The following is a 174220-nucleotide window of genomic DNA, read 5'->3' as shown; positions in this document are numbered from 1 at the left end:
GAAATTCCACCACCCTCTACCATACTCTAGTCAGTCAGTTTTGAATGCAGTTCCCAGGTTGAGCCCGGGGATTTCACATCCAACTTAACAAACCACCTACGCGCGCTTTACGCCCAGTAATTCCGATTAACGCTTGCACCCTCTGTATTACCGCGGCTGCTGGCACAGAGTTAGCCGGTGCTTATTCTGTCGGTAACGTCAAAACAATCACGTATTAGGTAACTGCCCTTCCTCCCAACTTAAAGTGCTTTACAATCCGAAGACCTTCTTCACACACGCGGCATGGCTGGATCAGGCTTTCGCCCATTGTCCAATATTCCCCACTGCTGCCTCCCGTAGGAGTCTGGACCGTGTCTCAGTTCCAGTGTGACTGATCATCCTCTCAGACCAGTTACGGATCGTCGCCTTGGTGAGCCATTACCTCACCAACTAGCTAATCCGACCTAGGCTCATCTGATAGCGCAAGGCCCGAAGGTCCCCTGCTTTCTCCCGTAGGACGTATGCGGTATTAGCGTCCGTTTCCGAACGTTATCCCCCACTACCAGGCAGATTCCTAGGCATTACTCACCCGTCCGCCGCTCTCAAGAGAAGCAAGCTTCTCTCTACCGCTCGACTTGCATGTGTTAGGCCTGCCGCCAGCGTTCAATCTGAGCCATGATCAAACTCTTCAGTTCAAACATCTTTGGGTTTTTAAGAAACCCTAAACTTGGCTCAGCAATCGTTGGTTACATCTTTGATTTCTCGCGGAGTAACTTGTGATGCTGATAATCTTGTTGACTATCAGTCTGACTCCACAAGCACCCACACGAATTGCTTGATTCAGTTGTTAAAGAGCGGTTGGTTAAGATCTTTCGTCTCAACCGAGGCGCGCATTCTACAGCAGCCTCATTTGCTGTCAAGTGATTATTTTCAGAAGCTTTCGAAGAATTCTTCAACAACTTCAACCACTTGCGCTTCCGATCTCTCGTCAGCGGGAGGCGAATTCTACAGCGTTACACGCTGCTGTCAACACCTCTTTTTCTCCGCTTTCGACCGAGAAGATCGAAACGTTAATAGAGCCAAACAACACCGCTCTACCAACTCCTTCTGGGCTTCGATGAACTGAAGCAACTCGCTGTCGAATCCTGCATAACTACTTGTTTACCAAGGAGTTTTCCGTTCCGACTGCGCCGGAAGTGGGGCGAATTATAGGCTTCCAGAATCTGCCGTCAACCCTTAATTCATCTTTTCTATCAAAGAGCCAAAAACCACCGGCTCCGCTCTATATAAGCAGTCAAAGAGGGATAATTGAGCAATATATTGCTCAACGCGAAACACTTAAGCATCATAGTGGCTTCTGTTTCCTTATATGACTTCGGACGAACACCCCCAAATGACCACCACCCCTCGCAGCCTGGCCTCGGCATTGTTCCCTGTCGGCCTGCTGTTGATCGCCATGGCTTCCATCCAGTCCGGCGCCTCGCTGGCCAAGAGCATGTTCCCTGTCGTCGGCGCACAAGGCACGACCGCCCTGCGCCTGATTTTCGCCAGTGTGATCATGCTGCTTCTATTGCGCCCGTGGCGCGCCAAGCTGACCGCCAAATCCCTGCGCACCGTGATCGTCTACGGGATGGCATTGGGCGGCATGAACTTCCTCTTCTATATGTCCTTGCGCAGCGTTCCCCTGGGCATTGCAGTGGCCCTGGAGTTCACCGGCCCGCTCGCCGTAGCGATCTACGCTTCGCGGCGAGCGGTAGACTTTTTGTGGATTGCGCTCGCCGTCGTCGGCCTTCTTCTATTGATCCCCATGGGAGAAGCCAGCGCAGGTATCGACTTGTTGGGCGCAGGCTACGCACTGGGGGCAGGTGTCTGCTGGGCGCTCTACATCCTGTACGGGCAGAAGGCGGGGAACGATAACGGGGTGCAAACGGCAGCGCTCGGCGTGATGATTGCCGCATTGTTTGTCGCGCCTATCGGCATCGTCCACGCAGGCGCCGCCTTGTTGAGCCCCGCCTTGATTCCAGTGGCGATCGGCGTCGCGATTCTGTCCACCGCCCTGCCCTACACGCTGGAGATGGTCGCCCTCACTCGTCTGCCTGCCCGCACCTTCGGCACCCTCATGAGTATCGAGCCGGCTTTCGGCGCGCTTTCCGGGCTGCTGTTTCTGCAAGAGCATCTGTCGCTGGCGCAATGGTTGGCCATTACCTGCATCATCCTGGCGTCGGTTGGGGCGACGGTGACGATGCGCAAGGAGTCAGCGCCGCTGGTTCCAGCAGATTGAAACATCTTTGAATGTAGCTCTGGTATTTGCCGCTCATTTAGGCCATGTTTAAGCCGTAAACGAATGTCATTCATGGAGAATTTCGACAAGGACAGCGCGAACGCTACACTCGAGAGCGAGTAGAGCCAGCTTCAAGCATAAAGAAGCGGCTATAAGGATAGGAATGAAGCGAATTTTGATACTTTTGATGGTCCTGGCCATTGCTGGCTGTGCCGCTACCACCAGGACCGAAGTAAAACGGGGCAAAAAAGGGCTGCATATCAACTGTTCCGGGCTGTCTTCCTCGTGGGACCAGTGCTACACCAGCGCAACCAATTCGTGCGGCGCCAAGGGCTACCGGGTTATCGCCAAGTCCGGTGACAATTCCGAGGAACCAGGGGACTACCCCTTCGGCCTCAACCCTGCCGGCTACACCAGCCGCAGCATGATCGTCATCTGCAAATAATTGCCCGAGCAGTCCACTCGCGACTGCTCATATTAAATTCCTGATACAAACCCGCCCCTTCACGGCGCGGCGACTAGACTCCTGCTCGAGATTCGAGCCAACGGAGTTCCCATGACGCACAACAACAGAATCGTATTGGTAGTGGGCGCCGGTGATGCAACCGGCGGCGCCATCGCCAAACGCTTTGCCCGCGAAGGCTATGTGGCTTGTGTCACCCGCCGCAGCGCCGACAAATTGCAGCCCCTGGTCGACAGCATCCGCTCAGCCGGCGGCGAAGCCCATGGCTTTGCCTGCGATGCGCGTAAAGAAGACGACGTGATCGCGCTGATCGAACAGATTGAAACCGAGCTGGGTCCGATTGAAGCGTTTGTGTTCAACATCGGCGCCAACGTGCCCTGCAGCATCCTGGAAGAAACTGCACGCAAGTATTTCAAGATATGGGAGATGGCGTGCTTCTCCGGCTTCCTCAATGCGCGTGAAGTGGCCAAGCGCATGGTCACGCGCAATCGCGGCACGATCCTGTTCACCGGCGCGACCGCGGGCCTGCGTGGCGCCGCCGGGTTTGCCGCCTTCGCCGGCGCCAAGCACGGTATTCGCGCCCTGGCACAAAGCATGGCGCGGGAACTGGGCCCGATGAATATCCACGTGGCCCATGTAGTGGTCGACGGCGCCATCGATACCGACTTCATTCGCGACAATTTCCCGCAAAAATACGCCCTCAAAGATCAGGACGGCATCCTCAACCCCGAGCACATCGCTGAGAACTATTGGTACCTGCACAGCCAGCCGCGCGATGCGTGGACTTTCGAGCTGGACCTGCGCCCCTGGAATGAACCCTGGTAAGCGCGTCCCGCCCAAAAAAACAATAAGCAGCGAGCATCGACCATGCGTAAAACCCTGGAATTCTTCTTTGACCTCGGCAGCCCCGCCACCTACCTGGCGTACACCCAACTTCCCGCACTGTGCGCGGCAACCGGCGCACAGCTGGTGTACCGGCCCATGCTGCTGGGTGGCGTGTTCAAGGCCACCGGCAACGCCTCGCCGATCACCATCCCGGCCAAAGGTCGCTACATGTTTGACGACCTGGCGCGCTACGCCCGGCGCTACAAAGTCGCGCTGACTTTCAGCCCGCACTTCCCGATCAACACCCTGGTGCTGATGCGTGCGATCACCGGCGTCCAACTGCATCAGCCGGAACGCTTCACAGCCTTGCTGGATTGCCTGTTTCGCGCGCTCTGGGCAGAGGGCCGCCACTTGGGCGACCCCGCCGTGGTAGCCGCCGTGCTCACCGAACATCAGTTTGACCCAGAGCAAATCCTGGCCTTGGCCAACGACGAAAACGTAAAAGCCGCCCTCAAGAGCAATACCGAACAGGCGGTTCAACGCGGCGTGTTCGGTGCCCCCAGCCTATTTGTAGGCAACCAGCTGTTTTTTGGTCAGGACCGTCTGGAATTTGTGCGCGAAGCCTTGAGCTAGATCTCGATCGCCAAGCGCCCTTGCGCGCCGCTTATGAGTAAATCGTAAGCGGCGTTTGCTGTTTGCAGGTCGAATCGCCGCCCATCCATGATGGGCTTAAGCTTACCGGCATCAATCAACCACGCCGCCTCGGCAAGAATCTGCCCATGGTGCTCACACCCCTTGCCGGTGAGCAGTGGCAACAACGTGAATACGCCAGAGTAAGTCGCCCCACGAAACGATAACGTCGCCAGGCTGTGTTGCCCCCAACCCAGGCAACTCACTACATGGCCCTGATACACCTTGGCGGCGCGGAACGATGCATCCAGGGTTTGCCCGCCGACGGTGTCATACACAATGTCGAACCCCTCACCCGCCGTGTACTGGGCCACGTACTCTTCGACCGTCTGCTGTTGATAGTCGATAAAGGTCGCCCCGAGGCTTTCGATGATCGCTCGATGCCTGGCCGACCCGGTCGCATACACCTCGGCGCCATAGGCAACTGCCAACTGCACCGCGACATGCCCTACACCGCCCGCGCCACCCTGGATCAACACTTTATGGCCTAAACCTACATGGGCGCGGTCCACCAGCCCCTCCCATGCAGTGATCAGCACCAATGGCAACACGGCGGCCTCATGCATGTTCAAGGTCTCGGGCTTTTTCGCCAGCAAACGCGCATCGACCACCGCGTACTCGGCCAGCGAACCCTGCACACCGCCGATCCCGGTGGCCAACGCATACACCTCATCGCCCACTCGCCACTCACCGGCGTCAGGGCCTACCGCGTCGACAGTACCTGCCAGGTCCATACCGAGCACCGCCGGCAGAGGTTGCCTGGCATGGGCCGCCTGGCCGGCGCGAATTTTCCCATCCAGCGGGTTCAGGCCGCTGGCCCGAACCCTCACCCGCACTTGCCCGACACCGGGCACCGGCTTGGGCATCAGCGTCAGTCGAAACGGCGCGTCTATGGCATCCACAATCAGAGCCTGCATATCGGTCATGTTGGCGATCTCGCGTCAGTGAAGAGTGAGGCCATCATCCACGTGTAGATTCATGCCGATAAGACGCCAAAACGCTATAGTGATCATGCCTATCCGGCATAAATCGGACAGCCTCATGGACAAACTCAATGCAATGGCGATTTTCGTTCGCGTGATCGAACGCGGCAGTTTTTCCGCCGTCGCCCGGGAAATGCACACCACCCAACCCACCATCAGCAAGGTACTACGCGCTCTGGAAACCGAGTTAGGTGGCAAGCTGATTTCCCGCAGCACGCGCCAGCTTTCACTGACCGATGAAGGCCAGCGGTACTACAGCCATTGCCGCGAAATCCTCGCCGCCGTGGATGCCGCCGAACACAGCTTCCAGACCGGCCGAGAAACCATCGCCGGCCCACTGCGCATCGGCTCATCCGTAAGTTTCGGACGCCAGCAGATCGCCGCGCGGCTGAGCGGTTTCCTGCAGCGCTACCCCGACGTCCAGGTAGACCTGCAACTCAACGACCAACTGCAGGATATGCTCAGCGAAGGCCTGGACGTGACCCTACGTATCGGCGAGCTGCGCGACAGCAGCTTGATTGCCCGCCGCATCGGCACCACCCACCGTGTCACCGTGGCCAGCCCCGATTATTTGGCCCGGCACCCTGCACCGAAAACCCCGCAGGACCTGGCCCAGCACAATTGCCTGCTGTTCAACCTGCTCAGCAGCCAGAACCAGTGGGCCTACGACAAGAACGGGGTGCGGCAGACGGTGCGCATCACCGGCAACGCCCAGAGCAACAACTCGGAAGCGGTGCGGGAGATGGTGTTGAGCGGGCTCGGCATTGCGCTGTCGCCCGTGTGGCTGTTCTACCACGACTTGCAAGCCGGCCGCGTGGTCGCGCTGTTGCAGGATTACACCCCACAGTCACTGCCGATCCATGCGGTGTCGGCCGCCAACCGTCGCCAGTCGGCGCGGGTCAAGGCATTCGTCGACTACATCGCCGACGCCCTGGCCCAGGCGCCTGAACTGCAACCGATCAAATAGCCGCGGTGCGCACCTGCAACCACTCAAGCCCTGCGCCACTGAGCAACGGGCTCAGGCGTTCACGCACCTGCGCGTGGTACGCGTTGAACCACTCGCGCTCATCCGCCGTCAGCAGCGACGGCTCCAGGCAACGGGTGTCGATCGGGCACAAGGTGAGCGTTTCGAACTTGAGGAACTCACCAAACTCGGTCTCTCCTGCCTCACGGTTCAACACCAGGTTCTCGATGCGCACACCCCAACGCCCCGGGCGATAGGTGCCCGGTTCAATCGAGGTGATCATGCCCGGCTGCATGGCGGTTTGCGGCGCAGCGACAGCCTGGTAGGCGATCACTTGCGGGCCTTCGTGCACATTCAGGAAATAACCTACACCGTGCCCGGTACCGTGGCCGTAATCCACGCCTTCGGCCCAGATCGGCGCGCGCGCAATCGAATCCAGCAACGGCGACAGAATGCCCTTGGGGAACTGCGCGCGCGACAAGGCAATCACGCCCTTGAGCACTCGCGTGCAATCACGTTTCTGTTCCTCACTCGGGGTGCCGATAGGCACCATCCGCGTGATATCCGTGGTGCCGCCCAGGTACTGGCCACCCGAATCGATCAGCAGCAAGCCATCGCCTTCGATCACCGCGTGTTCTTCTTCGGTGGCGTGGTAATGCGGCATCGCCCCATTGGCGTTGTAGGCCGCAATGGTGTTGAAACTCAGCGACACATAACCCGGGCGGCGGGTACGCGCAGCGGTCAGGTGTTCATCAATCGTCAGCTCGGTGATGCGCTCACGCCCCAGCGCCGTGTCCAGCCAGGCGAAGAATTCGCACAACGCCGCGCCGTCCTGCTCCATGGCCTGGCGGATATGTTCCGCGTCGGCCAGGCTTTTGCGCGACTTGGCCAAGGTCGTCGGGTTGAGCCCTTCGATCAGCTTGACCCCGGCGTCGAGGTTTTCCAGCAAGCCCGCCGTTACGCGAGCCGGGTCGACCTGCAGGCTGGCACCGGCCGGCACCGCGCGCAATGCATCGGCCACTTCACTGTAGTCGCGCAGGGTCACGCCGTCCTGCGCCAGCACGGCGCGCAACTCGGCATCGACTTTGCTCAGCGCCACAAACAGGGTGGCCTGCTGTTGATTGATCAGCGCAAAGGACACAAACACCGGGTTGAACGACACGTCGCCGCCGCGCAGGTTGAACAGCCAGGCGATGTCATCCAGGGTGGCGATAAAGTGCCAGTCGGCGCCCTTGTCTTTCAGGCTGGCGCGCAGCGCGGCGAGCTTCTCGCCCCGGCTGACCGTGGCTTGCGGCGGCAGGTGTTGATAGATCGGTTGGTTCGGCAGCGCCGGGCGGTCTTGCCAGACCTCATTGAGCAGGTCGATATCGGTACGCAGGCGCGCGCCGCGTTCGGCAAGCTTGCCGCCCAGGGTACGCGCCGAGGCCACGGCCATCACCGCGCCATCGACGGCCACCACGCCACCTTCGGGTGTCTGTTCGGCCAACCACTCCAGTGGGCCGGGTTGGCCGGGCTGCAGCTTGACCAACTCGATGCCGCTGCCCTTGAGTTCCTTGGTCGCCTGTTCCCAGTAGCGGCTGTCCGCCCATACACCGGCGAAATCCGCCGTGACAATCAACGTCCCCACCGAGCCGTGGAACCCCGACAACCACTGGCGCCCCTGCCAGTAACCGGGCAAATACTCGGACAAGTGCGGGTCGGCCGACGGCACCAGCAGGGCGTGAATGCCCTCGCGGCTCATCAGTTCACGGGTGTGCGCCAGGCGCTGGGGAACCGTTCCATGGGTCAAAGGCTGCGTACTCATTGTGTCTCCTGCTAACCACGAATAATTATTATGGGTTCGACCAGAACGCTGGTGCGCTGGCGAGTGCGGCCTTGATCAACTGCACGGCCTGGTCGATGTCCTGCTCGGTGGTAAACCGGCCCAGGCTCAAGCGAATCGTACGGCCGGCGCTGCGCGCGTCATGGCCCAACGCAAGCAGCACATGGGAAGGCGCGTTACTGGCCGAATTGCACGCCGACGTCGCGGAAAACGCGATACCCGCACTCAGCGCGGCAGCGTTGAACTCGCCCTCGCTAAAGGTGAGGCTGAGGGTATGCGCAATGCGTTGGCTCGGGCTGCCATTGAGGCGCACGCCGGCAACCGTTTGCAACTGGTCGAGCAAACGCTGGCGCAACGCGACAATCTTGGCCTGCTCTGCGCTGAACGACTCGGCTGCCAACGCGAACGCCGTGCCCATGCCCGCGATCTGGTGGGTGGCCAGGGTGCCGGAGCGCAAGCCGCCTTCGTGGCCACCGCCATGGATCTGCGCCAGCACCTTCTGCTGCGCCCGTGGCCCGACATACAGCGCGCCAATGCCCTTGGGGCCATACAGCTTGTGCGCGGAAAACGACATCAAATCCACCGGCCATTGTGCCAGGTCGATTACCACCTTGCCCGCGCCCTGCGCCGCATCCACATGCAACAACGCGCCGTGTTCACGTACACGGGCGCCGATGGCGGGGATGTCATTCAGGGTGCCCAACTCGTTGTTTACCAGCATCAGCGACACCAGGAAGGTGTCCTCGCGCAAGGCTTCGCTCACCGCGTCCGCACTGATCAGGCCATCCGCATCCGGCACCAGGTAGGTCACCGCCACGCCGGCTTCCTGCAATTGCCGTGCGGTATCCAGCGTGGCCTTGTGTTCGATCTGGCTGGTGATGATATGCCCACCCGCCACGCCACGCGCCTGCGCGACGCCCTTGATGGCCAGGTTGTTGGATTCGGTGGCGCCGGACGTCCAGACAATTTGCTCAGGGTTGGCACCGACCAGGTCGGCTACCTGGCGACGCGCCTGCTCGACCGTGTGCCGGGCCGCTTGGCCGAACGCATGGGAGCTGGACGCCGGGTTGCCGAAGTTAGCATTGAAACCCAGGCACTCGACCATCGCCTGGATAACTCGCTCGTCCACCGGGGTGGTGGCGGCGTAGTCGAAATACAGCGGACGTTTATTCATGACAATTAAGACTCGCAGAGCAGGTTCCCGAGAGCAGCGTCTCAGGGGCATTAGCCGGAACAGAGGTCGTCAGGTTTACCGGGTCGAATGCCATTAAAGAAGAACTACTTTATGTAAATGTGCGTAGGAACGCTCCTGAAATTCAGCTTAACAGGCTGAAGTCGCCCCATGGAAAACAAAAAGCCCGAGGTTCCTTAAGGAAATCCTCGGGCTGTTTGCCGCTGGGCGCAGGCTCAACTGGGACGGCCATGCAGGGTCACGCTGCGTTCAGCATTCATTTCGCCCTGGCGATCAAAGCCAAAGGGCTTCTGTGGCTGGCCAGTCAGTGCGGCGCGCTGCTGTTGGTATTCATCGAACGACAAGCCACGACGGCTCAGGGCTTCCAGCGCCAACTGCTTGGTTTCTTCGGCGGTATAGGGGCGTAATTCTGGCGAAGGATGGTTCGCACAACCAGCTAAGACAGCGGTGACAAGCAATACGGAAACAGCGAGGAATCGGTTCATGGTGAAAGCCCTGGGAAGGTGGTGTCGAGTCAATGAACACAGGCTACTCCCGCCGGATCGCAGCGAAAAATCACCCTCCCTGATAGTTGCTATCAACCGCCAAGGCACCTTCGATAGCCGCACCCGCATATTTCCTAATGATCTATAAATATGGAAATACGTTCATTTACGGAATAAATGTAACTGTCTATAAATGACTTCTCGGCTGACCGGCACTGTTCGCCCTGCAACTGTTGCCCCGGCAACAGCCATTCAACAAAACACCAGTCAGACAACATCGGGTTTTTTCAGCAGTGCGCCGCAGCCCTTGCCAATCAAGGCTTGTAGCCGTTGGTACAGCTCTTGCTCAACACGCTGCACCACACCTGCTATGCACCACTGTTGAAAAAGGAACTGTTCATGACCCGTCCCCTGAATGTCGTTGCCCTCTCCGGCGGAACCTGGCGCCCGTCCCGTACCCTCGTATTGACCCAAGCCGTGCTGGCCGAACTGGCCACCCTGCTGCCGATCCAGACCACCCTGATCGAACTCGGCGACATTGCCCGGCCATTGGGCGGTGCGCTGTCGCGCGACGAATTACCGGCCGAAGTCGAAACGCAACTGTTGGCCATCGAACAGGCTGACCTGCTGATTGTCGCCGCGCCGGTTTATCGCGGCTCCTACCCGGGCCTGCTCAAGCACCTGTTCGACCTGGTAGGCCTGAATGCCCTGATCAACACCCCGGTGCTACTCGCAGCCACTGGCGGCAGTGAGCGCCACGCGCTGGTACTCGATCACCAACTGCGCCCGCTGTTCAGCTTCTTCCAGGCACTGACCCTGCCGATCGGTGTGTACGCCACCGAGGCCGACTTCACCGACTACCAAATAACCAGTGAGCCCTTGAAGGGCCGTATACGCCTTGCGGCAGAACGCGCGGCCCCTTTGTTTGCCGCGCACTCCCCCTCTCTGCTGAAAATCGCTTAAGGATTGGTCATGGATGTTTTCTGGTTTCTGCCAACACATGGCGACGGTCATTACCTGGGCACCACCCAAGGTGCACGGCCGGTCACCCTCAATTATCTGAAACAAGTCGCGCAGGCGGCTGACAGCCTGGGTTACTACGGCGTGTTGATTCCTACCGGGCGCTCGTGCGAAGACTCCTGGGTAATCGCCTCAGCACTGGTGCCGCTGACCGAACGCCTGCGCTACCTGGTGGCGATCCGCCCGGGGATTATTTCGCCGACGGTTTCCGCGCGGATGGCCGCCACCCTGGATCGCCTGTCCAACGGCCGCTTGCTGATCAACGTGGTGACCGGCGGCGACCCCGACGAAAACCGCGGCGACGGCAGCTTCCTCGACCACAGCGAACGCTACGAAGTCTCCGACGAGTTCCTACAGATCTGGCGCCGCGTATTGCAAGGTGAATCGGTAGATTTTGAAGGCAAGCACCTACGCGTGCAGAACGCCAAGGCGCTTTACCCTCCGGTACAGAAACCTTATCCACCGCTGTACTTCGGCGGTTCCTCCGACGCCGCCCACGACCTCGCCGCCGAGCAGGTGGACGTGTACCTGACCTGGGGCGAGCCACCGGCCGCGGTCGCGGAAAAACTCGCGGATGTACGCGAACGCGCCGCGCGCCACGGGCGTAGCGTGAAATTCGGCATCCGCCTGCATGTGATCGTGCGCGAAACCGAAGAAGACGCCTGGAAAGCCGCCGACAAACTGATCGAACACATCAGCGACGAGACCATCGCCGCCGCACAAAAATCCTTCTCGCGGTTTGACTCCGAAGGCCAGCGCCGCATGGCGGCCTTGCACGATGGCCGCCGCGACAACCTGGAAATCGCCCCCAACCTGTGGGCCGGCGTCGGCCTGGTACGTGGCGGCGCCGGCACCGCGCTGGTGGGCAACCCGCAGCAAGTGGCCGAACGCATCAAGGAATACGCGGACCTCGGCATCGAGAGCTTCATCTTCTCCGGCTACCCGCACCTGGAAGAGGCCTACCGCTTTGCCGAGCTGGTGTTCCCGCTGCTGCCGGAACCCTACGCCAGCCTTGCCGGGCGCGGCATCACCAACCTCACCGGCCCGTTCGGCGAAATGATTGCCAACGATGTACTGCCGACGACAAAGGCCTGAGAGCAGTGAGACCGGCTTTATGTGGGAGCGGGCTTGCTCGCGAAAGCGGTGTGTCAGGCGACAAGCCAATTGACTGAACTGACGCCTTCGCGAGCAAGCCCGCTCCCACCTTCAGCCTTCATTGCCAAATAGACATTGAGGAACACCGCGTGACAGCCAAACCCCACAGCGTCCTGCCCTCCCCCTTGCAGACCGCCAAACTGCTGGCCGCCGAATTCGCCCTCAGCGCCGTCGAACGCGACGAGCGTGGCGGCACCCCAAAAGCCGAACGTGACGCCCTGCGCCAGAGCGGCCTGCTGGCCCTGAGCATTCCCACCCAGTACGGCGGCCTCGGCGCGCGCTGGAGCGACACCCTGGGTATCGTGCGTGAATTCGCCAAGGTCGACAGCTCCATCGCCCATGTCTTCGGCTTTCATCACCTGATGCTCGCCACCGTGCGCCTGTTTTCTCGCCCAGACCAATGGCAGCCCTGGTTCGAACAGACCGCGCGCAAAAACTGGTTCTGGGGCAACGCCCTCAACCCGCTGGACACGCGCACCGTGGTCAAGGACTTCGGCGGCTGGCGCGAATTCTCCGGTAAAAAGAGCTTCTGCTCCGGCGCCAGCGACTCGGAAATGCTGATCGCCTCGGCCGTGGACGAAAGCGCCGGCGGCAAGCTGCTGATCGCCGCGATTCCCAGCGGGCGCAGCGGCATCACCTTGCACAACGATTGGAACAATATCGGCCAGCGCCAGACCGACAGCGGCAGCGCCAGCTTCGAGCGGGTGCGGGTCGAGGAGTCGGAATTGCTGCTCGACCCGGGCCCGCTGAGCACGCCGTTCGCCTGCCTGCGCCCGCTGATCGCGCAGTTGACCTTCACCCACATGTTTCTCGGCATTGCCGAAGGCGCCTTCGAAGAAGCGCGCAACTACACCCTCACCGAAACCCGTGCGTGGCATAAGTCCTCGGCCGAAGATGTACGCCAGGACCCTTACGTGCTGCATCACTACGGCGAGTTCTGGGTTGCCCTGGAAGGCATGCGCCTGCTGGTGGAACGCGCCGCCGAGCTGCTCGACCAGGCCTGGGCCAAAGGCCCCAGCCTCAGCGAACACGAACGCGGCCAACTGGCCATTGCCATCGCCACCGCCAAGGTCGCCGCCACCCGCCAAGGCCTGGACTTGTGCAGCCGCCTGTTTGAAGTCACCGGCGCGCGCTCCACCCATGCTTCGCTGCGCCTGGACCGCCACTGGCGCAATCTGCGCACGCAAACCCTGCACGACCCGGTGGACTACAAACTCCACGAACTGGGGGACTGGGCATTGAACCAGTCCCTGCCGATTCCGACGTTCTATTCATAAAAAGAGGTGCCCATGCAGCTGCTAACCCTACCGCCCTCGCCCGCCCTTGCGACCTCGATCCGCGCCACCGCCCAGGTCTTCGAAGACCCGAAATCCCAGGCGCTGCTCGACCATATCCAGCAAGTGGCGCCCAGCGAAGCCAGCGTGCTGATCATCGGCGAGACCGGTACCGGTAAAGAGCTGGTGGCGCGCCACATCCATAACCTCAGCGCGCGACGTAACCGGCCCTTTGTGGCAGTGAACTGCGGCGCGTTCTCCGAATCCCTGGTGGAAGCCGAGTTGTTCGGCCATGAAAAAGGCGCGTTCACCGGCGCCCTCAGCGCCAAGGCCGGCTGGTTCGAAGAGGCCGACGGCGGCACCTTGTTCCTCGATGAAATCGGCGACTTGCCGATGGCCATTCAAGTGAAGCTGTTGCGCGTCCTACAGGAGCGTGAAGTAGTACGCCTGGGTTCGCGTAAGAGCATTCCGATTGACGTGCGCGTACTCGCCGCGACCAACGTGCAACTGGAAAAAGCCATCAACGCCGGGCATTTCCGCGAAGACCTTTACTACCGCCTCGACGTGGTCAGCCTGGAGCTCAGCCCGTTGCGCGAGCGCCCCGGCGATATCCTGCCGCTGACCCGGCACTTCATCGAAGCCTATAGCCAGCGCCTGGGCTACGGCCCGATTACCATCAGCCGCGAAGCCGAGCAGAAACTCAAAAGCTACAGCTGGCCGGGCAACATCCGTGAGCTGGAAAACGTGATCCACCACACCCTGCTGATCTGCCGCAACGGCGTGATCGAACGCGACGATCTGCGCCTGTCGAACATGCGCATCGAGCGCCAGGACGACAGCCAACACAGCACCGACAACAGCGCCGAAGCCTTGCTTGCCCGCGCGTTCCAAAAGCTCTTCGAAGAACAGGCCGGCGCCCTGCATGAAAAGGTTGAAGACGCGCTGCTACGCGCCGCCTACCGTTTCAGCCATTACAACCAGGTGCACACCGCCAACCTGCTGGGCTTGAGCCGCAACGTCACGCGCACCCGCCTGATCAAGATCGGCGAGCTGGCGGTGAACAAGCGTCGCCCCGGGGAAAACGTGCAGGGTGAGCGGATGCTGCACTTATCCATTTAGGCGGCAGTGCAGCGCGTTGTCATGGCTGCGCTCGAAACTGCGCAGCACTTGGAATGAACCGAAGGTCACGGCCGTGGCCTGGTGGGCGCGGATCAGCGTCCAGAAATCTTCTTCGCCGTGCTCGAAACACTTGAACGCCGCCTCACCGTCCTCGCGGGATTGCCACTGCAGGTAGTTGAGCACTCGGCGCCCATCTTCACTGACCTGCACACTCGCGTTGATAAAGCCGCCATGGCCTTGGGCCAGGCGCTCGCTTTGGGTGGACAAGGCCGCCACCAGGGCAAATTGTTGCTGTGGCTCGATCTGAAACTCGATCAGTTGAGTGAAACTGCGACTCTTCTCTAATACCTGCATGAACACTCCCCTTTCTCTGTAGGCAGAATCTTGCGATCCGAGGCTACGCAGGGTAAAACCTCTAGTTAAGTCAAGGTCAAGCGCTGCTTTGGGGTTTATGCATGCTCACCAAGGAACTCACCGTCGGCCAACTGGCCGCCCGCAGTGGCGTGGCCGTCACGGCCCTGCACTTTTACGAAAGCAAGGGGCTGATCAAAAGCAATCGCAATGCCGGCAACCAGCGGCGCTATCCACGGGATGTGTTGCGCCGGGTGGTGGTGATCAAGATCGCCCAACGCCTGGGGATTCCGCTGGCGACGATTGGCGAGGCGCTGCAGACGCTGCCCGATGGGCGCACGCCCAACGCGCAGGATTGGGAACGGTTGTCGGCGCTGTGGCGTGAGGACCTGGATGAGCGCATCAATAAGCTCTTGCTGCTGCGCGACAAGCTCAATGGGTGCATTGGTTGCGGGTGTCTGTCGCTGGAGGCGTGCCCGTTGCGCAATCAGGATGATCAGCTCGGCGAGCAAGGGCCGGGCGCGCAGTTGTTGGAGCCCACCCCACAATCCTGACCTGCGAATGCGATCAATGTGGGAGGGGGCTTGCCCCCGATGAGGGTTTGCCAGTTAATAAACCTGCAACTGGCCCGCTGCAATCGGGGGCAAGCCCCCTCCCACATTGGATCTTCATTGGCTGGAAGATGGGGCTCCTACACACTTCATGAACAACCCCTCCACGCTTTCCCCCTTGCCCCGAACGCCGTGTGATTCCAGGATGCAGGCAATCATCACAAGGAGTCATTCCATGTTCGCCGGATTCGAAAAAGACCAGCGTCACGTCAACGGCGTGACCATCAGCTACCGCAAAGGCGGTACGGGTCCCGGTCTGCTCCTGTTGCACGGGCACCCGCAAACCCATGTCATCTGGCACAAAGTCGCCGAGCAGTTGGCCGAGCATTTCACCGTGGTGGCGGCCGACCTGCGCGGGTATGGCGACAGCAGCAAGCCGCCGGCCAATGAGCACCACACTAACTACTCAAAACGCGAAATGGCCCGCGACGGCGCCGAACTGATGAAGGCCCTGGGCTTCGAACAGTTCTCGGTACTCGCCCACGACCGCGGCGCCCGCGTGGCTCACCGCCTGGCTCTGGACCACCCGCAGGCCGTGCAGCGCATGGTGTTGCTGGATATCGCGCCGACCCTGTCGATGTATGCGCAAACCGACGAGGCCTTCGCCCGCGCCTATTGGCACTGGTTTTTCCTGATCCGCCCGGCGCCGCTGCCGGAAGCCTTGATCGAGGGCAACCCCGAGCTGTACCTGCGCAGCGTGATGGGCAGCCGCAGTGCCGGGCTCAAGCCGTTTACCGATGAGGCCTTCGCCGAATACCTGCGCTGCCTGAAACTGCCGGGCGCGGCCACCGGGATTTGCGAGGACTACCGTGCTGCCGCCGGGATCGACCTTGAACACGACCAAGCCGACATCGACGCCGGTAATCACCTGAACCTGCCGCTGCTAGTGATGTGGGGCGCCGAAGGCACCGTCGGTCGCTGTTTCGAACCGCTCAAGGAGTGGCAGAAAGTCGCCACCGAGGTACGCGGCAAGGCCCTGCCGGCCGGCCATTACATAGCCGAAGAGGCTCCCGAGCTGCTGCTGGGCGAAGTCCTGACCTTCCTTCGCTGAGCGCGCGCTTAACCTAACCACCCCGTAACCCGAAAGACCCGCCTCGCAGGCTGCAAATGCCTGCGACGGCTTCGCCTTGCCCAAGCTTTTTATCCAAACGCATGCATCGAGATAATAAAAATGACAATCAGAAAACTGCTGGGAACCCTGTATATCCAGGTGCTCATCGCTATCGCGATGGGCGTGTTGATCGGCCACGTCTGGCCGCAGATCGGCGTCGACCTCAAGCCCTTGGGCGACGGGTTTATCAAGCTGATCAAGATGATCATCGGCCCGATCATCTTCTGCACGGTGGTGTCCGGCATCACCAGCATGCACGACGTGAAACAGGTGGGCCGGGTTGGCGGCAAGGCGCTGCTGTATTTTGAAATCGTCTCCACCATCGCCCTGCTGATCGGCATTCTGGCCGCGCACCTGCTGCACCCGGGCGTCGGCTTCAATATCGATGTGAAAACCCTCGACAGCTCGGCCATCGCCGGTTTTGTCGGCCAGGCCGAACATGGCGAAGGCATCACCGGCTTCCTGCTGCACGTGATCCCTACGACATTTTTTGATGCGTTCTCCAAGGGCGAGATCCTGCCCGTGCTGTTTGTCTCCGTGCTGTTTGGTGTCGGCCTGGTGATGGCCGGCGAAAAGGCCCGGCCGCTGGTGGGCGTGATCAACCAGGCCAGCGAGGTGTTTTTCCGCATCGTCGGCATCATCAGCCGCGTGGCCCCCATCGGTGCCTTCGGCGCCATCGCCTTCACCATCGGCAAGTACGGCGTGGGCTCGTTGCTGCCGCTGCTGAAACTGGTGGGCACCTTCTATATCACCGCGTTCTTCTTCATTGCCGTGGTGCTGGGCAGCATCGCGCGTTACGCCGGTTTCAGCATTTTCAAGTTGATGGGCTATATCAAATCGGAGCTACTGATCGTGCTTGGCACCAGTTCGTCGGAGTCGGCGCTGCCGCAACTGATCCAGAAACTCGAAAGCCTCGGCGCCTCCAAGGGCGTGGTGGGCATCGTGGTGCCGACCGGCTATACCTTCAACCTGGACGGCACCAATATCTATATGACCCTGGCGGTGCTGTTCCTGGCCCAGGCGACCAATATCCACCTGCCCCTGGAGCAACCACTGACCCTGCTGGCCGTGGCCATGCTCACCTCCAAAGGCGCCGGTGCCGTGGTGGGCGCGGGTTTTGTGGCGCTGGCCGCCAGCCTGGCGGTGGTGCCGACGGTGCCGGTGGCGGCGATGGTGCTGATCCTCGGCGTCGACCGCTTCATGGCCGAATGCCGCTCGCTGACCAATATCATCGGCAACGCCGTGGCGGCACTGGTGGTGGCCGCGTGGGAAGGTGAGCTGGACCGCGAAAAAATGGCCCCCATCGCCCTCAAGCGTGGCCGCCATGCGCGGGCTGCGGCGCAGGCCAAGATCGCTGCGCAATAAGCGCCCACACCTGGGTGTGCCGGATGCACACCCAACCGGTGCTATTCTGACAGCACCTGCCGCCACGCCTGTTTCTGATGACTAATAAGAAAGATACCGTGCCCCTACCCGAAGACCTGCGCGTATTCCTGACCGTGATCCGCAAGGCCGGCTTCGCGGCCGCCGCCGATGAGCTGGGGTTGTCCCCGGCCTACGTGAGCAAGCGCATCCAGATCCTCGAAACCACCCTGGCCACCCGCCTGCTGCATCGCACCAGCCGGCGTATCGCCCTCACCGAAGACGGTGAGCGGGTGCAGCGCTGGGCCGTGCGCATCCTGGAAGACTTCCAGCAACTGTCCGATGAACTCTCCGACGCCCACGACAGCCCCCGTGGCCGCCTGCACTTGTGCAGCAGTTTCGGCTTTGGCCGCAACCATGTGGCGCCGGCCTTGTCCTTGCTGGCCGAGCAGTACCCGGACCTGGAAATCCGCCTGGACCTGTTCGACCGTGTGGTGGATATCGTCAGCGAAGGGTTCGACCTGGAGATCCGCGTCGGCGACGACATCCCCGGCCAACATATCGGCCGGCGCCTGGTGAGCAATCGCCGAGTGTTATGCGCCGCGCCGGCGTACCTGCAACGCCGGGGTACACCGCAACAACTGAGCGAACTGGAGCAACACGACTGCCTGGTGCTCAAGGAACGTGATAACGCCTTTGGCATCTGGAACCTGGAGCGCAATGGCGCCCAGGAAAACGTGCGCGTGCGCGGGCCCCTCTCGTCGAACAATGGCGAGATTGTGTTGCAGTGGGCACTGGACGGCCGCGGCGTGCTGTTGCGCTCGATGTGGGATGTGAAGCCGCTGCTGGAACAGGGCAAGCTGGTGCAGGTGCTGCACGACTATACCCAGAGCGCCAACGTGTGGGCGGTGTACCCAACGCGGTTGGCGTACTCCGGGAAGCTCAGGGCGTGTGTGGAGTTCTTGCAGGAGCATTTCAAAGGGTTGTCTATCTAACTGTGCAAACCCAATCAAACCTGTGGGAGGTGTCAGTCACCGAGTGCATGGCTGATACACCGCTATCGGGGGCAAGCCCCCTCCCACCTTTTGTTTTGCAGTGGGTCAGTTGAGCCAAGGGTTGGCTTGTAAGTGTTGCAGCTCGAATGCCTGTCGATCTGGCCCTGCAAACCCAATCAAACCTGTGGGAGGGGGCTTGCCCCCGATGAGGGTGTGTCAGTCGCCGAGTGCATGGCTGATACACCGCTATCGGGGGCAAGCCCCCTCCCACATTTTGTTTTGCAGTGGGTCAGTTGAGCCAAGGGTTGGCTCGTAGGTGTTGCAGCTCGAATGCCTGTCGATCTTGCCCTGCAAACCCAATCAAAAATGTGGGAGGGGGCTTGCTCCCGATGAGGGTGTGTCAGTCACCGAGTGCATGGCTGATACACCGCTATCGGGGGCAAGCCCCCTCCCACATTTTGTTTTGCAGTGGGTGAGTTGAGCCAAGGGTTGGCTTGTAGGTGTTGCAGCTCGAATGCCTGTCGATCTGGCCCTGCAAACCCAATCAAACCTGTGGGAGGGGGCTTGCTCCCGATGAGGGTGTGTCAGTCACCGAGTGCATGGCTGATACACCGCTATCGGGGGCAAGCCCCCTCCCACATTTTGTTTTGCAGTGGGTCAGTTGAGCCAAGGGTTGGCTTGTAGGTGTTGCAGCTCAGATGCCTGTCGATCTGGCCCTGCAAACCCAATCAAACCTGTGGGAGGGGGCTTGCCCCCGATGAGGGTGTGTCAGTCGCCGAGTGCATGGCTGATACACCGCTATCAGGGGCAAGCCCCCTCCCACATGTTGTTTTGCAGTGGGTCAGTTGAGCCAGGGGTTGGCTTTGAGGTGCCGGAGCTCGAAGTCTTTGATTTCATCACTGCGCTGCAACGTGCTGCCAATCGCATCCAGGCCCAGCAGCAGCGCGGTCTTGCGTAAGGTGTCGATCTGGAAGGGGATCACTTGGCCATCCGCCAGGCGAATCTGTTGGGCTTCGAGGTCGACACTGATCTGCGCCTGGTCCGCCTGGCTGACGGTCTGGCCAAGGCCTTGCAATACCGCCTCGTCCAAGGTGATCAACAGCACCCCGTTACGCTGGCAATTGTCATAAAAAATCCCCGCAAAGCTGCTGCCGATCAGCGCGCGAATGCCCATTTGCTTCAGGCCCCACACCGCGTGTTCACGGCTGGAGCCACAGCCGAAGTTGGGGCCCACCACCATAAAGCTCGCACCCTGCCAGGCGGGCTGGTTCAACACGAATTCGGGGTTGGGCTGGCCGTTCGGCAAGAAGCGCAGGTCGAAAAACAACCCACGGTCCAGGCCACTGCGGTCAATGCCCTTGAGAAACTGCTTGGGCATGATCACGTCGGTGTCGATATTCGCCGCCAGCATCGGCGCGGCCTTGCCGGTCACCAGGGTGAAGGGTTGCAGGCTCATGGGCGGTCTCCAAAGTGGCGGATATCGGTGAGGCGGCCGGTGATGGCGGCCGCGGCGACCATCGCCGGGCTCATCAGGTGGGTGCGGGCACCGGCGCCCTGGCGGCCTTCGAAATTGCGGTTGGTGCTGGAGGCGCAGCGGTCACCGGGGGCCAGCACGTCGTCGTTCATCGCCAGGCACATCGAGCAGCCCGACTGGCGCCATTCGAAACCGGCATCGATAAAAATCGCCGCCAGCCCTTCGGCTTCGGCCTGGTCACGCACTTCGGTGGAACCCGGCACGATCATCGCCCGTACGTGCTCAGCCACGTGTTTACCGCGTACTACACTGGCGGCGTCGCGCAGGTCTTCGATGCGTGCGTTGGTGCAAGAACCGATAAACGCGTGGCTGATGACGATATCGCTCAGCGGCATACCGGCTTGCAGGCCCATGTAATTGAGGGCGCGACGCATGTCCTGGCGCAGGATCAGGTCGCTGACGTCCTGCGGGTCGGGCACACGCGCGCCGATGGGCGCGGCCTGGTCGGGGCTGGTGCCCCAGGTGACCATGGGTTCCAGGGTGGTAGCGTCGAGCTGAACTTCCTGGTCGAACACCGCGCCTGCATCCGTGTGCAATTGGCGCCAGCTCACCAGGGCCTGCTCCCACAGCTCACCCTCGGGCGCGCGGGGCTTGCCCTTGAGGTAGGCGAAGACTTTTTCGTCGGGCGCCATGAACGCACCACGCGCGCCGGCTTCCACCGCCATATTGCAGATGGTCATGCGCGCTTCGACGCTCAATGCGTCGATGGTGGAACCGCGAAACTCGATGGCAAAGCCCGTGGCGCCGGACGCGCCCATCTTGCCGATCAGCGCCATGATCACGTCCTTGGACGTAAGGCCGGGGGCCAACGTGCCCGCCACCGTCACCCGCATCGTCTTCAGGCGCTTGTAGACCAGGGTCTGGGACGCCAGCAGGTGTTCGATTTCCGAGGTGCCGATACCAAAGCCGAATGCGCCCAGGGCACCGTAAGTGGTGGTGTGGCTGTCACCGGCGGCGATCACCATGCCCGGCAGGATAAAGCCCTGTTCCGGGGCGATCACATGTTCGATGCCTTGGCGTTTGTCGAGGATATCCAGCAACTCGATGCCGAAGTCCCGGCAGTTTTCCGCCAGGTACGACACCTGCCGCGCGCCGCCCGCATCGGGCATCGCCGCAATGCGTTTGGGGGTGGTGGGGTTTACATGGTCGACCACGGCCAGTGCCGTGCCCGGGCGCCATACGCCCCGACCGGCCTCGCGCAGGCCACTGAACGCCTGGGGGCTGGTGTATTCGTTGATCACCTGGCGGTCTATATAAAGCAGGACATGGCCCTGGTCATCCAGGGGGCACACCGTGTGGGAATCGATGTGTTTGTCGTAGAGGGTTCTGGCAGTCATTTTCTTTGGGGCTCACTCAACGGTATGGGCCCATCCTACGCAGCCGCCCTGCCCTATCAATGGCACCTGGGTGATGGCTTGGAACATGTTTCGTGTTCGATCCAGGCGCCACGCACGCGTGACTGTGAACCTGAAACATTTGCTTTCAAGTTCGCCTTAGGGTTTTGCGATTCTCATCCGTCTTAACTTAGATACAGCCTGTCGCGTCAGCAAAAGCTACGACTGGCCTTTTCCGGGCCTCCAACGCCCCCTCCGATCAAGACCCTCATTCACATGTCGAAGAAGTCACGCTCCAAACTCTGGTTTCTCGTACACAGCTGGTTGGCATTGCCCATCTGGTTCTTTGTACTGATCGTTTGCATTACCGGCACGCTGGCGGTGGTCAGCCAGGAAATCGTCTGGCTGGCCAACCCGGATATCCGCGCGAGCAAGCCGTCGGACGAGGCCGAACCGCTGAGCTACGACCAGGTGATCGGCGCCATCAAGCGCGCCGAACCGCAGGTGATCGTACGTACCCTCAGCCGCCCGGATGAGTCGCACTTTGCTCTGAGTGTCGACCTCAGCTACCCAGACGGTCGCACCGTAGAGGTCTACGTCAACCCGTACACCGGGGTGATCCAGGGCATCAGCCCGTCCTTCGACTTCCAGCAATTCACCCGGGCCCTGCATGGCTGGTGGCTGGTGCCGTTCACCAATGGCTTCAGTTGGGGCTGGTACCTGGTGTCGCTGCTCGGCCTGCCGTTGCTGGCCTCACTCGTCACCGGGCTGGTGGTGTACAAGCGTTTCTGGAAGGGCTTTCTCAAGCCGACCCTGCGTATCCGCCACGGCGCGCGGATCTTCTGGGGTGACTTCCACCGCCTGAGCGGTATCTGGTCGATCTGGTTTATCGCGGTGATCTCCATCACCGGCACCTGGTTCCTGATCCAGGCGATCCTGGCGGACAACCAGATTTCGATCTCCAGCGAGCCCGTCGTCCCGGTCATCGCTCGAGAGCACGTACCGACGTCTGCGCCAGGCGTGCCGGCGCCCATGATCCCGGTGGATAAAGCGATTGAAATCGCCACCCAGCGCATCCCGGGCCTGGAAGCCAGTTTCGTCAGCATGCCCCTCAATGCCTACAGTCACCTGCGGATCGGTGGGCGCGGTTGGTACCCGTTGATGTTCCAGACCGCGCAAATCAACCCGTATGACGGTGAAGTGGCCTCGGCTCACCTGCTGTCCGACCGCACCGCATTGGAATTCGTTACTGAATCCATGCGCCCCCTGCATACCGGCGACTTCGGTGGCCTCTGGATCAAGCTGATCTGGGCGTTCTTCGGCCTGGTGCTGAGCATGATGGTATTGAGCGGCCTGCTGATCTGGACCAAGCGCACCGCCCTGGCCACCCTCAACGCCCTCAAGCGCAGCAACAAGGCGCCACGTCAATCCGCGCCCGTTCAAGCGTTGCAGGCTGAAACCTCGGAGGCCAACCCATGAGCAAGGTCACTGCCGCTCCACCACCGTCGCCGCTGCGAGCCTTCTGGCTGAAATGGCGCTTCCATATCAATGTGCTGCTGTTGTTGGTGCCCCTGGGCTTCATGCCCAAGTACTTTGCCGACGCAGCGCTGTTTCGCGGTGACACCGGCATCGGCGAGCGCGTGGCCGGTGAGGTGCAGGTCGGGCCCTGGAGCCTGACGCTCGCCGAGTTCCGCAACGAAGGCCCGCGCCCCGACCCCGCCGGCCCGATGAAATTCTTCAACGCCGCGCTGTGCAACACCTGCGCCGAACAGGTCAAGGCCACCTACCTGCGCATCGGCAAACCGCGCAGCCTGCGCGCTGCCGGGGTGATCTTCTTCGGCACGCCGTACCGCATGGGCGCTGCCCTGCCCGTGCCGGAGCGCACGCCGGCCGACGCTGAACTGTGGGTGACCATGGAAGGCTGGGACGGCACGATGCACCAGGGTTCCATCCCGCTGAGCCAGGCCTCGCCTGCCACCATTGCCTGGCTGAACAAGCAAGGAGTTAAACCATGACTTTCAAGCGACTGACCCGTGCCGCGCTGCTGCTTTGCGCCGGTTTCAGCAGCATCGCCTTTGCCCACAACCCGATGTGCGAGTGCAAGGAAATCCCCGGCGAGCAGATCCAGTGCAAAGGCGGCTTCTCCGATGGCAGCGGCGCGCCCGGCGTGACCCTGGATGTGATCGGCTACGACGAAACCATCCTGATGCCCGGCAAGCTGGGTGAGGACTCGACCTTGACCTTCAAGAAGCCCGCGGCCGAGTTTTATGTACTGTTTGATGCCGGCCCCGGCCACGTGGTGGAAATCGACCAAGCGGATATCCAGCCGCAATGAGTACCACACAGGTTGTACGCCCCGCCGGTGCCGGCCATGAAACCCTCTACGTCCTGCTGTTGTGCCTGATCATCCTCGCGGTGGCCGGTACGGTGGTGGCGCTGCATGGTGAATCCCAGGAGGTGGCCGCCGTACCCAGCCACCAACTGGACGCCCGCCGCGACCTCAGCGCTGCCGAGCAAGGCATCTACGCCGACCTGCGGGTGACCCTGGATGAAATCCACCTGCTGCAGCAAGAGCAGAACGCCCTGCCAACCCCTGCGCAACTGGCCGAAGAAGGCTTTGCGCCCTTCGCCCAGGACGCCAGTTCGGTCAGCCGTGGCGACCATCGCTGGCAGTTGCTCGCGCCCTCGGCCTACCTGGGCTTGAGCCAGGCACCGGCCACCAGCGGTTCACTGCTGATGCGGGTGCAGGGTACCGAGCCGGATATCTGGCTCAACCGCCAAGCCAACCTGGCCGCCCCCTCCGACCTCACTGACCAGGCGCTGATCGCAGCCGGCTGGCAGCAGGTGGTCGCGCAATTCGATGCCGGCGTTACCCGCCAGCACCGTCACTGAACGAGAAGACCGATTGCCCATGTCTATTTCATCTCCCCTGTTGCGCCTGTTGCTGGTCAGTTTACTCAGCCTGATGCTCGCTCCACTGGCGAACGCCGACGCGGCCAAACGCCTGCGCATCGGCATCACCTTGCACCCGTACTACAGCTACGTGGCGAATATCGTCGGCGACAAGGCCGAAGTAGTGCCGTTGATCCCGGCCGGTTTCAACCCCCACGCCTACGAGCCGCGCGCCGAAGATATCAAGCGCATCGGCAGCCTCGACGTGATCGTGCTCAATGGCGTCGGCCATGACGATTTCGCCGACCGCATGATCGCCACCAGCGAGCGCCCGGATATCCCGGTGATCGAAGCCAACGCCAACGTGCCGTTGCTGGCTGCCACCGGCAATGCCGCGCGCGGTGCCGGCAAGGTGGTCAACCCGCACACCTTCCTGTCGATCAGCGCGTCGATTGCCCAGGTCAATAACATCGCCCGCGAGCTGGGCAAGCTTGACCCGGACAATGCCAAGACCTACACCCAGAACGCCCGCGCCTACGGCAAACGCCTGCGCCAGATGCGCGCCGACGCCCTGGCCAAGCTCACCAGCGCACCCAACCCGGACCTGCGCGTGGCCACCGTGCACGCGGCCTACGACTACCTGTTGCGCGAGTTCGGCCTGGAAGTCACGGCCGTGGTCGAACCCGCGCACGGTATCGAGCCGAGCCCCAGCCAACTGAAGAAAACCATCGATGAACTGCGTGCACTGGATGTGAAGGTGATCTTCTCGGAGATGGACTTCCCGTCCACCTACGTCGACACCATCCAGCGTGAGTCCGGGGTCAAGCTGTACCCGCTTTCGCATATTTCCTACGGCGAATACAGCGCTGAAAAGTACGAAGTGGAAATGACCGGCAACCTCAACACCGTGGTCCGGGCCATTCAGGAGTCGGGCGCATGACCGCAGCCGAGCAACTGAAGGTCGCCAGCGTCGGCCCCACCCTCGACTTCGACAAGGTGTCGCTGACCCTCGGCCGCACGATGATCCTTGATAGCGTGAGCTTCCAGGTTCAGCCGGGCAGCATCCATGCCCTGGTCGGCCCCAACGGCGGTGGCAAAAGCTCGCTGATCAAGACCCTGCTGGGGCAAACGCCGCACCAGGGCCAATTGAGCCTGCAATGGCCGAACACCCCCGGCACCATCGGCTATCTGCCCCAGGCGCTGGAGTTCGACCGTGGTTTGCCGATGACCGTCGATGACTTCATGGCCGCCATGTGCCAGCGGCGCCCGGCGTTTCTCGGGCTGTCCAAACACTACGCCGGCGCCATTGGCGAGGCCCTGGAACGGGTCGGCATGCAGGACAAGCGCAAGCGGCGCATGGGCGCGCTGTCTGGCGGCGAACGCCAGCGCGTGCTGCTGGCCCAGGGCCTGATCCCGGCGCCACAGCTGCTGGTGCTGGATGAACCGATGTCGGCCCTCGATGAAGCCGGCATCCAGGTGTTCGAACGCTTGCTCAATGCCTGGCGCCTGGCGGGAATTACCGTGCTGTGGATCGAGCATGACCTGGAAGCCGTGGGCCGCCTGGCCGACCGCGTTACCGGGCTGAACCGCCGCATACTGTTCGACGCCACGCCGAAAGAGGCGCTGACCCCGGACCGCCTGCTGACACTGTTTTCCACCCACCCTAGGAGCGCGGCGCAATGAGTTACGAAGCGTTTCGCTTGATGGTCCAGGGCTGGGCCTCTTCCGGTTACCTGCCGGAAGCCCTGGCCTACGGTTTTGTGGTCAATGCCCTGCTCGCCGGCTTGCTGATCGGCCCGGTGCTGGGTGGCCTGGGTACGCTGGTGGTGGTCAAGCGCTTTGCGTTTTTCTCCGAAGCGGTCGGCCATGCCGCGCTGACCGGCGTGGCCGTGGGCATCCTGCTCGGGGAGCCCTACACGGGGCCTTACGGCAGCCTGTTCGGCTACTGCCTGTTGTTCGGCATCCTGCTCAACTACCTACGCAACCGCACAGGGTTGGCGCCGGACACCTTGATCGGCGTGTTCCTGTCGGTATCCCTGGCGTTGGGCGCAAGCCTGCTGCTGATCCTGGCGGGCAAGATCAACGTGCATATCCTCGAAAACGTGCTGTTCGGCTCGGTGCTGACGGTCAACGGCAACGACCTGCTGGTGCTGGCGATTGTCGGATCGCTGGTGATGGCCCTGGCGCTGCCGCTGTACAACCGCATCATGCTCGCCAGCTTCAACCCGCAACTGGCGGCGGTGCGCGGGGTGGCGGTGAAGACCCTGGATTATCTGTTCGTGATCCTGGTGACGCTGATCACCGTGGCGGCAGTCAAGGTGATCGGCGCGATCCTGGTCGGCGCGTTGCTGGTGATTCCGGCGGCCGCGGCACGCCTGCTGAGCCAGTCACTGAAGGGTTTCTTCTGGATTTCAGTGGTGATCGCCACCGTCAGCACCCTGTGCGGCATCCTGCTGCCGATCATCTTCGACCTGCCTATCCCGTCCGGCGCCGCCATTATTCTGGTCGCCGGTATCGCCTTCGCCTTTGCCGCCATCGCGCGCGGCACGGTGCCCAGCCTCAAAGGGAATCTTGGATAATGCGCCCTGTTTTTCGCCCACTGGCCTTGGCCATCGCTTGTTTGATCAGTACTTCGGCGCTGGCTGCCGTGGATGGCTTCCAACCCCGGGATTTCGTCGCCAGCAATGGTCTCGGTCATGCTGCGTTGAGCCAGGCCAAAACCGTGAAACCGGTCAAAGTGCTGGCCTCGCTGCCGATCACCTACGGCCTGGCAGCCGTGCTGCTCAAAGGCACCGACGTACACCTCGAACGCGCCGCACCGGCCAACCTGCCGGGCTCGCGCCAAGTGTCATATTTCACCGGCCGTGGCGCCCCGGCGCTGAGTACACTGGCCCAGGACGCCGACGCCGCCATCGGCCTACGCTCGTTGTGGGCGGACGACCCGCTGTACCCGGTGGCTCGACGCAGCAATATCCGTATCGTCGAAATCGACGCCGCACGCCCGGTGGACGGCGGCCTGCCGGGTATTGCCGTGCAACCCGGCGTCACCGATGGGTTGAACAGCCAGCCCTGGCAATCGAGCAACAACATGGGGCGCATGGCCGATGTACTCGCCGCCGACCTGAGCCGCCTGGCCCCGGGCGCCAAGCCAAAGATCGACGCCAACCTGGCCGCCCTCAAACAACGCCTGCTCAAGCTCAGCGCCGACAGCGAAGCACAGCTGGCCAAGGCGGATAACCTCAGTGTGGTCAGCTTGAGCGATCACTTCGCTTATCTGGTCAGCAGCTTGAACCTGGAAGTGGTCAGCACCGATGCACGACCAGACGCGGATTGGACGCCTGAAGCGTTACACAAACTCAGTGCCGAGCTGAAGGACAACGACGTGGCGGTGGTGCTGCACCATCGTCAGCCGAGCGAGGCGGTGAAAGCGGCTGTCACTGCAGGCGGCTCGAAACTGCTGGTGCTGAACGTCGACGGTGCAGAGCCGGTGACCGAGCTGGAAAGCAATGTGGATCAGGTGCTCAAAACCCTCGCGCGCTGAAACAGCGCTTGTGTGGAGAGCAGGCTTATGTGATGAGCGAGCTTTTGTGGCGAGCGGGCTTGCCCGCGTTGGGCTGCGCAGCGGCCCCAATCCAACTCACCGCATTTCTTCAAAAAGACCTCGCTGACAGGTTTTGGGGCTGCTTCGCAGCCCAACGCGGGCAAGCCCGCTCGCCACCAAAGCCCTCTTATCACACAAGCCCGCTTGCCACAAAAAGCCGCTCGCCACATTGAGCTCACTAACCCAGGGCTACACCACATCCACGCCCACATGAATCGCATCATGCCGCCAGAACTCCAGGTCGCAGTCGATCAAGCGCTGGTGCTGGTCATAGTTGACCCGGGCGATGCGCAAGCCTGGGCTGCCCACCGACACGCGCAACGCGGCGGCGGCTTCAACCGGCAGTGAGGTCGGGACAATTTCGAACCGTACACGCCCGTAATGCACATCGTATTTGCGCGCATACAACTCCGTCATCGACTGATTTAGATCACACTCAAGAATCCCCGGGAAATACTGCGGGTTCAGGTAGTGCTCCACATACAGCACCAGCCGCCCATCGATCCGCCGGCCCCGGCAAATCTGGATCACACTGGACAACGCCGGCAGTTGCAACCACGCACACACTGCCGCCGACGCCGGCTGCAGCCGCGCCGAGATCACTTCGGTAGACGCCACCCGCCCCTGGTCGGTGACCATCGCGTGAAAGTGGCTACGCTGCATCAGGTTGTAGGCCAGCCGTGGCGGCGAAACAAACCAGCCACGGCGCTCCTCGCGATAAATCTGACCTTGGGCCTCCAGTTGTAACAAGGCTTCCCGCACCGTAATTCGAGTGGTACCAAACAACTCGCTGAGCTTGCGCTCGGCCGGCAGTTTACTGGCAGGCGGCAGCAGGCCATGGTCGATCTGCTCTTGCAGCGCCAGGCCGATGGAGGTTACCGCCTTGATTGCCTCATCACGCATCAACGTTACCTATCTGGACTAGTCCAGCACCGTTCAGGTGCACAAAACGCGCTGTATTCGGGCTTCTACTATTGCGTGCCAGCCTAGGCATTACAGATGACCGACAGATGACAGTCCGTGTCGAGCCCCCGCAGCACACCCTGCAATACATCGGCCAAGTCCAGACACTGCGGGCACTTGAGCATGGTCTACGCTAACTCTGCGACGAGCGACATAAGCGCTTTAAAAACGACATCGACATGAAACTGTCATCCATCCAGCCTAGATTGGCTCAGGTATTGCTGACCTAGACCAACACCACCGCAATCGTTCACAAAAACGCAGCGTTGAACACGCCCAAAGGAGCTTCGGATGAAACAGCTTTTCCTGGCATCACTGTTAGGCTCGACCATTGCCATGTGCACCGCCGCCATGGCTGCTGATACCGATCTAAAAACCCTTGAAGCTGCCGCCAAGTCTGAAGGCGCCGTGAACAGTGTCGGCATGCCCGACGACTGGGCCAACTGGAAAGGCACCTGGGAAGACCTGGCCAAGACCTACGGCCTCAAGCACATCGACACCGACATGAGCTCGGCCCAGGAAATCGCCAAGTTCAAGGCTGAAAAAGACAACGCCAGCGCCGATATCGGCGACGTGGGCGCGGCCTTCGGCCCGATTGCGGTGAAACAGGAAGTCACCCAGCCGTACAAACCGTCCACCTGGGCTTCGGTACCGGATTGGGCAAAAGACAAAGACGGTCACTGGGCCCTGGCCTACACCGGCACCATCGCCTTTATCGTCAACAAGAAGCTGCTGCACGGTTCCGAAATCCCCCACAGCTGGGCGGACCTGCAAACCGGCAAATACAAGGTCTCGGTCGGTGACGTGAGCACGGCGGCACAAGCCTCCAACGCGGTACTGGCAGCGGCCATTGCCAATAAAGGCGACGAGAAAAACATCGCCCCAGGCCTGCAGTTCTTCACCAAGATCGCCCAGCAAGGTCGTCTGTCGCTGTCCAACCCGACCATCGCCACCATGGAAAAAGGCGAAGTCGAAGTGGGCATCGTCTGGGATTTCAACGGCCTGAGCTACAAAGCCAAGATGGCCAACCCGGATGACTACGTGGTGCTGATCCCGTCGGACGGCTCGGTGAAATCCGGCTACACCACCATCATCAACAAATACGCCAAGCACCCGAACGCCGCCAAGCTGACCCGCGAATACATCTTCAGCGATGCTGGCCAGCTCAACCTGGCCAAGGGCAATGCGCGTCCGATCCGTGCTGAAACCGACTTGAAACTGCCGGCTGATATCGCCAAGAACCTGATTCCGGGCGAGCAGTACACCAAGGCCAACCCGCAGCCGATCAAGGACGCCGATGCGTGGGAAGCCACGTCCAAGAAGCTGCCGCAGCTGTGGAACGAGCAGGTCATCGTAGAAATGAAGTAAGCCTGTTTCCCACATTGGAAATCCACTGTGGGAAGAGGCTTTTGTGGGAGGGGGCTTGCGCCCGGTAGCGGTGAGTCAGTCACAGATGCGCTCACTGACACACCGTAATCGGGGGCAAGCCCCCTCCCACACTTGATCCCATTCCAAGTTGATACCGAGTCAAACCTTCTGTTGCGGAGCGCCAGCCCCCATGAAGCACACTGTCATCCTTGTCGTGCTCGACGGCCTGAATTTCGAGGTTGCGAGGCACGCCATGGGGCACTTGCAGGCCTATGTCGGCGCAGGACGCGCAGCCCTCTACACACTGGAATGTGAACTGCCCGCCCTGTCCCGCCCGCTGTATGAGTGCATCCTCACCGGCGTGCCACCGATCCAGAGCGGCATCGTGCACAACAACGTCTCGCGCCTGTCCAACCAGCGCAGCATTTTCCATTACGCCACCGACGCCGGCCTCAGCACCGCAGCGGCGGCTTATCACTGGGTGAGCGAGTTGTATAACCGCACGCCCTTTCTCGCCGCCCGGGATCGTCATACCGACGACAAGGCGCTGGCGATCCAGCACGGGCATTTCTATTGGAATGACCATTACCCGGATTCACACCTGTTTGCCGACGCCGAAAGCCTGCGGCTCAAGCACGCGCCGGACTTCCTGGTGGTGCACCCGATGAATATCGACGACGCCGGCCACAAGCACGGCCTCGATACCCCGCAATACCGCAACAGCGCACGCTCGGCCGACATCATCCTGGCCGACTACCTGCAAGGCTGGCTCGACGCCGGCTACCAGCTATTGGTGACCGCCGACCACGGCATGAACAACGACCGCTCCCACAACGGCCTGCTGCCGGAGGAGCGCGAAGTGCCGCTGTTTGTGCTCGGCGATGCGTTCAGCCTGGATGCCAACGCCGCGCCGAAACAGACCGAGCTGTGCGGCACCATCTGCGAACTGTTGGGTGTACCCCACGACAAACCTGTATGCCGGGAGCTGCTCAAGTGAATGCCATGACGCGCGGCAAATGGCTGGCGCTGCTATGCCTGGTGCCCTTCGCACTGTTCTTTATCGTGTTCGAAATCGCCCCGCTGGTATGGGTGCTGATCAACAGCCTGCAAACCGAAGAATCCGGCTGGGGCCTGGATAATTTCACCCGCATCTTCAGCTCGAAGTTCTACCTGCAGGCGATCCAGTTCAGCCTGGAGATCAGTTTCTACTCCAGCATCTTCGGCATCATCATCGCCACGCTGGGCAGTTACTCGCTGCGCCGGGTGGATTCGCCGCTGCGCAACTTCGTCACCGCCTTCGCCAACATGACCAGTAACTTTGCCGGCGTGCCCCTGGCCTTCGCGTTCATCATTTTGCTGGGGTTCAACGGCAGCATCACCATCATGCTCAAGCAGGCGGGGATCATCCAGGATTTCAACCTGTACTCCAAAACCGGCTTGATCATCCTCTACACCTACTTCCAGATTCCCCTCGGCGTGCTGCTGCTGTACCCGGCCTTTGATGCGCTGCGCGAAGATTGGCGCGAATCCGCGGCGTTGCTCGGCGCAAATGGCTGGCAGTTCTGGCGGCATATCGGCCTGCCGGTGCTCACGCCGGCACTGCTGGGTACTTTTGTAATCCTGCTGGCCAATGCCCTCGGCGCCTACGCCACGGTGTATGCCTTGACCACCGGCAACTTCAACGTGCTGCCGATCCGTATCGCGGGCCTGGTCTCCGGTGACGTGTCACTCGACCCGAACATGGCCAGCGCCCTGGCCGTGGTGCTGGTGGCGCTGATGACCGTAGTCACCGTGGTCCATCAACTGCTGCTCAAGAGGAGCTACCATGTCTCGCGCTGAAGCCGGCCCGGCCTCCCTCTACCACCGCGTGGTGGTGTACCTGCTGTTTGCGATCCTGGTGTTGCCGCTGATCGGTACCTTCGTCTACTCCATTGCCAGCAGTTGGTCAGCAACCATCCTGCCCGCCGGCTTTACCGTGAAATGGTACGTGCAGCTGTGGAGCGACCCACGCTTTCTGATGGCGTTCGGGCAGTCGCTGCTGGTGTGCGTCGGCGCGCTGGTGCTGTCGGTGGTGCTGATTCTGCCGCTGCTGTTTGTGGTGCATTACCACTTCCCCAAGCTGGATGCGCTGATGAACATCCTGATCCTGCTGCCCTTTGCGGTGCCGCCGGTGGTGTCGTCGGTGGGCCTGCTGCAACTCTACGGCTCCGGGCCACTGGCGATGGTAGGCACGCCGTGGATCCTGATCGGTTGCTACTTCACCGTCGCGCTGCCGTTCATGTACCGCGCGATCACCAACAACCTGCAAGCGATCAACCTGCGTGACCTGATGGACGCCTCGCAACTGCTCGGCGCCAGCACCTGGCAGGCGGCCATTTTCGTGGTGCTGCCGAACCTGCGCAAAGGCCTGATGGTGGCGCTGCTGCTGTCGTTCTCGTTCCTGTTCGGCGAGTTCGTGTTCGCCAACATCCTCGTGGGCACCCGCTACGAGACCCTGCAGGTGTACCTCAACAACATGCGCAACAGCAGCGGCCACTTCACCAGTGCCGTGGTCATCTCCTATTTCTTCTTTGTGCTGGTGCTGACCTGGGCCGCCAATATCTTGAACAAGGACAAAAGCCAATGAGCTTCGTCAGCGTCCAACACCTGCAAAAAGGCTACGCCGGCACACCGGTGTTCAGTGATATCAACTGTGAGATCGCCAAGGGCGAGTTCGTCACCCTGCTCGGTCCGTCCGGTTGCGGCAAGTCAACCTTGCTGCGCTGCATCGCCGGGCTGACCTCGGTGGACAGTGGGAAAATTCTTCTGGATGGGCAGGACATCGTCCCGCTGAGCCCACAGAAACGAAATATCGGCATGGTGTTCCAGAGCTATGCACTGTTCCCCAACATGACCGTGGAACAGAACGTCGCCTTCGGCCTGCGCATGCAAAAGGTCAACGCCGATGACAGCCACAAGCGCGTACAGGAAGTGCTGCAACTGGTGGAACTCAAGGACCTGGCCGGGCGCTACCCGCACCAGATGTCCGGCGGCCAGTGCCAGCGCGTGGCCCTCGCCCGCTCCCTGGTGACCCGCCCGCGCCTGTTGCTGCTGGATGAGCCGTTGTCGGCGCTGGATGCGCGGATTCGCAAGCACCTGCGCGAACAGATCCGCCAGATCCAGCGCGAGTTGGGGCTGACCACGATTTTCGTGACCCACGACCAGGAGGAAGCGCTGACCATGTCGGACCGCATCTTCCTGATGAACCAGGGCAAGATCGTACAGAGCGGTGACGCCGAAACCCTCTACACCGCGCCGGTGGATGTGTTCGCCGCCGGGTTTATCGGCAACTACAACCTGCTGGATGCCGACAAGGCCAGCCAACTGCTGCAACGGCCGATCAGCGGGCGCATCGCGATTCGCCCGGAGGCCATCGAGCTGAGCCGCAGCGGCGAACTCGACGCCCTGGTGCGCAGCCACAGCCTGTTGGGCAACGTGATCCGCTACCGCATCGAAGCCCGTGGCGTGGAACTGGTGGTGGACGTACTCAACCGCTCGGCGGACGACCTGCACCCCGACGGCCAGCGCCTGGCACTTTCCATCGACCCGAGTGCGCTGTGTGAAGTAGCCTGACGCAACGATTCAATCAGAGAGCGTAACGGATGGCATTGGTAATTTTTGATCTGGACGACACCTTGATCCACGGCGACTGCGCCACCCTGTGGAGCGAGCAGATGGGCCGCCTGGGCTGGGTCGACCCCGAGTCGTTCATGCGCCGCAACGACGAGCTGATGGCCGCCTACAGCCGAGGCGAGCTGGCCATGGAAGACTTCATGGACTTCAGCCTGGAGCCGATGATCGGCCGCACCCCGGAAGAAATCGACCACCTGGTGGAGCCTTGGGTCGAGGACATCATCGAGCCATTGATCTACAGCGACGCCACCAAGACCATCGCCCGCCACCGCGCGAATGGCGACCGGGTCCTGGTGATTTCCGCTTCGGGCACGCACCTGGTGACGCCGATCGCGGCGCGTATCGGTATTGATGAAGTGCTGGGGATCGATCTGGAGGTCAGCCATGGCGTGTACAGCGGCCGTACCGTGGGTGTACTGACTTATCGCGAGGGCAAGATCACGCGGTTGCTGGAATGGTTGGAGCAGGAAGGTGAAAGCCTGGAAGGGGCGTATTTTTATTCGGATTCGCGCAATGATTTGCCGTTGCTGCTCAAGGTAGATCACCCGCAAGTGGTGAACCCGGACCCGGTGTTGCGCGAGCATGCAGAAAAGGCTGGCTGGCCAATCCACCACTGGATCTGACTCTCCTGGGTTGAAATGCAATCAAATGTGGGAGGGGGCTTGCCCCCGATGGCGGTGTTTCAGTGAAGAATATTTCATCTGACACACCGCCATCGGGGGCAAGCCCCCTCCCACATTGACCGTATTGCAACTCGAAATCAGGCCAGGCTTTCGTCAATCACCAACACCAACTTCCCGGAAATCTGATTAGTCGCCAGCGCTTCAAACGCCGCCTCGGCGTCCTTGATCGGGAAGGTCTTGGCCAACTGCGGGCGCAAGCGGCCCTCAACAAACAACGGCCATACGTGTTGGCTCAAATCACTCAACAGGTCGGCCTTGAACTGATCACTGCGGCTGCGCAGGGTCGAGCCCAGCAACTGAATACGCTTGCCCAGCACCTGGGCCAGGTCCAGTTGTGCCTCGCGGCCACCCATCAGGCCGATCAACACCCAGCGACCGTCCAGGGCCAGCAGCTTGAGGTCCAGCGCCGCATAGTTGCCGCCCACCGGGTCGAGGATCACATCGAACGGCCCGAAATCCCGCAGCCCTTCGATGCCGTCGGTACGTACCACCCCGCCCTGGGCGCCCAAGGCTTCGCAGTAGGCCAGGCGCTCCGCCGAGCCGACGCTGACCCAGCACGGGCTGCCAAACGCCTTGCACAGCTGGACTGCGGCCGAGCCGACGCCACTGGCGCCGGCATGCAGCAAGACTTTCTCACCGGGCTTGAGGCCCGCCAGCTGGAACAGGTTGAGCCATGCGGTGCTGTACACCTCAGGCAATGCCGCCGCTTCGACCAGCGACAACCCGTCCGGCACCGCCAGCACGTGACGGGCATCCACCACCACTTCTTCGGCCATGCCGCCGCCGGCCAGCAGTGCGCAAACGCGGTCACCTACCTGCCAGGACGAGCCCGCACCGACTTCGCTTATCACCCCGGAACACTCCAGGCCCAGCACAGGGCTGGCACCCGGCGGCGGCGGATAGAGCCCCGCCCGCTGCAATAAATCGGCGCGGTTGAGGCCCGCCGCCGCCACTCGAATGCGAACTTGGCCTACATCGCAGGTAGGACTTGGCTCTTCCAGCCACTCCACATGACCTTCAACGCCTTGCAATGCTTTCACAGTGCCTCCATAGTGAGTCTGGACTGAGCCCGAAGCTGTAGCGCCGGGCTTTTTGCATTATGCGACCGGACCATATGGAACCGGCTCCCTCAAAGACGGCCTAATATGCGTTATCAATTGCCCCCGCGTCGAATCAGCATGAAGCATTTATTCCCCAGCACCGCCCTCGCTTTTTTCATTGGTCTCGGCTTCGCGTCGATGTCGACCAATACGTTCGCAGCCAACAGCTGGGATAACCTTCAGCCGGATCGCGATGAGGTGATTGCCAGCCTTAACGTTGTCGAGTTGCTCAAGCGCCATCACTACAGCAAGCCGCCGCTGGACGACGCGCGCTCGGTGATCATCTATGACAGCTACCTCAAGCTGCTGGATCCGTCGCGCAGCTACTTCCTGGCCAGCGATATCGCTGAGTTCGATAAGTGGAAGACTCAGTTCGACGACTTCCTCAAGAGCGGTGACCTGCAGCCCGGCTTCACCATCTACAAGCGCTACCTGGACCGCGTCAAAGCGCGTCTGGACTTCGCCTTGGGTGAGCTGGACAAAGGCGTCGACAAGCTCGACTTCACCCAGAAGGAAACCCTTCTGGTGGACCGCAAGGACGCGCCTTGGCTGACCAGCACCGCCGCGCTCGACGACCTGTGGCGCAAACGCGTCAAGGACGAAGTGCTGCGCCTGAAGATCGCCGGCAAAGAGCCTAAAGCGATCCAGGAACTGTTGACCAAGCGCTACAAGAATCAGCTGGCACGTCTGGACCAGACCCGTGCCGAAGATATCTTCCAGGCTTACATCAACACCTTCGCGATGTCCTACGATCCGCACACCAATTATCTGTCGCCAGATAACGCGGAAAACTTCGATATCAATATGAGTCTGTCGCTGGAAGGCATCGGTGCCGTCCTGCAAAGCGACAATGACCAGGTCAAGATCGTGCGCCTGGTGCCGGCAGGTCCGGCGGACAAGACCAAGCAGGTCGCTCCGGCCGACAAGATCATCGGTGTGGCCCAGGCCGACAAAGAGATGGTCGATGTGGTCGGCTGGCGCCTGGACGAAGTGGTCAAGCTGATCCGTGGGCCGAAAGGCAGCGTGGTGCGCCTGGAAGTGATTCCGCACACCAATGCACCGAACGACCAGACCAGCAAGATCGTGTCCATCACCCGTGAAGCGGTGAAGCTCGAAGACCAGGCCGTGCAGAAGAAAGTCCTCAACCTCAAGCAGGATGGCAAGGACTACAAACTGGGCGTGATTGAGATCCCGGCCTTCTACCTGGACTTCAAGGCGTTCCGTGCCGGCGACCCGGACTACAAGTCCACGACCCGTGACGTGAAGAAAATTCTTACAGAGCTGCAGAAGGAAAAAGTCGACGGCGTGGTCATCGACCTGCGCAACAACGGCGGCGGTTCCCTGCAGGAAGCCACCGAGCTGACCAGCCTGTTTATCGACAAGGGCCCGACCGTGTTGGTACGCAACGCTGACGGCCGTGTCGACGTGCTGGAAGACGAGAACCCAGGCGCGTTCTACAAAGGCCCGATGGCGTTGCTGGTCAACCGTCTCTCGGCGTCCGCTTCGGAGATTTTCGCCGGCGCGATGCAGGACTATCACCGCGCGCTGATCATCGGCGGCCAGACCTTCGGCAAAGGCACCGTGCAGACCATCCAGCCGCTGAACCATGGCGAGCTTAAACTGACGCTGGCCAAGTTCTACCGGGTTTCCGGGCAGAGCACCCAGCACCAGGGCGTGCTGCCGGATATCGATTTCCCGTCGATCATCGACACCAAGGAAATCGGCGAAAGCGCCCTGCCGGAAGCCATGCCGTGGGACACCATCCGCCCTGCGATCAAGCCCGCGTCGGACCCGTTCAAGCCATTCCTGGCGCAGTTGAAGGCTGACCACGACACCCGCTCCGCCAAGGATGCCGAGTTCGTGTTTATCCGCGACAAGCTGGCCCTGGCCAAGAAGCTGATGGAAGAAAAAACCGTCAGCCTCAATGAAGTGGACCGCCGTGCGCAGCACTCCGACATCGAGAACAAGCAACTGGTATTGGAGAACATCCGCCGCAAGGCCAAGGGTGAAGATCCACTCAAGGAGCTGAAGAAAGAAGATGAAGATGCGTTGCCGGCCGAAGCAGAAAAAACCAAGCCGGAAGACGACGCCTACCTGGCCGAGACCGGCCGGATCCTGCTGGACTACCTGAAAATCAGCAAGCAGGTGGCCAAGCAGTAAATGATGGCGATTTAATGTGAGCGCTCCCCGGAGTGTCATCATATAGACATCATTCTGTCGTGAAATGAAGGACCGCAGGCTTACCGCCTGCGGTCCTTTTTTTTCGACTGAGATCGCCATGACCATGACCGAACAGCTGAGTGCATTGGGCTCTATCCTGGCTCAAGGTAGTTTGCACAGTCTGTTCCAACCGATCATCTGCCTGTCCGAACGGCGCATCCTCGGCTACGAAGCCCTCAGCCGTGGGCCGTCCAACAGCCCGCTGCACTCCCCCGTCGCGCTGTTCTCGGTCGCCAGCCACGCCGGGCGCCTGAGTGAACTGGAGATCGCCTGCCGCGAGAGCGCATGCCGACGCTTCAGCGAACAGAAGCTGCCGGGCAAGCTGTTTCTCAATATCTCGCCGGAATCCCTGATGGAGACGGCGCATCAGCCGGGGCGCACCCTGCAACTGCTGCGCGACTTCGGTATCCCGCCGAGCCAGGTGGTGATCGAACTCACCGAGCAGACGCCCACCGACGATTTCGACCTGCTGCAAACCGCTCTGCACCATTACCGCGACATGGGCTTCGCCATCGCCCTCGATGACCTGGGCGCCGGCTATTCCAGCCTGCGGCTATGGTCGGAGCTGCGCCCCGACTACGTGAAGATCGACCGGCACTTTATCGACGGTATTCATCAGGACGCGCTCAAGCGCGAGTTTGTCGGCTCTATCCTGCAAATCGCGCGGGCCTCGCGTGCCCAGGTGATTGCCGAGGGCATCGAGCTGCCGGAGGAGCTGGCGGTACTGACCGAGATGGGCGTCGACCTGGTCCAGGGCTACTTGCTTTGCCGCCCGCAGGAGAACCCACCGCAGGAAGCGCGCCTGATGCTGCCCAAGCCGGACACCGCCAATATCACCCTGAGCGAAGAAGGCAGCGATCTCAGCGCCCTGCTCAATGAGCAACCGGCGGTGGATCAGGACACGGCCACCGCCCAGGTGCTGGAGTCGTTCCGGCGCCAGGCCAACCTCAACTCCCTGGCGGTACTGGATGGGCGCGGCCACCCGGTCGGTATTGTGCACCGGCACTCGCTGTCCGACGCCCTGCTCAAGCCATTCGCCACCGACCTGTTTGCGCGCAAACCCATCAGCCGGCTGATGAGCGATGATTTTCTCGCGGTAGAGCTAAGCCAGTCCCTGCAGCAAGTCAGCCGGTTGCTGACCAGCCGCGCGCGGCAACGCATCGAAGAAGATTTCATCATTACGCTCAATGGCGACTACCTGGGCCTGGGCCGGGTCATCGACGTGCTCAAGCTGATCACCGAGCTGAAAATCCAGCAGGCCCGCTACGCCAACCCACTGACCCTGTTGCCCGGCAACGTGCCGATCCAGCAGTGCCTCACGCGGCTGTTGCAGCAGCAGCGCGAATCGGTGATCTGCTACGTGGATATCGACAGCTTCAAGCCGTTCAATGATATCTACGGCTACGGGCGTGGGGATGAGGTGCTGCTGTGCCTGGCGCAATGCCTGAACGACCGGGTCGACCCCAGCCGCGACTTTGTCGGGCACATTGGTGGCGATGACTTTTTACTGGTGCTGGGCCCGCAGGACTGGCGCAAGCGCCTCAACCAATTGCTGGATGACTTCCACACTCAATGCCGGCGCTTCTACCGTGCCGAGCACCTGGATGCCGGCTGCTTCGTGGCCTTGAACCGCCAGGGCGTGCGCCAGGAGTTTGCCTTGCTGTCGCTGTCTATCGGCGTAGTGCATTTGTATCCACAGGCTTGTGGACAACTCGACGCCAGCCAACTGGCAGAGTTGGCGTCGCAGGCCAAGCACCACGCCAAGGATATGGCCGGTTACAGCATCCATGTGATCGACAGCATGGACGTGCTGTCTCAGGCGCTCTAGGCCTCGGCGGATTCCGGGTACTCGTATTCGAACACCCGCACCACTTCCGAGGCGTGCCAGGACGCGGCGGCCACACCATCGGAGGGCCCGCTGAAACGCCCCAGGCGCTCCACGCATTCAAAAAAACCGGTACGCGGCAAGCGGCTGGCACCCTGGCTGATCACCAGGGAACTGCGCAACGGTTGCTCGGCCTTGGCATCCAGCGCAGCCAGGTGTTCCAGGGCGGCGGCCAGGGTTTGCATGGCCGGCGTGGGGAACTGCAGGCGCTCCAGCAGCGCGCGATAGGTCAGCAGATGGCGCTGGCGGCGCGCCTGGTCCAGCTCGTTGAGTAACCCATCCCAGTGTTGACGGCTGATACGTACGCTCAAGATTCATCCCTCCAACCTGCAACTCCCAATTCCCAGGCCAGGCTGCGGCGGATCGCAGCATCCGGCTGGCGTTCTCCACTTTCGATCAATCCCAGGTATGAGGGGCTGATACCCACGGTGCGTGCCAGGGCCTCGATGGCCAGGCCCTTGGCTTCGCGCAAGCCGCGCAGGTCTGCGAGCGGGCGCAGGTCCTGGGCAGGTGCGGCTTGGGCAGTAGCGGAAGGAGGCGGTGCAGGTTGTTGCTGACCGGCAGCTTTTAGCAGCGCCTGGTACTGATCCCATGGCAAGACCGCGTATTCGGGTTCGCCATTGCGTGAAATTATCTGAATATCCATGACAGCCCCGTAGGATAACAACACTTACTGAGTAAGTTCTTTCCTTAGGAGTGTAATCCTAACAGCCACAAAGGTCGCAGGGGGATAGCCACATCAGGCGTTTTTTTGCGGGTTTTCCTTGGCCAGCAAGGCGGGCGTCGCAGGCAGCCGCTCGACCACGGCGAGTTTTTCCGGGCGCTGTGCGTCACGCCAGGCGCGAAAGGCGCTCAGCTCGCCATCCAGGGTCTTCATGACCCATGCCAATACGGCGATGTCATCGAGCATACCAAACATGGGGATAAAGTCCGGGATCGCATCAATCGGGCTGAGGAAGTACATCAGCCCGGCCACCACCGAGATCAGCGCCTTGGGGCTGATCGCCCGGTACTCACCACGCCAGTAGGCCAGGCACAGGGCTTGTAGCAACTTGAAATCATCCTTGAGCTTGCCCAGGCGGTTGCCCTGGCTCGAGCCTTTGGCCGCGACGGCGAACAGCAGGGTCGGCAAACGCCCACGGCCCAGCAAGCGCGCGGCCATGGGCAGGAAACGGGTGAAATTAAAGGGTGGTTTCATTCGTCACTCCAGTTCCAGGCGACATAAAAAGTTATCCACACAAATTGTGGATAACCTTGTGAACAGAGCTGGTTTTCCCAGCTGAAAGCCACGGATTACAAGGCTTACAGTCAGATCGGGCATTTTTTGCGCACATAAAAAAACCCAAGATTTCATTGACTTGGCGTTGATCAGAGGCTACCCGTACTCGAGTCTTATATCAGACTGTTTAAGGCTACAGATGTTCGGTCGGATCTGCACAAGCTCCAATACGCCGGCAGATTCCCCTTGAACCATGCAACCTGCAGAAACAACAACGCCCCGTCGAGACGGGGCGTTGTGTGTTCAGGCGCCGATTACTTCTTGGCGGCTGGTGCTGCAGGTGCGTCAGGGGCTTCAGCCTTGGCTGGGTCCTTGATGGCCAGCAGTTCCAGGTCGAACACCAGCACCGAGTTGGCCGGGATCGCCGGGCTCGGGCTCTGCGCGCCGTAGGCCAGGTCGGACGGGATGTACAACTCGACCTTCTCGCCTACGTGCATCAGTTGCAGGCCTTCGACCCAACCTGGGATCACGCCGCTGACCGGCAGGTCAATCGGGCTACCGCGATCCACGGAGCTGTCAAAGGTGGTGCCGTTGGTGAGCTTGCCGGTGTAGTGCACTGTCACCACGTCAGTCGGCTTAGGCTGGGCGCCATCGGCTTTCTTGGTGATTTTGTACTGCAGGCCGGAAGCAGTGGTGACGACGCCGTCTTTCTTGGCGTTGTCTTCGAGGAATTTCTTGCCGGCGGCTGCCGACTCTTCGCTCATCTTGGTCATACGTTCTTCAGCACGCTTTTGCAGTGCGGCAAACGCTTCAACCAGTTCGTCGTCTTTGAGCTTCTGCTCTTTTTTGCCGACGGCATCTTCGATGCCTTGGGCTACTGCTTTGGAATCCAGGTCATCCATGCCTTCTTGGGCAAGGCTCTTGCCCATGTTCAGGCCGATGCCGTAGGAAGCTTTCTGCGCCGGGGTTTTCAGCTCTACGCTGGTCTGCGAATCACAACCCGCAAGTACCAGGCTAACCAGGGCCACCGCCGCCGCCAACCGATGCTGTTTCATGCTATTTCCTTGTTCATGCGCCAAAAGGGCATTCGAATAAAGTCGCGAGCTTATCAGGCGGCCACGACCAATGGCTACCGGCATGTGAGCAGGAAACTTCCGATAAGTTCACGTGTTTAAAAGCATTTTCATTCATTATGGCGGCCCGCGATGGATCGCGGACCGCATACCTGCAGACTGCTGGCCACTTGCCGTACCTGCAGCTCAATGGCATAAGAAAGCCACAACTGGACAAGGATAGTTATCTTGCGCATTTTTTCCCGTGTTTTATTGACGATGTTGGTCATTTTCGGTCTGATCCTGGCCGTGGTGCTCTACTACATCGTCAACCCCAAACTCCCCGACTACGTGCCCGTGGAGCAGGTGCACTACCAGGATCAGTGGAGCGCCGTCGACCGCCAGACCTACTACTTCACGCCCCAGGGCACCCAGGTAAAAGGCTTGCATTACGACTGGTTCACCGCCCTGGAACTGCCGTTTTCCAACCAGCGTTTTGCCACGCCAGACTACCTGGCACGCTTTGGTTTCCTGGTGGACCCCAAGCAAGTGCCCAGCGCGCAAAACCCCGGCAACCTGCCCGTGGGTTTCGCCCGGCATAAAAACGCCGGCGACAATGCCGAATACCTGGATATCACCTGCGCCGCCTGCCACACCGGCGAACTGCACTATAAAGGCCAGGCGCTGCGTATCGACGGCGGCTCGGCCCAACACGTGCTGCCTTCCAGCGTGCCCACCCTACGCGGTGGCAGTTTCGGCCAGGCCCTGGTCGCCAGCCTTGCCGCAACCTATTACAACCCGTGGAAATTCGAGCGCTTCGCCCGCCAGGTATTGGGGGATCGCTACGACGCCGAGCACAGCCAGCTGCGCCAGGACTTCAAGCAGTCGCTGAACAAGTTCCTCAAAGTCGCCTGGAACGACACCCATCGCGGCCTCTACCCCACCGAGGAAGGCCCAGGCCGTACCGACGCGTTCGGCCGCATCGCCAATGCCAGTTTCGGCGACGCCATCTCCCCGGAAAACTATCGCATCGCCAATGCACCGGTGGACTACCCGCAGCTATGGGATATCTGGACCTTCGACTGGGTGCAATGGAACGGCTCGGCCCAGCAACCCATGGCGCGCAATATTGGCGAAGCCTTGGGCGTGGGCGCGACCCTGACCTTCTTCGACAGCGCCGGCCAACCGTTGCAGGGTGATGCGCGCTACCCGTCGAGCGTGCGGGTGCGCGACCTCAACCTGATCGAAGAAACCCTGCAACGCCTCAAGCCTCCGACCTGGCCCGAGGCATTGTTCGGCGCCATCGACAAGCCCCTCGCCGCCCAAGGCCGCGCGCTGTTCGCCGAGAACTGCGCCGGCTGCCATGTGCCCAGCGTCACCCAGGAAGGTGGCCGCCCGGTGCAGCACCTGAAGATGCTGCCGGTGGACTACATCGGCACCGACCCCGGCACCGCCAACAACATAGCCGACCAGCGCTATGACCTCAGCGCCCTGCAATGGGACCCGGCAGAGTTGGCCAAGCTCCCTGTCGAGCTGCACCCCACGCCGACCGAGCCCCTGGACCTGAAAAACCTCTCGGTGGCCAAGGGCCTGGCCTACGTCACGGCCTATGTCGAAGACCACGCCTACCGCGCCGCCGGTGTCACCCCGGCGGAACGCCCACGCCTGGATGGCTACGGCCTGCCCATCGGCGTGCGCGAGCTGCGCGCCTACAAGGCCCGCCCGCTGGCCGGCGTGTGGGCCACGCCACCGTTCCTGCATAACGGGTCGGTGCCGACGATCTACCAACTGCTCTCGCCCCAGGACGAACGCAGCACCACCTTCTATAAAGGCACCTTCGCCTACGACCCGCGCCACCTCGGGTTTGAAACCGGCGCGTTCAAGAATGCCTTCCTGTTCGATACCAAAATTACCGGCAACCACAACAGCGGGCATGAATTCCGTGCTGGCCAGCGGGGTAACGGCGTCATCGGTCGTGGCCTGCTGCCTCAGGAACGCTGGGCGTTGCTGGAATACCTGAAAGTGCTGGGCGGCCCACTGGAGCAACAATTGCCATGATTATCCGATCCGAATACAACCAACGCTCCCTGCTCGCCCGGCTCTGGCTGCGCCTCGGCGCGTTTCTCGGCAAGACCCTGCTGTGGCTGGTCGGCCTGGGCCTGCTCGGCTGGCTGGGCGCCACCGGCTGGTATGCTTGGCAGCACAGCGGCCCGGTGTCGCCGAACGAGCAGGTACCGGAGGGCGAAGCGGCGATGACCCAAGGCATCATCCAGACGGCGGTGCGCATCGTCGACCAGCACCGCGAGGGCACGCGCTACCTGCGTGATGCCCACGCCAAGGCCCATGGCTGCGTGAAGGCCGAAGTCAGTGTGCTGGCCGACCTTGACCCCGCCTTGCGCCAAGGCGTGTTCGCCGAACCCGGCAAGACCTGGCAAGCGACAATGCGCCTGTCCAACGGCAACGCCTACCCGCAGTTCGACAGCATCCGCGACGCCCGTGGCATGGCCCTCAAGCTGCTGGATGTACCCGGCAAACAGCTGCTGGCCGACCAGCAAACCCGCACGGAGCAAGACTTCGTGATGTTCAGCCATCCGAATTTCTTTGTCAGCGATGTGGCCGAATACGCGCAGAACATCGGCGCGCAAGCGGATGGCAAGAAAGTCCTGGCGTTCTTCCCCAAGGCCGACCCGCGCAGCTGGCAGGTGCGCCACTTGTTTATCGCCCTGGCAACCCTGGCGCCCGCGCCGGCCAGCCCGACGCAGACCACCTACTTTTCAGTCTCGCCCTACAAGTTCGGTACGGCCAACGCCAAGTTTCGCGTAGCCCCCGACCCGCAAAGCTGCCCGGAATACGTACTGCCCAAGCAGAACCAGGACCTGCCGAATTTCCTGCGCAGCGCCTTGAGCCAACAGCTGTCCACCGACCGTGTGCCCGCGTGTTTCGTGTTGCAGATCCAACGGCAGAACCCGCAGAAATTCATGCCCATCGAAGACACCAGCATCGAATGGAAGGAGAGCGATGCGCCCTACGAGAGCGTGGCCAAAGTGCGCATCCCCGCGCAGGATTTCGACACCCCCGAGCAAAACCTGGCGTGTGACAACCAGTCGTTCAACCCTTGGTTCGGCGTCGCCGAGCATCGCCCTATCGGCGGCATCAACCGCCTGCGCAAAGCGGTGTACGAAGCGGTCAGCGATTACCGCCACAGCCGCAACGCGCCTTAGGGTTACGCGACGGGCGTAGGAAACAGGTGCAGCGCAACGAAGTCCACAAACACGCGGATTTTCGGTGACAGATGGCGGCTGGACGGCCACAGCGCCCAGAATTGCCCCTGGTCGCTGCAGTGCTCGTCCAGCACACTGTGCAGCCGTCCTTCGGCCAGGGCCTGGCGTGCCAGAAAGTCCGGGACAAAGGCAATGCCATGCCCATCGGTCGCAGCCGCGAGCATGGCTTCCATGTTGTTCAAGGTCATTGCGGTGGGCAGGCGCAGCTGGGTAAATGCGGGGTTGGACGACAAGGTCCAGTCCATGATTTTGCCGGTGGTCGCAAAGCGATAACGCAGGCACTCATGCTGCGCCAACTCAGGCACCGCCAAGGGCCTGCCCTTGCGTTCAAAGTACGCTGGCGAGGCGCACAGCAAAAACCGAAAAGGCCCCAACCTGCGTGACATCAGTTTCGAGTCGGCCAGGCCGCCGCTGCGAATCACCACATCAAAACCTTCCTCGATCACGTCCACCAGCAGGTCGCTGAAATCCAGCTCCAACTCAATCTCCGGGTAGGCCTTTCTGAAGGCCAGCATATGCGGCATGAGGAAACGATAACCGATGGTGGGCAGGCTCACCCGCAGCTTGCCACGGGGCGCTTGCACGGCATCGGAGAGCATCGCGCGTGCATCCTGCAGGTCATCGAGAATTTTCCGACAGCGCTCGTAGAACAATTGCCCTTCGGCGGTCAGGCTGACTTTGCGCGTGCTGCGTTGCAACAACCGCACCTTCAGCGAGGCTTCCAGCTTGGCCACATTCTTGCCCACTGCCGAGGCGGAAATCCCCAGCGCGCGCGCCGCTGCGACGAAGCTGAGCGACTCTGCGGTTTTTACGAACGAAATCTCACCACTGAGGCTGTCCACAATGAATTAGATCCTTTGGGTTCATTATTAGTGGAATGTAAGCCCGTTTATCTACGATTGCATCCTCAATAGAGTGACTGGACCACTCTCAAGGACTGATCCCATGCACACGCCCACCCACTCGGCGAACATTATCCTTGCCGCGATTTGCCTGGCTGCCCTGGTGCTGCCAATGAGCTTCACCGGCGGTGCCGTGGCCACCCCCTTTATTGGCCAGGGCTTCGATGCCAGCCCTACGCAACTGGCCTGGATCACCAATGCGTTCATGCTCAGCTTTGGCAGCCTGTTAATGGCCGCGGGCACCCTCGCCGACCGCTACGGGCGCAAGCGATTATTCATCGGCGGCATGGGCTTGTTTGCCGTGGTATCGCTTCTACTTTCAGTGGCACCCGATATCGTTTGGCTGGACCTGCTGCGCGGCCTGCAGGGCATCGCCGCGGCATGCGCATTGGCCGGCGGCACGGCGGCGCTGGCACAAGAGTTCGAAGGCCATGCGCGCACGCGCGCTTTCAGCCTGTTGGGCACCACGTTCGGGGCTGGCCTGGCATTTGGCCCACTGTTGTCGGGGCTGCTGATCGAATGGCTGGGCTGGCGCGGGATCTTTCTGTTCACGGCGCTGCTGGCGATCACCTCGCTGGTGTTCGCCCTGCCGACCCTGCGCGAAAGCCACAACGCTCAAGCCCAGCGCCTGGACACGCTGGGGGTGCTGACGTTTTCCGGCCTGCTGATCGCCTTCACCAGCGCCGTGATCCTGGCCCCGGAGCACGGCTGGAATGCGCCGCTGACGCTTACTTTGCTGGGCGCATCGATGGTGCTCGGCGGGCTGTTTGTCTGGGTGGAAACGCGGGCGAAACAGCCCATGCTGGAGCTGCGGCTGTTTCGCTTCCCGCGCTTTATTGGCGTGCAGATATTGCCCGTCGGCACCTGCTACTGCTACATCGTGTTGATCGTGCTGTTGCCGATCCGACTGATCGGCGTCGACGGCGCCAGCGCGTTCGAGGCGGGGCTGACCATGCTCGCGCTGTCCGCACCAATGCTGGTGGTGCCGTTGATTGCCGCGTCCCTGACCCGCTGGTGGTCGGCGGGCCTGCTCTGCTCGCTTGGCTTTGTGATGGCGGCGAGCGGCCTGTACCTGTTGAGTGCACTGAATGCCGATGCGCACTGGCAAACCCTCGCCGCAATGCTGCTGATCGGTGCGGGTACGGCGATCCCCTGGGGCTTGATGGATGGCCTGGCGATCAGTGTGGTGCCCAAGGAACGCGCCGGAATGGCCGCCGGGATTTTCAACACCACCCGCGTGGCCAGCGAAGGCGTTGCACTGGCCATCACGGTGGCCGTGTTGAGTGCGCTGGTGGCTCACCACCTGCAACTCGCTACGGTAGGCGGTGAGGTTTCAGACATCGCGCGGCACCTGGTCATGGGCGACCTGCAGCATAGCGGCCAGATTCCGCTGGAGGTGCTGCGCTCGGCCTACAACGCCGGGTTCAATACCTTGCTGCAGGTGCTGGCGGTGTTCACGTTGCTGACGGGAGTTATCGTCTATCTATGCCTGGGACAACCGAGCACTGCAGCCGCAGCGCTTGATCCCCGATAGGTTCACTTTACGCTGGGTGCATCGCGCATACCGAATCGCTTCTTCTCGGATTCCAGTCTGCGTACAACTGCTACTCCCATTCCTGGCATCGTGACTGGCAGCTCTAGTACCAGCGCCGCACCTACAGTACCAGCTATTAGTGCGACATAACTCTTGCTTTTCATTTGTTGGCACTACTGCCTCATCAGACTTTTACACCAACTTTATCGGAAACGTCCGACTTTACTTTCAATATCCATATGTTCAGGGTAGCGAGGTGGCAGCTGTCTTAGCAATGGCGACCAAATCATCAATACACCGCAAGACGCAGCGGTAATCGTTGAGCGTAAAGGTGTACCGATGGCAGAAGATTTCCTCCCCACCATCAGACCTTGAACGAATAAAAGCAGCACAGCACGGTGAGTGCAGTGCTGTTTTGAACGCGCGTTAGCATCCGATCATTTGAAGGTTAGGTGCTATCTATCTCGACCAATATATAAGAGAGAATAAACAATGAGGGAAGGACATTTCATTGGCTGGGGTGATAAAACCACATGCGGTGGGGAAGTACTCGAGGGTGATAACAGAGTCATTATGTTTGGCGTCCTTCATGCTCGCGAAGGTGATCGAGTAAGTTGTGGAAAAGACGGCAAAATCTACAACATTATTGGCGGCATTTCGTATATCAACAGCCATGGCAGACTCGTTGCTGGAACACTGGACAGTATCAGCGGTTGCCCCTGTCGGGCTCAGTTGATTCCTTCGATCCATCAGGCCACCTACGAAAGCCAAAGAGCTGCATCAATGACCGCAAGGCAAACAGCTGAACCTGCCCCCTCTGCAGTTAGCAGCCAGTCGATAGCCCCGCAGCAATCCGGCTTCGCGCCCTCAAGCAATTCTGCCCCTGTAGTTTTCAACCGCATTGAGCCTCAAGAACCTGGTTTCTATGTGGTCCCTAAAAGCATGAGTCGAGATGCGCTGGAATCAGCGCTGTTTCCTGTGCGAAACCCTGTCGTGATGAGCAAGTTCAAGGAGCTCAATCCTGATCGAGGCGAAGTAAAGGCCGGCTCAATAGTCGTGCTCAGCGATCCGAGCAACTTCCATTGCACTCGCGAAGAAAGACTGTTGATGCAAGCGGCAGCTCAGACCAATGACGCTCTGGAGCCTCTCACTGCCGATGAAGCAGACTTCATGCAACGCCATCGCGAGGAAATCCAAAGCTTCTTGGCCTTGGGTTCAACTGCCATTGGTGCTGGCGAGACCATGTTTGCCAGGAATCTAGACGACCTCAAAAATATCCTTCTGGAAATTGAGGCGCTGCATCAGAAAGCGTTCCTCAAGGATGGCCATTTACGGTCGCCCGAGTTTTTCAGTGAGCGCAAACGCCTACTCGCCCAACTCGATACCCGCCTAACATCTTTCGTGCGCAAAGGCATCGGCCTGCCTGATCATCCGAACCTGAAGTCTGCACTTGGAATTTCCAGTCGTAGTCTGGTGCATCGGTGGACTCAGGCCGGAGCACCTGGGCAAATACCTGGGTATGTCACCCACATTCAAGGGATATCAAGAGCGGCTAAGGTCATCAAGTATGGCGGTTGGATTGGTACAGCCGTGGGTGGAGGGGCGTCGTACTTGAAGGTACAAAATGTTTGTTCGGCAGGAGACGACAAACCCTGTGAAAAGGTTAAATTCACAGAAACAGCTAGTTTTATCGGTGGGGTAGCGGGTGGTGCAGCGGCGGGCGCGGCCCTTTCAAGCGCTGCGGTCGGCGGTTTATGTGTTGCACTTGGCGTACCCACCATAGGTGCAGGCACTCTGGCATGCAGCGTCGTAGTGGCTGGATCAGCCTCTCTGGCTGCAGGAGCCCTTGGCGGAAAGGTATCCGAAGTCGCTGCCGATAAATTGTATGAGGCAATCAAGTGAGTGTGAGCATTATCGACACCACACTGCTTGCAATCGCGATGACTGATATCGCCGGGCTTATTATCTGGATAGGCGCCTGTCTGTACCTCGCCTATACAAAAATGGATTTAATGCTCAGCCACCTTAAAAACTCAGTAGCAGTCAATAACCTGGCGCCTCTCAGACATGGAGGCCCCTGGGGCAAACTGCTGCTGGTAGGCGGGATTGCAGGGTTCGTCACGTTCCCAGGTTTTTATCTGAAAAGGGGCCAATTGAACCCTGATGACTTAGCGAACTTTCCAGCCGCGCTCAAACGCAAGTTGGTCTGCTTGTATTGGTGCGTGATCGGGCTTCTATTGGTCATGGTGGCCTTTTTCATAGCCATTAAGCTGGGCTGGTACTAGACTCCAAAGCGCCCAAACTCAGCGCGTTTTCCAACATGCACTCTGCCCGCGTCGAGCTTATGCGCCAAGCCGCGATCACGTCGCTGCGGGCGATGTTCTTACGTAACGATAGCCCCCACACCGTAAGCTTTGCGTCGCGTCTATTATATCGCCATTGGTATCGGCGGCGTGTCCTCGTTGCTGGCTATTCAGCAGGTGTGTAACGACGATTCTGCGGCGGCTTGCGAGAAGATTAAATTTACTGAAGGGGGAAAATTCGGATTGTCGACGTTAGGTGGCGCTCTAGGTGGCGTGATGGCTAGCTCTGTCAGTAGTACGGTTTGCCTGGGAATTGGCGTAGCGACAGGAGGCATCGGCGGAGTTGTCTGCGTCGCGGCCGTAGTGGGTGTTGGCGCATGGGTAGGTACAACTGTCGGTGGTGAGGCCGGCGAACGCATGGGTGAGAAAATCTACGAGGCCACTCGTCTGTGACCATTATCGACAGCTGGCCTGCCTGGGTGGCGATCGCTGTGACTGGAGGCTGGGGTTTGCTTGCAGTCGCTGGTATCGCACACAGCCTGTACTTGAGCCGTCGTCACCTCGACGCCATCAAGGAGGCCTTGAAAAACAGCCGGTATATTTATCTCTGGGGAGATAGCCTGGGGAGGCGGGGCTTGATTTGGTCGCTTTTGGAGATAGCAAAAATCGCCGGGATGATAGCGTGGCCCAGGGCTTCCATCCTCCTTGGAAAACTAGACCCGGTCGATCTCAAAAATTTCCCACCTCACCTGAAACGATATTTGGTCGCCAACTTGACGATAATGACCACTGCCTCGACTTGGATGGTAGTTGCAACTATTTTAGCGAACCTCAGGTAACTCCAGCGGGCCTCACCCGAGGCCCGCTGTCAGGATGGCCCGAGCGAAGCCGTCTTCCACCCGATACGCCGATCAATCTTTTCCACATCCCCAAACCCCGCCGCGATCACGTCGCTGCGGTCGACGCTCTTGTAAAAAGTACGTAACGATAGCCCCCACACCGTAAGCTTTGCGTCGCGTCTATTGAGCCGTTTTCGCCGCACCTCTACGGTGAACCCCTACCCCATCATGTAGGAAGTTCACCGTGGAAAGCTCAACCCTCGGCATGCTCGTACTGACCATCATCGCCGTGTTCGGCACCGCCTCGTTTTTCTTTGAACATTTGGCCACGCGCCAGGGGCGCAAGAAAAAAGCCAAATAGGCGATCAGCTCTTGCTGTCGGGCGTCGGCTCGTTGATCACCAGCTCCTCGGGAATTTCATCCACGCGTGGGTCGAGTACGGCAGCCATGGCGCCCATTGGATGTTCGGGCATGGCCACGTGGTGCAGCGGCGCGCCTTCCACAAGGTATTCGCCGGTGACTTGCTTGGGCTGCACACGCCAGATCAGCAACAGCGCGCAGGCCGAAAACAACATGTAGAAGGCGCCATGCCCATAGCTGTTCATCAGCGCGCCGCTGAGCATCGGCCCCAGGCTGGCACCAATGCCGTGGGTCGCAAGCATCATAGCGCTCAAGGGCACGCGCCGGGGCTGTTCGACGTTGTCATTGGCGAGTGCCACCGCCAGCGGGTACAACGTGAACAGCAGCAAACCACTGAGGAAGCCGAACACCAGTAACAATGCGTAGGGCAACTGCACCAGGCCCCACAACGGGATTACCAGCAGCCCAAGGGCCAGGGCGCAGGCGCGAATCAGCCGCGAGCGGTCGATGCGGTCCGACAGCCAGCCGATCGGCCACTGGCCGCACAAGCCGGCAAAAATCGACACCGCGACAAACGTACTCGCCTCGGCCGTGGTCAGGCCGTTGCGCGTGGCGAACACCGGTGCCAGCGCGTAAAACGCGCCGATCATCAGGCCAGTCACAAACACCGTGGTCAGCGCCTGGGGCACGCGCTGCCAGAAGAACCCCACTTCCAGCGGCGCGGCCACCAGCTTGGCCGGGTGCAGGCGCTTGGTCATGGTCACCGGCAGCAGGCAGGCGGCGAAACAGATCGCGACGATGATCAGCGGTTTGAAATCCAGTTCCGGGCGCCAGATCAACACGCCCTGCCCCAGCATCAGGCCCAGGGACACTGCCACCATGTAGCCAGCGAATACCGCGCCGCGCTGGTTGTTTTCGGCCTGCTCGTTCAGCCAGCTTTCGATGACCATGTACTGGTTCATCATCACCAAGCCCATCACAAAGCGCAGCGCCAGCCAGAATTCCAACTGCTCGAACAGCACATGCAGCAACACAATAATGGTGGCGACCCCGGCGCAGGCCACATAGGAACGCACATGCCCAACGCCAGCAATCATGCGATGCCCGAACTTGGCGCCGCAGACCATGCCGCCGTAGTACGCGGCCGTCAGCGCACCGATCCACACCTCGTTGATGCCTTGGCTGCTCAGGCGCAGGCCGATAAAACTGAAGAACAGCCCGTTGCCGGTGAGCATCAGGATGGTGGCGCTGTACAGCGCCGGGAAGGTCAGGAAAGTCAGGTTCATGGTGGCTCAGGCGGGGTTGTTCAAGCGGCTGGCATGGGCCAGCAACCATTGGCGAAAACTGCGCGCCGCCGACGGCGGGTTGCGGTGATGGGGTTGCATCAGGTGCAGGCGGCCACGGCTGTGCATGGTGTGGGGCAAGGCCATTTGCAGGCGGCCGGCGGCCAGCTCGCCTTCCAGCAGGCTCTGCCAACCGAGCGCGACACCGTGGCCCATCAGCGCCGACTGCATCAACAGTTGATAGCTGTTGGTGCGCAACGCATGGCGCGGGGTGTGGTAATGCTCGTCGGCGTCGGCGAACCAATCGGTCCAGGTCAGCCAGTCGTGGTAGTGGTCCTCGACGATCAGCAATGTGTGGCCGTAGAGCAGGTGTTGCAGGTCGCGAATCGGACCGTGGCGTTTGAGGTAATCAGGGCTGCACACCGTGATGACCTGCTCGCTGTCGAACACCGGCGACAACTCCAGGCCGTGGGGCGCCGCCAGTTCATCGAGGTGGTAGAACAGGCCCAGGTCGTATTCGTTGACGTCCAGGTGGCTGGGGCTTTCGCTGCACAGGATGCGGATATCCAGGTCCGGGTGCTCGCGCTGGAATTGCGGCAGCAGGCCGGCGAGCCAGATCGAACTGATGGTCGGCGTGCTGGCCAGGGTCAGTTGGCGATCGGCGCCACGTCGGCGCAGCTCGGCGGACTCACGGTCGAGTTCACGCAACAGGCGTTGGATGGTACGAAAGTAACGCATGCCCGCCGGCGTCAGGCTCAGCCCCTGCGCCAGCCGGTAAAACAGCGGGCGGGCGAGGTCTTCTTCCAGGCGCTTGACCTGCCGACTGACCGCGCTCTGGGTCAGGTTGAGTTCCTGGGCAGCCTGGGTAAAGCTCAAATGGCGGGCAGCCGCTTCGAAGGTCTGCAAGCAGTTGAGGGGCGGAAGATCGACGTTTCGGCGCGACATGAGCAATTCCAATGGCAAAAACGGGCCGGGGGTTAACCGGGCCCGCAGAGATCACGTTGGCAAGCATCCTGCCAGTTGCTCACTCACAGCGCGACCCGGGCCACGCGTTTGCTCCACTGCCGACGGTGTTCCAACTGGCCGTTTTCCCACGCGGTCTGTTCCGCTTCCAGGTAAAACCACTCGGCATCGGCGTGTACGCTCAGGCGGCTTTCCACCTCTACGGCCCAGGCGTCGCGGCCTACGCGGTAGTGCCATTGGATATCAGCATGGATCGACAACGGGTCCCACGGCAACGTGCGGTATTGCTCGATGCAACGCTGGTCCACTGACAGGCCGTGATCGGTAAACCGCATCGCGCCCAGATCGTCTTCGATCTTCACGCACACTTCGCCACTGCCGACGTCTTCGATCAAGGTACGTTTCGGCGCGGCGGCGCGCAGGATCTCCAGGTTGGCCGGGGTCGCCGCTTGCGGCGGCTCGAACGGGCACTCCACCGCTTCGCCGGTAAACACCGGCAGTTGCAGGCTGTGCAGGCTCGGCAGCAAGGTCAGGGTGGTCAGCTCACGGCTCGGCCACAGCAACGGGAAGCTTGCGGTGCTCAGGGCCAGGCGCAACCGGTAGCCGGCCGGCACCCGCGTGCCGATATGGTCGAGGTTCAGTTGCACATCCATCGGTTCGCCGGGGATCACCGGCGTCACGCGGGAAAAGTCCTCGCGCAGCGTGAGATTAAGCACGCCATAACTGATTTGCGTGACCTGACCATCCGGCGCTACCGCGTTCAGGCGCGCCACCAGTTGCCCGCAATCGGTATCGCTGGCCAAGCGCAGTTTGAGGCGCGCATCGCCAAGCAGTGCCAAGGGTTGGCTCAGCGGTTGCGAGTCGAAGCACAGCGAATGGGCGTCATCGCGGCGCTGGTCGGTCGGCCCGTCGGGGCCGAACCAGATAGCGCAGTACTCGCCCTGGTGCAGGCCGGTGGTCAATGGCGAGCAGACACTGCGCGCCGCCCCCAGCGGCTGCGAACCGGGATTGAGACCGCGCTCATCCAGGCTGAAATCCGTCCATTGCACCTGTGGGTCCGGCCACCCTGCGGTCTGCACCCAGACGCCTGGACGCTCGGCGTAACTGCCCTTGGGCGGCAGAATATCCTGTAGGAAAAAAGTGCAAGCCGCGTCATCCATCACCCGGTTATCGATGCCCTTCAACCAGTAATCCCACCAACGCTTGGCTTCCTGCAGGAAGCCGATGGCCGGGTTCGGCACGGCGAAATGCGGGTACTTGTGAATCCACGGGCCGATCATGGCTTTCTTTGGCCCCGGCAAATTTTCCATCAGGCGCGAGACGGTGTTGCGGTAGGCATCGCCCCAACCGCCCACCGCGTAGACCGCCGCCTTGATTTTCGAGTAATCCTCACACACCGAACCGTGGCGCCAGTAGTCATCACGGGTCTGGTGCTGCAGCCAGGTTTCGGCGAGCAGCGGCATGGCCTCCAGCCGTTGCTGCCAAAGGGTTTTCCACTCCTCGCCGACCAGCAGCGGGTCGGGCACCGCGGCGCTGAAATTAAGCATGGTCGCGGCCCAGCCGAAGTTTTCCATCAGCAGGTTGCCGCCCTTGTAATGGATATCGTCGGCAAAGCGGTCATCGGTGGAGCACAGGGTGATGATCGCCTTCAACGCTTCGGGCTGGCGCGCCGCGACTTGCAGGCCGTTGAAGCCCCCCCAGGAGATACCCATCATGCCGACACTGCCGTCGCACCAGGGCTGCTGGCACAGCCAGTCGATCACTTCGAGGGCGTCGTCCTGTTCCTGCAGCAGGTATTCATCGGCCATCAACCCTTGGGATTCGCCATTGCCGCGCATGTCCACGCGCACGCACACATAGCCCTGCCCCGCCATCCACGGGTGGGTCAATGCATCGCGCACGGCGGTGCCGTCGCGCTTGCGGTACGGCAGGTATTCCAGGATCGCCGGGAAGGTCTGCAAACCTGCGACGTCGGGCAGCCAGATGCGCGCGGCCAGTTGGGTGCCGTCCTTGAGAGGGATCAGGCAATGCTCGATTTCACGGACCGTGTAGGCAAACTCGGTAACGATTTCCATCGGTAACTCCAAACGCATTAAGTGCAAGCAAACGATTCCCCCGCGCTCGGCGGGGAGCGCGTGGGGAGACACACAGAGGTTATGGCTTAGCGGGCGAATTCCGGCACAGGGCTGGCGCCCTGCAGGTCGGGTTCGGCGGCCGGCTGCTGGCGCTTTACGTCAAGCAGCGTGGGGTCTTTGAGCCAGAAGATCAGCGAGGTACTGGCCAGCAGCACCAGGATCATCCCGGGCAAACCGCCGAGGTTGGAGAGCATCTTCACCCCGTCGATGCCGACAAAGGCGACCATCACCCACGACACCGTGCCGATGATCACACCCCACACAATCTTCAGTGCCGGGTTGCCATCCAGGTCGGAATCGGCGGTCACGCCTTTGCTGCACAGGTTGGCGATCACATCGGTGCTGGAGTCCGCCGCGGTGACAAAGGAGATGAATGCCACGAACAGCAGGAACGCGATCATCACGCCGCTGGCCGGCAACTGCTGGAACATCTGGTACAGCACATGCTCCACGCCTTGCTCGTTGAGCACGCGGTTGAGGCTGCCATCGCCCAGCGCGTCGAAGTACAGGCTGGTGCCGGAGAAGATGCAGATCCAGATCGCGGTGAACAGCGCCGGGTACAGCATGTTGATATGGATGAACTCGCGCACGGTGTAGCCACGGCCGATCTTGCCGAGGAACAGCGCACTCACCGGCGCCCAGGCAAACCACACCGACCAGTAGAACACTGTCCAGCTCTGCGGCCAGGTGTCGCCACTGGCGGCGCCGGTGAACAGGCTGCGGCTGAAGAAGGTGTCGAGGTAGATGCCCAGGGATTCGACGCCCAGGCTGAACATGTACAGGGTCGGCCCGCACAGCAGCACGAACAGCCCCAGGGCCAGCATGATCCAGGTGTTGAACGACGACAGCATCACAATGCCGCGCTGCAAGCCGCTGGCGGCCGACGCGACGAAGGTGATGACAATCACCGCAATGATAATCGCCAGGCGAAACGGCGTGGTTTCGCCACCGATGTATTGGCTCAGGCCGCCCGCCAGGGTCAGCGCGCCGGTACCCAGGGACGAGGCCATGCCGGCCACCAGGGCGAACATCGCCAGGGTATCGATCAGCCCGGCATAGCGCCGCACCCGCGCCTCGCCGAGCAGTGGCTCAAGCATCGCGCCAATGGAGAAGTTGCTGCGACGGTTATAGAACACCAGCGCAAACACCAACGAGGGCACCAGGTAGATGGCGTAGGGGGTGATGGTCCAGTGCAGGAACATTGTCGACATGGCAAAGCTTTTTGCCGCCGCGCTGCCCGCTTCGAGCGGCAGGCTGGTGGGCGGTGCATAGAGATGGTAGAGCGGTTCGGCGGTGGTCCAGAACAACACCCCCACCGCCAGCGTGGTGCACAGCGCCACCATGAACCAGCGCCATTTGCTCAGCAGTGGCTGGGCCTCTTCACCGCCAATACGCACCTTGCCCAGGGGCGAAAAGTAGACGATGGCGGTCAACACCACCATGGCGAACGAGCCGGCGCTGAACAGCCAGGAGAAGTTGTTGAGGATCACGCTGTTGAGTCTCTTGCTGACCGCAAGGAACGCATTCAGGTCGATGTAGCTGGCGATCACCGCCGCCAGCAGAATCAGGAACGTTGGCCAGAATACCAACGCACGCAATGGATATTTCATATGGTGCCATTCCCCTTGCAGACTATTTTTATCGCCTTGAAAGGCCATTATTTATAGAGAGCGGGCACCGCAGCGTCCTGCTGCCGGTAGCTCGCCTGGAAGTCTTCGCGTGGCTATAGATAACCGTTTAAGCGGCAAGCGGTGCAATCGACCAATGTGCATGGGGGTATTCCCCCACGTCATGACGCACCAGCACAGTTCAGGGCAACTTTGCAGTGCACAACAGCAACGCGCGAGGGAGGGGGCAAATCGCAGGCAAAAAAAAGCCCGCTCAATGAGCGGGCTTTCTTGTGGTGACCTGGCGTTCAGTGTTCCAGGTTACCGAATATGGCGCAGCGGACGGGACTCGAACCCGCGACCCCCGGCGTGACAGGCCGGTATTCTAACCGACTGAACTACCGCTGCGCGTAACACATAAAACGAATGGTGGGTGATGACGGGATCGAACCGCCGACATTCTGCTTGTAAGGCAGACGCTCTCCCAGCTGAGCTAATCACCCTTCGTTTCGGTGTGGGCACATCATACACCAAAAAATCGTAATGTCTTGATTTAAATGCACTTTATTTAAAAAAAGTTTACCGCACGATTTTTTGCCATATTTCGGACAGAAAAAAACCCGCTCAATGAGCGGGCTTTCTGTGGTGACCTGGCGTTCAGTGTTCCAGGTTACCGAATATGGCGCAGCGGACGGGACTCGAACCCGCGACCCCCGGCGTGACAGGCCGGTATTCTAACCGACTGAACTACCGCTGCGCGTAACACTTGAAACGAATGGTGGGTGATGACGGGATCGAACCGCCGACATTCTGCTTGTAAGGCAGACGCTCTCCCAGCTGAGCTAATCACCCTTCGCTTCGGTGTGGCGCGCATTCTACGGAGCGACCCTAGGTCTGGCAAGCACTTTCTTAAATCTTTTTTTTGAAGCCTTCCAATGGCTTAGGCAGGGTTGGCCTCAGGCGTTATCAAGACAATAATGCCCCCCTTTGTATAAAGGAGAGACTCACCCCATGTGGTTCAAGAACCTGCTTATCTATCGCCTGACCCAAGATCTGCCTGTTGATGCCGAGGCGTTGGAAGCGGCCATGGCCACCAAACTGGCGCGCCCTTGTGCAAGCCAGGAGTTGACCACTTACGGTTTCGTCGCGCCTTTCGGTAAAGGTGAAGACGCTCCCCTGGTTCACGTCAGCGGTGACTTCCTGCTGATCGCCGCGCGCAAGGAAGAACGCATCCTGCCGGGTAGCGTGGTGCGTGACGCGCTTAAAGAGAAAGTCGAAGAGATCGAAGCGGAGCAAATGCGCAAGGTCTATAAGAAGGAGCGCGACCAGATCAAGGATGAAATCATCCAGGCCTTCCTGCCCCGCGCCTTTATCCGCCGGTCGTCGACCTTCGCCGCTATCGCGCCTAAGCAGGGCCTGATCCTGGTCAACTCGGCAAGCCCCAAGCGCGCCGAAGACCTGCTGTCGACCCTGCGTGAAGTGATCGGCACCCTGCCGGTTCGCCCACTGACGGTGAAAACCGCGCCGACCGCGATCATGACCGACTGGGTCACCACCCAGAAACCGGCTGATGACTTCTTCGTCCTCGACGAATGCGAACTGCGCGACACCCACGAAGACGGTGGCATTGTGCGCTGCAAGCGCCAGGACCTGACCGGCGAAGAAATCCAGCTGCACCTGACCACCGGCAAAGTCGTGACCCAACTGTCCCTGGCCTGGCAGGACAAGCTGTCCTTCATGCTCGACGACAAGATGACCGTCAAGCGCCTGAAGTTCGAAGACCTGCTGCAAGACCAGGCGGAACAGGACGGTGGCGAAGAGGCCCTGGGCCAACTGGATGCCAGCTTTACCCTGATGATGCTGACCTTTGGTGATTTCCTGCCGGCGCTGATCGAGGCGTTGGGCGGTGAAGAAACCCCACAAGGCATCTAAGCCCTGTGAAGATCAAAATGTGGCAGGGGGCTTGCCCCCGATGGCGGTGGGTCAGTAACCGATGGAGTGACTGATACCCTGCTATCGGGGGCAAGCCCCCTCCCACATTTGATCGTATTGGCAATTCAAACAATCGAACAAAAAAAGGACATCCTCCATGCGCGCACTTGCCGCCCTGAGCCGCTTCGTCGGCAATACCTTCGCCTACTGGGTGTTGATTTTCGCCGTCGTCGCCTTCCTCGAACCCGGCTGGTTCATCGGCCTTAAAAGCGCCATCGTCCCGCTGCTGGGCCTGGTGATGTTCGGCATGGGGCTGACCCTCAAACTCGAAGACTTCGCCGAGGTCGCCCGTCATCCGTGGCGCGTGGCCCTGGGCGTAGTCGCGCATTTTGTGATCATGCCGGGCGTGGCCTGGCTGCTGTGCCAGGCCTTTCACCTGCCAGCGGAAATTGCCGTCGGCGTGATCCTGGTCGGCTGCTGCCCAAGCGGCACTTCGTCCAACGTAATGACCTGGCTGGCCCGCGGCGACCTGGCGCTGTCGGTGGCCATCGCCGCCGTGACCACCCTCCTCGCCCCGCTGCTCACGCCGGCACTGATCTGGCTGCTGGCATCCGCGTGGCTGCCGGTGTCGTTCATGGAGTTGTTCTGGTCGATCCTGCAAGTGGTGCTGCTGCCGATCGTGCTCGGCGTGGTCGCGCAACGCGTGCTCGGCGAGCGGGTGCGGCATGCGGTGGAGGTGTTGCCGCTGGTGTCGGTGGTGAGCATTGTGATCATCGTCGCGGCGGTGGTTGCCGCCAGCCAGGCGAAGATTGCCGAGTCGGGCCTGTTGATCATGGCCGTGGTGATGCTGCACAACAGCTTCGGTTACCTGCTGGGCTATTTCACCGGCCGCGTGTTCAAGCTGCCCTTGGCCCAACGCAAGTCGCTGGCGCTGGAAGTGGGCATGCAGAACTCCGGGCTGGGGGCTGCGCTGGCCAGCGCGCACTTCTCGCCATTGGCGGCGGTGCCGAGCGCGCTGTTCAGCGTCTGGCACAATATTTCCGGGGCGTTGCTGTCGACCTACTTCCGCCGCATGAGCGAAAAGGAAGACCGCCGCGTACTGGAGAATACCCCGCAAACTTGATCGTTTGATCCGTTTTAGGCACTCTAGCCAGCTTCGCGGGGACGACCTCGCGACGCTGTCGAGGCGCATAATCCGGGGACGACCCCGCCTATGGAAGCGAGGTCAATATGTCCTGGATCATTCTGTTTTTTGCCGGGTTGTTTGAAGTCGGCTGGGCCGTCGGCCTGAAGTACACCGACGGTTTCAGCAAGCCTCTACCTACTGCCCTGACCATTGCCGCCATGGCTATCAGCCTTGGCCTGTTGGGGCTGGCCATGAAGGAACTGCCGCTGGGCACCGCCTATGCCATCTGGACCGGCGTGGGTGCCGTGGGCACCGTGATCGCCGGGATTATCCTGTTTGGGGAATCCATGGCGCTGTTTCGGTTGGCCAGTGTGGCGTTGATTATTTGCGGGCTTATTGGGCTCAAGATCAGCGCTTAGGCAACTACCGCTATCGGGGGCAAGCCCCCTCCCACATGTTGATTTGTGAACACCGTCAAAATGTGGGAGGGGGCTTGCCCCTGATGAGGCCGGCACATTCAACACCTAACTACCTGACACCCCCGCGCAACCCGCCCACCACCTCCTGCAACCGCGCCGGCGTAGGCTCACCCACCGGTTCCCCCGCCACCAACACCACCCGCGACCAGATCCGGTGAAAGAAGCCCTTCTTCGGATCGCGACTGAAAAAGCTCCCCCACAACCCCTGCAACGCCATCGGGATCACCGGCACCGGCGTCTCCTCCAGAATCCGCGTCACACCGCCACGGAACTCGTTTATCTCACCGTCAGCCGTCAATTTGCCTTCCGGGAAGATGCACACCAACTCGCCTTCCTTGAGGTAATGGGCGATCCGCGTGAAGGCCTTTTCGTAGATCTGGATATCTTCGTTACGCCCGGCAATCGGAATCGCCCCCGCGGTGCGGAAAATAAAGTTCAGCACCGGCAAGCGGTAGATCTTGTAGTACATCACAAAGCGAATCGGCCGACGCACGGCACCTGCAATCAACAGCGCATCGACAAACGACACGTGGTTGCACACCAGCAAGGCCGCGCCCTCATCGGGGATGGCCTGCAGGTTGCGGTGCTCCACACGGTACATGGAATGGCCGAGCAGCCAGATCATGAAACGCATGGTGAACTCGGGGACGATCTTGAAGATGTAGGTGTTGACCGCGATGTTGAGCAGCGACACCACCAGGAACAATTCGGGGATCGACAGCTTGGCCACGCTCAGCAGCAGGATCGACACAATCGCCGACACCACCATGAACAGCGCGTTGAGGATGTTGTTGGCGGCGATCACCCGTGCGCGCTCGTTCTCGGCAGTGCGCGACTGGATCAGCGCGTACAGCGGCACAATATAGAAGCCGCCAAACACACCCAGGCCAAGAATATCGAACAATACCCACCAGGCCTGGCCGTAACCGAGCACGGCCAGCCAGTCGTTGGCCTGCACGTTCTGCGGGAAACCGCCGGAGTGCCACCACAGCAGCAAGCCGAACACCGTCAGGCCAAAGGAACCGAACGGTACCAGGCCGATTTCCACCTTACGCCCGGAGAGTTTTTCGCAAAGCATCGAGCCGAGGGCGATGCCCACCGAGAACACCGTGAGGATCAGCGTCACCACCGTCTCGTCGCCGTACAGCCATTCCTTGGCATACGCCGGGATTTGCGTGAGATAAATCGCCCCGACAAACCAGAACCATGAGTTGCCGACGATCGAGCGCGACACCGCCGGGGTCTGCCCCAGGCCCAGGCGCAAGGTCGCCCAGGACTCGCTGAAGATGTTCCAGTTCAAGCGCAACTGCGGCGTCGACGCCGCAGCGCGCGGAATGCTGCGGCTGGCCAGGTAGCCCAACACCGCCACACCGACAATCGCCACCGACACTACCGGCGCATAATGGGTGGACGACATCATGATCCCCGCGCCAATGGTGCCGGCCAGGATCGCCAGGAACGTGCCCATTTCCACCAGGCCGTTGCCACCCACCAGCTCATCGTCGCGCAAGGCCTGGGGCATGATCGAGTACTTCACCGGGCCGAACAGCGCCGAGTGCGTGCCCATGGCAAACAGCGCCAGCAGCATCAGTTCCAGGTGGTTGAACATGAAGCCCGTGGCGCCCACGGCCATGATCACGATCTCGCCGATCTTGATCGCGCGGATCAATGCGTCCTTGTTGAATTTCTCGCCGAACTGCCCGGCCAATGCCGAGAACAGGAAGAATGGCAGGATAAACAGCAACGCGCACAGGTTTACCCAGATGGCGCGGTCACCGTCGATGGCGAGCTTGTAGAGAATCGCCAGGATCAGCGATTGCTTGAAGATGTTGTCGTTGAAAGCGCCCAGCAACTGGGTGATGAAAAACGGCAGAAAGCGCCGTGTGCGCAGCAAAGTGAATTGCGAGGGGTGGCTCATCGTCCGTGTTCCTGCGTGGCCTGAAGGCTTATAGATTATCAGGCCACGACTTTACTAAATCCCGCTTATGCACGGTGAAACAAAAAGCTCACCTTTATAAGCACCCTGCACGGTACGCGTGGCCACGATCAGCCACATCAGCGCCAACGCCACCACCAGCACGCTGCCGAACACGCTGAAGAACCCCAAGTGCAGCAGGCTTGCCAGCTTCAGCGTGGCCAAGGCGTATACACCCAGCGGGAAGGTAAAGCCCCACCAGCCCAAGTTGAACGGGATACCGGCGCGCAGGTAACGCAGGGTGATCAGCACCGCGATCAGCATCCACCACAAGCCAAAGCCCCACAGGGTGATGCCTGCCACCAGGCCCAGGCCGTTGGCCATGTCGCCGACACCGGGCAGCCCGTTGGCGGCGAAAATCGCCGGCGCGTCACCGCCGAGCAGCAACATGCCAAGGGCACCGGTGCCGATGGGGCCAAGGGCCAGCCAACTCGATGCGGCCATATTGGCGTGGGGCAGCTTATGCAGGGCCATGCGCAGCATCAGGATGGTCAGGATGCTGAACGCCACCGGCAGGGAAAACGCCCACAACACATAGCTGGTTACCAGCATCACCAGTTGCCCGTGAGCATCGGCCAGGTGTGGCGCCAACAGGCCACCGCTGGCCGCCGCGACTTCGGCGGCGACCACCGGCAGCAGCCAGACGGCGGTCATCTGGTCGATGCTGTGTTCCTGGCGGGTGAACATCATGAACGGGATCAACACACCACAGGCCAGGGCCATCGCCACATCCAGCCACCACAGCGCTTCAGCCAATGGAATCACTGCACTGCCCCAGCGCGGTAGGCCAAACAGCAGCAAACCGTTGAGAATGGTGGCCAAGCCCATGGGAATGGTGCCAAAGAACATCGACACCGTGGAGTGCCCGAAGATGCGCCGCGCCTCATGGAAAAACATCACCCAGCGCGCGGCATACAAGACGCTGAACAGGATGAACAGGCCGATGGTGAACAGCCACAGCCCTTCGGCGATAGCCTGCAAACCCGGCAGGTTGACCGGCAATTGGGCCAGCGCCAGCGCCAGCACACCGGTGCCCATGGTTGCGGCAAACCAGTTGGGGGTGAACTGGCGAATCACTTCCCGGGGACGGGTCAGGTGACTGAAGGGTTTGTAACTGATGGTATTCGAGCAGGTCATGATGGCAATCCTCTTCCTCGCATGAGGTTGAATCCATCATAGAACCCGATCGAATATCTATATAACGGGTAATATCTCTAACTGTTATCTGTTTTACCAATATAGGCCGGGCGGCGTTCTTGCCACATCAGTGCCGCCAGGGCACTCAGCGCCAGCAAAATCAGGACTGCGCCATAGCCGTCCGTGGTCGCGATCAAACCGAAACTGCGGATCAGGTTGCCCGCCAACAACGACGGCAGGCAGAACGCTAGGTAACTCAGCACATAGAACGCCGACATCAAGCCCGCCCGCTCATGGGGCAAAGCCAGTGGCACCACACTGCGCAAGGCCCCGAGAAAACCTGCGCCAAAGCCGCTGCCGGCGATCAGGGTGGCGATGAAAAACAGCGGCAGGCTGGCGCTGTGCACCGCCGTGAGGATCAGCGCCACGCCGATGGCCAGCAACCCGGCGCCGAGGCGCAGCACTTTGTCCGCTGGGCGATTGCGCAGGCTGAAGATCATCAGCGCACCGCTCAAGGTCAGCACCGCCACCAGGCCGCCACCGATCAGGTTGGAGGTCGAGCCGGTGGCGGCGCGCACCAGCGACGGCGCCAGGGAGAGATAGAAACCACCCATCGCCCATACCGCCACATCCACCGGCAGCGACAACCACAGGGCACGCCGTGCCTGGGGCGGCACGTGCAAGGTGGGACGCAGCGAGGCCAGTGCTCCGGGGATACGGCTCACACTTTCCGGCAGGCGCCACACATACACGGCCTGCACGAGCATCAGCGCCAGCAATGCCCAGTAGATCAACTGGGTCGGCAGCGGGGCAAACTCCACCAACAAGCTGCTGCCCATCGCCCCGCACGCCATGCCCAACAGCGGCGCCACACTGTTGACCAGCGGGCCCTGCTGGCGGTCGGTATCGAGCAAGGCGGCGCCCAACACCGCCGTGGCCATGCCGGTGGCAAAGCCTTGTAGGGTGCGCGCCGCAATCAGCCAGGCCACGCTGCCTTCATTGATAAACAGCAACATCGCCAGCATATTCAGGACCAGCGCGGCAAAAATTACCGGCTTGCGCCCCAGGTGGTCCGACAACGAACCCACGGTCAGCAGCGCTGCCAGCAGGCTCAAGGCGTAGACGCCGAAGATCAGCGTGAGCATGCCCGCCGAAAAATGCAGGCCTTCCTGATACAGGTGATACAACGGCGTCGGCGCGCTGGAAGCGGCCAGGAACGTCAGCAAGGTGATCGCCAGGAACACCAGGCTGGAACGATGAGAAGTGGGACTGGACATGGGCACGCTCCGCTAAAGCTAATATTTTGCTTTTGCGGAGTGTGCTACCTGTCAGCGCTTAAAGCAAATTCTTTGTGTTAAGGTCACCACCATGGCGATAAAAGAAGGCCTCCGCCCGGGGGGCCGTAGTGCCCGGGTACAAGAATCGGTTCATTCGGCCGTGCGTGAATTGCTCGAAGCCCATGAGCGCTCCAGCGTCACCGTGCCGATGATTGCCGCGCGCGCAGGCGTCACGCCCTCGACCATCTACCGGCGCTGGGGTGACCTTGGTGTGTTGCTCGCGGATGTGGCCCTGGCACGCATGCGCCCCGACAGTGAGCCGGCCAACACCGGCAGCCTGCGCGGCGATTTGCAGGCCTGGGCCGAGCAATACCTGGATGAGATGAGTTCCGAGCCGGGCCGCAACATGATGCGCGACCTGCAATGCATGGTCACGCCGGGCTACTGCGTGAGCATCCTGAGTGGGCAGCTGCAAGCGATTGTTGATCGCTATCCCGACAGCACACCGCCGAGCGTGGACCACCTGATCAACCTGATCGCGGCGCCGACGGTGTTTCGGATTTTGTTTTCCAACGCACCGCTGACAGTGCAGGAACTGCACGCGCTGATCGAGCTGGCACTGCAAGGCTAAGCCCTGCACAAAAACAAATGTGGGAGGGGCGGTGCGACGATTCGACTTGCCCCCTCCCACATTTTGACTGTGTACTCCACTCAGTTAAGTACGCATCCCGCGCCCACTCACCAGCAACCGCGCGCAACCGATATACAAAACGATGGTGGCCACGATCATGAAGGTGATCGCCACGCTGATCTTGATATCCGACACGCCCAGGATGCCGTAGCGGAAGGCGTTGACCATGTGCAACACCGGGTTGGCCAGCGACACGGTCTGCCAGAACGGCGGCAGCAAGGTGATGGAATAGAACACCCCGCCCAGGTAGGTCAGCGGCGTCAGCACGAAGGTCGGGATGATCGAGATATCGTCGAAGTTGCGTGCAAACACCGCGTTGATAAAGCCCAGCAGCGAGAAGATCGTCGCCGTCAGCACCACCACCAGGATGGTGACCCCCAGGTGATGCACCTGCAGGTGGGTAAAGAACAGCGACAGCAACGTCACGATCACGCCCACCATCAAGCCGCGCAGCACGCCGCCCAAGGTGTAGCCGATCAGGATGGTGTGCGGCGATACCGGCGACACCATCAGTTCTTCGATGGAGCGCTGGAACTTGCTGCCAAAGAAGCTGGACACCACGTTGCCGTAGGAGTTGGTGATCACCGACATCATGATCAGCCCCGGCACGATGTACTCCATGTAGGTGAAACCACCCATGTCACCGATCTGCCGGCCGATCAGGTTACCGAAGATCACGAAGTACAGGACCATGGTGATCGCCGGCGGCAGCAGCGTCTGCGGCCAGATCCGGGTAAAGCGTTTCACTTCGCGATAAACAATAGTTTGCAGCGCGACGAGGTTGGGTTGCAGTTCGGAACTCATACCGCCACCTTCGTCAGATTTTTCTCCACCAGGGACACGAACAACTCCTCAAGGCGATTGGTTTTGTTACGCAGGCTCAGCACCTCAATGTTCTGGGTCGCCAACTGCGTGAACAGCGCGGTGATGCCCATGGCCTTGTCCACCTGGACTTCCAGGGTGTGGCTGTCCACCAGGCGGCAGGGGTAACCGAGCAATTGCGGCGGTGCCGACAGATTGTTCTTCAGGTCGAGCAGGAAGGTTTCCACATGCAACTGGCCCAGCAGGTTACGCATGCTGGTGTTCTCGACGATGGTGCCGTGGTCGATGATGCCGATGTTGCGGCACAGCTGCTCAGCCTCTTCCAGGTAATGGGTGGTGAGGATGATGGTGATGCCCTTCTCGTTCAGCTCGGTGAGGAAGGTCCACATCGAGCGGCGCAGTTCGATGTCCACGCCGGCGGTGGGCTCATCGAGGATCAGAAGGCGCGGTTCATGCACCAGCGCGCGGGCGATCATCAGGCGGCGCTTCATGCCGCCGGACAGCGAGCGCGACGGCACGTCACGCTTGTCCCACAGGCCGAGCTGGGTCAGGTACTGCTCGGCGCGTTCCTTGGCGATTTTCGCCGGGATGCCGTAGTAGCCGGCCTGGGTCACGACGATGTCGAAGGTCTTTTCAAACTGGTTGAAGTTGAACTCCTGGGGCACCACGCCGATGGAGCGCTTGAGCGCCGCCGGGGATTTGTCCAGGTCGTGACCGAAGATATTCACCGTGCCGCTGGTCTTGTTGACCAGGGTGGAAAGGATACCGATGGTGGTGGATTTGCCGGCACCGTTGGGGCCGAGCAAGGCGAAGAAATCACCTTCGGCAACGTCCAGATCGATACCACTCAGGGCCTGGAAACCGTTGCCGTAGGTTTTGGTTAGCTGCCGGATGGACAGAGCGGAACTCATATCGGAATACGCACCAAAGAAGGGAATAGAAACAGTAGATGAGGGCGCAGCCCAGGTAGTTCAACGGCTGCGCAAGGCAAGCATGGTGCTTGCCTGCGCCGCACAAGTACAGTCACCCGTATTAATAGTGGGTATTAAGTCAACGCGGTCATCACGGCTTTGCGGTACGCCGGGCGTTGCTGCAGGCGCTGGTACCAGGCCTCCAGATGGGGCATTGCAGGGCGTTCGATGGGCATTTCAAACCAGGCGTAGGCAAAGCAGCCCAAGGGAATATCCCCCATGCCAAACGCAGTGCCCGACAGGTAAGGCTGCGTCGCGAGGGCCTGGTCGACGGTTTTTAATGCATCGATACAGGCTTGGCGCCCGGCATTGATGCTGTCCCAGTTCTGTTTTTCCGCCGGGGTGCGCAGGATGCCCCAGAACACCGCCTTGAAGGGGTCGGCCAGGGTCGAGGTGGTCCAGTCCATCCACTTCTCCGCGTTGGCCCGGGCTTGCACATCAGTCGGGTAAAATTCCGACGCGTGCTTGGCACACAGGTAACGCACAATGGTGTTGGACTCCCACAACACAAAGTCGCCGTCTTCGATCATCGGTACCCGGCCGTTGGGGTTCAGCGCCCGGTATTGCGGCGTGTCGACCACACCAAAAGCCCCGCCCGCATCAATTGCCTCATAGTCCAGGCCGAGTTCCTCGGCGCACCAGAGTGCCTTCCTGACGTTTGATGAATTTTTACGACCCCAGATTTTCAGCATGACCGCGCCTTATTGTTGATGAACATGGCTTAGAGGAACGCAGCAGCATACGCCGGTTCACCCGCGGCTTAAATCGCTCTGCATATCGCCCAACAGGGTTGGCAGGCCTTCGGCAAACAGATGCGGGTAACACTGCTGAATATGGGCGAAGAAAAACGCCTCAGGCACGTCAGGAAATTGCCCGTGGTCCAGCACATACTCCATCGAGCGCCGGCCCTGGCGATTGAACGCGTGGAATACGCTGTCATTGATCCCATCGAACTCCAGCGGCGGCACATCGAACACTTCGCACAGCTGGCTGTTGAACGCCGGCGTGGCCTTGACCCAGCGCCCGTCCAGCCACAACTCGGTATAGCCATGCATGGCGAACACATCGCTCTTGAGCAAGGCGATGAGGCGTGGCGTCGACAGGTGGTTGCGCACGTCGGCCAGGCCGATGCGCGCGGGGATCCCGCAATGTCGCGCGCAGGCGGCGAGCAGCGTGGCTTTGGGTACGCAGTAACTCTCGCAGGTGGCCAGGGCGTAACTGGCGCTCAGGGTGTCTGGGTCGCGGCTGAAGGTGTAGGGGTTGTAGCGAATTGCCTCACGCACGGCGTAATAAAGACTGACTGCCTGGTCACTTAAATCCGCACGGGTTCCGCGGTGTTTTTCGGCGAACTCCACCACCGCAGGGTGGTCACTATCGATGAAGCGGCTGGGACTCAGGTACGTATCCATGAGCTTTATCTCCGAAGGAAGACTGGAGTCTAACGACAGGTCGGCCATAGAGATAACGACGATTCGGCCAAATCTCGTAACACCCTAATCACCCCGCTTGTTCGGATGCCGACTAAGCTCCTTGGTGGTTTCGCCCCTGGTTTCACGGAGGATTGAATATGCTGTTGTTGTGGATACTGGTTCTGGTAGTCGGCATCGCCTACCTGGCACACCGCCGTACTGCGCCCCTGCCCGCCTTGGGTGTGGTCGCCGTCTACTTGTTGGCGATGGGTGCCTGGAGCCATGCACCGGGTTGGCTGCTGCTGATCTTCTGGGTGTTGATCGCGGTCGTGGCCGCGCCCTTGCTGCTGCCCGACCTGCGCCGTCAATACTTCACCAAGCCGCTGTTCAGCTGGTTCCAGAAAGTCTTGCCGCCGATGTCCGAAACCGAACGCGATGCCATCGACGCCGGCACCGTGTGGTGGGATGGCGAGTTGTTCAGCGGCCGCCCCGACTGGGACAAGTTGCTGGCCTATCCCAAGGTGCAACTGACCGAAGAAGAACAGGCATTCATCGACGGCCCCACCGAAGAACTGTGTGCCATGGTCAGCGACTGGGAAATCGGCCAGGCCATGGACCTGCCGCCCGCCGCGTGGGAGCACATCAAGACCCACGGCTTCTTCGCCCTGATCATTCCCAAGGAATACGGCGGCAAGGGTTTCTCTGCCTATGCCCACTCACAGGTGGCGATGAAGCTCGCCACGCGCAGCGGCGACCTGGCGTCCACCGTGATGGTGCCCAACTCCCTCGGCCCGGCCGAACTGCTGCTGCACTACGGCACCGACGAACAACGCAACCACTACTTGCCACGCCTGGCGCGCGGTGATGACATCCCCTGCTTCGCCCTCACCGGCCCGCTGGCCGGCTCCGACGCCGGCGCCATGCCCGACACCGGGGTGATCTGCAAAGGTGAGTGGGAAGGCAAGGAAACCCTCGGCCTGCGCCTGAACTGGGAAAAACGCTACATCACCCTGGGGCCCGTCGCGACGCTGCTCGGCCTGGCCTTCAAGGCCCATGACCCGGACCATCTGCTGGGCGACGAGGAAGACCTGGGCATCAGCCTGGCACTCATCCCAACCGATACCCCCGGCGTGGACATCGGCCGGCGCCACCTGCCCCTGGGCGCCGCGTTCATGAACGGCCCCAACTCCGGCAAGGACGTATTCATCCCCCTGGAATTCCTCATCGGCGGCCAGGAGATGCTCGGCAAGGGCTGGATGATGTTAATGAACTGCCTGTCGGTGGGCCGCTCGATCTCCCTGCCTGCCGTCGGCACCGGCGCCGCCAAGTTCACCAGCCTGGTCACCGGCCAATACGCTCAGGTGCGCGAGCAGTTCAACGTGCCGCTGTCGGCCTTCGAAGGTATCCAGGAAGCCCTGGCGCGCATCGGCGGCAACGCCTGGCTGATGGACAGCGCACGCATGCTGACCGCCAACGCGGTCGACCTGGGGGAAAAACCCTCGGTGCTGTCAGCGATTCTCAAGTACCACCTGACCGAGCGCGGCCGCGAGTGCATCAGCCACGCCATGGACGTGCACGGCGGCAAGGGCATCATCATGGGCCCGAACAACTACCTGGGCCGCAGTTGGCAGGGTGCGCCGATCTTCATCACCGTGGAAGGCGCGAACATTCTGTCGCGCAACCTGATGATCTTTGGCCAGGGCGCGATCCGTTGCCATCCCTTCGTGCTCAAGGAGATGGCCCTGGCCGGCCGCGAAGACCATGACCAGGCGCTGAAGGAGTTCGACGGCCTGCTGATGCAACACATCGGTTTTGCCGTGAGCAACGCCGCCAGCACCCTGGTGCTGAACCTTGGCGTTGGCCACTTCGAGAAGGCTCCGGGCAACCGTTTGAGCCAGGGCTACTTCCGCGCGTTGAACCGCCAGGCTGCCGCCTTCGCCCTGCTCGCCGACCTGAGCATGATGCTGCTGGGCGGCGAATTGAAACGCCGCGAACGCCTGTCGGCGCGTCTGGGGGATGTGCTGAGCCATATGTACCTGGCGTCGGCGGCCCTCAAGCGTTATCACGACCTGGATTCGCCGGACCACCTGGAACCGCTGTTTACCTGGGCCATGGAAGAAAGCCTCGGCGAGTCGGAGCGTGCACTGGATGAGCTGCTGAGTAACTTCCCGAACAAGGTGCTGGGCTGCCTGCTGCGGGTGATCGTGTTCCCGTTCGGCCGACGCCATACCGGGCCATCCGACGCGCTGGACGCCGAAGTCGCGGCGGTGATCGGCCGTGCCAAGGGCGACCCGACCCTGGAAGAGTTGCTGGCCGGCTGCTACCGCCCGCAATCGGCCGAGGACCCGGTCGGCGCCCTGCAACAGGCCTACGACCTGCTCGGCGCCAGCCACCCATTGCAGAAAAAACTGCACACGGCGCTCAAAAGCGGCCAGGTCAAACCGGCTGCCGGCGAGCATGCCATCGACGCGGCGCTGCACGCCGGAGTGCTGCAACCGGCTGAAGCGCAAACCCTGCGTGACGCCGAAGCGGCGCGGCGCAAAGTGATCGACGTGGATGATTTCAGCAAGGAAGAGCTGACCCAGGCCGAGGGTAAAGTCCGCTAATTCGAGCGGTCATATAAATACGGGCGCGAGAGCTATATACTCTCGCGCCCGTTTTTGCTTTAGAGGACTTATCTCGTGTCCAACGTCGTTGCCGATCATCTCGTCTTGCTCGACCACCTGCGCAGCATCCTGGTAGCCGTCGGCGAAGCCGAACAGGTGCCCGAGGAAAGCCACTCCCTGTTCCTGGAGCGCTTCGACGAATTGCGCGCCCTGCTGCCGATCGACCCGATCGAAAGCCAGTACCTGGGCCAGGACCTGATGAGCCAGGTGATCCTGCGCTACCCGCAGATTGCCCACCTGGTGCCGCGCGATTTGCTCTGGTTCTTTGGCGGTGACTGCCTGCACTTTATGCCCGATGAAGAGCTGGACCTGTACCAGGCCCTGGAAGAACGTCGCTACGAAGCCGAACAGAACGACGAACCGTTCGACTGGAACCAGGAAAAGCAGCTGCTGGCCATGCCGCAGGATCAGAGCAAGCACTGATCTTCAGAACACTACAAAACACAATGTGGGAGGGGGCTTGCCCCCGATAGCGGTGCGACAGTCAGCTCATTTCTAGCTGATACACCGTAATCGGGGGCAAGCCCCCTCCCACAAGTGGTCTGCATTCCTAGCGCCGACGCAACGTCGGCTCCTTCGCCATGCACGCCACCAGATAATCAATAAACACCCGCAACTTCGGCGACAGATAGCGCGTAGGCGAATGCAGCAACCATGCCTCGCCATGGTAAGACGCAATAAAATCCCATTCCGGCAGCACCTGCACCAGGCGCCCCTCCTCCAAGGCGTGCCGCGCCGTGAAGTACGGCAAGCTGCCAATCCCCACGTGCTGCAACACCGCATCCAGGCGCACGCCAGTGTGGTTCGCCGCATACCGCCCGCGCACGCCCACCGTCACCGTCTTGCCTGCCTGACGAAATTTCCAGCGTGAATCCCCCGGGGTTTCGCCCAGGTAAATACAACTGTGCGCCAACAAATCATGGGGATGGCCCGGCGTACCGCGCTCGGCCAGGTACTGCGGCGTTGCACAGAGCAAATGTTCGATGGGCAGCAATTGGCGCCCCACCAAGCCCGGCGGCGGGCTGTCGGTGATACGGATGCTCAGGTCGACGTTGTCATCGATCAGGTCCACATGCCGATCCTCAAGAATCAGCTGCACATCGACCTTGGGGTAACGCCGCAGGAATTCGGGCATATGCGGGTGCACCACAAACCGCCCCACCGCCTTGGGCACGCTGACCCGCACCAGGCCCTCGGCTTCATGGTTGAACTGGCCGCTGACTTCCATCACCGAGCGCGCCGCGTTAACCATCTCCTGGCAACGCTTGAACACCTCTTCACCGCCCTCGCTGAGGCGCAATTTGCGCGTGGTGCGTTGCAGCAGACGCGTGGCCAGTGCATGTTCCAGCCGCGAAATACTGCGGCTGACCGCCGACGGCGAAACACTCAATTGCCGCGCCGCCGCGGAAAAGCTGCCGGCCTCCACCACCTTGACGAAAATCGCCATTTCACCCAGCAACGGCAAGGGAAGATTGATGCTCATAGCGCACAGGTCCATTGATAGTTGAGCGGATTATCACTCATCCACGCACTATTTATACTGCCCACAGAACCCTGATGCGGATGTAGAGAATGACCGAGCGCCTGTTTTTCACCCACGACCACCTGACCGCCGAGCTTGAAGTGCTGAGCTGCACGCCGCACGACGACCATTACGCGGTCATCCTGCAGTCGACGATCTTTCACCCCCAGGGCGGCGGGCAGCCATTCGACACCGGCTGGCTCGGCGACAGCCAGGTACTGCGAGTCACCCAAGAGGCCGATTGCGTGGTGCACTACGTCAACCAGCCGGTCGCGCCAGGGCCGATCACCGCGCGCGTCGATGCACCGCGCCGCGCCCTGCACACCCGCCTGCATTCCGCCGGCCACCTGATCGGCAATGTCGGCGAAACCCTGGGCTGGCTGCCGATCAAGGCGCATCACTGGCCAGGCGAAGGCAAGGTCACGTTTGTCCGTGGCGAAGGCGCGCAAGCCATGGAGGCCGAGGCGATTCAACAACAAATCAACCAATGGATCAGCGCTGACTACCCCCGCCATATGAGCCTGAAAGACGGCACCCGCGAAGTGGGCTTTGGCGAGCTACCAGCCTATGCCTGTGGCGGCACCCATGTGCAAGCGCTGAGCGAATTGGGCCAGGTGACGATCCTGACCCTTTCGGAGAAAAAAGGCGCACTGTCGGTACGCTACACCCTCGACTGAGGGTGCTATTGAGTTTTTAGATAAGCCTCGTCGTGGTCTCCCCTGGCACACCTTTGCAGTGGTAGTGTGTGGAAATATTTCTGACATCTTGATCAGAAATCCCCCTACGTTCTCTTTGCAAAGGAATGCCTTCAGCAATGCACTTTCCACTCAAGCAATTGGCGGCTGCCACCCTGCTCGCGGCCAGCCTTTCGGCCATCACCAGCCCTGCCCTGGCCAACATCAGCGCCGACCAAAGCACGGCGATCATCAAAAGTTTCAGCGAAACGTCCGTCACTGATTTCCGCGGTTTCCTCGGCACACTGGCCAAAGGTGACCTTGGTAAAACCACCGATGTGGGCCCGGCGATCAGCGCCTTCCTCGACAACAAAACCCTGAGCGCCGACCAGCAGAATGAAATCCATCGCCTGCTGGGCATTTACACCCGGGTGAAATACGGCAAGGCCGCCCTCGAAACCCTGCGCGAACTGGTGGAGATCCCGACCTTCAACGTGGATGGCTTGCCGCAGTACAAAAACCCGGAATTCATCAAGATCGCCGGCAAGATCCAGGCCCTGGCGAAAGACTTCAACCTGAACTTCCGCAATGTCGACAACCGCGTGTATGAAATTTCCCTGGAAGGCAGCGGCGATGAAGTCGTCGGCATTCACGCCCACGCCGACGTGGTGCCGGTGACGCCGGAAAACTGGGTGTTGAAGGACGGTACCAAGCTCGATCCGTTCAAGGTCACGCTGATCGGCGACCGCATGTACGGGCGTGGCACCGAGGATGACAAGAATGGCATCGTGGTGGCGATGTACGCCATGAAGGTCATCAAGGAAGAAAAACTGCCGCTGGCGCGCAACTTCAAGTTGCTGGTGGACACCACCGAAGAAACCTCCGGTGATGCGATCCCTTATTACTTCGAACATAACCCGACGCCGCAGTACAACCTGGCGCTGGATGGCGGCTACCCGGTGGTAATTGCCGAGAAAGGCTATGGCACGGTCATGGCCACCTTCCCGCGGCGCAAGGGTGAAGGCAAAGGCGCGGAAATCATCGCGATGACCGGCGGCATGGCCACCAACCAGATTCCGTCGGCCTCGGTTGCCACGTTTGTCAGCGACAAGCCTGCAGAGCTGGCCGCCAGCCTGCAAAAAGCCGGCGCGGAGTATGCCAAGGCGAATGGCGGCGATTTCGAGGTAGCTGCCAAGGTGGTCGGCAAAGAGGTCAAGTTGACAGTGACCGGGGTGTCGGCGCACTCCTCCGAACCGGAATCCGGGATCAACCCGGTGGCGCGCATGCTGGAGCTGATCCACGGCGTCGACGGCAAGATTGCCCTCAAGCACAACCACATCACCGATGCCGCGCGGTATGCCGCCGACAACTGGGGCCTGGATTATCTGGGCGGCAAGCTGGGCGTCGGTTTTGCCGATGACTTCATGGGCCCGCTGACCACCTCGCTGACTTTCGTTGGCCTGGATGACAAAGCCTTCAAGCTGGCAGTGAACCTGCGTGTGCCGAAGGGCAAGTCGCCGGAAAAACTCAAAGCGGAAATTGCCGACAAGCTGAGCGCCTGGGACAAGCAGACCAAGGTCAAGGTGGACTTCACCTACTCGGTCGCCGAGCCGATGTACCGCAACCCGGAAGGTGAATGGGTGAAGGCACTGCTGGCCGTGGCCACCGAAAACCTGGGCATGGAGCACAAGTTCGGCACCTCGGCCGGCGCGACGTCGGTGCATGAACTGCCCAACGGCGTGCAATTCGGCCTGGCGCGCCCGGAAGTGAAATACACCGGGCACACCGACAATGAGTTCAAGACGGTTGATCAGTTCTTGCTGGACCTGCAGATCGTCACGGAAATGATGGGCCGTATCGGGCAATTGCCGAAGCTCTGAGCCAACGCCCGGATAAAGGAGCCCGCCGCAACGGCGGGCTCAACCCGCAACCCCCAGGAATGGCAGCGCCAGGTACAACTTGATCACCACCGCATTGGTGATATCAATGAAAAACGCGCCCACCATCGGCACCACCAGGAAGGCTATCTGCGAGGGGCCGAAGCGTTGAGTCACCGCCTGCATATTGGCGATGGCCGTGGGTGTAGCCCCCAGCCCGAAACCACAGTGCCCCGCCGCCAGCACCGCCGCATCGTAGTGGCTGCCCATCACCCGAAAGGTCACGAAAATCGCAAACAAGGCCATCAATAACGCCTGCGCAACCAGCAGGATGACAATTGGTAAGGCCAGCGCCTTCAGATCCCAGAGCTTGAGCGACATCAGCGCAATCGCCAGGAACAACGACAGGCTGACATTGCCCAGCAGCGACACTTCGCGCTCCAGCACCTGCTGCAAGCCCAGTGCCGACAAGCTATTGCGCAGCACCACCCCCACGAACAGCACACATACAAACGTCGGCAGTTCGAACGCCGTACCTTGAATAAAACCACTCAGGAAAGTGCCGACCTGCAGGCTGATCGCAAGAAGCGCCAGCGTCTCGATAAACGAAAACGCGGTGATCATGCGCACCTGGTCAGGCCGTTCGAAGCCTTTGGGCAGGCACGGTTGCGCCTGCTCAACGCCTGGGGCCTGGACACGCCTGATCAGCAACCGCGCAACGGGGCCGCCAATCAAACCACCCAGCACCAAGCCGAACGTCGCCGATGCGATAGCCAGCTCGGAAGCGGAAGCCACGCCATATTTTTCACTGAACACCGCCCCCCAGGCAGCGCCGGTGCCATGCCCACCCGACAAGGTGACGGAGCCGGCCAACAAGCCCATCAACGGGTCGAGCCCCAATGCCGTGGCCAAGGCGATGCCCATGGCATTTTGCACCACCAACAGGGCTGTCACGACCAGCAGGAAGATCGCCAGTACCCGACCGCCTTTCTTCAGGCTGGCAAAATCCGCATTCAGCCCAATGGTGGCAAAAAATGCCAGCATCAATGGAGCTTGCAGTGAAGTGTCGAAACGAATTTCCACCTCAGCCAGCATGCGCAAGGCCAAAAGCAACGCGGCCACCAATAAACCACCGGCGACCGGCTCCGGAATACTGTACGCGCGTAAAAAGCCGATTCGGGCCACCAGCCAGCGGCCCAGCAGCAACACCAATGAGGCGGCAACCAGGGTTGAATAGAAATCGAGTTGAAGCATCTGGACAGTTCTCTGAAGTGAGCAAGGAGAATGGGCTGGCCAGAGTAGAGAGAGTCGGACGGGTAAGCACTAAGCTGACAATACTTACAGCCTTTTCCTGCAACCTTCACAAAAAGTCCTACAAGCGCGGTGGTTTCGCAGGATAAAAAAGCCGCACAAACAAAAACGCCGATCATTGCTGATCGGCGTTTTCGTTAAATATGGAGCGGGAAACGAGACTCGAACTCGCGACCCCGACCTTGGCAAGGTCGTGCTCTACCAACTGAGCTATTCCCGCAAATGGCGTCCCCTAGGGGACTCGAACCCCTGTTACCGCCGTGAAAGGGCGGTGTCCTAGGCCACTAGACGAAGGGGACACACAACTGAAACACATGGTGTGTGCTTCAGTGTCCAGAGGTTAGATCCGAAGATCATGCCCTGGTTTCACTCAGTGTCGCACGAGGGCAACACCGCTTAAATTTGGAGCGGGAAACGAGACTCGAACTCGCGACCCCGACCTTGGCAAGGTCGTGCTCTACCAACTGAGCTATTCCCGCAAATGGCGTCCCCTAGGGGACTCGAACCCCTGTTACCGCCGTGAAAGGGCGGTGTCCTAGGCCACTAGACGAAGGGGACACACAACTGAAACACATGGTGTGTATTTCAGTGTCCAGAGGTTAAATCCGAAGATCATGCCCTGGTTTCACTCAGTGCCGCCCGAGGGCCACACTGCTTAAACTTGGAGCGGGAAACGAGACTCGAACTCGCGACCCCGACCTTGGCAAGGTCGTGCTCTACCAACTGAGCTATTCCCGCATATTGGCGTCCCCTAGGGGACTCGAACCCCTGTTACCGCCGTGAAAGGGCGGTGTCCTAGGCCACTAGACGAAGGGGACACACGTACAACATTCACTACTCGCCGCGTTTCGCTGTGTGCTTTACGCGTTAAGTGGCGCGCATTCTATGGATGGATTGAAAGGTCGTCAACCCCCAAGGATAAATATATTAAAATCAATGACTTCGACCTGCTTTGCGGGCCTGCGGGCGGATTCTACCTGTCCGGGCTTTGGCGCCTATATTCTGGCGCGCGACAAGACGCTATAGTTCGCCCCAGCAAATGATGGCAATGTGCATCTATGCAGGGATCGCCTACTTATATAGAAGAAACTACCTGAGCAACTGGTCGATCAGTCCTATCCGCCAGATGGCCCAGTCACTACACTCCACTGTAAACCCTATAAAGAGGTCACACCGGTGACACCACTCATGATCACCCTGCTGGTAATAGCCGGGATCGTAATACTGATCGCCATTGGCTACATGAACCACGTGGTGGAAAACAACAAGCTGGAAAAGAAGCGCACCGAGATCGAGCTCAATGATCGCCTGCGCCGTTGCGGTGAAATCACCGAAACCTTCCCCGGCCAATTGATGACCCCGGCGCTCAAACTGTTGCTGACCCGCCTGGAACTCAACGTCAACCAGCGCCTGTTGAACCTCAACAAGACCAGTGCACCGCTTAAAGCCCGCATCACCGAGCTGAACGCGCTGGTGGCCCAGGGCGAGTCGATCCCGGTGAGCAACCCGCCTGCCCCGATCCAGACCGAAGCCAAGGCCAAGGACGTGCGCTTCCTGCTCGAAGCCCTGCACGGCCAGGTCACCCGTGCCGCCCAGGACGGTTTCCTGCCGGCCAACGAGGCCAAGCACTGGATCAAGGAAATCCGCCATATCCTGGTGCTGCTGCACATCGAGTTCTTCAACAACCTCGGCCAGCATGCCCTGCAACAAGGCCAACCGGGCCAGGCGCGCCTAGCCTTCGAACGGGGTGTGCAGTACCTGCGCAAACAGCCGGAGCCGGTGCTCTACAGCGCCCAACTGCAGTTGCTCGAGGGTCAACTGGCCCGCGCCAACTCCACCGTGCTGGCCAACAGCAAGCAGACCGAAACCGAGGCCAACGAACTGACCGAAGGCTTGAAAGCGGTCGATGCCGACGCCGAGTGGAAAAAGAAAGTCATCTACGACTGATCAGCCTCTCTCTTGCCTGGCGAACCCTGTTCGCCAGGTGCCATCACTTTGCACCTATCCCCCGCCCCACGACTAGCGTAAAAAAGTGTCCCTCACTCCGTGAAGTCAGAGGCCTGCTATGCCTGTCGCCGTCATTGATGGACAACCGCTGCACTACGTCGACCAGGGCAGTGGCCCCGTCGTCCTGCTGGGCTCGAGTTACTTGTGGGGCGAGGAAATGTGGGCGCCCCAGATCGAAGCCCTGTCGCAACAATACCGCGTGATCGTGCCTGAGCTGTGGGGCCATGGTGAATCGGGCCCGCTGCCCGCGCGCACCAGCGCCCTCGACGACCTCGCACGCCAGACCCTGGCCCTGCTGGACCACCTGGACATCGCGCAGATCAACCTGGTGGGCTTGTCGGTAGGCGGCATGTGGGGCGCGCGCCTGGCGTTGCTGGCACCCGAGCGAATCAACAGCCTGGTGCTGATGGACACCTACCTGGGCGCCGAGCCCGAGGCGACGCGCCAGTATTATTTCTCGTTGTTCAAGATGATCGAAGACGCTGGCGCCATCCCTGAGCCGTTGCTGGATGTAATCGCACCGATCTTCTTCCGCCCGGGCATCGACCGCGAGTCCGCGCTCTACCTGGGCTTTCGCCAATCGCTGCAGGACTTTTCCCGCGACCGCCTGTTGAGCAGTATCGTGCCCCTGGGCCGGTTGATTTTCAGTCGTGAGGATGTGCTGCAGCAATTGCCGCGCCTGGACGCCGACACCACCCTGGTGATGTGCGGCGAGCAGGACAAACCACGCCCGCCGGCCGAATCCGAGGAAATGGCCGACCTGATCGGTTGCAGCCTGATCCTGATCCCGGAGGCGGGCCATATCAGCGCCCGCGAGAATCCGGATTTCGTCAATGAAGCGCTGTTGACCTTTCTCGCGAACCACGCCTGACGCCTTCCCTGCCCTGTGATCGCCGCCCGGCGATTACAGGCGGAAGTGCCCCACCATGCCTTTAAGCTCGGCCCCTAACCGCGCCAGTTGGATACTCGACGCGGCATTGCCCTGCATGCTCAAGGCCGACTGATCCGCGCTGGCGCGAATACTGGTAACGCTGCGGTTGATCTCTTCGGCCACCGAGCTTTGCTCCTCGGCAGCGGCGGCAATCTGCTGGTTCATCTGCTGGATCAACGACACCGCCACCGCGATGCTGCCCAAGGCACTTTCGGTTTCCAGGGTATCGCTGACTGCCAGTTTCACCAGCTCGCCGCTTTGCTGGATCTGCTGCACCGACGCCTGCGCCGCGTTGCGCAAGGTGCTGACCAAGCGCTCGATTTCTTCGGTAGATTGCTGGGTACGCTTGGCCAGTGCCCGCACTTCATCGGCCACTACGGCGAACCCACGGCCCTGCTCGCCCGCACGCGCCGCCTCGATGGCGGCGTTGAGAGCCAGCAGGTTGGTCTGTTCGGCGACGCTTTTGATCACACTCAATACCGTGCCGATATGCTGGATTTCGGCGCTCAGGCTTTCGATGCTGGCGCTGGCCGTGGTGCTTGAGGTGGCGAGCAGCTCGATGCGCTGCAAACTCTGGCGCACCACCTGCTGGCCGCTTTCAACCTTGTCGTCCGCGGTCTGCGCAGCTTGCGCGGCCTCTTCGGCATTGCGCGCCACGTCATGGACAGTGGCGGTCATCTGGTTCATGGCCGTGGCCACTTGCTCGGTTTCTTCCTTCTGGCTGCTGACCTCGATATTGGTCTGCTCGGTGACGCTGGACAGCGTATACGCCGAACTGGCCAATTGCTCGATACCTGCCTGCAACCCGCTGACCATATGGCTCAAGCCATCGCCCATCTGTTGCATCGCCTGCATCAGCTGGCCGATCTCGTCGCGGCGGCTAATCTCCATGCGCCCACTCAAATCGCCGGCGGCAATCTGCTGGGCCACGGCGATCACACTGCGCAGCGGCGCGACGATCAAGCGGGTAATCACCCACGCCGCAATCAGCCCCACCAACAGGGCCAGGGCCGACGAGCCGATAATCAGTAGTGCGCTTTTCTTCAGTTGCGCCTGCATCGACTGGTCTTCGGCTGCATAGGCTTGGTTGACGCGGCTGACCACCTGCTCGGCGCGGTCATGCAACTGCTTGTAGACCACCTTTTCCTGCGCCAACAGTCCGGTGTACTCGCCGAGCTTCTCGCTGAACGCGGCGATATGCCCCGAGACTTCATTCAGTACGGTCTGGTAGCCGGAATCCTTGACTGAGGTTTTCAGTGTCTCGACTTGCGCCAAGGCCTGGTCCGCCTGCTCGATCTTGCCTTGCTCGGCGTCGTCGGCATCCACCTTGCGGCTCTGGTCCAGGCGCACATGGGCTTCGTTCATGGCTTGCAGCATCAGGCGCGAAACCTGGCTGACCTGCCCTGCCTGCTCGATAAACTCGGCGCCCTCCTTGCCCTGGCTTTCCTTGAGGCCATAAGCACCATCGTCGGCCAGGCCGGCCTGCAACACGTCGAGGTTATTGGCCACGCTGGACACCGACCAACTGGCCATCTCCAAGGCCAGGTCCTTGGTCTGGGTCAGCTCGACAAACTCGTCGAAGGCCTTGCGATAAGCCGCCAGCGCCTGCTCGACATCGGTCATCACCGGTACATTGGCGGCCGATTGGGCCTTGAGGGTCTGCGCCAGCGCGGCCAGGGCATCGACGCTTTCATGCAGGGCGTCGACCGCCTTGGGGTCGGCGTGCAGCGCGTAGTCCTGTTCGATAAGGCGCACCTTGAGCAAGCCGCTGTTGAGCGACGACATGACCTTGAGGCCTTCGACGCGCTGCCCAAAGGTTTGCAGGGACCACACGCCAATTGCCGCCACCAACGCAGTCAGCAGCAGCACCAGGGTGAAGCCCAAGCCCAGTTTTTTCGCCATACCCAGGTTGGCGAAACGTCGTTGCACGCCTGAAATCATTGCACTTGCATCCTCTTGCAATGGCAGATGCCATCAAGCCCGGTTGACCAGAAGCGAGATTGGCAACCCCAAGGCACTGAACACAAGACGTTGGCGCCGGGATAATGGCAAAAAGCTACGCCCCCGTCGTTTTCAGAATGGTAGAGGTCGATCTGGCAGGCCCCATCGCGCGGAACAACGCCAAGGCCCGTTGGTCTGCCGCATAAGCCACGTTGATGCGCAGCCACTCACTGGGCTCGCCGCTCGGCGTGAACAATGCCCCCGGCGACAACAAGACCCCCAGCCGCCGGGCACACACCTGCAGCCGGGAACGATCGCCCACCCCTGGCCGCGCCCACAGGAACATACCGCCCGCCGGTACAGTGAAGACCTCCCATTCTTCGTCCTCCAGCACCTGCAAGGTGTCGAGCATTTGCTTACTCAGCCGCTTGCGCAGGCGCTGCACCCACTTGCGGTAGGTGCCGTTGGCCAGCAGCGTGGCAACCACTGTTTCGGCAAACCGCGAGGTACCAAAGCCGGTCAGGGTCTTGAGGTTGGCCAGTTGCTCAATGACCGCCGCACTCGCGCTGAGGTAGCCGACCCTCAAGGCGCTGCTCAGGCTCTTGGAAAAGCTCGACACGTAGATCACCCGGTCACCATGGGGCAACGCCGCGAGCCGGGTGCAACTGGCGTGCTGCAGATCGCCGTAGACATCTTCCTCGATAATCAGGAAGTCCTTGCTATCCGCCAACTCCACCAAGCGCTCAGCCACTTCGCGGCACACGCTACTGCCTGTCGGGTTGTGGTACAGGCTGTGGATGAACAGGCACTTGGGGCGGTGGCACTGCAACAGGGTTTCCAGTGCCGGGATATCCGGGCCACCCCGGGTGCGTGGCACCTCCAGCAACTGCACGCCGTGAAACGCCAATTGCCGGTAGAGGTTGCCATAGCCCGGGGTTTCCACCACCACGCAGTCGCCGGCCCTGAGCAACGTGCGTATGAGCAGGTCCTGGGCATGGCTGGCGCCTGCGGTCGTGAGGATACGATCAAGGCTGGTGACGATATGCGCCTGGGTCAGGCGCTTGAGCAACAGCTCGCGCAACGCGGGCAACCCCAGTGGGGTGCTGTAGTTGAACAGGCCTGCCGTGTCGGTACGCGCGACTTCACGAATCGCGTAGCTGATGTCATCGCTTTCGCGCCAGGCATCCGGCAACCAGCCACACCCCAGCTTCAGCTCGCCCAAGGGGTTATCGGCAAACACCCCCCATTCCCGCTCAGCGCCCTCATACCAGTAGCCTTCGTGCAAGGCTGGCGGCTGGGCCACTACAAAACCGGCGCCCTGCCTGGGAGCCAGCAAGCCCTGGGCAACCATCCGCTCAAATGCCTCGATTACGCTGGACTGGCTAAGCAGGTTATCGAGCGCAAATTGCCGGATGGACGGCAAGCGCGTCCCCGGGCTCACCCCGTCCTTGCGAATCCACTCGGCCACGGCGCTGACGATTTGCTGCACAACCGGTACAAGGGCTTGTCGATCGATCCCTAAATCCATGAGCCACTCACTTCAACTGTCTGTTATTCAACCCGATGAGTTAAGCACAGAAGCCCGTGGCAGCCAGTTGCGAAAATTTATTAAATTATTGATTTAATTGAATTATTTACCTAGTGATACACATTCAGGCAAGGCACTTCGCCAGCTGTGGAAATGCCCCACACACCCCAAACCCTTTTCGAATGAGGTACCACGCGCAGTCCTAGATCGCCGTTGCTCCACCATCCACTGCCAATGCCTGACCGGTGGTGAACGCGGCGCCATCGCAGCACAGGTACAGCACTGCGCTGGCGATTTCCTCGACCTTGCCAATACGCCCGACCGGGTGCATCGCGGCGGCGAATTCGGCTTTGCGCGGGTCAGCCTCATAGGCACGCCGGAACATATCGGTATCAATCACCGCCGGGCACACCGCGTTGACACGGATTTTCTTCTTCGCGTACTCGATGGCTGCCGATTTGGTCAGGCCGATCACCGCGTGCTTGGAGGCAGCGTAAATGCTCATTTTCGGCGCCGCGCCCAGACCGGCCACCGAGGCGGTATTGACGATAGCCCCACCGCCCTGAGCCAGCAGCAGCGGCAACTGGTGCTTCATGCACAGCCACACGCCCTTGACGTTGACGCCCATGATGGCGTCGAACTCGTCCAGGCTGCCATCCGCCAGCTTGCCCTTCTCGATCTCGATCCCGGCATTGTTGAAGGCATAGTCCAAGCGCCCATAAGCAGCAAGGGTCTGCGCCATCAGTTGCTGCACATCCGCCTCCAGGGTGACGTTGCAGCGCACAAACAGTGCCTCACCGCCAGCCTGCTGGATAAGCGCGGCGGTGCCCTCGCCGCCCGCCACATCCAGGTCGGCAACCACGACTTTCAAGCCTTCGGCGGCGAACGCCAGCGCGGTGGCGCGGCCAATACCGGCGGCGGCGCCGGTTACCAGGGCGACCTGGCCGGAAAACGTCATGCTCATGGGGGGGTCCTATGGGGAAAATAACCGTGGCTCGAGTCTAGCCAACGCCGACGGGAGCGCGTCAGCACTATCAAAAGGCCGGTTAGCGCTGCATGGATCGCAGTGATAACGGCCACCGGCTGACTATCAGCAACACCTATCGAGGAGCATTCGCGCCCCCGGTGAGCCTTGCTCCCAAGTCATTCAGGGTCTATCACTTGAGGTTCATTTCTAAAAGAGTCGCTGCCATGACCGCCCAGACCAACCGCCAATTCCTGCTCGCCAAGCGCCCGGTCGGCGCGGCCACCCGGGACACCTTCACCTACCAGGAGGTGCCGGTGGGCACACCCCAGGACGGGCAAGTGCTGGTGCGCAACGAATACCTGTCCCTTGACCCGGCCATGCGTGGCTGGATGAATGAGGGCAAGTCCTACATCCCGCCGGTAGGTATCGGCGAAGTCATGCGTGCACTGGGTGTGGGAAAGGTTATTGCCTCGAACAACCCAAAATTCGCGGTGGGGGATTACGTGAATGGCGCGCTGGGCGTGCAGGATTATTTCCTCGGTGAGCCGCGCGGCTTCTATAAGGTCGACCCCACGTTGGCGCCGCTACCGCGCTACCTGTCGGCCCTGGGCATGACCGGCATGACCGCCTACTTCGCGCTGCTGGACACGGGTGCCCCCAAAGCCGGCGAAACCGTAGTGATCTCCGGCGCAGCGGGCGCCGTGGGCAGCATTGCCGGGCAGATCGCCAAGATCAAAGGCTGCCGCGTGGTGGGCATTGCCGGCGGCGCCGACAAGTGCAAATTCCTGGTGGATGAGCTGGGCTTCGACGCGGCCATCGACTACAAGAGCGAAGACGTGCCCGCCGCCCTCAAGCGCGAGTGCCCCAAGGGGGTGGACGTGTATTTCGATAACGTCGGCGGTGACATTCTCGACGCCGTGCTCAGCCGCCTGGCGCTGAAAGCCCGCGTGGTGATTTGCGGCGCCATCAGCCAGTACAACAACAAGGAAGCAGTGAAAGGCCCGGCCAACTATCTGTCATTGCTGGTCAACCGCGCGCGCATGGAAGGCTTTGTGGTGATGGACCACGCCGCGAACTTTGCCGCCGCCGGCCAGGAAATGGGCGGCTGGATGGCGCAGGGCAAGCTCAAGAGCAAGGAAGATATCGTCGAGGGGCTGGAGACATTCCCGGAAACGCTGATGAAGCTGTTCAACGGCGAGAATTTTGGGAAGTTGGTGCTTAAGGTCAGCTGATACACCCAGGATCTATCTGTGGGTGATGTCAATGTGGGAGGGGCGGTGCGACGATTCGACTTGCTCCCGATGGCGGTGGTTCAGTCAATAAAGATTTCGACTGTCACACCGCTATCGGGAGCAAGCCCCCTCCCACATTTTTTATTGCGTTCGCCTCAGGAATCAGGCGATCTCGGCTACCACCGCCGCCAGTGCCTTCGCCGGGTCGGCTGCCTGGCTGATCGGGCGACCGATTACCAGGTAGTCGGAACCCGCGTCCAGGGCCTGGCGCGGGGTCAGGATGCGGCGCTGGTCGTCCTGGGCGCTGCCGGCCGGACGAATCCCCGGGGTCACCAGCTGCAGCGACGGGTGGGCGGTCTTCAGGGCCTGGGCTTCCAGTGCCGAGCACACCAGGCCGTCGAGGCCGGCTTTCTGCGCCAGGGCCGCGAGGCGCAATACCTGCTCCTGTGGCTCGATGTCCAGGCCGATGCCGGCCAGGTCTTCGCGCTCCATGCTGGTGAGTACGGTCACGCCGATCAGCAACGGTTTGGGGCCGCTGCGCTGTTCCAGCACTTCGCGGCACGCGGTCATCATGCGCAGGCCGCCGGAGCAGTGCACGTTGACCATCCATACGCCCATTTCGGCGGCGGCCTTCACCGCCATCGCGGTGGTGTTGGGGATGTCGTGGAATTTCAGGTCGAGGAACACCTCGAAGCCTTTGTCACGCAGGGTGCCGACGATTTCTGCGGCACAGCTGGTGAACAATTCCTTGCCGACCTTGACCCGGCAAAGCTTCGGGTCCAACTGGTCAGCCAGCTTCAGTGCGGCGTCACGAGTGGGGTAATCCAGGGCGACGATGATAGGAGTCTGGCAGACGGACATTGGAATGGGCTCTCAGGCAAGTCGAAATCGGCGCGGATTGTAGCGCAAGCGGCGCCGTTGCGGGATCCGATGATCGGTAAATACTGACCAAGCGCCATTTGGCGAGGGTTTCGGGCAATTATTTCAAAACTGATACATTCACGACATGCCCACAACACGCCCCACCGCCAGACTCGCCCGCACGACCCACCGACCAGCACTTCCAGCCATGGGGCTGGGCGCCTATGCTGACCGCAACAACCAGGCAGATGATCGCACTATGCATACCCCTTCCGTCCCTGTGAACGACGAGCAAAAAGCCGCGGTGATCGCCGAAGACAAGCGTTGGAACACCCGCGCGCTGATTGTCGACGACGATGTACCGATCCGCGAACTGCTGATTGACTACCTGGCGCGCTTCAATATTCTCGCCACCGGCGTCACCGACGGCGCCGCGATGCGCCTGGCCATGCAAGCCGAAACCTTTGACGTGGTGGTGCTCGACCTGATGCTGCCGGGCGAAGACGGCCTGTCGCTGTGCCGCTGGTTGCGTGCGGAATCGGACATCCCGATCCTGATGCTCACCGCCCGCTGCGAGCCCACCGACCGCATCATCGGCCTGGAGCTTGGGGCCGACGACTATATGTCCAAGCCGTTCGAACCCCGCGAGCTGGTGGCGCGCATCCAGACCATCCTGCGTCGCGTGCGTGATGACCGCACCGAACAGCGCGCCAATATCCGCTTCGACAACTGGCGGCTCAACAGCGTCTTGCGCCAACTGGTGGCGGATGATGGGCTGGTGGTGCCGCTGTCCAACGCGGAATTTCGCCTGCTGTGGGTGTTTATCGAACGCCCGCGCCGGGTGCTGAGCCGCGAGCAATTGCTCGACGCCGCCCGCGGTCGCTCGATTGAAGCCTTTGATCGCAGCATCGACTTGCTGGTCTCGCGCCTGCGCCAGAAACTCGGGGATGACCCCAAGGCGCCGCAGCTGATCAAGACCGTGCGCGGCGAAGGCTACCTGTTCGACGCCCGGGATATCGGCTGATGCGCGCCCCCTTCAACACGCTGTTTGGTCGGCTGTTCGGCGTGTTGCTGGTGGCGATTGTGCTGGCCCATGGGCTGGCGTTCTTCTGGTTTCACCACTACGGCCCACCGCCACCGCCGCCTGAGGAAACGTTCATCGAGCAGCCGAATGGCACGATGAAACATCTGCCCAAACATAAGCGCCCGTGGTTTGGCGGCCCGGTGGTGCCCCTAACGTTCCAGTTTATCTCGCTGATCATTGCCGCCTGGTATGGCGCCAAGTTGCTGAGCCGGCCGATCCAGCGCCTGAGTGAAGCCGCCGAGCGCTTGAGCCTGGACCTCGACAGCCCGCCCCTCGACGAATCCGGGCCGCTGGAGGCGAAACAGGCGGCGTCGACCTTCAACCTGATGCAACGGCGCATCCGCGAGCAGGTCAGCCAACGCGCACGCATGCTCGGCGCGGTCTCCCATGACCTGCGCACCCCGCTGTCACGCCTCAAGCTGCGCCTGGAGCAGATCGAAGACAGCAAGCTGCAAGGCCAGATGCGCCAGGACCTGAACGACATGATCGGCATGCTCGACGCCACCCTGAGCTACCTGCACGAACAGCGCACCAGCGAAACCCGGCATTGGCTGGATGTGCAGGCGCTGGTGGAGTCCATGAGCGAAAACGCCCAGGACCAAGGCGCCGACGTGCAATATTCCGGCACCAGCGCACCGTTGCAGGTACAGCCGATGGCGTTGCGTTCGTGCCTCAACAACCTGATCGACAACGCCTTGCGCTACGCCGGCTCGGCGCGTATCGAGCTGACGGACAGCCGCGAGGCGCTGGTCATCCGTGTGATCGACCATGGCCCGGGGATTGCCGCCGATAAACGTGAGGCGGTGTTCGAGCCGTTTTTTCGCCTGGAGGGTTCACGCAACCGCAACTCCGGCGGGGTCGGCCTGGGCATGACGATTTCCAAGGAAGCAGCAGAGCGCCTTGGCGGCAGCCTGAGCCTGGAAGACACCCCTGGCGGCGGCCTGACCGCCGTGATGTGGCTGCCCCGCGCCTGAAATGTGGGAGGGGTGTAGCGCCCTCCCACGTTAGCTTCCACCTGGCAGTTATAGCGGTTTGTCTTCGCGACGCTGGGCCTGGGTCGCGCTCCAGTCCATCAACAGGCTGTACGCCACCGCCAGCAAGGTCGGGCCGATAAACAGGCCGATAAAGCCAAAGGCGATCAGCCCGCCGAACACCCCCAGCAGCACGATCACCAGCGGCAGGTTGCCGCCACGGCTGATCAGGTACGGCTTGAGCACGTTGTCCACGCCACTGATGATGAACGTGCCCCACACCCCGAGGAATACCGCATAGGTGTAGTCACCCTTCCAGGCCAGCCAGGCCGTGGCCGGGATCCACACCAGCGGCGGGCCCATGGGGATCAGGCTGAGCAGGAAGGTGACGATGCCCAGCACCAACGCGCCCGGCACGCCAGCGATCCAGAAGCCGATCAGCGCCAGCACGGCCTGGGCGGCGGCGGTGCCGATCACGCCGTTGACCACTCGCTGCACGGTGCCGGCCACCAGCTCGATGTAGTAACCGGCCCGGTCGCCGATCAAACGCTCCAACAGACGGTGCACGAACATCGCCAAACGCGGTCCGTCACGATAGAAAAAGAACACGAACACCAGGCTCAGGGTCAGCTCGAGGATACCGCCGCCGATCTGCGCACTGCGCGCCAGCAACCAATTGCCCACCTGCCCCAGGTACGGCTTGATGCTGACCATCAGCGCCGCGCCCTGTTGATCGATACTGTTCCACATCGCCACCAGCCGCTCGCCGGCAAACGGAATCGAGCCCAGCCAGGTGGGCGCCTCCGGCAAGCCGTCGACCTGGATATCCTTGATCAGCGCCGTGGCATCACGCACATGGTCAGCCAGGTTGAACCCCAGCCACACCAGCGGCACCGCCACCAGCAACATCCAGCCTAAGGTGAGGATGCCGGCGGCCAGGGATTCGCGGCCGCCCAGCGCGCGCGTGAGCAAACGCATCAACGGCCAACTGGCAAAGGCCAGCACCGCGCCCCAGAACAGCGCCGACCAGAACGGCGCCATCACCCAGAAGCTGGCACCGAACAGCACCAACAGCAGGATTTGCACCAGCAGGCGATCGTTATTGAGCATGGGGTATCTCGAGAAGAAGGCTGTAGGAAGAGAGCTTAGGCGAACGGCACGGGTCCGTTCGCCTGGTAACGGTCAGCGTATCAGATGCAGGTGCAGGCCTTTGGTTTCAGCGGTGCCGGTTTCCATGCGCGCGGCGCGTACGCCCTTGTCGATCAAGGCCAGGCGCCAGGCCTCGGCCGTCGGGCCGGTCAAGCTGACGCGCAACGTGGCGTCGAGGTTCAACCCACGGGAAATCAGGGTCAGCCAGGTGTCGTCAGGCTCGCCGCCGAGCGCCGGAAAGTCCAGCTCGCCGGTGCTTTTCAGCTCGCGCAACAGGGTGGCCGAGGTGGGCAGCAGGTTGCCCAGGGGCGCGTTGGCGTCCAGCTGTTCCACATGCAGGTAAGCGCGGCGGTTACCCCGGGTGATGCCGTACAGCGCCACCAGGGAGTTGTCCTGCGGCGCGGCCAGGCGCAACAGCAGGTATTCCTGCTGGCCGTCGGCGCCCACCAGCTTGGCGTTGCCGAACACTTCATTGGCCCACAGGCTGCTTTCGCCGCAGTCGCGGGCCTGGCACCAGAACAGCAGTTGTGCGCCCTGGGCCTGTAACGCTTCGCGCGTCGCGGTGAACGCGGCACTGGAGGTGTGTTCGGCGGGCAGCTCATAAGTGATCGCCGTGGTTTGCCCACGGGCGGTGGCCTGGCCTTCGTAACGCAGTTGGCCGCTGATCTTGCGGATCGCGCCCATGGGGTAGATGCGTTCCTTTTCTTCGGCGGGGCGGTAATCGACGATTTGCGCGTCGACCTGACGGGCCACGGCGGGCAGGTCCTGGCTACCCGGTACGTCGGCGGCAAACACCAATGGGCTGAGCAGGCTCAGCCCGAGGATACGGATACATCCTTTACGCACGCTCATAAGATCAACGCGCCCTGGCCATCGGAGGTCGCAGCGGTGTTGAGTTTGTTCATGGTTGACTCCCTTTCAATCCGCCCAGCCTCGGCAGTTGACCGCCCCAAGTCAAGGCGCGCAGAAGAACCGATTGAAACAGTCTGCAACAAGAGCCGCGCCGGGCTCGTCATTCAGGTGTAAATGATGGCCGCCTGGCAGCGTCGTCACGGTAAAAGGCAGCTGGGAAAGCAATTCGGGATGTTTCGCCAGCATGCTGTCGGCAGCCACCACCAATTGCGTAGGGCAACCCACACGCCGCACGAACGCCATCGCTTGCTCATCGGTCAGACGCATCGGCGAAGCCAGGGTCAGGCGGCTGTCGGTACGCCAGGTGTAACCGCCCGGCACCGGCATCAAACCGCGCTGGGCCAGCAATTCAGCGGCTTCGCGGCTGACCGCGACCACGCCTTTCATCCGCGCCTCAACCGCGCGATCCAGGCTGCTGTACACCGGTTTGCGCTTGCCCTGCAGGTTCAATTGCGCCTGCAGTGCCATGCCCAAGCGCTCGGCCGCGTTCTCGCCGCTGGCGGTGGGAGGGATCACGCCGTCGATTAAACCCAGGTGTGTGACCCGTTCCGGCAGCGCACCGGCCAGTACCAGGGAGATGATCGCGCCGAGGGAATGGCCAAGTAATGCAAAACGTTTCCAATCCAGTTGCTCGGCGACTTGCAGCACATCGTGGGCGTAATCCCACAAGGCATAACCGGCGCCTGTAGGACGATGCGCAGAATGCCCATGCCCGGCCAGATCCAGGGCCACGATGCGCAAGCCTTGTAGCTTCGGCGCCAGCCGCGCGAAGCTGTTGGCGTTGTCGAGCCAGCCATGCAGAGCGATGACCGGCAGACCGTCTTCGGGGCCAAACAGGTGGGCGGCCAACTCGATATGCGGCAGGCTCAGGCGCACTTCTTCGACCGGCGTACTCATGCGCAACTGCGCTCACGGGCTTGCCAGCGGGCGAACAGGGTCTTGATCAAGGTTGCGGTGTCCTGCGGGCGTTCAAGGGGGAACATATGGCCGCCGGGCATGGTGAGCATTTCACCCATGGGCAGCCGCCCGACGCCGCTGGCGTGGTGACGCATCACCACGCGGCTTTGCCGACCGCGCACCACCGCCAGCGGCACCTGTAATTGGCGCACCTGGCCAGGGCTGGTGTGCGGCACGCCACGGTAGATGCTGATTTCGGTGGCCGGGTCGAAACGCAGGCGCAGGCGATCGCCCACCTGCTCCAGGCCATGTTGCAGGTAGGCGTCGAAGCACTCCGGGTCGAACCCGCGAAACAGCGTCTTGCCGGCAAAGTAGCTGCGCGCGCTCGCCAGGTCGGCGAACTCTTCGCGACGCCCGAGGGTGCGGCCGGCCGGGGTCAGACGGTCGATAAAGCCGAAACGCTTGGCCGCACGGATCACCCAGCGGTCGGCGCGGGTCAATACCGGCGAGTCGAGCATCACCACCCCGCGATACAACTGCGGGCAACGCATGGCCGCGTGCAGGTGCAGCACGCCACCCAGAGAGTGACCAACGCCCCAAACCGGTTGTGGTTGCAGCTCCAGGTGGTGAATCAGTTCATCCACCAGGTTCTGCCAGTTATCGTCCACCGGAAACCTGGGGTCGTGGCCGTGCTGCGGCAGATGGGCCACGCTGTATTCCGGGGCCAGGGCGGCAAACAGCTTGCCGTAGGTGGCCGAAGGAAAACCATTGGCGTGAGCAAAAAACACGTGCTGCGACATACCGGACCCATCTACAAAAACAGAGATTGATTGTCACCACGCCGACGCCGCACAGCAATGACTGTAACTGCCAGGAATGATGACACTCACGCCACGCCTATCATGCCGGCGGGTTCTCACCCAGCGGCACCACGGCCATGGTCAAGCGCGAAATGCAGCTGGCCTTGCCGTCATCGCTGGTCAGGCGGATATCCCACACCTGGGTGGTACGCCCGATATGAATCGCCTTGGCCACCGCCGTTACGCGCCCGCTGCGCACACCGCGCAAGTGGTTGGCGTTGACCTCCAGGCCCACGCAATAGAACTTGCTCGGATCGACACAAAGGTAGGCCGCCATGGAGCCGACGCTCTCTGCCAGGACCACCGACGCGCCGCCATGCAGCAAACCGAAGGGCTGATGGGTACGGTGGTCGACCGGCATACTGGCGGTCAGGGAATCGTCGTCGAAGCTTTCGATGCGGATATCCAGCAACTCACCGATGCTGTTTTTCTGGCCAGCATTCAGTTGCTCGATATTCGGTTGGGTGTGCCACAGGCTCATGGAAATTATCCTTGTTGGTTTTATTACGACCCTAATCCTGCCACACAACCGTCTCGGAACGCTCGCTCCAAAGTTGAAACTGTGCACCGTAAGTCGACTCGATCACGTTGCGTTTGATCTTGAGGGTCGGCGTCAGAAAGCCGTTGTCCACCGCCCAGTTGTCTTTGACCACCACCAATTGGCGCAAGCGCTCATGTTTATCCAGTGTCTGGTTGACCTGCTCCAGCCAGCGCTCAAGGCTGCTGCGCAAGGCTTGCCGGTCCTGGCCCGGCGTCACCACGCAAAGGCCAAGCGGCGCCGTCAGGCCCTCCCCCACCACACACACCTGCTCGACGCGTGCATGTTCGGCCAGGCGGTTTTCAATCGGCGCCGGGGCCACGTATTTGCCTTTGCTGGTCTTGAAGATTTCCTTGAGCCGCCCGGTCAGGCGCAGACGGCCGTCGGCGTCCTGCTCGCCCTTGTCGCCGGTCCGCAGGAAGCCGTCGGCGGTGAGGGTCTCCAAGGTTTTGTCGGGGGCCTTGAAATAGCCCAGCATGGTTGCGCCGCTGCGCACCTGCACTTCGCCCGCGGGGTCGATGCGCACTTCGACACCCGGGCATGGCAGGCCGATCCAGCCGATGGTCTGCTGACCGGGCCGGCACACGTGGGAGTACCCGCAGCTTTCGGTCATGCCGTACACCTCAAGCACATCCAGGCCCAGGCGCTGATACCAACGCAGCAGAGCCTCCGGCACCGGCGCCGCGCCTGACAGCGCAATGCGCAACGCATCCAGGCCGAGGCCGGCCAGTACTTTATGGCCCACGCGCTTGCCGATAAAGGGCAGGCGCAGCAGGGTGTCCAGGCGTTTTTCCGGGATCCTGGCATAGACCCCCATCTGGAATTTGCTCCAGATGCGCGGTACGCCAAACAGTGCCGTCGGACGCGCCCTGCGCAGATCGGTTAGAAAGGTGTCGAGGCTTTCCGCAAAAAATACCGTTTGCCCGGTATAGATCGCGGCCATTTCCACAAACATCCGCTCGGCCACGTGGCACAGCGGCAGGTAGGAAAGCAGCCGGTCGCCCTCCCCCAGGCCGAACAATTCAGTGCCACGCGTGGCCGCAAAGCCCAAGGCGCCGAAGCTGTGCATCACGCCTTTAGGCAGGCCGGTGGTGCCGGAGGTGTAGATAATCGTGGCCAGGTCCGACGCGTCGGGCAGCGGGTTGTCTTCGATCGGTGCGCAGGCCTGCAGGTCGGCCCAGCAATAATCGAAGGTGCCGGCGGGGCACAGCGGCAGGCTGATGGTGGGCAAACCGGCTGGCACGCCGGGGGCCATGGCGGGCCAATCGTCGAGCTTGCCGATAAACACCAGCGCGGCCTCGGAGTGGGTCAGCACATGGGCAACGGAATCGGCCGTGAGGTTGGGGTACAGCGGCACCGAAACATGCCCGGCCATCCAGATCGCCAGGTCGGCGATGATCCAGTGGGCGCAGTTTTTCGAGATCAGCGCAATGTGCGAGCCGGGCGCTAACTGCCGGGCGCGCAGCCAGTGCGCGGCGCGACGGGCCTGCTGGCCGACATCGCCCCAGGTGAGTGTCTGCACCTCGCCCGCGCCAACCGGCTGCACCAGGAAGTCTTTGCGCGGGTGCCGCGCTTCACGTTCGTAGAAGACCTGCAACGGCAAACGAAAAGCGACGGGCATGGGACGCGCTCCTTTGTGGTCCGACGATAGCCAACCAAGCACTTGCTTGGTTGACTATATAGCACACACAAAGCGCCGATGTGGCCTACGGGTTTTTCACACTCACCAGGCTCATCAGCCCCGCCAGCGGGAAGTCGCCCTCCAGTTCCGCCAGGCTGGCGGTGTACATCGGTTGCGGCTGGCGCTGATGGCCGTGCTGCAAAAAGCTGATCAGGCTGCCCACCAACGGCTGATGGCTGACCAGCAGCACGGTGTCATCGGTGTCGAGTTTTTCCAGCACCAGCAGCGGGTTACCGTCCGGCGTCAGCCATGGCACCGTGCGGATTTGTGGCTCGAAGCCCAGCGCCTCGCGTACCAACTGCGCGGTCTGTTGCGCACGCACATAGGGGCTGGCGAGGATCGCCGTAATGGGCTGGCCGATCAGGTGCGCGGCGCTGCGCAATACTTCGCCACGGCCGTGCTCGGTGAGGTTGCGTTCGGCGTCGGTACGCGCATGCCCTTCGGCCTCACCGTGGCGCAGGATCCACAGCTTCACAGTTTCGGCTCTTCATCACGTGCCGGGTGCGGCGCCGGTGGCACGCTGTGGGGCGCTTCGCCCTCAGGTGCGCGCGGGGTTGGCCAATCGGCGAACGGCCATGGTTTCTGCTCGGTTTGGAAGCTGCCGAAGCGGCCAATTTGCGCAAGGAACTGGCTGAGGCTGTCGCCAAAGTTCATCAGGCCCAGGTTTGGCGCGCCGTAGACCAACCGGTAAATCAGCTGCACCACCACCAGCGCGCCGAGCAGGAACTGCGCCACCTGCCACACCAGGGCAAACACCAACATCCACAGGATGCGCAGGAGGATGGACTCATACTTGGGGGCTGCTTTGGGATCGTTCATGACGCGTTCCTCAGTTGAAACCACTGGTGGAAATAAAGTCGACATCGGTTTTCGGCTGGGCCCGCATCAGCAGCTCGATCACCTGGTTCAAAGTGCGCCCTTCGAACAGGATCGCGTGCAACCCGGCGACCAGCGGCATGTACACGCCCACTTCCTGGGCCTTGGCCTTGAGCACCTTGAGGGTATTGACGCCTTCGGCCACTTCGCCCAGGCGCGTCACCGCGTCTTCCAGGCTCAGGCCCTGGCCGAGGGCGAAACCCACCTGGTAGTTGCGGCTTTTCGGCGACGAGCACGTCACGATCAAGTCGCCCACGCCCGCCAGGCCAAGGAAGGTCATCGGGTTGGCGCCCTGGTTCACCGCAAAGCGGGTCATTTCCGCCAGCGCGCGGGTGATCAGCATGCTCTTGGTATTTTCGCCCATGCCCAGCGCGACGGCCATGCCGGCAATGATCGCGTAGACGTTTTTCAGCGCGCCGCCGAGCTCCACGCCAAACCGATCGCCACTGGCATAGACCCGGAAGGTGCGGCCATGCAGCACCGCCTGCACGCGCTCGCACAACGCTTCGTCTTCACTGGCGACCACGGTGGCGGTCAGCGCGTGTTCGGCGACTTCCCGCGCCAGGTTCGGCCCGGACAGCACGCCAATCCGCGCCTGCGGGGCGATCTCTGCAAGGATCTCGCTCATCAGCTTGAAGGTCTGCGCCTCGATGCCCTTGGTCAGGCTGACCAGCATTTTGCCCGCCAGGCGTTCGGCGTGGGGCGCCAGCACCGAGCGCAAGGCGCTGGACGGCAGCGCAACGAAGCACAGGTCGCAGTCGGTCAGGGTGGCCAACAGGTCGGTCACCGGCTCGACCGCCGGATGAATCTTGATACCTTTGAGGTAGCGCGGGTTTTCCCGGTGCACCCGAATGGCCTCGGCCTGCTCGGGGTCACGCATCCACTGGCGCACCGGGTGGCCGTTCTCGGCCAGCAGGTTAGCCACGGCGGTACCAAAACTTCCGCCTCCCAGGACCGCAATAGGGCGCTGTTCAGTCATATGCAATCCGTTAATCCATACCAGTGGCGATGGCGGCATTATACGGAGCGACCCGCTTGCGGCCAGCCCCCGTATCAATTCGTCGGTTTGTCGGAAAATGCGACGTTTGTGTAAAGTAATTGCAGGGCCAACGACTGGCAAAAGGCCCTGCCTCAGTTAACATGGGCGGCTATCCGTAATTATCAAGGCCGTGCCGTGTATTTGGGCCCTCCTCCCCGCTCATCTCTGTTGTTGATGCTGTTGTGCTGCGGCGCGGTTTACGCCGACGACCTGTTCCTCGACAGCCAGCCGCTGCCGCAAGTATTGACCGCCACGCGCCTCAAGCAATCGGCCGCCGCCGTGCCCGGCAGCATGACCGTGATCGACCGCGAGCTGATCAAAGCCAGCGGCGCGCGGGACATCAGTGAACTGCTGCGCCTGGTGCCGGGGATGATGGTCGGCTACACCACCGGCAACCAGGCCGCGGTGAACTACCACGGCACCAGCGCCAGCGATGCGCGGCGCATGCAAGTGTTAATCGACGGCCGCTCGGTGTACCGCGCGGGCTTGGCCACCGTGGACTGGAGTGACATCCCGGTGGCCATGGAAGATATCGAACGCATCGAAGTGTTCCGTGGCCCCAACACCGTCAGCTATGGCGCCAACGCGTTGATGGCGGTGGTCAATATCCTCACGCGCTCGCCGGCCAACAGCCAGGGCTCGCGGGTGAAGGTGGTGCGCGGCGAACGCGGCATCAATGACTTCTATGCCAGCCAGGGCGCGGGCTGGGAAACCGGCGACCTGCGCCTGTCCCTGTCCGGGCAGCAGGATGATGGCTTCGACAGCGACGCCGCCGGCGCCGACCGCCGTGACAGTCGCCGCCTCAGCCGCTTCAGCCTGGCGGTAAGCCAGACGCTGAACACGCAGCAGAGCATCGACCTGCAACTGGATGCCAAGGAAGGCACCAACCAACGCCCGTATACCTACACTCCAGTATTTGCCGGGATTACCGAAGGCGGCGATAACTCCGACGTCACGGCCAAGGACTATGCCGGCTCGCTGCGCTGGAACATCGAGTTCAACCCCGAGCACAGCCTGTATGTCCAGGGTTCGGCCCAACAGTGGGACCGCCGGCAAATCTGGAAGGCCTGCGATGCCAAGGTCTCGTTCAGCCCCGAGCTGACCCAGTTGTGGCAGATGAACCCCAATTACGCCGAATTGCTGGCCCGGCATATGGACACCTACAGCCAGGGCACCGCGCCACCGGGCAGCGCCGCTGAGCAAGCCTTGGCCAACACCGTGCTGGACCAATGGCGCAATGGCGCCAACCAGAGCGTGTGCGGTGACATCGACCAGAGCACCCGCGAAAGCCGCTACGACCTGGAGGTCCAGGACACCCTCAGCCTGTCCGACAGCCTGCGCCTGGTCAGTGGCATGAACTACCGCTACGACCGCGCCGACTCCGACACCTACTTCGACGGCACCCTGGACGACACCACCTGGCGCCTGTTCGGCCAGCTGGAATGGCGCGCCAGCGAGCACTGGCTGCTGCAAGGCGGCGCGATGTATGAAGACACGCACTTGAGCGGTAATTCGCTGACGCCACGGGTGGCGGTGAACTACTTGATCAACCCGCGCCACGGCCTGCGCGCGGTGTATTCCGAGGCGATCCGTTCGCCGGACATGTTCGAAAACAATGTCAACTGGAGCTACCGCGTCACCAACCTCAGCTCCCCGACCTTCGGGCAGAGTTCCGGGCAGTACTTCGTGAAGACGCGCGGCCCGGGCAACCTCGACAAAGAACTGATGCGCTCGCGGGAATTGGGCTACAACGGTTTTTTTGCCGATATCGGCCTGAACATGGACGTGAAACTGTTCTATGACGAAATCACCGACATGATCAGTTCACCCCTGCGCAATAACCAATACATTGCCAGCAACGCCAACAGCTCACGGTTTACCGGTGCCGAAACCCAGTTCGACTGGCGCATGAGCAACGCCGACCGCCTACGGCTGACTTACGCGTATGTAGACGCCACTTCCAGCAATCCACTGGACAAAGCGCAAACCGCGCGTAACAGTGGCTCCGCCGGCTGGTTGCGCGAGTGGGGCCAAGGGTGGTCCAGCGCGCTGTTTTACTATGGTGACGACGCACTCAATAGATATCGCTTCGAACGGGTCGACCTGCGGGTGGCCAAGCGCATTGCCCTGGGCAAAGCCAACGTGGAGCTGGCCGGCATGTTGCAACAACGTCTCGACAATCAGCCCACCACTTGGGCCGATAACAATTACGACCACCGCCACGTCCTCTACTTCAGCGCGGAGTTAGAGTTCTGACATGGGCAACTCGTCACGGATGACCTTCTTCTTTATCTACACGCTCTGGCGACGCGGCGTGCTGCTCGCCTGCCTGCTGCTGGCGCCCCCGGCATGGGCCGCCGAGATCCTGCTGACCGCCGCCGAAGACAGCGCCGGGGTGCGCGCATTTACCCAGGCCCTGGCCGAGCAACGCCCTGACGACCGCGTTACGTTTACCCCGCTCAAGGACCTGCCGGCCCCCAACCGCCTGCCCGCCAACACGCGCCTGATCCTGCTCGACCTGCCCGGCCTCGATTGGCGCCTGCAGGATACCCAGGGGCCACCGACCCTGGTATTGCGCATCAGCCGCTTGCAGGCCCATGAACGCCTGGGCAGCAATGCACAGCACGCGCGCATCAGCCTGCTGTGGAGCGACCCACCACTGGAGCGCCAGTTGCGCCTGATCGCCAGCATCCTCCCGCAAGCTCGGCGCATCGGCGTGCTCTACGGCGCCGAGAGTGAATTCCTGCTGCCCGAGCTGCGCCAACACGCACAAGCACTGGAGCTGGAAATCGTGCCGCAGCGCTGGGACAACACCAATGACAGCCGCGCGCTGCAAAGCCTGTTCAGGAACAGCGACGTCTTGCTCGGCCTCGACGACCCGCAGCTGTACAACCCGAAAACCGCCAAGAACCTGCTGCTGAGCAGCTACGCCCAGCAATTGCCGCTGGTGGGCCCGAATGCCGGGTTCGTGCGGGCCGGGAGCCTGGCCAGCACCTACAGCGACCAGGCCGACTGGCTGACCGTGCTCGATCATATGCTTGACCAGCCGCCCGCCAATTGGCCGCGCACGTTGTACCCAAAACACTTCAAAGTCGTGGGCAACCCGCAAGTCGCACGCTCACTGGGGATCGAACAGGTGGACGAAGCCAGCGTCGCCGCCCGATTGGCCGAAGGAGAACAACACCCATGACCTTGCGTCGTCGTTGGGACATCAACACCCGCACCCAGCTCATCACCCTGGGCCCGGCACTGTTGCTGACGTTGCTGTTGATCAGCTTCTTTACCTTCGTGCGTATCCAGGACTTGCGCCAGGAACTGGACCACACCGGCCAGCTGATCGCCAACCAACTGGCGCCCGCTACCGAATACGGCGTGATCTCCGGCAACAACGACGTGCTCGACAGCCTGCTGCGCGCCACGCTGGCCACGCCCCATGTGCGTTTCCTGGAGATTCAGGACAGCAGCGAGAACATTCTGGTGTATGTCGAGCAACCCTCGGAGACACATGACCGCTCGCTGTCGGTGAAAGTCTTCCAGGCGCCGATCCGCTTGCAGCACATCCAGTTGGGCAATGACTTTTTCCAGGACAACCTCAACGAACCCAAGGCGCCCCGGGCTGACTACCTGGGGCGAGTGATCGTCGGCATGTCCAACGACGCGTTCAGCCAGCGCCAGCAGGAAATCCTGTTCAAGGCCGGCATCTTGGCGTTGTTCGCCCTGCTGTTCACGTTCCTGCTCGCGCGGCGCCTGGCCGCCAGCCTGTCGCAGCCGATCAGCGCCATGGGCCATGCGGTAAAAGCCATCCAGCAAGGCGACTACAAGACACCGCTGCCGATTGTGGATGACTCGGAGCTGGGCGACCTTTCGCGGCATATCAACAACCTTGCCGAGGGCCTCAACCAGGCCAGCCGCGAACAGCAGCAGGCCATGGCCCAGTTGATCGAGACCCGCGAGGAAGCCGAACGGGCGAACAGTGCCAAATCGGACTTCCTGGCGATGATGAGCCACGAACTGCGCACGCCGATGAACGGCGTACTGGGCATGCTGCAACTGCTGGAAACCACCGAGATGACCGAGGAACAGACCGAATACGCGGCGCTGGCCTCTGAGTCCACCGAGCATCTGCTCAAGGTCATCAACGACATTCTCGACTTCTCGCGCATCGAACGCGCAGCCCTGGAGCTGGAACATATCCCGTTCAACCTGGCCGACCTGATCAGCAGTTGCGCCCAGGCCTTCCAGCACAGCGCCCAACAACGCGGGCTGACGCTCACGCTGCCGATTCCGCAGGGCCTGGGCGCCTTGCGGGTGCAGGGCGACCCGACGCGTATCCGCCAGATCCTGGTGAACCTGATCGGCAATGCATTGAAGTTCACCGAGCACGGCACCGTCAGCGTCGAACCGCAGTGGCAGACCCTCGACCATGAGCTGGTGTGGTTCACCTGCACCGTGCGCGACAGCGGCATCGGGATTTCCGCCGAACGCCTGGAATTAATGTTTGATGCGTTCCAGCAAGCTGACAGTTCCATTTCAAGACGTTACGGCGGCACCGGCCTGGGCCTGCCCATCGCCCGCACTCTGGCCGAACGCATGGGCGGCACGCTGCGCGCCCAAAGCGAAGAAGGTCGCGGCTCGGTATTTACCCTGGAAATCCCGCTGGCCATCGATCAGCACAGTGTGCCGGACATCGCCAGCAACGCTGAAGGCAAAACCGGCGCGGGTGACGGCCGCCAGGTGCTGCTGGTCGAAGACAACCCGGTCAACCGCACTGTGGTCGAGGCCATGCTGCGCAGCCTGGGCTTTGAAGTGAGCCTGGCGACCGATGGCGCCGAGGCGATCCGCAGCGCTGAAAGCCTGATTTTCACCGCGATCCTGATGGATTGCCGGCTACCGCTGATCGACGGCTATGAAGCCACCCGGCAGATCCGCCAGTTGCCGGGGTGCGCCGACCTGCCGATCATCGCCCTTACCGCCAATGCCTTGCAGGGCGACCGCGAAGCCTGCCTGGCAGCGGGTATGAACGATTACCTGGCCAAGCCGTTCAAACGTACGGATTTGCAGCAAATACTGCAGCGTTGGGTGCAGTAGCGCCGCGCCATCAGCCAACTCCGACTGGCGTGAAAGACGAAAGTGCGGCAGTCTTAGGCACCCGAACGGGCTGATAAACAGGCCCGGTTTAAAATTTCAGTGAACAAGTGTACATTCAGTACCTTAACGCTGTGACTTTCACTACAACGCAATAGTCTATGTGTAGGCTGCCGACATGAGGCATGAACGCTTCATTCGGTTCGGGAAGATTTGCCCTACCCTGCCGCATGGGATTATTGAGGAGCTCGCATGACCAAACAAAACGCCTTTACTCGGGAAGACCTGCTGCGCTGCAGTCGCGGTGAGCTGTTCGGCCCAGGTAACGCGCAACTGCCCGCCCCGAACATGCTGATGGTGGATCGCATCACCCATATCAGCGAAGAGGGTGGCAAGTACGGCAAAGGTGAATTGGTCGCCGAGCTGGATATCACCCCGGACCTGTGGTTCTTCGCCTGCCATTTCGAAGGCGACCCTGTGATGCCGGGCTGCCTGGGCCTCGACGCCATGTGGCAGTTGGTCGGTTTCTTCCTCGGCTGGCAAGGCCTGCCGGGCCGTGGCCGCGCCCTGGGTTCGGGCGAAGTGAAGTTCTTTGGCCAGGTCTTGCCGACCGCCAAGAAAGTCACCTACAACATTCAAATCAAGCGCGTCCTCAAGGGCAAGCTGAACCTCGCCATCGCCGATGGTTCGGTGAGCGTCGACGGTCGCGAGATCTATACTGCCGAAGGCCTTCGGGTTGGCGTATTCACTTCCACTGACAACTTTTAAGGGTTATCCGCATGCGCCGCGTCGTTATCACTGGTCTGGGCATCGTTTCTTGCCTGGGCAATGACAAAGAGACCGTCACCGCTAACCTGCGTGCAAGTCGCCCTGGCATCCGCTTCAACCCGGAATATGCCGAAATGGGTCTGCGTAGCCAGGTTTCCGGCTCCATCGACCTGCCCCTCGAAGAACTGATCGATCGCAAGATCTATCGCTTCGTCGGCCACGCTGCCGCCTACGCCTACCTGGCCATGAAAGACGCCATCGCCGACTCCGGCCTGAGCGACGACCAGGTATCGAACGTACGCACCGGCCTGATCGCCGGCTCGGGCGGCGCATCCACCCTGAACCAGATGGAAGCGCTGGACATCCTGCGCGAAAAAGGCGTGAAGCGCGTTGGCCCGTACCGTGTAACGCGGACCATGGGCAGCACCGTTTCGGCCTGCCTGGCCACGCCGTTCCAGATCAAGGGCGTGAACTACTCGATCTCCTCCGCATGCGCCACCAGTGCTCACTGCATCGGTACTGCCGTTGAGCAGATCCAGCTGGGCAAGCAGGACATCGTATTCGCCGGCGGCGGTGAAGAAGAGCATTGGAGCCAATCGTTCCTGTTCGACGCCATGGGCGCGCTGTCCACCCAATACAACGAAACCCCGGAAAAAGCCTCCCGCGCCTACGACGCCAAGCGTGACGGTTTCGTCATCGCCGGCGGTGGCGGCATGGTGGTGGTCGAGGAGCTGGAACACGCTCTGGCCCGTGGTGCCAAGATCTACGCGGAAATCGTCGGCTACGGCGCTACTTCCGATGGCTACGACATGGTTGCCCCAAGCGGCGAAGGCGCCATCCGTTGCATGCAGATGGCCATGTCCACCGTTGATACCCCAATCGACTACCTGAACACCCACGGCACCTCGACTCCGGTCGGCGACGCCAAGGAAATGGAAGGTGTGCGTGCGGTATTCGGCGACAAGGCTCCGGCCATCAGCTCTACCAAGAGCCTGTCCGGTCACTCCCTGGGCGCCGCTGGCGTTCACGAAGCGATCTACTGCCTGCTGATGATGGAAGGCAACTTCATGGCCGGCTCGGCCAACATCGACGAGATTGATCCGGTTGTGGCTGATATGCCGATCCTGACCAAGACCGTTGAAAACGCCAAGATCGACACCGTGATGAGCAACAGCTTCGGCTTTGGTGGCACTAACGCCACCCTGGTGCTGAAACGCTGGCAGGGCAAGTAAGGCCTGTAGCTTGAGCGCATAAAAAAGCCCCGACTGGTTCGGGGCTTTTTTGTGGGTGACTGAAATCAGGACGGAGTCGCCTGTATCGGGGGCAACTCGGCCCCCAGCCCTACACCGAAAACCGCGCCACCATCGAATTCAAATCCACCGCCAACCGCGACAACTCGTGGCTCGCCGCACTGGTCTGATTCGCCCCGGTCGACGTCTGATGCGCCAGATCACGAATATTCATCAAATTGCGATCCACCTCCCGCGCCACCGCCGCTTGTTGCTCCGACGCACTGGCGATCACCAGGTTGCGCTCATTGATCAAGGTAAACGCCGAGGCAATTTCCTCCAGCGCCAGCCCCGCCGATTTGGCGATATCCAGGGTGGAACGTGCGCGCGTGTTGCTCTGCTGCATCGAGCTGACGGCCTGGTCGGTGCCCTGCTGGATGCCGCTGATCATCTGCTCGATTTCCTGGGTCGACTGCTGCGTGCGATGGGCCAGCGCGCGCACCTCATCGGCCACCACCGCAAAACCGCGCCCGGCATCCCCGGCACGCGCCGCCTCGATGGCGGCGTTCAGCGCCAGCAGATTGGTCTGCTCGGCAATCGAGCGGATCACATCCAGCACTTTGCTGATGCCATAGACCTTCTGCGCCAGATCCCCGACCTCGGTGGCATTGGCGGTCACATCGTCAGCCAGCGCTTCGATCGACACCACCGTCTGCTGCACTTGCTCACGCCCACGCTGGGCAATGCGGTCCGACTCACGGGACGCCTGGGACGTGGCCACTGCATTGCTCGCCACCTCTTCCACCGCCGCCGTCATCTGGTTGACCGCCGTGGCGGCCTGTTCGATTTCCTGGTTTTGCTGATGCAGGCCACGGGTGGCGTCCTCGGTCACGCAGCTGAGTTCCTCGGAGGCCGATGCCAGCTGGTTCGACGACTCAGAGATACGCCGGATGGTGTCGCGCAGGTTTTCCTGCATGCCCTTGAGCGCCTGCTGCAAGCGCGCCGGCTCATCATTGCCAGTGACACTGATCTCGCCGGTCAGGTCGCCACTGGCGACGCCCTGGGCCACTTTCAGTGACTGGGCCAGCGGCAACACAATACTGCGGGTCAGCCATACCGCCAGGCCGATGGTGATCAGCGCAGTCAGCACAATCATGCCGACCACCCAACTGCGCGACTCGCTGAACACCCGTTGCGCGAGGCTCGCGGCCTGGTTGGCACTGGCTTTGTTGAGGCTGACCAGCTCGCGCAGGGTGGTGGCCATTTCATCGGCCAGTTGATTCATCTCGCCATTGACCACCCGAATAGCATCGTCGAGCTGATTGGCCTGGGAAAACCCCATGACCTGCTCCTGACGTTGCAGGTACTGCTGCTCCTGGACCTTGAAGCGATCAAACAGCGTGCGCTCCTCGGGCAGCACGATCAGCGCTTCGTACAGCGTTTGCGCGCGGTGCAGGCCACTTTTCAGGTCGTTGAGCTTCTGTTCATTCTGCGTCAGCGCCTGGGGCTCGCGGTTGAGCAGCAGGCGCAAGGTCAGCGCGCGCACCCGCAGCAGGTCCTGGCTCATCTCCCCCACCGCCATCACGCTGGGCAACCAGTTGTTTTCCACCTGGTCCGACTGCTGGCGCATATTGGCCATCTGCAACAGGGCAAAGCCGCCCAGCGCAAACACCATCAAGGCCAACACACCAAAGCCCAGGCCGGCGCGCGGGGCGATATTCAGACTACGAATACTCATTACACAGGTTCCTTCCAAAAGCGCTGCATCCACCTGCAGCAGGTCTCTTGAAAGTTATCGGCGCGCTAGCCGATTTGCGTAAGACCAAAACGCGATATCAACGCGCGCCCAAATCGCGAGGCGCCTTGGGCAGGATGGCCAGGAAGTTGTCCTGCGCGACCTTGTGGGCAACCTCCTCAGGCAACGCATCGAGGAAGGGCTCAAACCGGCGCATCTCCTTACCCAACTTGTTGAAGCGCCCTACAACATCCGAGCCGAGCATAAAGCGCTCCGGGAAGCGTTCTACCAGCTTGACCCACTCCGGCCGGGGCTTGCCCGCGTCGTCGAGTAAGTACGGCGTGAGCATGCTCCAGGACAGGTCGATGTAAAGATTGGGGTAGGCCTCCAGCATGCGGCTCAAGGTGGGCAGCAAAAAGTCCATCTGCACCTGATGGCGATGGATTTCCTTGCTGGTACCCGCGTGGGCCCAGATAAAGCGGGTGTGCGGATGGTTGCGCAGCGGCTCCTCCACCTCCGCCAGGTACAGCGGGTTGCGCTCGCGCTTGGAGGTGATATTGGAATGCAGCATCACCGGCAGGTCATTTTCGGCCGCCAGGTGATAGATGCGCGTCATGGCTTCATTGTTGGCGCGCGGGGTGTCGCCGGAGGTCAGGGCCGTCAGGTCATCGTGGCGGGTGAACACTTCGCCAATGCCCTGCCACAGCCCTGGGTTGAGGTCGAGCATGCGCTGGATATGGGCCGCGGAGTTCTTGTCGTTGGGGTTGAAGCCGGACAGAAACGGATGAAAGTGCTGGCGCTGTTCGGGTGTCAGTTTATTTACCGCCGCCGCGACGATCACGTCAGTGGCGCTGTACCAATAGGCATCCGCATCGTCGCCGGCGTAGTAGCGCGGGCGCTTGGGCTCGTCTTCGTGCCATTTCTTGGCGACAGGGATGCCGGAAATCATCACATGCTCGATGCGATTCTCTTGCATGGCCTTAAGCAATTTATCCATGCCTGCGGTTTCCTGGAAAAAATCCACGTAGTGCAGGTGCGCGTCGCTGTAGGCATAGTCGCGAGCCTGTGCGGCAAAGCTGGTGGCGGCGAGCAACAGGGCAACGCTCAGAGGGGTCCAGGGCACGGTGCGTCCTCAAAAAGGGCTGAATACCGGTAGACCTTGCGCCCTGCAAACGGGTTCACCGGCAAAAAACACGGAACACCCCAGTGCCAACATGCTCTATAACTGGAAGACCTTCATCCTGCCACCCTGTGAGGTTTGCCATGCCTGTTACCGTGAATACGCTGAACGCTGAAAACTTCCGCCACAGCGTCAACATCAACAATCACGAGCTGTTTACTGACCTGCCCAAAAGCTTGGGCGGTGACGATTCGGCGCCCTCCCCCCACGATTACTTCGATGCTGCGCTGGCGTCGTGCAAAGCGCTGACGGTCAGGTTGTATGCGCAGAAAAAGGACATCCCGCTCACCGGCGTAACGGTGGAAGTCACCCACGACGCCACCGAAGAGCAAAAAGGCAAATACGCGCTCAGCGTCAAGCTGACCCTCAAGGGCGTGCTCACCGATGAACAGCGGGAAGAACTGCACCGTGTGGCCGAAAAATGCCCGGTGCATAAACTGATGACCACGGCCGAGATCAGCATCGAGACAAAACTGTCCGAAGGTGCCTTCAGCCAATAGCGGCAACCTTGCGTCGAGCGGGTTATGCTCATTGCCATCCAACCCGCTCAGACTGGGATGCACCATGACCACCCTCACCGTGATCCGCCCTCGCCCGGAAGATGTCGAAGGCCAGCCGATCCTGCGCCCGTTGCCGTCGCGCGAATGCCGCAGCGTCGGGCCTTTTGTATTTTTCGACCACATGCTGCACACCCGCTACGCGCCGGGCAGCGGCATGAATATCCGCCAGCACCCGCATATTGGCCTATCCACCCTCACCTACCTGTTCGAAGGCGTGCTGCAGCACAAGGACAGCCTGGGCTCGGACCAGGTGGTGCAGGCCGGCGACGTCAGTTGGATGACCGCCGGCAGCGCAATTGCCCACGTTGAGCGCACCCCCGACGCGGTGAAGGCCAGCGGTTTCAGCCTGCATGGCCTGCAAGTGTGGCTGGCATCGCCCAAGGACCACGAAACCGGGCCGGGGCATTACAGCCATCACCCGGCGGCGAGCCTGCCGGTGAGCGACAACCTGGGCGTACAGATCCGGCTGATCGCCGGCAGCGGCTTCTGCCTCAAATCACCCGTGCCAGTGCTGTCGCCCACGCTGTATGCCGAAGTACAGATGCAGGCGGCCACGACCCTGTTGATCCCGGATGAACACGAGGAACGCGCGGTGTATGTGCTGGAGGGGGAGGCACAATTGGACGGTGAAGCGCTGGAGGTGCATAGCTTGGTGGTATTACCGGCGGGTCAGGCGATGACACTGTTTGCCGAGACGGATTGCCATCTGGTGGTGCTGGGTGGCGCGGCGCTGGATGGGCCGCGGCGGATCAATTGGAATTTTGTCGCGAGTGATCCGTTGAAGATCGACGAGGCTCGGCGGCGTTGGGCGGCTGGGGAATGGCCGACCGTGCCGGGTGAAACTGAAAGAATTGAGTTGCCAGTGAGATAGCTATCGGGGGCAAGTCGAATCGTCGCACCGCCCCTCCCACATTTGAACGCATTCCTACAGACTAAATGCGGTCGAATGTGGGAGGGGCGGTGCGACGATTCGACTTGCTCGCGAAGGGGCCGGAACAGGCGGTAGAGTTTTAGCCCTTGAACACTTCATCCAACAAATTATGCATCGACTGGAAAGCCCGCTTGGCGGTCTTCGCGTCGTACATCATCTTGCCCGGTACATTGGCGTGCGGGTCGGTGAAGGAATGCACCGCGCCGCCGTAGCTCAGCAATTGCCAATCCACACCGGCCGCGTTCATTTCGGCTTCAAAGGCCGGCAGCTGTTCTTTTGGCACCAGAGGGTCGGACGCGCCGTGCAGCACCAACACCGAACCCTTGACGTGTTTGGCGCCAGCCGGGTTCTGGGTATCGATAGTGCCGTGGAAAGATACGGCAGCTTTCAGTGGCGCGCCGGTACGCGCAAGCTCCAGCGAGCAAAAACCGCCAAAACAGAAGCCGAAGGTTGCCAGCTTCGAGGTGTCCACCGCGGCTTCGGTCTGGCCTTGCAGTTGCTCAAAGGCTGCCTGCATACGCTTGATCAGCGCCGGGTTGTCATTCTTCAACGGCATCATCGCCGCGCCGGCCTCATCACCGTTCGACGGACGCACGGTTTGCCCGTACAGGTCGGCAATCAGCACCACATAGCCTTTGCTGGCCACGCTCTTGGCGATTTCTTCAGCGCCGGCACTCACACCCATCCAGTTCGGCGCCATCAGCAGGCCCGGCAGCGGGCCCTTGTGGCTGGCATCGAACGCCAGACGGCTCTCATAAGACTGGCCATCAATCTGATAGACCACGGAACGCACAGTGACTTGGCTCATCATTTACTCCAGTTGAGGTGCACGAGAACGAAAAAACCCGCCGAAGCGGGTTTTTCAACATCAGGGTCAAACCGACAGTTCAACCAACAGCTTGTTCAGGCGGCGCACGTAGGCGGCCGGGTCTTTCAGGCTGTCGCCGGCGGCCAGGGCCGCTTGGTCGAAGAGGATGTGCGACAGGTCGCCAAACCGCTCTTCGCTCTGCTCGCCGTCGAGTTTCTCGATCAACGGGTGAGCCGGGTTGAATTCGAAGATCGGCTTGGAGTCCGGAACCTTCTGGCCGCTGGCTTCGAGGATCTGACGCATCTGCATGCCCAGGTCCTGCTCACCGATGGCCAGGATCGCCGGGGAATCAGTCAGACGGTGGGAAACCCGCACTTCGCTGACGGCATCGCCCAAGGCAGTCTTGATCCGCTCAACCAGACCTTCTTTGGCCTTGGCGACTTCTTCGGCTTCTTTCTTCTCTTCTTCGGAGTCCAGGTTACCCAGGTCCAGGTCACCACGGGCGACGTCGACGAAGGTCTTGCCGTCGAACTCGCTGAGGTAGCTCATCAGCCACTCATCGATACGGTCGGTCAGCAGCAGCACTTCGATGCCTTTCTTGCGGAAGACTTCCAGGTGCGGGCTGTTCTTGACCTGGGCGTAGGTTTCGCCGGTCAGGTAGTAGATCTTGTCCTGACCTTCCTTGGCGCGCGCCAGGTACTCGGCCAGGGCAACGCTCTGCTCACCGTCATCACCGTTGGTGGATGCAAAGCGCAGCAGGCCGGCGATTTTTTCCTTGTTGGCAAAATCTTCCGCCGGGCCTTCTTTCATGACCTGGCCGAAGTTTTTCCAGAAGCCCTTGTATTGCTCAGGCTCGTTTTTCGCCAGTTTTTCCAGCATGTCGAGTACGCGCTTGGTCAGCGCCGACTTCATCGAGTCGATGATCGGGTCTTTCTGCAGGATTTCCCGCGACACGTTCAGCGACAGATCATTGGAGTCGACCACGCCTTTGATAAAGCGCAGGTACAGCGGCAGGAAGGATTCCGCCTGGTCCATCACGAACACGCGCTGCACGTAAAGCTTGAGGCCTTTTGGCGCTTCACGCTGATACAGGTCGAACGGAGCACGGGCCGGTACGTAGAGCAGCGAGCTGTATTCCAGCTTGCCTTCGACCTTGTTGTGGCTCCAGCTCAGCGGGTTTTCGTAGTCGTGGGCGATGTGCTTGTAGAACTCCTGGTATTCCTCGTCCTTCACTTCAGTGCGAGGGCGGGTCCACAGGGCGCTGGCGCGGTTGACCACTTCCCATTCTTGGGCAGGCTGCTCTTCGCCTTCAGCGGCCGCCTGTTCTTTCGGCAGTTCGATGGGCAGGGCGATGTGGTCGGAATACTTCTTGATGATGTTGCGCAGGCGCCAGCCATCGGCGAATTCATCTTCGCCGTCTTTGAGGTGCAGCACGATGCGGGTACCACGGTCAGCCTTGTCGATGGTGGCGATTTCAAATTCGCCCTCACCTTTGGAAGACCAGTGCACACCTTCGCTGGCGTCGAGGCCAGCACGACGGCTGAACACTTCAACCTGGTCGGCAACGATGAAGGCCGAATAGAAGCCCACGCCGAACTGGCCGATCAGGTGCGAATCTTTCTTCTGGTCGCCCGACAGATTCTTCATGAAATCGGCGGTGCCGGATTTGGCGATGGTCCCCAGGTGGGTGATCGCATCATCGCGGCTCATGCCGATGCCGTTGTCTTCGAGGGTGACGGTCTTGGCGTCTTTGTCGAAGCTCACACGGATTTTCAGCTCGGCGCCACCTTCCAGCAACTCAGGCTTGGACAGGGCTTCGAAACGTAATTTGTCGACAGCGTCAGAGGCGTTCGAGATCAATTCGCGAAGGAAGATTTCCTTGTTGGAATACAGCGAATGGATCATGAGGTGCAGCAGTTGCTTCACCTCGGTCTGGAAGCCCAGGGTTTCCTTTTGAGTTTCCACACTCATGGTCATCAAACTCCAATTGGATGGCAGTGGCCGCGCCCTTCAGGGTTGGCGGCGGGTTGTCATCAAAGTTGGGGGCTAAGACCAGGATTTCAAGGGCGGGCTGTTTCCTCGATCTTGAAATGCGCGCGGGCGGTGGCGATGGGTTCGGCCGCGGTGCTCTGCCACGCAGTGATCGCCACATTCGCCACCCGTCGACCCTGGCGCCACACCTGGCAGGTGGCGTACGTGTCGCGAAACTGCCCGGCGCGCAGGTAATCGAGGGAGAAGTCGATGATTTTCGGCACACCCGGCGCGCCGGTAAACACCATCAGGTGCAGCGCCGCCGCCAGCTCCATAAAGCCGGCAATCACCCCGCCGTGAAGCGCAGGCAATATGGGGTTACCAATATTGTCCTTGTTGGCCGGCAGGCGAAACAGCAACTCATCCCCCAGCCGCGTGCATTCGATGCCGATCAGTTCGGCGTAGGGGATCAGCTCCAGCAGCGCTGCGTAGTTGCCGCGCGCGTGGGCCTGCTCCAGGCGGGTCTTGAATCGGTGTGTCATGCCTGCGCCCCCTTGATTGCATCTCCCAGCCCTTGCGCGCCCTTGAGGCGCTTACCCATGCGCATGAACGTGCCCACCACATGGGCGATGGGCTGTTGCGGGTCGTCCTGATAAGCAAAGCCACGGGTAAAGATCACGTCGGTGGTCACCCGGTAGCACTGGGCAAAGCCATACACCGGCTTGAGCGGCGCGGCGGCATGCATGTAGTCGATACGCAGGTCGAGGGTCGGGCACACCTCGAACTCCGGCAGCACACACAAGGTGGCCATGCCGCACGCAGTGTCCATCAGCGAGGTCAATGCACCGCCGTGGATCACGCCGGTGGTAGGGTCGCCGACGAGATGCGCGGCGTAGGGCAGGACCAGCGTGATGCCCTCCCCGCTTGCGTCATGCACGCCAATACCCAGCACCTGGCAGTGGCGCAAAGCTGAAACAAAACGTGTCGAACGCTCTAACAGTAGGGTTTCGGTCATTGAATCCAGACTCTTATTAGTGTTGATCTTCGCAGTGGAGGGGGCGGTGGAAAGTTCCCTGAAGGCCGTGTTTTATATATCTATGGAATAAAAGGAACTAATGCTGAAGCGCCATGCTCGAAAGGCCAGTAGATATCTTCAATAAGGAGAAACACCCCATGCGCAAGACTTTAGCTATTTCCATGATGCTGGCCGCTGCCCTCGGTCTCGCTGCCTGCGATAAAAAATCCGAAGACAAAGCCCAAGACGCCGCGGCACATTCCGAGCAAGCTCAGAAAGATATGGCGAAGGCTCAGGATAAAGTGAACGACGCTGCGAAAGAAAACGCCGATGCTGCCAAAGCTCAGGCTGAATCGAACGCAGCCGCCGCTAAAGAAGCAGCACCAGCTACGCCTGCCTCGGGTTCTTGATACCGCGGTTTGAAATAGCTTGGCTGTAAAAAGAAAGCCCGCTTAGATAGCGGGCTTTTCTTTGCCTGGAGTTTTTATTCGACGCATTACGAACTAAGCCGGCTCTTTGACGGCCTCGGGCAATGCGGCATCCGTTTGCGTATACACCATCACCTGCAGTACGTCGGAATGAAACTCCCGGCGATACAGCACGCACACTACCCCGGCACTCATCAACATAAATAACCAAGGGCTGACAAACCACGCCAGCATGGTCATGCCGAAATAATAAGCGCGCAGGCCGAAGTTGAACTGGTTGGCGGCCATGGAGATCACCCGCGCCGCGCGCAGGGCAAACGCATTGCGCTCCTGCTCCGACACATGTCGCTCACCGATCATCGGCGCCGAGCCCACCAGCACCGCGGCGAAGTTGTACTGGCGCATGCACCAGCTGAAGGTGAAGAAGGCGTAGACAAACACCAGCGCCAGGCACAACAACTTGATTTCCGACATGCCCTGGGAGGCCTGCTGCACCATGGGGATATCCGCCAGGAGCGACACCGCCCGCTCGGACGCACCGAGTACGGTGAGAATGCCGGCGAGGATGATCAAGGTGCTGGAGGCAAAGAACGAAGCGTTGCGCTCCAGGTTGCCGATTACGCTGGCATCGGCGATACGGTTGTCGCGCAGGAGCATGCGACGCATCCAATCTTCGCAATACAGGTGCAGCACGCTGGCCAGACACGCGGTATCCCGGGCTTTCCAGATGGCATAACGGGTGTAGCCGCCCCAGCACAGCACAAACCAGAGAGCGGCAAGCAGGTGGACTTGGTTGGTTTCGACGAACGACATGCGGGTCCTATTGAGCGGTGGATGAAGGCGAACACGGTCTAAAAAATGTGGGAGCGGGCTTGCTCGCGAATGCGGTGGTTCAGTTTATATATCTGGCACTGACCCACGGCATTCGCGAGCAAGCCCGCTCCCACACCGACCGTATTCCAACTGTAGAAGGTGCAGCCCCATAAGCATAAAAAATGCCCCGTATCTATTGATACGGGGCATTTCAGTACTGCGCGAAACCGTTGGTTACGCGATCGCTTCGCTGCGTTTGCCGAGCATCCGGTCAACCACCACCGCCACAACCAGCGTCATCACCGACGGTACCAGCCACGCCAGGCCCTGCTCGCTCAACGGCAGATGCGCCAACTGCGACGGCATCCAATCGGCCAGGCCGGCACCCTTGAGCGCATCGATGCAGCCAAAGACGAACGACACCAACATCACCGGGCCGACAATACGGCCCTGTTCCTGCCAGAAGTCTTTGCAGAAGCTCAACGCCACCAGCACGATGCACGGCGGGTAGATCGCGGTCAGTACCGGGATCGAGAAGGCAATCAGCTTGGTCAGGCCCAGGTTGGACACGAACAGCGAGAACAGCGCCAGGATCACTACCAGGGTCTTGTAGGACAGCGGCAGGATTTTGCTGAAGTACTCGGCGCACGCGCAGGTGAGGCCAACCGCGGTCACCAGGCAAGCCAGGGAAATCAGCACCGCGAGGAAGCCGCTGCCCAGGGAGCCGAACGTGTGTTGTACATACGCGTGCAATACCGCAGCGCCGTTGGCGGCACCGGCGGCGACTTCATGGCTGCCCGCCCCCAGGCGGAACAGGCTGACATACACCAGCGCCAGGCCCACGCCGGCAATCAGCCCGGCAATGATCGCGTAGCGGGTGATCAGCTTGGGCGACTCGACGCCACGGGAGCGGATGGCATTGACGATCACGATGCCAAACACCAGCGCACCGAGGGTATCCATGGTCAGGTAACCATTGATAAAGCCCTGGGAGAACGGCGCAGCCACGTATTCCGGGGTAGCGACACCCACCTCACCAGCCGGCAACGCAAACGCGGCAATACCGAGGATGGCCAGCGCGATGATCTTCAGCGGCGCGAGGAAACGCCCCACAGTGTCCAGCAGGCGCCCCGGGTACAGGGACACGAAGAACACCACCAGGAAATACACCGAGCTGTAGAGGAACAGCGCCAGCGGGCTTTCGCCGGTCAGCGGCGCCAGGCCGACTTCGAACGATACAGTTGCGGTACGCGGGGTGGCGAACAGCGGGCCTACCGCCAGATACGCCGCCGCCGCGAGCAGACCACCGGCGATCTTGCCGATCGGGCTGCTCAATGCGTCCATACCGCCGCCGACCTTGGCCAGGGCGATCACGGTGACCACCGGCAAACCGACTGCAGTGATCAGGAAGCCCAGCGCTGCCATCCAGACGTGAGGCCCGGACTGCAAACCAACGATAGGCGGGAAGATGATGTTGCCGGCGCCCACGAACAGGGCAAAGGTCATAAAGCCCAACGCCAGGATATCCTGGCTTTTCAACACTTTCATTTGAGGAAATACCACACTACTGAATCGGAATTTAGAGAGGGATTCCCTATGGATGAGGGAAATACTGCCGGCCCTTATGGAGGCCGACGGGTCTAGCGCGCGGCTTCCTTTTGGGATGCGGACGCATAAAGAGGCGGGTAGATTACAGAATTAGGCTGACAAACGCACTGTTGCGGGGCGTACTGTCCGATAAGCGACATCAGAATGTCGCGTTTTCGTACTTAATCTGGCAATAGATTCAAATGTGGGAGGGGGCTTGCCCCCGATAGCAGTGGGTCAGTTATAGCGTTATCAACTGACACTCCCCCATCGGGGGCAAGCCCCCTCCCACAGAACGCACAAAGGCCACCCGAAGGTGGCCTTTGCTTGGTAAAGCGTCAGCTAAGCGCGAAGCTTACTTGACAGCCCAACCGGTCAGCTCGGACAAAGCCTTGCCGATGTCTGCCAGCGAACGCACGGTTTTAACGCCTGCGTCTTCCAGGGCAGCAAACTTCTCGTCTGCAGTACCCTTGCCACCAGAGATGATTGCGCCAGCATGGCCCATGCGCTTGCCCGCAGGGGCAGTCACACCAGCGATGTAGGAAACAACCGGCTTGGTCACGTGTGCCTTGATGTAGGCAGCCGCTTCTTCTTCAGCCGAACCGCCGATCTCACCGATCATTACGATCGCTTCGGTCTTCGGGTCTTCCTGGAACAGCTTCAGGATGTCGATGAAGTTGGAGCCTGGGATCGGGTCACCGCCGATGCCGACGCAAGTCGACTGACCGAAACCGGCGTCAGTAGTCTGCTTCACAGCTTCGTAGGTCAGGGTGCCGGAACGCGAAACGATACCGACTTTACCTGGCAAGTGAATGTGACCTGGCATGATGCCGATCTTGCATTCGCCTGGGGTGATCACGCCTGGGCAGTTAGGGCCGATCAGGGTAACACCCAGCTCGTCGCACTTAACTTTAGCGTCCAGCATGTCCAGGGTAGGAATGCCTTCGGTGATGCAAACGATCAGCTTGATGCCGCCGAATGCTGCTTCCAGGATCGAGTCCTTGCAGAAAGGAGCTGGAACGTAGATCACGCTGGCGGTGGCGCCAGTGGCAGCTACAGCGTCTTTCACGGTGTTGAACACTGGCAGACCCAGGTGCTCGGTGCCGCCTTTGCCTGGAGTTACGCCGCCAACCATCTTGGTGCCGTATTCGATGGCTTGCTGGGTGTGGAAACTACCTTGCGAACCGGTAATACCCTGGCAGATAACTTTGGTGTCTTTATTGATCAGGACGCTCATTATTTGCCCTCCGCAGCTTTGACAACTTGTTGAGCAGCGTCGGTCAGGCTGGTAGCCGCGATGATGTTCAAACCGCTTTCTGCCAGTACTTTAGCGCCCAGTTCAGCGTTGTTACCTTCGAGGCGAACAACAACCGGGATTTTAACGCCAACTTCTTTCACTGCACCGATGATGCCTTCGGCAATCATGTCGCAACGAACGATGCCGCCGAAGATGTTGACCAGTACTGCAGCGACGTTGGAGTCGGACAGGATGATCTTGAAGGCTTCGGTAACGCGTTCTTTGGTAGCACCACCGCCCACGTCGAGGAAGTTGGCTGGTTTGCCGCCATGCAGGTTGACGATGTCCATGGTACCCATGGCCAGGCCAGCACCGTTGACCATGCAACCGATGTTACCTTCCAGGGCTACGTAGTTCAGTTCGAACTTGGCAGCGTGCGCTTCGCGCGGATCGTCTTGCGACGGATCGTGGAAAGTCTTCAGCTTAGGCTGACGGTACATGGCGTTGGCGTCGATGTTGATCTTGGCGTCGAGGCAGTGCAGATCGCCGTCAGCCTTGATCACCAGCGGGTTCACTTCCAGCAGGGCCAGATCGTGATCCTGGAACAGTTTGGCCAGACCTACGAAGATCTTGGCGAACTGGGCAACTTGCTTGCCTTCCAGGCCCAGCTGGAAAGCCAGCTCGCGACCCTGGAATGGCTGAGCGCCAACCAGTGGATCGATAGTGGCTTTCAGAATTTTTTCTGGGGTTTCTTCGGCGATCTTCTCAATGTCCACGCCACCTTCGGTGGAGGCCATGAACACGATGCGACGGCTCGAACGGTCAACGACAGCGCCCAGGTACAGCTCTTTAGCGATATCAGTGCACGATTCAACCAGGATCTTGGTGACTGGCTGGCCATTGGCATCAGTCTGGTAAGTCACCAGACGCTTGCCCAGCCACTGCTGTGCGAAGGCCTTGGCGTCTTCTTTGCTGCGAACCAGCTTAACGCCGCCCGCTTTACCGCGACCACCAGCGTGGACCTGGGCTTTGACAACCCACTCGGTGCCACCGATTTTGTCGCAAGCTTCTGCTGCTGCTTCCGGGGTGTCTACTGCGTAGCCCTTGGAAACTGGCAGGCCGTATTCAGCGAACAGCTGCTTACCCTGATACTCGTGAAGATTCATGCTTTTTACCGTCTTCGTTAGGTACTGCGCATTCGGCGCTGCGCTCATTATGAGTGCCGCGCCACCTGTGACTGCTGCTTGCGCAACTTGCGGGGCTTAAGGCCCGTAAAGCTGCGCAAGGCTGCGTCCAGCGGATATTCCGCGGTGAGTCTTGCGCGCAAGGCTCACGACGGGCAACTCCGCCGTGGTTTCTTATTATCTCGCTTAGCGCTTCTTGCGGTTGGCGATGTGGATGGCGCCGCCATTCACTGCCAACGCTGCTTCGTGCAACGCTTCGGACAGGGTCGGATGGGAGAAGACCATCATGCCCAGGTCCTCGGCACTGGTGCCGAATTCCATACCGATTGCGCCCTGCTGAACCAGTTCTGCAGCGCTCGGGCCGATCACGTGGACGCCCAATACGCGGTCAGTCTTGGCATCAGCGATCACTTTGACAAAACCACCGGTGTCGTTGGCTGCCATGGCACGGCCAGAAGCAGCAAACGGGAAGGTGCCGACGTTAACTTCAACGCCTTCAGCTTTCAACTGCTGTTCGTTCTTGCCGACCCATGCAATTTCCGGGTGGGTGTAGATAACCGATGGGATCAGGTCGTAGTTCATCTGGGTTTTGTGGCCCTTGATGCGCTCCACAACCATGATGCCTTCTTCGGAAGCCTTGTGCGCCAGCATCATGCCGCGAACCACGTCGCCGATGGCGTAGACGCCAGGCACGGTGGTAGCGCAGTGATCGTCAACGTGGATGAAGCCACGCTCGTCGATGTTCACGCCGCTGTCAGAAGCCAGCAGGTCGGTGGTCACTGGACGGCGACCCACGGCTACGATCAGCTTGTCGAAAGTGATGGTCTGCTCGCCGTCTTTATCGGTGTAGGTCACAACGACTTCTTCGCCGTTGACCTTGGAACCGGTAACGCGTGCGCCCAGCTTGATGTCCAGACCTTGTTTGGTCAGGGTTTTCAGCGCTTCTTTGGACACCGCGGTGTCGGCAGCCAGCAGGAACGTGTCCAGGGCTTCCAGCACAGTCACTTCAGAACCCAGGCGGGACCATACCGAACCCAGCTCCAGGCCGATCACGCCAGCGCCGATCACGCCCAGACGCTTAGGAACCGATTGGAATTCCAGGGCGCCGGTCGAATCAACGATCACGTTCTGGTCAACGGGTGCAGGCGGAATGTCGATTGGACGCGAGCCTGGTGCCAGGATCACGTTTTCGGCTTCGATGACTTCAACCGAGCCGTCTGGCTTGGTGATTTCAACTTTCTTGCCGGCCAGCAGCTTGCCGTGGCCTTGCAGGGAAGTAACGCCGTTGGCCTTGAACAAGGTGGCAACGCCGGAAGTCAGGCCTTTAACGATGTTGGCTTTACGGCCGACCATTGCTGGTACGTCCATGGTCACGCCAGCATGGTTGATGCCGTGGATCGCGAAGCCGTCTTGGGCTTCGTGGAATTTCCAGGAGCTGTCCAGCAGCGCCTTGGAAGGAATGCAACCAACGTTCAGGCAAGTACCGCCCAATGCCAGTTTGCCTTCCTTGTCGGTGTATTTTTCGATGCAAGCAGTCGAGAGGCCCAGTTGTGCGGCCTTGATCGCGGCAACGTAACCGCCAGGACCTGCACCAATCACTACAACGTCAAATTTCTGCGACATGAAAATAGTTCCTCTATTTAGCAGCAAGCTTTCAAGCCGCAAGCCCTGAACCAGACTGCCTTATGGGCAGCCTGTCACAGAGCCTGCAGCTGCTTCTATCAGATATCCAGCAGCAGACGAGCCGGGTCTTCCAGCAGGTTCTTGATGGTCACCAGGAAAGTCACGGCTTCTTTACCATCGATCAGGCGGTGATCGTACGACAGCGCCAAGTACATCATCGGGCGGATCACGACTTGGCCATTGATGGCCATCGGACGCTGGATGATGTTGTGCATGCCCAGGATCGCAGCTTGCGGTGGGTTGACGATCGGCGTCGACATCATCGAACCGAAGGTACCACCGTTAGTGATGGTGAAGGTACCGCCGGTCATCTCGTCGATGGTCAGCTTGCCGTCACGGGCTTTCTTACCGAAGCCGGCGATGCCGCCTTCGATTTCAGCCAGGCTCATCAGCTCGGCGTTACGCAGAACCGGAACCACCAGGCCACGGTCGCTGGACACGGCAACGCCGACGTCTGCATAGCCATGGTAAACGATGTCGCCGCCGTCGATGGAAGCGTTAACTGCCGGGAAGCGTTTCAGCGCTTCGGTGGCCGCTTTCACGAAGAACGACATGAAGCCCAGGCGCACGCCGTTGTGGGACTTCTCGAACAGATCCTTGTACTTCGAACGCAGGGCCATGACTTCGGTCATGTCGACTTCGTTGAAAGTGGTCAGCATCGCCATGTTCGACTGAGCTTCAACCAGACGCTTGGCCACGGTGGCACGTACGCGGGTCATCGGTACGCGCTTCTCGGTGCGGTCGCCAGCGGCGAACACAGGCGCAGCGGCAGCCGGGGCAGCAGCCTTGGCAGGTGCGGCAGCTGGAGCGTTTTTCTTGGCTTCAACAGCAGCAACCACGTCTTCCTTGGTCACACGGCCGTCTTTGCCGGTGCCTTTGATGGAAGCCAGGTTGATGCCGTTTTCTTCCGCCAGCTGACGTGCAGCCGGTGCAGCGATTGGATCTTCAGCACCGGCAGCCGGAGCGGCAGCGGCAGGTGCGGCAGCCGGAGCAGCAGCAGCAGCGGCGGCTGGAGCAGCGGCAGCAGCGCCGCCTGCTTCGATCGAGCCCAGTACCTGGTTCGACAGGACGGTAGCGCCCTCTTCGGCAACGATTGCGCCCAGTACGCCGTCAGCTTCGGCCAACACTTCCAGAACGACTTTGTCGGTCTCGATGTCGACGATCAGGTCGTCACGCTTTACGGCGTCGCCTGGTTTCTTGTGCCAGGTGGCAACGGTGCCATCGGCAACCGATTCCGGGAATGACGGGGCTTTGATTTCGATAGCCATTATCTGTGGGTCCTTAAAATTCGGTTTCAGTCAGCGCGAAGGCGTTAAACAGTGAAAGCATCTTGCAGCAGTTTTTCCTGCTGCTCGGCGTGCATCGACGCATAACCACACGCAGGTGCAGCAGAAGCATCACGACCGGCGTACTCAAGACCCAGGGCCTTGTTATGGTTGCCGATGCTGCGACGCAAATGATGCTGGCTGCTGTACCAAGCGCCCTGGTTCATCGGTTCTTCCTGACACCACACCACATTGGTGAGGTTGGTATAAGGCGCGATGGCCTCCATCAGGTCGTCTTCCGGGAACGGGTAAAGCTGCTCGATACGCACGATAGCGATGTCTTCGCGGCCTTCGGCACGGCGTTTTTCCAGCAAGTCGTAGTAGACCTTGCCGCTGCACAGGACCAGGCGCGTGACTTTGGCGGCGTCCAGCGTGTCGATTTCCGGAATCACGGTCTGGAACGAACCGTCGGCCAGATCTTCCAGGGTCGAGATGGCCAATTTATGACGCAACAGCGATTTCGGGGTCAGCACTACCAGCGGCTTGCGCAGCGGGCGGATCACCTGGCGACGCAGCAAGTGGTAGATCTGGGCCGGGGTAGTCGGCACGCACACCTGGATGTTGTGCTCGGCGCACAGCTGCAGGTAACGCTCCAGACGGGCCGAGGAGTGCTCCGGACCCTGACCTTCATAACCGTGCGGCAGCAACATGGTCAGACCGCACAGACGGCCCCACTTGTGCTCGCCGCTGGTGATGAACTGGTCGATAACCACCTGGGCACCGTTGGCGAAGTCGCCGAACTGGGCTTCCCAGATCACCAGCGCGTTAGGCGTGGTGGTGGAGTAGCCGTATTCGAACGCCAGTACGGCTTCTTCGGACAGGAACGAATCGTACAGGTCGAAACGTGGCTGGCCTTCGTACAGGTTCTGCAACGGGATGTAGGTACCCGCGTCTTTCTGGTTGTGCAGCACAGCATGACGGTGCGAGAACGTACCACGGCCGATGTCCTGGCCGGTCATGCGGATCGGGTGACCTTCGAACGCCAGGGTCGCGTACGCCATGGTTTCGGCGTAACCCCAGTTGATCGGCAGGCCGCCGGCTTGCATCTTCTGACGGTCTTCGTAGATCTTCGCAACCTGACGCTGCACCACGAAGCCTTCTGGAATTTCCAGCAGCTTGGCAGACAGTTCCTGCAGGGTTTTCAGATCGAACGAAGTGTCGTGACGTGCAGTCCAGGCGTGACCCAGGTACGGGCGCCAGTCCACGAACAACTCTTTGTTCGGCTCTTTAACCAGGCTTTTCACTACGTGCAGACCGTTGTCCAGCGCGTTGCGGTATTCATCGATCTTCGCCTGAACACGCGCATCATCCAGCACGCCGGCCTTGGTCAGGCTTTCGGCGTACAGCTCACGGGTAGTGCGCTGCTTGGTGATCTGCTGGTACATCAACGGCTGGGTGCCGCTCGGTTCGTCGGCTTCGTTGTGACCGCGACGGCGGTAGCAAACCAGGTCGATCACCACGTCACGCTTGAACTGCATGCGGTAGTCGATGGCCAACTGGGTCACGAACAACACGGCTTCCGGATCATCACCATTCACATGGAGGATCGGCGCCTGGATCATCTTGGCAACGTCGGTCGCGTACTCGGTAGAGCGCGCATCCAGCGGGTTGCTGATGGTGAAGCCCACTTGGTTGTTGATGACGATGTGAACGGTACCGCCGGTCTTGAAGCCGCGAGTCTGCGACATCTGGAACGTTTCCAGGACCACGCCTTGACCGGCGAACGCCGCGTCACCGTGGATGGAAATCGGCAGAACCTTCTCACCGGTGGTGTCGTTACGACGATCCTGGCGAGCACGTACCGAACCCTCGACCACTGGAGAAACGATTTCCAGGTGGGATGGGTTGAAGGCCATGGCCAGGTGAACTTCACCGCCGGTGGTCATCACGTTGGACGAGAAGCCCTGGTGGTATTTAACGTCACCGGAACCCAGCTCGACCTTCTTCTTGCCTTCGAACTCGTCGAACAGCTCGCGCGGGTTCTTGCCGAAGGTGTTGACCAACACGTTCAGGCGACCACGGTGAGCCATGCCGATCACGATTTCCTTGGTACCGTAGGAACCGGAACGCTGGATCAGCTCGTCGAGCATCGGAATCAGGCTTTCGCCGCCTTCCAGGCCGAAACGCTTGGTGCCCGGGTATTTGGTACCCAGGTATTTTTCCAGGCCTTCAGCTGCGGTCACGCGCTCGAGCAGGTGGCTGCGTACATCCGCGGACAGCACCGGACGGCCGCGCACGCCTTCCAGGCGATGCTGGAACCAGTGGCGTTGCTCGGAATCAGTGATGTGCGTGAACTCAGCGCCAATGGTGCGGCAATATGTCTGCTGCAACGCTTCGTGAATTTCGCGTAGGCTCGCTTCCTCTTTGCCGATGAACAGGTCGCCGGCACGGAAGGTCGTATCAAGATCGGCATTGGTCAAGCCGTAATGATTGATCGACAGGTCAGCAGGTGCAGGACGCTGCCAGAGCCCCAGCGGGTCAAGCTGGGCCGCCTGGTGGCCACGCATCCGGTAGGCCTGGATCAGTCGCAATACTTCAACTTGCTTCTTCTCGTGCTCGCTGCTCACGCTACCGGCGGAAACCGGCTGGGCGCGGCGCTGGTTCTTTGCCAGCAGCACAAACTGATCGCGAATTGTTGCGTGCGATACATCGGTGGCAGCGTTGCCGTCTGAAGACAACGTCTGAAATTTGGTGCGCCATTCTTCTGGCACAGCGTTAGGGTCGTGCAGGTAGAGCTCATAAAGCTCTTCCACATAGGCAGCGTTACCACCTGAAAGATAGCCGCTGTTCCACATGCGCTGCATCACGCTTTCTTGCATGCTTGGTCACCCTCGATTTGGGGACACCACCGGCGAAAACACCGAGTTTGCTTGCAAAAGGCCAAGTGCAGCGACCAAAACAAGCCACTTAGGATCACGCTGATAGTTCGGGTACCAACCCGAATGCCCCTGCTTGTCTCATTTCTTCAAAATAAGAGCCGCGGCTTTGTAAGTCGCTGCTCAAGTTAAAACTACGGCGCCGGTTGAAGCCTGCGCCGCAGCATTTACGGGCACAACGGTCCTGCTTTTACTACAACGTCAGTTACACGCCGCTTTGCAGCAGCATGTTACGGATGTGACCAATGGCCTTAGTCGGGTTCAGGCCTTTGGGACATACGTTGACGCAGTTCATGATCCCGCGGCAGCGGAATACGCTGAACGGGTCATCCAGTGAAGCCAGACGCTCGGACGTCTTGGTGTCACGGCTGTCTGCCAGGAAGCGGTACGCTTGCAGCAGAGCAGCTGGACCCAGGAACTTGTCCGGGTTCCACCAGAAGGACGGGCACGAGGTCGAGCAGCAAGCGCACAGGATGCACTCGTACAGACCGTCGAGCTTTTCACGCTCTTCAGGGGACTGCAGACGCTCGATGGCCGGAGCCGGCGTGTCGTTCTGCAGGAACGGCTTAACTTTCTCGTATTGCTTGTAGAAGATGCTCATATCGACGACCAGGTCACGGATAACCGGCAAACCTGGCAGAGGACGAACGATCAGCTTGTTACCTTTAACCACGGCGGACAGCGGCGTGATGCACGCCAGGCCGTTTTTGCCGTTGATGTTCATGCCGTCGGAGCCACAAACACCCTCACGGCAAGAGCGACGATACGAGAAACCTTCGTCCTGCTCTTTGATCAGTGCCAATACATCCAGCACCATCAAGTCTTTACCACCGGTATCGACCTGGAATTCCTGCATGAACGGCGCAGCGTCCTGATCAGGGTTGTAGCGGTAAACACTGACTTTCAACATGGCAGCCACCCTTAGTAAGTCCGAATCTTCGGTTCAAACGTCGGAACCGTCTTCGGCGAGAAGTTCACGGCACGCTTGGTTACGCGCTTGTCACCCGGGAAGTACAGGGTGTGGCACAACCAGTTTTCGTCGTCGCGATCTTCAAAGTCTTCACGGGCGTGTGCACCACGGGATTCTTTACGAACCTCGGCGGCGATTGCAGTCGCTTCAGCCACTTCCAGCAGGTTTTGCAGTTCCAGAGCTTCGATACGCGCAGTGTTGAACGCCTGCGACTTATCGTTGATCTTGACGTTGGCGATGCGCGTACGCAGGTCGGCCAACTGGGCAATACCTTTCTGCATGTATTCGCCGGTACGGAATACACCGAAGTAGTTCTGCATGCAGCTTTGCAGCTCGCGACGCAGGGTTGCCACGTCTTCGCCATCGGTGCGCTCGTTCAGAGCGTTCAGACGCGCCAGGGCGGCTTCGATGTTGGCGTCGGTGGCGTCATCGTATTCGATGCCGTCAGTCAGCGCTTTTTCCAGGTGCAGGCCGGCAGCACGGCCGAATACCACCAGGTCGAGCAGCGAGTTGCCGCCCAGGCGGTTGGCACCGTGTACCGATACGCAGGCCACTTCGCCTACCGCGAACAGGCCGTGGATGATTTCGTCCACGCCTTCAGCGTTCTGGGTGATCGCCTGGCCATGAATGTTGGTCGGCACGCCGCCCATCATATAGTGGCAAGTCGGCACGACCGGAACCGGAGCAACCACCGGGTCAACGTGAGCAAAGGTCTTGGACAGCTCGCAGATACCAGGCAAGCGGCTGTGCAGCACTTCTTCACCGAGGTGATCGAGCTTCAGCAGTACGTGGTCGCCATTCGGACCACAGCCGTTGCCGGCGATGATTTCTTTAACCATCGAACGGGCAACAACGTCACGACCAGCCAGGTCTTTCGCGTTCGGAGCATAACGCTCCATGAAACGCTCGCCGTGCTTGTTGATCAGGTATCCACCTTCACCACGGCAACCTTCGGTAACCAGTACACCGGCACCGGCGATACCGGTCGGGTGGAACTGCCACATTTCGATGTCTTGCACCGGCACGCCAGCACGCAGAGCCATGCCAACGCCGTCGCCGGTGTTGATCAGGGCGTTGGTGGTGGAGGCGTAGATACGGCCTGCACCGCCCGTCGCCAGCACGGTAGCCTTGGCGCGGATGTAGGTGGTTTCACCGGTTTCGATGCAGATGGCGATCACACCGACGAACTCGCCTTGCGAGTTTTTCACCAGATCGACAGCGTAGTACTCGTTCAGGAACGTAGTACCGGCTTTCAGGTTGCCCTGATAAAGGGTGTGCAGCAGTGCGTGACCGGTACGGTCGGACGCCGCGCAGGTACGGGCAGCCTGGCCGCCTTTACCGTAATCCTTCGACTGGCCGCCGAATGGACGCTGGTAGATACGACCTTGTTCGGTACGGGAGAACGGCAGACCCATGTGGTCCAGCTCGAACACCGCAGCCGGGCCTTCCTGACACATGTATTCGATAGCGTCCTGGTCACCGATGTAGTCGGAACCCTTGACGGTATCGTACATGTGCCAGCGCCAGTCATCGTTCGGGTCGGCGGAGGCGATGGCGCAGGTGATGCCACCTTGGGCCGATACGGTGTGGGAACGCGTCGGGAACACCTTGGTGATCACGGCAGTCTTGTGACCGCCCTGAGCCAGCTGCAGCGCTGCGCGCATGCCAGCACCGCCGCCACCAATAATGATGGCGTCGAATGAAATAGTTGGAATGTTAGCCATGAATCAGATACCCCAAAGAATCTGCACACCCCAGACGAAGTACGCGAACATTGCAACGCCGCAGACTGCCTGGAAGAGGAAACGGACTGCGGTCGCGGACTTGCCCAGCGCCATCGGCGTCAGGTAGTCGGTCGCGATGGTCCACATGCCGACCCAGGCGTGAGCGCCCAGGGCTACAAGGGCCAGCAGACTGAAGATTCGCATCGCATTGTGGGAAAACAGGCCGTGCCATTGCTCATAGCCGATGCCCGGGTTTGCGACGAGGTATCCGATCAGGAAAATGAAATAAGCCGCGAGAACGACCGCAGACACACGCTGTGCCATCCAGTCATAGAGGCCCGAACGCGAAAGGTTCGTAACGCTGGTTACCATATCCAAACTCCTGCCAGAACGATCAGCACCACGGAAATGGCGATGATGATTTTCGAGCCACGGCGGCCGCCTTCCAGCGTCTCACCGATGCCCATGTCCATGATCAAGTGGCGCACACCGGCTACCAGGTGATACAGAAGAGAGGACAGGAGGCCCCATGCTACGAACTTGGCCAGCGGACTGGTCAAGCATGCCTTCACCTCGGCGTAACCTTCCTCGGAACCCAGGGATTTGCTCAATGCATAAAGCATGATGCCCAAGCCCAGGAACAGGATGATGCCGGAAACACGGTGCAGGAACGACGTAACGCCGGTGATGGGGAGTTTGATGGTCCTTAGGTCTAGGTTTACAGGTCGTTGGCTATTCACGGCTTTTTTTCACACTGAAGAGCCCCTAACAATCAGGGCAAAGTTGTTGGGGAGTGCACTGGTCAGGTAAGCACCACCCAGGGAGTGCGACCCCCAATGAAAGCAAGCCCAAAAGCCCTTGGCGGTCGGTGGCCGAGTATAGACAGTTAGGTTACTAATGACAACGCGCGCTCCTCACCCTAATAGCTGATTGCGCTGGCGGGATAAAAGGCGTAAATGGCAGTCAATTTCGAGGAAAAAGTACGGTTAAAGCCTTCTGGCGCAAGACTTTAGGCAAATTGACATCTGGATTTATATCAATATAGTGGTGCGGGCCCTGCGTGGGGGGTCTGTCTGATGATTTGAAGCATAAATAGGAGGCCACATGGCTGACAAAAAAGCGCAGTTGATCATCGAGGGCGCAGCCCCCGTCGAGCTGCCCATTTTAACCGGCACCGTTGGTCCCGATGTTATCGACGTACGGGGCCTGACGGCCACGGGCCGTTTCACATTCGACCCAGGCTTCATGTCGACCGCCTCTTGCGAGTCGAAGATCACCTATATCGATGGTGACAATGGCATTCTGCTGCACCGCGGCTACCCGATCGAGCAACTCGCCGAACAGTCGGACTACCTGGAAACCTGCTACCTGCTGCTAAATGGCGAATTGCCAACAGCCGAGCAAAAGGCCCAGTTCGTCAGCACCGTGAAGAACCACACCATGGTTCACGAGCAGTTGAAGACCTTCTTCAACGGTTTCCGTCGCGACGCCCACCCGATGGCCGTCATGTGCGGTGTGGTCGGCGCCCTGTCGGCCTTCTATCACGACTCCCTCGACATCAATAACCCGCAGCATCGCGAAATCTCCGCGATCCGCCTGGTTGCCAAGATGCCGACCCTGGCCGCAATGGTTTACAAGTACTCCATGGGCCAACCCATGATGTACCCGCGCAACGACCTGACGTACGCGGAAAACTTCCTGCACATGATGTTCAACACCCCGTGCGAGATCAAACCGATCAGCCCGGTGCTGGCCGCTGCGATGGACAAGATTTTCATCCTGCACGCCGACCACGAACAGAACGCGTCGACTTCTACCGTACGCCTGGCAGGCTCTTCGGGTGCCAACCCGTTCGCCTGTATCGCCGCCGGTATCGCCGCACTGTGGGGCCCTGCCCACGGCGGTGCGAACGAAGCCGTATTGACCATGCTGGATGAAATCGGCGATGTCTCGAACATCGACAAGTTCATCGCCAAGGCCAAGGACAAGAACGATCCGTTCAAGTTGATGGGCTTCGGTCACCGGGTCTACAAGAACCGCGACCCACGTGCCACCGTGATGAAGAAAACCTGCGACGAAGTGTTGAAGGAACTGGGCATCAAGAACGATCCGCAACTCGAACTGGCCATGCGCCTGGAAGAGATCGCCCTGACCGACCCGTACTTCATCGAACGCTCGCTGTACCCGAACGTCGACTTCTACTCGGGGATCATCCTCAAGGCGATCGGCATTCCAACCAGCATGTTCACCGTGATCTTCGCCCTGGCGCGGACCGTGGGCTGGATCTCCCACTGGAAAGAAATGCTCTCCAGCCCGTACAAGATTGGCCGCCCGCGCCAGCTGTACACCGGCTACGAGTCGCGTGACATCACCAAGCTGGAAGATCGCAAGTAAGCAATCAGCTTAGTTGTACTGAGAACGGCCTCCCTTAGTGGAGGCCGTTTTTGTTTGTGGGGCCTGGTGTACCGCCATCGGGGGCAAGCCCCCTCCCACATTGAATCGCATTCCAAAGGTTGTACTCGGTTAACTGTGGGAGGGGGCTTGCCCCCGATGGCATTAGCCCAAACACCACAAAACTCCAGGCAAAAAAAATACCCCGGCCTTACGACCGGGGCATTCCTTGTTCAGCAACAACCCTTAGTGGTTAACCGCCCCACTCGCCCCTAGGCCAGTCTGCGAACGCACAAACTGCGGGAAGTACAGCGCACGCTCTTTCTCTGCCGCCGCCGACTTGTCGGTGATGGAGAAGAACCAGATACCGACGAACGCAATGATCATCGAGAACAGCGCCGGGTATTCGTACGGGAAGATGGCTTTCTCATGGTGCAGGATCGACACCCAGATGGTCGGGCCGAGAACCATCAGGCCCACGGCACTGATCAAGCCCAACCAGCCGCCAATCATGGCGCCACGGGTGGTGAGGTTTTTCCAGTACATGGAAAGCAGCAACACCGGGAAGTTACAGCTGGCGGCAATGGAGAACGCCAGGCCAACCATGAACGCGATGTTCTGGCTTTCGAACAGGATACCCAGGCCGATCGCCAATACACCCAAGGCCACGGTGGTGATCTTCGACACGCGAATCTCATCTTTCTCGTTGGCCTTGCCTTTCTTGATCACGCTGGCGTACAGGTCATGGGACACCGCCGAAGCACCCGCCAGGGTCAAGCCGGCAACCACTGCCAGGATGGTGGCGAACGCCACGGCCGAGATGAAGCCCAGGAAGATACTGCCGCCCACCGCGTTGGCCAGGTGCACCGCCGCCATGTTGTTACCACCCAGCAGAGCGCCTGCAGCATCCTTGAACGCCGGGTTGGTGCTGACCAGCAGGATCGCGCCGAAGCCGATGATAAAGGTCAGGATATAGAAGTAGCCGATGAAGCCGGTGGCATACAGCACGCTCTTACGCGCTTCCTTGGCGTCGCTTACGGTGAAGAAGCGCATCAGGATGTGCGGCAGGCCGGCGGTACCGAACATCAGTGCCAGGCCAAGGGAGAATGCCGAGATCGGGTCTTTCACCAGGCCGCCGGGGCTCATGATCGCTTCACCTTTAGGGTGAACCTTGATCGCCTCGGAGAACAGCATGTTGAAGTCGAAGTTGACGTGCTTCATTACCATCAGCGCCATGAACGAAGCACCGGACAGCAACAGCACCGCCTTGATGATCTGTACCCAGGTGGTCGCCAGCATGCCGCCGAACAGCACATACATGCACATCAGGATGCCCACCAGGATCACCGCAACGTGGTAGTCCAGGCCGAACAGCAGTTGGATCAGCTTGCCCGCACCGACCATCTGCGCGATCAGGTAGAACGCTACCACCACCAGCGAGCCACACGCCGACAGGCTGCGGATCTGGGTTTGCCCGAGGCGATAGGACGCCACGTCGGCAAAGGTGTACTTGCCCAGGTTACGCAGGCGCTCGGCGATCAGGAACAGAATGATCGGCCAGCCCACCAGGAAGCCGATCGAGTAGATCAGGCCGTCGTAGCCGGAGGTGAACACCAGCGCGGAAATCCCCAGGAATGACGCCGCCGACATGTAGTCGCCGGCAATTGCCAGGCCGTTCTGGAAACCGGTGATCTTGCCGCCAGCCGCGTAGTAGTCGGCCGCCGATTTATTGCGCTTGGACGCCCAGTAGGTAATGCACAGGGTGGCACCGACGAACGCGACGAACATCACGATGGCGGAGACGTTGAGGGGTTGTTTGTGCACTTCGCCGGTCAATGCGTCCGCCGCCCAAAGGGCAGGAGCAAAGAGCGAAGCGCCGAATAGGGCCAGTAGACGCCGGATCATTGCGCAGCCTCCTTGAGAATCGCATTGTTCAGGTCGTCAAACTCGCCATTGGCCCGGCGCACGTAGATGCCGGTCAGGATAAAGGCCGACACAATCAGCCCGACGCCCAGGGGAATGCCCCAGGTAATCGACGAACCGGGGCTGATCTTGGCCCCCAGCACTTGTGGCCCGTAGGCGATCAACAGGATGAAAGCGGAGTAAAGCCCTAGCATGATTGCCGAGAGAATCCAGGCGAATCGTTCCCTTTTTCTCACCAGCTCCTTGAAACGCGGGCTGTTTTGAATCGAGAGGTAAATGCTGTCGTTCATTGTTTTTATCCTCGCAGCACAGCTTTTTATTATTTTGGAACATATCCACTGTATTCGGCTGCGGGACAGGTTCCAGACGACCTTAGTCTTAGATCGAGTGTAGCGAGGGTTTGTGGGGGCGCAGAAACATTTGCAGGGGGGGGAGAAATCAATGTGGGAGGGGCTTGCCCCCTCCCACAGGGATATATCAGGGGATATTACTTACCAGTCCACTCAGCGACACGCTCAGGGTGCTTGGCGACCCAATCCTTGGCCGCTGCATCAGGCTTGGCGCCCTCTTGGATGGCCAGCATGACTTCGCCGATTTCATCCTTGGAGGCCCACTGGAATTTCTTCAGGAACGCCACGACTTCCGGCGCTTTCTTCTCCAGGCCCTTGCTGCCGATGCTGTTGACGGTTTCCGCAGCACCGTAAATCCCTTTTGGATCGTCGAGGAAACGCAGTTTCCACTTGGCGAACATCCAATGTGGCACCCAACCGGTGACCGCAATGGATTCCTGCTTGTCTTCGGCGCGGGTCAACTCGGCGATCATCGCGGCGCCCGAGCTGGCTTGCAGCTTGTAATCGAGGCCGTACTGCTTGATGGCTTCGTCGGTCTTGAGCATCACGCCTGAACCGGCGTCGATGCCGACGATCTTGTTCTTGAAGGTGGTATCGGTCTTGAGGTCTTCGATGGACTTGGCCTTGACGTACTCCGGCACGATCAGACCGATCTTCGCATCCTTGAAGTTGGGGCCGTAGTCGACCACTTTGTCCTTGTTCTTGGCCCAGTATTCACCGTGGGTCACGGGCAGCCAGGCGGACAGCATGGCGTCGAGCTTGCCGGTGGCCACGCCCTGCCACATGATCCCGGTGGCAACCGCTTGCAGTTTCACGTCATAACCGAGCTTTTGCTTGATCACCTCTGCCGCCACGTGAGTGGTGGCAACGCTGTCGGACCAACCGTCCACATAGCCGATGCTCAGGGTTTTGCTGTCGGCGCTGGCCAGTGTGGAGCTCATCGCAACTACCAGAGTGGCAGCTGCGCCCAAGAGTCGTCGCATCTTCATCGTACTTCCCCGAAAGTGCTGCGCCCGGCGGATGCCGAGCGACGTCAACCTGTTGTTATGTGGTGCACCGCGCCCCCTTCACGCGCATCGATCCGGTGGCGTCGACATCAGTGGAGTGCTGACACTTCGATAATCAACCTGCCTGCGCCATCGACCTGCTCTGTCAGCGACCTCATACAAGCAAGAAACGACATCACATCGCCAGTAGGTCGTTTTGTAGGACTTGGCCGCACGATCCCGCCCGAACTTTGCATGTCAAAATTATGCAGCCCCACTGGGACGGGACAAATCCGGGTAAGATGCGCGCCTTTGCTCCCCCAGATAATCCGACCATGCCCGCGAATGCCCGCTTCCCTGCCCTGCCCTATTTTTTCGCCGTGATTCTTGGCCTGCTGGCCCTCACCGGCTACTGGTACGGCCTCGGCCGACCGGTGGTGCTGCCGGACGTCGCCAGCGCCAGCCACAAGCTGCAATGCGCCTCCTACACCCCGTTCGATAAAGACCAATCGCCCTTCGACCAGCCGTTCACGCTGCGCCCCGAGCGCATGGACGCCGACCTGGCGCTGCTGGCCACGCGTTTTGAATGTATCCGCACATACTCGATGACCGGGCTGGAGGCCTTGCCGGGCATCGCCCGCAAGCATGGCTTAAAGCTGATGGCCGGCGCCTGGGTGAGCAGTGACCCGGTGGCCACCGAAAAAGAAATCGACGAATTGATCGCGGCGGCCAACGCCAACCCCGATGTGGTGACCTCGGTGATCGTCGGCAACGAAGCCCTGCTGCGCAAGGAAGTCACCGCCGCGCAACTGGTAAAACTGATCCACAAGGTCAAGAGCCAGATAGAGCAGCCGGTCACGTACGCCGACGTCTGGGAGTTCTGGCTGCAACATCCGGAAATCGCGCCGGCGGTGGATTTCCTGACCATCCACCTGCTGCCCTATTGGGAGGATGACCCGTCGGGCATCGACCAGGCCCTCAAGCACGTGGGCGATGTGCGCCAGACCTTCGGCCACAAATTCGCCCCCAAAGACGTGCTGATCGGCGAAACCGGCTGGCCCAGCGAAGGCCGCCAGCGCGAAACCGCGGTGCCGAGCCGGGTCAACGAGGCCAAGTTCATGCGCGGCTTCGTGGCCATGGCCGAGGCCAATGGCTGGCACTACAACCTGATCGAAGCCTTTGACCAGCCGTGGAAACGCGCCAGCGAAGGTGCGGTCGGCGGGTACTGGGGCCTGTTCGATGCGGATCGCCAGGACAAGGGCATCCTCGCCGGCCCGGTGACCAACGTGCCGTACTGGCCGCTGTGGCTGGGCGTGGGCGGGCTCATCCTGCTGGGTACGCTGGTGATTGGCGGCCGTGTTCGCAGCACTCGTGGCGCAATTGCGTTGCCATTGCTTGGCGCCGTCGCCGCCGGCTCCATCGGTACCTGGGCGGAGCTGACCCGCGTGACCGCACGCTTCAATGACGAATGGGTATGGGCCGCGCTACTGGTGGTGCTGAACCTGCTGGTGCTGGCTCACGCAGCCCTGGCCCTGAGCGCCCGAGATGGCTGGCGCGAGCGCGCCTTCAATTGGCTGGAGCAACGTGCAGGCTGGCTGGTGGCAATCGCCGGGTTTGCGGGGGCCGTAATGATGCTGGCGTTGGTGTTTGACCCGCGCTATCGCAGTTTTCCGAGTGCAGCGCTGGTGCTGCCGGCGTTGGTTTACCTGGTGCGCCCGGTGACCGGGCCGCGTCGGGAGATTGCGTTGCTGGCTTTCATTATCGGTGCCGGGATTGCGCCGCAGTTGTACCGTGAGGGGTTATTGAACCAGCAGGCTTGGGGCTGGGCGGTAGTAAGTCTGTTGATGGTTGCAGCCTTGTGGCGTTGCTTGCGGGTGCGCAAGGCCTAACACCGCCATCGGGGGCTTGCTCCCGATTGGCCCTATCAGGCAACCCGGGGCTTCCTGACCAACCGCAACCCCGCAATCACCACCGCAAACACCGCAAACGTGGTGTTGTACAACGCCAACGCCGGCAACCCGAACACCATCCCCAGCACTGCCAAGCCCCAGCCCGCGCGGCCGGGTACAAAAAATGCCAGCACCGCCGTCACCAGCGCCGCCCAACCCAACACTTTAAAGTGGATCATCAACCCCAGGTTCGAACGCACCTGGCATTCCCAGCGGCTGGCCTCATCGGCACACAGGCCGACCCAGCGGCCATCCTCCATAAAACCGTAACGCGCGCCATAACTGGCAACCAGCCATAACGGCAGGGCAATAAGCAGCAAAATCAATGGCAAGCGACGGGACATGGGGCACTCCGATAGGCAAAAACGGCGCTCAGCTTAATGCCCCGGCGGCCGTTAGCAAGGTGCATATACACAATTAGTGTTCACCAAAGCGTGGCAAAGTGTATCGTCTGGCTACTATTACCCCGATTCCGACGTTATTTTCCGAATTTTCGTGCCGAAGGCTGGCACTTCGGTGGCAACGCGGTGGTCATAGCCTGCGAACTTCATTCAGCACGTTTCCTCTTAGGGATTAAGTCATGCTCCGTTCCTTGCGCTGTGCTGCCTTGCTGGGCAGCCTTTTTTTGAGTGCGTCAGCACTGGCCGTCGATATCGACCAAGCCACCTATGGCTACCCTTTGACGAACCCGTTCGAAGCGACCATTGCCACCACGCCACCTGACCTGCGGCCTAAACTGCCGACGGATGCTGAAATCAACCAGTCCGACTACACCCTGAACATGCGCCCCGAGCGCGAGTTCAGCCTGCCGGACAACTTCTGGGCGGTGAAGAAACTCACCTACCGCATCGCCAAGCAGGACCGCGCCGCGCCGCTGATCTTCCTGATCGCCGGCACCGGCGCGCGGTTTGACAGCAGCATCAACGAATACCTGAAGAAACTCTATTACCAGGCTGGCTACCACGTGGTGCAGCTGTCTTCGCCGACCAGCTTCGACTTCATCGCCTCTGCCTCGCGCTTCGCCACGCCGGGTATCAGCCAGGAAGACGCCGAAGACATGTACCGCGTAATGCAAGCCGTGCGCGCGCAGAACGCTTCGCTGCCGGTGACCGACTTCTACCTCACCGGCTACAGCCTCGGCGCCCTGGATGCGGCCTTTGTCAGCAAGCTGGATGAGACCCGCCGCAGCTTCAACTTCAAGAAAGTGTTGCTGCTCAACCCGCCGGTCAACCTCTACACCTCGATCACCAACCTCGACAAGCTGGTACAGACCGAGGTCAAGGGCATCAACAACACCACCACCTTCTATGAACTGGTGTTGAACAAGCTGACCCGTTACTTCCAGCAAAAGGGCTATATCGACCTCAACGACGCCCTGCTCTACGACTTCCAGCAGTCCAAGCAGCACCTGACCAACGAACAGATGGCCATGCTGATCGGCACCTCGTTCCGTTTCTCGGCTGCCGACATCGCCTTTACCTCGGACCTGATCAACCGCCGTGGCCTGATCATCCCGCCGAAATACCCGATCACCGAAAGCACCAGCCTCACGCCATTCCTCAAGCGTGCGCTGCAATGCGACTTCGATTGCTACCTCACCGAGCAGGTGATCCCGATGTGGCGTGCGCGCTCCGACGGCGGCAGCCTGCTGCAACTGGTCGATCAGGTCAGCCTTTACGCCCTCCAGGACTACCTGCACACCAACCCCAAGATCGCCGTCATGCACAACGCCGACGACGTGATCCTGGGCCCTGGCGACCTCGGTTTCCTGCGTAAAACCTTCGGCGATCGCTTGACCGTCTACCCGCTGGGCGGCCATTGCGGCAACCTCAATTACCGCGTCAACGCCGACGCCATGCTGGAGTTCTTCCGTGGCTAAATATCTTCTGCTGCTTGCCGCCTTGATGTGCGCAGGCGTGGCCAATGCCGACAACAGCAAGGCCCACGCACCTACCGTGGTGGGTTCCGACGGTTTCAAGGAACCGCTGACCAAGCTCAAGTTCAACCCGGGCCTGGACCAGCGTGAGTTCGAGCGTTCGTCGTTGACCGCACTCAACGTGTACGACCCACTGGAATCGTGGAACCGTCGCGTGTACCACTTCAACTACCGCTTTGACCAATGGGTGTACCTGCCCGTGGTCGACGGCTACACATACGTCACCCCACGTTTCCTGCGCACCGGCGTGAGCAACTTCTTCAACAACCTGGGCGACGTGCCCAACCTGTTGAACAGCCTGCTGCAACTCAAGGGCCACCGTTCCCTGGAAACCACCGGGCGCCTGTTGCTCAACACCACCATCGGCATCGCCGGCCTGTGGGACCCGGCAACCGCCATGGGCCTGCCGCGTCAAAGCGAAGACTTCGGCCAGACCCTGGGCTTCTACGGCGTACCTGGCGGCGCGTACCTGGTGCTGCCGATCTTCGGCCCGTCGAACCTGCGCGACACCACCGGCCTGCTGGTGGACTACACCGCAGAGAACCAGATCAACTTCCTCAACGTGGCTGAGGTCAGCTCCAACCACCCGGAAATCTGGGCCCTGCGCGCCGTCGACAAGCGCTACCAGACCAGCTTCCGCTACGGCCAGATGAACTCGCCGTTCGAGTATGAGAAGGTGCGCTATATCTACACGGAATCGCGCAAGTTGCAGATCGCCGAGTAAACGCCCAGAAAAAAGGCCATTCGATTGAATGGCCTTTTTTTGTGCGCGCAATTTATGCCCTGAGCGCTTTCCAGGTCTTGCCGACCACACTGACCACCGCCAGTACGACCGCACCCGCGATAATCCCCGCCACCGCATTCAGCAGCGACGGCACCAACCACGCGACCCCGCCTGCGCCCTGGCTGACGGTCTCGATCCAGTGATGCACCACCGGCACCCCGTGAGTGAGAATCCCACCGCCCACCAGGAACATCGCCGCCGTACCGATCACCGACAGGCTCTTCATCATGTACGGTGCCGCGCGCAGGATGGCGCCGCCGATACTGCGCGCCGCCTGGCCAGGCTTCTGGGTGAGCCACAGGCCCAGGTCATCCAGCTTGACGATACCGGCCACCAGCCCGTAGACGCCCACGGTCATGACAATGGCGATACCGGACAGCACGATCACCTGCTGCATCAGTGGCGCATCGGCCACGGTGCCGAGGGTGATGGCGATGATTTCGGCCGAGAGGATGAAGTCGGTGCGGATCGCGCCTTTGATCTTGTCCTTTTCGAAGGCCACCAGATCGGTTGCCGGATCGGCCACCGCTTCGACCAGTTGTGTGTGTTCGGCCTGGTCTTCAGCCTTGCTGTGCAGGAATTTATGCGCGAGCTTCTCGAACCCCTCGAAACACAGGTAGGCACCGCCGAGCATCAGCAACGGCGTCACCGCCCACGGCGCGAATGCGCTGATCAGCAAGGCGGTCGGCACCAGGATCAACTTGTTGACGAACGACCCCTTCGCCACCGCCCAAACCACGGGAATTTCGCGTTCGGCACGCACGCCGGAGACTTGCTGGGCATTGAGCGCCAGGTCATCGCCCAACACACCGGCGGTCTTCTTCGCCGCCACTTTTGTCATCAGGGCGACGTCATCGAGTACTGCGGCGATATCGTCGATCAACACCAACAAGCTGCTTCCTGCCATGAATCGGGCATCCGTAAGGGAAAGAAGGGCCGAGCATAGCGCGGCGCAACGCTTTGTGGGCACATTGTTGAGGCGCGCGGATGGCCGGTGCTACCATGCGCAACCGCCTGTCCTGGCAAGGAATCTTCTGGTTTATGAGCACCATTCGCGAGCGCAACAAAGAAAAGATCCTGCGGGCGGCCAGCGAGGAGTTTGCCGACAAGGGCTTCGCCGCGACCAAAACCAGCGACATCGCCGCCAAGGCCGGGCTGCCCAAGCCCAACGTCTACTATTACTTCAAGTCCAAGGACAACCTCTACCGCGAGGTGCTCGAAAGCATCATCGAGCCGATCCTGGCTGCGTCCACGCCGTTCAACCCCGAGGGCGAGCCTGCGGTGGTGCTGAGCAACTACATCCGTTCGAAAATCCGCATCTCCCGCGACCTGCCGTTTGCCTCCAAGGTATTTGCCAGCGAAATCATGCACGGCGCGCCGCACCTCAGCGCCGAGCAAGTCGAGCAACTCAACGCCCAGGCCAAGCACAATATCGAGTGTATCCAGAGCTGGGTGGATCGCGGCCTGATCGCCGCCATAGACCCCAATCACCTGATGTTCAGTATCTGGGCAGCGACCCAGACCTACGCCGATTTTGACTGGCAGATCTCGGCAGTGACCGGCAAGGCCAAGCTCGATGAAGCGGATTATGAGGCGGCGGCGCAGACGATTATTCGGTTGGTGCTCAAGGGCTGTGAGCCGGACTGATATACCGAGTCGCCTGGGCCAATCGGGGGCAAGCCCCCTCCTACATTTGATCGGTGCCAGACACACAATGTATGAACACCGCAAAGCCACTGTGGGAGCGGGCTTGCTCGCGAAAGCGCCCTCCCAGACACATCCTGCCAAAAGCCTGCCAATCAGCGTCAACCACCAAGATCTAGCCTCTCAGAACCCCATCTGCAGAGAGGCCAAGGAATGCCTGATCTCGCCACCTCACACCGCCTGCGCATCGGGCGGTTCAGTGAACCGAACCGCATCTATCTGATCACCACCAATACTCACGAACGTGTGCCGATATTCAGTGACTTTCATCTGGGTCGCTTGGTGGTTTGGCAATTCAGGCTCGCTCAGTATCAAGGTCTGGCCAATTCCCTGGCCTGGGTGATCATGCCCGACCACCTCCACTGGCTGATCGAACTGCAAAAAGGCTCGCTGGGAGATTTGATGTGCCAGGTGAAATCCAAAAGCACTCGAAGCGTGAACGGCGTTACTGGACGTAGAGGAAGACTTTGGCAAACCAGCTTTCATGACCGAGCACTGCGCAAGGAAGATGACTTGGTAAAAATGGCCCGGTATGTGGTGGCCAATCCTCTGCGGGCGGGGCTGGTGGAGCGGATTGGCGACTATCCGCTGTGGGATGCAGTTTGGTTGTAGGCTGGAGACCGAGACGCCCCCTTCGCGAGCAAGCCCGCTCCCACAATTTTGACCGCGTTCGCAATTCAAAATGTGGGAGCGGGCTTGCTCGCGAAGGGGCCGGACCCGTCACCCCAGAATCAAGCCGACACCCCCGCATCCGCCATCAACCCCACCCCCTCGATCGCCGTAATCGCGCACTGCTCGTCAATGTCGGACGTATCCCCACTGATGCCGATCGCCCCCAGCACCGCGCCTTGCTGATCCCGAATCAACACCCCACCCGGTGCCGGCACGACGCTGCCCTGCCCCAGGCTGTTCAACGCCGCGATAAACGCCGGGCGCTGTTGCGCGTCCAGTGCGAGCAAGCGTGAGCCCTTGCCCAGCGCAATTGCGCCCCAGGCCTTGCCGATGGCGATTTGCGGGCGTAGCAGGCTGGCGCCGTCTTCGCGTTGCAGGGTGATCAAGTGGCCGCCGCTGTCGAGCACCGCAATGGTCAACGGCGCGGCTGAAATCGTGCGGCCTGCGGTGAGGGCCTGGCTGGCCAGTTGGGTGGCGAGTTTCAAGGTTAGAGCGCTCATGGTGCCGTCCTTCTTTTGTTATTGGGAATACGTTGTAGGTCTGTTTGATCAGATGCTCGATCAAACAAATAGAACACAATGACATTTGATTTTGTATACAATATTTTCGCACAAACCTTCCATACGTCGAAAAACTGCCTTCCGACGAACGCAAAGGTCAGCGAATAAAATGGATTGACCTGCGCAGCTCGCCGTGAATACACTTTGACCAGACACCACTTGTATACAATTACAAAACGCAAGAGGCACCAAAATCATGAGCAAAATGAGAGCAATCGAAGCCGCCGTCCTGGTGATGCGCCGCGAAGGCGTGGACACCGCCTTCGGTATCCCAGGCGCCGCGATCAACCCGCTGTACTCGGCCTTGCAGAAAGTGGGTGGCATCGATCACGTCCTTGCTCGCCACGTTGAAGGCGCCTCGCACATGGCCGAGGGCTACACCCGCACCAAGGCCGGCAATATCGGCGTGTGCATCGGCACCTCGGGCCCTGCGGGCACCGATATGGTCACCGGGCTGTACAGCGCCTCGGCCGACTCGATCCCAATTCTGTGCATCACTGGCCAGGCTCCGCGTGCACGGATGCACAAGGAAGACTTCCAGGCCGTGGACATCACCAGCATCGTCAAGCCGGTGACCAAGTGGGCGACCACCGTGCTCGAACCCGGCCAGGTGCCCTACGCGTTCCAGAAAGCCTTTTATGAAATGCGCTCCGGTCGCCCCGGCCCGGTGCTGATCGACCTGCCGTTCGACGTGCAGATGGCCGAGATCGAATTCGATATCGACGCCTACCAGCCGCTGCCCCTGGCCAAGCCTCTGGCCACGCGCATCCAGGTGGAAAAAGCCCTGGCCCTGCTGGATGCGGCCGAACGCCCATTGCTGGTCAGCGGTGGCGGCGTGATCAACGCCGATGCCAGCGAGTTGCTGGTGGAATTCGCCGAGCTGACCGGCATACCGGTGATCCCGACCCTGATGGGCTGGGGCACTATCCCCGACGATCACCCGCAGATGGTCGGCATGGTCGGCCTGCAGACGTCCCACCGTTATGGCAATGCGACGCTGCTCAAGTCAGACGTGGTGCTCGGCATCGGCAACCGCTGGGCCAACCGCCACACCGGTTCGGTTGAGGTCTACACCGAAGGGCGCAAGTTCATCCACGTCGACATCGAGCCGACGCAGATTGGCCGCGTATTTACCCCGGACCTGGGCATCGTGTCCGACGCCGGTTCCGCACTGACCCTGTTCATTGAAGTCGCCCGCGAGTGGAAAGCCGCCGGCAAACTCAAGGACCGCAGCGCCTGGCTCAACGACTGCCAGCAGCGCAAGGCCACCCTGCACCGCAAGACCCACTTCGACAACGTACCGGTCAAGCCGCAGCGCGTTTACGAAGAGATGAACCAGGTGTTCGGCAAAGACACTTGCTACGTCAGCACCATCGGCCTGTCACAGATTGCCGGCGCGCAATTCCTGCATGTGTATAAGCCTCGCCACTGGATCAACTGTGGCCAGGCCGGCCCATTGGGTTGGACCATTCCTGCCGCCCTCGGCGTGGTCAAGGCCGACCCAAGCCGCAAGGTGGTCGCACTGTCGGGCGACTATGACTTCCAGTTCATGATCGAAGAGCTGGCGGTGGGCGCGCAGTTCAAGCTGCCGTACATCCACGTGGTGGTGAACAATTCCTACCTGGGGCTGATCCGCCAGGCTCAGCGCGGGTTTGAAATGGACTACTGCGTGCAGCTGTCTTTCGACAACCTCAACGCTCCGGAGCTGAACGGCTATGGCGTGGACCACGTGGCCGTCGCCGAAGGCCTGGGTTGCAAGGCACTGCGGGTGTTCGAGCCGAGCCAAATTGCCCCGGCCTTGCGTCGCGCCGAGGCAATGATCGAAGAGTTCAAGGTCCCAGTGATCGTTGAGATTATTCTGGAGCGCGTGACCAATATTTCCATGGGCACCGAGATCAACGCCGTCAACGAATTCGAAGATCTGGCACTGGTCGGCAACGATGCGCCGACTGCCATTTCCCTGCTCGATTAAGGAGAACCCTATGCCGCGCTTTGCCGCCAACCTGTCCATGCTGTTTACCGAGCAGGACTTTCTCGCCCGCTTCAAAGCCGCCGCCGACGCCGGTTTCGAAGGGGTGGAGTACCTGTTCCCGTATGAATTCAGCTCCGCCGAGATCAAGGCGCAACTCGACGCCCATGGCCTGACCCAGGTGCTGTTCAACCTGCCGGCGGGCGACTGGGCCAAAGGCGAACGCGGCCTGGCATGCCATCCGGACCGGGTCGAAGAGTTCCGTGCCGGGGTCAACCTGGCCATCGCCTACGCCCAGGTATTGGGCAATACGCAGATCAACTGCCTGGCCGGGATTCGTCCGGCCGGTGTGGATGACGAAACCCTGGAAAAAACCTTTGTCGCCAACCTCAAGTACGCCGCCGACAAGCTGCAAGCGGTGGGCATCAAGCTGGTGATGGAAGCGATCAACACCCGCGAAATCCCTGGCTTCTACCTGAACAACACCGCGCAAGCCCTGTCGATTCGCGAGCAGGTGGGCAGCGCCAACCTGTTCCTGCAATACGACATCTACCACATGCAAATCATGGAAGGCGACCTGGCCCGCACCATGGCCGCGCACCTGGATGAGATCAACCACATCCAGCTGGCGGACAACCCAGGGCGCAACGAGCCGGGCACCGGCGAGATCAACTACCGCTTCCTGTTCCAACACCTGGACCGCATCGGCTACACGGGTTGGGTCGGCTGTGAATACAAGCCGTTGACCACCACCGAAGCGGGTCTTAGCTGGCTGAAGGCCCATAACGCGATCTGACTGAACAAACACTGGACCCAATGTGGGAGCGGGCTTGCTCGCGAATGCGGTGTATCAGTCGACATCAATGTTGAATGTCAGGCCCCCTTCGCGAGCAAGCCCGCTCCCACATTGGATCGTCGGTGTTTGGTAGAGCGGGCTCAGTACCCACACCTGATAAAAGAGGATTTTCTTCATGGCTAAAATCGGATTCATCGGCACCGGCATCATGGGCCAACCCATGGCCGCCAACCTGCAGAAAGCCGGACACCAATTGTTCCTGTCCGAACACCACGGCAAGGCCCCGGCCGAGCTGATCGCGGCCGGCGCCATCGGCCTGGCCAACCCGCAGCAAGTCGCCCAGGAAGCCGAGTTCATCATCGTGATGGTGCCCGATACTCCGCAGGTCGATGACGTGCTGTTCCGCGCCGATGGCGTGGCCGCTGGGCTGTCGCCGAACAAGGTGGTGATCGACATGAGTTCGATTTCCCCCACCGCCACCAAGGCCTTTGCCGCCAAGATCAACGAAACCGGCGCGCAGTACCTCGATGCGCCTGTGTCGGGTGGTGAGGTCGGCGCCAAGGCCGGCACGCTGAGCATCATGGTCGGCGGCGAACCGCACACCTTCGAACGCGCCCTGCCGCTGTTCCAGAGCATGGGCAAGAACATCACCCTGGTCGGCGGCAATGGCGATGGCCAGACTGCCAAGGTGGCTAACCAGATCATCGTTGCGCTGAATATCCAGGCCGTGGCCGAAGCGCTGCTGTTCGCCGCCAAGAACGGCGCCGACCCGGCCAAGGTGCGTGAAGCACTGATGGGTGGCTTTGCTTCGTCGAAGATCCTGGAAGTGCACGGCGAACGCATGATCAAGGGCACCTTCGATCCGGGCTTCCGCATCAACCTGCACCAGAAAGATCTGAACCTGGCCCTGGCCGGTGCCAAGGAACTGGGCATCAACCTGCCGAACACCGCCGGCACCCAGCAGGTGTTCAGCACGTGCACGGCGATTGGCGGCGGTAACTGGGACCACTCGGCGCTGATCAAGGGCCTGGAACATATGGCGAATTTTTCGATTCGCGATAAGTAACCCACACCGCTCCCCCTTTGAAATGCGGTCGAATGTGGGAGCGGGCTTGCTCGCGAAAGCGGTAGGTCAGTCAGCATGGATGTTGAATGAAAGACCGTATTCGCGAGCAAGCCCGCTCCCACATTTGATCGCATTCCAAGTCTGAAATTGATGCATCTCTAATAACAAAAAATCCCCGGGAGCCCGCTTATGTCGGTCGATCCGCAACACCTGCTTCGCGAGCTGTTTGCCACAGCCATCGACGCTGCCCACCCCCGGCAAGTCCTCGAACCTTTTCTGCCCGCCGACCGCAGCGGCCGTGTCATCGTGATCGGCGCCGGCAAGGCGGCGGCGGCCATGGCCCTCGTGGTAGAAAACTGCTGGCAGGGTGACGTCACCGGCCTGGTGGTCACCCGCTACGGCCACGGTGCGCCCTGCAAAAAAATCGAAGTGGTCGAGGCGGCCCACCCGGTCCCCGATGCCGCCGGCCTGGCCGTGGCCAAGCGCGTGCTGGAACTGATCAGCAACCTCGGCGAAGACGACCGCGTAATCTTCCTGCTCTCGGGCGGCGGCTCGGCCTTGCTGGCCCTGCCCGCCGAGGGCATTACCCTGGCCGACAAACAAAGCATCAATAAAGCCCTGCTCAAGTCTGGTGCCACCATTGGCGAAATGAACTGCGTGCGCAAGCACCTCTCGGCGATCAAGGGCGGTCGGCTGGCCAAGGCCGCATGGCCGGCCACGGTGTACACCTATGCGATTTCCGACGTGCCGGGCGACCAGGCCACGGTGATCGCCTCCGGCCCGAACGTCGGCGACCCAAGCACTTCGCAGCAAGCCCTGGCGATCCTCAAACGCTACAACATTGACGCCCCGGCGTCGGTACGCAGCTGGTTGCAGAACCCCGCCTCGGAAACCGTCAAGCCCGGTGACCCGGTGCTCGCCCGCAGCCATTTTCAATTGATCGCCCGCCCGCAGCAGTCGCTGGAAGCGGTGGCGGTAAAAGTCCGCCAGGCCGGGTTCAGCCCGCTGATCCTCGGCGACCTCGAAGGCGAAGCGCGGGACGTGGCCAAGGTGCACGCCGGCATCGCGCGGCAAATCGTGCAGCACGGCCAGCCGTTGGCGGCGCCGTGCGTGATTCTGTCTGGCGGTGAAACCACCGTCACCGTACGCGGCAATGGCCGTGGCGGGCGCAATGCGGAATTCCTGCTGAGCCTGACCGACAGCCTCAAGGGCTTGCCCGGCGTCTACGCCCTGGCCGGCGACACCGACGGCATCGACGGCTCGGAAGACAACGCCGGCGCGATCATGACGCCTAGCAGTCATGCCCGCGCCGAAGCCCTCGGCCTGAGTGCCAGCGATGAGTTGGATAACAACAATGGCTACGGTTATTTCGCCGCCCTCGACGGGCTGATCGTCACCGAGCCGACCCGCACCAACGTCAACGACTTCCGCGCCATTCTGATCCTTGAGACCGCCAAACATGACGCCTGACAAAAAGGTCAAAATCCTCGCCACCCTGGGCCCGGCCACCGACGGTATCGATGACATCCGCGAGCTGGTGGAAGCCGGGGTGAATATCTTCCGCCTCAATTTCAGCCACGGCGAGCACGCCGATCACGCCCAGCGCTACCAGTGGATTCGCCAGGTGGAGCGCCAGCTCAATTACCCGCTGGGCATCCTCATGGACCTGCAAGGGCCGAAGCTGCGGGTGGGGCGGTTTGCCGAGGGCAAGGTGCAACTGGTGCGTGGCCAGGCCTTGCGCCTGGACCTGGACCCGACCCCGGGCGACCAATGCCGGGTCAACCTGCCCCATCCAGAAATCATTGCGGCGCTGGAACCGGGCATGGACCTGCTGCTGGATGACGGCAAGCTGCGCCTGCGGGTGATCACCAAGCATGCCGACGCCATCGACACCACCGTGCTCAACGGCGGTGAGCTGTCTGACCGCAAAGGCGTAAATGTCCCACAGGCATTGTTGGAACTCAGCCCACTCACCGCCAAGGACCGGCGTGACCTGAGCTTCGGCCTGGAGCTGGGCGTGGACTGGGTAGCGTTGTCCTTCGTGCAGCGCCCGGAGGATATCCGTGAAGCCCGCGAATTGATCGGCGACAGGGCCTTCCTGATGGCCAAGATCGAAAAACCCTCGGCCGTGCAGCGCCTGCAGGAAATCGCCGAGCTGAGCGACGCGATCATGGTAGCCAGAGGCGACCTGGGCGTTGAAGTGCCCGCCGAGAGCGTGCCGCAAATCCAGAAAGACATCATCAGCACCTGCCGCCAACTGGGTAAACCTGTGGTGGTGGCCACGCAGATGCTCGAATCGATGCGCTTCTCCCCGGCCCCGACCCGCGCCGAAGTCACTGATGTCGCCAACGCCGTGGCCGAAGGTGCGGACGCGGTGATGCTGTCGGCGGAAACCGCCTCGGGCGAGTACCCGCTGGAAGCCGTGCAGATGATGAGCAAGATCATCCGCCAGGTGGAAAACGGCCCGGATTATCAAGCCCAACTGGATGTGAGCCGGCCCAAGGCGGATGCCACGGTGTCGGACGCGATCAGCTGCGCGATCCGCCGTATCAGCAGCATCCTGCCGGTAGCGGTGCTGGTGAACTACAGCGAGTCCGGCAGCTCCAGCCTGCGCGCGGCGCGGGAACGGCCGGTGGCGCCGATTCTCAACCTCACGCCGAACCTGTCCACGGCGCGCCGCTTGAGTGTGGCGTGGGGCGTGCATTCGGTGGTCAACGATCGGCTGCGCCAGGTGGATGAAGTGTGCTCCACCGCGCTGGAGATCGCCCAAGCCCAGGGCATGGCGCAGCGTGGGGATACGCTGGTGATTACGGCTGGGGTGCCGTTTGGGCAGCCGGGGTCGACCAATTCGCTGCGTATCGAGACGTTGATTTAGCGGCTGTAAGGGCTTCATCGGGGGCAAGTCGAATCGTCGCACCGCCCCTCCCACACTTGACCGTGTTCACCTCCGTCCAATGTGGGAGGGGGCTTGCCCCCGATGGGTACAACTCGGTCCCACTGGCTAACCACCATGCACAACCCAACCTGCCCCGACTGGGCCGAAGCCCTGCTCAACGGCTTCAGCCAGATTTTCCTGCAACGCCAGCCACTGTGTGGCCTGCTGTGCCTGCTGGCCATCCTGGTCGGCGCCCCGGCCTTGCTCGGCGGTGCGCTGCTGGGTGGCGTCGCCGGTTTGCTCACGGCTCAACGGCGGGGCTATCCCAAGGCTGAGCGCCAAGCGGGGCTTTATAGCTACAACGGGGTGCTGTTGGGTTTGTTGATCAGCCAGCATTTCACTTGGTCGGCCTTGTTGCCGCCGCTGATTTTGGCATGCGCCGGCTTGAGCACGATCCTGACGCGGCAGTGGCTAAAATACACTCCCCGTCCAAATGACCTGCCCGCCTACACCGCGCCTTTTGTCGGCCTGGGCTGGTTGCTGCTGGGCACTGCGCCGCAGAGCACATTGGCCCTGGGCGAACCCGACAGCCTGGCCATCCTCACTGCGCCTTTTACCGGGCTGGCGCAAGTCATGCTGCTGGACCAGCCACTGGCCGGTGCCTTGATTGCGTTGGGCCTGCTGCTGGCCAACCGGCGCGCCGCGGCCTGGGCGCTGATCGGGGCCATCAGTGGCGTGCTGGTCGCCTTGCTGCTGGATGAACCCACCGCCGCCCTCCTCGGCCTGCACAGCTACAACCCGGCGCTGGCCGCCCTGGCCCTGAGCCAAGTGCGCCGCCAACCCTGGCTACCGTTGCTGGGCATCCTGCTGGCGATCATCCTCACCCCAGGCTTCGCGGCACTGCACCTGCCTGCGCTGACCGCGCCGTTCATCCTCGCCTGCTGGCTGGTGCGCGCCGGCCGCCGAATCCTACAGAAACCGCGCATGGACAGCCCCTTCGAATCCCCCTAGGCTTGCCCGATATTCAATGCAGGCGGGACTTATGGACAGCAACAACGACTGGCGCCAGCGGCTCTACGTCATGGTTTTTCAAAGTGACACGGTTGCCGGGCGGCGCTTTGACGGCATCCTGCTGCTGATCATCCTCGCCAGCCTGGTGATCGTGATGCTCGACAGCATCGACCAGGTGCACCAGAACTACGCTGATGTGCTGGCCTATATCGAGTGGGGCTTTACGCTGATCTTCCTGATCGAGTACGGCCTGCGCCTGTACTGCTCGCCCAAGCCGTTGCGCTATGCCTTCAGCTTTTACGGGCTGGTGGACTTGCTGGCCATCGTCCCGGGCATCCTTGCGCTGTATTACAGCGACGCGCAGTACCTGCTGATCATCCGCATCATCCGCATGCTGCGGATTTTCCGCGTGCTCAAGCTCAGCCCGTACCTCAAGCAGGCCAACTACCTGATGGCCGCGCTGCGCGGCAGCAAGCAGAAGATTGTGGTGTTTCTGGTCAGCGTGTGCACCCTGGTCACCGTGTTCGGCACCTTGATGTACGTGATCGAGGGCCCCGAGCATGGTTTTACCAGCATCCCCAAAGGCATCTACTGGGCGATCGTGACCCTGACCACCGTGGGCTTTGGCGATATCGTGCCGAAAACGCCGCTGGGCCAGGTGATTTCGTCGCTGGTGATGATCACCGGTTACTCGATCATCGCCGTGCCCACCGGGATTTTTACCGCCGAACTGGCCAGTGCCATGCGCGGTGAACAGCTGCAAACCGACTGCCCGGTGTGCAAGAAAAACAGCCATGAGCCCAACGCGGCGTTCTGCTCACGCTGTGGCAATGCGCTTTTTAAGAAAGAGGAATAAGCAAAGTTCGTTTTAATCTTTAAGCGTCTATGCGGGCCCAGCTATAGTCGCTGGCATATTGCCCTCACTTAATCGTCAACCTTCTCGAACAACAAGGAATGAGCAGTGAAAAAACTCGTTAGCGCCTCTCTCCTGGCCGCCGGCCTTGCCTTGGCGGGCGCCGTCCAGGCTGCCCCCGTTTCTCTGCTCAACGTCTCCTACGACGTGATGCGCGATTTCTACAAGGACTACAACGCCGCCTTCCAGAAGCACTGGGAAGCCGAGCACCCAAACGACAAGCTGACCCTGCAGATGTCCTTCGGTGGTTCCAGCAAACAAGCGCGCTCGGTGATCGACGGCCTGCCGGCTGACGTGATCACCATGAACATGGCCACCGACATCAACGCCCTGGTCGACAACGGCAAACTGGTGCCAGACAACTGGGTCACCCGCCTGCCGAACAACAGCGCGCCGTTTACTTCCGCCACCGTGTTCATCGTGCGCAAAGGCAACCCAAAAGCCCTGAAAGACTGGCCAGACCTGCTCAAAGATGGCGTGCAAGTGATTGTGCCCAACCCGAAAACCTCGGGTAACGGCCGCTACACCTACCTGTCGGCCTGGGGCTATGTACTGAAGAACGGCGGCGACGAAAACAAGGCCAAGGCCTTTGTTGGCAAGCTGTTCAAGCAGGCGCCCGTGCTGGACACCGGTGGCCGTGCCGCCACTACCACGTTCATGACCAACCAGATCGGCGACGTGCTGGTGACCTTTGAAAACGAAGCAGAAATGATCGCCCGCGAATTCGGTCGCGACCAGTTCGAAGTGATCTACCCAAGCGTCTCCGCCGAAGCCGAGCCGCCGGTGTCGGTAGTCGACAAAGTGGTCGAGAAAAAAGGCACCCGCGAGGCCGCCGAAGCCTACCTGAAGTACCTGTGGTCGCCGGAAGGCCAGGAAATCGCCGCCAACAACTACCTGCGCCCACGTGATCCAAAAGTGCTGGCCAAGTACACCGACCGCTTCCCGAAAGTCGACTTCCTGTCGGTCGAGAAGACCTTTGGTGACTGGCGCACCGTGCAGAAAACCCACTTCAATGATGGTGGGGTTTTCGATCAGATCTATTCCGGTCAATAACTGAAGAAACGCGGTTAAAAAAATGTGGGAGGGGCGGTGCGACGATTCGACTTGCCCCCGATAGCGGTGGATCAGTTACAGATGAGCTGACTGAACTACTGCTATCGGGAGCAAGTCGAATCGTCGCACCGCCCCTCCCACATTTATATCTGTATGTGTCCCTACATCGGCGGTGTGACGCCGTCTTTGCCTGCAGAGATGGCCTGCGCCGTCACCGTCCCATCCGCCGCCTGCGCCGCAAACAGCACCACCTTCACTCCCGGCTTGAGCAAACTGCGATCGCCCGGCTCCAGGTTGACGATGGGCACATCGTCCGGCACTACGATCTTCTGCTCGCCGCCTTTGTATTTGACGGTCAGGGTTCGCCCGTTGCTGACCACCAGGTCGCCGACGGTGCCGTTGGTCATGCTGCTGCCTTCTTTCAAGTCAAACGCCCGATGCCCATCGCCCGTGCCGGCCATGGCGGGGGGGAATACGTGCACTTCGAGGGCGGTCAAGGTGCCGTCGGCGTTGGGCATGGCCGCAGAGCCGATGTAGCTGCCGGGCTTGATCTCATCGATCTTGGCCAGGGTCACGGCGCGTACCTGGGTGTCTTTGGTCAGGTGCACGGTGACGTCTTCGCCACTGTTGACCTTGACGTGCAGGGCGTCGCCGTCGACGGCGGTGATAGCGCCGCGCACACCGACGCGCGGTGCATCGGCGGCCTGGGCGTTGGCCAGGCCTATGGCCATGGCTGCGGCAAGGGTCGAGGCCATGAGCATCTTGTTCAACGTGATCTTCATCGCAATGGATTTCCTGTTTCGGCAGTTGTGTCTGAATGTATCATTGGCGTTCGCGCAGAAAGTTAACGATTCACTCATCATTACCGGGCATGAGTGTTATCACTGCCAGCGGCCTACCCGGGCTACGGTGTTGTCTTTAGGCTCGCCCCACTTTCCTTCGCATTTATGAGAACACCATGAACGCTGATTCCCACGCTACAACCACCATGACCCGGAGCATGGTGATGCTGTTTGCGTTTTGCTGCGGCGCCATCGTCGCCAACATCTACTACGCGCAGCCGATCATCGAACTGATCGCGCCGGACATCGGCCTTACGCCGGCAATGGCCAGCCTGATCGTGTCCCTCACGCAAATCGGTTACGCCCTGGGCCTGTTCTTCCTGGTGCCCCTGGGCGACCTGCTGGAAAACCGCAAACTGATGATTACCACCACCGTGGTAGCCATCGCCAGCCTACTGGGTGCAGCGTTTACCGAGCAGCCGAATTTGTTCCTGCTTGTGTCATTGCTGATCGGTTTCAGTTCCGTCTCGGTGCAAATTCTGATCCCGCTGGCCGCACACCTGGCCCCCGCCGAATCCCGTGGCCGCGTAGTCGGCAGCATCATGGGCGGCCTGCTGCTGGGTATTCTGCTGGCACGGCCGGTGTCCAGCGTGGTGGCTGACCACTTCGGCTGGCGAGCGATGTTCATGGCAGCTGCCGCGCTGATGGCGTTTATCAGCGTGGTACTGATGTTGACCATTCCCAAGCGCCAACCCGACCACAGTGCCAGCTACGGCCAACTGTTGCGTTCCCTCGGCACCCTGCTGCGCCGGCAACCGGTTCTGCGCCAACGCGCGTTCTATCAAGGCGGCATGTTCGCCACCTTCAGCCTGTTCTGGACGGCTGCGCCCCTGGAGCTGGCGCGCAATCACGGCCTGAGCCAAAGCGAGATCGCGCTGTTTGCGCTGGTGGGTGCCCTCGGCGCCATCGCCGCGCCCATTGCCGGCCGCCTGGCCGATGCCGGTCACACCTACCGCGCTTCGCTGCTGGCCATGCTGTTCGCAGCCCTCAGCTTTCTGCCGGCCTTCGTACACCCGCTGTACAGCGTGATCGGCCTGGCAGTGACCGGCGTGGTCCTGGACTTCTGCGTGCAGATGAACATGGTCCTCGGCCAGCGTGCCATCTACGCCCTCGACGCCAACAGCCGCAGCCGTCTGAACGCGCTGTACATGACCAGCATCTTCATCGGCGGCGCCTTCGGCTCGGCCATTGCCAGCAGCGTGTACGAACACGGCGGCTGGCTGGGCGTGATGCTGGTGGGCAGCGCGTTCCCACTGGTGGCGCTGTTGCGGTTCCTGAGTGCACCCCGTGAAGCCAGGGTAGCGACTGCCTGATCCCCTCAGGAGCGCACCAACTTCTCCAAAGCCGCGTCCGCCAGAAATGACGAGCGGCTTTTGACCTTGTGCTCTCGCACATAACGGTCGATGCGCTGGATGACATAACCGGGCAAGGTCACGTTGACCTTCTCGGTCTTGCCCAGATAAGGCGAGATGTCCAGCTCCAACATGCCCCAGCCCATTCCGGCATAGTCTTCGTGAGCGTGATGAGTGGCCACCGAGGTGGGCATCGGAATCGGCCCACCCTCTGCAGCAATCTCTTGCAGCATGATGTGCGCGACCTCCACGGCAGCGTTGTAGGCCTCTTCAAAACTGTCCCCGGCGGTGACTGCGCCTGGGATGTCGGGGATCTGGATACCGGTAGCGGTGAAATCATCGCCCCATTCGATACAGATTGGGTATTGCATGCATGCTCTCCTTAAAACTGAAACAGCCCGGCGCGTTTCCTGATGCTTCTGACGGCCTTTTTTGGATGCGGCACCGGGATCGTGTACGGGCTATAGCGGTGAGTAAAAATATGATGACTGCCCGTTACCCGATCCAGCACCCAACCCGCCTCTTGCAGCTCCTTGATCAATAGCCTGCTCTGCACTCCAGCCTCGTGGCTTGGCCCGAATAAACGTAACCCTAGAGTTATCTTTACTCAAGCACAGATTGGCCGATCCCGACTGTCGGCTGTTTTACCGAATGTTGAACGGCCAGGGCAGCGTGATCCGTTACGCCGCGGTCAACCCCGATTACACTTAACCCCCAGAACCCTCGGCAATGCTCGACGCCCTCACCCGATAAACCCAAGGACACCCGATGGACCGCCTCACCGCCATGGAAACCTTCGTCCACGTCGTCGAAACCGGCTCGTTCTCGGCCGCCGCCAAACGCTTGGGGATTGGCCAACCTGCCGTGTCCAAGAGCATTGCGCAGTTGGAGGCGCGCCTGGGGGTACGCTTAGTGATGCGCTCCACGCGGGGCCTGACGCCCACCGAGGCGGGCCTGGCGTTTTTCGACAAGGCCAGGCGCGCCATCGATGAAGCCAACGAGGCCGATGACGCCGCCCGTGGCGCCGGCGCGGGGCTGTCGGGCAACCTGCGCATCAGCGCGGCGGTGACCTTCGCGCGCATGCACATCATTCCGCACCTGGGGCCGTTCCTTGCGCAGTACCCCGGTATCAATGTGGACGTGGTACTGGATGACCGCGTGCGCAATCTGGTGGAAGAAGGCATCGATGTCGCCCTGCGCATGGGCAACCTGGATGATTCAAGCCTAACGGCGCGCAAGATCGGCGAATCGCCCTGCGTGATCCTCGGCACCCCGGCGTATTTCGCACGGTTCGGCGAACCCGCCACCCCGGCGGATCTGCTGCAACACCAGGCAATCATCTATACCCGTGGCGAAGGCTCGCACTGGACCTTCACCCAAGGCGACACACACTACTCCCTCGTCGCCCACGGCCGCCTGCGCGTCACCGCCGCCGAGGGCGTGCGCGCCGGCGTGCTGAGTCATTTGGGGCTGACGTTGTCGTCCACCTGGATGTTCGCGCCGGAACTGGCCAGCGGCGAGGTCAAGACCGTGCTGACCGATTGGACACTGCCGCCCCGGGATTTATGGGCCGTGTTTCCCACCGGGAGGATGGCGAGCGCCAAGGCGCGGGCGTTTGTGGAGTATGTGGAACACCTGTTGGCTCAATGAAGACCCAATGTGGGAGCGGGCTTGCTCGCGAAGGCGGTGTGCCAGTCAATGCATAGTTGACTGATAGACCGCATTCGCGAGCAAGCCCGCTCCCACCTTTTGGATTCGCGGCGCTTAGATAACCCGCCCATCCCAGCCCACCGACACATGCCGCGGCAACTCGCGCCGATGCGCCAGCAACCATGCATCCAGCGTATGCCCCACATGGGTCAGCACGCCCAGTTGCGCACCGGTTTGCTCAATGCTGTGTAACGCCAGGGTCAGGTCGTTGTGGTTGCGCGGGGCTTGCGGCTGCGGCGGCATCGAGCAGTCGAGCACCAGCACGTCGGGCGGTTCACGTTGGAGCCAGGCCAGTGTGGCCGGCGGCAGCCCAACGGTGTCGGTGAGGTAGGCGATGCGCCGACCTTCGCCTTCCAGCAGGTAACCCAAGGTCAGCTTGGAATGCTGCAACGGCAATGCGGTGACGCTCAGCTCGCCAAACCGTCGGGTTTCGAACTCAGCGAACGGCTGGCTGAAATCGAGAATGCCAGGATGTTTGTAGAGGTCGGACAGGCCCTCCGGGTCTGCCGGGCCATGCACCGGAATCACCAGCCCCTGGCCCCAGCGCAGGTGCAGCAGGCCTTGCGCATGATCGGCGTGGTAATGGGTCTGGAAAATCCCGTTGAAGCTGCGCGGCGGAAAACGTTCGGTGAGGTCGGGCAGGCCGCTGTCGATCAACCAGCGCTGGTCGCCGCATTCGATCAGCGCGCTGCAGGGGCGGCGGCGCAAGGCTGGGTCAGTGCGCGCCAACCCGCATGCGGCACAGTCGCAGCCATACACCGGGACTTGCCGCGCGTCACCGGTGCCGAGCAGCGTCAGGCGCATGCCGAGTGCCCGTGGTCGAGGCAGCACAGCAGGCGCTCGACGGTGTTTTCCAAGGGGCCGGAATTGTCCAGTACGAACAAGCCCACGCCATTGCCGGCAATCAGTTCGGCGGTGAAACGTGCATTGCGCGCCAGGCGCGCTTCGATATCCGCCAGGGATTCACGCCCCCGGGCGATCAGACGCTGGCGCAACACGGCTTGATCCACCGTCAGCAACAGCACCAGCACATCCGGATAGCGCTCGCGGGTATGCGCCAGGTGCGCACGCGAACCGTTGACCAGCACGTCGTCCCCCGCCGCCAGCCAGTCGTCGATTTCTCCGGGAATGCCGTAGGACAACCCATTCGCCTGCCAGCTGAGGGCAAACGCACCCTCGGCTTGCAGCGCGGCGAACTGCTCCGGGCTCACCCCTTGGGCCGCTTCACCTACGGCTTCCGCCGAGCGGGTGATCACGCGGCGCACAATGCGGCAGCCGCGCTCGGCCAAACGCGGGCGTGCGGCATCCAGCAGGCTGTCCTTGCCCGAACCGGATGGCCCGATGAGATAGATCAACCTGCCCGCCATCAAAACACCCTCTTCGCCTGTCGCCAGACTTGTTGCACTACAGGAAGCCCTTCGCGGCTGCGGGCTTGCACCAGATCCGCACGCAGGCCGATGGCAATTTCACCGCGATCATCGAGACCCGCCGCTTGCGCAGGCGCCAGGCTGATCATCTTGACCGCTCGCGACAGGTCGCCGCCGTCCTGTTGATCTGCCAGCACAAACGCGGCCTGCAACAGGCTGGCCGGGTAGTAGTCACTGGAAAGTATATCCAGCAAGCCCTCGGCAGCCAGGCCGGCGGCGGCCACATTACCCGAGTGTGACCCACCGCGCACCACGTTCGGCGCGCCCATCAATACTTTCATGTTCAGTGCCTGGCAGCCCTTGGCGGCTTCCAGGGTGGTGGGGAATTCGGCGATGGTCATGCCGTAGCGCGCCGATTCCTCCACGTGGGCCAGGGTCGCGTCGTCATGGCTGGCCACCGACAGGCCACGCGCCAGGCAATGCTCGACAATGGCCGCGCGGTAGCGGTCGCTGTACTCCCGGGAGTTGGCCATTTGCAGCACGATAAACGCGTCCATGGTTTCGTCGTTGAGGTGGTACTTGCCCATGTAGTACTCACGGTACTTGGATTCAAGCACGAACTGGCGCTGGCCCGGCGAATGGTCCATCACCGACACCAGCCGCACCAGCGGGTTTTCCACCAGGTCGCGGAACACGCTGAGGGTGTCCGGGTGGCACAGCTCGCAGCGCAGGTGCAGGTGGTGCTCGGCGCGTGTCAGGCCGGCGCCTTCGGCCTGGGCGATGGCATCGAGCATCGCCGGCAGCTTTTTCATGCGGTTGCCCTTGGGGTTCACATCGCCGATGGACACCGCGTCGAACACCGTGGTGATGCCGGCCGCGATGATCTGCGCATCGTGGCTGAGCACTGCCGAGGTCGACGGCCAGTCCACGCCCGGGCGCGGGGTCATGTGTTTTTCCAGGTTGTCGGTGTGCAGTTCCACCAGCCCCGGCAACAGGAAGTCCGCACCCAGGTCCTGGGCCTGGGGCAACTGGCTGCGGCCTTCGGCGAGGTCGACGATCTGGCCGTCGCGCAACACCACCGTGCCCAGGAACATGCGCTCGGCCGTGACGATCTGGGCATTACTGAGGATCTGTTCAGCGGGCATCGGCGTATTCCTCTGGGGCGACGGGTGCGGGGGTCATGTCGAAATGGCGGTCGGCGACCGCTTCACGGGCGACGCGGTCGTGGAAGATGCCTATCAGCGCGGCGCCGGCGGCCTTGGCTTCGTTCATCAGTTCCAGCACCACCTGGCGGTTGTTGTCGTCCAGGGACGCGGTCGGTTCGTCCAGCAGCAGCACCGGCCACTCCACCATAAAGCCGCGGGCGATGTTGACGCGCTGTTGCTCGCCACCGGAGAAAGTACCGGGCGCCAGTTGCCACAGGCGCTTGGGGATATTCAGGCGGGTCAGCAGGTGCTCGGCGCGGGACTGCGCGTTGGCCTTGGACCAGCCACGGGCCAGGGCGGGCTCCATCACCACGTCCAGGCAGGCCACACGCGGGATCACCCGCAGGAACTGGCTGACATAGCCCAGCGTCTGCTGGCGCACCTGCAAGATGTCGCGCGGCTCGGCACCGACCAGCTCCAGCCACTCACCGGCGTGGCGCACGCGGATGCTGCCACCGGCCGGCAGGTAGTTGCCATACAGGGTGCGCAGCAAGGTGCTTTTGCCCGCGCCGGACTCGCCGTGCAACACCAGGCACTCGCCAGCCTGCACACTGAACGCCACAGCGCGCAACACGTTAAGCACTACGCCGTTCTGCTGGTGCAGGGTGAAGGTTTTCGAGAGGTCACGGACCTCGATCAAGGCATTCATCATGGCTGCAATACCGAAGACACCAGCAGTTGAGAGTAAGGGTGCTGTGGATCGTCGAGGATCTGGTCGGTGAGCCCGGTTTCCACCACCCGCGAGCGGCGCATCACCATCAAGCGGTCGGCCAACAGGCGGGCCACGGCCAGGTCATGGGTGACGATCACCACGGCCAAGTCCAGCTCGCGCACCAGGCCGCGCAGCAGGTCGAGCAGGCGCGCCTGCACCGACACGTCGAGGCCGCCGGTGGGTTCGTCCATGAACACCAGGCGCGGGCTTGAGACCAGGTTGCGGGCGATCTGCAGGCGCTGCTGCATGCCGCCGGAGAAGGTGCGCGGCAAGTCATCGATGCGCTGCGGGTCGATCTCCACCTGGCCCAGCCAGTCGAGACCGGCGCCGCGCAGTTGCGCATAGTTGCGCACGCCTTGGGCCATCAGGCGCTCGCCAATGTTGGCGCCGGCCGACACGCCCATGCGCAGGCCGTCGCGGGGGTTCTGTTCGACAAAGCCCCACTCGGTGCGCAACAAGGTGCGGCGCTCGGCCTCACTGGCGCTGTACAAATCCAGCCATTCACCGTCCTTGCTGCGGTAGCCGATGCTTCCCGCCTGGGGTGGTAAACGCCCGCTCAACAACGACAGCAAGGTGGATTTGCCCGAGCCGGACTCGCCGACAATCCCCAGCACTTCGCCGGGGTACAAATCGAAGCTCACGCCCTGGCAGCCCTTCTCCGGGCCGTACAACAGCGACAGGTCACGCACTTGCAATAACGGCTGGCTCACTGGGTGTTCTCCTTGACGCGTTGCGCGCAGTACCAGGTGTCCGAGCAGACAAAACTCTGGGTGCCGGCGTCGTCGAGAATCAGCTCATCGAGGAACGATTCATGGCTGCCGCAAATGGCACAGTTGTGTTCCCACTGCTGGACTTCGAACGGGTGGTCTTCAAAGTCCAGGCTGGTGACCTGGGTGTACGGCGGCACCGCGTACAGGCGCTTTTCGCGGCCGGCGCCGAACAGCATCAGCGCCGGGCTCATGTCGAGTTTGGGGTTGTCGAATTTGGGGATCGGCGACGGGTCCATCACGTACCGCTCATCGACCATCACCGGGTAGGCGTAGCTGGTGGCGATGTGGCCGAAGGTGGCGATGTCTTCATAGAGCTTCACGTGCATCACCCCGTAATCGTTGAGGGCGTGCATGGTGCGCGTCTCGGTTTCCGACGGTTCGATAAAACGCAGCGGCTCGGGGATCGGCACCTGGTAGACCATGATCTGCCCGGCTTGCAGCGGGGTTTCGGGGATGCGGTGGCGGGTCTGGATCACCGTGGCATCGGGCGTGGCTTCGGTGGTGGCGACGCCGGCGGTACGGGCAAAAAAGCGCCGGATAGAGACGGCGTTGGTGGTGTCATCCGCGCCCTGGTCGATCACTTTGAGCACGTCATCGTCGCCGAGGATTGCGGCGGTCAGTTGCATGCCGCCGGTGCCCCAACCGTAAGGCAGTGGCATCTCGCGGCCACCGAACGGCACCTGGTAACCGGGGATCGCCACGGCCTTGAGCAAGGCGCGGCGGATCATGCGTTTGGTCTGCTCGTCGAGGTAGGCGAAGTTGTAGGCCGTGTCATTCATGGCGGGAGCCCTCGGCCGGTTGGCGCAGTTTGCGGATCAGTTCCAGTTCGGACTGGAAGTCCACGTAGTGAGGCAATTTGAGGTGCGAGACAAAACCCGCCGCCTCGACGTTGTCGCAGTGGGCCAGCACAAATTCTTCGCGCTGGGCCGGCGAGACGACTTCTTCGTTGTATTCCTCGGCACGCAGCGAGCGGTCCACCAGGGCCATGCCCATGGCCTTGCGCTCGGCATGCCCGAACGCCAGGCCATAACCCCGGGTGAACTGCGCCGGCTCGGTGGCCGAGCCGACGAACTGGTTGACCATCTCGCACTCGGTGACTTCGATGCTGCCCAGGCAGATGGGGAAACCCAGCTCTTCGGGGTCGATCCACACGTCCACCTCGCCGATACGAATCTCACCGGCAAATGGATGGTTGCGGCCGTAGCCGCGCTGGGTCGAATAGCCCAACGCCAACAGGAAACCTTCATCGCCACGGGCCAGGGCTTGCAGGCGCTCGGCACGGCTGGCGGGGTATTCCAGCGGGTCGCGGGTAATGTCGGCGACGCTGGCGTTGTCGTCGCTCTCGTGCTTGATCAAGCCTTCTTTGGCAAGCAAGCCGAGCACGCGCGGGCAGGCGTCGATGCGCGCCTCCGGGTGGGTCTGCGGGCCTGGGTAGTCGCCCTCGGCGAGCAGCGAGAAATCCAGCAGGCGGTGGGTGTAGTCGAAGGTCGGGCCGAGCAGTTGGCCGCCGGGTACGTCCTTGAAGGTGGCGGACAAACGCCGGCTCAACGACATGCTTGAAGTGTCAATCGGCAGGCTCGGGCTGAAGCGCGGCAGCGTGGTGCGGTAGGCGCGCAACAGGAAGATCGCCTCCACCAGGTCCCCCGCCGCTTGCTTGATCGCGAGGGCGGCGAGCTCTTCATCGAACAGCGAGCCTTCGGTCATCACCCGCGCGACCGCCAACGGCAGTTGCTCGCGGATCTGCGTCACGCTCAGTTCGGGAATTGCCGTATTGCCCCGGCGTTTTTTCGCCAGCAGGCGGTGGGCATTATCGATGGCCTGTTCGCCACCTTTGACGGCTACGTACATCAGGCGTGCTCCTCTGCAATGCGGCTGCTGCGCGGCAGGCCGATCAGGTGATGACCGGCGGCGAACAGCACGTCGAGGCCACGGGGGAAAGCTTCGCGGCGCTGGCGTTCCTGCCAGAAGGCTTGCGGTACCGGCAGTTGCACGCGGCGCTGGTGTTTGATCCCCGGGCCGTACCAGTGCAAACCGCGCCCGGCTTCCAGGTCGGTGAGCTGCACGAGCAAGGTGCAGGACTGGTCCGGGTAACGGTCATTGCCGTGGTCGAAGCCACCGAGGTCGAGCAGGTCCTGTTCACCCAGCAGCGCGAACACGGCGTCTTCGCGCTTAGCCGTGAGCGGGCAGCCGCAGTGGAAGGCCAGGTTGGCGCGGATCAGCGGCGTGTCGAAGCTCGGCGCCAGCCACAGCGGCGTGTCCACATCCAGCAGGGCCAGGCACAGGGCGTAGGTGGCGGGCGCCAGGCCATCGAGGCGCGGCGCCGAGGGCAGGTGCTGGATCAGGCCCGGCTCGGCCAGGGCCTTGAGCGCACTGCGAAAACCGCGCTGGGCGTCCAGCACCGGGTCGACGAAGGCCGGTTGCAACAGGTGAGCGTTCATCAGTTTTCTCCTCGCACCAGGGTGAAGAACTCCACCTTGGTGGCCGCCGTGTCGGCTTGTTTTTGCGCGCGGCGCTGGGCCTGGGCGTCCGCCAGCGCAGTGATCAAGTCGCTGAGCCAGATGCTCGGCTGGCTGCCTTGCAGGTGGGCGTCGGCCAGGGCCGCCAGCTCGGCGTGGAGCTTGTCGCGCCCGGCGAGATAGCTGTAGCCGGTGCGGCCATCGGCCAGGCGCACCACGCAGCGGGTCACGCTCATTTCGCCGACGTTGAAGGCAGCGCCATCGCCGCCCATGCGGCCGCGCACCAGGGTCATGCCGATTTCCGGAGCGCGGATCAGTTGGTATTGCGCGTCCTTCAAAGCGGCTGCGTGAGGTTGCAATTCATTGAGCTGGGCGCGGGCTAATACGCCGATCCAATGTTGTCGCGGGGACAGGCTCATCGTGCTCTCCATTCATGTCACCACTTGGTACTGAAAGCGATCCGAACGGCTGGTGGACTGCGCCAGCTCCACCGGGCGGCCGTCGCGATCGCAGGAAAGGGTAAAGACCGTGAGGGCCGGCAAGTGCCGAGGCATCAGCAGCAGCGCGGCCTCATCACGGTTGGGCAAACGCGCACCGATCAGGCTTTGCGTGCGGCTCAGCGGCAGCTCACGCTCGCGCAGGTACTGGCGCAACGAGCCGCCGGTGTAGTCGGCCAGCAACGGCGCGCGGCTGGCGCAGTAGCGATGGCGGATCAAGCTGACGGGCTGCTGGTCGAGTTTGCGCAGGGTTTGCAGCTCGATCATCGGCGCCATTTCGGCGATGCCCAGGTGCATGGCCTCTTCGCGGCTGGCGTAGCAGTAGCGGCGCTTGAGCAACACCGCCTCGACGCCCACGCCCTGGGCCGACAACGACTGGCTGTAGGACGTCTCGGCGCCCATCGAGTAAATCAGCGGGCGGTCGAGCACCTGGGTGCCCTTGCCCTGGCGGCGCAACAGGCTGCCTTCGAACACCAGCTCGTCGATGGCGCGGCGCAAGGTATGGCGGTTGACGCCAAAACGCTCGGCCATGTGCACCTCGCCGGGCAGGAAGTCGCCCGCCTGGTAGCTGCTCAGTTCACGGCGCAGGATGTCCGCGAGTTCGCGGTACACCGGCTCTTCTTGTCTAGACAACTGCATGCTTAAAAAAAGCGCCGCGCGGGCACCCCTCCGACGTCAGATGAACTGCTTGCGCAGGCGTTGGGACAGCACGTCGATAGCGCTCACCACCACGATGATCACCAGCAGCACCGCGCAGGTTTGTACGAACTGGAAGGCGCGGATGTTTTCCCAGAGGATCACGCCGATCCCGCCGGCACCGACCATCCCCACCACCGTGGCCGAACGCACATTGGCTTCGAAGCGGTACAGCGCGTAGCTCACCCACAGCGGCATCACTTGGGGGATCACGCCGTAGATCACTTCCTGCAAGGCACTCGCACCGGTGGCCCGCACGCCTTCTACCGGGCCGGGGTCGATGGCTTCGACGGCCTCGGCAAACAGCTTGGCGAGTACCCCGGTGGTGCTGATCCACAAGGCCAATACCCCCGCAAAGGGACCGAGGCCGACGGCGACCACGAACAACATCGCGAACACCATTTCATTGATGGAACGGAACGCGTCCATCACCCGACGCAGCGGTTGGTGGACCCACCAGGGCGTGATGTTGTCGGCGCAGAGAATGCCCAGCGGCACCGAACACACGATGGCAAGCACCGTGCCCCAGAGGGCGATTTGTACGGTGACGATCATCTCCTTGAGGTAGGAGCGCCACTCGTGGAAGTCCGGTGGGAAGAAGTCGGCGGCGAAGGTCGCCATGTTTCCGGAATCGCGGTACAACGCCAGTGGGTTCATTTCCGCGCCGTGCCAGGCCCAGGCCAGCAGGACCAGGAACAGACCCCAGCCGAGGTATTGCGGCCAGGTTCTTTTGCCCACGGCTTCAGCATGCAAAGTCGTCATGGATCACTCTCGCTAAAGGTTGGAACTGGATCTCTGTGGGAGCGGGCTTGCTCGCGAATGCGGTGTGTCATTCAATGCATTCGGCGACTGACTCACCGCATTCGCGAGCACGCCCGCTCCCACATTAAGCCCGGTTCCTACAGGGGGTTAGCCGTTGGCTGCGGTTTTCTTGTCGAGCTCGGAGATGCGCTGCTGCAGCTTCGCCAGGTCGGCGTCGATATCCGCCAGCTTCTTGGCCTTGTCGGCGGCTTCGAGCTTGTCGTCCGCGCTGATGGTGGTGCGCTGCTTGAACAGTTCCAGCTGGCGGATCGGCAGCAGTTGGTCGTCACTCGACGCGAGGAACTTGCCCAGCTGCATGTTCTTCAGCACGGCCTTCTCTTCATCGGTGTCGCCGTAGTGGGCGAAGAAATCGCGGATCTTGGTTTTCTCGCTGTCGCTCAGCGCCTTGCTCCACACCATCGGGTCGGCGGGGATCAGCGGCGACTTCCAGATCACCTTGAGCATCGCGGCCTTGTCCGGCTGGGTGACTTCTAGGCGATCCCAGCTTTCGGTGTTGAAGGTGGCCACGTCCAACTGCCCTTTGGCCACGCTCAACGCGTTGACTTCATGGCTGGAGTTGAGGGTGCGTTTGAAGGCGGTGGCGGCATCCACGTTGTTCTTGGCGAACACGTAGTAGCCCGGCACCAGGTAACCCGAGGTGGAGTTCGGGTCGCCGTTACCGAAGGTCAGGTTCTTGGCGTTCTTGAGCATGTCTTCGACGTTGTTGATCGGGCTGTCCTTGCGCACGATCAGCACGCTCCAGTAACCGGCGGCACCGTTGGCGGCGGCAGTTTGGGCGAAGATTTCGCCGTTGGAGCGGTCCACGGCTTCCATCGCTGCCTTGTTGCCCAACCAGGCCACGTCGACCTTGTTGAAGCGCATGCCCTGGATCAGGCCGGCATAGTCGGAGGCGAAGGTGGCGTTGATGGTGAGGCCGGTCTTCTTGTGCATGTCATCCAGAAACGGCTGCCAGATGCTCTTGAGGTTCTGCGAAGACTCGGTGGACATGATGCCGAAATTGATGGCTTTGTCGGCGGCCTGGGCATTGCCCATCGCGACACTGGCCAGCAGCACGGCGGAGAGAAACACTTGGCCGATACGGTTCAACATGGACGGGCTTCCTGTGGGTCGTGAGTAGGGTTTCAAGCGCGCGCCAGGGCCAGCCGAGGGGTGACCTCAGTACGGCGGGTCTGGTCGGCAAACATCAGGCTGGTGTCGACATCGGCACCGTACAAATCATTGAGGAACTGGCTGCTCATCGCGCTGCCCTGACCGTCGAAATGAATGCGCCCGCCCTTGAGCGCCACGGCGCGGGGGCAATAACGCATGGCGTAGTCGACTTGATGCAGGGTCACCACCACGGTCTTGCCGTCGCGGCGGTTGATGTCGGCGAGAATCTCCATGACCTTGCGCGCCGACTCCGGGTCGAGGGACGCAATGGGTTCGTCGGCCAGGATCACTTCGGCGCGCTGGGTCAAGGCCCGGGCAATCGCCACGCGTTGCTGCTGGCCGCCGGACAAGGTGGAAGCGCGCTGTGCCGCGAGGTCGGCGAGGCCGACGCGGGCCAGGGACTCCATGGCGAATTGTTTTTCTTCGGTGTTGAACAACCCCAGGTTGCCGCGCCAGCGCGGCATGCGGCCCAGGCAGCCGAGCAGCACGTTGTCGAGCACACTCAGGCGGTTGACCAGGTTGAACTGCTGGAAGATGTAACCGATGTCTGCACGCAGCCGCCGCACTTTGCCATTCAGGCGACCGCTGGCCTGCACCTCACGGCCCAGCACCGTGACGCTGCCACCGTTGCTCTTGTCGCAACAGGCCAGGCCCGCCAAGTGCCGCAGCAAGGTGGACTTGCCGGAACCGGAAGCGCCAATCAGCGCGACCATCTCACCCGGGGCAATGGTGAGTTCGAGGTCGACCAATGCGGACTTCTTCGCAAAGGTCTTGTTCAAGTGATCGACATGGATAGCGTGAGTCATGGGCTTCTCTGTCTTGTTTGAACAGCCATGGGATGGCTGCGTTTGAGTTCAAACGACAGTAGGCGCGGGAGGTGTCAGACCTATGACTTGCACATGACCACAGGGGGGCGGTTTGATGAAGGTTTTGTGAAAGGTTGAAAGCCTCACACCAGCCCTGTGGCGAGCGGTGCTGTGGGCGGAAGGGCTTTCAGATTGAAATCCTCCAACACCAGCATCTCCCCATTCGAAAGCTGCCAGTGGAAGAAGTCCGAAAAATCCCCTTTGGCTAACGCTCGAATCACCTTGGCGACAAAGCCATGCGCGACCAGCAACACGACACGCTGCGGATAGAGTGCCGCCAACTCCACCAACCCTTGGTGCACGCGGGCGACCACCTCGGCAATCGACTCACCGCCCGTTGGCCCCGCCGCCCACTGCCGCGTGATGTTCTGTGCCCAAAGCGCCGGGTGCAGGGCCTTGGCCTCCGCCTGAGTCAACCCTTCGAACACACCGACGTCACGCTCACGAAAGGCGTCCATGGTCACGGGCTCAAGGTTTAATTCATGGTTAAGAATCTGTGCCGTTTGCTGGGCGCGCAGTCGTGGGGAGACGATCAGCACCTCAATACCACTGGGCAGTTTCTGGCTGATCGACGCGGCTTGTTCCCTGCCCCGCTCGGTCAATTCCGGGTCGAGTGCGCCAAGGTACCGGTGCTCGGCATTGGCCCAGGTTTCGCCGTGGCGTATGACGTAGAGATGCATGAGGTCTGTCTCGCTATTGGCTGTGGTGCAGATGTTTGAGATTGCGCAGTTGTTGGTAGATCAGGCGTTGAATCGGGAGTGTCCCGTGCCTTGATACCGCGGTGATCCCCTGTGGGAGCGGGCTTGCTCGCGAATGCGGTGGGTCATTCACAGCATAGTTGGCTGACACACCACATTCGCGAGCAAGCCCGCTCCCACATTTGGTCTCCTGTGTTTTGAAAAATACATTTCAAAAGCGATGAAAAAGGCGACCCGAAGGTCGCCTTTTGTCATTGCGCGTACTGCTTGCTCAACCCCGGCGGCACGCCCTGCACGTCGGTGTCTTCCCATGGCCCGTTGGGGCTGATGGAGCGGCTCCAGCCGTTGCTCCAGCGGTAGTAGGTGCGCTGGCGGTAGAAGGTGTCGGGCTGGTCGTCCAGCACATACACCTGCATCTTGCCGTCCCAGTGGCTGGCGGCGCCCGGGGGTGGGGCGAAGGTCGGCGATTTGGTCGGCAGCGGTTTCGGCGGCGGAGTCACCGGGCCGGAAGGCTTGGTGCTCGGCTGGGTCGATGGGCCCGACGGTGGGATGGTCGGGCCGGTCGGCGCCGGAGGTGGCCGGTGGACCGCACAGGCACTCAAGCCTAAAACGAGGCTGAGCAGGGTGATACGTGCAAGGGCGGTCATAGGCATTTCCTCGAATTACTTATCCGGACTGTCGATGGTCAGCGGCTGCGTGGCAGTGGTGCTGCTGGCCAAGGGTTGGCTGCGGCCGATCCACTCGCCAGCGGTCGGAAGACCGGCCCGGGATATGCGCGCAACCAGTTGGACTTCGGCGAAGTTCGACAGTTTCAACTGCGGCATCATCGCGTCGGCGTCGCCCAGCTCGACGGTCACCGGCAAGTCGGCGACGGTCACGCGCTTGGCCGCCAACGGCGCCGGCGGACCGCTGACGGCACGGGCGAAGATGAACACGCTGTCGGTGGGCAAGGCCTTGGCCTTGACCTCGGCGGACAGTTCCACGCGGACTTTCATCACGGTTTTCTGGGCGACGGTGCCGCCACTTTCTTTGAGTTTCTCGGCGGCGCGGTCGATGCCACCTTGCAGCGCCGCGCGGGAGTTGTCTTCCGGCGGCAGTTGCGCCAGCAGGCGGTTCCAGTAGTCGATTGCCTCTTGATATCGCTGGCCTTCAAAGGCGGCGATGCCGAGCAGGCCGAGGCTGGTGACTTCCTTCGGGTCGAGCTTCAAGGCTTCGTCGGTGAGGGCCTGGACCTTCGGCGACCACTGTTTGTTGTCGGCAAAGTACTGCGCCTGGGCCCATTGGCCGAGCAGTTCCGGCTGGCGGCCAGCGAGGGCCACGGTGCGTTCGAAGATCCTGGCAGCGTCGGCCGAGCGGTCCTGGGCCATGTAGGCGCGACCGAGGAAGTACAGGCCTTCGGCCGAGTCCGGTTGGGCGGCGGCGGCGCGTTCCAGGCGGTGGGTCATGTCTTCCATGGACACCGGTGGCTGGGAAAATTCGCGGGTCAGTTCAACCTTGTCGCTGGCGCCGTAATGCAAGTACAGGACAACGCCCAGCACCGGCACCAGAAACGCCGCCAGCAATGGCAACGGCTTGCCCAGGCGAGTTTCGCGGGGCTTTTCCACGCCTTCGGTGTCGGCGAGCAATTCGCGCGCGGCCTCGGCGCGGCCGGTGTCGAGTTGCGCGGCGTTGAGCACGCCTTCGTCCTGCTGCACTTGCAGCTCGGCCACGCGCTCTTGATAGAGCGCCACGTTCAGCGCGGTGCGGTCCTCTTCACGCTGGGCGCGGCGGTCGCGCAATACAGGCAGTAACAGGAAACTCAGGGCAATCAGAAGCAGCAAGCCGGCTGCGAGCCAGAAATCAATCATCAGTCTTGGTGTCCAGCAATTGGTCGAGGCGTTTGCGCTCTTCAGGGGACAGCGCGTCGGAACCATCGGTAGGCGCGGCGCGACGGCGGCGCACGATCACCGCCATCACCACCACCCCGGCCAGCAACAGCCCGGCGGGGCCGAACCAGAGCAGCGCGGTCTTGCCAGTGAGGGCCGGTTTGTAGCGCACGAAATCACCGTAGCGGTCGACCATGAAGTCGATGATCTGCTGGTTGTCCTTGCCCTCCCCCAGCATGCGGAAGATTTCTTTGCGCAGGTCGGCGGCGATCGGCGCGTTGGAGTCGGCGATGTCCTGGTTCTGGCACTTGGGGCAGCGCAGTTCCTTGGTCAGCTCGCGGAAGCGCTCGCGATCGGCGTCCTTGGCGAATTCGTAGGTGTCGATGGCGGCGTGGGCCACGCCCGCCAGCCCAAGCGCCAGCACCGCAGCGGCTAACAGACGCTTCATGGCTTGGCCTCATCGACCAGGGCCTGGTACTTGGCGGCCAGTTGCTCGCGCCATACCACCTCGTCGATCACGCCGACGTACTTGTCACGGATCACGCCCTTGGCGTCGATAAAGAAGGTTTCCGGGGCGCCGTACACGCCGAGGTTCAGACCGAGGTTGCCGTCCTCATCGCGGATATCCAGCTGGTACGGGTTATGGAACTCGGCCAGCCACTTCAAGGCCGCCGCATTGTCGTCCTTGTAGTTGATCCCATAGATCACCACGCCCTTCTCGGCCAGTTTGTTCAGCACCGGGTGTTCGACGCGGCAAGAGATGCACCAGGTGCCCCACACGTTGACCAGTGCCGGTTTGCCCAACAGGTCGGCCTGGGTCAGGGTCTTGTCGCCCTGCACGGTCGGCAGCGAAAACGCCGGGAACGGCTTGCCGATCATCGCCGACGGCAACTCGGCCGGGTCCAGGTACAGGCCGCGGTACAGGAACACCGCCATCACCAGAAAGGCCGCCAGCGGCAAGACCATCAACCAACGTTTCATACCGCCGCTCCTTGCAGGCCAAGGGCTTCACGCACCCGGCTTTTCACTTTGACTCGATAACGCCGGTCCAGCGCCGCCAGCAAACCACCAAAACCGGTCAGCAAACCACCGAACCAGATCCAGCGCACAAACGGCTTCACATGCACGCGCACTGCCCAGGCACCCTCGCCCAGCGGTTCACCCAACGCCACATAGAGGTCGCGGGTGAAACCGGCGTCGATGCCGGCTTCAGTCATCATCGAACTCTGCACGGTGTACAGGCGTTTTTCCGGGTGCAGTACGGCGATTTCCTTGCCATTGCGGACTACGCGCACGGTGCCTTTGTCCGAGGTGAAATTCGGCCCTTCGAAGTGCTTGGCGCCTTCGAAGATGAAGTGGTAACCGGCCAGGTCCATGGACTCGCCCGGTGCCAGGCGCAGGTCGCGCTCGGCGCTGTTCTGGCTCGACAGCACCACGCCGAGGGCGCACACGGCGATGCCGATGTGGGCGATCTGCATGCCCCAGTAGCTGCGGGTCAGGGTCGGCAAGCCTTTGCGCAGGCCTTTGTGACGGGTTTTGTCGAAGATGTCGCGCACACCGGCCAGCAATACCCAGGCAGCCAGCAGGAAGGTGGCGAGCACCGCCCAGTTGAAGTCGCCGTAGGCGAACCCGGCGATCACCGCCAAGGCCACGCTACCCAGCAGCACCGGCAGCAGCATGCCGGCCAGCCATTTCACCGGGGTGTCTTTCCAGCGCACCAGCACGCCGACGGCCATCACCACCATCAACAGGCCCATCAACGGAATAAACAACGCGTTGAAGTACGGCGGGCCAACGGACAGCTTGGCGCCGCTCAGCGCATCCAGCACCAATGGGTACAGGGTGCCGAGCAGGATCATCGACGCCGCCACCACCAGTACCAGGTTATTACCCAGCAGCAAGGTTTCCCGCGACCACAGGTTGAAACCGACCTGGCTCTTGACCACCGGCGCGCGCAGGGCGAACAACGTGAGGGAGCCGCCGACCACAAACAGCAGGAAGATCAGGATGAATACGCCGCGCTCCGGGTCGGACGCAAACGCATGCACCGAAGTCAGCACGCCCGAGCGCACGAGGAACGTGCCGAGCAGGCTGAGGGAAAACGCGGCAATCGCCAGCAGAACCGTCCAGCTCTTGAACACGCCACGTTTTTCGGTAACGGCCAACGAGTGAATCAGCGCGGTGCCCACCAACCAAGGCATGAACGAGGCGTTTTCCACCGGGTCCCAGAACCACCAGCCGCCCCAGCCAAGTTCGTAGTAGGCCCACCAGGAGCCCAGCGTGATGCCAATGCCGAGGAAGGCCCAGGCGACGATGGTCCACGGCCGCGACCAGCGTGCCCAGGCCGCATCCAGGCGCCCGCCGAGCAAGGCGGCGATGGCGAAGGCGAAGGCCACCGAGAAACCCACGTACCCCATATAGAGCATCGGCGGGTGCACGATCAGGCCGATGTCTTGCAGCAGGGGGTTGAGGTCGTGCCCGTCTACCGGAATCTGCGGCAGGATGCGGCTGAACGGGTTGGACGTCATGATCAGGAACAGCAGGAAGCCGATGCTGATCATGCCCATCACCGCCAGCACCCGCGCCAGCATCACTTGCGGCAGTTGGCGCGAGAATACCGACACGGCGAAGGTCCAGCCGCCGAGGATCAAGGCCCACAGCAGCAACGAACCTTCGTGGGCGCCCCACACGGCGCTGAACTTGTAGTACCAGGGCAAGGCGCTGTTGGAGTTATTGGCCACATAGGCGACGGAAAAATCGTCGGTCATAAACGCATAGGTCAGGCAGCCGAACGCGAACAGCAGGAACGCAAACTGACCCCAGGCGGCCGGCTGCGCCAGGCTCATCCACAGGCGGTCGCCGCGCCAGGCGCCGAGCAAAGGCACCACGGCCTGCACGATGGCAAAGCACAGGGCGAGGATCATCGCCAACTGGCCCAACTCCGGAATGAAGAGTGCGGACGTCATCGTTTAGCCCTCCTTGGCAGGCGCTGAAGTTGTGTCAGGCGCGGACTGGCCGCTGTCTTTCAAGGCTTTGGTAACCTCGGGCGGCATGTATTTCTCATCGTGCTTGGCCAGCACTTCATCGGCCACCACCACGCCCTCGGCGTTGAGTTTGCCCAGGGCGACGATGCCCTGGCCTTCGCGGAACAGGTCCGGAAGGATGCCGCGGTAGCTGATGGTCACGGACTTGCTGAAGTCGGTGACCACGAAGGTCACGTCCAGGGAGTCGGCAGAGCGTTTCAGCGAGCCCTTTTCCACCATGCCACCGGCGCGAATGCGCGTATCAACAGGCGCTTCGCCATTGGCGATCTGGGTCGGGGTGTAGAACAGGTTGATGTTCTGCTGCAAGGCGCTCAAGGCCAGGGCCACGGCAATGCCGACGCCGGCCAGGATGGCTAGGATGATCAACAAACGCTTTCTACGCAGCGGATTCACTTTTCGGTCTCCCGGCGCAAACGACGCGCCTCTTGTTGCAGGTAACGCTTGCGGGCCAGGATCGGCGCGGCGACGTTGAGGGCCAGCACCGCCAGGCAAATGCCATAGGCCGTCCAGACATACAGGCCGTGATGGCCCATGGCGAGAAAATCACTGAACGAGGCAAAACTCATGCGCGCACTCCCAGGCTGCTCTGCACTTCAGCCTTGACCCAACTGGCGCGGGCTTCACGCTTGAGCACTTCGAGGCGCATGCGCATCAGCAATACGGCGCCGAAGAAACAGTAGAACCCCAGCACCATCAGCAGCAGCGGCGCCCACATTTCCACGGGCATCGCCGGTTTTTCAGTGAGGGTGAAGGTGGCGCCCTGGTGCAGGGTGTTCCACCACTCCACCGAGTATTTGATGATCGGGATGTTGATCACGCCGACAATCGCCAGCACCGCGCAGGCCTTGGCGGCGCTGTCACGATTACTGATCGCGTTGCCCAGGGCAATCAGACCGAAGTACAGGAACAGCAGAATCAACATCGACGTCAGTCGCGCATCCCACACCCACCACGAACCCCAGGTGGGCTTGCCCCAGATCGCACCGGTGACCAGCGCCACGGCGGTCATCCACGCGCCGATGGGCGCGGCGCATTGCAGGGCCACATCCGCCAGTTTCATCTTCCACACTAGGCCGACGATGCCGCACACCGCCAGCATCACGTAGCAGGACTGGGCGAGCATCGCGGCGGGCACGTGGATATAGATGATGCGAAAGCTGTTGCCTTGCTGGTAGTCGGGCGGCGCAAAGGCCAGGCCCCAGACCAGGCCGATGCCGATCAGCAACACGGCTGCGATGCTAAACCACGGCAGCAGCTTGCCACTGATGCCGTAGAACCATTTGGGCGAGCCGAGCTTATGAAACCAGGTCCAGTTCATTGCTGTTTCCATCACGGTGGCCTCTTGTCTTGGCAAGAAGCTCTCAGGGTCTTTACTGGTTAAGGTTATAACGCTTAACCAGACCTCATTATTCGCCGACGCTGATTTTCAGGCCGGCCGCTATAGCAAAGGGTGTCAGGGTTACCGCCAGGGCGGTCAGGCTACCAAGCCACAGGAGGTAACCGCTCGCCGGCATGCCCATGAGCGCGGCCTGCAAGGCGCCGCTGCCCAGGATCAACACCGGGATATACAAAGGCAGAATCAGCAGGGCCAGTAACAGGCCACCGCGCTTCAAACCGACGGTCAACGCTGCGCCCACCGCCCCCAACAGGCTGAGCACCGGCGTACCGAGCAACAAGGAAAGCAACAATACCGGCAGGCATTCGACGGGCAAGCCCAGCATCATCGCCAGCAGCGGCGAGAGCAAGACTAGCGCCAAGCCGGAAAAAGCCCAGTGTGCCAGCACCTTGGCCAGTACCAGAAGTGGCAATGGGTGCGACGAAAGGACCCACTGTTCCAGGGAACCGTCCTCGAAATCACTGCGAAACAGCCCATCCAGCGAGAGCAGCACCGATAACAGTGCCGCTACCCACACCAGTCCCGGGGACAAGGTTTGCAACAGTTTAGTCTCGGGGCCGACCGCCAACGGAAACAGCGCGATCACAATCGCAAAGAATACCAGCGGGTTGGCCAACTCGGCCGGGCGACGGCACAGCAGCCGCGCTTCGCGGGCGACCAGCAGGGCGAACACACTCATGCTGACCACCGCCCCAAATCCAGGTCGCGGTACCCGGCGGGTAACCGCGAGAGTGTGTGGTGGGTGGTCAGCAATACGGTGCCGCCCTGCTCGCAGTGTTGGGCCAGGTGTTCTTCGAGTTGGGCAACGCCGTGTTTGTCGAGGGCGGTGAACGGTTCGTCGAGAATCCACAGCGGCGGGCCGGGCAGGTACAAACGCGCCAGGGCCACACGGCGCTGCTGGCCGGCGGACAGGGTGTGACAGGGCACGTCTTCAAAGCCCTTGAGGCCGACAGCCGCCAAGGCCTGCCAGATGGCATTGCGAGACGCGGGGTGATGCAGGGCGCTGAGCCAGCTGAGGTTTTCTTCGGCGCTGAGCACGTCCTTGATGCCGGCAGCGTGGCCGATCCAGATCAAGTTGCGAGCGAGTTCGGCGCGTTGTTCGTTGAGGGGCTTGCCGTTGAGCCGCACTTCGCCAGCCGTGGGCTGCATCAACCCGGCCAGCAGGCGCAGCAGGCTGGTCTTGCCACTGCCGTTGGGGCCACTGACCTGCACCATGTCGCCGCCCGCCAGGCGCAGTTCGAGGTGTTCGAACAGCAGGCGCAGGTCGCGTTCACAGGAGAGCGCTACGGCTTCAAGAAGAGGGCTGGTCAAGAGATCGCGGGCCTTTACGGTTCAAGTCGGCGGTGCAGCGGCCGTTATAGAGAGATGCACAATAACGGCTTTGGCGACCGATTTTAGAGAGCTGGATCAAATAGTTGTGAGGTTTTTAGCGCTCTCTTTGCAGACGGGCGGCATTATACATGCGATGCCCTACTCTAAAGAGGGCAATTTCCCCAGAGACGACGTGCACGATGACCGGTGAGATCAACCTTCCTACGCTGCCTCCAGCCCCCGCCACCGGGCCTGCCCCGCTGCCTGCGGGCGGTGAGCTGCTGAAACTGCTCGAACCGCAGATCGGCTTGATTGACCCTGGGAAAACCGCGAATGCCGAAGTCATCGCCCTTAAACAAGGCGGCGAAGCCTTTCAATTGCTGCTCAAGCTGACCCTGGACGGCGGCCGCCAGACCCTGGTGCAGGCCAGCAGCGCCCAGCCGTTGCCGTTGGGCAGCAATGTGGCGGTGAGCCAGACACCGGCGGGCAACCTGACCCTCAGCCTGCAACAGGCCTTGAGTGCCAATGTCGCCGCCCTCACCCGCATCGATACCAACCAAATGCCCGTGGGCACGCTGTTGCAAGCCAAGGTGCTGACCACCCAGATGCTGCCGCAAGGCACGGCGCAACCGGCGATCTACCGTTCACTGGTGACCGTGCTCAACAACGCCCTGGCCGGCGCCACGCTGACCGTGGAAAGCCCGCAACCGTTGCGCGTCGGCAGCCTGCTCAGCGCCGTGGTGCAAAACGCGCAGACCCTGAACTTTGTGCCCTTGAGTGGCCTCAAGGATCAATTGGCGGTCACGCAACAGCTCGCCACCCAGCAAAGTCGTCAGGGCTCGCTGGATGCGGTCTTCACCGCGATCCAGAACCTGCCGCGTGGCGACAGTACCTCCGCCGACCTGCGTGCGGCGGCCGAGCGTTTGCTGGCGGCCCTGCCCGACCTGGCCCAGGTGAGCAACCCCAAGGTGCTGGCCCAGGTGATCCAGAACAGCGGCGCGTTTCTGGAAGCCAAACTGCTCGCGGGGCAAAACCCGCAAGTGCCACCGCTGGACATGAAGGGCGCCCTGCTGCGGCTGGTCGCAGACCTGCTGCCAGCCCTGCCCGCCAGCACCAACCTGAGTGCCATCCTGGCGGCCAATACCCTGGCCCAGGTGATGCCGAACTTTGTGCGCAGCCCGTTGAATACCTTGGGTCAGGTCAGCGCTCGCCAAACACCGGTGGGCTTCCCGCTGCCCGAGCGGCTGATGGCCAAACTGGAGGGCGAAGGCGACCTGGAAAACCTGCTGCGCCTGGCCGCCGGCGCCATCTCGCGCTTGCAGAGCCACCAACTGTCGAGCCTGGAACAAACCGGCACCACCGCCGACGGCCGCCTGCAGACCACTTGGCAGCTGGAAATCCCGATGCGCACCCTGCAAGACATCGTGCCACTGCAGGTCAAGTTCCAGCGCGAAGAACCGGCGCCGGACAAGGACCAGCCCGGACGCAAAGACAAAAAAGACCCGAAACAGATGCTCTGGCGCGTCGAAATGGCCCTCGACATGGAGCCACTGGGGCCACTGCAGGTCCAGGCGCAACTGACTCAGGGCAAACTGTCCAGCCAGCTCTGGGCGACCCGCCCGTTTACCGCCAGCCTGATCGAAAGCCATTTGGGCAACCTGCGCGAACGCCTGGTGAACTCCGGCCTCAACGTCGGCGACCTGGATTGCCACCTCGGCACACCGCCGCGCGGGCCAAAAACCGGACTGGAGCAACGCTGGGTGGACGAAACCGCATGAAAAACCCCAGCCCACCCCGCCAGGCGATTGCGCTCAAGTACGACGGCCAGCAAGCGCCGACGTTGACCGCAAAGGGCGACGACGCATTGGCCGAAGCCATCCTGAAACTGGCGCGGGAAAATGAAGTACCGATCTATGAGAATGCCGAGCTGGTCAAGCTGCTGGCGCGCATGGAGCTGGGGGACAGTATCCCGGAGGAGTTGTACCGCACGATTGCCGAGATCATTGCGTTTGCCTGGACCCTCAAAGGCAAATTCCCGGTGGGTTATGACCCGAACGCCGGGCCGGTGGAGCGGGATGTGACTGAGCGTGGGGACGACTACTGAGTTCCTCCAGACCTACAAAGATCCAATTGTGGGAGGGGGCTTGCTCCCGATGGCGGTGTGTCAGTCAGCTCATTCATATCTGACACACCGCCATCGGGGGCAAGTCGAATCGTCGCACCGCCCCTCCCAAATTGGGTTTTGTGATCAGTTCAAGACTTCACTCAGCGGGATGAAATTGACCCGATCGCCCATCTCCAGCGTCGTCCCTTCCAACACCTCCACGAACCCCTCCGCCCACGCCGCGCTGCGCAGTACGCCGGAGCTTTGGTTGCGGTAGATGATCGCCTTGCCCTGCTCGATGCGCCCGCGCAAATACTCGCGGCGGTTGCCCGGCTTGGGCCAGGTGAACCCCACCGGCACTTCAAAACGCAACGGTTCCACCTCATCTACACCCTGGCGACGTAGCAGATAAGGACGGGCCAACAGCGCAAAGGTCACCAGGGTCGAGGCCGGGTTGCCCGGCAGGCCGATCACCGGCACGCCACGAAAATGCCCGAAGGTCAGCGGCTTGCCCGGCTTGATCGCCAGTTTCCACAGGGCCAGTTCGCCCTCTTCA

The 174220-nt window shown here is 61.2% G+C and carries 166 protein-coding genes, 10 tRNA genes, 1 rRNA gene and 1 pseudogene (2 of these 178 cut by a window edge); 75 read left to right on the top strand and 103 right to left on the bottom strand.

What is annotated here, in order from left to right:
• Positions 1–674: ribosomal RNA gene (locus CXQ82_RS09820) — 16S ribosomal RNA — on the bottom strand (it extends 863 nt beyond the left edge of the window).
• A 698-nt stretch (positions 675–1372) separates the two neighbouring features.
• Here CXQ82_RS09820 and rhtA point away from each other — a divergent pair.
• The 4 genes from rhtA (at position 1373) to CXQ82_RS09795 (ending at position 4181) form a co-directional block, all read left to right on the top strand.
• The gene (gene rhtA / locus CXQ82_RS09810) at positions 1373–2260 is read left to right on the top strand and encodes a threonine/homoserine exporter RhtA (protein ID WP_101268316.1); all 888 of its coding nucleotides are present in this window, start codon (positions 1373–1375) and stop codon (positions 2258–2260) included.
• Positions 2261–2423: 163 nt separating this feature from the next.
• Positions 2424–2705: a hypothetical protein gene (locus CXQ82_RS09805; protein WP_101268314.1), complete on the top strand. Its 282-nt coding sequence runs from the start codon at positions 2424–2426 to the stop codon at positions 2703–2705.
• 111 nt (positions 2706–2816) lie between these two features.
• Positions 2817–3548 carry an SDR family oxidoreductase gene (locus CXQ82_RS09800; RefSeq protein ID WP_101268312.1) on the top strand — a complete coding sequence of 244 codons (732 nt, stop codon included), beginning with the start codon at positions 2817–2819 and terminating at the stop codon, positions 3546–3548.
• A gap of 42 nt (positions 3549–3590) precedes the next feature.
• Positions 3591–4181, top strand: a complete 591-nt coding sequence (locus CXQ82_RS09795; protein WP_101268309.1) for a 2-hydroxychromene-2-carboxylate isomerase — start codon at positions 3591–3593, stop codon at positions 4179–4181.
• Here the strand turns inward: CXQ82_RS09795 and CXQ82_RS09790 are convergent.
• Entirely contained in the window at positions 4178–5164 is a 987-nt protein-coding gene (locus CXQ82_RS09790; protein WP_101268307.1) for a zinc-dependent alcohol dehydrogenase family protein, read from the bottom strand. The two genes, CXQ82_RS09795 and CXQ82_RS09790, sit on opposite strands and share 4 nt — an antisense overlap.
• A gap of 115 nt (positions 5165–5279) precedes the next feature.
• Between CXQ82_RS09790 and CXQ82_RS09785 the strand changes: the two genes are divergently transcribed.
• Positions 5280–6188 carry a LysR family transcriptional regulator gene (locus tag CXQ82_RS09785; RefSeq protein ID WP_101268305.1) on the top strand — a complete coding sequence of 303 codons (909 nt, stop codon included), beginning with the start codon at positions 5280–5282 and terminating at the stop codon, positions 6186–6188.
• On the opposite strand, the gene CXQ82_RS09780 is transcribed toward CXQ82_RS09785, so the two are convergent.
• The 3 genes from CXQ82_RS09780 to CXQ82_RS09770 all read right to left on the bottom strand — a co-directional run bounded on the left by CXQ82_RS09780 (position 6181) and on the right by CXQ82_RS09770 (position 9684).
• Positions 6181–7989: an aminopeptidase P family protein gene (locus CXQ82_RS09780; protein ID WP_101268303.1), complete on the bottom strand. Its 1809-nt coding sequence runs from the start codon at positions 7987–7989 to the stop codon at positions 6181–6183. The two genes, CXQ82_RS09785 and CXQ82_RS09780, sit on opposite strands and share 8 nt — an antisense overlap.
• A 28-nt stretch (positions 7990–8017) precedes the next feature.
• Positions 8018–9181: a cysteine desulfurase family protein gene (locus CXQ82_RS09775; protein ID WP_101268301.1), complete on the bottom strand. Its 1164-nt coding sequence runs from the start codon at positions 9179–9181 to the stop codon at positions 8018–8020.
• A gap of 233 nt (positions 9182–9414) precedes the next feature.
• Entirely contained in the window at positions 9415–9684 is a 270-nt protein-coding gene (locus tag CXQ82_RS09770; protein ID WP_101268299.1) for a hypothetical protein, read from the bottom strand.
• A gap of 399 nt (positions 9685–10083) precedes the next feature.
• Here CXQ82_RS09770 and msuE point away from each other — a divergent pair, with 399 nt between their 5' ends.
• From msuE to CXQ82_RS09750, 4 genes are all read left to right on the top strand, one after another.
• Positions 10084–10647 carry an FMN reductase gene (gene msuE / locus CXQ82_RS09765; protein WP_101273754.1) on the top strand — a complete coding sequence of 188 codons (564 nt, stop codon included), beginning with the start codon at positions 10084–10086 and terminating at the stop codon, positions 10645–10647.
• A gap of 9 nt (positions 10648–10656) precedes the next feature.
• Positions 10657–11799, top strand: a complete 1143-nt coding sequence (ssuD, locus tag CXQ82_RS09760; protein WP_101268297.1) for an FMNH2-dependent alkanesulfonate monooxygenase — start codon at positions 10657–10659, stop codon at positions 11797–11799.
• Positions 11800–11948: 149 nt separating this feature from the next.
• On the top strand, positions 11949–13136 hold the full coding sequence (locus CXQ82_RS09755; protein ID WP_101268295.1) for an acyl-CoA dehydrogenase family protein: 1188 nt from the start codon (positions 11949–11951) through the stop codon (positions 13134–13136).
• A 12-nt stretch (positions 13137–13148) separates the two neighbouring features.
• Entirely contained in the window at positions 13149–14252 is a 1104-nt protein-coding gene (locus CXQ82_RS09750; protein WP_101268293.1) for a sigma-54-dependent Fis family transcriptional regulator, read from the top strand.
• On the opposite strand, the gene CXQ82_RS09745 is transcribed toward CXQ82_RS09750, so the two are convergent.
• A complete protein-coding gene (locus tag CXQ82_RS09745) occupies positions 14241–14606 on the bottom strand; it encodes an antibiotic biosynthesis monooxygenase (protein WP_101268291.1) in 366 nt (121 codons plus the stop codon). The two genes, CXQ82_RS09750 and CXQ82_RS09745, sit on opposite strands and share 12 nt — an antisense overlap.
• 101 nt (positions 14607–14707) lie before the next feature.
• Here CXQ82_RS09745 and soxR point away from each other — a divergent pair, with 101 nt between their 5' ends.
• The 4 genes from soxR (at position 14708) to CXQ82_RS09725 (ending at position 18682) form a co-directional block, all read left to right on the top strand.
• Positions 14708–15157 carry a redox-sensitive transcriptional activator SoxR gene (gene soxR / locus CXQ82_RS09740; RefSeq protein WP_101268289.1) on the top strand — a complete coding sequence of 150 codons (450 nt, stop codon included), beginning with the start codon at positions 14708–14710 and terminating at the stop codon, positions 15155–15157.
• A gap of 232 nt (positions 15158–15389) precedes the next feature.
• Complete coding sequence (locus tag CXQ82_RS09735; protein WP_101268287.1) at positions 15390–16265, top strand: alpha/beta fold hydrolase; 876 nt, start codon at positions 15390–15392, stop codon at positions 16263–16265.
• A 120-nt stretch (positions 16266–16385) separates the two neighbouring features.
• Positions 16386–17690 (top strand): dicarboxylate/amino acid:cation symporter, encoded by a 1305-nt coding sequence (locus CXQ82_RS09730; RefSeq protein WP_101268285.1) that lies wholly within the window; start codon positions 16386–16388, stop codon positions 17688–17690.
• A gap of 77 nt (positions 17691–17767) precedes the next feature.
• The gene (locus CXQ82_RS09725; RefSeq protein WP_177409894.1) at positions 17768–18682 is read left to right on the top strand and encodes a LysR substrate-binding domain-containing protein; all 915 of its coding nucleotides are present in this window, start codon (positions 17768–17770) and stop codon (positions 18680–18682) included.
• 841 nt (positions 18683–19523) lie between these two features.
• On the opposite strand, the gene leuD is transcribed toward CXQ82_RS09725, so the two are convergent.
• Positions 19524–20138, bottom strand: a complete 615-nt coding sequence (gene leuD / locus CXQ82_RS09720) for a 3-isopropylmalate dehydratase small subunit (RefSeq protein ID WP_101268281.1) — start codon at positions 20136–20138, stop codon at positions 19524–19526.
• Positions 20135–21553 carry a 3-isopropylmalate dehydratase large subunit gene (gene leuC / locus CXQ82_RS09715; RefSeq protein ID WP_101268279.1) on the bottom strand — a complete coding sequence of 473 codons (1419 nt, stop codon included), beginning with the start codon at positions 21551–21553 and terminating at the stop codon, positions 20135–20137. Before leuC ends, leuD begins: the two co-directional genes overlap by 4 nt.
• Positions 21554–21826: 273 nt before the next feature.
• Here leuC and CXQ82_RS09710 point away from each other — a divergent pair, with 273 nt between their 5' ends.
• Genes CXQ82_RS09710 through CXQ82_RS09675 form a run of 8 tightly spaced genes read left to right on the top strand, consistent with a single transcriptional unit; the run spans position 21827 to position 27983 of the window.
• The gene (locus CXQ82_RS09710; RefSeq protein WP_101268277.1) at positions 21827–23029 is read left to right on the top strand and encodes a PepSY domain-containing protein; all 1203 of its coding nucleotides are present in this window, start codon (positions 21827–21829) and stop codon (positions 23027–23029) included.
• On the top strand, positions 23026–23565 hold the full coding sequence (locus CXQ82_RS09705; protein ID WP_101268275.1) for a thiamine pyrophosphate-binding protein: 540 nt from the start codon (positions 23026–23028) through the stop codon (positions 23563–23565). The genes CXQ82_RS09710 and CXQ82_RS09705 overlap by 4 nt, the downstream gene beginning before the upstream one ends.
• Complete coding sequence (locus CXQ82_RS09700; protein ID WP_101268273.1) at positions 23562–23885, top strand: hypothetical protein; 324 nt, start codon at positions 23562–23564, stop codon at positions 23883–23885. The genes CXQ82_RS09705 and CXQ82_RS09700 overlap by 4 nt, the downstream gene beginning before the upstream one ends.
• The gene (locus CXQ82_RS09695) at positions 23882–24442 is read left to right on the top strand and encodes a DUF6162 family protein (protein WP_101268271.1); all 561 of its coding nucleotides are present in this window, start codon (positions 23882–23884) and stop codon (positions 24440–24442) included. Before CXQ82_RS09700 ends, CXQ82_RS09695 begins: the two co-directional genes overlap by 4 nt.
• Before the next feature lie 19 nt (positions 24443–24461).
• Positions 24462–25382 carry a metal ABC transporter substrate-binding protein gene (locus CXQ82_RS09690; protein ID WP_101268269.1) on the top strand — a complete coding sequence of 307 codons (921 nt, stop codon included), beginning with the start codon at positions 24462–24464 and terminating at the stop codon, positions 25380–25382.
• A complete protein-coding gene (locus CXQ82_RS09685) occupies positions 25379–26125 on the top strand; it encodes a metal ABC transporter ATP-binding protein (protein WP_101268267.1) in 747 nt (248 codons plus the stop codon). The genes CXQ82_RS09690 and CXQ82_RS09685 overlap by 4 nt, the downstream gene beginning before the upstream one ends.
• Entirely contained in the window at positions 26122–27021 is a 900-nt protein-coding gene (locus CXQ82_RS09680; RefSeq protein ID WP_101268265.1) for a metal ABC transporter permease, read from the top strand. The genes CXQ82_RS09685 and CXQ82_RS09680 overlap by 4 nt, the downstream gene beginning before the upstream one ends.
• Complete coding sequence (locus CXQ82_RS09675) at positions 27021–27983, top strand: metal ABC transporter solute-binding protein, Zn/Mn family (RefSeq protein WP_101268263.1); 963 nt, start codon at positions 27021–27023, stop codon at positions 27981–27983. Before CXQ82_RS09680 ends, CXQ82_RS09675 begins: the two co-directional genes overlap by 1 nt.
• Positions 27984–28232: 249 nt before the next feature.
• Here the strand turns inward: CXQ82_RS09675 and CXQ82_RS09670 are convergent, their stop codons facing one another.
• Positions 28233–28946, bottom strand: coding sequence for a UTRA domain-containing protein (locus CXQ82_RS09670; protein WP_101268261.1), 714 nt, complete (start codon positions 28944–28946; stop codon positions 28233–28235).
• A gap of 351 nt (positions 28947–29297) precedes the next feature.
• On the opposite strand from CXQ82_RS09670, the gene CXQ82_RS09665 reads away from it, so the two are divergent.
• The 6 genes from CXQ82_RS09665 (at position 29298) to CXQ82_RS09640 (ending at position 34669) form a co-directional block, all read left to right on the top strand.
• Positions 29298–30374, top strand: a complete 1077-nt coding sequence (locus CXQ82_RS09665; protein WP_101268259.1) for an ABC transporter substrate-binding protein — start codon at positions 29298–29300, stop codon at positions 30372–30374.
• A gap of 190 nt (positions 30375–30564) precedes the next feature.
• On the top strand, positions 30565–31371 hold the full coding sequence (locus CXQ82_RS09660) for an alkaline phosphatase family protein (protein ID WP_101268257.1): 807 nt from the start codon (positions 30565–30567) through the stop codon (positions 31369–31371).
• A gap of 5 nt (positions 31372–31376) precedes the next feature.
• A complete protein-coding gene (locus tag CXQ82_RS09655; RefSeq protein WP_163034664.1) occupies positions 31377–32213 on the top strand; it encodes an ABC transporter permease subunit in 837 nt (278 codons plus the stop codon).
• Entirely contained in the window at positions 32200–33000 is an 801-nt protein-coding gene (locus CXQ82_RS09650) for an ABC transporter permease (RefSeq protein WP_101268253.1), read from the top strand. The genes CXQ82_RS09655 and CXQ82_RS09650 overlap by 14 nt, the downstream gene beginning before the upstream one ends.
• The gene (locus tag CXQ82_RS09645; RefSeq protein ID WP_003172971.1) at positions 32997–33986 is read left to right on the top strand and encodes an ABC transporter ATP-binding protein; all 990 of its coding nucleotides are present in this window, start codon (positions 32997–32999) and stop codon (positions 33984–33986) included. The genes CXQ82_RS09650 and CXQ82_RS09645 overlap by 4 nt, the downstream gene beginning before the upstream one ends.
• A 29-nt stretch (positions 33987–34015) precedes the next feature.
• Complete coding sequence (locus tag CXQ82_RS09640; RefSeq protein WP_101268251.1) at positions 34016–34669, top strand: HAD family phosphatase; 654 nt, start codon at positions 34016–34018, stop codon at positions 34667–34669.
• A 137-nt stretch (positions 34670–34806) separates the two neighbouring features.
• Here the strand turns inward: CXQ82_RS09640 and CXQ82_RS09635 are convergent, their stop codons facing one another.
• Entirely contained in the window at positions 34807–35769 is a 963-nt protein-coding gene (locus CXQ82_RS09635; protein WP_101268249.1) for a zinc-binding dehydrogenase, read from the bottom strand.
• Positions 35770–35907: 138 nt separating this feature from the next.
• Between CXQ82_RS09635 and CXQ82_RS09630 the strand changes: the two genes are divergently transcribed.
• On the top strand, positions 35908–37989 hold the full coding sequence (locus CXQ82_RS09630; RefSeq protein ID WP_241088992.1) for a carboxy terminal-processing peptidase: 2082 nt from the start codon (positions 35908–35910) through the stop codon (positions 37987–37989).
• Between the two features lie 118 nt (positions 37990–38107).
• A complete protein-coding gene (locus tag CXQ82_RS09625) occupies positions 38108–39877 on the top strand; it encodes a bifunctional diguanylate cyclase/phosphodiesterase (RefSeq protein WP_101268245.1) in 1770 nt (589 codons plus the stop codon).
• Here CXQ82_RS09625 and CXQ82_RS09620 read toward each other — a convergent pair.
• The 4 genes from CXQ82_RS09620 to CXQ82_RS09605 form a co-directional block, all read right to left on the bottom strand.
• Complete coding sequence (locus CXQ82_RS09620; RefSeq protein WP_101268243.1) at positions 39874–40245, bottom strand: hypothetical protein; 372 nt, start codon at positions 40243–40245, stop codon at positions 39874–39876. The genes CXQ82_RS09625 and CXQ82_RS09620 overlap by 4 nt on opposite strands.
• A complete protein-coding gene (locus CXQ82_RS09615) occupies positions 40242–40580 on the bottom strand; it encodes a helix-turn-helix transcriptional regulator (protein ID WP_101268241.1) in 339 nt (112 codons plus the stop codon). The genes CXQ82_RS09620 and CXQ82_RS09615 overlap by 4 nt, the downstream gene beginning before the upstream one ends.
• Positions 40581–40673: 93 nt before the next feature.
• On the bottom strand, positions 40674–41132 hold the full coding sequence (locus CXQ82_RS09610) for a YkvA family protein (protein WP_033897693.1): 459 nt from the start codon (positions 41130–41132) through the stop codon (positions 40674–40676).
• Positions 41133–41467: 335 nt separating this feature from the next.
• Positions 41468–42208 (bottom strand): FKBP-type peptidyl-prolyl cis-trans isomerase, encoded by a 741-nt coding sequence (locus CXQ82_RS09605; RefSeq protein WP_101268239.1) that lies wholly within the window; start codon positions 42206–42208, stop codon positions 41468–41470.
• A 246-nt stretch (positions 42209–42454) separates the two neighbouring features.
• Here CXQ82_RS09605 and CXQ82_RS09600 point away from each other — a divergent pair, with 246 nt between their 5' ends.
• Both CXQ82_RS09600 and CXQ82_RS09595 read left to right on the top strand, forming a co-directional pair.
• Positions 42455–44263: a di-heme-cytochrome C peroxidase gene (locus CXQ82_RS09600; protein WP_101268237.1), complete on the top strand. Its 1809-nt coding sequence runs from the start codon at positions 42455–42457 to the stop codon at positions 44261–44263.
• Positions 44260–45426 carry a catalase family protein gene (locus CXQ82_RS09595; protein WP_101268235.1) on the top strand — a complete coding sequence of 389 codons (1167 nt, stop codon included), beginning with the start codon at positions 44260–44262 and terminating at the stop codon, positions 45424–45426. The genes CXQ82_RS09600 and CXQ82_RS09595 overlap by 4 nt, the downstream gene beginning before the upstream one ends.
• 2 nt (positions 45427–45428) lie before the next feature.
• Here the strand turns inward: CXQ82_RS09595 and CXQ82_RS09590 are convergent, their stop codons facing one another.
• Positions 45429–46331, bottom strand: coding sequence for a LysR substrate-binding domain-containing protein (locus CXQ82_RS09590; protein WP_101268233.1), 903 nt, complete (start codon positions 46329–46331; stop codon positions 45429–45431).
• Between the two features lie 100 nt (positions 46332–46431).
• Here CXQ82_RS09590 and CXQ82_RS09585 point away from each other — a divergent pair, with 100 nt between their 5' ends.
• From CXQ82_RS09585 to CXQ82_RS09565, 5 genes are all read left to right on the top strand, one after another.
• Positions 46432–47922, top strand: coding sequence for an MFS transporter (locus CXQ82_RS09585; protein ID WP_101268231.1), 1491 nt, complete (start codon positions 46432–46434; stop codon positions 47920–47922).
• Between the two features lie 492 nt (positions 47923–48414).
• On the top strand, positions 48415–49824 hold the full coding sequence (locus CXQ82_RS09580) for a PAAR domain-containing protein (protein ID WP_101268229.1): 1410 nt from the start codon (positions 48415–48417) through the stop codon (positions 49822–49824).
• Positions 49821–50207: a hypothetical protein gene (locus CXQ82_RS09575; protein ID WP_101268227.1), complete on the top strand. Its 387-nt coding sequence runs from the start codon at positions 49821–49823 to the stop codon at positions 50205–50207. The genes CXQ82_RS09580 and CXQ82_RS09575 overlap by 4 nt, the downstream gene beginning before the upstream one ends.
• A 168-nt stretch (positions 50208–50375) precedes the next feature.
• Complete coding sequence (locus CXQ82_RS09570; protein ID WP_177409893.1) at positions 50376–50678, top strand: hypothetical protein; 303 nt, start codon at positions 50376–50378, stop codon at positions 50676–50678.
• Entirely contained in the window at positions 50675–51064 is a 390-nt protein-coding gene (locus CXQ82_RS09565) for a hypothetical protein (protein ID WP_101268225.1), read from the top strand. Before CXQ82_RS09570 ends, CXQ82_RS09565 begins: the two co-directional genes overlap by 4 nt.
• A gap of 365 nt (positions 51065–51429) precedes the next feature.
• Here the strand turns inward: CXQ82_RS09565 and CXQ82_RS09560 are convergent, their stop codons facing one another.
• The 8 genes from CXQ82_RS09560 to CXQ82_RS09525 form a co-directional block, all read right to left on the bottom strand.
• Complete coding sequence (locus tag CXQ82_RS09560) at positions 51430–52710, bottom strand: MFS transporter (RefSeq protein ID WP_101268223.1); 1281 nt, start codon at positions 52708–52710, stop codon at positions 51430–51432.
• Between the two features lie 6 nt (positions 52711–52716).
• Entirely contained in the window at positions 52717–53652 is a 936-nt protein-coding gene (locus tag CXQ82_RS09555) for a LysR substrate-binding domain-containing protein (protein WP_101268221.1), read from the bottom strand.
• 83 nt (positions 53653–53735) lie between these two features.
• Positions 53736–55745, bottom strand: a complete 2010-nt coding sequence (locus CXQ82_RS09550; RefSeq protein WP_101268219.1) for a CocE/NonD family hydrolase — start codon at positions 55743–55745, stop codon at positions 53736–53738.
• An 86-nt stretch (positions 55746–55831) separates the two neighbouring features.
• On the bottom strand, positions 55832–57415 hold the full coding sequence (locus CXQ82_RS09545; protein WP_101268217.1) for a BCCT family transporter: 1584 nt from the start codon (positions 57413–57415) through the stop codon (positions 55832–55834).
• Positions 57416–57743: 328 nt separating this feature from the next.
• A tRNA-Asp gene (locus tag CXQ82_RS09540) sits at positions 57744–57820 on the bottom strand.
• Between the two features lie 19 nt (positions 57821–57839).
• A tRNA-Val gene (locus CXQ82_RS09535) sits at positions 57840–57915 on the bottom strand.
• Positions 57916–58092: 177 nt separating this feature from the next.
• Positions 58093–58169: transfer RNA gene (locus tag CXQ82_RS09530), tRNA-Asp, on the bottom strand.
• Between the two features lie 19 nt (positions 58170–58188).
• Positions 58189–58264 (bottom strand) — tRNA-Val (locus CXQ82_RS09525).
• A gap of 159 nt (positions 58265–58423) precedes the next feature.
• Here CXQ82_RS09525 and rdgC point away from each other — a divergent pair.
• The 3 genes from rdgC to sugE all read left to right on the top strand — a co-directional run bounded on the left by rdgC (position 58424) and on the right by sugE (position 60889).
• Positions 58424–59344, top strand: a complete 921-nt coding sequence (gene rdgC / locus CXQ82_RS09520; RefSeq protein WP_027607105.1) for a recombination-associated protein RdgC — start codon at positions 58424–58426, stop codon at positions 59342–59344.
• 157 nt (positions 59345–59501) lie between these two features.
• Positions 59502–60467, top strand: coding sequence for a bile acid:sodium symporter family protein (locus CXQ82_RS09515; RefSeq protein ID WP_101268215.1), 966 nt, complete (start codon positions 59502–59504; stop codon positions 60465–60467).
• A 107-nt stretch (positions 60468–60574) separates the two neighbouring features.
• Positions 60575–60889 (top strand): quaternary ammonium compound efflux SMR transporter SugE, encoded by a 315-nt coding sequence (gene sugE, locus CXQ82_RS09510; RefSeq protein ID WP_010166396.1) that lies wholly within the window; start codon positions 60575–60577, stop codon positions 60887–60889.
• Between the two features lie 109 nt (positions 60890–60998).
• Here sugE and CXQ82_RS09505 read toward each other — a convergent pair whose 3' ends face one another.
• The 3 genes from CXQ82_RS09505 to CXQ82_RS09495 all read right to left on the bottom strand — a co-directional run bounded on the left by CXQ82_RS09505 (position 60999) and on the right by CXQ82_RS09495 (position 65338).
• On the bottom strand, positions 60999–62867 hold the full coding sequence (locus CXQ82_RS09505) for an MFS transporter (RefSeq protein WP_101268213.1): 1869 nt from the start codon (positions 62865–62867) through the stop codon (positions 60999–61001).
• Positions 62868–62921: 54 nt separating this feature from the next.
• A complete protein-coding gene (locus CXQ82_RS09500; RefSeq protein ID WP_101268211.1) occupies positions 62922–64061 on the bottom strand; it encodes a TDT family transporter in 1140 nt (379 codons plus the stop codon).
• 77 nt (positions 64062–64138) lie between these two features.
• Positions 64139–65338, bottom strand: a complete 1200-nt coding sequence (locus tag CXQ82_RS09495) for an MFS transporter (RefSeq protein ID WP_101268209.1) — start codon at positions 65336–65338, stop codon at positions 64139–64141.
• Positions 65339–65429: 91 nt separating this feature from the next.
• On the opposite strand from CXQ82_RS09495, the gene CXQ82_RS09490 reads away from it, so the two are divergent.
• Positions 65430–65969, top strand: coding sequence for a TetR/AcrR family transcriptional regulator (locus tag CXQ82_RS09490; protein WP_101268207.1), 540 nt, complete (start codon positions 65430–65432; stop codon positions 65967–65969).
• Between the two features lie 84 nt (positions 65970–66053).
• Here CXQ82_RS09490 and CXQ82_RS09485 read toward each other — a convergent pair whose 3' ends face one another.
• The 4 genes from CXQ82_RS09485 to CXQ82_RS09470 all read right to left on the bottom strand — a co-directional run bounded on the left by CXQ82_RS09485 (position 66054) and on the right by CXQ82_RS09470 (position 69231).
• A complete protein-coding gene (locus CXQ82_RS09485) occupies positions 66054–66833 on the bottom strand; it encodes an ABC transporter permease (protein WP_003190115.1) in 780 nt (259 codons plus the stop codon).
• Positions 66830–67762 carry an ABC transporter ATP-binding protein gene (locus CXQ82_RS09480; RefSeq protein ID WP_101268205.1) on the bottom strand — a complete coding sequence of 311 codons (933 nt, stop codon included), beginning with the start codon at positions 67760–67762 and terminating at the stop codon, positions 66830–66832. Before CXQ82_RS09480 ends, CXQ82_RS09485 begins: the two co-directional genes overlap by 4 nt.
• A gap of 134 nt (positions 67763–67896) precedes the next feature.
• Positions 67897–68514, bottom strand: a complete 618-nt coding sequence (locus CXQ82_RS09475; protein ID WP_101268203.1) for a glutathione S-transferase family protein — start codon at positions 68512–68514, stop codon at positions 67897–67899.
• Positions 68515–68571: 57 nt separating this feature from the next.
• Positions 68572–69231, bottom strand: coding sequence for a transglutaminase family protein (locus tag CXQ82_RS09470; RefSeq protein WP_101268201.1), 660 nt, complete (start codon positions 69229–69231; stop codon positions 68572–68574).
• A 158-nt stretch (positions 69232–69389) separates the two neighbouring features.
• Between CXQ82_RS09470 and CXQ82_RS09465 the strand changes: the two genes are divergently transcribed.
• Together CXQ82_RS09465 and CXQ82_RS09460 are read left to right on the top strand one after the other, a co-directional pair.
• Positions 69390–71837, top strand: a complete 2448-nt coding sequence (locus CXQ82_RS09465) for an acyl-CoA dehydrogenase (protein ID WP_101268199.1) — start codon at positions 69390–69392, stop codon at positions 71835–71837.
• Between the two features lie 75 nt (positions 71838–71912).
• Positions 71913–72320 carry a PA2817 family protein gene (locus tag CXQ82_RS09460; protein ID WP_003190109.1) on the top strand — a complete coding sequence of 136 codons (408 nt, stop codon included), beginning with the start codon at positions 71913–71915 and terminating at the stop codon, positions 72318–72320.
• A gap of 127 nt (positions 72321–72447) precedes the next feature.
• On the opposite strand, the gene CXQ82_RS09455 is transcribed toward CXQ82_RS09460, so the two are convergent.
• The gene (locus CXQ82_RS09455; protein WP_101268197.1) at positions 72448–73380 is read right to left on the bottom strand and encodes a LysR family transcriptional regulator; all 933 of its coding nucleotides are present in this window, start codon (positions 73378–73380) and stop codon (positions 72448–72450) included.
• Positions 73381–73469: 89 nt separating this feature from the next.
• On the opposite strand from CXQ82_RS09455, the gene CXQ82_RS09450 reads away from it, so the two are divergent.
• A complete protein-coding gene (locus tag CXQ82_RS09450; RefSeq protein WP_101268195.1) occupies positions 73470–74096 on the top strand; it encodes a hypothetical protein in 627 nt (208 codons plus the stop codon).
• Positions 74097–74233: 137 nt separating this feature from the next.
• On the top strand, positions 74234–75973 hold the full coding sequence (locus tag CXQ82_RS09445) for a dipeptidase (RefSeq protein ID WP_101268193.1): 1740 nt from the start codon (positions 74234–74236) through the stop codon (positions 75971–75973).
• A gap of 39 nt (positions 75974–76012) precedes the next feature.
• Here CXQ82_RS09445 and gltS read toward each other — a convergent pair whose 3' ends face one another.
• The 7 genes from gltS to CXQ82_RS09410 all read right to left on the bottom strand — a co-directional run bounded on the left by gltS (position 76013) and on the right by CXQ82_RS09410 (position 78099).
• Positions 76013–77224 carry a sodium/glutamate symporter gene (gltS, locus tag CXQ82_RS09440; protein WP_101268191.1) on the bottom strand — a complete coding sequence of 404 codons (1212 nt, stop codon included), beginning with the start codon at positions 77222–77224 and terminating at the stop codon, positions 76013–76015.
• Positions 77225–77425: 201 nt separating this feature from the next.
• Positions 77426–77501: transfer RNA gene (locus CXQ82_RS09435), tRNA-Gly, on the bottom strand.
• Positions 77502–77504: 3 nt separating this feature from the next.
• Positions 77505–77580: transfer RNA gene (locus CXQ82_RS09430), tRNA-Glu, on the bottom strand.
• Positions 77581–77684: 104 nt separating this feature from the next.
• Positions 77685–77760 (bottom strand) — tRNA-Gly (locus CXQ82_RS09425).
• Between the two features lie 3 nt (positions 77761–77763).
• Positions 77764–77839: transfer RNA gene (locus CXQ82_RS09420), tRNA-Glu, on the bottom strand.
• 104 nt (positions 77840–77943) lie between these two features.
• Positions 77944–78019 (bottom strand) — tRNA-Gly (locus CXQ82_RS09415).
• A 4-nt stretch (positions 78020–78023) separates the two neighbouring features.
• Positions 78024–78099: transfer RNA gene (locus CXQ82_RS09410), tRNA-Glu, on the bottom strand.
• A 358-nt stretch (positions 78100–78457) separates the two neighbouring features.
• Between CXQ82_RS09410 and CXQ82_RS09405 the strand changes: the two genes are divergently transcribed.
• The gene (locus tag CXQ82_RS09405) at positions 78458–79228 is read left to right on the top strand and encodes a hypothetical protein (RefSeq protein WP_101268189.1); all 771 of its coding nucleotides are present in this window, start codon (positions 78458–78460) and stop codon (positions 79226–79228) included.
• 118 nt (positions 79229–79346) lie between these two features.
• Positions 79347–80159, top strand: a complete 813-nt coding sequence (locus CXQ82_RS09400; protein ID WP_101268187.1) for an alpha/beta fold hydrolase — start codon at positions 79347–79349, stop codon at positions 80157–80159.
• 33 nt (positions 80160–80192) lie between these two features.
• On the opposite strand, the gene CXQ82_RS31850 is transcribed toward CXQ82_RS09400, so the two are convergent.
• The 4 genes and pseudogenes from CXQ82_RS31850 to CXQ82_RS09385 all read right to left on the bottom strand — a co-directional run bounded on the left by CXQ82_RS31850 (position 80193) and on the right by CXQ82_RS09385 (position 84652).
• Positions 80193–81035 carry a methyl-accepting chemotaxis protein gene (locus tag CXQ82_RS31850; RefSeq protein ID WP_371917353.1) on the bottom strand — a complete coding sequence of 281 codons (843 nt, stop codon included), beginning with the start codon at positions 81033–81035 and terminating at the stop codon, positions 80193–80195.
• Positions 81036–81050: 15 nt separating this feature from the next.
• Positions 81051–81278: pseudogene (locus tag CXQ82_RS31845) on the bottom strand (HAMP domain-containing protein); the annotation flags it as partial.
• A gap of 997 nt (positions 81279–82275) precedes the next feature.
• Positions 82276–83688, bottom strand: coding sequence for a PLP-dependent aminotransferase family protein (locus CXQ82_RS09390; protein ID WP_101268182.1), 1413 nt, complete (start codon positions 83686–83688; stop codon positions 82276–82278).
• Between the two features lie 202 nt (positions 83689–83890).
• A complete protein-coding gene (locus CXQ82_RS09385) occupies positions 83891–84652 on the bottom strand; it encodes an SDR family oxidoreductase (RefSeq protein WP_101268180.1) in 762 nt (253 codons plus the stop codon).
• A gap of 227 nt (positions 84653–84879) precedes the next feature.
• On the opposite strand from CXQ82_RS09385, the gene CXQ82_RS09380 reads away from it, so the two are divergent.
• Positions 84880–85887 (top strand): NADP-dependent oxidoreductase, encoded by a 1008-nt coding sequence (locus CXQ82_RS09380; protein ID WP_065901479.1) that lies wholly within the window; start codon positions 84880–84882, stop codon positions 85885–85887.
• A 162-nt stretch (positions 85888–86049) separates the two neighbouring features.
• Here CXQ82_RS09380 and pyrF read toward each other — a convergent pair whose 3' ends face one another.
• Positions 86050–86748 (bottom strand): orotidine-5'-phosphate decarboxylase, encoded by a 699-nt coding sequence (gene pyrF, locus CXQ82_RS09375; RefSeq protein ID WP_017734306.1) that lies wholly within the window; start codon positions 86746–86748, stop codon positions 86050–86052.
• 259 nt (positions 86749–87007) lie between these two features.
• On the opposite strand from pyrF, the gene CXQ82_RS09370 reads away from it, so the two are divergent.
• Together CXQ82_RS09370 and CXQ82_RS09365 are read left to right on the top strand one after the other, a co-directional pair.
• On the top strand, positions 87008–87772 hold the full coding sequence (locus CXQ82_RS09370) for a response regulator (protein ID WP_101273753.1): 765 nt from the start codon (positions 87008–87010) through the stop codon (positions 87770–87772).
• Positions 87772–88806 carry a HAMP domain-containing sensor histidine kinase gene (locus tag CXQ82_RS09365; RefSeq protein ID WP_101268178.1) on the top strand — a complete coding sequence of 345 codons (1035 nt, stop codon included), beginning with the start codon at positions 87772–87774 and terminating at the stop codon, positions 88804–88806. Before CXQ82_RS09370 ends, CXQ82_RS09365 begins: the two co-directional genes overlap by 1 nt.
• A gap of 48 nt (positions 88807–88854) precedes the next feature.
• Here the strand turns inward: CXQ82_RS09365 and CXQ82_RS09360 are convergent, their stop codons facing one another.
• From CXQ82_RS09360 to CXQ82_RS09320, 9 genes are all read right to left on the bottom strand, one after another.
• On the bottom strand, positions 88855–89913 hold the full coding sequence (locus CXQ82_RS09360) for an AI-2E family transporter (protein WP_101268176.1): 1059 nt from the start codon (positions 89911–89913) through the stop codon (positions 88855–88857).
• A 72-nt stretch (positions 89914–89985) separates the two neighbouring features.
• Entirely contained in the window at positions 89986–90804 is an 819-nt protein-coding gene (locus CXQ82_RS09355) for a DUF4892 domain-containing protein (protein ID WP_101268174.1), read from the bottom strand.
• Between the two features lie 102 nt (positions 90805–90906).
• Positions 90907–91761: an alpha/beta hydrolase gene (locus tag CXQ82_RS09350; RefSeq protein ID WP_101268172.1), complete on the bottom strand. Its 855-nt coding sequence runs from the start codon at positions 91759–91761 to the stop codon at positions 90907–90909.
• Positions 91758–92561: an alpha/beta fold hydrolase gene (locus CXQ82_RS09345; protein ID WP_101268170.1), complete on the bottom strand. Its 804-nt coding sequence runs from the start codon at positions 92559–92561 to the stop codon at positions 91758–91760. The genes CXQ82_RS09350 and CXQ82_RS09345 overlap by 4 nt, the downstream gene beginning before the upstream one ends.
• Before the next feature lie 100 nt (positions 92562–92661).
• The gene (locus tag CXQ82_RS09340; protein ID WP_101268168.1) at positions 92662–93102 is read right to left on the bottom strand and encodes a hotdog fold thioesterase; all 441 of its coding nucleotides are present in this window, start codon (positions 93100–93102) and stop codon (positions 92662–92664) included.
• A gap of 31 nt (positions 93103–93133) precedes the next feature.
• Entirely contained in the window at positions 93134–94780 is a 1647-nt protein-coding gene (locus CXQ82_RS09335) for an AMP-binding protein (protein ID WP_101268166.1), read from the bottom strand.
• A gap of 85 nt (positions 94781–94865) precedes the next feature.
• Positions 94866–95315: a phosphohistidine phosphatase SixA gene (gene sixA / locus CXQ82_RS09330; RefSeq protein WP_101268164.1), complete on the bottom strand. Its 450-nt coding sequence runs from the start codon at positions 95313–95315 to the stop codon at positions 94866–94868.
• Positions 95312–95659: a DUF4389 domain-containing protein gene (locus CXQ82_RS09325; protein ID WP_101268162.1), complete on the bottom strand. Its 348-nt coding sequence runs from the start codon at positions 95657–95659 to the stop codon at positions 95312–95314. Before CXQ82_RS09325 ends, sixA begins: the two co-directional genes overlap by 4 nt.
• A 10-nt stretch (positions 95660–95669) precedes the next feature.
• Positions 95670–96695 carry an NAD(P)H-dependent glycerol-3-phosphate dehydrogenase gene (locus CXQ82_RS09320; RefSeq protein ID WP_101268160.1) on the bottom strand — a complete coding sequence of 342 codons (1026 nt, stop codon included), beginning with the start codon at positions 96693–96695 and terminating at the stop codon, positions 95670–95672.
• 195 nt (positions 96696–96890) lie between these two features.
• Here CXQ82_RS09320 and CXQ82_RS09315 point away from each other — a divergent pair, with 195 nt between their 5' ends.
• From CXQ82_RS09315 to fabB, 5 genes are all read left to right on the top strand, one after another.
• A complete protein-coding gene (locus CXQ82_RS09315; RefSeq protein ID WP_371917340.1) occupies positions 96891–99011 on the top strand; it encodes a TonB-dependent receptor plug domain-containing protein in 2121 nt (706 codons plus the stop codon).
• 1 nt (position 99012) lies between these two features.
• Positions 99013–99945: an ABC transporter substrate-binding protein gene (locus tag CXQ82_RS09310; RefSeq protein WP_101268156.1), complete on the top strand. Its 933-nt coding sequence runs from the start codon at positions 99013–99015 to the stop codon at positions 99943–99945.
• Entirely contained in the window at positions 99942–101843 is a 1902-nt protein-coding gene (locus tag CXQ82_RS09305; RefSeq protein ID WP_101268154.1) for an ATP-binding protein, read from the top strand. The genes CXQ82_RS09310 and CXQ82_RS09305 overlap by 4 nt, the downstream gene beginning before the upstream one ends.
• 249 nt (positions 101844–102092) lie before the next feature.
• Positions 102093–102608, top strand: a complete 516-nt coding sequence (gene fabA / locus CXQ82_RS09300; protein ID WP_010211704.1) for a 3-hydroxyacyl-[acyl-carrier-protein] dehydratase FabA — start codon at positions 102093–102095, stop codon at positions 102606–102608.
• 11 nt (positions 102609–102619) lie between these two features.
• On the top strand, positions 102620–103840 hold the full coding sequence (gene fabB, locus CXQ82_RS09295; RefSeq protein ID WP_010211706.1) for a beta-ketoacyl-ACP synthase I: 1221 nt from the start codon (positions 102620–102622) through the stop codon (positions 103838–103840).
• Between the two features lie 109 nt (positions 103841–103949).
• Here fabB and CXQ82_RS09290 read toward each other — a convergent pair whose 3' ends face one another.
• Positions 103950–105575: a methyl-accepting chemotaxis protein gene (locus CXQ82_RS09290; RefSeq protein WP_101268152.1), complete on the bottom strand. Its 1626-nt coding sequence runs from the start codon at positions 105573–105575 to the stop codon at positions 103950–103952.
• A gap of 97 nt (positions 105576–105672) precedes the next feature.
• The gene (locus CXQ82_RS09285) at positions 105673–106695 is read right to left on the bottom strand and encodes an amidohydrolase family protein (RefSeq protein ID WP_101268150.1); all 1023 of its coding nucleotides are present in this window, start codon (positions 106693–106695) and stop codon (positions 105673–105675) included.
• Positions 106696–106835: 140 nt separating this feature from the next.
• Here CXQ82_RS09285 and CXQ82_RS09280 point away from each other — a divergent pair, with 140 nt between their 5' ends.
• Both CXQ82_RS09280 and CXQ82_RS09275 read left to right on the top strand, forming a co-directional pair.
• Positions 106836–107252: an OsmC family protein gene (locus tag CXQ82_RS09280; protein WP_101268148.1), complete on the top strand. Its 417-nt coding sequence runs from the start codon at positions 106836–106838 to the stop codon at positions 107250–107252.
• Between the two features lie 64 nt (positions 107253–107316).
• Entirely contained in the window at positions 107317–108183 is an 867-nt protein-coding gene (locus CXQ82_RS09275; RefSeq protein WP_101268146.1) for a pirin family protein, read from the top strand.
• A 139-nt stretch (positions 108184–108322) separates the two neighbouring features.
• On the opposite strand, the gene CXQ82_RS09270 is transcribed toward CXQ82_RS09275, so the two are convergent.
• The 4 genes from CXQ82_RS09270 to CXQ82_RS09255 form a co-directional block, all read right to left on the bottom strand.
• Complete coding sequence (locus CXQ82_RS09270) at positions 108323–109051, bottom strand: dienelactone hydrolase family protein (protein WP_101268144.1); 729 nt, start codon at positions 109049–109051, stop codon at positions 108323–108325.
• 66 nt (positions 109052–109117) lie between these two features.
• Positions 109118–111022, bottom strand: a complete 1905-nt coding sequence (gene htpG / locus CXQ82_RS09265; protein ID WP_101273752.1) for a molecular chaperone HtpG — start codon at positions 111020–111022, stop codon at positions 109118–109120.
• 89 nt (positions 111023–111111) lie between these two features.
• Positions 111112–111564: a PaaI family thioesterase gene (locus tag CXQ82_RS09260; protein WP_101268142.1), complete on the bottom strand. Its 453-nt coding sequence runs from the start codon at positions 111562–111564 to the stop codon at positions 111112–111114.
• Complete coding sequence (locus CXQ82_RS09255) at positions 111561–112037, bottom strand: PaaI family thioesterase (RefSeq protein ID WP_101268140.1); 477 nt, start codon at positions 112035–112037, stop codon at positions 111561–111563. The genes CXQ82_RS09260 and CXQ82_RS09255 overlap by 4 nt, the downstream gene beginning before the upstream one ends.
• Positions 112038–112195: 158 nt before the next feature.
• On the opposite strand from CXQ82_RS09255, the gene CXQ82_RS09250 reads away from it, so the two are divergent.
• The gene (locus CXQ82_RS09250; RefSeq protein ID WP_101273751.1) at positions 112196–112447 is read left to right on the top strand and encodes a hypothetical protein; all 252 of its coding nucleotides are present in this window, start codon (positions 112196–112198) and stop codon (positions 112445–112447) included.
• 93 nt (positions 112448–112540) lie between these two features.
• Here the strand turns inward: CXQ82_RS09250 and CXQ82_RS09245 are convergent, their stop codons facing one another.
• From CXQ82_RS09245 to sdhC, 11 genes are all read right to left on the bottom strand, one after another.
• Positions 112541–113278, bottom strand: coding sequence for a DUF599 domain-containing protein (locus CXQ82_RS09245; RefSeq protein WP_101268138.1), 738 nt, complete (start codon positions 113276–113278; stop codon positions 112541–112543).
• Positions 113279–113512: 234 nt separating this feature from the next.
• A complete protein-coding gene (brnQ, locus tag CXQ82_RS09240) occupies positions 113513–114826 on the bottom strand; it encodes a branched-chain amino acid transport system II carrier protein (RefSeq protein ID WP_101268136.1) in 1314 nt (437 codons plus the stop codon).
• 394 nt (positions 114827–115220) lie between these two features.
• Positions 115221–116102, bottom strand: coding sequence for a succinate--CoA ligase subunit alpha (sucD, locus tag CXQ82_RS09235; protein WP_010166265.1), 882 nt, complete (start codon positions 116100–116102; stop codon positions 115221–115223).
• On the bottom strand, positions 116102–117268 hold the full coding sequence (gene sucC, locus CXQ82_RS09230) for an ADP-forming succinate--CoA ligase subunit beta (RefSeq protein WP_003210567.1): 1167 nt from the start codon (positions 117266–117268) through the stop codon (positions 116102–116104). The genes sucD and sucC overlap by 1 nt, the downstream gene beginning before the upstream one ends.
• A 204-nt stretch (positions 117269–117472) precedes the next feature.
• Positions 117473–118909: a dihydrolipoyl dehydrogenase gene (lpdA, locus tag CXQ82_RS09225; RefSeq protein ID WP_101268133.1), complete on the bottom strand. Its 1437-nt coding sequence runs from the start codon at positions 118907–118909 to the stop codon at positions 117473–117475.
• Between the two features lie 98 nt (positions 118910–119007).
• Complete coding sequence (gene odhB, locus CXQ82_RS09220; RefSeq protein WP_101268131.1) at positions 119008–120237, bottom strand: 2-oxoglutarate dehydrogenase complex dihydrolipoyllysine-residue succinyltransferase; 1230 nt, start codon at positions 120235–120237, stop codon at positions 119008–119010.
• A gap of 44 nt (positions 120238–120281) precedes the next feature.
• Positions 120282–123113 carry a 2-oxoglutarate dehydrogenase E1 component gene (locus CXQ82_RS09215; RefSeq protein WP_101268129.1) on the bottom strand — a complete coding sequence of 944 codons (2832 nt, stop codon included), beginning with the start codon at positions 123111–123113 and terminating at the stop codon, positions 120282–120284.
• A 262-nt stretch (positions 123114–123375) separates the two neighbouring features.
• The gene (locus CXQ82_RS09210; RefSeq protein ID WP_003172807.1) at positions 123376–124080 is read right to left on the bottom strand and encodes a succinate dehydrogenase iron-sulfur subunit; all 705 of its coding nucleotides are present in this window, start codon (positions 124078–124080) and stop codon (positions 123376–123378) included.
• Between the two features lie 11 nt (positions 124081–124091).
• Positions 124092–125864 (bottom strand): succinate dehydrogenase flavoprotein subunit, encoded by a 1773-nt coding sequence (gene sdhA, locus CXQ82_RS09205; protein WP_101268126.1) that lies wholly within the window; start codon positions 125862–125864, stop codon positions 124092–124094.
• 3 nt (positions 125865–125867) lie between these two features.
• A complete protein-coding gene (gene sdhD, locus CXQ82_RS09200; RefSeq protein WP_003172805.1) occupies positions 125868–126236 on the bottom strand; it encodes a succinate dehydrogenase, hydrophobic membrane anchor protein in 369 nt (122 codons plus the stop codon).
• Positions 126230–126604 carry a succinate dehydrogenase, cytochrome b556 subunit gene (gene sdhC, locus CXQ82_RS09195; RefSeq protein ID WP_101268124.1) on the bottom strand — a complete coding sequence of 125 codons (375 nt, stop codon included), beginning with the start codon at positions 126602–126604 and terminating at the stop codon, positions 126230–126232. The genes sdhD and sdhC overlap by 7 nt, the downstream gene beginning before the upstream one ends.
• Positions 126605–126968: 364 nt before the next feature.
• On the opposite strand from sdhC, the gene gltA reads away from it, so the two are divergent.
• Positions 126969–128258 (top strand): citrate synthase, encoded by a 1290-nt coding sequence (gltA, locus tag CXQ82_RS09190; RefSeq protein ID WP_003210575.1) that lies wholly within the window; start codon positions 126969–126971, stop codon positions 128256–128258.
• Between the two features lie 243 nt (positions 128259–128501).
• Here gltA and CXQ82_RS09185 read toward each other — a convergent pair whose 3' ends face one another.
• From CXQ82_RS09185 to CXQ82_RS09175, 3 genes are all read right to left on the bottom strand, one after another.
• Positions 128502–130160 (bottom strand): cation acetate symporter, encoded by a 1659-nt coding sequence (locus CXQ82_RS09185; protein WP_101268122.1) that lies wholly within the window; start codon positions 130158–130160, stop codon positions 128502–128504.
• A complete protein-coding gene (locus tag CXQ82_RS09180; protein WP_003190001.1) occupies positions 130157–130468 on the bottom strand; it encodes a DUF485 domain-containing protein in 312 nt (103 codons plus the stop codon). The genes CXQ82_RS09185 and CXQ82_RS09180 overlap by 4 nt, the downstream gene beginning before the upstream one ends.
• A 197-nt stretch (positions 130469–130665) precedes the next feature.
• On the bottom strand, positions 130666–131517 hold the full coding sequence (locus CXQ82_RS09175) for a glycine betaine ABC transporter substrate-binding protein (RefSeq protein WP_101268120.1): 852 nt from the start codon (positions 131515–131517) through the stop codon (positions 130666–130668).
• Between the two features lie 332 nt (positions 131518–131849).
• Here CXQ82_RS09175 and CXQ82_RS09170 point away from each other — a divergent pair, with 332 nt between their 5' ends.
• Positions 131850–133403: a glycosyl hydrolase family 17 protein gene (locus tag CXQ82_RS09170; protein WP_101268117.1), complete on the top strand. Its 1554-nt coding sequence runs from the start codon at positions 131850–131852 to the stop codon at positions 133401–133403.
• 35 nt (positions 133404–133438) lie between these two features.
• On the opposite strand, the gene CXQ82_RS09165 is transcribed toward CXQ82_RS09170, so the two are convergent.
• Complete coding sequence (locus CXQ82_RS09165; protein WP_101268115.1) at positions 133439–133807, bottom strand: hypothetical protein; 369 nt, start codon at positions 133805–133807, stop codon at positions 133439–133441.
• A 236-nt stretch (positions 133808–134043) separates the two neighbouring features.
• Between CXQ82_RS09165 and CXQ82_RS09160 the strand changes: the two genes are divergently transcribed.
• Both CXQ82_RS09160 and CXQ82_RS09155 read left to right on the top strand, forming a co-directional pair.
• A complete protein-coding gene (locus CXQ82_RS09160; RefSeq protein WP_101268113.1) occupies positions 134044–135342 on the top strand; it encodes a serine/threonine protein kinase in 1299 nt (432 codons plus the stop codon).
• On the top strand, positions 135335–136123 hold the full coding sequence (locus CXQ82_RS09155) for a VacJ family lipoprotein (protein ID WP_101268111.1): 789 nt from the start codon (positions 135335–135337) through the stop codon (positions 136121–136123). The genes CXQ82_RS09160 and CXQ82_RS09155 overlap by 8 nt, the downstream gene beginning before the upstream one ends.
• Positions 136124–136175: 52 nt before the next feature.
• On the opposite strand, the gene CXQ82_RS09150 is transcribed toward CXQ82_RS09155, so the two are convergent.
• Positions 136176–137090 carry a DUF808 domain-containing protein gene (locus tag CXQ82_RS09150; RefSeq protein ID WP_101268108.1) on the bottom strand — a complete coding sequence of 305 codons (915 nt, stop codon included), beginning with the start codon at positions 137088–137090 and terminating at the stop codon, positions 136176–136178.
• Between the two features lie 134 nt (positions 137091–137224).
• Here CXQ82_RS09150 and CXQ82_RS09145 point away from each other — a divergent pair, with 134 nt between their 5' ends.
• Both CXQ82_RS09145 and CXQ82_RS09140 read left to right on the top strand, forming a co-directional pair.
• Positions 137225–137830 carry a TetR/AcrR family transcriptional regulator gene (locus CXQ82_RS09145; protein ID WP_101273750.1) on the top strand — a complete coding sequence of 202 codons (606 nt, stop codon included), beginning with the start codon at positions 137225–137227 and terminating at the stop codon, positions 137828–137830.
• A gap of 210 nt (positions 137831–138040) precedes the next feature.
• Entirely contained in the window at positions 138041–138499 is a 459-nt protein-coding gene (locus CXQ82_RS09140) for a transposase (protein WP_101268105.1), read from the top strand.
• 119 nt (positions 138500–138618) lie between these two features.
• Here CXQ82_RS09140 and CXQ82_RS09135 read toward each other — a convergent pair whose 3' ends face one another.
• A complete protein-coding gene (locus CXQ82_RS09135; protein WP_101268103.1) occupies positions 138619–139059 on the bottom strand; it encodes a heme-binding protein in 441 nt (146 codons plus the stop codon).
• A gap of 256 nt (positions 139060–139315) precedes the next feature.
• Between CXQ82_RS09135 and gcl the strand changes: the two genes are divergently transcribed.
• From gcl to CXQ82_RS09095, 8 genes are all read left to right on the top strand, one after another.
• Positions 139316–141091: a glyoxylate carboligase gene (gene gcl / locus CXQ82_RS09130; protein WP_101268101.1), complete on the top strand. Its 1776-nt coding sequence runs from the start codon at positions 139316–139318 to the stop codon at positions 141089–141091.
• Positions 141092–141101: 10 nt separating this feature from the next.
• Positions 141102–141884: a hydroxypyruvate isomerase gene (hyi, locus tag CXQ82_RS09125; RefSeq protein WP_101268099.1), complete on the top strand. Its 783-nt coding sequence runs from the start codon at positions 141102–141104 to the stop codon at positions 141882–141884.
• Between the two features lie 175 nt (positions 141885–142059).
• Positions 142060–142950: a 2-hydroxy-3-oxopropionate reductase gene (locus CXQ82_RS09120; protein ID WP_101268097.1), complete on the top strand. Its 891-nt coding sequence runs from the start codon at positions 142060–142062 to the stop codon at positions 142948–142950.
• Between the two features lie 189 nt (positions 142951–143139).
• Positions 143140–144420 carry a glycerate kinase gene (locus tag CXQ82_RS09115; protein WP_101268095.1) on the top strand — a complete coding sequence of 427 codons (1281 nt, stop codon included), beginning with the start codon at positions 143140–143142 and terminating at the stop codon, positions 144418–144420.
• A complete protein-coding gene (gene pyk, locus CXQ82_RS09110) occupies positions 144410–145825 on the top strand; it encodes a pyruvate kinase (RefSeq protein ID WP_101268093.1) in 1416 nt (471 codons plus the stop codon). The genes CXQ82_RS09115 and pyk overlap by 11 nt, the downstream gene beginning before the upstream one ends.
• A gap of 135 nt (positions 145826–145960) precedes the next feature.
• Complete coding sequence (locus CXQ82_RS09105; RefSeq protein WP_101268091.1) at positions 145961–146836, top strand: urea transporter; 876 nt, start codon at positions 145961–145963, stop codon at positions 146834–146836.
• Between the two features lie 31 nt (positions 146837–146867).
• Positions 146868–147692, top strand: coding sequence for an ion transporter (locus CXQ82_RS09100; RefSeq protein WP_101268089.1), 825 nt, complete (start codon positions 146868–146870; stop codon positions 147690–147692).
• 105 nt (positions 147693–147797) lie between these two features.
• A complete protein-coding gene (locus CXQ82_RS09095; RefSeq protein WP_101268087.1) occupies positions 147798–148802 on the top strand; it encodes a sulfate ABC transporter substrate-binding protein in 1005 nt (334 codons plus the stop codon).
• 161 nt (positions 148803–148963) lie between these two features.
• Here the strand turns inward: CXQ82_RS09095 and CXQ82_RS09090 are convergent, their stop codons facing one another.
• The gene (locus CXQ82_RS09090) at positions 148964–149584 is read right to left on the bottom strand and encodes a DUF5666 domain-containing protein (protein WP_101268085.1); all 621 of its coding nucleotides are present in this window, start codon (positions 149582–149584) and stop codon (positions 148964–148966) included.
• A gap of 176 nt (positions 149585–149760) precedes the next feature.
• On the opposite strand from CXQ82_RS09090, the gene CXQ82_RS09085 reads away from it, so the two are divergent.
• Positions 149761–150957 carry an MFS transporter gene (locus CXQ82_RS09085; RefSeq protein WP_101268083.1) on the top strand — a complete coding sequence of 399 codons (1197 nt, stop codon included), beginning with the start codon at positions 149761–149763 and terminating at the stop codon, positions 150955–150957.
• Positions 150958–150962: 5 nt separating this feature from the next.
• Here CXQ82_RS09085 and CXQ82_RS09080 read toward each other — a convergent pair whose 3' ends face one another.
• Both CXQ82_RS09080 and CXQ82_RS09075 read right to left on the bottom strand, forming a co-directional pair.
• The gene (locus CXQ82_RS09080; protein ID WP_101268080.1) at positions 150963–151367 is read right to left on the bottom strand and encodes a type II toxin-antitoxin system HicB family antitoxin; all 405 of its coding nucleotides are present in this window, start codon (positions 151365–151367) and stop codon (positions 150963–150965) included.
• A gap of 11 nt (positions 151368–151378) precedes the next feature.
• On the bottom strand, positions 151379–151552 hold the full coding sequence (locus CXQ82_RS09075) for a type II toxin-antitoxin system HicA family toxin (RefSeq protein WP_101268077.1): 174 nt from the start codon (positions 151550–151552) through the stop codon (positions 151379–151381).
• A 212-nt stretch (positions 151553–151764) separates the two neighbouring features.
• Here CXQ82_RS09075 and CXQ82_RS09070 point away from each other — a divergent pair, with 212 nt between their 5' ends.
• Complete coding sequence (locus tag CXQ82_RS09070; protein ID WP_101268075.1) at positions 151765–152646, top strand: LysR family transcriptional regulator; 882 nt, start codon at positions 151765–151767, stop codon at positions 152644–152646.
• A gap of 114 nt (positions 152647–152760) precedes the next feature.
• Here the strand turns inward: CXQ82_RS09070 and phnP are convergent, their stop codons facing one another.
• From phnP to ccmA, 24 genes are all read right to left on the bottom strand, one after another.
• Entirely contained in the window at positions 152761–153510 is a 750-nt protein-coding gene (gene phnP, locus CXQ82_RS09065) for a phosphonate metabolism protein PhnP (protein WP_101268073.1), read from the bottom strand.
• Complete coding sequence (phnN, locus tag CXQ82_RS09060; RefSeq protein WP_101268071.1) at positions 153501–154073, bottom strand: phosphonate metabolism protein/1,5-bisphosphokinase (PRPP-forming) PhnN; 573 nt, start codon at positions 154071–154073, stop codon at positions 153501–153503. The genes phnP and phnN overlap by 10 nt, the downstream gene beginning before the upstream one ends.
• The gene (locus CXQ82_RS09055; RefSeq protein ID WP_101268069.1) at positions 154073–155218 is read right to left on the bottom strand and encodes an alpha-D-ribose 1-methylphosphonate 5-triphosphate diphosphatase; all 1146 of its coding nucleotides are present in this window, start codon (positions 155216–155218) and stop codon (positions 154073–154075) included. Before CXQ82_RS09055 ends, phnN begins: the two co-directional genes overlap by 1 nt.
• Positions 155208–155927, bottom strand: a complete 720-nt coding sequence (gene phnL / locus CXQ82_RS09050) for a phosphonate C-P lyase system protein PhnL (RefSeq protein ID WP_101268067.1) — start codon at positions 155925–155927, stop codon at positions 155208–155210. Before phnL ends, CXQ82_RS09055 begins: the two co-directional genes overlap by 11 nt.
• On the bottom strand, positions 155927–156736 hold the full coding sequence (gene phnK / locus CXQ82_RS09045) for a phosphonate C-P lyase system protein PhnK (protein WP_164445019.1): 810 nt from the start codon (positions 156734–156736) through the stop codon (positions 155927–155929). The genes phnL and phnK overlap by 1 nt, the downstream gene beginning before the upstream one ends.
• Positions 156697–157539: an alpha-D-ribose 1-methylphosphonate 5-phosphate C-P-lyase PhnJ gene (locus tag CXQ82_RS09040; protein ID WP_101268063.1), complete on the bottom strand. Its 843-nt coding sequence runs from the start codon at positions 157537–157539 to the stop codon at positions 156697–156699. The genes phnK and CXQ82_RS09040 overlap by 40 nt, the downstream gene beginning before the upstream one ends.
• Entirely contained in the window at positions 157532–158608 is a 1077-nt protein-coding gene (locus CXQ82_RS09035; RefSeq protein ID WP_101268061.1) for a carbon-phosphorus lyase complex subunit PhnI, read from the bottom strand. The genes CXQ82_RS09040 and CXQ82_RS09035 overlap by 8 nt, the downstream gene beginning before the upstream one ends.
• Entirely contained in the window at positions 158608–159198 is a 591-nt protein-coding gene (gene phnH / locus CXQ82_RS09030; RefSeq protein ID WP_101268059.1) for a phosphonate C-P lyase system protein PhnH, read from the bottom strand. Before phnH ends, CXQ82_RS09035 begins: the two co-directional genes overlap by 1 nt.
• Entirely contained in the window at positions 159198–159635 is a 438-nt protein-coding gene (gene phnG / locus CXQ82_RS09025) for a phosphonate C-P lyase system protein PhnG (RefSeq protein ID WP_101268058.1), read from the bottom strand. The genes phnH and phnG overlap by 1 nt, the downstream gene beginning before the upstream one ends.
• A gap of 12 nt (positions 159636–159647) precedes the next feature.
• Positions 159648–160352, bottom strand: coding sequence for a phosphonate metabolism transcriptional regulator PhnF (phnF, locus tag CXQ82_RS09020; protein WP_177409891.1), 705 nt, complete (start codon positions 160350–160352; stop codon positions 159648–159650).
• Between the two features lie 36 nt (positions 160353–160388).
• On the bottom strand, positions 160389–161171 hold the full coding sequence (phnE, locus tag CXQ82_RS09015) for a phosphonate ABC transporter, permease protein PhnE (RefSeq protein ID WP_012723051.1): 783 nt from the start codon (positions 161169–161171) through the stop codon (positions 160389–160391).
• Between the two features lie 147 nt (positions 161172–161318).
• Entirely contained in the window at positions 161319–162320 is a 1002-nt protein-coding gene (gene phnD, locus CXQ82_RS09010; protein WP_101268054.1) for a phosphonate ABC transporter substrate-binding protein, read from the bottom strand.
• A gap of 32 nt (positions 162321–162352) precedes the next feature.
• Positions 162353–163186, bottom strand: a complete 834-nt coding sequence (gene phnC / locus CXQ82_RS09005) for a phosphonate ABC transporter ATP-binding protein (RefSeq protein WP_101268051.1) — start codon at positions 163184–163186, stop codon at positions 162353–162355.
• Between the two features lie 143 nt (positions 163187–163329).
• Positions 163330–163926 carry a histidine phosphatase family protein gene (locus tag CXQ82_RS09000; protein WP_101268049.1) on the bottom strand — a complete coding sequence of 199 codons (597 nt, stop codon included), beginning with the start codon at positions 163924–163926 and terminating at the stop codon, positions 163330–163332.
• Positions 163927–164195: 269 nt separating this feature from the next.
• Positions 164196–164591 carry a hypothetical protein gene (locus CXQ82_RS08995; RefSeq protein WP_101268047.1) on the bottom strand — a complete coding sequence of 132 codons (396 nt, stop codon included), beginning with the start codon at positions 164589–164591 and terminating at the stop codon, positions 164196–164198.
• 15 nt (positions 164592–164606) lie between these two features.
• Positions 164607–165791 (bottom strand): c-type cytochrome biogenesis protein CcmI, encoded by a 1185-nt coding sequence (gene ccmI, locus CXQ82_RS08990; protein WP_101268046.1) that lies wholly within the window; start codon positions 165789–165791, stop codon positions 164607–164609.
• Entirely contained in the window at positions 165784–166257 is a 474-nt protein-coding gene (locus tag CXQ82_RS08985; protein ID WP_101268044.1) for a cytochrome c-type biogenesis protein, read from the bottom strand. The genes ccmI and CXQ82_RS08985 overlap by 8 nt, the downstream gene beginning before the upstream one ends.
• Positions 166254–166790, bottom strand: a complete 537-nt coding sequence (locus CXQ82_RS08980; protein WP_101268042.1) for a DsbE family thiol:disulfide interchange protein — start codon at positions 166788–166790, stop codon at positions 166254–166256. Before CXQ82_RS08980 ends, CXQ82_RS08985 begins: the two co-directional genes overlap by 4 nt.
• Complete coding sequence (locus CXQ82_RS08975; RefSeq protein ID WP_101268040.1) at positions 166787–168775, bottom strand: heme lyase CcmF/NrfE family subunit; 1989 nt, start codon at positions 168773–168775, stop codon at positions 166787–166789. The genes CXQ82_RS08980 and CXQ82_RS08975 overlap by 4 nt, the downstream gene beginning before the upstream one ends.
• Positions 168776–168778: 3 nt before the next feature.
• Positions 168779–169246, bottom strand: coding sequence for a cytochrome c maturation protein CcmE (ccmE, locus tag CXQ82_RS08970; protein WP_101268038.1), 468 nt, complete (start codon positions 169244–169246; stop codon positions 168779–168781).
• Complete coding sequence (ccmD, locus tag CXQ82_RS08965) at positions 169243–169419, bottom strand: heme exporter protein CcmD (RefSeq protein ID WP_003172771.1); 177 nt, start codon at positions 169417–169419, stop codon at positions 169243–169245. Before ccmD ends, ccmE begins: the two co-directional genes overlap by 4 nt.
• Positions 169416–170171, bottom strand: coding sequence for a heme ABC transporter permease (locus CXQ82_RS08960; RefSeq protein WP_101268036.1), 756 nt, complete (start codon positions 170169–170171; stop codon positions 169416–169418). The genes ccmD and CXQ82_RS08960 overlap by 4 nt, the downstream gene beginning before the upstream one ends.
• A gap of 88 nt (positions 170172–170259) precedes the next feature.
• The gene (gene ccmB / locus CXQ82_RS08955; protein ID WP_101268034.1) at positions 170260–170928 is read right to left on the bottom strand and encodes a heme exporter protein CcmB; all 669 of its coding nucleotides are present in this window, start codon (positions 170926–170928) and stop codon (positions 170260–170262) included.
• The gene (ccmA, locus tag CXQ82_RS08950; protein WP_101268033.1) at positions 170925–171560 is read right to left on the bottom strand and encodes a cytochrome c biogenesis heme-transporting ATPase CcmA; all 636 of its coding nucleotides are present in this window, start codon (positions 171558–171560) and stop codon (positions 170925–170927) included. The genes ccmB and ccmA overlap by 4 nt, the downstream gene beginning before the upstream one ends.
• A gap of 200 nt (positions 171561–171760) precedes the next feature.
• Between ccmA and CXQ82_RS08945 the strand changes: the two genes are divergently transcribed.
• Together CXQ82_RS08945 and CXQ82_RS08940 are read left to right on the top strand one after the other, a co-directional pair.
• A complete protein-coding gene (locus CXQ82_RS08945; RefSeq protein WP_101268031.1) occupies positions 171761–173338 on the top strand; it encodes a flagellar hook-length control protein FliK in 1578 nt (525 codons plus the stop codon).
• Complete coding sequence (locus CXQ82_RS08940; RefSeq protein ID WP_101268030.1) at positions 173335–173664, top strand: EscU/YscU/HrcU family type III secretion system export apparatus switch protein; 330 nt, start codon at positions 173335–173337, stop codon at positions 173662–173664. Before CXQ82_RS08945 ends, CXQ82_RS08940 begins: the two co-directional genes overlap by 4 nt.
• A gap of 144 nt (positions 173665–173808) precedes the next feature.
• Here the strand turns inward: CXQ82_RS08940 and glp are convergent, their stop codons facing one another.
• Positions 173809–174220 carry the 3' end of a gephyrin-like molybdotransferase Glp gene (glp, locus tag CXQ82_RS08935; protein WP_101268027.1) on the bottom strand. The gene runs 815 nt beyond the window's last position, so only the last 412 of its 1227 coding nucleotides appear in the window; its start codon lies off the right edge, out of view; the stop codon is at positions 173809–173811.

Origin of the sequence: Pseudomonas sp. S09G 359 (assembly GCF_002843605.1) — a bacterium.
Lineage (GTDB): Bacteria > Pseudomonadota > Gammaproteobacteria > Pseudomonadales > Pseudomonadaceae > Aquipseudomonas.
Note: the sequence above shows the minus strand (reverse complement) of the source record. Positions and strands in the feature narration are given on the sequence as shown.

What these genes read in the sequence shown, in the direction of transcription:
- rhtA (WP_101268316.1), top strand. Translation starts at nt 1,373, where the DNA reads ATGACCACCACCCCTCGCAGCCTGGCCTCGGCATTGTTCCCTGTCGGC.
- CXQ82_RS09805 (WP_101268314.1), top strand. Translation starts at nt 2,424, where the DNA reads ATGAAGCGAATTTTGATACTTTTGATGGTCCTGGCCATTGCTGGCTGT.
- CXQ82_RS09800 (WP_101268312.1), top strand. Translation starts at nt 2,817, where the DNA reads ATGACGCACAACAACAGAATCGTATTGGTAGTGGGCGCCGGTGATGCA.
- CXQ82_RS09795 (WP_101268309.1), top strand. Translation starts at nt 3,591, where the DNA reads ATGCGTAAAACCCTGGAATTCTTCTTTGACCTCGGCAGCCCCGCCACC.
- CXQ82_RS09790 (WP_101268307.1), bottom strand. Translation starts at nt 5,164, where the DNA reads ATGACCGATATGCAGGCTCTGATTGTGGATGCCATAGACGCGCCGTTT.
- CXQ82_RS09785 (WP_101268305.1), top strand. Translation starts at nt 5,280, where the DNA reads ATGGACAAACTCAATGCAATGGCGATTTTCGTTCGCGTGATCGAACGC.
- CXQ82_RS09780 (WP_101268303.1), bottom strand. Translation starts at nt 7,989, where the DNA reads ATGAGTACGCAGCCTTTGACCCATGGAACGGTTCCCCAGCGCCTGGCG.
- CXQ82_RS09775 (WP_101268301.1), bottom strand. Translation starts at nt 9,181, where the DNA reads ATGAATAAACGTCCGCTGTATTTCGACTACGCCGCCACCACCCCGGTG.
- CXQ82_RS09770 (WP_101268299.1), bottom strand. Translation starts at nt 9,684, where the DNA reads ATGAACCGATTCCTCGCTGTTTCCGTATTGCTTGTCACCGCTGTCTTA.
- msuE (WP_101273754.1), top strand. Translation starts at nt 10,084, where the DNA reads ATGACCCGTCCCCTGAATGTCGTTGCCCTCTCCGGCGGAACCTGGCGC.
- ssuD (WP_101268297.1), top strand. Translation starts at nt 10,657, where the DNA reads ATGGATGTTTTCTGGTTTCTGCCAACACATGGCGACGGTCATTACCTG.
- CXQ82_RS09750 (WP_101268293.1), top strand. Translation starts at nt 13,149, where the DNA reads ATGCAGCTGCTAACCCTACCGCCCTCGCCCGCCCTTGCGACCTCGATC.
- CXQ82_RS09745 (WP_101268291.1), bottom strand. Translation starts at nt 14,606, where the DNA reads ATGCAGGTATTAGAGAAGAGTCGCAGTTTCACTCAACTGATCGAGTTT.
- soxR (WP_101268289.1), top strand. Translation starts at nt 14,708, where the DNA reads ATGCTCACCAAGGAACTCACCGTCGGCCAACTGGCCGCCCGCAGTGGC.
- CXQ82_RS09735 (WP_101268287.1), top strand. Translation starts at nt 15,390, where the DNA reads ATGTTCGCCGGATTCGAAAAAGACCAGCGTCACGTCAACGGCGTGACC.
- CXQ82_RS09730 (WP_101268285.1), top strand. Translation starts at nt 16,386, where the DNA reads ATGACAATCAGAAAACTGCTGGGAACCCTGTATATCCAGGTGCTCATC.
- CXQ82_RS09725 (WP_177409894.1), top strand. Translation starts at nt 17,768, where the DNA reads ATGACTAATAAGAAAGATACCGTGCCCCTACCCGAAGACCTGCGCGTA.
- leuD (WP_101268281.1), bottom strand. Translation starts at nt 20,138, where the DNA reads ATGAGCCTGCAACCCTTCACCCTGGTGACCGGCAAGGCCGCGCCGATG.
- leuC (WP_101268279.1), bottom strand. Translation starts at nt 21,553, where the DNA reads ATGACTGCCAGAACCCTCTACGACAAACACATCGATTCCCACACGGTG.
- CXQ82_RS09710 (WP_101268277.1), top strand. Translation starts at nt 21,827, where the DNA reads ATGTCGAAGAAGTCACGCTCCAAACTCTGGTTTCTCGTACACAGCTGG.
- CXQ82_RS09705 (WP_101268275.1), top strand. Translation starts at nt 23,026, where the DNA reads ATGAGCAAGGTCACTGCCGCTCCACCACCGTCGCCGCTGCGAGCCTTC.
- CXQ82_RS09700 (WP_101268273.1), top strand. Translation starts at nt 23,562, where the DNA reads ATGACTTTCAAGCGACTGACCCGTGCCGCGCTGCTGCTTTGCGCCGGT.
- CXQ82_RS09695 (WP_101268271.1), top strand. Translation starts at nt 23,882, where the DNA reads ATGAGTACCACACAGGTTGTACGCCCCGCCGGTGCCGGCCATGAAACC.
- CXQ82_RS09690 (WP_101268269.1), top strand. Translation starts at nt 24,462, where the DNA reads ATGTCTATTTCATCTCCCCTGTTGCGCCTGTTGCTGGTCAGTTTACTC.
- CXQ82_RS09685 (WP_101268267.1), top strand. Translation starts at nt 25,379, where the DNA reads ATGACCGCAGCCGAGCAACTGAAGGTCGCCAGCGTCGGCCCCACCCTC.
- CXQ82_RS09680 (WP_101268265.1), top strand. Translation starts at nt 26,122, where the DNA reads ATGAGTTACGAAGCGTTTCGCTTGATGGTCCAGGGCTGGGCCTCTTCC.
- CXQ82_RS09675 (WP_101268263.1), top strand. Translation starts at nt 27,021, where the DNA reads ATGCGCCCTGTTTTTCGCCCACTGGCCTTGGCCATCGCTTGTTTGATC.
- CXQ82_RS09670 (WP_101268261.1), bottom strand. Translation starts at nt 28,946, where the DNA reads ATGCGTGATGAGGCAATCAAGGCGGTAACCTCCATCGGCCTGGCGCTG.
- CXQ82_RS09665 (WP_101268259.1), top strand. Translation starts at nt 29,298, where the DNA reads ATGAAACAGCTTTTCCTGGCATCACTGTTAGGCTCGACCATTGCCATG.
- CXQ82_RS09660 (WP_101268257.1), top strand. Translation starts at nt 30,565, where the DNA reads ATGAAGCACACTGTCATCCTTGTCGTGCTCGACGGCCTGAATTTCGAG.
- CXQ82_RS09655 (WP_163034664.1), top strand. Translation starts at nt 31,377, where the DNA reads ATGACGCGCGGCAAATGGCTGGCGCTGCTATGCCTGGTGCCCTTCGCA.
- CXQ82_RS09650 (WP_101268253.1), top strand. Translation starts at nt 32,200, where the DNA reads ATGTCTCGCGCTGAAGCCGGCCCGGCCTCCCTCTACCACCGCGTGGTG.
- CXQ82_RS09645 (WP_003172971.1), top strand. Translation starts at nt 32,997, where the DNA reads ATGAGCTTCGTCAGCGTCCAACACCTGCAAAAAGGCTACGCCGGCACA.
- CXQ82_RS09640 (WP_101268251.1), top strand. Translation starts at nt 34,016, where the DNA reads ATGGCATTGGTAATTTTTGATCTGGACGACACCTTGATCCACGGCGAC.
- CXQ82_RS09630 (WP_241088992.1), top strand. Translation starts at nt 35,908, where the DNA reads ATGAAGCATTTATTCCCCAGCACCGCCCTCGCTTTTTTCATTGGTCTC.
- CXQ82_RS09625 (WP_101268245.1), top strand. Translation starts at nt 38,108, where the DNA reads ATGACCATGACCGAACAGCTGAGTGCATTGGGCTCTATCCTGGCTCAA.
- CXQ82_RS09615 (WP_101268241.1), bottom strand. Translation starts at nt 40,580, where the DNA reads ATGGATATTCAGATAATTTCACGCAATGGCGAACCCGAATACGCGGTC.
- CXQ82_RS09610 (WP_033897693.1), bottom strand. Translation starts at nt 41,132, where the DNA reads ATGAAACCACCCTTTAATTTCACCCGTTTCCTGCCCATGGCCGCGCGC.
- CXQ82_RS09605 (WP_101268239.1), bottom strand. Translation starts at nt 42,208, where the DNA reads ATGAAACAGCATCGGTTGGCGGCGGCGGTGGCCCTGGTTAGCCTGGTA.
- CXQ82_RS09595 (WP_101268235.1), top strand. Translation starts at nt 44,260, where the DNA reads ATGATTATCCGATCCGAATACAACCAACGCTCCCTGCTCGCCCGGCTC.
- CXQ82_RS09585 (WP_101268231.1), top strand. Translation starts at nt 46,432, where the DNA reads ATGCACACGCCCACCCACTCGGCGAACATTATCCTTGCCGCGATTTGC.
- CXQ82_RS09580 (WP_101268229.1), top strand. Translation starts at nt 48,415, where the DNA reads ATGAGGGAAGGACATTTCATTGGCTGGGGTGATAAAACCACATGCGGT.
- CXQ82_RS09560 (WP_101268223.1), bottom strand. Translation starts at nt 52,710, where the DNA reads ATGAACCTGACTTTCCTGACCTTCCCGGCGCTGTACAGCGCCACCATC.
- CXQ82_RS09555 (WP_101268221.1), bottom strand. Translation starts at nt 53,652, where the DNA reads ATGTCGCGCCGAAACGTCGATCTTCCGCCCCTCAACTGCTTGCAGACC.
- CXQ82_RS09550 (WP_101268219.1), bottom strand. Translation starts at nt 55,745, where the DNA reads ATGGAAATCGTTACCGAGTTTGCCTACACGGTCCGTGAAATCGAGCAT.
- CXQ82_RS09545 (WP_101268217.1), bottom strand. Translation starts at nt 57,415, where the DNA reads ATGAAATATCCATTGCGTGCGTTGGTATTCTGGCCAACGTTCCTGATT.
- rdgC (WP_027607105.1), top strand. Translation starts at nt 58,424, where the DNA reads ATGTGGTTCAAGAACCTGCTTATCTATCGCCTGACCCAAGATCTGCCT.
- CXQ82_RS09515 (WP_101268215.1), top strand. Translation starts at nt 59,502, where the DNA reads ATGCGCGCACTTGCCGCCCTGAGCCGCTTCGTCGGCAATACCTTCGCC.
- sugE (WP_010166396.1), top strand. Translation starts at nt 60,575, where the DNA reads ATGTCCTGGATCATTCTGTTTTTTGCCGGGTTGTTTGAAGTCGGCTGG.
- CXQ82_RS09505 (WP_101268213.1), bottom strand. Translation starts at nt 62,867, where the DNA reads ATGAGCCACCCCTCGCAATTCACTTTGCTGCGCACACGGCGCTTTCTG.
- CXQ82_RS09500 (WP_101268211.1), bottom strand. Translation starts at nt 64,061, where the DNA reads ATGACCTGCTCGAATACCATCAGTTACAAACCCTTCAGTCACCTGACC.
- CXQ82_RS09495 (WP_101268209.1), bottom strand. Translation starts at nt 65,338, where the DNA reads ATGTCCAGTCCCACTTCTCATCGTTCCAGCCTGGTGTTCCTGGCGATC.
- CXQ82_RS09490 (WP_101268207.1), top strand. Translation starts at nt 65,430, where the DNA reads ATGGCGATAAAAGAAGGCCTCCGCCCGGGGGGCCGTAGTGCCCGGGTA.
- CXQ82_RS09485 (WP_003190115.1), bottom strand. Translation starts at nt 66,833, where the DNA reads ATGAGTTCCGAACTGCAACCCAACCTCGTCGCGCTGCAAACTATTGTT.
- CXQ82_RS09480 (WP_101268205.1), bottom strand. Translation starts at nt 67,762, where the DNA reads ATGAGTTCCGCTCTGTCCATCCGGCAGCTAACCAAAACCTACGGCAAC.
- CXQ82_RS09475 (WP_101268203.1), bottom strand. Translation starts at nt 68,514, where the DNA reads ATGCTGAAAATCTGGGGTCGTAAAAATTCATCAAACGTCAGGAAGGCA.
- CXQ82_RS09470 (WP_101268201.1), bottom strand. Translation starts at nt 69,231, where the DNA reads ATGGATACGTACCTGAGTCCCAGCCGCTTCATCGATAGTGACCACCCT.
- CXQ82_RS09465 (WP_101268199.1), top strand. Translation starts at nt 69,390, where the DNA reads ATGCTGTTGTTGTGGATACTGGTTCTGGTAGTCGGCATCGCCTACCTG.
- CXQ82_RS09455 (WP_101268197.1), bottom strand. Translation starts at nt 73,380, where the DNA reads ATGAGCATCAATCTTCCCTTGCCGTTGCTGGGTGAAATGGCGATTTTC.
- CXQ82_RS09450 (WP_101268195.1), top strand. Translation starts at nt 73,470, where the DNA reads ATGACCGAGCGCCTGTTTTTCACCCACGACCACCTGACCGCCGAGCTT.
- CXQ82_RS09445 (WP_101268193.1), top strand. Translation starts at nt 74,234, where the DNA reads ATGCACTTTCCACTCAAGCAATTGGCGGCTGCCACCCTGCTCGCGGCC.
- gltS (WP_101268191.1), bottom strand. Translation starts at nt 77,224, where the DNA reads ATGCTTCAACTCGATTTCTATTCAACCCTGGTTGCCGCCTCATTGGTG.
- CXQ82_RS09400 (WP_101268187.1), top strand. Translation starts at nt 79,347, where the DNA reads ATGCCTGTCGCCGTCATTGATGGACAACCGCTGCACTACGTCGACCAG.
- CXQ82_RS31850 (WP_371917353.1), bottom strand. Translation starts at nt 81,035, where the DNA reads ATGGTCAGCGGGTTGCAGGCAGGTATCGAGCAATTGGCCAGTTCGGCG.
- CXQ82_RS09390 (WP_101268182.1), bottom strand. Translation starts at nt 83,688, where the DNA reads ATGGATTTAGGGATCGATCGACAAGCCCTTGTACCGGTTGTGCAGCAA.
- CXQ82_RS09385 (WP_101268180.1), bottom strand. Translation starts at nt 84,652, where the DNA reads ATGAGCATGACGTTTTCCGGCCAGGTCGCCCTGGTAACCGGCGCCGCC.
- CXQ82_RS09380 (WP_065901479.1), top strand. Translation starts at nt 84,880, where the DNA reads ATGACCGCCCAGACCAACCGCCAATTCCTGCTCGCCAAGCGCCCGGTC.
- pyrF (WP_017734306.1), bottom strand. Translation starts at nt 86,748, where the DNA reads ATGTCCGTCTGCCAGACTCCTATCATCGTCGCCCTGGATTACCCCACT.
- CXQ82_RS09370 (WP_101273753.1), top strand. Translation starts at nt 87,008, where the DNA reads ATGCATACCCCTTCCGTCCCTGTGAACGACGAGCAAAAAGCCGCGGTG.
- CXQ82_RS09365 (WP_101268178.1), top strand. Translation starts at nt 87,772, where the DNA reads ATGCGCGCCCCCTTCAACACGCTGTTTGGTCGGCTGTTCGGCGTGTTG.
- CXQ82_RS09360 (WP_101268176.1), bottom strand. Translation starts at nt 89,913, where the DNA reads ATGCTCAATAACGATCGCCTGCTGGTGCAAATCCTGCTGTTGGTGCTG.
- CXQ82_RS09355 (WP_101268174.1), bottom strand. Translation starts at nt 90,804, where the DNA reads ATGAGCGTGCGTAAAGGATGTATCCGTATCCTCGGGCTGAGCCTGCTC.
- CXQ82_RS09350 (WP_101268172.1), bottom strand. Translation starts at nt 91,761, where the DNA reads ATGAGTACGCCGGTCGAAGAAGTGCGCCTGAGCCTGCCGCATATCGAG.
- CXQ82_RS09345 (WP_101268170.1), bottom strand. Translation starts at nt 92,561, where the DNA reads ATGTCGCAGCACGTGTTTTTTGCTCACGCCAATGGTTTTCCTTCGGCC.
- CXQ82_RS09340 (WP_101268168.1), bottom strand. Translation starts at nt 93,102, where the DNA reads ATGAGCCTGTGGCACACCCAACCGAATATCGAGCAACTGAATGCTGGC.
- CXQ82_RS09335 (WP_101268166.1), bottom strand. Translation starts at nt 94,780, where the DNA reads ATGCCCGTCGCTTTTCGTTTGCCGTTGCAGGTCTTCTACGAACGTGAA.
- CXQ82_RS09325 (WP_101268162.1), bottom strand. Translation starts at nt 95,659, where the DNA reads ATGAACGATCCCAAAGCAGCCCCCAAGTATGAGTCCATCCTCCTGCGC.
- CXQ82_RS09320 (WP_101268160.1), bottom strand. Translation starts at nt 96,695, where the DNA reads ATGACTGAACAGCGCCCTATTGCGGTCCTGGGAGGCGGAAGTTTTGGT.
- CXQ82_RS09310 (WP_101268156.1), top strand. Translation starts at nt 99,013, where the DNA reads ATGGGCAACTCGTCACGGATGACCTTCTTCTTTATCTACACGCTCTGG.
- CXQ82_RS09305 (WP_101268154.1), top strand. Translation starts at nt 99,942, where the DNA reads ATGACCTTGCGTCGTCGTTGGGACATCAACACCCGCACCCAGCTCATC.
- fabA (WP_010211704.1), top strand. Translation starts at nt 102,093, where the DNA reads ATGACCAAACAAAACGCCTTTACTCGGGAAGACCTGCTGCGCTGCAGT.
- fabB (WP_010211706.1), top strand. Translation starts at nt 102,620, where the DNA reads ATGCGCCGCGTCGTTATCACTGGTCTGGGCATCGTTTCTTGCCTGGGC.
- CXQ82_RS09290 (WP_101268152.1), bottom strand. Translation starts at nt 105,575, where the DNA reads ATGAGTATTCGTAGTCTGAATATCGCCCCGCGCGCCGGCCTGGGCTTT.
- CXQ82_RS09280 (WP_101268148.1), top strand. Translation starts at nt 106,836, where the DNA reads ATGCCTGTTACCGTGAATACGCTGAACGCTGAAAACTTCCGCCACAGC.
- CXQ82_RS09275 (WP_101268146.1), top strand. Translation starts at nt 107,317, where the DNA reads ATGACCACCCTCACCGTGATCCGCCCTCGCCCGGAAGATGTCGAAGGC.
- CXQ82_RS09270 (WP_101268144.1), bottom strand. Translation starts at nt 109,051, where the DNA reads ATGAGCCAAGTCACTGTGCGTTCCGTGGTCTATCAGATTGATGGCCAG.
- htpG (WP_101273752.1), bottom strand. Translation starts at nt 111,022, where the DNA reads ATGAGTGTGGAAACTCAAAAGGAAACCCTGGGCTTCCAGACCGAGGTG.
- CXQ82_RS09260 (WP_101268142.1), bottom strand. Translation starts at nt 111,564, where the DNA reads ATGACACACCGATTCAAGACCCGCCTGGAGCAGGCCCACGCGCGCGGC.
- CXQ82_RS09255 (WP_101268140.1), bottom strand. Translation starts at nt 112,037, where the DNA reads ATGACCGAAACCCTACTGTTAGAGCGTTCGACACGTTTTGTTTCAGCT.
- CXQ82_RS09250 (WP_101273751.1), top strand. Translation starts at nt 112,196, where the DNA reads ATGCGCAAGACTTTAGCTATTTCCATGATGCTGGCCGCTGCCCTCGGT.
- CXQ82_RS09245 (WP_101268138.1), bottom strand. Translation starts at nt 113,278, where the DNA reads ATGTCGTTCGTCGAAACCAACCAAGTCCACCTGCTTGCCGCTCTCTGG.
- brnQ (WP_101268136.1), bottom strand. Translation starts at nt 114,826, where the DNA reads ATGAAAGTGTTGAAAAGCCAGGATATCCTGGCGTTGGGCTTTATGACC.
- sucD (WP_010166265.1), bottom strand. Translation starts at nt 116,102, where the DNA reads ATGAGCGTCCTGATCAATAAAGACACCAAAGTTATCTGCCAGGGTATT.
- sucC (WP_003210567.1), bottom strand. Translation starts at nt 117,268, where the DNA reads ATGAATCTTCACGAGTATCAGGGTAAGCAGCTGTTCGCTGAATACGGC.
- lpdA (WP_101268133.1), bottom strand. Translation starts at nt 118,909, where the DNA reads ATGTCGCAGAAATTTGACGTTGTAGTGATTGGTGCAGGTCCTGGCGGT.
- odhB (WP_101268131.1), bottom strand. Translation starts at nt 120,237, where the DNA reads ATGGCTATCGAAATCAAAGCCCCGTCATTCCCGGAATCGGTTGCCGAT.
- CXQ82_RS09215 (WP_101268129.1), bottom strand. Translation starts at nt 123,113, where the DNA reads ATGCAAGAAAGCGTGATGCAGCGCATGTGGAACAGCGGCTATCTTTCA.
- CXQ82_RS09210 (WP_003172807.1), bottom strand. Translation starts at nt 124,080, where the DNA reads ATGTTGAAAGTCAGTGTTTACCGCTACAACCCTGATCAGGACGCTGCG.
- sdhA (WP_101268126.1), bottom strand. Translation starts at nt 125,864, where the DNA reads ATGGCTAACATTCCAACTATTTCATTCGACGCCATCATTATTGGTGGC.
- sdhD (WP_003172805.1), bottom strand. Translation starts at nt 126,236, where the DNA reads ATGGTAACCAGCGTTACGAACCTTTCGCGTTCGGGCCTCTATGACTGG.
- gltA (WP_003210575.1), top strand. Translation starts at nt 126,969, where the DNA reads ATGGCTGACAAAAAAGCGCAGTTGATCATCGAGGGCGCAGCCCCCGTC.
- CXQ82_RS09185 (WP_101268122.1), bottom strand. Translation starts at nt 130,160, where the DNA reads ATGATCCGGCGTCTACTGGCCCTATTCGGCGCTTCGCTCTTTGCTCCT.
- CXQ82_RS09180 (WP_003190001.1), bottom strand. Translation starts at nt 130,468, where the DNA reads ATGAACGACAGCATTTACCTCTCGATTCAAAACAGCCCGCGTTTCAAG.
- CXQ82_RS09175 (WP_101268120.1), bottom strand. Translation starts at nt 131,517, where the DNA reads ATGAAGATGCGACGACTCTTGGGCGCAGCTGCCACTCTGGTAGTTGCG.
- CXQ82_RS09170 (WP_101268117.1), top strand. Translation starts at nt 131,850, where the DNA reads ATGCCCGCGAATGCCCGCTTCCCTGCCCTGCCCTATTTTTTCGCCGTG.
- CXQ82_RS09165 (WP_101268115.1), bottom strand. Translation starts at nt 133,807, where the DNA reads ATGTCCCGTCGCTTGCCATTGATTTTGCTGCTTATTGCCCTGCCGTTA.
- CXQ82_RS09160 (WP_101268113.1), top strand. Translation starts at nt 134,044, where the DNA reads ATGCTCCGTTCCTTGCGCTGTGCTGCCTTGCTGGGCAGCCTTTTTTTG.
- CXQ82_RS09150 (WP_101268108.1), bottom strand. Translation starts at nt 137,090, where the DNA reads ATGGCAGGAAGCAGCTTGTTGGTGTTGATCGACGATATCGCCGCAGTA.
- CXQ82_RS09145 (WP_101273750.1), top strand. Translation starts at nt 137,225, where the DNA reads ATGAGCACCATTCGCGAGCGCAACAAAGAAAAGATCCTGCGGGCGGCC.
- CXQ82_RS09140 (WP_101268105.1), top strand. Translation starts at nt 138,041, where the DNA reads ATGCCTGATCTCGCCACCTCACACCGCCTGCGCATCGGGCGGTTCAGT.
- CXQ82_RS09135 (WP_101268103.1), bottom strand. Translation starts at nt 139,059, where the DNA reads ATGAGCGCTCTAACCTTGAAACTCGCCACCCAACTGGCCAGCCAGGCC.
- gcl (WP_101268101.1), top strand. Translation starts at nt 139,316, where the DNA reads ATGAGCAAAATGAGAGCAATCGAAGCCGCCGTCCTGGTGATGCGCCGC.
- hyi (WP_101268099.1), top strand. Translation starts at nt 141,102, where the DNA reads ATGCCGCGCTTTGCCGCCAACCTGTCCATGCTGTTTACCGAGCAGGAC.
- CXQ82_RS09120 (WP_101268097.1), top strand. Translation starts at nt 142,060, where the DNA reads ATGGCTAAAATCGGATTCATCGGCACCGGCATCATGGGCCAACCCATG.
- CXQ82_RS09115 (WP_101268095.1), top strand. Translation starts at nt 143,140, where the DNA reads ATGTCGGTCGATCCGCAACACCTGCTTCGCGAGCTGTTTGCCACAGCC.
- pyk (WP_101268093.1), top strand. Translation starts at nt 144,410, where the DNA reads ATGACGCCTGACAAAAAGGTCAAAATCCTCGCCACCCTGGGCCCGGCC.
- CXQ82_RS09105 (WP_101268091.1), top strand. Translation starts at nt 145,961, where the DNA reads ATGCACAACCCAACCTGCCCCGACTGGGCCGAAGCCCTGCTCAACGGC.
- CXQ82_RS09100 (WP_101268089.1), top strand. Translation starts at nt 146,868, where the DNA reads ATGGACAGCAACAACGACTGGCGCCAGCGGCTCTACGTCATGGTTTTT.
- CXQ82_RS09090 (WP_101268085.1), bottom strand. Translation starts at nt 149,584, where the DNA reads ATGAAGATCACGTTGAACAAGATGCTCATGGCCTCGACCCTTGCCGCA.
- CXQ82_RS09085 (WP_101268083.1), top strand. Translation starts at nt 149,761, where the DNA reads ATGAACGCTGATTCCCACGCTACAACCACCATGACCCGGAGCATGGTG.
- CXQ82_RS09080 (WP_101268080.1), bottom strand. Translation starts at nt 151,367, where the DNA reads ATGCAATACCCAATCTGTATCGAATGGGGCGATGATTTCACCGCTACC.
- CXQ82_RS09070 (WP_101268075.1), top strand. Translation starts at nt 151,765, where the DNA reads ATGGACCGCCTCACCGCCATGGAAACCTTCGTCCACGTCGTCGAAACC.
- phnP (WP_101268073.1), bottom strand. Translation starts at nt 153,510, where the DNA reads ATGCGCCTGACGCTGCTCGGCACCGGTGACGCGCGGCAAGTCCCGGTG.
- phnN (WP_101268071.1), bottom strand. Translation starts at nt 154,073, where the DNA reads ATGGCGGGCAGGTTGATCTATCTCATCGGGCCATCCGGTTCGGGCAAG.
- CXQ82_RS09055 (WP_101268069.1), bottom strand. Translation starts at nt 155,218, where the DNA reads ATGCCCGCTGAACAGATCCTCAGTAATGCCCAGATCGTCACGGCCGAG.
- phnL (WP_101268067.1), bottom strand. Translation starts at nt 155,927, where the DNA reads ATGAATGCCTTGATCGAGGTCCGTGACCTCTCGAAAACCTTCACCCTG.
- CXQ82_RS09040 (WP_101268063.1), bottom strand. Translation starts at nt 157,539, where the DNA reads ATGAATGACACGGCCTACAACTTCGCCTACCTCGACGAGCAGACCAAA.
- CXQ82_RS09035 (WP_101268061.1), bottom strand. Translation starts at nt 158,608, where the DNA reads ATGTACGTAGCCGTCAAAGGTGGCGAACAGGCCATCGATAATGCCCAC.
- phnH (WP_101268059.1), bottom strand. Translation starts at nt 159,198, where the DNA reads ATGAACGCTCACCTGTTGCAACCGGCCTTCGTCGACCCGGTGCTGGAC.
- phnG (WP_101268058.1), bottom strand. Translation starts at nt 159,635, where the DNA reads ATGAGCCTGTCCCCGCGACAACATTGGATCGGCGTATTAGCCCGCGCC.
- phnF (WP_177409891.1), bottom strand. Translation starts at nt 160,352, where the DNA reads ATGCAGTTGTCTAGACAAGAAGAGCCGGTGTACCGCGAACTCGCGGAC.
- phnE (WP_012723051.1), bottom strand. Translation starts at nt 161,171, where the DNA reads ATGACGACTTTGCATGCTGAAGCCGTGGGCAAAAGAACCTGGCCGCAA.
- phnD (WP_101268054.1), bottom strand. Translation starts at nt 162,320, where the DNA reads ATGTTGAACCGTATCGGCCAAGTGTTTCTCTCCGCCGTGCTGCTGGCC.
- phnC (WP_101268051.1), bottom strand. Translation starts at nt 163,186, where the DNA reads ATGACTCACGCTATCCATGTCGATCACTTGAACAAGACCTTTGCGAAG.
- CXQ82_RS09000 (WP_101268049.1), bottom strand. Translation starts at nt 163,926, where the DNA reads ATGCATCTCTACGTCATACGCCACGGCGAAACCTGGGCCAATGCCGAG.
- CXQ82_RS08995 (WP_101268047.1), bottom strand. Translation starts at nt 164,591, where the DNA reads ATGACCGCCCTTGCACGTATCACCCTGCTCAGCCTCGTTTTAGGCTTG.
- ccmI (WP_101268046.1), bottom strand. Translation starts at nt 165,791, where the DNA reads ATGATTGATTTCTGGCTCGCAGCCGGCTTGCTGCTTCTGATTGCCCTG.
- CXQ82_RS08985 (WP_101268044.1), bottom strand. Translation starts at nt 166,257, where the DNA reads ATGAAGCGTCTGTTAGCCGCTGCGGTGCTGGCGCTTGGGCTGGCGGGC.
- CXQ82_RS08980 (WP_101268042.1), bottom strand. Translation starts at nt 166,790, where the DNA reads ATGAAACGTTGGTTGATGGTCTTGCCGCTGGCGGCCTTTCTGGTGATG.
- CXQ82_RS08975 (WP_101268040.1), bottom strand. Translation starts at nt 168,775, where the DNA reads ATGACGTCCGCACTCTTCATTCCGGAGTTGGGCCAGTTGGCGATGATC.
- ccmD (WP_003172771.1), bottom strand. Translation starts at nt 169,419, where the DNA reads ATGAGTTTTGCCTCGTTCAGTGATTTTCTCGCCATGGGCCATCACGGC.
- CXQ82_RS08960 (WP_101268036.1), bottom strand. Translation starts at nt 170,171, where the DNA reads ATGAACTGGACCTGGTTTCATAAGCTCGGCTCGCCCAAATGGTTCTAC.
- ccmB (WP_101268034.1), bottom strand. Translation starts at nt 170,928, where the DNA reads ATGAGTGTGTTCGCCCTGCTGGTCGCCCGCGAAGCGCGGCTGCTGTGC.
- CXQ82_RS08945 (WP_101268031.1), top strand. Translation starts at nt 171,761, where the DNA reads ATGACCGGTGAGATCAACCTTCCTACGCTGCCTCCAGCCCCCGCCACC.
- CXQ82_RS08940 (WP_101268030.1), top strand. Translation starts at nt 173,335, where the DNA reads ATGAAAAACCCCAGCCCACCCCGCCAGGCGATTGCGCTCAAGTACGAC.